Source organism: Corynebacterium sp. MSK006 (assembly GCF_030232385.1).
Lineage (GTDB): Bacteria > Actinomycetota > Actinomycetes > Mycobacteriales > Mycobacteriaceae > Corynebacterium > Corynebacterium frankenforstense_A.
The window spans coordinates 1-230,686 of the sequence record NZ_JASPJZ010000002.1 but is presented as its reverse complement, the minus strand read 5'-3'; the positions used below and the strand labels follow the sequence as shown (position 1 = coordinate 230,686).

General features: G+C 71.0%; 200 protein-coding genes, 3 tRNA genes, 1 other RNA gene and 2 pseudogenes (1 of these 206 cut by a window edge). 124 read left to right on the top strand and 82 right to left on the bottom strand.

The genetic code is table 11. From position 1 onward, the window contains the following. A protein-coding gene (gene folC / locus QQA02_RS02440) for a bifunctional tetrahydrofolate synthase/dihydrofolate synthase (RefSeq protein ID WP_502870963.1) crosses the window boundary here: on the top strand, positions 1-1,006 show its 3' portion. The gene continues 554 nt to the left of window position 1, outside the view; the window shows 1,006 of its 1,560 coding nt (coding positions 555-1,560); its start codon lies off the left edge, out of view; the stop codon is at positions 1,004-1,006. Continuing rightward, complete coding sequence (locus QQA02_RS02435; protein WP_284863191.1) at positions 1,003-1,440, top strand: DUF4233 domain-containing protein; 438 nt, start codon at positions 1,003-1,005, stop codon at positions 1,438-1,440. The genes folC and QQA02_RS02435 overlap by 4 nt, the downstream gene beginning before the upstream one ends. 104 nt (positions 1,441-1,544) lie before the next feature. Here QQA02_RS02435 and QQA02_RS02430 read toward each other — a convergent pair whose 3' ends face one another. Continuing rightward, complete coding sequence (locus QQA02_RS02430; RefSeq protein WP_284863190.1) at positions 1,545-1,907, bottom strand: hypothetical protein; 363 nt, start codon at positions 1,905-1,907, stop codon at positions 1,545-1,547. A 99-nt stretch (positions 1,908-2,006) separates the two neighbouring features. Here QQA02_RS02430 and QQA02_RS02425 point away from each other — a divergent pair, with 99 nt between their 5' ends. After that, the gene (locus tag QQA02_RS02425) at positions 2,007-2,288 is read left to right on the top strand and encodes a hypothetical protein (protein WP_284773527.1); all 282 of its coding nucleotides are present in this window, start codon (positions 2,007-2,009) and stop codon (positions 2,286-2,288) included. Positions 2,289-2,312: 24 nt separating this feature from the next. Here QQA02_RS02425 and QQA02_RS02420 read toward each other — a convergent pair whose 3' ends face one another. Then, positions 2,313-3,932: a purple acid phosphatase family protein gene (locus QQA02_RS02420; RefSeq protein WP_284863189.1), complete on the bottom strand. Its 1,620-nt coding sequence runs from the start codon at positions 3,930-3,932 to the stop codon at positions 2,313-2,315. A gap of 156 nt (positions 3,933-4,088) precedes the next feature. On the opposite strand from QQA02_RS02420, the gene ndk reads away from it, so the two are divergent. Further along, positions 4,089-4,499 (top strand): nucleoside-diphosphate kinase, encoded by a 411-nt coding sequence (gene ndk / locus QQA02_RS02415; RefSeq protein WP_284773523.1) that lies wholly within the window; start codon positions 4,089-4,091, stop codon positions 4,497-4,499. A 165-nt stretch (positions 4,500-4,664) separates the two neighbouring features. Here the strand turns inward: ndk and QQA02_RS02410 are convergent, their stop codons facing one another. After that, positions 4,665-5,366, bottom strand: coding sequence for a thioesterase family protein (locus QQA02_RS02410; protein WP_284863188.1), 702 nt, complete (start codon positions 5,364-5,366; stop codon positions 4,665-4,667). Between the two features lie 82 nt (positions 5,367-5,448). Beyond that, positions 5,449-6,219: a hypothetical protein gene (locus QQA02_RS02405; protein ID WP_284863187.1), complete on the bottom strand. Its 771-nt coding sequence runs from the start codon at positions 6,217-6,219 to the stop codon at positions 5,449-5,451. Positions 6,220-6,523: 304 nt separating this feature from the next. Between QQA02_RS02405 and QQA02_RS02400 the strand changes: the two genes are divergently transcribed. From QQA02_RS02400 to QQA02_RS02315, 18 genes are all read left to right on the top strand, one after another. Next, a complete protein-coding gene (locus QQA02_RS02400; RefSeq protein ID WP_350309448.1) occupies positions 6,524-10,090 on the top strand; it encodes a translation initiation factor IF-2 N-terminal domain-containing protein in 3,567 nt (1,188 codons plus the stop codon). A 217-nt stretch (positions 10,091-10,307) separates the two neighbouring features. Next, on the top strand, positions 10,308-10,613 hold the full coding sequence (rplU, locus tag QQA02_RS02395) for a 50S ribosomal protein L21 (RefSeq protein WP_284773518.1): 306 nt from the start codon (positions 10,308-10,310) through the stop codon (positions 10,611-10,613). A 45-nt stretch (positions 10,614-10,658) separates the two neighbouring features. Further along, positions 10,659-10,958 carry a 50S ribosomal protein L27 gene (rpmA, locus tag QQA02_RS02390; protein WP_075664361.1) on the top strand — a complete coding sequence of 100 codons (300 nt, stop codon included), beginning with the start codon at positions 10,659-10,661 and terminating at the stop codon, positions 10,956-10,958. A gap of 122 nt (positions 10,959-11,080) precedes the next feature. After that, positions 11,081-12,601, top strand: a complete 1,521-nt coding sequence (gene obgE, locus QQA02_RS02385; protein ID WP_284863185.1) for a GTPase ObgE — start codon at positions 11,081-11,083, stop codon at positions 12,599-12,601. Between the two features lie 15 nt (positions 12,602-12,616). Then, positions 12,617-13,741, top strand: a complete 1,125-nt coding sequence (proB, locus tag QQA02_RS02380; RefSeq protein WP_284863184.1) for a glutamate 5-kinase — start codon at positions 12,617-12,619, stop codon at positions 13,739-13,741. Positions 13,742-13,755: 14 nt separating this feature from the next. Further along, positions 13,756-14,679, top strand: coding sequence for a D-isomer specific 2-hydroxyacid dehydrogenase family protein (locus QQA02_RS02375; RefSeq protein WP_284863183.1), 924 nt, complete (start codon positions 13,756-13,758; stop codon positions 14,677-14,679). 5 nt (positions 14,680-14,684) lie between these two features. After that, positions 14,685-15,602 carry a D-isomer specific 2-hydroxyacid dehydrogenase family protein gene (locus tag QQA02_RS02370; RefSeq protein ID WP_284863182.1) on the top strand — a complete coding sequence of 306 codons (918 nt, stop codon included), beginning with the start codon at positions 14,685-14,687 and terminating at the stop codon, positions 15,600-15,602. Positions 15,603-15,638: 36 nt separating this feature from the next. Continuing rightward, entirely contained in the window at positions 15,639-16,940 is a 1,302-nt protein-coding gene (locus QQA02_RS02365) for a glutamate-5-semialdehyde dehydrogenase (protein ID WP_284863181.1), read from the top strand. A 4-nt stretch (positions 16,941-16,944) separates the two neighbouring features. Next, positions 16,945-17,781: an alpha/beta hydrolase family protein gene (locus QQA02_RS02360; RefSeq protein ID WP_284773511.1), complete on the top strand. Its 837-nt coding sequence runs from the start codon at positions 16,945-16,947 to the stop codon at positions 17,779-17,781. Between the two features lie 9 nt (positions 17,782-17,790). Next, positions 17,791-18,447: a nicotinate-nucleotide adenylyltransferase gene (gene nadD / locus QQA02_RS02355; RefSeq protein ID WP_284773509.1), complete on the top strand. Its 657-nt coding sequence runs from the start codon at positions 17,791-17,793 to the stop codon at positions 18,445-18,447. A gap of 52 nt (positions 18,448-18,499) precedes the next feature. Continuing rightward, positions 18,500-18,964, top strand: coding sequence for a ribosome silencing factor (gene rsfS, locus QQA02_RS02350; RefSeq protein ID WP_284773508.1), 465 nt, complete (start codon positions 18,500-18,502; stop codon positions 18,962-18,964). A gap of 13 nt (positions 18,965-18,977) precedes the next feature. Next, positions 18,978-19,694 carry a histidine phosphatase family protein gene (locus QQA02_RS02345; RefSeq protein ID WP_284863178.1) on the top strand — a complete coding sequence of 239 codons (717 nt, stop codon included), beginning with the start codon at positions 18,978-18,980 and terminating at the stop codon, positions 19,692-19,694. Next, a complete protein-coding gene (locus tag QQA02_RS02340) occupies positions 19,691-20,500 on the top strand; it encodes a DegV family protein (RefSeq protein WP_284773506.1) in 810 nt (269 codons plus the stop codon). The genes QQA02_RS02345 and QQA02_RS02340 overlap by 4 nt, the downstream gene beginning before the upstream one ends. 81 nt (positions 20,501-20,581) lie before the next feature. Further along, positions 20,582-21,289 carry a ComEA family DNA-binding protein gene (locus QQA02_RS02335; RefSeq protein WP_284863177.1) on the top strand — a complete coding sequence of 236 codons (708 nt, stop codon included), beginning with the start codon at positions 20,582-20,584 and terminating at the stop codon, positions 21,287-21,289. Further along, positions 21,286-22,680 (top strand): ComEC/Rec2 family competence protein, encoded by a 1,395-nt coding sequence (locus QQA02_RS02330; protein ID WP_284863175.1) that lies wholly within the window; start codon positions 21,286-21,288, stop codon positions 22,678-22,680. Before QQA02_RS02335 ends, QQA02_RS02330 begins: the two co-directional genes overlap by 4 nt. Beyond that, positions 22,659-23,603, top strand: a complete 945-nt coding sequence (gene holA, locus QQA02_RS02325; RefSeq protein WP_284863173.1) for a DNA polymerase III subunit delta — start codon at positions 22,659-22,661, stop codon at positions 23,601-23,603. Before QQA02_RS02330 ends, holA begins: the two co-directional genes overlap by 22 nt. Before the next feature lie 10 nt (positions 23,604-23,613). Beyond that, a complete protein-coding gene (locus tag QQA02_RS02320; protein WP_284863171.1) occupies positions 23,614-24,000 on the top strand; it encodes an ankyrin repeat domain-containing protein in 387 nt (128 codons plus the stop codon). Then, the gene (locus QQA02_RS02315) at positions 23,997-24,641 is read left to right on the top strand and encodes a LysE family translocator (protein ID WP_284863170.1); all 645 of its coding nucleotides are present in this window, start codon (positions 23,997-23,999) and stop codon (positions 24,639-24,641) included. The genes QQA02_RS02320 and QQA02_RS02315 overlap by 4 nt, the downstream gene beginning before the upstream one ends. 90 nt (positions 24,642-24,731) lie before the next feature. On the opposite strand, the gene rpsT is transcribed toward QQA02_RS02315, so the two are convergent. Together rpsT and QQA02_RS02305 are read right to left on the bottom strand one after the other, a co-directional pair. Next, on the bottom strand, positions 24,732-24,995 hold the full coding sequence (gene rpsT / locus QQA02_RS02310) for a 30S ribosomal protein S20 (protein ID WP_075664344.1): 264 nt from the start codon (positions 24,993-24,995) through the stop codon (positions 24,732-24,734). A gap of 194 nt (positions 24,996-25,189) precedes the next feature. Continuing rightward, on the bottom strand, positions 25,190-25,732 hold the full coding sequence (locus QQA02_RS02305) for a hypothetical protein (protein WP_284773499.1): 543 nt from the start codon (positions 25,730-25,732) through the stop codon (positions 25,190-25,192). 148 nt (positions 25,733-25,880) lie between these two features. Here QQA02_RS02305 and lepA point away from each other — a divergent pair, with 148 nt between their 5' ends. Next, positions 25,881-27,731, top strand: a complete 1,851-nt coding sequence (gene lepA / locus QQA02_RS02300) for a translation elongation factor 4 (protein WP_284773498.1) — start codon at positions 25,881-25,883, stop codon at positions 27,729-27,731. Positions 27,732-27,734: 3 nt separating this feature from the next. Here the strand turns inward: lepA and QQA02_RS02295 are convergent, their stop codons facing one another. The 5 genes from QQA02_RS02295 to QQA02_RS02275 form a co-directional block, all read right to left on the bottom strand. Beyond that, on the bottom strand, positions 27,735-28,940 hold the full coding sequence (locus QQA02_RS02295) for a DUF418 domain-containing protein (RefSeq protein WP_284863169.1): 1,206 nt from the start codon (positions 28,938-28,940) through the stop codon (positions 27,735-27,737). Further along, positions 28,937-29,584 carry a DUF1707 SHOCT-like domain-containing protein gene (locus tag QQA02_RS02290; protein WP_284863168.1) on the bottom strand — a complete coding sequence of 216 codons (648 nt, stop codon included), beginning with the start codon at positions 29,582-29,584 and terminating at the stop codon, positions 28,937-28,939. Before QQA02_RS02290 ends, QQA02_RS02295 begins: the two co-directional genes overlap by 4 nt. A gap of 37 nt (positions 29,585-29,621) precedes the next feature. Beyond that, positions 29,622-31,496: a BCCT family transporter gene (locus QQA02_RS02285; RefSeq protein ID WP_284863219.1), complete on the bottom strand. Its 1,875-nt coding sequence runs from the start codon at positions 31,494-31,496 to the stop codon at positions 29,622-29,624. 218 nt (positions 31,497-31,714) lie between these two features. Beyond that, positions 31,715-32,869: a hypothetical protein gene (locus tag QQA02_RS02280; protein ID WP_284863167.1), complete on the bottom strand. Its 1,155-nt coding sequence runs from the start codon at positions 32,867-32,869 to the stop codon at positions 31,715-31,717. 594 nt (positions 32,870-33,463) lie between these two features. Beyond that, positions 33,464-35,062 carry an FUSC family protein gene (locus QQA02_RS02275; RefSeq protein ID WP_350309447.1) on the bottom strand — a complete coding sequence of 533 codons (1,599 nt, stop codon included), beginning with the start codon at positions 35,060-35,062 and terminating at the stop codon, positions 33,464-33,466. 208 nt (positions 35,063-35,270) lie between these two features. Here QQA02_RS02275 and QQA02_RS02270 point away from each other — a divergent pair, with 208 nt between their 5' ends. Both QQA02_RS02270 and QQA02_RS02265 read left to right on the top strand, forming a co-directional pair. Continuing rightward, positions 35,271-36,686, top strand: a complete 1,416-nt coding sequence (locus tag QQA02_RS02270; protein WP_284863166.1) for a YeeE/YedE thiosulfate transporter family protein — start codon at positions 35,271-35,273, stop codon at positions 36,684-36,686. An 82-nt stretch (positions 36,687-36,768) separates the two neighbouring features. Beyond that, positions 36,769-37,980 carry a metallophosphoesterase family protein gene (locus QQA02_RS02265; RefSeq protein WP_284863165.1) on the top strand — a complete coding sequence of 404 codons (1,212 nt, stop codon included), beginning with the start codon at positions 36,769-36,771 and terminating at the stop codon, positions 37,978-37,980. A gap of 24 nt (positions 37,981-38,004) precedes the next feature. On the opposite strand, the gene QQA02_RS02260 is transcribed toward QQA02_RS02265, so the two are convergent. The 3 genes and pseudogenes from QQA02_RS02260 to QQA02_RS02250 all read right to left on the bottom strand — a co-directional run bounded on the left by QQA02_RS02260 (position 38,005) and on the right by QQA02_RS02250 (position 41,190). Further along, positions 38,005-38,775 carry an aldose epimerase family protein gene (locus QQA02_RS02260; protein WP_284863164.1) on the bottom strand — a complete coding sequence of 257 codons (771 nt, stop codon included), beginning with the start codon at positions 38,773-38,775 and terminating at the stop codon, positions 38,005-38,007. A gap of 50 nt (positions 38,776-38,825) precedes the next feature. Further along, positions 38,826-40,407: pseudogene (gene ulaA, locus QQA02_RS02255) on the bottom strand (PTS ascorbate transporter subunit IIC). Between the two features lie 15 nt (positions 40,408-40,422). Next, positions 40,423-41,190 (bottom strand): PTS sugar transporter subunit IIA, encoded by a 768-nt coding sequence (locus tag QQA02_RS02250; RefSeq protein WP_284863162.1) that lies wholly within the window; start codon positions 41,188-41,190, stop codon positions 40,423-40,425. Positions 41,191-41,219: 29 nt separating this feature from the next. On the opposite strand from QQA02_RS02250, the gene QQA02_RS02245 reads away from it, so the two are divergent. The 4 genes from QQA02_RS02245 (at position 41,220) to uriH (ending at position 44,863) form a co-directional block, all read left to right on the top strand. Then, entirely contained in the window at positions 41,220-42,179 is a 960-nt protein-coding gene (locus QQA02_RS02245; RefSeq protein ID WP_284863160.1) for a bile acid:sodium symporter family protein, read from the top strand. Between the two features lie 11 nt (positions 42,180-42,190). Then, positions 42,191-42,343, top strand: a complete 153-nt coding sequence (locus QQA02_RS02240) for a hypothetical protein (protein WP_284773486.1) — start codon at positions 42,191-42,193, stop codon at positions 42,341-42,343. Positions 42,344-42,422: 79 nt separating this feature from the next. Beyond that, the gene (uriT, locus tag QQA02_RS02235) at positions 42,423-43,883 is read left to right on the top strand and encodes a uridine transporter UriT (protein WP_423777743.1); all 1,461 of its coding nucleotides are present in this window, start codon (positions 42,423-42,425) and stop codon (positions 43,881-43,883) included. A gap of 41 nt (positions 43,884-43,924) precedes the next feature. Then, entirely contained in the window at positions 43,925-44,863 is a 939-nt protein-coding gene (uriH, locus tag QQA02_RS02230; RefSeq protein WP_284863158.1) for a uridine-preferring nucleoside hydrolase UriH, read from the top strand. A 4-nt stretch (positions 44,864-44,867) separates the two neighbouring features. On the opposite strand, the gene QQA02_RS02225 is transcribed toward uriH, so the two are convergent. The 6 genes from QQA02_RS02225 to QQA02_RS02200 form a co-directional block, all read right to left on the bottom strand. Further along, positions 44,868-46,106, bottom strand: a complete 1,239-nt coding sequence (locus QQA02_RS02225) for an amino acid permease (RefSeq protein ID WP_284863156.1) — start codon at positions 46,104-46,106, stop codon at positions 44,868-44,870. A gap of 121 nt (positions 46,107-46,227) precedes the next feature. Beyond that, positions 46,228-47,139 carry a ribokinase gene (locus QQA02_RS02220; protein ID WP_284773481.1) on the bottom strand — a complete coding sequence of 304 codons (912 nt, stop codon included), beginning with the start codon at positions 47,137-47,139 and terminating at the stop codon, positions 46,228-46,230. Positions 47,140-47,193: 54 nt separating this feature from the next. Next, the gene (locus QQA02_RS02215; RefSeq protein WP_284773479.1) at positions 47,194-48,144 is read right to left on the bottom strand and encodes a DUF808 domain-containing protein; all 951 of its coding nucleotides are present in this window, start codon (positions 48,142-48,144) and stop codon (positions 47,194-47,196) included. Between the two features lie 112 nt (positions 48,145-48,256). Further along, positions 48,257-49,072 (bottom strand): pantoate--beta-alanine ligase, encoded by an 816-nt coding sequence (gene panC, locus QQA02_RS02210; protein ID WP_284863154.1) that lies wholly within the window; start codon positions 49,070-49,072, stop codon positions 48,257-48,259. After that, on the bottom strand, positions 49,069-49,902 hold the full coding sequence (gene panB / locus QQA02_RS02205) for a 3-methyl-2-oxobutanoate hydroxymethyltransferase (RefSeq protein ID WP_284863152.1): 834 nt from the start codon (positions 49,900-49,902) through the stop codon (positions 49,069-49,071). Before panB ends, panC begins: the two co-directional genes overlap by 4 nt. Before the next feature lie 67 nt (positions 49,903-49,969). Next, positions 49,970-51,877: a solute carrier family 23 protein gene (locus QQA02_RS02200; protein ID WP_284863150.1), complete on the bottom strand. Its 1,908-nt coding sequence runs from the start codon at positions 51,875-51,877 to the stop codon at positions 49,970-49,972. 204 nt (positions 51,878-52,081) lie between these two features. Between QQA02_RS02200 and QQA02_RS02195 the strand changes: the two genes are divergently transcribed. Both QQA02_RS02195 and QQA02_RS02190 read left to right on the top strand, forming a co-directional pair. Further along, complete coding sequence (locus tag QQA02_RS02195; RefSeq protein WP_284863148.1) at positions 52,082-53,431, top strand: TRAP transporter large permease subunit; 1,350 nt, start codon at positions 52,082-52,084, stop codon at positions 53,429-53,431. A gap of 94 nt (positions 53,432-53,525) precedes the next feature. Further along, positions 53,526-53,786 (top strand): hypothetical protein, encoded by a 261-nt coding sequence (locus tag QQA02_RS02190; protein ID WP_284863147.1) that lies wholly within the window; start codon positions 53,526-53,528, stop codon positions 53,784-53,786. 27 nt (positions 53,787-53,813) lie between these two features. On the opposite strand, the gene QQA02_RS02185 is transcribed toward QQA02_RS02190, so the two are convergent. Then, positions 53,814-54,539, bottom strand: coding sequence for a GntR family transcriptional regulator (locus QQA02_RS02185; RefSeq protein ID WP_284863145.1), 726 nt, complete (start codon positions 54,537-54,539; stop codon positions 53,814-53,816). An 88-nt stretch (positions 54,540-54,627) separates the two neighbouring features. Here QQA02_RS02185 and QQA02_RS02180 point away from each other — a divergent pair, with 88 nt between their 5' ends. The 3 genes from QQA02_RS02180 to QQA02_RS02170 all read left to right on the top strand — a co-directional run bounded on the left by QQA02_RS02180 (position 54,628) and on the right by QQA02_RS02170 (position 60,458). Beyond that, positions 54,628-57,555 carry an FAD-binding and (Fe-S)-binding domain-containing protein gene (locus tag QQA02_RS02180; RefSeq protein ID WP_284863143.1) on the top strand — a complete coding sequence of 976 codons (2,928 nt, stop codon included), beginning with the start codon at positions 54,628-54,630 and terminating at the stop codon, positions 57,553-57,555. Next, positions 57,552-58,460 (top strand): AEC family transporter, encoded by a 909-nt coding sequence (locus QQA02_RS02175; protein WP_284863142.1) that lies wholly within the window; start codon positions 57,552-57,554, stop codon positions 58,458-58,460. Before QQA02_RS02180 ends, QQA02_RS02175 begins: the two co-directional genes overlap by 4 nt. Before the next feature lie 138 nt (positions 58,461-58,598). Continuing rightward, a complete protein-coding gene (locus QQA02_RS02170; protein WP_284863140.1) occupies positions 58,599-60,458 on the top strand; it encodes a BCCT family transporter in 1,860 nt (619 codons plus the stop codon). Positions 60,459-60,467: 9 nt separating this feature from the next. Here the strand turns inward: QQA02_RS02170 and QQA02_RS02165 are convergent, their stop codons facing one another. Continuing rightward, positions 60,468-61,460, bottom strand: coding sequence for an LLM class flavin-dependent oxidoreductase (locus tag QQA02_RS02165; RefSeq protein WP_284863138.1), 993 nt, complete (start codon positions 61,458-61,460; stop codon positions 60,468-60,470). 126 nt (positions 61,461-61,586) lie between these two features. Further along, positions 61,587-62,999 (bottom strand): branched-chain amino acid transport system II carrier protein, encoded by a 1,413-nt coding sequence (brnQ, locus tag QQA02_RS02160; RefSeq protein ID WP_284863137.1) that lies wholly within the window; start codon positions 62,997-62,999, stop codon positions 61,587-61,589. A 140-nt stretch (positions 63,000-63,139) separates the two neighbouring features. Here brnQ and QQA02_RS02155 point away from each other — a divergent pair, with 140 nt between their 5' ends. Further along, a complete protein-coding gene (locus QQA02_RS02155) occupies positions 63,140-64,384 on the top strand; it encodes a hypothetical protein (RefSeq protein WP_284773460.1) in 1,245 nt (414 codons plus the stop codon). Between the two features lie 37 nt (positions 64,385-64,421). Here QQA02_RS02155 and QQA02_RS02150 read toward each other — a convergent pair whose 3' ends face one another. Both QQA02_RS02150 and QQA02_RS02145 read right to left on the bottom strand, forming a co-directional pair. Continuing rightward, positions 64,422-65,552 carry a MalY/PatB family protein gene (locus tag QQA02_RS02150; protein ID WP_284773458.1) on the bottom strand — a complete coding sequence of 377 codons (1,131 nt, stop codon included), beginning with the start codon at positions 65,550-65,552 and terminating at the stop codon, positions 64,422-64,424. Positions 65,553-65,613: 61 nt separating this feature from the next. Further along, positions 65,614-67,542, bottom strand: a complete 1,929-nt coding sequence (locus tag QQA02_RS02145; protein ID WP_284863135.1) for an ABC transporter ATP-binding protein — start codon at positions 67,540-67,542, stop codon at positions 65,614-65,616. A 156-nt stretch (positions 67,543-67,698) separates the two neighbouring features. Between QQA02_RS02145 and QQA02_RS02140 the strand changes: the two genes are divergently transcribed. Together QQA02_RS02140 and idi are read left to right on the top strand one after the other, a co-directional pair. Then, positions 67,699-68,229 (top strand): hypothetical protein, encoded by a 531-nt coding sequence (locus QQA02_RS02140; protein ID WP_284773456.1) that lies wholly within the window; start codon positions 67,699-67,701, stop codon positions 68,227-68,229. Next, entirely contained in the window at positions 68,226-68,774 is a 549-nt protein-coding gene (idi, locus tag QQA02_RS02135) for an isopentenyl-diphosphate Delta-isomerase (RefSeq protein ID WP_284863133.1), read from the top strand. The genes QQA02_RS02140 and idi overlap by 4 nt, the downstream gene beginning before the upstream one ends. A 33-nt stretch (positions 68,775-68,807) precedes the next feature. On the opposite strand, the gene QQA02_RS02130 is transcribed toward idi, so the two are convergent. From QQA02_RS02130 to treS, 3 genes are read right to left on the bottom strand one after another with little or no spacing between them, the layout of a single operon-like run. Continuing rightward, complete coding sequence (locus tag QQA02_RS02130; RefSeq protein ID WP_284863131.1) at positions 68,808-70,121, bottom strand: carboxylesterase family protein; 1,314 nt, start codon at positions 70,119-70,121, stop codon at positions 68,808-68,810. A 4-nt stretch (positions 70,122-70,125) separates the two neighbouring features. Further along, positions 70,126-71,322, bottom strand: coding sequence for a phosphotransferase (locus QQA02_RS02125; protein ID WP_284863129.1), 1,197 nt, complete (start codon positions 71,320-71,322; stop codon positions 70,126-70,128). Further along, positions 71,319-73,193, bottom strand: a complete 1,875-nt coding sequence (gene treS, locus QQA02_RS02120) for a maltose alpha-D-glucosyltransferase (protein WP_284773450.1) — start codon at positions 73,191-73,193, stop codon at positions 71,319-71,321. Before treS ends, QQA02_RS02125 begins: the two co-directional genes overlap by 4 nt. Positions 73,194-73,266: 73 nt before the next feature. Here treS and QQA02_RS02115 point away from each other — a divergent pair, with 73 nt between their 5' ends. Further along, entirely contained in the window at positions 73,267-73,479 is a 213-nt protein-coding gene (locus QQA02_RS02115; protein ID WP_284773449.1) for a hypothetical protein, read from the top strand. After that, complete coding sequence (locus QQA02_RS02110; protein ID WP_284773448.1) at positions 73,479-73,625, top strand: hypothetical protein; 147 nt, start codon at positions 73,479-73,481, stop codon at positions 73,623-73,625. Before QQA02_RS02115 ends, QQA02_RS02110 begins: the two co-directional genes overlap by 1 nt. 44 nt (positions 73,626-73,669) lie before the next feature. Here QQA02_RS02110 and malQ read toward each other — a convergent pair whose 3' ends face one another. Beyond that, positions 73,670-75,814, bottom strand: a complete 2,145-nt coding sequence (gene malQ / locus QQA02_RS02105) for a 4-alpha-glucanotransferase (protein WP_502870962.1) — start codon at positions 75,812-75,814, stop codon at positions 73,670-73,672. Positions 75,815-76,189: 375 nt separating this feature from the next. Here malQ and QQA02_RS02100 point away from each other — a divergent pair, with 375 nt between their 5' ends. The 14 genes from QQA02_RS02100 to QQA02_RS02035 all read left to right on the top strand — a co-directional run bounded on the left by QQA02_RS02100 (position 76,190) and on the right by QQA02_RS02035 (position 90,821). Further along, on the top strand, positions 76,190-77,968 hold the full coding sequence (locus QQA02_RS02100; protein ID WP_284773603.1) for an AMP-dependent synthetase/ligase: 1,779 nt from the start codon (positions 76,190-76,192) through the stop codon (positions 77,966-77,968). A gap of 199 nt (positions 77,969-78,167) precedes the next feature. Further along, positions 78,168-78,860, top strand: coding sequence for a hypothetical protein (locus QQA02_RS02095; RefSeq protein WP_284773446.1), 693 nt, complete (start codon positions 78,168-78,170; stop codon positions 78,858-78,860). A gap of 12 nt (positions 78,861-78,872) precedes the next feature. Then, positions 78,873-80,093 carry a radical SAM family heme chaperone HemW gene (gene hemW, locus QQA02_RS02090; RefSeq protein WP_284863126.1) on the top strand — a complete coding sequence of 407 codons (1,221 nt, stop codon included), beginning with the start codon at positions 78,873-78,875 and terminating at the stop codon, positions 80,091-80,093. A gap of 88 nt (positions 80,094-80,181) precedes the next feature. Continuing rightward, entirely contained in the window at positions 80,182-81,210 is a 1,029-nt protein-coding gene (gene hrcA, locus QQA02_RS02085) for a heat-inducible transcriptional repressor HrcA (RefSeq protein WP_284773443.1), read from the top strand. Between the two features lie 93 nt (positions 81,211-81,303). Further along, positions 81,304-82,443 (top strand): molecular chaperone DnaJ, encoded by a 1,140-nt coding sequence (dnaJ, locus tag QQA02_RS02080; RefSeq protein ID WP_284863124.1) that lies wholly within the window; start codon positions 81,304-81,306, stop codon positions 82,441-82,443. A 10-nt stretch (positions 82,444-82,453) separates the two neighbouring features. Next, positions 82,454-83,209: a 16S rRNA (uracil(1498)-N(3))-methyltransferase gene (locus tag QQA02_RS02075; RefSeq protein WP_284773441.1), complete on the top strand. Its 756-nt coding sequence runs from the start codon at positions 82,454-82,456 to the stop codon at positions 83,207-83,209. Positions 83,210-83,220: 11 nt separating this feature from the next. Next, positions 83,221-84,258, top strand: a complete 1,038-nt coding sequence (locus tag QQA02_RS02070) for a PhoH family protein (RefSeq protein WP_284863123.1) — start codon at positions 83,221-83,223, stop codon at positions 84,256-84,258. A 3-nt stretch (positions 84,259-84,261) separates the two neighbouring features. Then, a complete protein-coding gene (gene ybeY, locus QQA02_RS02065) occupies positions 84,262-84,888 on the top strand; it encodes an rRNA maturation RNase YbeY (RefSeq protein WP_284773438.1) in 627 nt (208 codons plus the stop codon). Between the two features lie 3 nt (positions 84,889-84,891). Further along, entirely contained in the window at positions 84,892-86,214 is a 1,323-nt protein-coding gene (locus QQA02_RS02060) for a hemolysin family protein (protein WP_284773436.1), read from the top strand. A 34-nt stretch (positions 86,215-86,248) separates the two neighbouring features. Beyond that, positions 86,249-87,097 (top strand): pyridoxal kinase PdxY, encoded by an 849-nt coding sequence (gene pdxY, locus QQA02_RS02055; protein WP_284863121.1) that lies wholly within the window; start codon positions 86,249-86,251, stop codon positions 87,095-87,097. 31 nt (positions 87,098-87,128) lie between these two features. Next, a complete protein-coding gene (gene era / locus QQA02_RS02050; protein ID WP_284773433.1) occupies positions 87,129-88,046 on the top strand; it encodes a GTPase Era in 918 nt (305 codons plus the stop codon). A 7-nt stretch (positions 88,047-88,053) separates the two neighbouring features. Continuing rightward, positions 88,054-88,803 (top strand): DNA repair protein RecO, encoded by a 750-nt coding sequence (recO, locus tag QQA02_RS02045; RefSeq protein WP_284863120.1) that lies wholly within the window; start codon positions 88,054-88,056, stop codon positions 88,801-88,803. 38 nt (positions 88,804-88,841) lie between these two features. Beyond that, entirely contained in the window at positions 88,842-89,603 is a 762-nt protein-coding gene (locus QQA02_RS02040; protein ID WP_284863119.1) for an isoprenyl transferase, read from the top strand. A gap of 102 nt (positions 89,604-89,705) precedes the next feature. Next, a complete protein-coding gene (locus tag QQA02_RS02035; RefSeq protein ID WP_284863118.1) occupies positions 89,706-90,821 on the top strand; it encodes a VIT1/CCC1 transporter family protein in 1,116 nt (371 codons plus the stop codon). 36 nt (positions 90,822-90,857) lie between these two features. Here the strand turns inward: QQA02_RS02035 and QQA02_RS02030 are convergent, their stop codons facing one another. Continuing rightward, positions 90,858-91,322, bottom strand: a complete 465-nt coding sequence (locus QQA02_RS02030) for a Fur family transcriptional regulator (protein WP_284863116.1) — start codon at positions 91,320-91,322, stop codon at positions 90,858-90,860. A gap of 241 nt (positions 91,323-91,563) precedes the next feature. Next, positions 91,564-91,914: an ArsR/SmtB family transcription factor gene (locus tag QQA02_RS02025; protein WP_284773427.1), complete on the bottom strand. Its 351-nt coding sequence runs from the start codon at positions 91,912-91,914 to the stop codon at positions 91,564-91,566. Between the two features lie 422 nt (positions 91,915-92,336). On the opposite strand from QQA02_RS02025, the gene QQA02_RS02020 reads away from it, so the two are divergent. The 3 genes from QQA02_RS02020 to QQA02_RS02010 are packed head-to-tail and all read left to right on the top strand — an operon-like array spanning position 92,337 to position 94,783. Further along, positions 92,337-93,722 (top strand): glycine--tRNA ligase, encoded by a 1,386-nt coding sequence (locus QQA02_RS02020; protein WP_284773426.1) that lies wholly within the window; start codon positions 92,337-92,339, stop codon positions 93,720-93,722. Between the two features lie 25 nt (positions 93,723-93,747). Further along, on the top strand, positions 93,748-94,299 hold the full coding sequence (locus QQA02_RS02015; protein WP_284773424.1) for a hypothetical protein: 552 nt from the start codon (positions 93,748-93,750) through the stop codon (positions 94,297-94,299). Positions 94,300-94,309: 10 nt separating this feature from the next. Next, positions 94,310-94,783, top strand: coding sequence for a hypothetical protein (locus QQA02_RS02010; RefSeq protein WP_284773422.1), 474 nt, complete (start codon positions 94,310-94,312; stop codon positions 94,781-94,783). A 3-nt stretch (positions 94,784-94,786) separates the two neighbouring features. Here the strand turns inward: QQA02_RS02010 and QQA02_RS02005 are convergent, their stop codons facing one another. Further along, positions 94,787-96,799: a TPM domain-containing protein gene (locus tag QQA02_RS02005; protein WP_284773421.1), complete on the bottom strand. Its 2,013-nt coding sequence runs from the start codon at positions 96,797-96,799 to the stop codon at positions 94,787-94,789. A 77-nt stretch (positions 96,800-96,876) separates the two neighbouring features. On the opposite strand from QQA02_RS02005, the gene QQA02_RS02000 reads away from it, so the two are divergent. Beyond that, positions 96,877-98,154 carry a deoxyguanosinetriphosphate triphosphohydrolase gene (locus tag QQA02_RS02000; RefSeq protein WP_284773419.1) on the top strand — a complete coding sequence of 426 codons (1,278 nt, stop codon included), beginning with the start codon at positions 96,877-96,879 and terminating at the stop codon, positions 98,152-98,154. Here the strand turns inward: QQA02_RS02000 and QQA02_RS01995 are convergent. Continuing rightward, complete coding sequence (locus QQA02_RS01995) at positions 98,151-98,414, bottom strand: hypothetical protein (protein ID WP_284773418.1); 264 nt, start codon at positions 98,412-98,414, stop codon at positions 98,151-98,153. The two genes, QQA02_RS02000 and QQA02_RS01995, sit on opposite strands and share 4 nt — an antisense overlap. Before the next feature lie 7 nt (positions 98,415-98,421). Continuing rightward, positions 98,422-98,958 carry a guanyl-specific ribonuclease gene (locus QQA02_RS01990; protein ID WP_284773417.1) on the bottom strand — a complete coding sequence of 179 codons (537 nt, stop codon included), beginning with the start codon at positions 98,956-98,958 and terminating at the stop codon, positions 98,422-98,424. A gap of 85 nt (positions 98,959-99,043) precedes the next feature. On the opposite strand from QQA02_RS01990, the gene dnaG reads away from it, so the two are divergent. Continuing rightward, entirely contained in the window at positions 99,044-100,960 is a 1,917-nt protein-coding gene (gene dnaG, locus QQA02_RS01985) for a DNA primase (protein WP_284773416.1), read from the top strand. A gap of 29 nt (positions 100,961-100,989) precedes the next feature. Here the strand turns inward: dnaG and QQA02_RS01980 are convergent, their stop codons facing one another. The 6 genes from QQA02_RS01980 to QQA02_RS01955 all read right to left on the bottom strand — a co-directional run bounded on the left by QQA02_RS01980 (position 100,990) and on the right by QQA02_RS01955 (position 103,570). Continuing rightward, positions 100,990-101,232, bottom strand: coding sequence for a hypothetical protein (locus QQA02_RS01980; protein ID WP_284773414.1), 243 nt, complete (start codon positions 101,230-101,232; stop codon positions 100,990-100,992). Further along, on the bottom strand, positions 101,229-101,894 hold the full coding sequence (locus tag QQA02_RS01975) for a hypothetical protein (RefSeq protein ID WP_284773413.1): 666 nt from the start codon (positions 101,892-101,894) through the stop codon (positions 101,229-101,231). Before QQA02_RS01975 ends, QQA02_RS01980 begins: the two co-directional genes overlap by 4 nt. 164 nt (positions 101,895-102,058) lie before the next feature. Further along, entirely contained in the window at positions 102,059-102,571 is a 513-nt protein-coding gene (locus QQA02_RS01970) for a tyrosine-type recombinase/integrase (RefSeq protein WP_284773602.1), read from the bottom strand. Beyond that, positions 102,454-103,176, bottom strand: a complete 723-nt coding sequence (locus QQA02_RS01965; protein WP_284773612.1) for a site-specific integrase — start codon at positions 103,174-103,176, stop codon at positions 102,454-102,456. Before QQA02_RS01965 ends, QQA02_RS01970 begins: the two co-directional genes overlap by 118 nt. Then, on the bottom strand, positions 103,176-103,424 hold the full coding sequence (locus tag QQA02_RS01960) for a helix-turn-helix transcriptional regulator (protein WP_284773412.1): 249 nt from the start codon (positions 103,422-103,424) through the stop codon (positions 103,176-103,178). The genes QQA02_RS01965 and QQA02_RS01960 overlap by 1 nt, the downstream gene beginning before the upstream one ends. Then, positions 103,421-103,570: a hypothetical protein gene (locus QQA02_RS01955; protein WP_284773411.1), complete on the bottom strand. Its 150-nt coding sequence runs from the start codon at positions 103,568-103,570 to the stop codon at positions 103,421-103,423. Before QQA02_RS01955 ends, QQA02_RS01960 begins: the two co-directional genes overlap by 4 nt. A gap of 565 nt (positions 103,571-104,135) precedes the next feature. On the opposite strand from QQA02_RS01955, the gene QQA02_RS01950 reads away from it, so the two are divergent. Beyond that, positions 104,136-104,282, top strand: coding sequence for a hypothetical protein (locus tag QQA02_RS01950; protein ID WP_284773410.1), 147 nt, complete (start codon positions 104,136-104,138; stop codon positions 104,280-104,282). Positions 104,283-104,449: 167 nt separating this feature from the next. Here QQA02_RS01950 and QQA02_RS01945 read toward each other — a convergent pair whose 3' ends face one another. Genes QQA02_RS01945 through QQA02_RS01930 form a run of 4 tightly spaced genes read right to left on the bottom strand, consistent with a single transcriptional unit; the run spans position 104,450 to position 107,489 of the window. Further along, entirely contained in the window at positions 104,450-104,842 is a 393-nt protein-coding gene (locus QQA02_RS01945; RefSeq protein WP_284773408.1) for an ImmA/IrrE family metallo-endopeptidase, read from the bottom strand. After that, positions 104,832-105,830: a RhuM family protein gene (gene rhuM / locus QQA02_RS01940; RefSeq protein ID WP_284773407.1), complete on the bottom strand. Its 999-nt coding sequence runs from the start codon at positions 105,828-105,830 to the stop codon at positions 104,832-104,834. Before rhuM ends, QQA02_RS01945 begins: the two co-directional genes overlap by 11 nt. Positions 105,831-105,881: 51 nt before the next feature. Continuing rightward, positions 105,882-106,907: a helix-turn-helix domain-containing protein gene (locus tag QQA02_RS01935; protein WP_284773406.1), complete on the bottom strand. Its 1,026-nt coding sequence runs from the start codon at positions 106,905-106,907 to the stop codon at positions 105,882-105,884. A gap of 15 nt (positions 106,908-106,922) precedes the next feature. Next, complete coding sequence (locus tag QQA02_RS01930; protein WP_284773403.1) at positions 106,923-107,489, bottom strand: hypothetical protein; 567 nt, start codon at positions 107,487-107,489, stop codon at positions 106,923-106,925. 587 nt (positions 107,490-108,076) lie between these two features. Here QQA02_RS01930 and QQA02_RS01925 point away from each other — a divergent pair. Continuing rightward, a complete protein-coding gene (locus QQA02_RS01925) occupies positions 108,077-108,346 on the top strand; it encodes a hypothetical protein (RefSeq protein WP_284773402.1) in 270 nt (89 codons plus the stop codon). Positions 108,347-108,813: 467 nt separating this feature from the next. Here QQA02_RS01925 and QQA02_RS01920 read toward each other — a convergent pair. From QQA02_RS01920 to QQA02_RS01910, 3 genes are all read right to left on the bottom strand, one after another. Continuing rightward, positions 108,814-108,886: transfer RNA gene (locus QQA02_RS01920), tRNA-Asn, on the bottom strand. A gap of 88 nt (positions 108,887-108,974) precedes the next feature. Beyond that, on the bottom strand, positions 108,975-110,663 hold the full coding sequence (locus QQA02_RS01915) for an alkaline phosphatase D family protein (protein ID WP_284773401.1): 1,689 nt from the start codon (positions 110,661-110,663) through the stop codon (positions 108,975-108,977). Between the two features lie 74 nt (positions 110,664-110,737). Beyond that, the gene (locus QQA02_RS01910) at positions 110,738-112,444 is read right to left on the bottom strand and encodes an alkaline phosphatase D family protein (protein ID WP_284773400.1); all 1,707 of its coding nucleotides are present in this window, start codon (positions 112,442-112,444) and stop codon (positions 110,738-110,740) included. Positions 112,445-112,571: 127 nt separating this feature from the next. Here QQA02_RS01910 and QQA02_RS01905 point away from each other — a divergent pair. Next, positions 112,572-112,648: transfer RNA gene (locus tag QQA02_RS01905), tRNA-Ile, on the top strand. A gap of 171 nt (positions 112,649-112,819) precedes the next feature. Further along, a complete protein-coding gene (locus QQA02_RS01900) occupies positions 112,820-113,710 on the top strand; it encodes an SGNH/GDSL hydrolase family protein (protein WP_284773398.1) in 891 nt (296 codons plus the stop codon). 116 nt (positions 113,711-113,826) lie between these two features. Here the strand turns inward: QQA02_RS01900 and QQA02_RS01895 are convergent, their stop codons facing one another. Then, positions 113,827-114,372, bottom strand: a complete 546-nt coding sequence (locus QQA02_RS01895; RefSeq protein ID WP_284863112.1) for a TetR/AcrR family transcriptional regulator — start codon at positions 114,370-114,372, stop codon at positions 113,827-113,829. Then, the gene (locus QQA02_RS01890; RefSeq protein WP_284773601.1) at positions 114,359-115,864 is read right to left on the bottom strand and encodes an MFS transporter; all 1,506 of its coding nucleotides are present in this window, start codon (positions 115,862-115,864) and stop codon (positions 114,359-114,361) included. The genes QQA02_RS01895 and QQA02_RS01890 overlap by 14 nt, the downstream gene beginning before the upstream one ends. Positions 115,865-116,045: 181 nt before the next feature. Between QQA02_RS01890 and QQA02_RS01885 the strand changes: the two genes are divergently transcribed. Together QQA02_RS01885 and QQA02_RS01880 are read left to right on the top strand one after the other, a co-directional pair. Further along, positions 116,046-116,891 carry a serine hydrolase domain-containing protein gene (locus tag QQA02_RS01885; protein WP_284773396.1) on the top strand — a complete coding sequence of 282 codons (846 nt, stop codon included), beginning with the start codon at positions 116,046-116,048 and terminating at the stop codon, positions 116,889-116,891. Positions 116,892-117,131: 240 nt separating this feature from the next. After that, positions 117,132-117,479 (top strand): hypothetical protein, encoded by a 348-nt coding sequence (locus QQA02_RS01880; protein ID WP_284773395.1) that lies wholly within the window; start codon positions 117,132-117,134, stop codon positions 117,477-117,479. Between the two features lie 30 nt (positions 117,480-117,509). Here QQA02_RS01880 and QQA02_RS01875 read toward each other — a convergent pair whose 3' ends face one another. The 4 genes from QQA02_RS01875 to QQA02_RS01860 form a co-directional block, all read right to left on the bottom strand. Continuing rightward, positions 117,510-118,331: an HAD-IIA family hydrolase gene (locus QQA02_RS01875; protein WP_284773394.1), complete on the bottom strand. Its 822-nt coding sequence runs from the start codon at positions 118,329-118,331 to the stop codon at positions 117,510-117,512. Between the two features lie 91 nt (positions 118,332-118,422). Further along, positions 118,423-119,928, bottom strand: coding sequence for an NAD(P)(+) transhydrogenase (Re/Si-specific) subunit beta (locus QQA02_RS01870; RefSeq protein ID WP_284773392.1), 1,506 nt, complete (start codon positions 119,926-119,928; stop codon positions 118,423-118,425). Between the two features lies 1 nt (position 119,929). Further along, positions 119,930-121,585, bottom strand: coding sequence for a Re/Si-specific NAD(P)(+) transhydrogenase subunit alpha (locus tag QQA02_RS01865; protein ID WP_284773391.1), 1,656 nt, complete (start codon positions 121,583-121,585; stop codon positions 119,930-119,932). A gap of 290 nt (positions 121,586-121,875) precedes the next feature. Next, the gene (locus QQA02_RS01860; protein ID WP_284773390.1) at positions 121,876-122,283 is read right to left on the bottom strand and encodes an acyl carrier protein; all 408 of its coding nucleotides are present in this window, start codon (positions 122,281-122,283) and stop codon (positions 121,876-121,878) included. A gap of 339 nt (positions 122,284-122,622) precedes the next feature. Between QQA02_RS01860 and QQA02_RS01855 the strand changes: the two genes are divergently transcribed. Further along, positions 122,623-123,681 carry an alpha/beta fold hydrolase gene (locus QQA02_RS01855; RefSeq protein ID WP_284773389.1) on the top strand — a complete coding sequence of 353 codons (1,059 nt, stop codon included), beginning with the start codon at positions 122,623-122,625 and terminating at the stop codon, positions 123,679-123,681. A gap of 141 nt (positions 123,682-123,822) precedes the next feature. Here the strand turns inward: QQA02_RS01855 and aceE are convergent, their stop codons facing one another. Beyond that, a complete protein-coding gene (gene aceE / locus QQA02_RS01850) occupies positions 123,823-126,579 on the bottom strand; it encodes a pyruvate dehydrogenase (acetyl-transferring), homodimeric type (RefSeq protein ID WP_284773388.1) in 2,757 nt (918 codons plus the stop codon). 197 nt (positions 126,580-126,776) lie between these two features. On the opposite strand from aceE, the gene QQA02_RS01845 reads away from it, so the two are divergent. Together QQA02_RS01845 and QQA02_RS01840 are read left to right on the top strand one after the other, a co-directional pair. Next, complete coding sequence (locus QQA02_RS01845) at positions 126,777-127,211, top strand: DUF3052 domain-containing protein (RefSeq protein ID WP_423777741.1); 435 nt, start codon at positions 126,777-126,779, stop codon at positions 127,209-127,211. Between the two features lie 40 nt (positions 127,212-127,251). Further along, positions 127,252-127,327, top strand: a tRNA-Val gene (locus QQA02_RS01840). A 9-nt stretch (positions 127,328-127,336) separates the two neighbouring features. On the opposite strand, the gene QQA02_RS01835 is transcribed toward QQA02_RS01840, so the two are convergent. The 3 genes from QQA02_RS01835 to QQA02_RS01825 are packed head-to-tail and all read right to left on the bottom strand — an operon-like array spanning position 127,337 to position 129,567. Further along, positions 127,337-128,395 (bottom strand): SURF1 family cytochrome oxidase biogenesis protein, encoded by a 1,059-nt coding sequence (locus QQA02_RS01835; RefSeq protein ID WP_284773386.1) that lies wholly within the window; start codon positions 128,393-128,395, stop codon positions 127,337-127,339. A 49-nt stretch (positions 128,396-128,444) separates the two neighbouring features. Continuing rightward, entirely contained in the window at positions 128,445-128,936 is a 492-nt protein-coding gene (locus tag QQA02_RS01830; RefSeq protein WP_284773383.1) for a low molecular weight protein-tyrosine-phosphatase, read from the bottom strand. Further along, a complete protein-coding gene (locus QQA02_RS01825) occupies positions 128,920-129,567 on the bottom strand; it encodes an HAD hydrolase-like protein (RefSeq protein ID WP_284773381.1) in 648 nt (215 codons plus the stop codon). The genes QQA02_RS01830 and QQA02_RS01825 overlap by 17 nt, the downstream gene beginning before the upstream one ends. Before the next feature lie 147 nt (positions 129,568-129,714). Between QQA02_RS01825 and QQA02_RS01820 the strand changes: the two genes are divergently transcribed. Genes QQA02_RS01820 through QQA02_RS01810 form a run of 3 tightly spaced genes read left to right on the top strand, consistent with a single transcriptional unit; the run spans position 129,715 to position 132,805 of the window. Beyond that, positions 129,715-130,872 carry a Nif3-like dinuclear metal center hexameric protein gene (locus QQA02_RS01820; RefSeq protein WP_284773379.1) on the top strand — a complete coding sequence of 386 codons (1,158 nt, stop codon included), beginning with the start codon at positions 129,715-129,717 and terminating at the stop codon, positions 130,870-130,872. Between the two features lie 59 nt (positions 130,873-130,931). Next, a complete protein-coding gene (locus QQA02_RS01815; RefSeq protein WP_284773377.1) occupies positions 130,932-131,642 on the top strand; it encodes a zinc ribbon domain-containing protein in 711 nt (236 codons plus the stop codon). Continuing rightward, on the top strand, positions 131,642-132,805 hold the full coding sequence (locus QQA02_RS01810) for a bifunctional RNase H/acid phosphatase (protein ID WP_284773375.1): 1,164 nt from the start codon (positions 131,642-131,644) through the stop codon (positions 132,803-132,805). Before QQA02_RS01815 ends, QQA02_RS01810 begins: the two co-directional genes overlap by 1 nt. Positions 132,806-132,908: 103 nt before the next feature. Here the strand turns inward: QQA02_RS01810 and rnpB are convergent. Continuing rightward, positions 132,909-133,335: RNase P RNA component class A (gene rnpB, locus QQA02_RS01805), an RNA gene on the bottom strand. Between the two features lie 190 nt (positions 133,336-133,525). Here rnpB and QQA02_RS01800 point away from each other — a divergent pair. Both QQA02_RS01800 and QQA02_RS01795 read left to right on the top strand, forming a co-directional pair. Continuing rightward, positions 133,526-136,009 carry an MMPL family transporter gene (locus tag QQA02_RS01800; RefSeq protein ID WP_284863109.1) on the top strand — a complete coding sequence of 828 codons (2,484 nt, stop codon included), beginning with the start codon at positions 133,526-133,528 and terminating at the stop codon, positions 136,007-136,009. Between the two features lie 71 nt (positions 136,010-136,080). Next, on the top strand, positions 136,081-136,674 hold the full coding sequence (locus QQA02_RS01795; RefSeq protein WP_284773372.1) for a TetR/AcrR family transcriptional regulator: 594 nt from the start codon (positions 136,081-136,083) through the stop codon (positions 136,672-136,674). Positions 136,675-136,793: 119 nt separating this feature from the next. Here QQA02_RS01795 and QQA02_RS01790 read toward each other — a convergent pair whose 3' ends face one another. Beyond that, the gene (locus tag QQA02_RS01790; RefSeq protein WP_284775946.1) at positions 136,794-138,146 is read right to left on the bottom strand and encodes a galactokinase; all 1,353 of its coding nucleotides are present in this window, start codon (positions 138,144-138,146) and stop codon (positions 136,794-136,796) included. 128 nt (positions 138,147-138,274) lie between these two features. Here QQA02_RS01790 and QQA02_RS01785 point away from each other — a divergent pair, with 128 nt between their 5' ends. Continuing rightward, positions 138,275-138,469, top strand: a complete 195-nt coding sequence (locus QQA02_RS01785) for a hypothetical protein (protein WP_284775947.1) — start codon at positions 138,275-138,277, stop codon at positions 138,467-138,469. Positions 138,470-138,567: 98 nt separating this feature from the next. Here QQA02_RS01785 and QQA02_RS01780 read toward each other — a convergent pair whose 3' ends face one another. Together QQA02_RS01780 and QQA02_RS01775 are read right to left on the bottom strand one after the other, a co-directional pair. Beyond that, positions 138,568-140,175: a CHAD domain-containing protein gene (locus QQA02_RS01780; RefSeq protein ID WP_284863108.1), complete on the bottom strand. Its 1,608-nt coding sequence runs from the start codon at positions 140,173-140,175 to the stop codon at positions 138,568-138,570. 122 nt (positions 140,176-140,297) lie between these two features. Continuing rightward, positions 140,298-141,557 (bottom strand): DUF2786 domain-containing protein, encoded by a 1,260-nt coding sequence (locus tag QQA02_RS01775; RefSeq protein ID WP_284863107.1) that lies wholly within the window; start codon positions 141,555-141,557, stop codon positions 140,298-140,300. A 171-nt stretch (positions 141,558-141,728) separates the two neighbouring features. On the opposite strand from QQA02_RS01775, the gene QQA02_RS01770 reads away from it, so the two are divergent. The 3 genes from QQA02_RS01770 (at position 141,729) to QQA02_RS01760 (ending at position 146,676) form a co-directional block, all read left to right on the top strand. Continuing rightward, positions 141,729-143,069 carry a glutamine synthetase family protein gene (locus tag QQA02_RS01770; protein ID WP_284863105.1) on the top strand — a complete coding sequence of 447 codons (1,341 nt, stop codon included), beginning with the start codon at positions 141,729-141,731 and terminating at the stop codon, positions 143,067-143,069. Positions 143,070-143,086: 17 nt separating this feature from the next. Continuing rightward, positions 143,087-146,236: a bifunctional [glutamine synthetase] adenylyltransferase/[glutamine synthetase]-adenylyl-L-tyrosine phosphorylase gene (locus QQA02_RS01765; RefSeq protein ID WP_284863104.1), complete on the top strand. Its 3,150-nt coding sequence runs from the start codon at positions 143,087-143,089 to the stop codon at positions 146,234-146,236. A 122-nt stretch (positions 146,237-146,358) separates the two neighbouring features. Further along, positions 146,359-146,676, top strand: coding sequence for a Cgl2226 family protein (locus QQA02_RS01760; protein WP_284863103.1), 318 nt, complete (start codon positions 146,359-146,361; stop codon positions 146,674-146,676). Between the two features lie 139 nt (positions 146,677-146,815). Here the strand turns inward: QQA02_RS01760 and QQA02_RS01755 are convergent, their stop codons facing one another. Beyond that, complete coding sequence (locus QQA02_RS01755) at positions 146,816-148,165, bottom strand: MFS transporter (protein WP_350309446.1); 1,350 nt, start codon at positions 148,163-148,165, stop codon at positions 146,816-146,818. 672 nt (positions 148,166-148,837) lie between these two features. Between QQA02_RS01755 and QQA02_RS01750 the strand changes: the two genes are divergently transcribed. The 12 genes from QQA02_RS01750 to QQA02_RS01695 all read left to right on the top strand — a co-directional run bounded on the left by QQA02_RS01750 (position 148,838) and on the right by QQA02_RS01695 (position 161,326). Next, the gene (locus QQA02_RS01750) at positions 148,838-149,248 is read left to right on the top strand and encodes a hypothetical protein (RefSeq protein WP_284863101.1); all 411 of its coding nucleotides are present in this window, start codon (positions 148,838-148,840) and stop codon (positions 149,246-149,248) included. A gap of 427 nt (positions 149,249-149,675) precedes the next feature. Further along, positions 149,676-150,902, top strand: a complete 1,227-nt coding sequence (locus QQA02_RS01745; RefSeq protein ID WP_284863100.1) for a hypothetical protein — start codon at positions 149,676-149,678, stop codon at positions 150,900-150,902. Positions 150,903-151,146: 244 nt separating this feature from the next. Beyond that, positions 151,147-152,187, top strand: coding sequence for a hypothetical protein (locus QQA02_RS01740; protein WP_284863099.1), 1,041 nt, complete (start codon positions 151,147-151,149; stop codon positions 152,185-152,187). Positions 152,188-152,243: 56 nt separating this feature from the next. Further along, positions 152,244-153,299, top strand: coding sequence for a hypothetical protein (locus QQA02_RS01735; RefSeq protein WP_284863098.1), 1,056 nt, complete (start codon positions 152,244-152,246; stop codon positions 153,297-153,299). 56 nt (positions 153,300-153,355) lie between these two features. Further along, positions 153,356-155,014, top strand: a complete 1,659-nt coding sequence (locus tag QQA02_RS01730; RefSeq protein ID WP_284863097.1) for a serine/threonine-protein kinase — start codon at positions 153,356-153,358, stop codon at positions 155,012-155,014. Beyond that, complete coding sequence (locus tag QQA02_RS01725) at positions 155,008-155,694, top strand: hypothetical protein (protein WP_284863096.1); 687 nt, start codon at positions 155,008-155,010, stop codon at positions 155,692-155,694. The genes QQA02_RS01730 and QQA02_RS01725 overlap by 7 nt, the downstream gene beginning before the upstream one ends. A gap of 57 nt (positions 155,695-155,751) precedes the next feature. Next, a complete protein-coding gene (gene thrC / locus QQA02_RS01720) occupies positions 155,752-157,194 on the top strand; it encodes a threonine synthase (protein WP_284863095.1) in 1,443 nt (480 codons plus the stop codon). A 170-nt stretch (positions 157,195-157,364) separates the two neighbouring features. Then, entirely contained in the window at positions 157,365-157,676 is a 312-nt protein-coding gene (locus QQA02_RS01715) for a hypothetical protein (RefSeq protein WP_284863094.1), read from the top strand. Continuing rightward, positions 157,676-158,416 carry a hypothetical protein gene (locus tag QQA02_RS01710; RefSeq protein ID WP_284863093.1) on the top strand — a complete coding sequence of 247 codons (741 nt, stop codon included), beginning with the start codon at positions 157,676-157,678 and terminating at the stop codon, positions 158,414-158,416. The genes QQA02_RS01715 and QQA02_RS01710 overlap by 1 nt, the downstream gene beginning before the upstream one ends. 6 nt (positions 158,417-158,422) lie before the next feature. Next, positions 158,423-158,971, top strand: a complete 549-nt coding sequence (locus QQA02_RS01705) for an NUDIX hydrolase (protein WP_284775970.1) — start codon at positions 158,423-158,425, stop codon at positions 158,969-158,971. Positions 158,972-159,221: 250 nt separating this feature from the next. Beyond that, positions 159,222-160,763, top strand: a complete 1,542-nt coding sequence (locus QQA02_RS01700; RefSeq protein WP_284863092.1) for a hypothetical protein — start codon at positions 159,222-159,224, stop codon at positions 160,761-160,763. 95 nt (positions 160,764-160,858) lie between these two features. Then, positions 160,859-161,326 carry a hypothetical protein gene (locus QQA02_RS01695; protein WP_284863091.1) on the top strand — a complete coding sequence of 156 codons (468 nt, stop codon included), beginning with the start codon at positions 160,859-160,861 and terminating at the stop codon, positions 161,324-161,326. A gap of 93 nt (positions 161,327-161,419) precedes the next feature. Here QQA02_RS01695 and glnA (QQA02_RS01690) read toward each other — a convergent pair whose 3' ends face one another. Beyond that, on the bottom strand, positions 161,420-162,856 hold the full coding sequence (gene glnA, locus QQA02_RS01690) for a type I glutamate--ammonia ligase (RefSeq protein WP_284775976.1): 1,437 nt from the start codon (positions 162,854-162,856) through the stop codon (positions 161,420-161,422). Positions 162,857-163,063: 207 nt separating this feature from the next. Continuing rightward, positions 163,064-164,221, bottom strand: a complete 1,158-nt coding sequence (locus tag QQA02_RS01685) for an ornithine cyclodeaminase family protein (RefSeq protein ID WP_284863090.1) — start codon at positions 164,219-164,221, stop codon at positions 163,064-163,066. 419 nt (positions 164,222-164,640) lie between these two features. On the opposite strand from QQA02_RS01685, the gene QQA02_RS01680 reads away from it, so the two are divergent. Then, a complete protein-coding gene (locus tag QQA02_RS01680; protein WP_284863089.1) occupies positions 164,641-165,537 on the top strand; it encodes a 2-dehydropantoate 2-reductase in 897 nt (298 codons plus the stop codon). 119 nt (positions 165,538-165,656) lie between these two features. Further along, positions 165,657-166,682 (top strand): GIY-YIG nuclease family protein, encoded by a 1,026-nt coding sequence (locus QQA02_RS01675; protein WP_284863088.1) that lies wholly within the window; start codon positions 165,657-165,659, stop codon positions 166,680-166,682. Positions 166,683-166,704: 22 nt separating this feature from the next. Here the strand turns inward: QQA02_RS01675 and QQA02_RS01670 are convergent. Next, positions 166,705-168,828: pseudogene (locus tag QQA02_RS01670) on the bottom strand (ATP-binding cassette domain-containing protein). A gap of 104 nt (positions 168,829-168,932) precedes the next feature. Next, positions 168,933-170,369, bottom strand: a complete 1,437-nt coding sequence (gene glnA, locus QQA02_RS01665) for a type I glutamate--ammonia ligase (protein ID WP_284863087.1) — start codon at positions 170,367-170,369, stop codon at positions 168,933-168,935. A 200-nt stretch (positions 170,370-170,569) separates the two neighbouring features. On the opposite strand from glnA (QQA02_RS01665), the gene QQA02_RS01660 reads away from it, so the two are divergent. Continuing rightward, on the top strand, positions 170,570-171,043 hold the full coding sequence (locus QQA02_RS01660) for an RDD family protein (RefSeq protein ID WP_284775984.1): 474 nt from the start codon (positions 170,570-170,572) through the stop codon (positions 171,041-171,043). A gap of 118 nt (positions 171,044-171,161) precedes the next feature. Here QQA02_RS01660 and QQA02_RS01655 read toward each other — a convergent pair whose 3' ends face one another. From QQA02_RS01655 to sucB, 7 genes are all read right to left on the bottom strand, one after another. Continuing rightward, positions 171,162-171,950: a DUF4191 domain-containing protein gene (locus tag QQA02_RS01655; RefSeq protein WP_284863086.1), complete on the bottom strand. Its 789-nt coding sequence runs from the start codon at positions 171,948-171,950 to the stop codon at positions 171,162-171,164. Between the two features lie 96 nt (positions 171,951-172,046). Next, entirely contained in the window at positions 172,047-173,129 is a 1,083-nt protein-coding gene (gene lipA / locus QQA02_RS01650) for a lipoyl synthase (RefSeq protein ID WP_284863085.1), read from the bottom strand. A gap of 99 nt (positions 173,130-173,228) precedes the next feature. Beyond that, positions 173,229-174,158, bottom strand: coding sequence for a lipoyl(octanoyl) transferase LipB (lipB, locus tag QQA02_RS01645; protein ID WP_284863083.1), 930 nt, complete (start codon positions 174,156-174,158; stop codon positions 173,229-173,231). Positions 174,159-174,233: 75 nt separating this feature from the next. Beyond that, the gene (gcvH, locus tag QQA02_RS01640) at positions 174,234-174,626 is read right to left on the bottom strand and encodes a glycine cleavage system protein GcvH (RefSeq protein ID WP_284776197.1); all 393 of its coding nucleotides are present in this window, start codon (positions 174,624-174,626) and stop codon (positions 174,234-174,236) included. A gap of 52 nt (positions 174,627-174,678) precedes the next feature. Further along, positions 174,679-175,788: a glycine cleavage system aminomethyltransferase GcvT gene (gcvT, locus tag QQA02_RS01635; protein ID WP_284863082.1), complete on the bottom strand. Its 1,110-nt coding sequence runs from the start codon at positions 175,786-175,788 to the stop codon at positions 174,679-174,681. 82 nt (positions 175,789-175,870) lie between these two features. Continuing rightward, a complete protein-coding gene (gcvP, locus tag QQA02_RS01630) occupies positions 175,871-178,807 on the bottom strand; it encodes an aminomethyl-transferring glycine dehydrogenase (RefSeq protein WP_284863081.1) in 2,937 nt (978 codons plus the stop codon). 363 nt (positions 178,808-179,170) lie between these two features. Then, a complete protein-coding gene (gene sucB / locus QQA02_RS01625) occupies positions 179,171-181,192 on the bottom strand; it encodes a 2-oxoglutarate dehydrogenase, E2 component, dihydrolipoamide succinyltransferase (protein WP_284863080.1) in 2,022 nt (673 codons plus the stop codon). 143 nt (positions 181,193-181,335) lie between these two features. Here sucB and QQA02_RS01620 point away from each other — a divergent pair, with 143 nt between their 5' ends. Further along, positions 181,336-181,734 (top strand): oxidoreductase, encoded by a 399-nt coding sequence (locus QQA02_RS01620; protein WP_284776203.1) that lies wholly within the window; start codon positions 181,336-181,338, stop codon positions 181,732-181,734. A 45-nt stretch (positions 181,735-181,779) separates the two neighbouring features. Here the strand turns inward: QQA02_RS01620 and QQA02_RS01615 are convergent, their stop codons facing one another. Continuing rightward, on the bottom strand, positions 181,780-183,387 hold the full coding sequence (locus QQA02_RS01615; protein ID WP_284776204.1) for a leucyl aminopeptidase: 1,608 nt from the start codon (positions 183,385-183,387) through the stop codon (positions 181,780-181,782). Positions 183,388-183,551: 164 nt separating this feature from the next. Between QQA02_RS01615 and QQA02_RS01610 the strand changes: the two genes are divergently transcribed. Beyond that, positions 183,552-184,667 carry a branched-chain amino acid aminotransferase gene (locus tag QQA02_RS01610; RefSeq protein ID WP_284863079.1) on the top strand — a complete coding sequence of 372 codons (1,116 nt, stop codon included), beginning with the start codon at positions 183,552-183,554 and terminating at the stop codon, positions 184,665-184,667. Positions 184,668-184,757: 90 nt separating this feature from the next. Here QQA02_RS01610 and QQA02_RS01605 read toward each other — a convergent pair whose 3' ends face one another. Continuing rightward, positions 184,758-185,927 carry a nicotinate-nucleotide--dimethylbenzimidazole phosphoribosyltransferase gene (locus QQA02_RS01605; RefSeq protein WP_284863078.1) on the bottom strand — a complete coding sequence of 390 codons (1,170 nt, stop codon included), beginning with the start codon at positions 185,925-185,927 and terminating at the stop codon, positions 184,758-184,760. Positions 185,928-185,936: 9 nt separating this feature from the next. Further along, a complete protein-coding gene (locus tag QQA02_RS01600) occupies positions 185,937-186,653 on the bottom strand; it encodes a DUF3043 domain-containing protein (RefSeq protein WP_284776210.1) in 717 nt (238 codons plus the stop codon). Between the two features lie 208 nt (positions 186,654-186,861). Between QQA02_RS01600 and QQA02_RS01595 the strand changes: the two genes are divergently transcribed. Further along, on the top strand, positions 186,862-187,206 hold the full coding sequence (locus QQA02_RS01595; protein WP_284776211.1) for a HesB/IscA family protein: 345 nt from the start codon (positions 186,862-186,864) through the stop codon (positions 187,204-187,206). A gap of 190 nt (positions 187,207-187,396) precedes the next feature. On the opposite strand, the gene asnB is transcribed toward QQA02_RS01595, so the two are convergent. Beyond that, a complete protein-coding gene (gene asnB, locus QQA02_RS01590; RefSeq protein ID WP_284863077.1) occupies positions 187,397-189,319 on the bottom strand; it encodes an asparagine synthase (glutamine-hydrolyzing) in 1,923 nt (640 codons plus the stop codon). Between the two features lie 422 nt (positions 189,320-189,741). Between asnB and ctaC the strand changes: the two genes are divergently transcribed. The 16 genes from ctaC (at position 189,742) to QQA02_RS01510 (ending at position 206,907) form a co-directional block, all read left to right on the top strand. Continuing rightward, positions 189,742-190,854: an aa3-type cytochrome oxidase subunit II gene (gene ctaC / locus QQA02_RS01585; protein WP_284776285.1), complete on the top strand. Its 1,113-nt coding sequence runs from the start codon at positions 189,742-189,744 to the stop codon at positions 190,852-190,854. Positions 190,855-190,872: 18 nt separating this feature from the next. Next, the gene (gene ctaF / locus QQA02_RS01580; RefSeq protein WP_284776287.1) at positions 190,873-191,304 is read left to right on the top strand and encodes an aa3-type cytochrome oxidase subunit IV; all 432 of its coding nucleotides are present in this window, start codon (positions 190,873-190,875) and stop codon (positions 191,302-191,304) included. A 911-nt stretch (positions 191,305-192,215) separates the two neighbouring features. Then, positions 192,216-192,830 carry an aa3-type cytochrome oxidase subunit III gene (ctaE, locus tag QQA02_RS01575; RefSeq protein WP_284776275.1) on the top strand — a complete coding sequence of 205 codons (615 nt, stop codon included), beginning with the start codon at positions 192,216-192,218 and terminating at the stop codon, positions 192,828-192,830. Positions 192,831-192,917: 87 nt separating this feature from the next. Beyond that, positions 192,918-193,805, top strand: a complete 888-nt coding sequence (gene qcrC, locus QQA02_RS01570) for a cytochrome bc1 complex diheme cytochrome c subunit (RefSeq protein WP_284776277.1) — start codon at positions 192,918-192,920, stop codon at positions 193,803-193,805. Next, a complete protein-coding gene (gene qcrA / locus QQA02_RS01565) occupies positions 193,802-195,019 on the top strand; it encodes a cytochrome bc1 complex Rieske iron-sulfur subunit (protein WP_284776279.1) in 1,218 nt (405 codons plus the stop codon). Before qcrC ends, qcrA begins: the two co-directional genes overlap by 4 nt. Beyond that, positions 195,019-196,650 carry a cytochrome bc1 complex cytochrome b subunit gene (qcrB, locus tag QQA02_RS01560; protein WP_284776281.1) on the top strand — a complete coding sequence of 544 codons (1,632 nt, stop codon included), beginning with the start codon at positions 195,019-195,021 and terminating at the stop codon, positions 196,648-196,650. Before qcrA ends, qcrB begins: the two co-directional genes overlap by 1 nt. Before the next feature lie 547 nt (positions 196,651-197,197). Further along, a complete protein-coding gene (locus QQA02_RS01555) occupies positions 197,198-197,611 on the top strand; it encodes a hypothetical protein (RefSeq protein WP_284773073.1) in 414 nt (137 codons plus the stop codon). Beyond that, complete coding sequence (locus QQA02_RS01550) at positions 197,529-198,944, top strand: HNH endonuclease signature motif containing protein (protein WP_284863075.1); 1,416 nt, start codon at positions 197,529-197,531, stop codon at positions 198,942-198,944. The genes QQA02_RS01555 and QQA02_RS01550 overlap by 83 nt, the downstream gene beginning before the upstream one ends. Before the next feature lie 69 nt (positions 198,945-199,013). Further along, positions 199,014-199,367 (top strand): hypothetical protein, encoded by a 354-nt coding sequence (locus tag QQA02_RS01545; protein ID WP_284863074.1) that lies wholly within the window; start codon positions 199,014-199,016, stop codon positions 199,365-199,367. A 551-nt stretch (positions 199,368-199,918) separates the two neighbouring features. Next, a complete protein-coding gene (locus QQA02_RS01540; protein ID WP_284863072.1) occupies positions 199,919-200,506 on the top strand; it encodes a C40 family peptidase in 588 nt (195 codons plus the stop codon). A 500-nt stretch (positions 200,507-201,006) separates the two neighbouring features. Beyond that, the gene (locus QQA02_RS01535) at positions 201,007-202,011 is read left to right on the top strand and encodes an NlpC/P60 family protein (protein WP_284773078.1); all 1,005 of its coding nucleotides are present in this window, start codon (positions 201,007-201,009) and stop codon (positions 202,009-202,011) included. Positions 202,012-202,044: 33 nt separating this feature from the next. After that, entirely contained in the window at positions 202,045-203,187 is a 1,143-nt protein-coding gene (locus tag QQA02_RS01530; protein ID WP_284773080.1) for a glycosyltransferase family 4 protein, read from the top strand. A gap of 87 nt (positions 203,188-203,274) precedes the next feature. Next, complete coding sequence (locus tag QQA02_RS01525; protein ID WP_284773081.1) at positions 203,275-204,261, top strand: ROK family protein; 987 nt, start codon at positions 203,275-203,277, stop codon at positions 204,259-204,261. 140 nt (positions 204,262-204,401) lie between these two features. Beyond that, positions 204,402-205,253: a lysophospholipid acyltransferase family protein gene (locus QQA02_RS01520; protein ID WP_284773083.1), complete on the top strand. Its 852-nt coding sequence runs from the start codon at positions 204,402-204,404 to the stop codon at positions 205,251-205,253. Between the two features lie 252 nt (positions 205,254-205,505). After that, positions 205,506-206,732 carry an acyltransferase family protein gene (locus tag QQA02_RS01515; protein ID WP_284773084.1) on the top strand — a complete coding sequence of 409 codons (1,227 nt, stop codon included), beginning with the start codon at positions 205,506-205,508 and terminating at the stop codon, positions 206,730-206,732. Then, positions 206,725-206,907, top strand: coding sequence for a hypothetical protein (locus QQA02_RS01510; protein WP_284773085.1), 183 nt, complete (start codon positions 206,725-206,727; stop codon positions 206,905-206,907). The genes QQA02_RS01515 and QQA02_RS01510 overlap by 8 nt, the downstream gene beginning before the upstream one ends. Positions 206,908-206,955: 48 nt before the next feature. On the opposite strand, the gene QQA02_RS01505 is transcribed toward QQA02_RS01510, so the two are convergent. After that, positions 206,956-208,320: a glycosyltransferase 87 family protein gene (locus QQA02_RS01505; protein ID WP_284863069.1), complete on the bottom strand. Its 1,365-nt coding sequence runs from the start codon at positions 208,318-208,320 to the stop codon at positions 206,956-206,958. 206 nt (positions 208,321-208,526) lie between these two features. Here QQA02_RS01505 and QQA02_RS01500 point away from each other — a divergent pair, with 206 nt between their 5' ends. Further along, positions 208,527-209,072 (top strand): polyadenylate-specific 3'-exoribonuclease AS, encoded by a 546-nt coding sequence (locus QQA02_RS01500; protein WP_284773087.1) that lies wholly within the window; start codon positions 208,527-208,529, stop codon positions 209,070-209,072. 43 nt (positions 209,073-209,115) lie between these two features. Further along, complete coding sequence (locus tag QQA02_RS01495) at positions 209,116-210,504, top strand: class II 3-deoxy-7-phosphoheptulonate synthase (protein ID WP_284773088.1); 1,389 nt, start codon at positions 209,116-209,118, stop codon at positions 210,502-210,504. A gap of 195 nt (positions 210,505-210,699) precedes the next feature. On the opposite strand, the gene QQA02_RS01490 is transcribed toward QQA02_RS01495, so the two are convergent. Further along, entirely contained in the window at positions 210,700-213,168 is a 2,469-nt protein-coding gene (locus QQA02_RS01490) for a protein kinase domain-containing protein (protein ID WP_284863068.1), read from the bottom strand. 83 nt (positions 213,169-213,251) lie between these two features. Between QQA02_RS01490 and QQA02_RS01485 the strand changes: the two genes are divergently transcribed. Further along, entirely contained in the window at positions 213,252-213,617 is a 366-nt protein-coding gene (locus QQA02_RS01485) for an Rv2175c family DNA-binding protein (RefSeq protein WP_284863067.1), read from the top strand. An 18-nt stretch (positions 213,618-213,635) separates the two neighbouring features. On the opposite strand, the gene QQA02_RS01480 is transcribed toward QQA02_RS01485, so the two are convergent. The 3 genes from QQA02_RS01480 to QQA02_RS01470 are packed head-to-tail and all read right to left on the bottom strand — an operon-like array spanning position 213,636 to position 217,076. After that, positions 213,636-215,351 carry an alpha-(1->6)-mannopyranosyltransferase A gene (locus QQA02_RS01480; RefSeq protein WP_284863066.1) on the bottom strand — a complete coding sequence of 572 codons (1,716 nt, stop codon included), beginning with the start codon at positions 215,349-215,351 and terminating at the stop codon, positions 213,636-213,638. Then, a complete protein-coding gene (locus tag QQA02_RS01475) occupies positions 215,348-216,436 on the bottom strand; it encodes a polyprenyl synthetase family protein (protein ID WP_284773095.1) in 1,089 nt (362 codons plus the stop codon). Before QQA02_RS01475 ends, QQA02_RS01480 begins: the two co-directional genes overlap by 4 nt. 46 nt (positions 216,437-216,482) lie before the next feature. After that, on the bottom strand, positions 216,483-217,076 hold the full coding sequence (locus QQA02_RS01470) for a GNAT family N-acetyltransferase (protein WP_284863065.1): 594 nt from the start codon (positions 217,074-217,076) through the stop codon (positions 216,483-216,485). A 196-nt stretch (positions 217,077-217,272) separates the two neighbouring features. Here QQA02_RS01470 and QQA02_RS01465 point away from each other — a divergent pair, with 196 nt between their 5' ends. From QQA02_RS01465 to QQA02_RS01415, 11 genes are all read left to right on the top strand, one after another. After that, entirely contained in the window at positions 217,273-217,695 is a 423-nt protein-coding gene (locus QQA02_RS01465; RefSeq protein ID WP_284863064.1) for an SAV_6107 family HEPN domain-containing protein, read from the top strand. A 90-nt stretch (positions 217,696-217,785) separates the two neighbouring features. Further along, a complete protein-coding gene (locus QQA02_RS01460; RefSeq protein ID WP_284863063.1) occupies positions 217,786-218,202 on the top strand; it encodes a DUF3040 domain-containing protein in 417 nt (138 codons plus the stop codon). A gap of 575 nt (positions 218,203-218,777) precedes the next feature. After that, a complete protein-coding gene (gene mraZ, locus QQA02_RS01455) occupies positions 218,778-219,212 on the top strand; it encodes a division/cell wall cluster transcriptional repressor MraZ (protein WP_075664213.1) in 435 nt (144 codons plus the stop codon). A 245-nt stretch (positions 219,213-219,457) separates the two neighbouring features. Continuing rightward, a complete protein-coding gene (rsmH, locus tag QQA02_RS01450) occupies positions 219,458-220,585 on the top strand; it encodes a 16S rRNA (cytosine(1402)-N(4))-methyltransferase RsmH (RefSeq protein ID WP_284863062.1) in 1,128 nt (375 codons plus the stop codon). Next, positions 220,582-221,310 (top strand): cell division protein FtsL, encoded by a 729-nt coding sequence (gene ftsL / locus QQA02_RS01445; RefSeq protein WP_284863061.1) that lies wholly within the window; start codon positions 220,582-220,584, stop codon positions 221,308-221,310. The genes rsmH and ftsL overlap by 4 nt, the downstream gene beginning before the upstream one ends. Before the next feature lie 149 nt (positions 221,311-221,459). Beyond that, positions 221,460-223,457 carry a peptidoglycan D,D-transpeptidase FtsI family protein gene (locus QQA02_RS01440; RefSeq protein WP_284863060.1) on the top strand — a complete coding sequence of 666 codons (1,998 nt, stop codon included), beginning with the start codon at positions 221,460-221,462 and terminating at the stop codon, positions 223,455-223,457. A gap of 122 nt (positions 223,458-223,579) precedes the next feature. Then, positions 223,580-225,106, top strand: coding sequence for a UDP-N-acetylmuramoyl-L-alanyl-D-glutamate--2,6-diaminopimelate ligase (locus tag QQA02_RS01435; RefSeq protein ID WP_284863059.1), 1,527 nt, complete (start codon positions 223,580-223,582; stop codon positions 225,104-225,106). Then, positions 225,103-226,662, top strand: a complete 1,560-nt coding sequence (locus QQA02_RS01430; RefSeq protein WP_284863058.1) for a UDP-N-acetylmuramoyl-tripeptide--D-alanyl-D-alanine ligase — start codon at positions 225,103-225,105, stop codon at positions 226,660-226,662. Before QQA02_RS01435 ends, QQA02_RS01430 begins: the two co-directional genes overlap by 4 nt. A 20-nt stretch (positions 226,663-226,682) precedes the next feature. Continuing rightward, entirely contained in the window at positions 226,683-227,831 is a 1,149-nt protein-coding gene (gene mraY, locus QQA02_RS01425; RefSeq protein ID WP_284863057.1) for a phospho-N-acetylmuramoyl-pentapeptide-transferase, read from the top strand. Next, the gene (murD, locus tag QQA02_RS01420; RefSeq protein WP_284863056.1) at positions 227,832-229,298 is read left to right on the top strand and encodes a UDP-N-acetylmuramoyl-L-alanine--D-glutamate ligase; all 1,467 of its coding nucleotides are present in this window, start codon (positions 227,832-227,834) and stop codon (positions 229,296-229,298) included. It abuts the gene before it with no gap. Further along, on the top strand, positions 229,295-230,686 hold a 1,392-nt coding region (locus tag QQA02_RS01415), incomplete at its 3' end, for an FtsW/RodA/SpoVE family cell cycle protein (protein WP_284863055.1). The genes murD and QQA02_RS01415, both read left to right, overlap by 4 nt.

The following is a 230,686-nucleotide window of genomic DNA, read 5'->3' as shown; positions in this document are numbered from 1 at the left end:
CAAGTTCGAGGTGCTCACCGCCATGGCCTACGCCGCCTTCGCGGACGCGCCGGTGGACGTCGGCGTCGTCGAGGTCGGCATGGGCGGGCGCTGGGACGCCACCAACGTCGTCTCCGCCCAGGTCGCCGTCGTCATGCCCGTCGGCCTGGACCACACCGAGTACCTCGGCGACACCGTCGGCGAGATCGCCGGGGAGAAGGCCGGGATCATCAAGTCCCGCTGGGACACCGACGACCTGCTGACCCCGCCGGACAACATCGCGATCCTCGCCGAGCAGGAGCCCGAGGCGATGGAGGTGCTGCTGCGCCGCACCGTCGAGGTCGACGCCGCCGTGGCCCGCGCGGGCGTCGAGTTCGGCGTGGAGTCCGCCGGCGTGGCCGTCGGCGGGCAGACCCTGACCATCCGGGGCCTGGCCGGCGAGTACACCGACATCTTCCTGCCGCTCTCGGGCGAGCACCAGACCCGCAACGCCGCGGTCGCCCTGGCCGCCGTCGAGGCGTTCTTCGGCGCCGGGGCCGGCCGCCAGCTCGACCAGGACACGGTGCGTCGCGGCTTCGCCCAGGTCACCTCGCCGGGCCGCCTCGAGCGGGTGCGCTCGACGCCGACGACCTTCATCGACGCCGCCCACAACCCGCACGGTGCGCGTGCCCTGGGCGCGGCGCTCGAGCGCGACTTCGACTTCCGTCGCCTCATCGGCGTGGTCGGCATCCTGGCGGACAAGGACGTCCGCGGGATCCTCACCGAGCTCGAGCCGCACCTCAGCGAGATCGTGTGCACGGCCAACACCTCGCCGCGCGCGCTGAACGCCGAGTTGCTGGCGGAGATCGCCCGCGAGATCTTCGGCGAGGAGCGCGTGCACGTCGCCGCCGCCCTTCCCGGGGCGGTAGAGTTGGCCTTCGAACTGGCCGAGGACGCCGACATGCAGTCCGGCTCCGGCGTCATCGTCACCGGCTCGGTGGTCACCGCCGGTGAGGCCCGCACCCTCTTCGGAAAGGAACCCGCGTGAGCGACAGGTCCGCGAACGAGACCGCCGGGGTCGAGTACGGCCCGCTGGGGCCCGGACACGCCCCGGAGAAGGACCCGCTCAAGGGCCTGCGCGGCGTGATGGCCGGCACCCTGGTCATGGAGGCGATCAGCTTCGCGCTGGTGCTCACCGTCATCCTGCGCGTCGACGGGGGCGCCTACTGGACCACCGTCAACTGGGTCTCGGTGACGGTGCTCTCGCTGGCCTTCCTGGTGCTGGCCTTCCTGCAGCGCTACAGCTGGGCGACGACGGCGGTCGTGGTGCTGCAGGTCGTCGCCCTGGCGGGCTTCCTCATCCACCCGTCGATGGGCATCGTCGCGCTGCTGTTCATCGCCGTGTGGGCCTACATCCTCTACCTGCGCTCCAACCTCATCGAGCGCATGCGGCGGGGGCTGTTGACCACCCAGCACATGTAGACGCGGCACCCGCGCCGAGGTCCCGCACGCGGAACCTGTACCCCCGGTCACCACCGGGGGTTATTCTTTTGCCGGGCGACAGTCTCCTCCGTCAGCCGCCCGCATCAGAGACCACGGCGAGAGGACGGCGGGACCATGTCGGCCGAGAACGAATTCCGCGGACCCGACGGCGGGGCCCCGGCCACTGAGGGGCAGCCCGGCGGGCCCGGCGCCGGCGTCATCGCCGTGCTGGCGGTCGGCGTCGTCGCCGTGCTCGCGGTCGGCGTCGTCGCGGTGCTCGCGATCGTCGGGGTCCTCGGCTGGCTCAGCTGGAGCCGCTTCAACGTCGGCGCCCCCGAGACGACGGCGCCCACCAGCTCGCCGCTGATCTGGGTCTCGCCGTCTTCGGCGCTGTCTTCGACGACGTCGACCTCGGCGACGGCGACGTCCTCGCCGGAGCGCACGACCGAGACCACGGCACCGACCACGACGCTCCACGCGCAGGACCTGCCCGAGTACGACGCGGAGCTGCAGTACCTCGACGACAAGTGGGAGCACTACCGGGCGCTGGCGGCCTCCGGGGAGCTGTGGCTCTACGCCCCGACGGGCAGACCGTCGACGAGACCTACAACCGGGCGTTCTACTACCTGCTCACGGACAAACACAGCGCCAGGTACTTCTGGGACATCGAGGGGTCGAGCCTCGAGGAGGTCCGGGAGAAGGTGGGGGAGAAGCGTGAGGAGATCGACGAACTCGAGCAGCGTTTTCTGGCGCGCGAGCCGCTGGACTCCACGGTGCACATCGGCTTCGAGGACGGCACCGAGTTTTACTCCGACGGCACCTACTCCGGCGAGCAGGGCGGGCGCTGACCACCCGCCCGGCCGGAGGGCGCGCTAGACCAGGCCCAGGCGGGCGAGGAACTCGCGGGTGCGCGCGTCGATGTCGGCCAGGTTGCCGGGGTGGCCGAGCACGGCGGCGATCGCGCCGATCAGGCCGAACAGGGTGATCCCGCCGAGCACGCCGGCGGCGATGATGCCGCCCTCGGAGGAGCCCGAGGAACCGGAGGAGCCGTCGGCGCCCGGCTCACCGGGCTTGCCCGGCTTGTCGTCGCCACCCTGGTCGCCCCCGTCGCCCCCGTCGCCGTTGTCGCCGGGCTCACCCGGCTCCTCGGGCTCGTCCGAGTGGTCGAGGGTGAACTCGTCGACGAGCGAGCCGTCCTCGACGTTGCGGGTGGTCACCTTCAGCGTGTCGTCGTCGACCTCGATGTTGGTGTAGTCGGGGGTGTAGTCCTGGTCCCACCAGGCGGTCGACTCGTGCGGCAGGCCCTGCTCGGCGGCCTCCTCGCGGGTGATGCCCTTGTGGCGGTCGGAGCGGGTCGGGCCGGCCAGGTCGTAGAACTTCGAGCCGCTCGAGGAGCTGCCGGTCAGGTAGAGCGTCTGGCCCTCCTCGGGGTGCAGTCTGTCACCGGGGCCGGCGGCCTCCTCCGGGACGACCGGCTCCAGGCCCTCCATCAGGTGGGTGCGGGTGTGGATGTGGTCGTGCCCGCTGAGCACCAGGTCCACCCCGAGCTCGGAGAGCACCGGCGCGTAGGCCTCGCGCTGGGCGGTAACGTCCGAGTCGAAGTAGTGGTAGGCCTGGCTGAACGGCGCGTGGTGGTAGGTCACGATGACCCAGTCCTTGTCGGCGCCGTGCTCGGTGACGGTCTCGCGCAGGTAGTTGACGTTGTTCTGGATCTGCTGGGCGCCCGTCACGTTCGAATCGAGGGCGACGACGAGCGCGTTGTTGTGCTCGAAGTAGTAGTTGCGCGCCGAGCCCGGGGCCCGGTTGGGCATGTTGAACTGCTCGTCGAAGAGCTGCGGGGCGAAGACCTCGTGGTTGCCCATGATCGTCGCGGTCGGCAGGCTGCGCAGCTGCTCGGGGCTGTGGAACTCGTCGTACTCGTCGAAGCTGAACACGTTGACCTGGTCGCCGCCGGAGAGCAGCCAGGAGGCGTCCGGGTGCGCGGAGGTCATCGTGTCCACGGTGGTGCGCCACTGCTCGCCGTCGGCGGCGGCGTCGCCGCTCGCGCCGATCTGCGGGTCGCCGACGTAGAGGAAGTTCCAGGCGCCGTCGAAGGACTCGGTGGTGTACTCGACCGGCGCGCTCCAGCCGGAGGCCTCGCTGCCGACGCGGTAGGTGTAGGAGGTGTCGGGCTTCAGGCCGGTGACGGTGGCCGTGCGCGACTGGCCCACGCGCGAGTTCAGCTTCTGCTCGGCGGGGACCTGCTCGGCGGACTCGAGGTCCTCGCCGGCCGGGGCGATCTGGACGTACTCGGTGCCCGTGGCGGAGCTGCGCCAGGACAGGTTCAGGCTGGTCTCGTCGGGGCCGGGAGTGATCATCAGGTCCGCGGCGCGGTGGGTGATCCCGCCGGCGCGCTCCTGGGCGTCGGCGGGGACGACGGCGAGGCCGAGGGCGAGGGCGAGGGCGGTGACGCCGGCGGTCGCGCGGCGCTTCGGGGAAGAAATGAGAGTCATGTTCAGCAGGAGATCACGCCGGGGTTACCGCAGGGTTAAGCCCCGACGAATTCTTGTGAGGCACCTGTGAGGTTCCCACCAATCCGGGGGACCGCACGGGTCCGGGCGCGCCTCCGGGTGCGGCGGGTCAGGGGGTGCTCCGGTAGGGTGTCGGCCATGACTGAACGCACCCTCATCCTCATCAAGCCCGACGGCGTCCAGCGCGGCCTCGTCGGCGAGATCATCTCCCGTATCGAGGCCAAGGGCCTCAAGCTGGCCGCCCTCGACCTGCGCGTGACCGACCGCGAGACGGCCGAGAAGCACTACGAGGAGCACAAGGACAAGCCGTTCTTCGGCGAGCTGGTCGACTTCATCACCTCCGCGCCGCTGATCGCCGGCGTGGTCGAGGGCGAGCGCGCCATCGAGGCGTGGCGTCAGCTGGCCGGCGGCACCGACCCGGTCTCCAAGGCCGCCCCGGGCACCATCCGCGGCGACTTCGGCCTGTCCGTGGCCGAGAACGTCGTCCACGGCTCGGACTCCCCGGAGTCCGCCGAGCGCGAGATCGGCATCTGGTTCCCGAACCTCTGATCCGCACCTGAACCGCCCCCGCCTGACGCGGGGGCGTTTTTCATGCCCTGCACGCCGTCATGTCTGCTGCGCCGTCACGCCCTGCGCACCGTCACGCCCTGCGCACCGTCAGGCACTGGTTGGCCCGGCCGACCGGGCCGTGGACGTCGTGCAGCACCGAGCTGGTCAGCCCCACCCCGTCTGGGCCCAGGAGACCGTCGTGTCCAGCCCCGTCCACTCCGGGTCCGGGCGGCGGAAGAGGTGCACGGTCAGGTCCACGTTCGGGAAGGCCCACTCGCCGGGCTCACCGCGCGGCGCGACACCGTTGGCCGCGTCGACGCGGGCGATGAACTCGGCGACGTCGTGGCTTTTCTCCCCGGCAACCAGCGTGTTCGGGGAGGTGATCCACGTCGTCGAGGCCCCGGGGCGCGGCGTGGAGACCTGCCGGGAGACGATCTGGGCGATGAACCCGCCCGGCCAGGTCGCCGTCATGTCGCGTTCCTCTCCCACGTGCGGCGGCTCGATCGCCGCCTCCTCGACCCCGGTGCCCGTGCTCGAGTCGAAGGCCGCCAGGTACCAGGCCCGTGCGGTGAGCACCGGCCGGCCCCCGCTGGTCATCGTCGCCTGCACCAGCTCGATGGTGCGCCCGGGGCGGAGAACCTCGACGTCGACCCCGAAGCCGGTGAACGGCAGGCGCCCGAGGATGTCGAAGCTCACCCGCGCGAGCTGGTCCGGCGCGCCGTCGCACCGCGCGTTCTCCATCTCGTGGACGAGCAGCCCGGCCAGCGGGGCGAAGTAGTGGTCCTCGTCGGACCAGGCGCCACCGGCGTGCGCGGTCGGCTCGAAGGTGCGCGCGCCGGTGCGCACGAAGAATGATTCGTCTGCCATGCCCCGAGCCTATGGGGCGCGGACAGGTCCATGTGTGCTTTCGTCCACAATTTCCGACGCCCCGGTGGTCGACGTCGGCGCGTCAGCGCCCCTCGTGCAGCGCGTGCAGCGTGTGCGCGCCGGTGCGCGTCAGCTCGACGAACACCTCGGCGCGCCGGTCGCCGGCGTCGATGTCCGACGTCGCGACGAGCCCCTCGCCGCGCAGCGCCCGCAGGGCGGGGGCCAGCGCCTCCGCGGAGTCCTCCTCGGCGATCCCGAGGGCCCGGCCGAGCAGCCAGGTGCGCACGCGGATGCCGTCGACCGCGCCGAGGCGCACCAGGGTGCCGAGCACGTCGAGGTGCGCCTCGGCCGCGCGCAGGCGGGAGTCGGTGACGTCGGCGATGTCGCCGGCGGCGACGATGGCCTTCAGCCTGCGCCTGCCCGCGCGGCTCTTGCGGCGGTAGCCGGCGCGCAGCGAGAGGGCCGCGGCCGCCCCGGAGGCGACACCCAGTCCGGCGGCGGTCACCCACAGCGGCAGGTCGAGCGCGCCGGCGGGTACCAGCTGGCCGACCGCGGGGCCCAGCAGGGTGACCGCGGCGGGCAGCAGGAACGCCTTGCCGTCGAAGTCGGTGGGCGCGAGCGTCTTGAAGTCGTAGCCCTCGCCGTCGGCGAAGGCCCTCGGCTCGGCCAGGTCGACGGCGATGAGCATCACGGCGAGCACCGCGAAGCCCACCACCGAGGCCCCGAGGTGCATCGCGGCCGTGGACACCCCGGCGCCGACGGCGAAGATCGAGGTCGCCGTCGCCGAGGGGGTGAGCGTCTGCGGCAGTGCCGGGGGAGCGGCGGGGCTGCGGCGGACGGGCTCATTGTTCATCGGGGCCAGGGTAGCGCCGGGGACCGCGGCGCGCGCCGGGCCGCGCCCCGCGGCCAAACGCCGGGGCGTGTGTCAGAATGGTGGGCGAGGCGGGTGCGCCCCGCCGCACGCGGGGCACGGCCCCGCCACACAGACTCATAAACAACCCGCCCACGGTCGGCCCTCCCCTTCAAGAGGAGACGTCCGGGCCGGGGTCCCGCGTCCCGAGCGGCGGCGGCGGTCCAGGTGGACCGTCTGCGCCCGGGGCGGGGCCCCGCGGACCCGCGCGCGCCGAGCGACCGTCAGAGCACAAGGAGACATTCCCGTGGCCAAGAGCCCGAAGAAGAAAACTGAAGAAGCCGTGGACACCGCGGAAAACCAGGCCCCGGAGCAGACCGGGGGGAAGAAGTCGGCCGGCACCCGTCGCCGTGCGACCAAGCGCACCCGCAAGCGCTCCGTGAAGCGCCCCGCCGGCGAGGCCGCCGAGACGACCGCCGCCGAGTCCGCGCCCACCACCGAGGAGGCCGCGGGAACCGCGGAGGCCGAGAAGCCGGCGAAGAAGACCCGACGCAAGGCCACCCGCACGACCACGAAGAAGGCCTCGAAGTCGAAGGCCGGGAAGGACGTCCCGAAGAAGGGCGCGAGGAAGTCGTCGAAGAAGGCCGCCGAGACCGTGTCGGTCCCGGAGGCCAACGCGACGCTGGCCGCGCGCCTGGACCGCTCGCAGCTGGGGGAAAAGACCCGCGTCCACGCCCTGGCCAAGATGATCGGGCTCTCCTCGCGTGAGCTCGTCGCCGCCCTGGCCGAGCTGGGTCTGAAGAAGGTCGCCCAGTCCTCGCTCTTCCGCGAGGAGGCCGACCGCGTCCTCGACGCGGTCGCCGCCGCTGCGCCCGCAGCCGAGGAGTCCGCGAAGGACGAGAAGGCTGAAAAGGCTGAAAAGACCGAGGAGCCCAAGAAGGCCAAGCGGACCCGGAAGACCAAGCGGACCAGGAAGGCCGGCAAGCCTGAGGCCGTCGAGGAGAAGACCGAGGACCAGGCTGCCGACTCCGGGAAGACCGAGGCCGCCGCCGATGCCGCAGACACTTCCGCCGCCTCCGACGCCGAGAGCACCGACGGCCGGGACGACGCCGAGCTGGCGAACATCCGCGTCCAGGTGGAGAACAACGTCGCCAACGAGATCAACCAGATCGAGCGCAAGGTCGACGACGAGCTCAAGGACAAGGCCACCGCCCGCGACGCGGACTCGCCGGTCTTCCTCTCCCCGGGCGAGGAGGCGGACATCTCCGACGACTCGGACAACAACTCCGCCGACAACGACCCCGACTCGGACTCCGAGGACAACACCGAGGACAACGCCGGCCAGGACGACGACGCCCCGCGTTCCCGCCGCTCCTCGCGCCGTCGCCGCGGCCGCCGCGGCACCGGCCGCGGTCGCGGGCGCCGCGCGACGTCGGCAAGCGACGACGGCCACGACGACGCCGTCACGGACGCGGACGCCCACGCCCCGCACGCGGAGAGCGCCGTCGAGCACGCGCTCGACGAGTCCGAGGGCGAGCTGCCCGACGAGCCGGTGGCGCTGAAGGGATCCACCCGGCTGGAGGCGAAGCGCCGCCGCCGCAGCGAGCGCCGCGAGGAGGCCCGCCAGCGCCGCCACGTGCTCACCGAGGAGGAGTTCCTGGCCCGGCGCGAGTCCGTCAAGCGCGAGATGGTCGTGCGCGAGCGCACCCGCAGCGACCACCCGGGCACCGTGGTGCAGGTCGGCGTGCTCGAGGACGAGATGCTCGTCGAGCACTTCGTGACCTCGGAGACGCAGTCGACGATTATCGGCAACCTCTACCTGGGCCGCGTGCAGAACGTGCTGCCGAGCATGGAGGCCGCCTTCATCGACATCGGCCAGGGCCGCAACGGCGTGCTCTACGCCAGCGAGGTCGACTGGCGCTCCGCGGGCCTGGGCGGGCGTTCGCGCCGCATCGAGCAGGCGCTGAAGTCCGGCGACCAGATCGTCGTCCAGGTCACCAAGGACCCGGTCGGCCACAAGGGCGCGCGCCTGACCACCCAGATCTCGCTGGCCGGCCGCTTCCTGGTCTACGTGCCGGGCGGGCGCAGCGCGGGCATCTCCCGCAAGCTGCCCGTGCCGGAGCGCAAGCGCCTCAAGCAGATTCTGCGCCACGTCATGCCCGAGCACGGCGGCGCGATCATCCGCACCGCCGCGGAGAACGTGCCCGAGGAGGCCATCGCCGCTGACGTGCGCCGCCTGCACCGTCAGTGGGAGGACATCCAGGAGGCCGCCAAGCGGGAGAAGAAGTCGAAGGGCTCACGCCCGGTGACCCTCTACGAGGAGCCGGACATGCTGGTCAAGGTGGTCCGCGACCTCTTCAACGAGGACTTCACCCGTCTGATCGTCGACGGCGAGCGCTCCTGGAACACCGTGCAGAACTACGTGCACTCGGTGGCCCCGGACCTCGAGGACCGCCTCGAGCGCTTCGACCGCCGCGAGCACGGCAACCGCGACGCCTTCGAGGTGCACCGCATCGACGAGCAGCTGCAGAAGGCGCTCGGCCGCGTGGTCTTCCTGCCCTCCGGCGGCTCGCTGGTCATCGACCGCACCGAGGCGATGACCGTCATCGACGTCAACACCGGCCGCTTCACCGGCTCCGGCGGCAACCTCGAGGAGACGGTCACCCGCAACAACCTCGAGGCCGCCGAGGAGATCGTCCGCCAGCTGCGCCTGCGCGACATCGGCGGCATGATCGTCGTCGACTTCATCGACATGGTGCTGCCGGAGAACCGCGACCTGGTGCTGCGCCGCCTGACCGAGGCGCTCGGCCGCGACCGCACGCGCCACCAGGTCTCCGAGGTCACCTCGCTGGGCCTGGTCCAGCTGACCCGCAAGCGCCTGGGCACCGGCCTGCTGGAGACCTTCTCCACGCGCTGCGAGTGCTGCGACGGCCGCGGCATCATCCTGCACGAGGACCCGGTCGAGGAGGACGAGAAGGCGCGCCGCCACGAGGAGCGCGACCGTCGCCGCCGCCACGACCGCGACAAGGGCCAGGGCTCCGGCGACTCGCACCGTAAGGACTCCAAGGAGAAGGACTCCAAGGAGATTGACGACGCCGCGCACGAGGGACGACCGTCGCGCCGGCGCCGTGGGCGCGGCGCGGGGCGTGCCTCCGACGAGGAGCTCGAGAAGCTGGCCGCCAGCGTCGTGGCCGGCGGCGACGAGGCCCCCGAGGAGGATTCGCAGGATTCGCACGAGGAGCGCGAGGGCCGCGGTTCGCGGGCCCGTCGCGGCCGGCGCGGCCGCCGTGGGCGCGGTCGGGGCCGGGGCCGCGAGCGTTCCGGCGAGGACCGGAACGAGGAGCGCGGCGACGCGGGCGTCGAGGAGATCACCCGCATCGTCGACCACGCCCTGAGCCAGGCCGACGCCGAGGACCCGGACGAGCCCTCGGGCGCGGACTACGAGTCCGCCCTCGAGGAGTTCGAGAAGTCCCCGCGCCGCAAGCGCCGCACCCGCGGCAACTCGCGTTCGGACCACCGGCCGCGCCGGGAGGACTTCGAGAGGAAGGCCGAGCCGGAGCACCGCGAGCCCGAGCACGACGCCGGGCGCGACTCGGATGCCGACTCCGACGCCGGGGACTCCGCCGCGGAGACCGCGAAGTCCACGGAGACGACGGTCGTCCGCGGGCGTCGTGGCCGCCGCAGTCGCCGGGCCGTGCGCCGCACCACGCGCCGCACCGGGCGCGAGCCGGAGCACAAGACCGAGCCGAAGCGGAAGGCCGAACCGGCCCGCGAGCGCAAGTCCGAACCGGCCCGCGGGGAGGCCCGCCGGGACTCCGGCGCGCAGCGCGGACGGCGCCGCGGGCGCCGGCGCGCGACGCGTCGACGCGGCTAGCCGGGGCGTACCCCGGGCGGAACGTGGTTTGTCTTTTCGCGTGTGCCTGGGGTAGCCTTTGACAGTCGCTGCTCCGGACGGGCTTTTCGGCCCCGCGCGGGTTTTCCGCGCCCTTCGCACGGGAGGGTCCGGCGCACCAGAACACATCATGTACCAGTCAGGCCCGTCGACGGGATCCTGAACCGAGATTCGAGATTTTTAAAGGGGTAGCCCGCCTATGTACGCGATCGTCAAGACCGGCGGCAAGCAGTACAAGGTCGCTGAAGGTGACCTCGTCAAGGTCGAGAAGATCGAGGGTGAGCCGGGCGCGGCCGTGGCTCTCTCCCCGGTTCTGCTCGTCGACGGCGCCGACGTCAAGGCCAAGGCCTCCGAGCTCGAGGGTGTCAGCGTTGACGCCGAGATCGTCGAGCAGACCAAGGGCCCGAAGGTCAAGACCATGAAGTACAAGAACAAGACCGGTTACAAGCGCCGCGTCGGTCACCGTCAGAAGCTGACCGTCCTCAAGATCAACTCCATCAAGTAAGACGCTCAGAGCGCGCAAACTTTCCCGCGAAGGAGGGAATTCCACATGGCACACAAGAAGGGTGCTTCCAGCTCCAGCAACGGCCGTGACTCCAACGCCAAGCGCCTCGGCGTCAAGCGTTTCGGCGGCCAGCTCGTCAACACCGGCGAGATCCTCGTCCGCCAGCGCGGCACCAAGTTCCACCCCGGTGAGAACGTCGGCCGCGGCGGCGACGACACGCTCTTCGCCCTGAAGGCCGGCGAGGTGCGCTTCTCCACCAAGCGCAACCGTCGCGTGGTCAACGTCGACGAGGTGTCCCTCGAGGCCGCCCCGGAGGCCGAGGCCACTGAGGCCGCGACCGCGTAACACCCGGTCCACCTACACCGCAGAGCGCGGGTCCGCCTTCACCGGGCGGGCCCGCGCTCTTCTGTAGGCTCGCGTGCGTCACCTGCAGGCGAGTCGCCCGAGAGAACCAGGAGAGTCCCACCATGGCCCGTTTCGTCGACCGCGTCGTGCTGCACCTGACCGCCGGCGACGGCGGCCACGGGGCGGCGTCGACCCACCGCGAGAAGTTCAAGCCGCTCGGCGGCCCCGACGGCGGCAACGGCGGCCACGGCGGCGACATCCTGCTGGAGGTCTCCGAGCGCGTGCACACGCTGCTCGACTTCCACTTCCGCCCGCACATCAAGGCCGAGCGCGGCGCCAACGGCGCTGGCGACCACCGCAACGGTGCCCGCGGCGAGGACCTCGTCCTCCCGGTGCCGGTGGGCACCGTCGTGACCACCGAGGACGGCGAGCAGCTGGCGGACCTGACCGAGCCGGGCACCCGCTTCATGGCCGCCGAGGGCGGCTACGGCGGCCTGGGCAACGCGGCGCTGGCCTCCGCCAAGCGCAAGGCCCCCGGCTTCGCGCTCAAGGGCGAGCCCGGCGAGCAGCGCGACCTCGTCCTGGAGCTGAAGTCCGTCGCCGACGTCGGCCTGATCGGCTTCCCCTCCTCGGGCAAGTCCTCGCTGATCTCCGTGCTCTCCGCGGCCCGGCCCAAGATCGGCGACTACCCCTTCACCACGCTGCAGCCGAACCTCGGCGTGGTCAACGTCGGCCACGACACCTTCACCGTCGCCGACGTGCCCGGCCTGATCCCGGGTGCGAGCGAGGGCAAGGGCCTCGGCCTGGACTTCCTGCGCCACATCGAGCGCACCGCCGTGCTCGTCCACGTCGTCGACACCGCCACCCTCGAGCCCGGCCGCGACCCGGTCAGCGACATCGAGGCCCTCGAGAACGAGCTGGCCAACTACCACTCGGCGCTGGCCGCCGACTCCGGCCTGGGCGACCTGGCCGACCGCCCGCGCGTGATCGTACTCAACAAGGCCGACGTCCCCGAGGCCGAGGAGCTCGCCGAGTTCGTCCTGCCGGAGCTTCAGGAGCGCTTCGGCTGGCCCGTCTTCATCATCTCGGCCGTGGCGCACCGCGGCCTGGAGCCGCTGAAGTACATGCTGCTGGAAATTGTCGACGCCGCCCGCGCCGAGCGCGCGGCGCGCGAGAGCGCGCGCCCGCACGTGGAGGCGCAGGTGCTGCGCCCGCGCGCCGTCGACAAGAAGGGCCGCGGCGAGTACGAGGTCGTGCCCGACCCGGAGGAGCCGGGTGCCTTCCTCGTGCTCGGCGACCGCCCGGAGCGCTGGATCATGCAGACCGACTTCGAGAACGACGAGGCCGTCGGCTACCTGGCCGACCGTCTGGCGCGCGCCGGCGTGGAGGACGCGCTGCGCGAGGCCGGCGCCGTCGAGGGCGCGACGGTGACCATCGGCGGCATCAGCTTCGACTGGGAGCCGCTGACCGGCGCCGGGGTGGACCCGACGGACTCCGCGCGCGGCACCGACGCCCGCCTGAGCCGCACCACGCGCCGCTCGGCCGCCGAGCGCAAGCGCGCCTCCCAGGCCCGCCGCGGCCTGATCGACGAGTACCAGTACGACGAGAACGAGACCGCCGACCGCGAGCGCTGGCAGGGCTAACTAGCATGTTCACCCATGAGTGAAACGTCGGATGTGCGCGCCCGCATCGCCGCGGCGCGCCACGTGGTGGTCAAGTTCGGCTCCTCCTCGCTCACCGGGCCCGACCACCTGGTCGACACCGCCCGCATCGACCGCTTCGTCGACGCCCTGCACGACCGCATGGCCCGCGGCGGCGACGTCACCGTCGTCTCCTCGGGTGCCGTGGCCGCCGGCATGGGCCCGCTGGGCCTTGACACCCGGCCGGCCGACCTGGCGACCAAGCAGGCCGTCGCCGCCGTCGGCCAGGCCCACCTGGTCAATGCCTGGTCCGCCAGCTTCGCCCGCTACGGTGTGACCGCAGCGCAGGTGCTGCTCACCTCCGGCGACGCGGGGCGGCGCGACCGCGCCCGCAACGCCCAGCGCACGCTGGGCCGGCTGCGCCGGCTCGGCACGGTGCCCGTCATCAATGAAAATGACACGGTGGCCACCAGCGAGTTCCGCTTCGGCGACAACGACCGGCTGGCCGCGATCGTCGCCAATCTCACCAAGGCCGACGCGCTGATCCTGCTCAGCGACGTCGACGGCCTCTACGACCACAACCCCGCCGACCCGGGCGCGCGCTTCGTGCCCGAGGTGCGCACCGGCCACGACCTCAACGGCGTGGTCGCCGGCGCCGGGGGAGCGGTGGGCACCGGCGGAATGGCCTCCAAGGTCTCCGCCGCGCGCCTGGCCACCCGCGGCGGCGTGCCGGTGCTGCTGACCTCGGCGGGAAACATCGCGGACGCCCTGGGCGCCGCGGGCGTGGGCACCGTCTTCCACCCGCGCCCCGAGCGCGCGCTGTCCGCCTGGAAGTTCTGGGCCCTCTACGCGGCCGACGCCGAGGGCACCCTCGTGCTCGATCGCGGCGCCGTCGACGCCGTCACCGCCGGCGGCACCTCGCTCTTGCCGGTGGGCATCACGGCCGCCGAGGGCGAGTTCTCCCGCGGCGACATCGTCGACATCCTCGGCCCCGACGGCCAGGTCGTCGGCCGCGGCGAGGTCAACTACGACGCCCCCGTGCTGCGCGGCATGCTCGGCCTGCACAGCGGCGAGCTGCCGCCCGCCCGCCGCCGGCCCGTCGTGCACGCCGACTACCTGTCCAACTTCGCCTCCCGGCTCTAGTTAGTCTGGGCGGCATGAAGTTCACCATGCTGCCCGCCGTCTGGCCCGAACCCGTCGCCGAACTCGAGGCGGCCGGCCACGAATACGCCCGCGACCTCGACGAGGCCGAGTTCCTCGTCTGGTCCGGCGGCGCAAACGGCTTCCCGCGCCTGCCCGAGTCGGTCGGCTTCGTCCAGTACGTCTTCGCCGGCGTGGAGCACCTCATCGGCGCCGGTGTGATCGACGGCTCGGTGCGCTGGGCCAACGCCGGCGGCGTCTACGCCCGCCCCGTCGCCGAGACCGCCCTGGCGCTGCTGCTCTCCCAGCTGCACCAGCACAAGGCCGCCGCACTCGCGGCCTCCTTCGACGCGCGCTGGGACCTCGACGCCGCCCAGGGCTGGCTCTTCCGCGGGCCCACCGTCGCCCTCGTCGGCGCCGGCGGCATCGCCCGGGCGCTGATGGAGCTACTCGAGCCCTTCGGCTGCCGCATCATCGCCGTCAACAACTCCGGGCGCGAGGTGCCCGGCGCCGACGAGACGCTGGCGGCCGCCGAGGCCTACGCCGACGGGGAGTTCTGGTCGCGCGCCGACGCCGTCGTGCTCTCCGCGCCCCTGACCGGGTCGACCCGCGGCCTCGTCGACGCCGCCGTGCTGCGCTGCATGAAGGACTCCGCGGTGCTGGTCAACGTCGGCCGCGGCCCGCTCGTGGACACCGACGCCCTGGCCGCGGCCCTGCGCGACGGCGAGATCGCCGGCGCCGGCCTCGACGTGACCGACCCGGAGCCGCTGCCGGACGGCCACCCGCTGTGGGCGCTGCCCAACTGCACCATCTCCCCGCACATCGCCGCCACCGACCGGGTGGCGCGCCACCTGATCGGCCCGCAGATCGTGGCCAACGCCGCCGCTTTCGCCGCCGGGGAGACCATGCCCACCGAGGTCGACGTCGAGGCGGGATACTGAGAGCCATGAGATACGTCATGCTGCCCGAGCCCTGGGAGGAGACCGAGGCGGACCTCGCCGCCGCCGGCCACGAGCGCGTCGAGGACCTCGACCAGGCGGACTTCCTGCTCTACACCGGCTACTGGGACGCCTTCCCGGAGCTGCCCGACAACATCAGGTTCGTCCAGACCGCCTTCGCCGGCCTCGACGCGCTGGTGAGAAACGGCCAGCTCGACCCGAAGGTGCGCTGGGCCAACGCGGCCGGCTGGTACGCCGACAGCGTGGCCGAGTCGACCCTCGGCCTGCTCCTCGGCGTGCTGCACGAGCACAAGCTGGCCACCCAGGCCGGCTCCTTCGACGTCGTGCCGCGCATCCAGGCCCGCTCCCGCTTCCTCTTCCACGAGATGACCGTGACCGTGCTCGGCGCCGGCGGCATCGGCGAGCGCCTCATCGAGATGCTCGAGCCGTTCCACACCCACGTCATCGCCGTCAACACCTCCGGGCGCGAGGTCCCCGGCGCCCACGAGACGGTGGCGCTCTCTGAGACCGGCGACGCCGTGTGGGGCCGCACCGACGTGCTGGTCAACCTGCTGCCGCTCACGGACGCCACCCGCGGCGTCGTCGACGCCGACCTGCTGGCCGCCCTCAAGGCCGGCTGCATCGTGGTCAACACCGGCCGCGGCGGCACCGTCGACACCGACGCCCTGGTCGCCGCGCTCGCCTCCGGTCACCTGGGTGGGGCGGGCCTGGACGTCACCGACCCGGAGCCGCTGCCCGAGGACCATCCGCTGTGGGCGATGGACAACGTGCTGATCACCCCGCACACCGCGAACACGCTGCCCAACATGCACCGGGTCACCGGCCCGCGCACCCTGGAGAACATCGCCGCCTTCGAGGCCGGCGAGCGCATGCCCACCGAGGTCGACGTCGCCGCCCAGTACTGAGCCCCGGGCCCGCCGGGCGCACTACACTCGTGGGCCATGACCGCCGACCAGACCCACGACGAGACCCCCGAGCGCCGCCGCGAACGCGAGGAGGTGCTCGCCGCCGCCCGCGCCGCGCGCGCCGTCGCCCCCGCGATCGCCTGGCTGAGCAGCGACGAGAAGAACGCCGCGCTGCACGCCGCCGCCGACGCCCTCGAGGTGCGCACCGACGAGGTCCTCGCCGCCAACGCCGCCGACGTCGAGGCCGGCCGTGCCGCCGGGATGAACGAGTCGCTGATCGACCGCCTCAGCCTCGACGCCGTCCGGGTCTCCGGCATGGCCGTCGGCCTCCGCCAGGTCGCCGCGCTCACCGATCCCGTCGGCGAGGTCCTCGGCGGGCACGTGATGGGCAACGGCATCCGCATGCGCCGCGTGCGCGTGCCCCTCGGCGTGATGGGCATGGTCTACGAGGCCCGCCCCAACGTCACCGTCGACGCCTTCGGGCTCGCCCTCAAGGCCGGCAACGTCGCGCTCCTGCGCGGCTCGCGCTCGGCCCGGCGCTCCAACGAGGCCCTGGTCGCCGTGCTGCGCGACGCCCTCGAGGCCTCCGGCCTGCCCCGCGAGGCCGTCCACCTGCTGCCGTGCGAGTCCCACGGCTCCGTGCGCGACCTGGTCACCGCCCGCGGGCTCGTCGACGTCGTCATCCCGCGCGGCAGCGCGAAGCTCATCGAGACCGTCGTGCTGGGTGCCACGGTGCCCGCCATCGAGACCGGCACCGGCAACTGCCACGTCTACGTCGACGCCTCCGCCGACCTCGAGCAGGCCATCGCCATTGTGCTCAACGGCAAGACGCGCCGGCCGTCGGTGTGCAACGCCACCGAGACCGTCCTGCTCGACTCCTCGCTTGACGACGCCGCGCAGCTCGCCGTGGTGCGCGCCCTCCAGGAGGCGGGGGTCACCGTGCACGGCGACGTCGACCAGCTCGCCGCCTTCGGCGCCCGCGACCTCGTCGCCGCCGACGAGCACGACTGGGGCGAGGAGTACCTGTCGATGGACATCGCCTGCGCCGTCGTCGACGGCGTGGACGGGGCCATCGCGCACATCGCGCGCTGGACCACGGGGCACACCGAGGCCGTCTGCGCCGAGTCGCGCCGGGTCTGCGAGCGCTTCACCGCCGAGGTCGACGCCGCGGCCGTCATGGTCAACGCCTCGACGGCCTTCACCGACGGCGAGCAGTACGACATGGGCGCCGAGATCGGCATCTCCACCCAGAAGCTGCACGCCCGCGGCCCCATGGCCCTGCCGGAGCTGACCAGCACCAAGTGGATCCTCGAGGGGGACGGCCAGACCCGGCCCTGATCTGATGAACCTCGCCGCCACCGCCAGAAGAGCCGCTCTCGCCGCCGCCAGCGCGCTGGTCCTCGCCGGGACCGTCGCTCCCGTGGCCGACGCCGCCGCGCCCACGCCTGCTGCGCCCGCGCCCGAGACCTGCCGCGACGTCGCGGTCGTCGCCGCCCGCGGCACGGACCAGACCGACCCCGACTTCGGCGACGAGGGGGAGACCCTGCGCGGGCTGCTCGACCTCGCCGAAGCCCGCCACCCGGGACTCTCCTCGCGTGCCGAGCTCATTGCGCTCGACCGCGAGGTCTACCCGGCCACCCTGGGCCTGCCACAGCTGGCCGAGGAGGGCGAGCAGCTCAGCCCCGCAGACACGGCACGGCGCGCCCTCGAGGTGATCCCGGAGCTCGGCCAGGTCCACGCCACCGACCCGCGCGCGACGATCGAGGCGCTGCCCGGCCACCTTGAGCGCCGCGAGGCCGAGACCGGCTGCCGGCCCGACTACGTGCTGCTCGGCTACTCGCAGGGCGCGACGGTGCTCACCGGCCTGGAGGCCCGCCTGCACGCGCAGGGCCGGCTGCGCGGGGTGATCTACCTCGGCGACCCGCACGCGCCCCGCGGAGCCCTGCGCGGGCTGCCGGAGCTCATGGGCACCCCGCGCGTGCCCGCCGGCGAGGTCGAGCGCGTGGAGTACTGCCTGCCCAAGGACTTCAGCTGCGACTTCTCCGCGGAGGCCGCCGCGCTCGCCCTGGGCGACGGCGGCGGCCCGCACGACACCTACTTCACCGGCCGCCCGGAGCACGCCCCGCGCGAGGCGGAGGTCGCCGACGCCCTGGCACGCATGGTCGACGGAAACGTATAGTTCCGTTCCATGACTAGCCCGAACGGCGCAGCGCGCCAGCGTGTCGGCATCATGGGCGGCACCTTCGACCCGATCCACCACGGCCACCTCGTCGCCGCCAGCGAGGTCGCCCACCGCTTCGCGCTGGACAAGGTCATCTTCGTGCCCACGGGCAATCCGTGGCAGAAGGCGGACCGTCAGGTCTCCGACGCCGAGGACCGCTACCTGATGACGGTCATCGCCACCGCCTCGAACCCGCGGTTCTCTGTCAGCCGCGTCGACATCGACCGCGGCGGGCCCACCTACACCGTGGACACCCTGACGGACCTGCGCGCTCAGTTCCCGGACGCCGAGCTGTTCTTCATCACCGGCGCGGACGCCATGCGCTCGATCGTCACCTGGCACGACTGGGAGTCCATGCTCGACCTCGCCCACTTCATCGGAGTCACCCGCCCCGGCTACGAGCTCGACGAGGCCGTCGTGCCCGAGGTGCACCGCGAGCACGTCTCCCTGGTCGACGTGCCGGCCCTGGCGATCTCCTCGACCGACTGCCGCGAGCGCGCCGCCGCGGGTGCCCCGGTCTGGTACCTGGTGCCCGACGGGGTGGTGCAGTACATCGCCAAGCGCCGGCTCTATTCGACCGCCGGCGAGGACCGTCTGACCAGCCCGCATTCGCGGCGCCAGTGACGACGTGCAAAGATCGGGGTGAACAACCCTATCCCTAGACAAGAGGAACTGAGTGACTGTCTCCGAGGAATCCCGTCGGCTCGCGTCCGTGGCGGCACTGGCCGCCGACGACAAGCAGGCCGAGAACACCGCCGTCATCGACGTCTCCGACGTCCTGGCCATCAGCGACGCCTTCGTGATCGCCTCCGCCGGCAATGAGCCCCAGGTGCGCGCGATCGTCGAGGCCGTCGAGGACGCGATGTCCGAGGCCGGCGCCGAGCCGCTGCGCCGCGAGGGAAACCGCGAGTACCTCTGGGTCCTCCTCGACTACGGCGGAGTCGTCGTGCACGTCCAGCGCACCGCGGAGCGCGAGTTCTACGGCCTGGACCGCCTCTACCGCGACTGCCCGCTCATCGAGGTCGAGGGCCTCGAGCCGCCCGAGCGCCCCGGCCGCTGGGCCGACGAGGTCGACCCGAAGGACGCCGAGTCCGTCGAGGACCTGCCGCTGGCCGCCGAGGCCCCCGGCGTGGGCTTCTAGCCGGAAGCCTTCCATGGGCAGGCGACTGATCATGGTCCGCCACGGGCAGACCACCTACAATGCGACCCGGCGGATGCAGGGCCATATCGACACCGAGCTCTCCGAGACCGGCCGCGGGCAGGCGCGCCGGGCCGCCGAGCTGCTGCGCGGCGCGGGCATCAGACGGATCCTCTCCTCCGACCTGGAGCGCGCGGCCACCACGGCCGAGGCGATCGGCGAGGCGCTCGGCCTCGAGGTGCGCCGCGACGCCCGCCTGCGCGAGACCCACCTGGGCGAGTGGCAGGGCCGCACCGGCGCCGAGGTCGACGCCGAGCTGCCCGGCGCGCGCGCCCACTGGCGCCACGACGCCTCCTGGGCCCCGCCCGGCGGCGAGTCGCGCCTGGACGTCGCCCGCCGCGCCCGCCCCGTCATCGACGAGGAGATGGCCGCCTGGCCGGAGTGGGAGGATTCCGCGCTGCTCGTCGTCGCGCACGGCGGGGCGATCTCCGCGCTGACCTCGGACCTGCTCGGCTTCGCGGTGGACCAGTACCCGCTGCTCTCGGGCCTGGGCAACGGCTGCTGGGTGCAGCTGACCGCCCGCCCGCGCTACCGCCCGGAGGAACCCGCCGCCGGCGCCGCATTCACCCCGGAGACCGTCGGGGACGCCCAGTGGTACCTCGACGGCTGGAACCTCGGTTCCACCGGCGCGGTCGAGGGCAACGTCGACATGGGGGAGGGGAGCGCCCGGTGAGCGTGCGCATCGTCACCGACTCCTCGGCCGGACTGCCCCCGGGCGTGGCCGAGGAGCTCGGCATCACCGTCATCGACCTGCACGTGATGAGCACCGACGAGGGCGCCTCCACCGCGGGCCTGTCCTCGCTGGAGCTGTGCGCGGCCTACGCCCGCCAGCTCGAGCGCGGCGGCGACGACGGCGTGGTGGCTCTGCACCTGTCCAAGGAGCTCAGCTCCACGTGGTCCTCGGCGGTGGCCGCCGCGGCCATCTTCGACGACGCGGTGCGCGTGGTCGACACCGGCGCGGTCGGCATGGCCGTCGGCGCCGCGGCGATGGCCGCCGCCCGCCTGGCCCAGGACGGCGCGGGCCTCGACGAGTGCTACGCGCTGGCCGTCGACATCCTCGACCGTTCGGCGACGTGGGTCTACCTGCACCGCCTCGACGAGCTGCGCCGTTCGGGCCGCATCTCGACGGCCACGGCGGTGCTCTCCACGGCGCTGGCCAGCAAGCCGATCATGCGCATCGAGGACGGCAAGATCGAGCTGGCAGCCAAGACGCGCACCCAGACCAAGGCCTTCAGCAGGCTCGTCGAGCTCATCCTCGAGGGCGCCGAGGGCGAGCCCGTCTTCGTCGCCATCCAGGAGAACGAGGCCCGCGAGTCCGGCCGTCGCCTCTCCGAGATGCTCGAGGAGGTCCTCCCCGAGGGTTCCACGGTGATGATGGTCGAGCTCAGCGACGTCCTCGCCGTCCACGCCGGCCCCGGCTCGCTGGGCGTCAGCGTCGTCTACTCCAACCACCTGAAGGATCTCGACCTCGGCCTGTGAGCTTGTGGATGGACCCGCACCATCCACAGCCGCGCTCCGCCCGCACGCCGCGGGACCGTCCGGCCGCCTAGCGTCACGGCCATGAAGTCCGTCGCAGACCGCCTCGGCGAGCTGGCCCGGCCCACCGGCGAGGAAGACCTGATGCGCGTCGCCTACCCGGCCCCGCGCCTGCGCGTCACCGCCCGCCAGGGCGCGCTCGTCGCCGCCGTCCTCGCCGTAGCCGTCGTCGTCTGGTTGATCGTCTCCTCCGGCCCCGAGAAAGAGATTTCCGACGCCGCGCCCGCCTCCGGTGTGCCCGTCCCACCCCTCTCCGCCACGGCTGCCCCCGGCGAAGCCGGGAGCAGCGGCGAACTGGTGGTCTCCGTGGTCGGCCACGTCGCGCGCCCGGGTCTCGTCACCCTGCCGCCCGGGGCACGTGCCGCCGACGCGCTCGAGGCCGCCGGCGCGCTCGAGGGCGTGGACCCCGGGGCGGTCAACCTCGCCCAGCGGCTGACCGACGGCGAGCAGCTCGTCGTCCCCGCCCCGGGCGAGCCGGTCCCGGAGCCGGCGCCGGCGCCCGGTCCCTCCGGTGGGTCGGGTGGCGGCTCAGGCGGCGGAGGTGCCGTCTCGCTCAACTCCGCGGACGCCGCCGAGCTGACCACCCTCCAGGGCGTCGGCGAGGTCACCGCCGCCGCCATCGTCGAGCACCGCGAGTCCATCGGCGGGTTCACCTCCATCGACCAGCTCACCGAGGTCCGCGGCATCGGCCCGGCCAAGCTCGAGGCGCTGCGCGACCAGGTCACGCTGTGAGCGAGCTGCGCCTGGCCCCGGCGGCCCTCCTGGCCTGGGCGGTCGCCCTCGCCATCCTCACGGCCACCTGGTGGCCCGCCCTCCTCATCACCGCCCTGGCCGCCGGTGCCGCCTGGTACCTGCGCGCGCCGGGCCAGGCGATACTCGTGGCCGCCGCCGGTGCCGCGCAGACCGTGGTCACCGCCGTGAGCGCCGCGCGCGCCGCGGTGCGCCCGCCCGCCGAGGTCACCGGCACCCTGGCCGCCCCGGCCCGCCAGATTGACGCCGGGCTCTGGCTGCTGCGCATCCGGGTGCCCGACCGCCCCGCCCCGCTACCGGTCTTCTTGCGCGACGAGGAGCTTTCCCACCTGCCCGCCGGCACCCAGGTCACCGCGGACGTGCGCTGGCGGGCCGACGAGTCGCCCGGCCTGGCCGGCTACACCGGCACCGCAGGCTCCCTCGAGACCGGCGAGCCCACCGGCCACGCCGGCTGGGTCGCCGGGGTCCGCGCGGCGCTGCGCGCCGCCTCCGAGGCCCACGTGGGCGAGTCCTCCCGCGGGCTGGTGCCCGGCATGGTCTTAGGCGACACCTCGCTGATGACCCCGGCCGAGGAGCAGGCTTACATCGACACCGGCCTGACCCACCTGACCGCCGTCTCCGGGGCCAACGTCACCGTCGTCACCGCCGCGGCCTTCCTCGTCGTGCGCCTTGTCGGCCTGGGCCCGCGTGTGCAGGTCGGCGCCGCCTTCGCCGCGCTCGTCGTCTTCGTGGCCCTCGTCGGCACCGAACCGTCCGTCCTGCGTGCCGCGGCCACCGGCTCGGTCGGCCTGCTCGCCGTCATCGGCTCCGCGCGCCTGGAGCCCGCCCACGGGCTCTGCCTGGCCGTCCTCGTCCTGCTGCTCGTCGACCCGGGGCTGGCCGCGCAGTGGGGCTTCGCGCTCTCGGTGGCCGCCACCGCCGGCATCGTCGCCGTCTTCCCCGCCCTCTACCGCGCGCTGGCCCGCCCCTGGCTGCCCGACGCCCTGACCCGCGCGGCGTGCGTGGCGCTGGCCGCCGACGTGGTGACCATGCCGCTGATCGCCGGGATGGCCGGGCGCGTCTCGCTGGTCTCCGTGGCCGCCAACGTGCTCGTCGCCCCCGCCGTGGCCCCGGTGACCGTCCTCGGGCTTATCGCCGCCGGGCTCGCCGTCCTGCCCGGCGGCCTCGAGGCCGTCCCGCTTGTCCTGCTCGAGCCGTGCACCTGGTGGATCCACCGCGTCGCCGTGGCGCTGGCCGAGCTGCCCCTGGCCACCGTTGCCGCAGGCCCCCTGTGGGTGGTCGTCTGCTACGGGTGGGTCGTCTTCGTACTCCTGACCCGGCGCCGCGGAGGGGGTGTGGCACGATGGTGGCCATGGACGAGCAGGTGCACCTGATCCTGGGACCGGAGACGTTCCTGGCCGAACGCGCGCGGGAGGCGATCATCGGGCAGATCCGCGGCGGGCGCGAGGGGATCACGGTCACCGACATGCGCGCCGGGGACGTCACCGCCGCCGAGCTGCTCGGGGTGCTCTCCCCGTCGCTCTTCGGTGACGACCGCATCGTGGTCCTCCACGACGCCGACAGGGCCGGCGACGAGGCCGCCGAGCAGATCCTGAAGGCCGCCGTCGACCCCGGCCCCGGCATCTACCTCGTCGTCGAGCACACCGGCAAGGGCCGCACGAAGAAGATGGCCCAGAAGCTCGCCAAGATCGCCCACGTCTGGCCCGCCGACGAGATCAAGCAGCGCGATCTGCACAGCTGGGTTAACCGCGAGTTCCGCGAGCACGGCGCCCAGGTCGCCCCCGACGTCGTGCGCGCCGTCCTCGAGGGTGTGGGCTCCGACCCGCGCGAGCTGGCCATCGCCGTCGAGCAGCTCGTCGAGGACGCCGACGGGCCCGTGACCACCGCCGTGGTGCGCGCCTACTACGCCGGGGTCGCCGAGGTCTCCAACTTCGACATCGCCGACTGGGCCGTCTCCGGCCAGACCTCCCGCGCCGTGGCGGCCGTGCGCCGCGCCCTCCAGCTCGGCGAGAACCCCGTGACCATCGCCTCGGCGCTGAGCAACAAGGTCGGCATGATCGCCCGCCTGTACTCCACGCGGGGCCGGGCCGACGAGACCGCCCTGGCCCGCGAGCTCGGCGCCCACCCCTTCGTGATCAAGAAGACGCTGCCCGTGGCCCGCCGCTGGTCCGGAAAGGCCGTCTCGCGCGCCGTGATCCTCATGGCCGAGCTCGACGCGGAGGTCAAGGGTCAGGGCGGCCAGGCCGAGTACGCCGTGGAGAACGCCGTGCGCCGCGTCGCCCGGCTGGCCGGTTAAAGTGTCTGCCATGACCAACCCCGAGCTCCCCGAAGACGTCCAGGAACTGGCCGGCCGCCTGTTCGACATGGCCCGCGAGGGCGACGAGACGCTCCTGGTTTACGTCGACAAGGGCGTGCCCGTCGACCTGGCCAACCAGGACGGCAACACCTTCCTCATGCTCGCCGCCTACGCGGGCCAGGCCGCACTCGTGCGCGCGCTCGTGGAACGTGGCGCGGACGTCGACAAGCTCAACGACCGCGGCCAGGCGCCGCTGGCCGGCGCCATCTTCAAGAAGGAGGACGACGTCGTCGACGCACTCCTCGACGCCGGTGCGTCGGCCACCGCGGGCACCCCCAGCCCCGTCGACACCGCGCGCATGTTCGGCCGCGAGGACCTCCTGGGCCGACTGAGGTGACCTGGGCCCAGTTCGCCTCGGCGATGCTGCTCAACCTGCTCGGCGTCGCCTCGCCGGGTCCGGACATCCTGCTGACCACGCAGCTGGCCACCCGCTCGCGCGCCCACGCCTACCGCGCCGTCGCCGGCGTGCAGACCGGCGCGCTGATCTGGATCACGGCCACCGTCCTCGGCGCCGCCGCGCTCTTCAGCGCCTACCCGGCCGCCGTCCGCGTCATCGAGCTCGTCGGCGGCGTCTTCCTGGTGCTCATGGGCCGCGGCATGGCCGCCTCCGGGCTGCGCCAGCGCCGCGAGCCGCCGGCGGACGCCGAGGCCGCCGCGGCCGCCCTGGGCACACCCTGGTCCGCCTGGCGCACCGGGCTGGCGACCAACCTGTCGAACCCGAAGATCGTGCTCTTCCTCGCCGCGATCGTCGGCCCGCTGCTGCCGCCGGATCCCTCCCTCGGCGAGGCCGCGCTGCTCGTGCTGGCCCTCTGGCTGCCCTCGATCGCCTACTTCTGGCTGTTGGCCACCGTCGTCTCCACCGAGGCGGTGCGCCGCCGGCTGCTCGGCGCGGGCGCGTGGATCGACATCGGCGCCGGCGTGATCTTCCTGCTCATCGGCGCCGTCCTCGCCTGGCGTGGTGCAGTCGCGCTCTTCTAGCCGCGGGGGAGGGGCCGGGAGCCGACCCGGGTGCAGGCACGAAAAAACCGCCGACGTTACGTCGGCGGTCTCTTGCGGCTCTGGCGAGCGTTAGGCCAGCTTGTTCAGGGCACGGGCCATGTTGGACTTCTTGTTCGCCGCGTTGTTGCGGTGGAAGACGCCCTTGGTCACGGCCTTGTCCAGGGTGCGCGACGCGACGCGCAGCTGGGCCTCGGCGGCGGACTTGTCGCCGGCCTCGACGGCCTCGCGGAACTTGCGGATCTCGGTGCGGGCCGCGGAGCGGACCGCCTTGTTGCGCTGACGACGCTTCTCGTTCGTCAGGACGCGCTTCTTCTGCTGCTTGATGTTCGCCATGGGACTACCTCTTTGACGTCGAAATGGTTCTGGACGCGTTCCGGGAGCGTGTCCGCTCCGGGCACCGGCCGTTCGGGCGAACCCAAGGTCCTGAACGCCTCATCCGGTCGGCGCAACCGCACCCGTGGCGCGGTCAACCTGGGGAATGCTAGCAGCGCGCGGGGCAGATCCCCAAAACGCGGGCCCCTGCCGGCTCAGCTCCAGCCGTAGCGGGAGCGCAGCTTCGCGGCGATGCGGTCGAAGCGCCCGCGCGGCAGGAAGATGCCCTGGCGGCGGATGCCCAGCTCGGAGACCTCGAGGACCCGGTCCAGGCGCACCCAGCAGGAGCGCCCGGAGGGGTCGAAGTCGCCGGTGCCGATGCCCAGCCAGCGGTCGTCCTCGGCGTGCTCGGGGTTCGGGGAGATGAGAAGCCCCAGTACCGTGTTGCGGTTGTGGCCGACGACCAGGATCGCCCGCTCGCGCAGCGGGGCGTCTGCGCCGTCGGAGGGCGCCCAGATGAAGACGACCTCGCCCGGCTCGGCCTGCCCGTCCATGCCGGGCGCGTAGTAGAGGGCCCGGGCCACGGAGTCGGTGGTGTGCACGCGCACGGCCTCCTGCGCGCGGTCGCGGTAGTCCTCGCGGGTGCCGCGTCCCAGGCGGGCGTTGATGCGGGCCAGCCCGGCCTCGATGGGCGGGGCGTCGGGAAGTACGCGGCGCAGCAGCCGCCCGAGGCGGGTGCGGGCTGGTGGTTTGGGCATCGGCGGTTCTTCGCGTGCGTTCCGGGGCTGGTTCTGTCGACGACCTGGGCGTACTCGCCGTCACATCGGTCGACGTCACCGCTTAGCTTATACCCGCATGTTGGGTAGAGTGGGGCAGGTTCAGCGAAGAAAGGTGACCGAAGCGCACATGTCCACGAATTTCGCCGAGGAGACGTTCACGGACCTGTCCCGGATCCGGAACTTCTGCATCATCGCGCACATCGACCACGGCAAGTCGACGCTGGCCGACCGCATCCTTCAGCTGTCCGGCATCGTCGCCGCCCGCGACATGCGCGACCAGTACCTCGACAACATGGACATCGAGCGCGAACGTGGCATCACCATCAAGGCGCAGAACGTGCGCCTGCCATGGGTGCCGCGCAGCGGGCCGGAGAAGAGCGAGCAGATCGTCCTGCAGATGATCGACACCCCCGGCCACGTCGACTTCACCTACGAGGTCTCCCGCGCGCTCGCCGCCTGTGAGGGTGCGATCCTGCTGGTCGACGCCGCGCAGGGCATCGAGGCGCAGACCCTGGCCAACCTCTACATGGCCATGGAGAAGGACCTGGAGATCATCCCGGTCCTCAACAAGATCGACCTGCCCGCCGCCGAGCCGGACAAGTACGCCCTCGAGATCGCCGGCATCATCGGCTGCGAGCCCGAGGACGTGCTGCGCGTCTCCGGCAAGACCGGCGAGGGCGTGGCCGAGCTTCTCGACGCCGTGTGCGAGCACGTCCCCGCGCCGCACACCGACGCGCCCGCTGACGCCCCGGCGCGCGCGATGATCTTCGACTCCGTCTACGACACCTACCGGGGCGTGGTCACCTACGTGCGCATGATCGACGGCACCCTCAAGCCGCGCCAGAAGGCGCGCATGATGGCCACCGGCGCCGACCACGAGCTGCTCGAGATCGGCATCGTCTCGCCGACGCCGAAGGCCTGCAAGGGGCTCGGCCCCGGCGAGGTGGGCTACCTGATCACCGGCGCCAAGGACGTCCGTGAGACCAAGGTCGGCGACACCGTCACCTGGGCCGCCAAGGGCGCCGAGGAGCCGCTGCAGGGCTACCAGGACCCCTCGCCGATGGTCTACTCCGGGCTCTTCCCGATCTCCCAGGAGGACTTCCCGGCCCTGCGTGATGCGCTGGAGAAGCTGCAGCTCAACGACGCCTCGCTCATCTACGAGCCCGAGACCTCCGTGGCGCTGGGCTTCGGCTTCCGCGTCGGCTTCCTCGGCCTGCTGCACATGGAGATCACTCGTGCCCGCCTGGAGCGCGAGTTCGACCTGGACCTGATCTCCACCGCCCCGAGCGTGACCTACCGCGTCGTCGACGAGGCCGGCGCCGAGCACGTCGTGCACAACCCCTCCGACTGGCCCGGCGGCAAGCTGCGCGAGGTCTACGAGCCGATCGTCGACATGACGATCATCGTGCCCAGTGACTTCGTCGGCCCGACCATGGAGCTGTGCCAGTCGCGCCGCGGCGACATGAAGAACATGTCCTACCTGTCCGAGGACCGCGTCGAGCTGCGCTACATCATGCCGCTCGGCGAGATCATCTTCGACTTCTTCGACATGCTCAAGTCCCGTACCCGCGGCTACGCCTCCCTCAACTACGAGGAGGCTGGCGAGCAGGAGGCCGACCTGGTCAAGGTCGACATCCTGCTGCAGGGCGACCCGGTCGACGCGTTCAGCGCGATCGTGCACCGCGACGCCGCCCAGTGGTACGGCAACAAGATGACCAAGAAGCTCAAGGAGCTCATCCCGCGCCAGCAGTTCGAGGTGCCCGTCCAGGCCGCCATCGGCTCGAAGATCATCGCGCGCGAGAACATCCGCGCGGTGCGCAAGGACGTGCTCTCCAAGTGCTACGGCGGCGACATCTCACGTAAGCGCAAGCTGCTCGAGAAGCAGAAGGCCGGCAAGAAGCGCATGAAGGCCATCGGCTCGGTGACCGTGCCGCAGGAGGCCTTCGTCGCCGCGCTGTCCACCGGCGACGAGAAGTAGGGGTCAGCGCGCGTCCGAGATGCGCCTCCCCGGCCGCGCCGGCAGGTCCTCTGCGGCGATCCGGTCGATCGTCCGCCGCATCAGCGCCTCCAGCGGGCCGCGTTCGAAGCGGCGCCGCCACAGCGGGCAGCCCACCACCGCGACCAGCATCGATCCGGCCAGCCACAAGGGGTGACTGTTCTGCGCGGGCACCGCGATCTCGCCGGGGGCCTGCCCGGTCTGCTCGGTGTAGGCCTCCTCGAAGAGCCGCGACTCGTAGGCGCTCCAGTCCTCCCAGTCGTCCAGCCGGGAGACCTCCTCGCGGAACTCGTCGAAGTCCTTGCCGCCGTAGGGGGAGTAAGGCTCGGAGGAGTAGGGGACCGCGTCGGCGACCTCGGGCCGGTCGAAGATCCCGCTCAGTGGGACGGTCGCGGTCACCACGTGAAGCACGTAGACCGTCAGCGCCATCGCACCCACCGCGCGCACCGGGAAGACCGCCTGCCGCGGCGCAGGCGCGTGGCAGACCCACAGGCACAGCCCCGTCAGCGCGGCCGCCACGCCGCACGAGTAGAGCACGTCGAGCACCCCGCCGGAGTGGCCGACCGGGGAGAGGTACGCCTCGACCACGCCCGTGCTCACCCCGAGCTCTCCTGGGCCCACCAGGTGCCGGTGCACCAGCCCGGCCACCCCGAGTGCGGCACCCAGTAGCGCGGTGCCCACCGCCCACTCACGCGCGGCGAAGAACACCCGGTGCAGCAGCATGCCGAAGACCCCGTAGGCCAGCCAGGCCAGCGGCGGGTAGCCACCGGAAAAGCCCGTGACCACGGCCGCCAGCCCGCTGAAGAGCGTCAGCCCCACGAAGGTCAGCGCGAGCGCCCAGGTGCGCCAGCGGGTCAGCGGGCCCAGCAGCACGTAGATCGCGCCCACGGGCACCAGCACGATGAGGATCGTCGTCGGCAAAAAGCCGAGCACCACGCCGGCGGCCATCAGCAGCAGGCCGCGCACCAGCGCCCGGAAGCGGGCCCGGGCGACGGCCGGCCCGCCCTCCGCGTCGGCGCGCGTGTTCATCAGGGACAGCGAGCAGCCGGCCAGCACAGCGAACATCGCCGAGGGGAAGCCGTCGGTGGCCGTCTCGATCCAGCCGCCCTTGGGCCCCAGGTGCGCGACCATCATGCCGAGCACCGCCAGCCCGCGGGCCAGGTCCAGCCCGGTCAAACGGGGTCGGCTCACGGGAGCCCTCCCGCAGGCACGATCTTCACCTCGACCCCGCCCATGAGCGCCAGGCCGGTCACGCGCACCACCGGGGCGTCGTCGGGCAGCTCCCACTGGTGCACCCGCACCCGCCGGTCGGTGGAGACCTCGAAGCCGCCGAGCACGCCCGCGCCGTCGCAGACCACGCGCACGCCCTCGGGCACGAAGACGTCGATGCCGCCGCAGATCGCGATGGCCGTGATCGTGGTCGAGTGGCTCTCCAGGCGCGCGTCGCTCAGGTCGAGCTCGGTGCCGCCCAGGATCGCCAGCGAGAGGTGGGCCTCCCCGCAGGTCCAGCGCTTCATCTCGGTGCCGCCGAGGATACCCAGCGAGAACCCGCTGGCGTTCTGCACCGAGTGCCCGACCTGGTCGCGCGCATGCGCGACGGCGTCGTGCACCCGGTCGGGCTCGTCACGTCGGGCACGCGCCACGGGCGCCTCGGGCGCGATGTCGTCAAGCAGGCCGTCCAGCTCGTCGGCGAAGCGGGCGTTGAAGGCGGCGGCGGAGCGCTCCTCGAACTCCTCGACGGTCAGCTGGCCGCGGCTCATGGCCTCGGCGAGGAGATCGGAGGTGCGCTGTCGTTCGGCGTCGGTCGCGCGGCGCCGCGGGGTCTTCTCGATCATGCCTTTGAGCTTACGGCCTGGGGCGCATGAGTGCCGCTCACTCGCGGCGTTCGTCGCCCTCCGGGTAGGCCGAGGGGTGCTCGGCGTCGGGGGAGCCGTCGCCCCACTCGCCCGAGGTGTAGTCGTAGCCGACGTCGCGGCCCTCCTCGTCGGTGCGGCGGTACCACTGCGTGTAGTCCTCGGAGGTGGAGTCGAAGGCCGCGCCGGCGCCCATGCCCTTCTCGGAGCGGCGCACGGCGAGCTCGAAGTCGTCGCCGTACTCGGCCAGGCCGCGGTAGACCGCGTTCTTGACCGCCGCGGCGCCGTAGCTGCGGCGCAGCGCCGCCGGGTCGGTCGAGAGATCCTTGATGAAGGCGACCACGAGCGCCAGCAGCACCACCGAGAACGGCAGCGCGATGAGGATGGTCAGCGACTGCAGGCCGGACAGGGCGTCCTCGCCGCCGGTGAGCAGCATGACCACGGCGATGCCCATCATCGCCAGGCCCCAGAAGACCACGACCAGCTTCTTCGGGGCCGTGTCGCCCTGCGAGGAGAGCGTGCCCATGACCACCGACGCCGAGTCCGCGGAGGTGATGAAGAAGACCGCGAGGACGAAGATGAGCACGAACGGGGTCAGCTGCGCCAGCGGCAGGGTGTCGAAGAGCGCGAAGAGCACCTGCTCCGGGGTCGCCGAGCCGTCGAAGCCGGCCGCTCCCTCGCGGGAGAGCGTGATCGCTGCGCCGCCGAAGACGGTGAAGGCCAGCGCCAGGATCAGGCTGGGCACCGCGAGGGTGACCACGGCGAACTCGCGCAGCGTGCGCCCGCGGGAGATGCGCGCGATGAACATGCCGACGAACGGCGTCCAGGCGATCCACCAGGCCCAGTAGAAGGAGGTCCAGCCGGACTGGAAGTCGATGGTCTCCTCGCCCCAGGACAGCGACTTGCCCAGCATGGCGGGCAGCTCCTGGAAGTAGGTCAGGATGCCTGAGGGGATGAGGTTGAGCAGGAAGAGCGTCGGGCCCGCGAGGAAGACGAAGGCGACCAGCGCGAGGGTCAGCGTGATGTTCGTGTTGGACAGGTAGCGGATGCCGCGCGAGACGCCCGAGACCGCTGAGAGGATGAACCCGCAGGTCAGCACCGCGATAATCGCGATCAGCGCGTTGTTTCCCAGGGGGCCGGCGCCGGAGACGATCTCGACGCCCTGGCCGATCTGGATCGCGGAGAGCCCCAGCGTGGCGGCCGTGCCGAAGACGGTCGCGAAGATCGCGAGCATGTCGATGCCACGCCCCAGCACCCCGTTGGCGCGCGGGCCCAGCAGCGAGCGGAACGCCGAGGAGAGCAGGGCCGGGCGCCCGCGCCGGTAGGAGGAGTAGGCCAGCGCGCCGCCGACCAGCGCGTAGAGCGCCCAGGCGGCCACGGCCCAGTGGAAGTGCGACTGCGCCATCGCCTGGTGCAGCGCCTCGGGGGTCTCCGGGTCGACGGTGTGCGGCGGCGGGGTCAGGTAGTAGGACAGCGGCTCGGAGGGGCCGAAGAAGAAGATGCCCACGCCGATGCCGGCGCCGAACATCATGGCCACCCAGGAGAAGCGGCTGAACTCGGGTTCCTCGTCATCGGTGCCCAGTCGGATGCGCCCGAAGCGCGAGCAGGCGAGGTAGACCGTCGCGCCGATGCCGACCATCATCACGACGTTGAGCAGCCAGGACGCGTTGACCATCGCCCAGGAGAAGGCGGTGTCGGCCGTGGCGGCCACGCTGTCGGGGCTGATGATGCCCCAGGCGATGAACGCGACGATCAGCGCGGCGGTCACGCTGAAGACGAAGCGGTCCACGCCGAAGCTGTTGCGCTGGTCGTCGACGCTGATGCCGGGCACCAGCCCGGGGTGGATGTCGTGCGGGTAGATGCCGACGGAGGTCGAGCGGGTCTGGGAGAGCAGCCGGTGGACGAGCTTGCGCTCGTGCACCTCGGGCCGGCTCTTGCGGGGTTGTTCGGGCACCGGGGACGGTCCCTTCCTCGCCCCCGGGGCCCCGGCGTCGCCCCCGCTTGACGACACCCGCGCGCCGCGCCGTCGGCGCGTCTGCGTGCGGTCGTGCGGTGCTGCGGGGAAAAGACGCGGTGCGCTGCGCGGGCGGTGGAGTACAGGTACCCGGCTGATTATGCCTGCCCGCGGCGGTGGACCCGAATGTCGCACACATCACGGCCCCCGAACGTGGGGGAGCGACGGCAACGATGACGCCGCCCATCAGAACGGCGGGGGAGCCAGGGGGTCGTAGCCCAGCCCCGCGTTGCGGCGGTGCCGGGCGGCCTCGGCCGCCGCGCGCCGGCGGGTGGCCTTCTCGGCGCGGTACTCGCCGACCGAGCGGGCGAAGCGCGCGCCCTTCGGGCTGAGCGGGCCCTCCGGCACGCTGACCGTCCAGTGTCCCTCGTCGGTCCACCACACGGTGATCCCGGTCGACGGGTCCGCCAGGTAGCGCACGTGTCCCTCGGTCTTGAGATTGTGCCAGCGCTGGGAGAGTCGCGAGAGGTTGTCCAGCGCCGTCGGCCCGCCTGTCTCGTGCGGGACGCGGTGCTCGATCTGGGTGCCCCCGACTTGGCGAGCAGCTCGTGGAACGCGGTCGCCCGCGAGCAGTCGTAATGGAAGGCGTAGGCGTCCACCTTCTTCATCAGCAGCTGGCCCATGTCCTTGGGCAGCGTCAGGTAGAACTCCGTGACCCCGGGCTTGCGGTCGTCGATGCCGAAGGCGCCCGGGGCCACCGGGTTCTCGTCGGCCACGGTGTCGTCGTCGAGGAAGACCTCGGGGTCGAACAGGTTGATCAGCTCGTTGATCTTCTTGGTGATCTGCCTGGTCGTCGGCATCGACTGCCGGGGCGCGGTGGGTGTCAGGAAGTCGGTGATGCCGGCGTCGATCTGCGCGAGCGCCTCGGGGGAGTCGATGATGCTCACGCGCTCGCCGATCTTGCGCAGGCTGACCATCGAGACGTGCGCGAGCATGTCCTGCAGCGCGACGAGCCTCGGCAGCTTCTCCTTGAGGCTGCCCAGGCCGGGGATGTAGGAGTCCTTGATGGTGAAGTGGCTCTCTCCGGTGGCCGCGGACATCCGGGCGGCGTAGTTCTCCAGCTGCTCGTCCGGGCCCGGCAGGTTGTCCATCCACATCCGCCACACGGCACGGTGGGCCTCGCGACCGGCCAGGGTGATCGGGTCGGTGACGTCCGTGTGCGAGTAGAAGAAGGCCGGGTTCGAGCCGTCCGCCGGCGGCACGTGGCCGTCCACGATCAGCTTCGGCGGCGGTGGCGCGGTGGCGTCTCTCACACGTCCCGTGGAACTGGTGTTTGGGTCTTGTGCGGGCTTTTCCTGAGCGTCTCTGCGTCCGGTCATGGTCGTTCTCCACTCCCCGAGAAATGGCGTTGAACTGCGGTGATGCTGGACTTTCCGGTTACGCTGAGCAGTGTATAGGAGGGGCGCGACAGGACGGGTTCACGTGTACGAATAAGGGGTAGGGGAGGGGGAAGTAAACTGCTGCACCGCTGCGTGTGCCAACCGTGGAACCCGTCAACCCTGGGCGCGGTCCCGCGAAACAGCAAAGTACTTCGCCGGGTCAGTCCCCCTCAATTGGCGACGCCCCCGCGCCCCGCCCGGGCTGCGTCCCTCCCCGTCCGTCGGGTCCCCGTCCCGGGGCGGCTGTGCCGCCCCGCTCACGCGCCGGACGCCCCACGTGCCAGACCTCCCACGTATGCGCGCGCCGGCGACCGACGGGGCGTCGTCAATTGAAGGGGGTCAGTCGCCGCTGGCGGGCACGCGGCGGGAGAGCTCGGTGATCTCGTCGAGGGTGAGCTCGCGGGCGTCGTTGCGCGTGCAGTGGTCGAGCAGCGCGTAGCCGGCCTGCTGGATGGCCACGTGGCGCGGCTACTCCTTCTCGGCGGCCTCGGGGGTGTCGTTGACCAGGGTCTGCGCGGCGCGGCGCTCGGAGAGCAGCTCGTACTGCAGGTCGCGGCGCTCGGCCAGCGCCCCGGCAGGCTCGGTGGTCAGCAGCGCGCCGAGCAGCGAGCCCATCGCCTTGTGGCAGCGCGCGACCAGGCGGGCGTGGTGGCGCGGCTCGGCGTCGGGAAGCCAGAACCACAGCATCAGCAGCGCGAAGGTCACCGCGAGGGCGACCTCCGTGGTGCGCGAGACGACCACCGATCCCAGCGCCGCCGTGCCCGCGCCGCCCATGAGCAGCGCCAGCGGGGTGGTGAAGATGACGCAGAAGGCGTAGTTGCGCACCACGAAGATCTCCGCGAAGAACTGACAGACCGCCAGCACCGCCAGCAGCGACCAGCCCGCCACGCCGGTCGCCTGCAGCAGGGCGAAGAAGGCGATGCCCGCCACGGAGCCGACGAGGCGCTGCACGCCGCGGATCGTGCCCGGCACGCGCGAGGGACCCCACTGCAGGGTCAGCAGCACGCTGACCACGGCCCAGTCCGGGCGGTCCAGCTGCAGGGCCAGGCCGATCGCACCGGCCAGCAGCGACGCGAGCGCGACCTTCGTCGCCGTCATCGTCGCGTGCGAGTAGGGGTGGATCGAGCGGTAGATGCGGTAGGCGACCGTCGGGCGCGCGTGCGGGATCGCGGTGCGCTCGAGGTCGACGTAGACCGGGGAGTCCTCCATCTCCTCGGACTGCTCGGTGCCGGCGAAGCGGGAGTCGAGACCCGCCAGGCGGCGGTGCGCGGCGACGGTGCGGCGCGCCAGCTCGGAGCGGGCGGGGCCGATGACGTGGCCGCCGCGGACCACACCGGCGTCGGAGAGGCTGACCCAGGCGGTCTGCAGGGCGGACTCGGCCTGGTGCTTCTTGGCCACCGCCGGGCGCGGGGCCTTCGCGAACTCGGCGACGGTGCGCTCGAGGGTCTCCACGGCCTGGCTCTCCGGGCGGTGGCGGTGGATGAGCGCCGGGGCCATGCCGATGACCATGGCGGAGCAGGCGCCGACCAGGGACCACGCGCCGACCTCGACGGGGTTGAGGCCGAGGCGGGCGACCATCGTCGCGCCGCCGCCGACCATGACGATGAAGAAGGAGCCCGGCGGCGGCAGGCGCAGCGCGTTCTGCAGGAAGGCGCCGATCGTGGCGATCAGCGCGGTGAAGATCGCCGGCAGCACGAGCCACCAGTGCGTCGCACCGGCGGAGAGGTGGCTGAAGGCCACGGAGCCGACGAACGCGCCGGAGACCGAGGCCAGCGCGATCAGCCCGCCGGCGACGGCCATGACGCGCCAGCGCGTGCGGTAGGGGTGGCCCTCGCCGTAGATGACGGTGAAGCCGACGGCGGCGATGAGCAGCATCTCGTTGTCGAAGCCGAGCAGCAACGCCGCCGCGCCCGGCAGGGCGAGGGCGAGGGCGGCGCGCAGCGCGCCGGGCCAGCGCGGGCCCGGGGTGGAGGAGGAGGTCAGCAGCGTCCACGGATCGGGGCGGGCGGGCATCGGCTCCGGGGGTTCGGGCTCGGGCGAGACGGGGTGCGCGGGACCGGCGGCCACGGACGGTCTCCTCCTTCATTCTTCGGTTGTGTTCGAACCGGCAAACCTTATCGTCGCCCGCGGACTTCCGCCCCGGATGTCATGTGGAGCATAGACTGCATTGTCTGGAAGCACTAGACAAAGAAGTCCGCACCGGGCTAGGATCCCGGACGTTCCCTGAACGCGGCCCCGACCCGGGGTCGCGGAGAAGATCCCCAGAGGAGAACCCATGATCGTCACCGGCCTGGCGCTCGGCGCCGTGCTCGGCATCGTCATGCAGCGCGGGCGCTTCTGCGTCACCGGCATGCTGCGTGACCTCTTCCTGCAGCGCTCCTGGCGCACGCTCGTCGCGCTGTTCATCGTCATCGCCGTCCACGCCGTCGGCATCGCCGCGCTGACCAGCGCCGGCGTCATCGCGCCTGAGGCGACCACCTTCAAGCCCGCCGCGGTGATCATCGGCGGCTTCATCTTCGGGATGGCCATCGTGCTCGCCGGCGGCTGCGCCTCGGGCACCTGGTACCGCTCGGGCGAGGGCCTGGTCGGCTCGTGGATCGCGCTGGTCATGTACTGCCTGTCCGCCGCCGCGATGAAGACCGGCGCGCTGAGCGGCCTCAACGAGTTCCTGCGCTCCTGGGACACCGGCTGGACCGACCTGCCGCGCACCTTCGGCGTCTCGCTGTGGTGGTTCGCCGTCCCGTTCGCCCTGTTCACCGGCTGGGCCGCCAACCGCTTCCTGCAGCGGGAGGCCGCCGCGCCGAAGGTCGCCAGCCTCGGCGGGCCGCGCTGGAGGCGTCCGCTGCACGTCTACGCCGCCGCGGTGGCCGTCGGCGTGCTCGGCGTGATCGCCTGGCCGCTCTCCGCGGCCACCGGCCGCAACGACGGCCTCGGCATCACCACCCCGAGCGCCAACCTGGCCAACTGGACGGTCACCGGAAACCCGCAGCGCATGGACTGGGGCGTGATGCTGGTGCTCGGCATCCTCGTCGGCTCCTACCTCGCGGCGCGCGCGACCGGCGAGTTCCGCGTCCGCCTGCCCGACGCCACCCAGGCGGTGCGCTCCGTGGTCGGCGGCGCCGGCATGGGCGTGGGCGCCTCGCTGGCCGGCGGCTGCACCGTGGGCAACGGCATGGTCCAGACCTCCCTGTTCAGCTACCAGGGCTGGGTCGCGCTGCTGTTCATCGCGCTCGGCGTGGGCGTGGCCGCCAAGCTGTGGCTCAAGCCCGCAGCGGCACCCACCTCCGCCGAGGACGAGGTGCTTGACGAAGCCCCGCCGCACGGCGTCGCCGAGTCCCTCACCGTCGGCGCGCCGCGGCGCGTTGCCGGCGCGGGCGACGGCACGGCCGTCGCCGGCAACTTCCAGGTCTCCACCGGGCTGGTCACGGTGGCCGGCAAGAAGAAGGCCAAGGCCCGCGCGATCGGGCGAGGCCGCTACTTTCTCGACCAGATGGGGGCGGTGTGCCCGTTCCCCCTGATCGAGACCAAGGACGCGCTCGACTCGCTGGACGCCGGCGAGGAGCTGGTCATCGACTTCGACTGCACCCAGGGCACGGAGACGATCCCGCGATGGGCCGCCGAGAACGGCCACGAGGTCACCGACTTCCGCGCCAAGGGCGACGCGGGCTGGCAGATCACGATCCGGAAGTAGCGTTCACCCGGGGTTCACGCCACCGCAACGTCGGCTTCCTACAGTGCATGCGCGACGTCGTCAATCACAAGGAGCATGCACCGTGTCCGCACTAAATCGCCGGGGGTTTCTCACCGGCGCCGGGATCCTGGCCGCCGGACTGGGGATGGGCACCGCCCACGCCCAGTCCTCGTCCGGACGGGAGACCGGCTCGTCCGGGTCCTCGGGGACTGAGGGCGCGCCGGTGGCGGCGGACCTGCGCTTCCGCCCGGACGGCAAGTTCCGCGTGGTGCAGTTCAACGACACCCAGGACTCCCACCTGACCGACCGGCGCACCATCGAGTTCATGGGGCTCGTCCTCGACCGCGAGCGGCCCGACTTCGCGCTGATCAACGGCGACGTGATCGCCTCCGGGCCGACCACGGACGAGCAGGTCTACCAGGCGCTCAACAACGTGGTGCGCCCGATGGAGGACCGCTCGGTGCCGTGGGCGATCACCTTCGGCAACCACGACGAGGACCCCAACGAGGAGCCCGGGGTCAACGTGAGCAGGCCGGACATGGTCGAGTTCGTCCGCCGCTACCGGCACAACCTCAACTCGCCGGCCGAGACCGGCGGCTACGGCAACTCGAACGTCCACCTCGTCATCGGTGACTCGGCCGCCGGCGACCCGCGCTTCGCGCTGTGGCTGCTGGACTCGGGCTCCTACCTGCCCGACGAGGTCGCCGGCCAGTCCAAGGAGGACCTGCCGGGCTACGACTACATCCGCCCGCAGCAGATCGAGTGGTACCGCGGGGAGTCGCTGCGTACCGAGCGGGCCTGCGGGCACCGGGTCGACTCGCTGATGTTCTTCCACATCCCGACCTTCGAGCACCGCGACATGTGGTTCGGCGGGCCGGGCAAGGACGGGCTGGTCGCCCACGGGCGGGCCGAGCGCCGCCACGGCATCGAGGGCGTCAAGAAGGAGGACGTCTACCACGGCTCCTTCAACTCCGGCATCTACTCGGCCGTCGTGGAGCGCGGGGACGTGCGCGGCATCTACTGCGGGCACGACCACATCAACTCGTTCCGGGGCAACTTCTTCGGCGTGGAGCTGGGCTACTGCCCGGGCACCGGGTTCGGCACCTACGGGCTGATGGACGGCACCTGGGCGATGCACACCATGCGCGGGGCGCGCGTCTTCGACCTCGACGAGAACGCCGACGGGGTCTACACGGGCACCCGGCTCGTCTTCGCCAAGGACCTCGGCGTCGACATGAACCCGGCCGGCCAGCCCATCGAGGAGCCCGAGGCGTTCCCGGACTACGTGCGCTAGGGCGCGCGGGCCCGGGACCTGCGGCTAGAGCTCCCGGGTCTCCACGCGCATGCCGATGGTCGCCGACTGGCCCGGGGCCAGGGCGAAGCCGCGCAGGCGGGTGCCCAGGCGGGCCGGCTCGACGCAGACGAAGCGGCGCCAGCCGACGGCGTCCAGGTCGCCGGGGGCGTCGGCCTCGCCGGGGTTCCACACCACGGTGTGGTCCGCGCCCTGGTCGAAGACGGCGATCTCGCGGCCGCCCGCCCGGTCGATGATGCGGGTCGGGCCGCCGACGGCGGCGTGCGGCTCGCGGGAGTCGACCAGCGTGCCGTCGAACTCGTAGGTGCGCCCGTCGGCGCGGGCGACCAGGACCTGCGTGACGTCGGAGACCGCGAAGTAGGGGTGCAGCGCCAGCTGGACCGGCTGGGTGGTGATACCGCGGTTGAGCACGTCGAGGCCCACACTCAGCGAGTCGGCGGCGGCGCGCACGGTGAGCACGAGGCGCAGGCCGCGCCAGGTCACCCAGGCGTCGTAGCCGTCCTCGTGCAGCTCGTGGTCCCACTGACGGCGCCGGGCCCAGCCGTGGGCGGGCTCGCGGCCTGCGATCAGGTCGTTGAACCACGGGGCGATGACGGGCACGCCGCCGCGGATCGCGGAGCCGGGGGAGTAGTCGGCGTCGGCGGAGAGGTAGAACAGCTCGCCGGTGGCCGAGTCGGCGGACAGCAGGTGCGCGCCGTGGTCGGTGAAGGTGACGGGGCCGGCGACCTGGGCGTCGGCGGCCCCGGGGATCTCGGGGCGGGGGAAGGGCTGGGTCATGCGACCCAGCCTAACCGGCCCCGCCCAGCCGAACTCACGGCAGCGGCGGGTCAGTCCACCGGCGCCGGGGGCGGGGTGGGCGCGCCGGCCGGCGGCGCGATCTTGCGGTAGTTCGCCGAGGTACCGGCAGCCGCACCGTCGGCGTCGGCGCCCGAGGAGGCCGCGGCGGGGGCCGCCGAGCCCGGCTTCTCGCGCCAGGGCGTCGGGTCCCAGTCGCCCTCTACCAGCTTCTTCTGGCTGAACAGGCCGAGGCCGAAGACGGCCGCGCCGACCAGCACGATGAGCACCAGGCCGGCCACGCCGCCGACGTTGCCGGCGGAGCCGATCAGGATGCCGAACCAGCCGAAGTCGGCGTCGCCGAAGGTGGTGTTCTCGGAGCCGAAGGCGCCGAGCACGCCGAGCAGGAAGGCCGGCAGGAAGGTGATCAGCAAGCCGTTGGCGAAGGCGCCCGCGGCGGCACCGCGGCGCCCGCCGGTGGCGTTGCCGTAGTCGCCGGCCGCGCCGCCGGCCGGTGAAGAAGTGCGGCACGAGGCCGGGCAGGATCAACGCGGCGCCGAAGGCCGGGTTGAGCCACAGGGAGAGCACCGCGAGGCCGACCAGGCCGCCGAGGAAGGAGGAGATGAAGCCGATGAGCACGGCGTTCTGCGCGTAGGGGAAGACGATCGGGGCGTCGAGCGCCGGGATCGCACCGGGCACGACCTTGGCGGCGATGCCCTGGAAGGCGGGCACTAGCTCGCCGAGGATGGTGCGCACGCCGAAGAGGATCACGGCGACGGCCACGCCGAACTGCAGGCCCTCGGTGAAGGACTGCATGATGAAGTTGCCCGGGCCGCTCGCCCCGTCGGGGAAGGCGGCGTAGGCGGCCTCGGTGCCCTGGCGGGCCATGGACAGGAATGCCAGCACGATGTACATCAGCGACATCGACAGGGCGGTGGCGACCATCGAGTCGCGCAGGAAGCGCAGGCCGTCGGGAAGCTCGAGCTCCTCGGTGGAGCGGCTCTCGTGCCTGCCGCGCCCGCCGACGAGCTTGCCCACGGAGCCGGAGAGCAGGTAGCCGGCGGTGCCGAAGTGGCCGATGGCCACCGAGTCGTCGCCGGTGATGCGCCGGGTCCACGGGTGGGCGATGGCGGGCAGCGAGACCATCAGGACGCCCGGCAGCACGGCGCCGAGGGCGATGACCAGCCAGTCGTCGTAGCCGGCGGTGATCAGGATGATCGCGAGCATCGTCGCCATGAACAGCACGTGGTGGCCGGTCAGGAAGACGTAGCTGAGCGGGGTGAAGCGGGCGAGCAGCAGGGAGACGGCGAAGCCGAGGATCATCACCCAGGCGACCTGGGAGCCGTACTGCTGCTGGGCGATGCCGGCGATGGCCTCGTTGGTGGGCACCACGCCCTGGGCGCCGAGCGCGCCCTGGATCATCACGCCGAGCGGCTCGAGGGTGGCGGAGACGAGCGTGGCGCCGGCGCCGATGAGCAGGAAGCCGAGCGTGGCCTTGATGACCCCGCCGATGACCTGGCCGACGGAGCGGCGCATGGCCGCCAGGCCGACGGCGGTGATGATGCCGATGAGGAACGCCGGCACCGAGAGGATCTCGTTGACGAGGAATTGGGGGATGGCGATCAGCCAGTCCATGTGCAGGCTCCTTGCCTAGATGTCGTAGAGCTCGCGCAGCGCGGCGTCGATCTCGGTGGTGGAGGTGAAGTCCTCGATGACGTGGACGGGTATGCCCACGTCGCCGAGGGTGCGGGCGATCTCGCCGGAGGTCAGCACGAGGTCGGCCTCCTTGGCCTTGCCCTTCGCGGAGATGGTGTCGGTGGCCTCGACGGTGATAAAGGGCGCCCAGCCCCAGCGGTCGAGCACGTCCTCGAGGGTGTTCTTCAGGAAGAGCGAGGTACCCAGCCCGTTGCCGCAGACGGTGAGGATCTTGTTGTGGGTGTTGTGCTCCTGTTTGCTTGACGACGCCGCGCCTGCCGCGGCGTCGAGCGCCTCGCGCAGCTCGGCGGGGGTGCGCGCGGCGTCGAGCGCCGCGCGGCGTCGGGAATTGCCCAGCAACTTCGCCAGCTGGGCCATGGCGGTGGTGTGCGCCTTGTCGTCGGTGGCGGCGAGAGTCACGACGAGGCTGACGGGGTCGTTCTTGGCGTGGCCGAACTCGACGGGCTCGGCCAGGCTCAGCCAGGCGATGCCGGTGCGGTGGACGGCCGCGGAGGGGCGGGCGTGGGCGAAGGCGAAGCCGGGGGAGATGACGATGTAGGGGCCGTGTTCCTCGAGGCCGGCGATCATGGCGTCGGTGTAGGCGGGCTCGGCGACGCCGGCGGCGCCGAGGAGGTCCCCGGCCTGGCGCAGGGCGTCGTGCCAGTCCTTCGCGCGGGTGTCGAGGGCTAGTGTGATCCATACAGTGGGAGGCCATTCCCACATCGTGATACGCCGGAAGGAAGGCGAATACCGTGACCCAGACGAACCTGGACACCCGCGCGACCGACAACCGCAGTGCACGAATTGTTGTGACCGGCTTCCCGATTTTCATTCTCCTCGGTACCGCCATCGCCTTCTTCTTCCCCAAGCCCTTCATTCCGCTGACCGACCACATCACCGCGTTCCTGATCGTGATCATGTTCTCGATGGGCCTGACGCTGACGCTGCCCGACTTCAAGGTCGTGGTCACCCGTCCGGCGCCCGTGTTCATCGGCGTGGTCGCCCAGTTCGCGATCATGCCGCTGCTGGCCGTCGGCGTGGCCAAGGTGCTGCGCCTCGACCCGGGCATCGCGGTCGGCCTGCTGATGCTGGGCTCGGTGCCCGGCGGCACCTCCTCGAACGTCATCGCCTACCTGGCGAAGGGCGACGTGGCCGTCTCCGTGGCCATGACCAGTGTCTCCACGCTGGTCTCGCCGGTCATGACCCCGATCCTGATGCTGCTGCTCTCCGGCATCCGCACCGACGTCGACCCGGGCGCGATGGCGCTCAGCCTGGTCGAGACCGTGCTCGCACCCGTCGTCGGCGGCCTGATCGTGCGCGCCGTGGCCAACGACCTGGTCGACCGCATCCTGCCGGTCCTGCCGGTGGTCTCCATCGTCTTCATCGGCGGCGTCGTCTTCGGCACCGTCGGCGCGAACGCGGAGCGGCTGGCCAGCATCGGCGCCGGCGTCTTCGTCGCCGTGCTGCTCCACAACGCGCTGGGCTACCTGCTGGGCTACCTGACCGGCAAGGTCTTCCGCCTGCCGGAGACGGTCAACCGCACCCTGGCCGCCGAGATCGGCACCCAGTCGGCCGGCCTGGCCTCGGGCATGTCCGCCCGGTTCTTCGCGTCCGAGGCCGCGCTGCCCGGCGCGGTCGCGGCGGTGCTGCACAACATCACCGGCGCGATCTACGCGGCGTTCATGCGGCGCCGCCCCCTGCCGGAGGCCTAAGATCCGGAGGCATGGAGCACCACCGGAACCACGGTGCGCACCGGCTCGGAGCTGAGCCGGACTCCGCGCACGACGAGGACCTGGACGCACTCGAGGAGACCTTCGAGGTGCCCGAGGAGCACGTGCTCGACTTCGCCGAGCTGCCCCGCTGGTACGCGGGCTGACCGGCGCCGGCGCGCGGGGCCCTGCCGTCCCGGCCCGGCGCGCGGTGTCCACGGGACGGCCCCGGAGAAGGGATCCCAGATGACCACCCCGGAGATGTCCACCCCGGCGAAGGTGCCGGCAGGCCAGGCCGCCGTGCTGGTGGCGGTGCTGATGACCGCCGTCTTCGCCTTCCAGCTCAACGCCTCCATGCTCTCGCCGGCGCTGGCGACGATGGAGACGGAGCTCAACGCCACCGCCGCCCAGATCGGCCTGACCCAGACCGCGTTCTTCACCGCGGCCGCGCTGTTCTCCCTCTTCCTGCCCCGCTGGGCGGACCTCATCGGCCGGCGCCGCGTGCTGGTCGGGATGATGGCCGTGATGCTGGTCGGCTGCGTGCTCGCCGCGCTCGCCCCGAACGTCACGGTCCTCTTCATCGCCCGCGTCATCCAGGGCGTGGCGGGCCCGACGGTGCCGATGGCGCTGATCATGCTGCGCGTCCAGGTGCCCGAGGAAGGCCAGTACGCCTTGCTGATGGCCATCATCACCTCCGTCAACGGCGGCATCGCCGGCGTCGACGCCCTCGCCGGCGGCTGGTTGGCCTCCCACCTCGGCTTCCGCTCGATCTTCTGGGTGATGGCCGCCTTCGCCGCCGCCGGCGCGATCGCCGTGCGGCTGCGCACCCGCGAGTCCACCGCGATCGAGACCCCGCCGATGGACTGGGCGGGCGTGCTGCCCGCCGTCATCGCGCTGGCCGCCCTGCTGACCGCCTTCAACGAGGCGGGCAAGCTGGCCGCGGCCAACTGGTTCCTCGTCGCGGTGCTCGTCATCGTCGGCGCGGCCGGCGCCGTGGTCTTCTGGAACGTGGAGAAGAAGGTCGCCCACCCGCTGGTGCCCGTGCACTACCTGCGCCAGCGGCGCACCTGGGCGCTCTTGACCACCACGCTGCTGACCATGACCGGTGTCTTCGCCGTGATGAACGGCCTGATCCCGAACCTGGGCCAGGACGCCAACGTCGGCGCCGGCATGGACGCCGACTCCGTGTCCTGGGTGACGCTGACCCCCTACGCGATCGCGGGCCTGGTCTTCGGGCCGGTCGCCGGCGCGCTGGCCGCGAAGTTCGGCTACCGCCTCATCCTCCAGGTCGGCCTGGTCGGCACCGTCGCCGGCCTCTTCCTCGGGGTGTGGGTCGTCGGGGTCACCGCCCCCTGGACGCTGCTGCTGGTCTCCGTGTTCGTCGGCGTGACGTACGCCGGCATCTCCAACATCATGCTCAACGGCCTGGGCATCGTGCTCAGCCCCGCGGACAACCCGGGCTACCTGCCGGGCATGAACGCCGCGGCCTTCAACCTCGGCGCGGGCCTGTCCTTCGCTGTCCTCTTCGCCGTGCTCACGGCGCTCTCGGAGACCGGCGCCGACGGCACCACCGCCGCCACGGCGGCCGGCTACTCCGGCGGCATCCTCACCGGCGCGGTGATCCTGGTCGCCGCGCTGCTGACCTCCTTCCTCATCCCGCGGCCGGAGTCGCTGACCGACAACGCGGCCGCCGCGGAACTCGACTGACCCCCGCCTGAACCGGAACCGAAACAGAAAGGGAAAAGACCATGACCCGCAAGATCATCCTCGACTGCGACCCCGGCCACGACGACGCGGTGGCCATTCTCCTGGCCGCCGGCAACCCGGAGATCGAGCTGCTCGGCGTGACCACCGTCGGCGGCAACCAGACCCTGCAGAAGGTCACCTACAACGCCCGCCAGGTCATGACCGTCGCCGGGATCACCGACGTGCCGCTGCACGCCGGCGCGACCCGCCCCCTCGTCCACGAGGTCGAGGTCGCCGGGGACATCCACGGCGAGACCGGCATGGAGATCCACGGCTTCGAGCTGCCCGAGCCGCAGATCGAGGTCGCCGACGGCCACGCCGTGAACTACATCATCGACACGATCATGTCCGAGGAGCCCGGCACCGTGACCCTGGTGCCCACCGGCCCGCTGACCAACATCGCCCTGGCCGCCCGCCTCGAGCCGCGCATCGTCGAGCGCGTGCGCGAGGTCGTGCTCATGGGCGGCGGCTACCACACCGGAAACTGGTCGGCGACCGCCGAGTTCAACATCAAGGTCGACCCGGAGGCTGCGCACGTGGTCTTCAACGAGCCGTGGCCGGTGGTCATGGTCGGTCTGGACCTGACGCACCAGGCGCTGGCCACGCGCGACGTCGAAAATCGCTTCCGGGAGCTGGGCACCGACGTCGGCGACTTCGTCGTCGGCCTCTTCGGCTTCTTCCGCGAGTCCTACAAGGAGGCGCAGGGCTTCGACGACCCGCCGGTCCACGACCCGTGCACCGTGGCGTACCTGATCGACCCGAGCATCGTCCAGACGCAGAAGATGCCCATCGACGTCGAGCTGCGCGGCGAGCTGACCGTCGGCATGACGGTCGCGGACCTGCGCGCGCCGGCGCCGGCCGACTGCCACACCTCCGCGGCGGTCAAGCTCGACCACGGGCGCTTCTGGGACCTCGTCGTCGACGCGGTCAAGGCGCTCTGAGGATCTAGAACATCGCGTAGATGACCGCGCTGATGGCCACCAGGCCCGCCACCACGACGAAGACGTTGGAGGCGTGCCTGCGGTAGGGCGCCAGCGCGGGCACCTTGCGGATCGCGTACATCGGCATCAGGTAGAGCAGCGCGGCGATGACGGGCCCGGAGAGCGTCTCGATCAGGTCGAGCACGCCCGGGTTGAGCACCGCCGCCAGCCACGTGGTCAGGAAGATGAACGCGTAGACGCCCAGCTGCAGCCCGCGCTCGGGCAGGGGACGATTGACGACGCCGCGCACGATGCTCGCCGCGCCCTCACTTGCGCCGAGCACGTGGCCGAAGTACGAGGAGACGATCGCGGCGATCGCGATGACCGGCGCCAGGTGGGTCAGCACGGGGTTGTCGAAGACGTTGGCCAGGTGCGAGAGCACCGGCAGGTTCGCCTCGCGGGCGTCGGCCAGCCCGTCGGCGCCGAGCGCGAGCGAGCAGGACCACACGAAGAACATCGTGAAGACGGTCAGCAGGGTGGCGGTGACCGCGAGCACGACGCTGGCGCGCCGGGCGGCGTTCCCGCCGTGGGTGCGCTGCATGGCCAGCGAGAACTGCGAGATGGCCGGCGAGTGGTTGAAGGAGAAGACCAGCACCGGGATGACCAGCCAGATCGCGCCGACGGTGGCCCACACCCCGGGCGAGGGCGCGCCGAAGAAGCCCTCGAGGTTCCAGGAGGGCACCAGGTACAGCGAGATCGCGCCGAGCAGGAAGATCAGCGGGTAGACCAGCACCTGGGTCACGGCGAGCATGAGCTTCTGGCCGAAGACCATCACCAGGGTCATCGAGCCGACGAGCAGGCCGGAAAGCAGCACGCGGTTGATCTGCGGACCGCCGAGCTGGTTGACGATCAGGCTGTCGACGGTGTTGGTGATGCTCACCCCGTAGATGAGCACGATCGGGTAGATCGCCGCGAAGTACAGGACGGTGACCACCCAGCCGGCGGTGGTGCCGAAGTAGTCGCTGGCGACGACGGTGATGTCCTCGCCCTTGCGCGGGGAGACGCAGACCATGCGCGCGAGCGCGCGGTGCGAGAAGTAGGTCATCGGCCCGATCAGGAGGGTCGCGATGATCAGCGGCCACACGCCGGACGCGCCGGCGTTGATCGGCAGGAAGAGGATGCCGGCGCCGACGGCGGTGCCGAACAGGGAGATCGCCCAGCTGGCGTCGATCCGCCGGGTGTGGGTGGGGGTGGCAGCGGTCATGGAGGGCCTCGGGACGGGGACAGTGCGTGGGCCGACATCCCAGCCCGGGTGTGTCGACCGTGACAATGCTAGCGAGCGGGTGTCCCGCCCCGATAACCGCGCCGGTCAGGGGTGCGCCGCTCTAGACCTCCGGCAGGGCGTCACCGACGCGCGGGTAGGAGGCCTGCGCGCCGCGCCCGGTGGCGGCGAAGGCACCCACCCGGGCCGCGTAGCGCGCGGCGTCGCGAATCGTGTCGCCGGCCACCAGGCGGGCGACGTAGGCGCCCGCGAAGGCGTCACCGGCGCCGACGGTGTCCACCGCCTCGATCTTCGGGGTGGGGATCGCCGTGGTGCCCTCGGCGTCGGCGACCATCGCGCCGGCCGCACCGAGCGTGAGCACCACGGAGTTGAAGCCCACCTCGAGCAGCGCGGCGGCCAGGTGCTCCGGGTCCTCGGAGTCGATGCCCGCGCCCAGCTGGTCGAGGATGAGGCCGGCCTCGTGCTCGTTGGCCATCAGGGGGTCGGCGGCCAGCAGCGCGCCGCGGTCGACCTCGATGACCGGGGCCAGGTTGACCACCACGCGCACGCCCGCTTCCCGGGCGACGGCGACGGCCGCGGCGAAGCCCTCGGCGGGGATCTCGCCCTGCAGCAGCACGACCTCGGCGCCGGCGATCAGGTCGCGGGCCTTCTCGACCGCGGCGGCGTCGACGGTGCCGTTTGCGCCGGCGACGACGAGGATCGTGTTCTCGCCGGCGGCGTCGACGGTGATGACGGCCAGGCCGGTCGTCTCGTCGGTCTCGGCGACGGCGGCGAGGTCCACCCCGGCGTCGCGCAGCAGCTCGGTGGCCGGGCCGGCGTAGGCGTCGCGGCCGACGGCGCCGACCATCGCGACCTCGGCGCCGAGGCGGGCGGCGGCGACGGCCTGGTTGGCGCCCTTGCCGCCGGCGGTGATCCCGCCGCCGGTGGCCATCAGCGTCTCGCCGGGCTGCGGGTGGCGGGCGACGCGGGTGTTGAGGTCCGCGTTGATCGATCCGACGACGACGATCTTGCTCATGGATGCTCCTTCGTAGGGGTCCGTTGCGAACCAGCCTAGCGCCGGTGCGGGGCCTCAGGCGTGGGCGTGCGCCTCCGCTCCCGGGCTGTGGCCGCGGCCGCGGGCGCGCTGGATTCCCCAGACGATCCCGGCCACCGCCGAGCCGACGATGAAGCCGGCGACGGCGGAGCAGGCGGTGTCGATCAGCCAGCTCAGCGCGCCGATGTCGGTGAGCCCGGCGAGGTGGACGGCCAGCTCGTGCGGGGCGTGCCAGCCGAACTCGGCCACGCCGACGACGAGGATGTGCCCGCCGACCCAGAGCATCGCGAAGGTGCCCACCACGGAGAGCACGGTCATGATCTTCGGCATCGCGTGGACCATGCCGCGGCCGAGAGCGGCGAGCGCGCCGTCGGACTCGCGGTCGAGGTGCGCGCCGACGTCGTCCATCTTGACCAGCAGCGCCACGACGCCGTAGACGCCGCCGGTGACCAGCAGTGCGACGACGATGAGCACGGCCGCGCGCATCCACAGCGGCTCGTCGGCGACCTCGTTGAGGGAGATGACCATGATCTCCGCGGACAGGATCAGGTCGGTGCGGATGGCCGCCTTGACCACGTCGTCCTCGCTGCGGCCGCCCTCGTCGTGGTGGCTGGCCGCGCCGTGGCCCTTGCCCAGCAGGTACTCCCAGATCTTCTCCGCGCCCTCGAAGGCGAGGTAGGTGCCGCCGCACATCAGGATCGGGGTCAGCGCCCAGGGCGCGATCCAGCTGAGCAGGAGGGCGATCGGCAGGATGATGACGATCTTGTTGACCAGGGAGCCCTTGGTGATCCGCCAGATCATCGGCAGCTCGCGCGCCGGCGAGGCGCCCTTGAGGTAGCCCGGGGTCACCGCGGTGTCGTCGACGACGACGGCCGCCGCGCGGGAACTGGTCTTGCCCGCCGCCGCGGCGACGTCGTCGGCCTGGGCCGCGGCGTTGCGCGCGATGACGGAGATGTCGTCGAGGAGGGCTGCGAGTCCGCCGGCCACGGTGCGACCACCTTTCCGTTTCGGGGTCACCCGCGGCGCGCGGGCGATGATTACCCCACCACGATATGGCACGAGCGCGACCGGCGCGCGGTCAGCCGTCCCGGCCGATGACCTACCCGAGGATGCGGTTGTCGATCAGGCGGGTGCCGCCCACGCGGACCGCGCCGAGGGCGAGGGTGCCCTCGGGGTCGGCGGTGAAGGTCGCCGGGTCGACGACCTCGAGGTAGTCCAACTCCACGCCCTCGGCGGCGGCCAGCTCGGCGCGCGCGGTCTCCAGGTCGGTGCCCTCCGCGATCGCCTCGAGGGCGCGCGGCAGGGCCAGCGCCCGGGAGCGGGCCTCAGGGGAGAGGTGCTGGTTGCGGCTGGACTCGGCCAGGCCGTCGGCGGCGCGCACGATCGGCACCGCGCGGACCTCCGGGCCCAGGTTCAGGTCGGCGACCATGCGGCGCACGATCATCAGCTGCTGGGCATCCTTCTGGCCGAAGTAGGCGCGCGTCGGCCGCACCAGGCTGATCAGCTTGGTCACCACGGTGGCCACGCCGTCGAAGTGGCCCGGACGCCAGGCGCCCTCGAGCACCTCGCCCATCCGGCCGGTGCGCACCCACACCTCGGGCACGCCCTGCGGGTACATCGCCTCCGGCTCGGGGGCGAAGATGACGTCGACGCCCTTGTCGGAGAGGAAGGCGGCGTCCTTGTCGACGTCGTGCGGGTAGTTGCGGTAGTCGTCGCAGTCGCCGAGGTCGGTGAACTGCAGCGGGTTGACGAAGATGCTGACGACGACGTGGTCGTTCTCCTCGGCGGCCTTCGCCACGAGCGAGGCGTGGCCCGAGTGCAGGGCACCCATGGTGGGCACCAGGCCCACGGTGCCGTCCAGCTCGGCGAGCGCGGCGTGCAGCTCCTCGGGGGTACGGGTGACAACGGGGCTCACTTGTTCTGCTCCTTGGAATCCTCGAAGCTCTCGGCGGCGGCCGGGAAGGTGCCGGCCTCCACCTCGTCGGCGTAGGTGCGTGCGGCGGCGAGGAGGTCCTCGCCGAGCTGTGCGAAGCGGCGCACGAAGCGCGGGGCGCGCCCGCGCCCCAGGCCGAAGGCGTCGGTCCAGACCAGGATCTGGCCGTCGCAGCCGGCGCCGGCGCCGATGCCGATGGTCGGGATGGCCACCTCGGCGGTCACCCGGGCGGCGAGCTCGGCGGGCACCATCTCCAGCACCACGGCGCACGCACCCGCCTCGGCGACCGCCGCGGCGTCGGCAAGCAGACGCTCGGCGGCGTCGCCGCGCCCCTGCACGACGTGGCCACCGAGGGCGTGCTCGGACTGCGGGGTGTAGCCGATGTGGGCGACGACGGGGATGCCGGCGTCGACGATGCGGCGGATGGTCGGGGCCATCTCGACGCCGCCCTCGATCTTGACGGCGGCGACGCCGGTCTCCTTCATCAGGCGCACCGAGGAGGCGACCGCCTGGGCGTCGGACTCCTCGTAGCTGCCGAAGGGCAGGTCGCAGACGACGAATGCGCGCTTCGCGGCGCCGGCGACGGCGCGCGCCATGGTGATCATCTCCTCGAGCGTGATCCCCAGCGTGGAGTCCTGGCCGAGCACGACGTTGGCCGCCGAGTCCCCGACGAGGAGCAGGTCGATGCCCGCCTCGTCGAAGATGGCGGCCGTCAGGGCGTCATAACTGGTCAGGGCCGTGATCTTGGTGCCCTGGGCCTTGGCCTGGGCGAGATGGCGGGTGCGCACCCGTCGAGCATCAATACCGTGCATGTCACGGAATTATAGGGCGCGGGCCCGCCCGCCGGGCCAGGTAGTACGGGGTTCAGGCGTACGGGGTTCAGTCCAGCTCGGTGAACTTACGGTCCCAGGAGGAGCGCACCGGGTTGGCGTCGGCGAGCAGCATGTCGAAGCGGTCGCCGGCGATCTCGACGATCTGGCTGAGTGCGACGCGGTGCTCCTGCTCGTCGGAGTTGGCCAGGCGGCGCACGCCGTCGCGCACGACGTCGTCGACGCTGTCGGTGGTGTCCAGGAGCGCGACGAAGGGCATGTGGAAGCGCTCGCGGTACTCGGCGGAGATGCGGCGCAGGCGCTCGGCGTCGACGTCGTCGATGTCGCCCAGGGCCAGCGAGCCGCGGTCGCGGGAGATCTGCGCGGCCTCGTCGTCGTCCACGAGCAGCAGCTCGGCCATGTCCGGGTAGTCGTCGATGAGCTCCTCGCGGCGGGCCGGGTCGGCGGAGAGCACGGCGACCTGGACGGCCTCGCGCAGCGTGTCCACGGACTCGAAGGGGCGCGACTCCCAGGTGACCTCGAGCGGCCAGACGCGGTTGTTGAACAGCGGCTTGAAGGCCTCGACGAACTCCTCGCGGCTGAACTCGTTGACCTCCGCGAGCGAGTGGCCGCGGGCGACCTCGCCGCCGGACTGGTTGCCGACGTGGAAGAAGAGCAGGTTGAGCAGGATCGCGGTGATCGCGCCGGTGGACATGCCCGAGGAGAAGAAGGTCTGCGCCCAGGCGGGCAGGACCTCGGCGACGTCCGGGCGGAAGGTGATGAGCATGGCCAGGCCGAGGGCGGTGGTCACGATCACCGAGTTGCGGTTGTCCGACATGTCGGCCTTGCCGATGGTCTGCATGCCGACCCAGGCGACGTTGGCGAAGAGCATCAGCGACGCCGCGCCGAGCACCGGGGCGGGGATCGAGGCGACCACGGCTCCGGCCTTGGGCAGCAGGCCGAGGACGATCATGAAGCCGGCCGCGGCGGCGGCCACCCAGCGCGACTTCACGCCGGTGATGCGTACCAGGCCGACGTTCTGCGCGAAGCAGGTGTACGGGAAGGAGTTGAGCACGCCGCCGAGGGTGGTGGAGATGCCGTCGGCGCGGATGGCGCGGGCGACGTCCTCGCGCCGGGTGCGCCGGCCGACGATCTCGCCGGTGGCGAAGACGTCGCCGGTGGTCTCCACCATGGTGATGATCATGACGATGATCAGGGCCAGGCAGGCCATCAGGTCGAAGCGGGGGACACCGAAGTAGAACGGGGTGGTGATGCCGAAGACGCTCGCGTCGCCGACGGCGTCCAGGTTCGCGTCGCCGAGGATCAGGGCGACGACGGTGCCGGTGACCAGGCCGATGAGGATGGACAGGGTGCCCAGGAAGCCGCGCAGGAAGCGCTGGGCGAGCACGATGATCAGCAGGGTGCCGAAGGCGTAGGCCAGGTCGCGGCCGGCGGGGGTGCCCTCGGCGTAGTTGACGAAGTCGTTGGTCGAGACGGCCAGCAGCGAGGTGCCCATCACCAGCAGCACGGTGCCGGTGACCACGGGCGGGAAGTACTTGAGCAGCCGGGCGAAGACCGGGGTGACCAGGAAGGTGAAGACGCCGGCGACGATGACGGCGCCGTAGATGGTCGGCAGCGCGGCGGTGCCGCCCGCGCCGTCCGTGGCGCCGAGGCCGACCGCGATGATCGGGGCGACGGCCGTGGTGGTCACGCCCTGGACGATGGGCAGGCGCACGCCGACGTGCCTGCCGATGCCCACCGACTGGATGATCGTCGCCAGGCCGCAGGTCAAAAGGTCCGCGTTGATCAGGTGGACGGTGGTGGCCGTGTCCAGCTTCAGCGAGGACGCGATGAGCAGCGGCACGATCACGGCGCCGGCGTAGAAGGCGAGGACGTGCTGCAGGCCCAGGGCCGCGAGCTTGGGCGGGGCGGGCACCCGGTCGACGGGGTGCACTGGGGTGTCGGTCGCGGTGGTCACGGGGGTTTCAGTTCTCCTGGCCTGGGGCGTGGGCGCGGGGCGCTTACGGTTGTCTGGCAGTTACCTGGACATTCTCGCCCCGGCGGTGGGCGGGGGCAAAAACACCGTGACGGGGGTGGTCGTAGGGACGCCGCGTAGTAGATGTAGCACGTAACATGCTAACGTGACCGGCACCACGTTTTCAGACGAACATGAGGAGCAACGATGGGTATCCTCGCCCTTTTGGTCTTCATCGCGGTCACGGTGGTGCTCAATGTCGGCTTCAAACGCGACATCGCCGAGTCACTGCTCGCCGCCCTGTTGGCCATCTCGTTATTCGGCGGCACTGACGCACCCCGCCTGCTGTGGGACAGCGTCGTCGAGGCCGCCCAGTCCGAGGTCACCTTCGCCGGTATGGCCTTCGTCTTCATGGGGATCATCGTCCAGTCCACGGGACTGATCGACCGGCTGATCTCCATCCTCAACTCGATCTTCGGCCGCCTGCGCGGCGGTGCGGCCTACGTCTCGACGCTCGGCTCCGCGATGATCGGCCTGATCGCCGGCAACACCGCGGGCAACGCCGCCACCGTCGGCTCGGTGACCATCCCCTGGATGAAGCAGACCGGCTGGTCCAAGGAGCGCGCGGCCACCCTGCTCGCCGGCAACTCCGGACTGGGGGTGGCGCTGCCGCCGAACTCCACGATGTTCATCATCCTCGCCCTGCCCGCCGCGGCCGGGGCGACCGCCTCGTCGACGTATGTCGCCCTGGCCTGTGCCGGCGGCTGGGCCGTTCTCTACCGCATGCTGCTGGTCTTCGCGTGGACGCGCATGGACAAGGTGCCTGCCACCCCGAAGTCCGACCGCTCCTCCTTCGCCGACGCCATGCGCGCCGGGTGGCGCTCGCCGCTGATCTTCATCGGCATCATCATCCCGGTCGTGCTGACCATCGGCCCGCTGGCCGAGTGGCTCAAGTCCGACGCCCGCATCGGCGGCGACGGCGTGAAGGCCATCTCCATCATCGTGTGGGTGCCGATCCTGATCACCATCATCGCGCTGCTCGAGGGCGCCAACCGCATCCGGCAGAACAACGCCCACTTCCGTGTCCAGCTGCTTCGCGACGCCCCGCAGTTCGCCACCGTGGGTATCTCGCTGTTCTCCGCCCTGGCCGCGGCCAAGGTGATGGAGTCGCTCGACGTGGGCCCGCAGCTCTCCGGCTGGCTGGACTCGCTGGACCTGCCGCGCGCGCTCATGGTCGCCCTGGTCTGCGCCCTGGTCATCGTCGTGGCCACCCCGCTGTCCTCGACGGCGACGGCCGCCGCGATCGGCGCGCCCGCGGTGGCCGCGCTGACCGCCGTCGGCGCCGACCCGACGCTGGCGATCATCGTCGTGCTGCTGTGCACCTCCACCGAGGGCGCCTCTCCGCCCGTCGGCGCGCCGATCTACCTCTCGGCGGCCATCGCGGAGGCGTACCCGACGAAGATGTTCGTCCCGCTCATCGTCTACTTCGTGGTGCCGATGCTCCTGCTGGCCTGGATCGCCGGCATGGGCTGGCTGCCGGTCTACATCCCCGGCTGACCGGGGGCCGCGACGTCCCGGCGCCGCGGCCCCGGGAGACAGAGACAGAAAAAGAAAGAATCAGAGACCAGAGAGAATCTGAGAGGACTGCATCGTGAGCAAGTTGTTTCTCGGTGTGAAGACCCTGTTCTTCTTCTTCCTCGTGGCCTTCCTGCTGCTGGGCGCCGTGATCGTGCTCGGTCAGCTCGTCGGCGTGTTCTTCGGCTCCAGGTCCGTGGTCGTCGGGCTCTCCGAGGGGCTCGGCCCCTGGGCCTTCGCGGCCTCGACCCTGTGCGCGCTGTGCGCCTTCGGCCTGAAGTACCAGCCGGAGCACCGCCGCCTGCGCGGCCCGGGCGACGTCGACCCGGAGGACTAGAACCTCCCGGGGTGGGGTCCCCGGGGATCAGAGGCCCGCGGCGTAGCGCGACCAGATCTCGGTCGCGCGCGTCGTGTCATCGCCCAGTGCCTGGTGGAGCAGGAGTTTGCCGGTGGTGGTCAGGTGCTCGCGCATCGTCGCCCGTGCGGCCTCCGCGTCGCCGCCGCGGATCGCCTCGAGGACGGGGCGGTGCTCGTCGAGGATGTCGGCGAGCGTGCGCGAGGAGCCGGCGGTGCTCGACCCGAGGATGCGGGTGTGGGTGCGCAGCGTCTCCACCAGCGCACCGCCGCGGTGCGAGCCGCCCATGTCCATGATCAGGGCGTGCAGCTTGCGGTCCTCGGTGAAGAACTCGTCCTCGAGTGCGCCGGGGTCCGCTGCGTCGCCGGCCTCGTCCGCCGCCGCGAGCGCGGCCATGCGGGCGACCAGGTCGTCGGCCTCGGCCAGCTGCTCGGGGGTGCGCGAGAGCGCGGCGCGGTAGGCGGCGAACGGCTCGATGCCCAGGCGCAGCCCGAAGATCTCCGCGACGTCCTCGGGGCGGGTCTCCACCACGCGGAAGCCGCGGTTGCGGGTGAACTTCACCAGCCCGGCCTCCGCGAGGCGCAGCAGGGCGTCGCGGACGGGGGAGCGCGACACCCCGAGCTCGGCGGAGAGCTGGTAGACGCTGTACCAGGTGTCCGGGGACATCGACCCGTCGACGATCTTGTCTCGGACGGTGTCCATCACCTGTTCGGTCAGGGTGCTCGGCGTCTGCATGACCCCCATTATGCACGGGGTAAGGGCTGTAGCGTGTAACATGTTGCCGGAACGGAGCATCCGAGGCAGGCGCCAGAGGAAGGGATTCATGCCGCACCAGACCACCCCGAAGACCACGCCCGGAGAAACCCTGCGGTTCCACCGCGTCGACCCCGCCGTCTACGGCGCGGGCCCGCGCACGGGGCTGCGCACCGACATGACCACCCGCGTGGCCTACTCCTCGGACGCCGGGCTCTTCCGCCGCATCCCCGCCGCCGTCGCCGAGCCGCACGGCGTCGAGGACCTGCGCGACGTGCTCGCCGTGGCCCGCGAGCGCGGCTGGTCGGTCACCGGCCGCGGCGGCGGCTCCTCGGTCGCGGCCAACGCGATCGGCGAGGGCGTCGTCGTCGACACCTCGGCCCACTTCAACCGCATCCTCGAGCTCGACGCGGAGGCGCGCACCGCCGTCGTCGAGCCCGGCGTGGTCTGCGACGCCCTGCGGCGTGCCGCCGCGCCCCACGGCCTGACCTACGGGCCGGACCCCTCGACCCACTCGCGCTGCACCATCGGCGGCATGGTGGCCAACAACGCCTGCGGCTCCCACTCGGTGGCCTGGGGCACCGCCGCCGACAACCTCATCTCCCTGGAGCTGATGCTCGCCGACGGCCGCACCGTCACCGTCGGGCCCGAGGGCTGCTCCGACGGGACCATCGACGCCAAGCTGCGCGCCCTCTACGCCGACAACGCCGAGCTGATCGACACCGAGCTGGGCCGCTTCCCGCGCCAGGTCTCGGGCTACGGGCTGCACCACCTCGCCGACAACCCCGCCCGCGCGATCGCCGGCTCCGAGGGCACCCTCGGCGTGATCACGAAGATGAAGGTCCGCCTGGTGCCCGTGCCCAAGGTCCGCGCGCTGGCCGTGCTGGCCTTCGAGACCGTCTACGACGCCGCGGCCGCCGCCCCCGTGCTGCGCCAGCCCGGCGTGGCCACCATCGAGGGCATGGGCGGCGATCTGCTGGCCGCGCTGCGCTCCAAGCAGGGCCAGGCCCACGCGGGCGAGAACCTGCCCGGCGAGCGCAAGGGCCTGGCCGCCGGCGGCTGGCTCTACTGCGAGACCGGCGGTGAGACCGTCGAGGAGGCCGTCGCCGCGGCCGAGAAGGTCGCCGGCAGCGTGGAGACCATCGACCACGTCGTCGTCAGTGACCCGACCGAGATGCGGGGGCTGTGGCGCATCCGCGAGTCCTCGGCCGGCACCGTCACCCGCCTGCCGGACGGCGGCGAGGCCTGGCCCAACTGGGAGGACTCCGCGGTGCCGCCGGAGAACCTCGCCGACTACCTGCGCGGCCTCTACGCCCTGATGGACCGCTACCACCTGCGCGGCATCCCCTTCGGCCACTTCGGCGAGGGCTGCGTGCACGTGCGCATCGGCTTCGACTTCACCACGCCCGCGGGGGTCGCCGCCTTCCGCGACTTCATGCGCGAGGCCGCGCAGCTGGTCTCCTCCTTCGGCGGCTCGCTCTCCGGCGAGCACGGCGACGGCCGTGCGCGCTCCAGCCTGCTGCCCGAGATGTACTCGCGGGAGATGCTCGACCTCTTCGCCGAGTTCAAGGCGATCTTCGACCCCGAGGGCGTGTGCAACCCCGGAGTGCTCGTCGACCCCGACGAGGTCACCGACGGCCTGCGCATGGACCCCGCCCAGCGCAACCTCGACATCACCCCGGTGCACCGCTTCACCTCCGACAAGGGCGACTTCCTCTCCGCGATCAACCGCTGCGTCGGTGTCTCCGCCTGCCGCTCCGAGGACGACGCGATGTGCCCCTCCTTCCAGATCACCGGCGACGAGGTCCACTCCACCCGCGGGCGCGCCCGTCTGCTCGCCGAGATGTACCGCGGCGAGGCCCTGCCCGACGGCGTGCGCTCCAAGGAGGTCGAGGAGGCCCTCGACCTGTGCCTGTCCTGCAAGGCCTGCGCCTCCGAGTGTCCCGTCAACGTCGACATGGCCACCTACAAGGCCGAGTTCCTCCACCACCACTACCGCCACCGCATCCGGCCCATGGCCCACTACCTGATGGGCTGGCTGCCGGTGCTCGGCGCCGTGGCCCACCGCATCCCCCTGGTGCCGCGCGTGGTCGACTGGGCCATGCACGCCCCGGTCGTCTCCAAGCTCATGGCGCGCGCCGGCGGCCTGGACACCACCCGCCCGCTGATCCACTTCGCCCACGAAAACCTGCAACGGTGGCAGCGACGGCGGGCGGACGCGGCGTCGTCAAGCGACGACCGCGAGACGGTGGTGCTGTGGCCGGACTCCTTCAACAACCAGCTGGGCACCGCGCCGGCGCAGGCGGCGGTGCGCGTGCTCGAGGCGCTCGGTTTCGACGTCATCATCCCCGACGGCTTCGTGTGCTGCGGGCTGACCTGGCACTCGACCGGGCAGCTGACCATGGCCAAGAAGGTCCTCGAGCACAGCGCCGAGGTGCTCGAGCCCTACCTGGACCGGGGCTTGACCGTCGTCGGCGTGGAGCCCTCCTGCACGGTCATGCTCGAGCACGAGTCCACGGAACTGTCGGCCTCGCCGCAGATCGCGCGGCTGGCGCGGCAGACCCGATCCTTCGCACAGACCGTCGCCCCGCGCATCCGTGAACTCGTCGCCGACGGCACGCTCGACGTCGACCGGCTGCCGGCCGTGAGCGCCCTCACGCAGGTGCACTGCCACGAGCGCTCCCTGGGCGACCCGCAGGAGGCCGCCGACGTGCTCGCCGCGCTCGGCGTCGAGCAGGAGACGATCTCCACCGGCTGCTGCGGGCTGGCCGGCAACTGGGGCTTCGAGAAGGGCCACGGCGAGCTGTCCATGGCCCTCGGCGAGCGCGAGCTCTTCCCGCGCGTGCGTGAGGCCGCGGCGGCGGACACGACCGTCATCGCCGACGGCTTCTCGTGCCGCACCCAGATCGAGCAGGGCACCGGGGTGCGCGCCCGGCACATCGCCGAGGTGCTCCTCGAGATCCTCGGGCAGGCAGGCCTCGCGGGGGAGCGCGGATGACTTCTGTCCTGACCGGCTTCAGCGTCGTCCTCGTCGTCATGGCGTTGGGCTGGGTGCTCGCGCGCACCGGCACGCTGGGGCCGCAGGGACAGCGGGCGCTGGCGGCCTTCGTCTACGCGATCGCCACCCCGGCGCTGCTCTTCGACAAGCTCATCCACACCGACCCCGCCGAGGTCTTCTCCGCCCACCTGGCCGTCGCCGCGATCTCCGCGCTGGCCGTTGGCACCTGCTTCGGGCTCTTCGCCCGCTGGGTCTTCGGCTTCCGCCGCGACGAGGCCGTCATCGCCGGGCTGGGCTCCTCCTACGCCAACGCCGGCAACCTCGGCGTGCCGCTGGCCGCCTACGTGCTCGGCGACGCCGCGGCGGTGGTGCCCGTGATGCTCTTCCAGATCGCCTTCTACGCCCCGGTGACGCTGACGGCCATCGACCTGATGCACGAGCCGGGCGCGAAGTGGTGGCGCAACGTCGTCGTCGCGTTCAAGAACCCGATGCTGCTCGCCGCGATCGCCGGCATCGTCTTCGCGGCCGGGCGGCTGCCGGTGCCCACCCTGATCGAGGAGCCCGTCGGCATGCTCGCCGGGGCCTCGGTGCCGCTCGCCCTGGTCGTCTTCGGCATGTCGCTCTACGGCCACTGGCCCCGCCCGGGCGCGCCCGTGGTCTGCGCGGCGGTGGCCAAGACCGTCATCCAGCCGGTGGTCGCCGGGCTCATCGGAGCGCTGGTCTTCGACATGACCGGGCCCGCCCTGCAGACCGCTGTGCTGCTGGGCGCGCTGCCGACCGCGCAGAACGTCTACACCTACGCGCTGCGCTTCCGCGTCGGCGAGGACTTCGCGCGCGACACCGGGGTGGTCTCGACCGCGCTGGCCGTGCCCGTGATCATGCTCGCCGGCGTGCTGCTGGCCTGAGGGCGGCGCGCCGAACACGGCGCCCGGGAGCGCGCGGAAACGTGCCGTCGGACCGAAAACTTCCCGCGGCGGCGGCGACCTCTATGCTGGACAAAGTAAATGTGAGCCCGCACGGGCCCGTCGAACGGAAGCTGACACATGCCTCCCACCCCCGAAACTGAACACTCGCGGCAACGAGAGGAGCAGTCGGGGCGCGCCCGTGAACGCGCCGCCGCATCCTCCCGCCCGCTGGCTCGGCTGCAGTCCGACCCGGTCGTCTTCCTCGGCGCCGTCGGATTCGTCGTCGCCTTCGTGGCGGTGACCATCATCGCCGGCGACTCCGCCCGCGACGTCTTCTCCGTGGCCTCCGACTGGCTGCTGGAGAACCTCGGCTGGATGTACATCGGCGGCATCTCCGCCGCGTTCATCTTCCTGGTCTGCATCGCGCTCTCGCGCTACGGGCGCGTCAAGCTCGGCGACGACGAGGACGAGCCCGAGCACAGCTTCCCGGTGTGGTTCTCCATGCTCTTCGCCGCCGGCCTCGGCGCGGTGCTGATGTTCTGGGGTGTGGCCGAGCCGCTCAACCACGCCTACAACGTGCCGATGGCGGACGCCGAGTCGATGAGCGAGGACGCCATCCGCGAGGCGTTCGTGTTCACCTCCTACCACTTCGCCCTGCACATGTGGGTCATCTTCGTGCTGCCGGGCCTGGCGCTGGGCTACTTCATCTACAAGCGCAAGCTGCCCCCGCGCCTGTCCTCGGTGTTCTCCCCGCTGCTGGGCGGCAAGATCTACGGCCTGCCCGGAAAGCTCATCGACGTGCTCGCCATCGTGGGCACCACCTTCGGAATCGCCGTCTCCGTCGGCCTGGGCACCCTGCAGATCAACTCGGGTATGCACCAGCTGTGGGGCGTGCCGGAGATCTCCTGGATGCAGCTGCTCATCGTCGTGACCATCACAGCGATCGGCTGCGTGTCCGTGGCCACCGGCCTGGAGCGCGGCGTCAAGATCCTCAGCAACGTCAACATCGGCGCCGCGATGGCGCTGATGGCCTTCGTGCTGCTGGCCGGGCCGACGCTGACCCTGATCAAGTTCCTCGTCGAGTCCTTCGGCCTGTACATCACCGGGCTTCCGGAGGTCATGTTCTGGACCGACTCCTTCAACGACAACCCCGGCTGGCAGGGCAAGTGGACGGTCTTCTACTGGGCCTGGACGATCTGCTGGTCGCCCTTCGCCGGCATGTTCATCGCCCGCATCTCGCGCGGTCGCACGGTGCGCGAGTACATCTTCGGCGCGCTGGCCGTGCCCTCGCTGTTCTCGGTGATCTGGTTCGGCATCTTCGGCCGCGCCGGCATCGAGCTGGAGAACAGCGACCCGGGCGTGCTCACCCAGCCCGTCGTCGAGGAGGGCAACGTGCCCGCCGCGCTGTTCAACCTGCTCGACGCCTACCCGCTGACCGGTGTGGTCAGCGCGTTCGCCGTGGCGATCATCGCGGTCTTCTTCATCACCTCGATCGACTCGGCGGCGATGGTCAACGACATGATCGCCAGCGGCGCCGAGGACAAGACCCCCACCTGGTACCGGGTGATGTGGGGCGCGCTGATCGGCGCGGTGGCCGCAGCGCTGCTGGTCATCTCCCCGGAGTCCGGCATCGAGGCGCTGCAGGAGGTCGCCATCATCGTGGCCCTGCCGTTCTTCCTGACCAACTTCGTGATGATGTACGCCCTGGTCAAGGGCATGGCCGACGACGCCGCGTCGGTGCGCCGCGTGCGCACCCGCCAGTGGGAGGTCACCGACAGCGCCGAGAAGCTCGAGGAGCACGAGGCGCGCCCGGCACCCGGCTATGACGAGGAGGGCAACGCCCTGGACCGGCCCGTCCTTGAGCGCGACGAGGAGGGCCACTACCTCGTCGACGGCGAGGTCTTCGCGGCCGGGGAGGACGAGGACTTCGAGACGGGCGCGGACTACCGCCTCATCGAGCAGTCCCGCCCGCGCTCGGCCGAGGAGTGGGACGACTAGTCCCCGGGGCTAGAGCTCCCAGGCCCCGGCGAGGATCTCCATGGCCCGGTCGGTCTTCTCGCCGGTGGGCGACTGCAGGGAGATCATCAGCTCGTCGGCCTGCGCGAGCTCGGTGAACTCGCCGAGGTAGCGGCGCACCTCCGCGCCGTCGCCGACGGCGGTGAACTGCAGCATCGAGATGATCTGCTGGCCGGACGGCGAGTTGACCAGAGCATCGAGGTTCTCCTCGCTGATGTGGCGCCCGGCGGGCCCGCGGGTGGCCATGGTGCGCACGCGGGCGCGGGAGACCTGCTCGAAGTCGGCGCGCGCCTCGTCGACGGTGTCGGCGGCGGTGACGTTGACCGCGGCGATGACGTAGGGCTCGGGGTAGCGCTCGGAGGGCTGGTAGTTCTGCCGGTAGTAGCTGGTCGCCTGCGTGAGGTGGCGCGGCGCGAAGTGCGAGGCGAAGGAGTAGGGCAGGCCCATCTTCGCCGCCAGGGTCGCGCCGAACATCGACGAGCCCAGGATGTAGAGCGGCACGTTCGTGCCAGCGCCCGGCATCGCCTGCACGCCCGGGATCAGCGAGTCGCCGGAGAGGTAGGCGGCCAGCTCCGCGACGTCGTCGGGGAAGTGCTCCGCGGCGCGCGGGTCGCGGCGCAGCGCGCGGCCCAGCGTGTTCTGGTCGGTGCCCGGGGCCCGGCCCAGCCCCAGGTCGATGCGGCCGGGGTACATCTCGGCGAGCATGCCGAACTGCTCGGCGACGACGTAGGGGGAGTGGTTGGGCAGCATCACGCCGCCGGCGCCGAGGCGGATCTTCTCCGTCTGCGCGCCGACGTGCGCGATGAGCACCGCGGGCGCCGAGGAGCTGATCGTGCTCATGTTGTGGTGCTCGGCGTACCAGAGGCGCGAGTAGCCCAGCCTCTCGGCCTCCTGGGCCAGCCGCACCGAGCGGGCGATGGACTCGCCGGGGCGCTCGCCGTCGTGGATGGTGCAGAAGTCGATGAGGGACAGCGGGACGTTCATGGGAACCTTTCGCTCACGGGGTACAGGAGTCTCTGGCCCGTGCAACGCGAAAGCGGCCGGGAATAGTCCCGGCCGCCTTTCGATTTCCGACGCCGCGTGCGTGGCGGCGTGGCGCGTCAGCGCGCGTTACTTCGCCGCGACGCCGGCCTCCTCGGCCTGCTCCTCTTCCTCCATGGCCTGGACCAGGGCGGACTTGGGCTGCGGGTGGTCGGTGGTGAAGTCCAGGATCACGCCGACGAGGAAGGCGACGGCCACGGGCAGGACCCAGCCCAGGCTCAGGTCCTGCATCGGGGCCCAGTCGACGACCGGGGAGAACGAGGTGACCCCCAGCTCGATGGCGACGGTGACCGCGGACCAGATCACGGCGACCCACAGGGCCAGGCGGAAGGTCCAGTAGAAGGAGGTCTTCTTTCGCACCAGCGGTTCGATCAGGGTGATCAGGATCAGGGTGATCGCCGGCGGGTAGATGAAGGAGACGACCGGGGCGGCGATGGCCAGCACGGTCTCCAGGCCCATGGTGGCCATGCCGAAGGACATCACGGCGAAGAGGACGGCCCAGACCTTGTAGGTCACGCCCGGCAGCAGCAGGGCGAAGAACTCGCTGGTGGCGGCGATCAGGCCGACGGCGGTGGTCATGCAGGCCAGCAGGACGATCAGGCCGAAGATGATCTGGCCGGCCATGCCCATGGTCAGGTTGGAGGCACCGGCGAGTAGCTCGGCGCCGTCGGCGTACTTCTCGCCGTCCGGGATGATGGTGCCGATGAAGCCCAGGCCCAGGTAGATCAGGGCGAGCAGGACGCCGGCGCCGATGCCGCACCAGATGGTGCCGCGCACGCGGGAGGCACCCTCGGGGATGTCGCTGTAGCGCAGCGCGGAGATGACGACGATGCCGAAGGCCAGGCCGGCGATGGAGTCCATCGTCAGGTAGCCCTGCAGCAGGCCGGCGGCCATCGGGTTCTCGGCGTAGTCCTCGGCGGGCGCGCCCGGGGTGCCGTCGAACTTGGTCACGGCGATGACGATGAGCACGACCAGCAGGATCAGCAGCGCCGGGGTGAGGAACTTGCCCAGCTTGTTGACGATGGAGGTCGGGTTGTAGGCCAGCGCCAGCGCGATGCCGAAGAAGATGAAGTTGAACACGCCCGAGGCCAGCGTCGAGTCCCAGCCGGTCAGCGGCTGGATGGCGGTGGAGAAGCTCACCGCGCCGGTACGGGGCAGCGCGTAGAAGGCGCCGATGGACAGGTAAGCCAGGACCGGGAAGACGAGGCCGAAGATGTAGCCGCCGCGCGAGGCGAGGTCGCGCATGTTCGCGCCCGAGATGGCGATGGCGATGATCGCGAGGACGGGCAGGGCCACGCCGGCGATGAGGAAGCCGATCATGGCGGGTGCGAAGCTCTCGCCGGCCTGGAGGCCGAGCATCGGCGGGAAGATCAGGTTGCCGGCGCCGAAGTACATCGAGAAGAGCATGAACGACGTCGCGATGAACACGCCGAAGGTCATGCCCTTCGCCGTGCCCTTGAGGGCCGGGGCAGTGTTGCTCATGTGCGGTCCCTGTGCTTTCTATGGGGGTTTTCCTGTCGAATAGGGACCTACAATACGACGTGACCCGGGCGACAACATAACTTCGCCCACTGATAATTCCTTTCGCACCCCCGGCGGGGTGGTCCATTACCATCGGGGTCATGGCTGCTGACTCGAAGGGGACCGCTGCGGGCGCCCGCGGCACCCGCCCGACCGTCCATCTGGTTAACTCGCGTGCGGAGCTGCGGGAATTCATCGCGCTGCCCGGCCGCCTGGAGGGCTGGTCCACGTACGACGTTCCCGTGCGCGCCGACGAGATCACCAAGTGGTACCGGGGCCGCTCGGTGCTGCCGGGCGTGCGCCTGTGGCTGGCCCGCGACCGCACCGGCGCCGCCGTCGGGCGCATGGTCACCCACCAGTCGGCGCTGCTCAACGGGCGGCTCTCGCGCGGGCCCGAGGCCCTCGGCGAGCACGTGCGCGCCCAGCTCTTCGGCGCCTTCGTCGCCGCCGACCAGGTGGTGGCCCGCGCCCTGATCCGCCAGGTCACCCGGATGGCCCACGGCGTCGGCGCGACCCACGTCTTTGGGCCGTGCACCCTGCTGCCCAACATGGGCGGCGGCGTGCTGCGCTCCGGCTTCGACCGCCCGGCGTTCCTGACCGGCGCGTGGAACCCGGACTGGCTGCCGCAGGTCCTCGAGGAGGAGGGCTACAACGCCTGGCACGTCACCGACACCTGGCGTATCGACGTCTCGAAGATCCCCGCCGAGCGCGCCGTGCGCCCCACCGAGTCCGACTGGCGCGCCAAGGGCCTGCGCCTTCGCCGGCCCGGCCGCTTCCGCGTGCGCGCCGAGACGCTGGACCTGCTGTGGGTGCTCAACGACTCCTACGGCCACCTGCCGTACTTCACCAAGCTCTCCCGGGAGTACCTCGGCGAGAAGCTGGCGGGTCTCGAGCCGCTGCTCGACCCGAACCTGCTGGTGATGGCCGACGACGCCTTCGACGGGCGCACCGTCAGCTTCAGCCTGGCCATGCCGGACCCCTCGGTGCTGCTGCGCGCCTCCGACGGGCGCATCGACCACCGCTCGACGGCCCGGCTGGTGCGCGCCAAGCTGCGCGGGGAGGCCCGCGACGCGGTGCTCATCGCGCAGGCGACCCACCCGGACGCGCAGCTGGGCGGCGCGCTCAACCTGGTCACCCGGGAGCTCTACGCCTCGCTGCGCGAGGGCGGCTACGACCAGCTGCACATCGGGCGCATCAGCCGCGACAACCCGGGCGCGGCCGCGGTGCTCTCCAAGGCCGGCGGCCACCCGGAGCAGGAGACGGCGTTCTACATCCGGGAGCTGCCCAACGAGCACTGGGACCCGGAGAGCGAGGACGACGAGGACGACGTCCTCGGGTTCTTCTAGGGCCCGGGCCCAGGGGCCCGGGCCGGGCGAGTAGGGCCTAGGAGCAGGCGGCGACGCCGCGGGCGATGCGCTCGACGGCCTCTTCGAGGTTCGCGCGGGACGTCGCGAAGTTCAGCCGCGCGTGGCCCGGCCCGCCGGTGCCGAAGGCGCGGCCGTCGTTGAGCGCGACCTTGCCGTGGCGCACGAGCAGGCCCGCCGGGTCCTGGGAGATCGGGGTGTCGCGGAAGTCCAGCCACATCAGGTAGGTCGCCTGCGGGCGGTGGACCTTCAGCCCCGGCACGGCCTCGGGCAGGGCCTCGACCAGCCAGTCGCGCTGCTCGCGCAGGTGGGCGACCTCCTCGTCGAGGAAGTCGCGCCCGGCGTCGTAACAGGCCTCGGCGGCGAAGATACCCAGGGTGCCCACGCCGTCCTTGGCCACGCCGGTCATGGTGTGCCAGGCGTGCCGGTCGGCCGGGTTGGTCAAGATCATCTGGGCGCACTTCAGGCCCGCGATGTTCCACGCCTTGCTCGTGGCGGTGACGGTCACGCAGACCTTCGCGGCGGTCTCGGACAGTCCGGCGGCGACGACGTGCTCACCGTCGTAGACCAGCGGGGCGTGGATCTCGTCGACGAGCAGGCGGGCGTCGTAGCGGTCGGCCAGGGCGACCAGCTCGGTGAGGAACTCCTCGGAGAGGGTGTAGCCCAGCGGGTTGTTCGGCGCGCAGACCAGCATGGAGCCGGCGCCGTTGCGGAAGGCCTCCTCGACGTCGGCCAGGTCGATGCCGCCGTAGGCGCCGACCTCGACCTTCTCGCGCCCGGCGGTGACCGGGATCTGCAGGAAGGGCGGGTAGGCCGGCACGGGCACCACGACCGCGGAGCCGGGCCGGGTCATGTACTCGACGGCCAGCAGCAGGCCGCGCACCACGTCGGCCACCGGCACCACGTGCCCGGGGTCCGGGCGCCAGCCGAAGCGCCAGTCGTAGAAGTCCGCCAGCGCTTCGCCGAGGCGGTGGTGGGCGGGGGTGTAGCCGAGGGACTCCGCCTCGACGCGTTCGCGGATGACCCGCTTGACCGGCTCGCAGGTGGCGAAGTCGGACTCCGCGATCCACGCCGGCAGCACGTCGTCGGGATACTGGGTCCACTTGCGGGTCTGGCGGGCGCGCAGCTCGCCGATCTCGGGAACATGCATGCCTGGCAGTCTAACCGCGTTCCGGTGACCGGTGTCCGCGGCCCCGGGGAGAGGCGGCGGCCTAGTCGGTCTCCCCGTCGTACTCCGCGGCCTCGCCGGTTTTTCCGGCCTCCCCGGCGTCCTCGTCCTCCTCGTCGTGGCGGCCGGTGCCGATGCCGAACTCGCGCAGGCGGGCGCGGTCGGCGGCGGAGTCGGAGGCGGTCATCGCCAGCAGCTGGGCGTAGATGCCGCCGGAGCGGGCGAGCTCGGCCGGGGAGCCGACCTCGTCGACGCGGCCCTCGTCGAGGGTGACCAGGGTGTCCACCCCGGCGATCGTGGACAGGCGGTGGGCGATGACCAGCGTGGTGCGCTCGTGCATGAGCTCCTCGAGGCCGGCCTGCACGGCGCGCTCGGAGGCGTTGTCCAGCGCGGAGGTCGCCTCGTCGAGGACGAGGACCGGCGCGTCCTTGAGCATCGCGCGGGCGATGGCGATGCGCTGCTTCTGCCCGCCGGAAAGACGCAGGCCGCGCTCGCCGATGACGGTGTCGTAGCCGTCGTCGAAGGCGGTGATGAAGCCGTGGGCGTGCGCGCGCCGGGCCACCGCCTCGATCTCGGCGTCGGAGGCGTCCGGCCGGCCGTAGGCGATGTTCTCCCGGATGGTCCCGGAGAACAGGTTCGGCTCCTGGAAGACCACGCCCACCGAGGCGCGCAGCTCGGCCGCGGAGAGCCCGGAGACGTCGTGGCCGCCGACGGTGACCCGTCCCGAGTCCGCGCGGTAGAGGCCCAGCAGAAGGTTCACGATGGTCGACTTGCCGCCGCCGGAGGCGCCGACCAGGCCGATGCGCTCGCCCGGGGCGGCGCAGAAGGTCACGTCCCGCAGCACGGGGGAGCCCTCCTCGTAGGAGAACCACACGTCCTCGAAGCCGACGGCCGCGCCGTCGGCCGGGGCCGGGGCGGCGGTGGGCGCGACGTCGAGAAGCGGTACCCCGGAGGCGGAGGCCGCCGCGACGAGCTGGCGCTCGGCGGTGGGCTCGACGGGCTCGGACATGACGTTGAAGTAGTCGCGGGAGCCGGCGATGGCGCGCTGGGCGGCGTCGACGATCCAGCTCATCATGAACACCGGCTGCTTGGCCATGTTGACCATCTGCAGCAGCATGACCATGTCGCCCAGCGAGAAGTGCCCGTGCAGGGTGCGCAGGAACAGCGTCAGGTAGATGCCCAGGAAGATCACGTTCATCGCCGCCCCGCGCAGCGAGTCCATGCGGTGCCAGAAGGACGACTGCGTGCGGGTGAGCTTGACGGTGCGGTCGAAGCGCTCGGCGAAGGAGCGCAGCTCGCGGGGCTCGGCGTCGAAGGACTTGGTCACCTTGACCTGGCCGACGACCTCTGCGAAGCGGCCGCCGGCGACGTCGATCTCGTGGTTCTTGTCGGCCTCGATGCGCTGCCAGCGGCGGCTGGTCAGGGCCGTCAGCCACATGTAGACGGGGAACAGCGCGGCGAGCATGAGCGCCAGTGGCCAGTAGTAGACCGCCGAGACGGTCAGCACCGCGGCCACGGTGATCAGGGTGGGGAAGAAGTTGTTGGCGAAGGACTGCAGGAACTGCGTCACCGAGGCGATCGAGCGGTCCAGCCGGGCGATGACGGTGCCGGTGCGCTGGGTGTCGAAGTAGCGCTGCGGCAGGGTCAGCAGCTTGGCGAAGTACCGGGTGGAGAGCACCTGGCGCATGCGGGCGGCCATCACGTCGCCGATGTAGCCGCCGACGTTGGTGGCCAGGGTGCGCGCCAGGTCCACGCCGAAGAGCGCGACGGCCAGCCAGACGATGGTGGTCACGACGGTGCGCGTGACGTCGCCGTCGTCGGAGAGCGCGCCGACGATGGTGTCGGTGGCCTCGCGCAGCAGGAACGGCGAGACCAGCGAGAGCGCGGCGGTGACCACCGAGGTGATGAAGACCCCGAGGTAGAACGGCCACAGCGCGCCGGTGCTGCGGATGATGCGGGTCAGTGCGTGCACGGTTGCTCGGTGCCTTCCTGGAGACGGACGGGTCGGGGGTGAATGCCCACGGATACAGACATACCCAGGGTGCAACGCACCGGCGCGCCGTCCTAATCCCGCGGCCCGCTAGAATCGGCTGAGATCCCGGACACCAGGCAGGAAGGTAACGAGACCGTGGCGAACCAGACGATCGCGGGCACACTGCGCAGGGCGGCGGCAGCCGCGGTGGTGGTGCTCGTCGGCACGGGCCTGGCGGCCTGCGGCGAGGAGGACACCGCGCAGAAGGAGGGCCTGGAGGTCACCACCAGCCAGACCCCGGACTTCGTGCCCGAGGAGGCGGCCCAGAAGCGGGTCGACGCCACCGAGGACAACGTCGAGGACCCCGGCCTGCACCTGCGCTACACGCTGCAGGGCACCGTCTCCGGCCAGGCCGGCGGCTCGATCATCACCGTCGAGGTGGAAAACCTCAACGACGTGCCCGTGCCCCCGGACGCGCTGGCCAAGCCCGCCCTCGAGCTCTCGGACGGCTCCACGGCCGACCTGATGGACGCCGAGGCCGCCGGCGTGGCCGGCCAGGACGGCCTCGACCGCCCGCTGGGCGCCGGGGCGACGACCAACCTGCGCTACCCGTTCAACGTCTCGCCGGGCAGCCTCTCCTCGGCGACGTTCACCCTGGGCAACGTCGTCTTCGAGGGGCAGCTGTGAGCGAGGAGCTCGTCGTCCTCGCCGACGCGGCGGGCAACCCCGCAGGCACGGCGCTGAAGTCCGAGGTGCACACGACCGACACCCCGCTGCACTTCGCGTTCTCCGCCTGGCTGCTCGACCCGGACAGCCGCGTGCTGCTGACCCGGCGCGCGTTGAGCAAGAAGACCTGGCCGGGCGTGTGGACCAACAGCTTCTGCGGCCACCCCGGCCCCGGGGAGGAGACCGCCGACGCGGTGCTGCGCCGCGCATCAGAGGAGCTCGGCCTCTCGCCAGAGCGCCTGGGCGCCCCGCAGCTGGTGCTGCCGGACTTCCGCTACCGCGCCGTCGACTCCTCGGGCCTGGTGGAAAACGAGATCTGCCCGGTCTTCACCCTCACCGTCGACGACGCCGCGGCCCCCGCCCCGCGCCCCGAGGAGGTCGACTCCATGGCGTGGCTTTCCGCCGGCGACGTCGTACGCGCGGCCGAGGCCGCGCCGATGGCCTTCTCCGAGTGGATGGTCGACGAGCTTTCCGACGCCCGCCTGCGCCGCGCCCTGGGTGCGTGACACCCGGCGCCCGGGGGTGGGCGCCTGTGGGACTCAGAGCCAGCGCGGGCGCTGGAAGGCCAGGCGCACCGCGCGCAGCGGGTCGCTGACCTCGGTGCGCCGCCCCGAGTCCCGGTCGATGCGCACCGCTTTGCGCTCGGGGCGCCGCTGGGCCGGCCAGCCCGGCTCGCCGGTGCGCGCAAAGTCGAGCAGAAGGCCCAGCAGGTGATCGCCGTGGGCCTCGGGCCCGCCCTGCGGTCCGGTGCCCGGCCCGAAGATCAGCGGCAGGTCGTCGCAGTGCACCGCCGGCTGCTCCTTCGTGCCCGTCAGCTCCATCACCCAGACGGGGCCTGCGGCGTGCTCGGCGGTCTCAGCGACCCAGCGCCGGATCATCGCGTCGCCGGCCAGCCGGGACAGCGGGCGATCGGGGTCGGTCTCGGCGACGGCGTCGAGGTAGCTGCCCGCCGGGACCTGCAGGCCGAAGAGCGCGTGGGCCACGCGCACCGCGAACCCGCCCAGGCCCGCCCGGTCGATCCGCGCGGTGGTGGACTCGTTGTAGAGCTCGTCGCGGGTGCAGCTGACCAGCACAGGCACCTCCGCCAGCTCGTGGGCGTCGAAGGGGGCGGGGCCCAGTGCGAGGTCATGGAAGTAGCGCGAGCGGAACCGGCGCATGCCGCGGGCCAGCGCGCGCGGGTGCCGCTCGAGGCGCCGGGTGAAGTGGCGCCGGGTCACCGGGGTGCCCTGGATGCGGCGCAGTGTGCCCTTGCGCTTGTCGAAGGGCACCCGCGGGAAGGCCGGGGAGAGCGCCCAGACGCGCTGGAATAGGCCCTGGTAGTGGTCGGTGCGCGTCAGCCACAGGCAGATGCCAGCGCCTGCGGACTGCCCGGCCAGCGTGATGTTGCCCGGGTCGCCGCCGAAGTGCTCGATCTCGCGCGCCAGCCACTTCAGGGCGGTCAGGCAGTCGTCGATGCCGCGGTAGCGGTTCGGCTCGTCGTCGTGGAAGCGCACGAAGCCCTGCGCGTCGAGGCGGTAGTCGACCGAGACCCCGATGATCCCGCGGCGGGCGAGGATGCCCATGTCGAAGTCCTCGTGGGAGCCCTCGTGGTAGGCCCCGCCGTGGATGAAGACGACCACCGGCAGGTCCGAGCCGTAGTGCGCGCTCTCGGGGGCGGCCAGGGTCAGCGCGACGGCCTCGGGACGCGGCCGGCGCGCGTCGACCTCGGCGGGCTGCTCGGGCGCCTTGGGCAGCTCCTCGGCCGGGCCGAAGGGCTCGGGGAAGCGGCAGTAGGGCACCGAGTGGAAGACGCGCGCGCCGTCCTCCAGCGTGCCGGTGTAGCGGGCCCGGGGGCTCTTGATGGTGGTGTCCACGGCGCTATCCGAGGATCCCGGTGACGGCGGCCCGCGGGATGCCGGCCCAGCCGGGCCGGTTGTTGGCCTCGTAAGCGACCTCGTAGAGGGCCTTGTCCAGTACGTAGGCGTCCAGCCAGCCGGCGGGCACCTTTTGCGCGTCGAGCGGGCCGTAGCCTTCGAGGAGTGCCTCGGTGGCCTCGGCGGCCCAGCGGGCCGGGTCGGCGGGGCCGGGCCGGCCCGAGTAGGCGTTGAAGTGCGCGGCGTAGTCGATCGAGCGGATCAGCCCGGCCAGATCGCGCGCCGGGCTGTCCGGCAGGCGGCGCTCGGCCAGCGGGCGGGCCGGCTCGCCCTCGAAGTCGAGCAGCACGTAGCGCTCGCGGGTGAAGAGCACCTGGCCCAGGTGCAGGTCGCCGTGCACGCGCTGGGCGACACCGGTGGTGCCGGAAAGCCGCGAGTAGCGCCGGCGGGCCTCCTCGGCGACCTCGGCGAGTTCGGGGGCCTGGTCGACCAGCGAGTCCAGGCGGGCGTTCAGGCGCCCGGCCAGCTCGTCGCCGTCAAGATCGGTGGTGTCGAAGGCCCCGGCGAGCGCCTCGTGGACCTCGCGGGTGGCCGCGCCCAGCAGCCGGGCGCGCCCGGTGAAGGAGTCTCCCGCGCCGGCGACGTCGACGGCGTCGAGCCAGCCGTCGCGCGAGCCCGCGATGAACTCCTGGACCACGGCCAGCGCGTGGGTCTCGCCGTCGATGACGGCGTCGACCCAGGCGTGCAGGCGCGGCACGGCCGGCACTTCGCCGATGCCGGAGAGCAGCTCGATCTCCGGGTTGAGCCCGGGGGCGAGCTTGCGGAAGAACTTCACCGCCACCTTCGGGCCGGTCTCATCGGAGTAGACCAGCGTCGAGTTGGACTGCTCCTGGCCGAGCGCGCGGCCGTGCAGGCCGGAAAGCACCGAGGCGTCGCCGTGCAACTGGCCCAGCGGCGCGCGGCCGCCCGCCAGGGCGGCGCCCAACGCATCGGCGTGCTCGCCCAGGACGTCGTGGCCCGCGGCGTCGACAAGCATCTGGTAGCGTTCGGTCACCTCACGGTGCCGGGCGACGACCACCGCGGCACGCACGCCGTCGAAGTCGGCGGCGTGCTCGACGCGCGCGGCGTCGACACCCGCGGTCTTGGCGCCGTAGAAGCGCTCGGCGGCCAGCCCCGCGGCCAGCTCGGACTCGAAGCTCATGCGCGCTCCTCGAGCTCGAACCAGAAGAAGCCGTGCGGGGCGAGCGTGACCGTGAACGGGTGGTCGGTGATGCGCGGGAAGTCCGCGCCGCCGGAGAGCTCGCGGGGCACGCGCCCGGCGAACTCGCTCAGGTCCAGCTCGACGGCCTGCGGGACCGCGGAGAGGTTGTTGACGCACAGCAGCGTCTCGTCGTGGTAGCGGCGCACGAAGCTGAGCACGGCCTCGTTGGTGGTCTCCAGGGCTCGGAAGTCGCCGAGGCCGAAGGCCGGGTACTGTTGGCGGATGTGCACGTAGCTGCGCACCCACTGCAGCAGGGAGTTCGACTTCTTCATCTGGTTGTCCACGTTGACCGTGGCGTAACCATACTGGTCGTTCTGGACCACCGGCAGGTAGAGCCGCTCGGGCTCGGCGGTGGAGAAGCCGCCGTTGCGGTCCGAGGACCACTGCATCGGCGTGCGCACGCCGTCGCGGTCGGCCAGCCAGATGTTGTCGCCCATGCCGATCTCATCGCCGTAGTAGAGCACCGGCGAGCCCGGCAGGGAGAGCAGCAGCGCGTGCAGCAGCTCGAGCTGGTTGCGGTCGCCCTCGAGCAGCGGGGCCAGCCGGCGGCGGATACCCACGTTGGACTTCATCCGCGGGTCGCGCGCGTACTCGCCGTACATGTAGGCGCGCTCCTCCTCGGTGACCATCTCGAGGGTCAGCTCGTCGTGGTTGCGCAGGAAGATGCCCCACTGCGCGGAGCTGGGAATCGCCGGGGTCTCGGCGAGGATGTCCTTGATGGGGGCGGCCTTGGCCTGGCGCACGGCCATGAAGATGCGCGGCATGACCGGGAAGTGGAAGGCCATGTGGAACTCGTCGCCCTCCGGGCCGTCGCCGAAGTACTCGACGACGTCCTCGGGCATCTGGTTGGCCTCGGCCAGCAGCACCCGGCCGGGATACTCGGCGTCGACCATGGCGCGCACGCGCTTGAGGAAGGCGTGGGTCTCCGGCAGGTTCTCGCCGTTGGTGCCCTCGCGCTCGAAGAGGTAGGGCACCGCGTCCAGGCGGAAGCCGTCGAGGCCGAGGTCCAGCCAGAAGCGCATGACGTCGAGCATCGCCTCCTGGACCTCGGGGTTGTCGTAGTTGAGGTCCGGCTGGTGGGAGAAGAAGCGGTGCCAGAAGTACTGCCCGCGCACCGGGTCCCAGGTCCAGTTGGACTCCTCGGTGTCGATGAAGATGATGCGCGCGTCCGGGTAGCGCTCCGGGTCGTCGGACCAGACGTAGAAGTCGCCGTAGGGGCCGTCCGGGTTGGCGCGCGACTCCTGGAACCAGGCGTGGGTGTCGCTGGTGTGGTTGACCGCCAGGTCCGTGATCACGCGGATGCCGCGCTGGTGGGCGGCGTCGACGAGCTCGACGAAGTCGTCGACGGTGCCGAACTCGGGCAGGATCTCGCGGTAGTTGCGGATGTCGTAGCCGCCGTCGCGCAGCGGGGAGTCGTAGAAGGGCGGCAGCCAGATGCAGTCCACGCCGAGCCACTTGATGTAGTCCAGCTTGGCGGTCATGCCCTTGAGCGTGCCGGAGCCGGTGCCCTCCGGGTCGTAGAACGCGCGCACGAGCACCTCGTAGAAGACGGCGGTCTTGTACCACTCGGGGTCCTTGCGCTCCCAGGGCGCCTCACCGGGCGCCGGCGCCGGAGTGTCGTAGTCGCGGGACTCGTGCTCGACGAGGTAGCCCTCGTCGTCCACCGGCGGGCGGGCGGCCGACGCGGCGGGGGCGGGGGAGCCCTCGGCGACGGCCCCGGCCACGGTGGTGGCGGGGCGTTCGGCGTCGGGGCCGGGGGTGAATCGGCCGACGTATCCGGGATCGATGTCCTCAGTGGGGCGGTTGCTCATGGGCACCAGGGTAGAAGCACGGCCGGGGTCGTGTCACAGATCCGCGAACCGGGGGCGGCTAGACTGTCGCGGTGTGACCGCCGTGTATGACTGGCTCGCGCAGACCCTGGTCTCCGCGCCCATCGCCGTGCAGCTGTTCGCGCTGCTGGTGGTGGTGCTGCCCGCGTGTGCGGTGGCGGCGATCGTGCTTTTGCGCGCGATCGACGTCGCGGCCGTCGGTTTCCGACGCCGCGGTGGTTCCACGGGGACGGGTGCCCCCGGGCGCGACGAGGAAGGACGTGAGTGATGGTGGACGGCAACCCCGAACAGCTGCGCAAGGAGGACCAGGCGCGGCCGCGCGGTAAGCGCCGCTACCCGCAGTCCCTGGTGACCAAGGCGCTGGTGCTGCTGCTCGTGATCGTCGTCGTGGCCTGGCTGTTCTCCCTCTTCTAAGAGTGCGGCGCGTCAGCGCCGCACCGCGTCAGCGCCGCACCGCGTCAGCTTCGCGCCGCCGCGGCGGCGATGCGGCGGAACATGGGGTTCGCGGGCAGATCCTCGATGAGGACGGGGTCGCCCGCGCCGTCGCACAGCGGCAGGCGCCAGTTGGGGTAGAGGTCGCCGGTGGTGCCCGGCTGGTTCTGGGTGCGCCGGTCGCCCACCATGTCGACGAGCTGGGTGCAGGTCAGCGCCGAGGCAGTGCCCGCGATGAAGCGGGTCAGCGCCTCGATCAGCGCCGCCGCGTCGCCGCGCTCGTCGCGCAGCCGCCCGGCGAACTCGCCGGGGTCGCCCTCGAAGCAGCCGGCCTCGCGCACCGCGTCGAGCACCCGGTTCTGCCAGGCGAGGTCCTCGGCGTGCTCGGCCTCGGCGGGGCGCAGCAGCAGGCCCAGCTCGTCGCGCAGGTCGATGTGCACGCCCTCGAGGTAGGCCGCCGTCGGCGGCAGGTCGTGGGTGCCCACCGAGGCCAGCGCCAGGCGCCGGTAGTGCTCGCGGGCCAGGGGGCCGCCGCCCTCGGGCTCGCCCTCGAACCAGAGCACCGAGGTGCCCAGCACGCCGCGGTAGGCCAGGGCCTCCTGGACCCAGCGCTCGAAGGTGCCCAGGTCCTCGCCGATGACCACGGCGTCGGCGCGCTCGGCCTCGAGTGCGAGAATGCCGAGCATGGCCTCGAAGTCGTAGCGGACGTAGGTGCCGTCGGCCGGGCGCTTGCCGCGCGGGATCCAGAACAGGCGGAACAGGCCGAGCACGTGGTCGACGCGGATGCCGCCAGCGTGGCGCAGCACGGTGCGCAGCATGTCGCGCCAGGGCGCGTAGCCGGCCTCGGCGAGGCGCTCGGGGTGCCACGGCGGCTGGGACCAGTCCTGGCCCTGCTGGTTGTAGCCGTCCGGGGGAGCGCCCACGGAGGCCGCGGGCGCCAGCACGTCGGCGAGCACCGCGGCGTCGGCACCCCCGGGGTGCGTGCCCACGGCGAGGTCGGCGACCACGCCGACGGACATGCCCGCGGCCTTGGCGCGGGCCTGGGCGGCGGCCAGCTGCTCGTCGCAGAGGAACTGCAGCCACATGTGGAAGTCGACGGTGTCGCGGTACTCCTCCTCGCCGGGCTCGTCCATCGCGTGCGCACCGCGCGCGTCGGCCCGCGCGGGATCGAACTCGCGGTCGGCGCACCAGCGGGCGAAGTCGACCAAGCCCTCTCCCTCGCGGGCGACGAAGTCGCGGAAGGCCGCGCCGCGCTCGGCGGTGGGCTCCAGGGCGTGCAGCTCGCGCAAGACGGCGAGCTTGGCCTCGTAGACGGGGTTGCGCTCGAGGATGTCGGCGGTGGTGTCGGCGGCCTGGAACTCCTCGGCGATCTCCTCGACGTCGGCACGCAGCTCGGCGTCGAGCTGCTCGAACTCGGGGACGTCCTCGACGCGTAGGTAGATCGGGTTGACGTAACGGCGGGTGGTCGGCAGGTAGGGTGAGTTCTCGACCGGCGGCACGGGCTCGGCCGCGTGCAGCGGGTTGACCAGCAGGTAGTCGAAGCCCTCGGCGGCGACGGTCTCGGCCAGCGCCCCGAGGTCGGCGAAGTCGCCGATGCCCCAGGACCGCCGCGAGCGCACCGAGTACAGCTGCGCCATCACGCCGGCGCGCGGGTGCTCGACCAGCTCGGTCGCGCCGGTCAGGCGCTCCGGGGTGACCACGAGGGTGGCCTCGGCGGTCAGCTCGCCCTGCCCGCCGGCGGTCAGGTGCAGGCGGTGCCAGCCCTGCGGCAGGTCGGCGGGGACCTCGAAGCTGGCCTCGCCCCAGACGGTGCCGTCGACCTCGCGCGGCGGGGTCCAGTTGTCCCGCTGAGCGGCGGGGCGCCGTGAGCCGTCCTCGAGCTCGACGGTGACCTCGGCCGGCCAGCCGTCGGGCACGTGCACGGGGAAGACGTAGGGGTAGCCCTCGGTGGCCACGACCGTCGGCGGCAACGGGCGGGAGGCCAGCTCGTCGCGGCGGCGCTCCAGGGCGGCAGCCGGGTCCGCCGTGTCCACGCCCATCGCGGCGAGGAGGTCGGTCAGTGTCGCCTCCCCGGCGACGACGTGCTCGCCGCCGCTGCCCTCGTAGGTGGTGGCGATGCCGTAGGAGTCGGCCAGCTCGTGCAAGAGGTCCCGGGAAGTCACGACGCCCATTCTGACATGCAGATGTGTCACCTGTCCCGGCGTGGGGGAGCTGCGGGGGGCGCGAACGGTGTGAACTGATGCACTGAATTGCGCACATGTGTCCCGCGGCTCACGTATGTTCAGGGAACAAGCCGCAGAAAGCGCCTCCCCGCGATGCGGTACATTGTGAGGGAACCTTCATGTTTCCGTCCTGTTTCGCCGTCGCGGGGGTACCCCGTACATGCACCCCAGAGCGATGGAGCGAGGAAAGTGAGCACCACTGTGACCGAGGCCGACCAGCCGACCACCCGGGACGACCACAACCCCGACGCCGCGCCCGCGGCGTCCGCGGGGCGTGAGTTCTCCACCCCGGCCGAATTCGAGGTCGGGCCGAATGAGACCGTCCTGACCGCCTTCATCGACCAGGTGCGCGACCGTCCCTACGGCATCAGCTTCCTGCGGCCGCACAACTACGAGTGGGTCAACGTCACCTCCGAGGAGTTCCTCGAGGAGATCTTCGAGGTGGCCAAGGGGCTCATCGCCAACGGCGTCGAGCCCGGCGACCGCGTGATCCTGCTGGCGGCCACCCGCTACGAGTGGTCGCTCATGGACTTCGCCATCTCGGCCGCCGGCGCGGTGCTCGTGCCGATCTACCCGTCCTCCTCGGCCGCCCAGATCCAGTGGATCGTCGAGGACTCCGGCGCCGTCTTCGCCGTCACCGAGACCGGCGAGCACACCGACATGATGCGCAACCTCGTCCTCGACTCCGAGGGCAACCCGCGCCTGGTCGGCTCGCCGACCCAGCTGCGCCGCATCGTGGAGATCAACTCCTCCGGCGTGGACACCCTCAAGTTCGAGGGCCGCGGCCTCGACGACGCCGTGGTCTGGGAGCGCATCGAGAACACCCGCTCCTCGGACGTGGCCTCGATCGTCTACACCTCCGGCACCACCGGCCGGCCCAAGGGCTGCGTGCAGACCCACTACAACTGGCTGTCCCAGGTCCGCGCGCTGCTGACCAACCCGATCGCCGCCAACGCCGTGGCCCCGGGCAAGTCCGTGCTGACCTACCTGCCGCTGGCCCACGTGCTCGCGCGCGCGGTCTCGCTGGCCTGCGTGGTCGTCGGCTGCCTGCAGTCTCACTGGCCGGACACCCGCACCCTGCAGGTGCAGCTGGCCCGCTTCCGGCCGAACCTGCTGCTCGGCGTGCCGCGCGTCTTCGAGAAGGTGCGCAACGCCGCCGCCTCCCAGGCCGCGGAGAAGGGCCCCGTCGGCCGCGCGATCTTCGCCCGCGCCGAGCAGGCCGCCATCGAGTACTCCAAGGCCATGGACACCCCGGGCGGCCCCAACCGCTACCAGGAGGCCCAGCACCGCCTGTACCACAAGCTCGTCTACAAGAAGATCCACGAGGCCGTCGGCGGCCGCGTGGAGTACTGCATCACCGGCGGCTCGCCGATGGGCAGCGAGCTGCTGCACTTCTACCGCGGCATCGGCCTCGGCGTCTTCGAGGGCTACGGCCTGACCGAGACCTGCGCGGCCGCCTCCGTCGACTTCGAGGACCAGAAGATCGGCTCCGTGGGCCGCCCGCTCGGCGGCGGCTCGGTGAAGATCAACGACATCGGCGAGATCCTCTTCAAGGGCCCCTGGGTCTTCAAGGAGTACTGGAAGAACCCGGAGGCGACCGAGAAGTCCTTCGAGGACGGCTGGTACAACACCGGCGACCTCGGCGAGATCGACGAGGACGGCTACATCTTCATCACCGGCCGCAAGAAGGACCTCATCGTCACCGCCGGGGGCAAGAACGTCTCCCCGGGGCCGCTCGAGGACATGCTGCGCTCCCACCCGCTGATCAGCCAGGCGCTCGTGGTCGGCGACGGCAAGCCCTTCATCGGCGTGCTGCTCACCCTCGACGACGAGGAGCTGGGCCGCTGGAAGATGGACCACAACATCCCCGAGCACCGCTCGGTGCGCGAGGTGGCCACCGACCCGGGCCTGCGCGCGGAGATCCAGGACGCCATCAACCAGGCGAACCTGACCGTCTCCCACGCGGAGGGCATCAAGAAGTTCCACATCCTCGACCGTGACCTGACCGAGGAGCAGAACGAGCTGACCCCGACGCTGAAGGTCAAGCGCAACGTGGTCACCGAGCGCTACGCGGACGCGATCGACAAGATCTACCGCCGCTAACTCTGGGGCGAGGCGTCAGCCTCGCGCCGCGGCGTGAGCCGCGCGGCGCCCGCCGCGCGCCCGGCGCGCCGTCCGGAATTTCCCCGCGGACTGCCATAGAGTCTATGGCTGTCGGCAGAAGTCTCAAGGAGAACTTCAAGGTTAGAGTTCCCACGTGGGGACGGCGGGGATCCCGTCGGAAAGGAGCACCGAGGTAGTCATGCAGCGTTTCGCGGCGGAGCTGCGCCACCGCGAGCTCACCCAGGAGCTCTACGACATCGGTGACGAGGTCGCCTCCTACATCGAGAACCTCGCCGAGGCCGTGGCGGACTTCGACGTGGAGCTCGTCCACGACTGCCTCGCCGAGTTCGACATCATCGCCGGCGAGGGCCGCGCGGACTCCCGCGTCGTCCTCGGCGAACTGGTCGGCCTGCGCCAGGCGCTGACCTCCGGGGTGCGCTCCGGGACCCTGAGCGTCTTCAACCGCCCGGCCGCCGCGCCGGCCGCGGACGGCCCCGGCCAGCTCACCGCCGCCGACCTGCTCGCCGGCCACCCGCTGACCGGCCCCGTGGTCGTCGCCGAGCTGGCCGCCGCCCTGGACGGGCGCACCACCGCGACCACCGACCACCTGGCCGCCCTCGTCGAGCACCTGCTGGAGCGCACTGACACCGTCGCCCGCGACCTCGACTCCTTCAGCTACCCGCACTTTTTGGCCCGCCTGGCCGCCGACGTGCACGCCGCCGTCGAGGGCTGGTGCGCCACCGTCGCCGAGGCCTACCCGGCCTACGCCCGCGCCCGCCGCGGCAGCCACCCGGCGGCCTTCCTGGCCGAGCGCGCCCGCATCGACGCCGTGGTCGCCCGCGTGGCCGCCCGCCGTCGCGCCGCCTCCGGCACCGGGGGAGCGGCCGGATAGACTGGCCGGGCCATGCGCCAGTCACCCGCCGAGACCTTCACCCTGCCCGAGACCGCCACGCCCGAGGCGCGCGCGGAGTTCGCCGCCGTACCCTTCGGCGTCTACGTCCACGTGCCGTTCTGCGCCACGCGCTGCGGCTACTGCGACTTCAACACCTACACCCCCGGTGAACTGGGCACCTCGGCCTCTCCGGGCAGCTACCTCGACGCCCTGGCCGTCGAACTCGAGCGCGCCGCCGAGCTGATGGAGCGCCGCGGTCAGCTGCGCGCCGCCGACACCGTCTTCGTCGGCGGCGGCACCCCCAGCATGCTCGGGGCCGCGGGGCTGACCCGGCTTATCGACGCCGTGCGCGGCTCCTTCGGCCTGGCCTCCGACGCCGAGGTGACCACCGAGTCCAACCCGGAGTCGACCTCCCCGGAGTTCTTCGCCGGGGTGCGTGCAGCAGGCTTCACTCGCGTGTCGCTGGGCATGCAGTCGGCCGCCGGCCACGTCCTTCAGGTCCTGCAGCGCCGCCACACCCCGGGCCGGCCTGTCGCCGCCGCCCGCGAGGCGCGCGCGGCCGGCTTCGAGCACGTCAACCTCGACATGATCTACGGCACGCCCACCGAGACCGACGACGACGTGCGCGCCACCCTCGACGCCGTCCTCGACGCCGGGGTCGACCACGTCTCCGCCTACTCCCTGATCGTCGAGGAGGGCACCGCCATGGCGCGCAAGGTGCGCCGCGGCGAGCTGCCCGCCCCGGACGAGGACGTGCTCGCCGCCCGCTACGAGCTCATCGACGCCCGCCTGCGGGAGGCCGGCCTGCACTGGTACGAGGTGTCCAACTGGGCCCGCCCGGGCGGGGAGTGCCGGCACAACGAGATCTACTGGGTCGACGGCAACTGGTGGGGCGCGGGCCCCGGGGCGCACTCGCACGTGGTGGACACCCGCTTCCACAACGTCAAGCACCCGGCCACCTACGCCCGTGCGGTGGCCGAAGGCGGCCTGCCGCTGGCCGGCGGGGAAATGCTGACCAGGCAAGACCGCCACACCGAGCGCATCATGCTCGGCCTGCGCCTGGCCCGGGGCATCCCGCGCGAGTGGCTCTCGGGGCGCGCCGACGCCGCCGTCGCCGACTTCACCGCCCGCGGGCTCCTCGAGACCGTCGACGGACGCCTGCGCGTCACCGACGCCGGGCGCCTGCTCGCCGACGGCATCGTCACCGACCTGCTCATCGCCGAGGAGGACTGAACCGGGCGGGTAGACTCCGGGGTGCGAAAGGACGGCGCAGGCCGTCAACGAGAGCAAGAGACGTCGAGCGAGAGGAGGCGCGGCAGGGATGGCCCGATCCACCGACGACCGCCGCCGCGAGGTGCTGCGCGCCGTCGTGGCCGACTACATCGCCTCGCAGGAGCCCGTCGGCTCCAAGACGCTGCTGGAACGCCACAAGCTGGACGTCTCCTCGGCCACGATCCGAAACGACATGGCCGTCCTCGAGTCTGAGGGCTACATCCAGCAGCAGCACGCCAGCTCCGGGCGCATCCCCACCGAGAAGGGCTACCGCCAGTTCGTCGACCAGCTGCACAACGTCAAGCCGCTGTCCGGACCCGAGCGCAAGGCCATCTCCTCCTTCCTGGAGCAGGGCGTGGATCTCGAGGACGTGCTGCGCCGCTCGGTGCAGCTGCTCAGCCAGCTGACCCGCCAGGCCGCGATGGTCCAGCTGCCCACCCTGACCGTCTCGCGCGTCAAGCACTGCGAGGTCGTCGCACTCAGCCAGGTGCGCCTGCTGCTCGTGCTCATCACGGACACCGGGCGCGTCGACCAGCGCAACGTCGAGCTCGACGCCCCCGTCGACGACGAGGACGTCGCCAGGCTCCGCGACCTGCTCAACTCCGCCCTCGTCGGCTACACCCTCACCGAGGCCTCCGCGCGGCTCGGCCACCTGGCCGCCGAGGCGCCGGCCGACGTGCGCCAGGCCGTCATCCGCGCCTCCACGGTGCTCATCGAGACCCTCGTCGAGCAGCCCAACGACCGCATCATCCTCGCCGGCACCGCGAACCTCTCGCGCATGGCCGGGGCCGTCTCCAACACGCTGCCCGTGGTCCTCGACGCCCTCGAGGAACAGGTGGTCATCCTGCGGCTGCTGGCCAACGTGCCCGACCTGGGCAACGTCAGCGTGCTCATCGGCGACGAGATCGAGAACGAGGAGCTGCGCGGCGCCTCCGTGGTCACCGCCGGCTACGGCGCGGAGGGCGCGACCCTCGGCGGGCTCGGCGTGGTGGGCCCGACCTACATGGACTACACGGGCACCATCGCCCGGGTGGCCGCGGTCGCGCGCTACGTCTCGCGCGTCCTCACCGGTGAGTGAGCCCGGCTTGCTAGTACACTTGCCAGTCTGATCGACCGGTGCAGTCACACCGGCACGTTTGTACCCGTTTCTCGTAAAGGATCTGTTGCAACTGTGGCCCGCGATTACTACGCCATTCTGGGGGTGGACAAGTCCGCCTCGGACAAAGAGATCAAGAAGGCCTACCGGAGGCTCGCCCGCAAGTACCACCCGGACGTGAACCCCTCCGAGGAGGCCGCGGAGAAGTTCCGCGAGATCTCCGTGGCGCACGAGGTGCTCACGGACCCGGACAAGCGCCGCATCGTCGACATGGGCGGCGACCCCATGGAGCAGGGCCAGGCGGGCGCCGGGGGCGGCTTCGGCGGCTTCGGCGCCGGGGGTGGCCTCGGCGACATCTTCGAGGCCTTCTTCGGCCAGGGCGGCACCCGCGGCCCGCGCTCGCGCGTCCAGCCGGGCAACGACGCCCTGCTGCGCACCGTGATCACCCTCGAGGAGGCCTACTCCGGCCTGCGCAAGGAGGTCACCGTCGACACCGCCGTGCTCTGCAACCGTTGCGAGGGCACCGGCTCGGCCTCCAAGGCCAAGCCCGTCACCTGTGACCAGTGCGGCGGCGCGGGCGAGATCCAGGAGATGCAGCGCTCCTTCCTGGGCAACGTGATGACCTCCCGGCCCTGCCCGAAGTGCTCCGGCTTCGGCGAGGTCATCGAGGACCCCTGCCCGAAGTGCGACGGCGGCGGGCGTGTGCGGGCACGCCGCGACATCACCGTCAACATCCCGGCCGGCATCGCCGACGGCATGCGCATCCGCATGGCCGGCGCCGGCGAGGTCGGCCACGGCGGCGGCCCGGCCGGCGACCTCTACGTCGAGGTCGCCACCAAGCGCCACCCTGTCTTCACCCGCGACGGCGACGACCTGGACTTCACCGTGCGCGTGCCCATGGTCGACGCCGCCCTGGGCTGCTCGGTCACCGTCACCGGCCTGGACGGCGATGACGTCGCCATCGACGTAGCCGCCGGCACCCAGCCCGGCGAGCGCGTGCGCGTCGAGGGCCGCGGCATGCCGCGGCTGCGCAGCGACGGCCACGGCGACATGCTCGCCCACATCGACGTCGTCGTGCCCACCGAGGTCGACGACCAGACCCGCGACCTGCTCGAGCAGGTCCGCGGCCGCCTGCGCGAATCCGCGCGCGTGACCCAGGAGGGCGACGGCGAGGAGTCCTTCTTCGACCGCCTGCGCAGCCGCTTCCGCCGCTAGGAGACCGCCCGTGTCGCTGCCCGTCTTCCTCCTCGACGCCCCGATTCCCGGCGAGCCGCCGCGCACCGTCGAGCTGACCGGCCCCGAGGGCCGCCACGCCGTCACGGTCAAGCGCATCACCCCCGGCGAGCACGTCGAGCTCGTCGACGGCGCGGGGGTCCGGCTGCGCGCGCTCGTCACCGCCGTGCACGGCAAAGACCGGCTGGTCTGCGACGTCGAGGAGGCCGGCGTCGACCCGGTGCCCGCCCCCGAGGTCACGGTGGTACAGGCGATCCCGAAGTCCCCGCACGCCGACCTCGCCGTCGACCTGCTCACCCAGGCCGGCGCCGACCGGATCGTCGCCTGGGAGGCCGACCGCTGCGTGGCGCGCTGGGGAGGCAAGCCAGGCAAGGCCGAGAAGGCCCTGGCCAAGTGGACCGACCGCGCCCGGGAGGCGGGCAAGCAGGCGCGTCGCGCGCGCCTGCCGCACATCACCGGACCGGTGGACACGCACGCACTCGTCGGCAATCTCTCTGAGGTGGGGGAGGGCACCGTCGTGGCCGTGCTGCACGAGTCCGCCACCCGCCCGTTGCGGGATCTTCCGCTTGCGAGCGCGGCGCGCGTGGTGCTGGTGGTGGGCCCCGAGGGCGGCATCGGCGACGACGAGCTGGACAGGCTGCGCCAGGCCGGCGCGCAGCCGGTGCGCCTGGGCCCGGAGGTGGCGCGCGCGTCCTCGGCCGGGGCCCTGGCCCTCGCGGCCGTCGGGGCGCTGACCGGCCGCTGGTAACATCAGCCCGTGTGACAGCACCTGATAACCCGCAGAAACCCAAGCCCGCCCGCACGCCGGTGGTCACCGGCACCGTCCGCCTCGACGAGGCGGTCGCCGCGCAGGTCGTCGGCCCGGGGGACGCGAACCTGCGTGTGCTGGCCAACCTCATCGACTGCGACGTCTTCGCCCGCGGCGGCGAGGTCGCCCTGACCGGCCCCGGCCACGAGGTGCAACGGGCCAAGCGCGCCATCGCGGAGCTGGCCTCGCACGCCGGGCGCGGGCAGGCCGTCACGCCCGACACCGTGCGCCACACCGTCCGCCTGGTCACCGCCGAGTCCCCGGAGTCCGTCGCCGCGATGGTCGGCTCGGACATCGTCTCCCGGCGCGGCAAGACCATCCGGCCCAAGACCATGGGCCAGAAGGACTACGTCGACGCCATCGACGAGAATACGGTGGTCTTCGGCATCGGTCTGGCCGGCACCGGCAAGACCTACCTGGCCATGGCCAAGGCCGTCCAGGCGCTCAAGGCCCGCCAGGTCTCCCGCATCATCCTGACCCGCCCGGCCGTCGAGGCCGGCGAGAAGCTGGGCTTTCTGCCCGGCACCCTCGGCGAGAAGATCGACCCGTACCTGCGCCCGCTGCACGACGCCCTGCGCGACATGGTGGACCCGGAGTCCATCCCCAAGCTCATGGAGTCCGGCGTGGTCGAGGTCGCCCCGCTGGCCTACATGCGCGGGCGCACCCTCAACGACGCCTTCGTCATCCTCGACGAGGCGCAGAACACCACCGCCGAGCAGATGAAGATGTTCCTCACCCGCCTCGGCTTCGGCTCCAAGATGGTGGTCACCGGCGACATCACGCAGGTCGACCTGCCCGGCGGCAAGGCCTCCGGCCTGCGCCAGGTCCGCCGCATCCTGCGCGGGGTGCCGGACATCCACTTCGCGGAGCTGTCCGCCGACGACGTCGTGCGCCACGCCCTTGTCGGGCGCATCGTCGACGCCTACGACCGATTCGACCAGGACCGCCAGGAGCGCCCGGCACGCGGCGCGGGGCGGAAGGAGAACTGACCAATGGCCATCGAGGTCTTCAACGAGTCCGGCTACCCCGGCGTCAACGAGGAGATGCTCATCGACGTGATCTCCTTCGCGCTCGGCGAGCTCGACGTCCACCCGGAGGCCGAGGCGAGCATCTACCTCGTCGACCAGGACACCATCGCGGACCTGCACGTGCGCTGGCTCGACCTGGAGGGGCCCACCGACGTGATGAGCTTCCCCATGGACGGGCCCACCCCGGGTGCCGTCGGCGGGCGGCCGGACGCGGACGCGCCCGGGCCGACCATGCTCGGCGACATCGTGCTGTGCCCCGAGTTCGCCAAGCGCCAGGCCGACGTCGCAGGCCACGGCCTCGACCACGAGCTGGCGCTCTTGACCGTCCACGGCTGCCTGCACCTGCTCGGCTACGACCACGCCACCGCCGACGAGGAGCGCGAGATGTTCGCCCTCCAGAACGAGCTTCTGGCCGACTGGTACGACGACGCCGAGCGCCGCGGGGCGAAGTTCCCGCCCAAGCCGACCGGCGCGGCCGCCTTCCCGAGTGCGGCCGACCGCGAGGAGCTCGACCGCAAGGTCCCCGGCGGCGGCGTGCCGCCGATCGCCGAGCCGCGCCCCTGCGACGACGGGGCGGACGGGGAGGCCTAGCCGGTGAGCCTGCTCATCTCCGCGGCCGTCACCGTCCTGGCGCTGCTGCTCTCCGGCCTGCTGGGCACCACCGAGTCGGCGCTGGAGAGCATCTCGCGCGCCCGCGTCGAGCAGCTCGTCGAGGACGAGCGCCCCGGCGCGTACAAGCTGCTGCGCGTGCTCGACCGCCGCGCCGAGCACATCAACATCCTGGTGCTTCTGGGCACCGTCCTGGACGCCACCGCCGCCGTCTTCGCCGCAGCGCTCGCGCTCGGCGTGATCGACTCGGCCGGCTGGGCGCTGACCACGGCGATCCTCGCGGTCTCGCTGATCAGCTTCGTCGTCGTCGGCGTCTTCTCCCGCACCGTCGGGCGCAAGAACCCCTACTCGGTCTGCCTGCGCACCGCCGTGGTGCTCAGCGCCGTGCACAAGATCCTGGGACCCTTCTCCCGCCTGCTGATCCGCCTGGGCAACCTGCTGGCCCCGGGCCGCGGCTTCCGCGACGGGCCGTACGCCACCGAGGTCGAGCTGCGCGAGATGGTCGACATCGCCCAGGAGCACGGGATCGTCGAGGTCGAGGAACACCGGATGATCCAGAACGTCTTCGACCTGGCCGGCACCATCGCCCGCCAGATCATGGTGCCGCGCCCGGAGATGATCTGGATCGAGGACACGAAGACCGCCGGCCAGGCGACCAGCCTGTGCGTGCGCTCCGGCCACTCGCGCATCCCCGTCATCGGCGAGAGCATCGACGAGATCGTCGGCGTGGTCTACCTCAAGGACCTCGTGGCGCGCACGTACCACATGACCGACGGCGGGCGCTCCGTGCTCGTGCGCGACGTGGTGCGCCCCGCCCAGTTCGTGCCCGACTCCACCCCGCTCGACGCCCTGCTGCACCAGATGCAGCGCGACCAGAACCACCTGGCGATGCTCGTCGACGAGTACGGCGTGATCGCCGGCATGGTCTCCATGGAGGACATCCTCGAGGAGATCGTCGGCGAGATCGCCGACGAGTACGACGCCGCCGACGACGACCCCTTCGAGCGCGTCGACGACCGGACCTTCCGCGTGGTCGCCCACATGTCGCTGGAGGAGCTGGCCTCCGGCCTGCGCGACGCGACCGGCGAGCGCCGCGAGTTCGACGACGAGATCACCGACGAGGTCGACACCGTCGCCGGCGTGATCACCTTTGAGCTCGGGCGCGTGCCCCTGCCCGGCAGCCACGTCACCGTTGACGGGATGAAGCTGACCGCCGAGGGCGGCCACGACCGCCGCGGGCGCGTGCGCGTGCGCCACGTCCTCGTCGAGCTTCCCGACGCCCCGGGGGACGCAACCGACCCCGAGTGACCGGCGCGGAAGGCGGCACGGCACGATATAAGCCATGAACGTGCTCTCCATCCAGTCCGCCGTCGCCTACGGCCACGTGGGCAACTCCGCGGCCGTCTTCCCCCTCCAACGCCTCGGCCACGAGGTCTGGCCCGTCAACACCGTCAACTTCTCCAACCACACCGGCTACGGCGCGTGGCGCGGCCCGGCGCTGCCCGCCGCCGACGTCGCCGCCGTCGTCAAGGGTGTGGCCGAGCGCGGCGAGCTCGCCAACGTCGACGCCGTGCTCTCCGGCTACCAGGGCGGCTCCGACATCGCCGACGTCATCATCGACGCCGCCGCGCAGGTGCGCGCCGCCAACCCCGAGGCGCTCTACGTCTGCGACCCGGTCATGGGCAACGCCAAGTCCGGCTGCCACGTCGACGACGCCATCCCGCCGCTGCTGCGCGACAAGGTCGTGCCGGTGGCCGACGTGATCACCCCCAACCAGTTCGAGTTGGGCTACCTGACCGGCCGCGAGGCCACCGACCTCGAGTCCACCCTGGACGCCGTCGAGGCCGCCCGCGCAATGGGCCCGAAGACCGTGCTGGTCACCTCCGTCGAGCGCCCCGACCGCCCCGAGGGCACCGTCGAGATCCTCGTCGTCGACGACTCCGGGCGCTACCTGGCGCAGACGCCCTACCTGCCGTTCAAGCGCAACGGCTCCGGCGACGTCACCGCCGCGCTGTTCACCGGCCACTACCTGCCCACCCGGGACGCGGCCGGCGCCCTGGCCAAGACCGCCTCGAGCGTCTTCGACCTGCTCAAGCTGACCTTCGAGCGCGACAGCCGCGAGCTCGAGCTGGTCGCCGCGCAGGACTTCTTCGCCAACCCGCGCGGGCAGTTCGAGGTCCGCGAGGTCTAGTGCGGGGGCCGGGGCGGTTAGACTGGCCCGCGTGAGTTTCACCGACACCCCCGAGGGCTTCCGCTCCGGTTTCTTAAGCTTCGTTGGCCGGCCGAACACCGGCAAGTCGACGCTGACCAACGCCCTGGTCGGCGAGAAGATCGCCATCACCGCCGACCAGCCCGAGACGACCCGCCACCCCATCCGCGGGCTCGTCCACCGCCCGGACGCCCAGATCATCCTCGTCGACACCCCGGGCCTGCACCGCCCGCGCACCCTGCTCGGCGAGCGCCTCAACGCGCAGGTCCAGGAGACCTATTCCGACGTCGACGTCATCGCGCTGACGATCCCGGCCGACGAGAAGATCGGTCCCGGCGACCGCTGGATCCTGGACAACGTGCGTGCTGCCGCGCCGCGCACCCCGGTCGTCGGAGTGGTAACCAAGACCGACAAGGTCTCCCGCGACGCCGTCGGAGCCCAGCTGCTCGCCCTGCACGAGCTGCTCGGCGGCGAGAGCGAGGTCGTGCCCGTCTCCGCGAAGGACGGCGTGCAGCTCGACGTGCTGCTCGACGTGATCACCGGCCTGCTGCCGGAGGGCCCGAAGCTCTACCCGGACGACCACGTCACCGACGACGACACCGAGACCCGCATCGCGGAGCTGATCCGCGAGGCCGCCCTGTCCGGCCTGCGCGACGAGCTGCCGCACTCGGTGGCCGTCCAGGTCGACGAGATCCTCCCGAACGAGGAGCGCGAGGGCGTGCTCGACGTGCACGCCGTCATCTTCATCGAGCGCCCCGGCCAGCGCCGCATCATCGAGGGCCAGCAGGGCCGCCGCATGGGCCGGATCATCTCGACCTCCCGGCGCGGCATCATCGACCTGCTCGGCCAGAACGTCTACCTGGACCTGCGCTTCAAGGTGCTGAAGAACTGGCAGTCCGACCCGAAGGCGCTCGGCCGGCTAGGCTTCTAGGAGGGTCGTGCGCAGGGAGAGTTTCCGCGACCGGGCGCTGGTGCTGCGCACCTACGACTTCGCCGAGGCCGACCGCGTCATCGTTCTCTTGACCCGCGGCCACGGCATCGTGCGCTCGGTGGCCAAGGGGGTGCGCCGGGCGAAGTCGCGCTTCGGCTCGCGCCTGCAGCTCTTCGTCGACCTCGACGTCCAGCTCTACCCGGGCCGCAACCTCGCCACGATCACGGGCGCGGACACCGTCGCCTTCTTCGGCTCCGGCATCATCGACGACTACGAGCGCTACGCCGCCGCCTGCGCGGCCCTCGAGTGCGCCGAGCGCCTGGCCGTCGCCGAGGACGGCTCCGACTCGTTTCTTTACGACGCCGCGCTGGTCACCCTGGGGCGCATCCAGCGCGCCGCCCGCCCCGTCCTCGCCCTGGACGCCTTCATCCTGCAGGCGACCGCGCACGCCGGCTGGGCGCTCAGCCTCTTCGACTGCGCGCAGTGCTCGGCGCCGGGCCCGCACCACGCCTTCCACCCGGGCGCCGGGGGAGCGGTGTGCCTGCACTGCCGGCCCAGCGGCTCGGCGGACGTGCCCACCGAGGCGCTGCACCTGATGTGGCTGCTCGCCCACGACCGCGTCGAGCAGGCCGTGGCCGTCGTCGCCGGGGAGGGCGGCGCCGAGCTGGCCGCCGTGGCCCACCGGTTGACCCGCGCCCACCTGCAGTGGCAGGTCGAGGGGCGGGTGGCCGCCCTGGCGGTGCTCGACGAGGGGTGAGCCGCCGCGGCGGCGGGCGCTTTGGCACAATTGGGCCTGTGACTGAGCAGAATTCCGCAGGGGTCGCCGGCACGTTCGCGGCGACGGGTGTCCCGGCCGAGCTGGTCCCGCGACACATCGCACTGGTCATGGACGGCAACGGCCGCTGGGCCCGCCAACGCGGGATGAAGCGCACCGAGGGCCACCGCCGCGGGGAGGCGGTGCTCATGGAGGCCGTCGACGCCTGCCTCGAGATGGGCGTGGACTACCTGTCCGCCTACGCGTTCTCCACGGAGAACTGGCGGCGCAGCCACGAGGAGGTCCGCTTCCTGATGGGCTTCTCCCGCGACGTGCTGCGCCGCGAGCGCGACATCCTCAACGAGAAGAACGTGCGCCTCAAGTGGGCGGGGCGCCGCCCGCGCCTGTGGCGCTCGGTGATCCGCGAGCTCGAGGCCGCCGAGGAGCTGACCCGCGACAACACCGCGATGACGCTGGTGATGTGCGTCAACTACGGCGGGCGCGCCGAGATCGTCGACGCCGCCCGGAAGCTGGTCGCCCGCGCCGCCGCCGGCGAGCTGCGCCCCGGTCAGGTCACCGAGGAGTCCTTCGCCGACTACCTCTACGACCCGGAGATGCCGGACGTGGACCTCTTCCTGCGCCCCTCCGGCGAGCGGCGCACCTCGAACTTCCTGCTGTGGGAGTCGGCCTACGCGGAGATGGTCTACCAGGACAAGCTCTTCCCGGACTACACCAAACAGGACCTCTTCGACGCCGTGCTCGAGTACGCCAAGCGCGACCGCCGGTTCGGCGGGGTGAAGTGACCGGCGGGGCCTGAGCGAACTTTTCCCGGCCGCCGACCTGTCTTCCCTCCGCCCGCCCGTGCGGGTACGCTGCTATGGGTTCCGGCGGAAGGAGGAGACCAGGTGAGCGAGGACAACGGCGCGGACGTGCGGCCCGTCGAGGAGCCGCCGACCGCCCGCCAGATCAAGCGCTGGCGGCGCTACCTGGCCAACGAGCGCGCCGAGGCCGCCGTCTACCGGGAGCTGGCACACCGCAAGGAGGGCGCCGAGCGCGACATCCTGCTGCGCCTGGCCGACTCCGAGTCCCGCCACGAGGAGTACTGGCGCGCCAAGCTCGGCGAGTACGTCGGCATGCCCCAGCAGCCGGGCCTGCACACCCGCTTCATGGGCTTTCTGGCCAAGAACCTCGGCTCCGTCTTCGTGCTCGCCCTGATGCAGTCCGCCGAGGCGCGCACCCCCTACATCGACGACGCGGACGCCCCGGACCAGATCGCCGCCGATGAGCGCGTGCACTCCGAGGTCGTGCGCGGCCTGGCCGAGCAGTCCCGCCAGCGCATCTCCGGCGGCTTCCGCGCGGCCGTCTTCGGCGCCAACGACGGCCTGGTCTCCAACCTCGCCCTGGTGCTCGGCATCCTCGGCTCCGGGGTCAGCCCCACCATCGTGCTGATCACCGGCATCTCGGGGCTTCTGGCCGGCGCGCTGTCGATGGCCGCCGGCGAGTTCATCTCGGTGCGCTCGCAGGCCGAGCTGCTCGAGGCGACCCGCCCCAACGACGAGATCGGCCGGGTCATTCCGGAGCTCGACGTCAACGCCAACGAGCTGGCCCTGGTCTACCGGGCCCGCGGGCTCGAGGAGGACGACGCGCAGGAGCGCGCCCGCGAGGCCCTCGAGCAGTTCCGCCAGGCCGAGCTCAACAGCCAGGTGCCGGCGGGTGCCGCCCCGGCGGCCAAGGAGTCCGGCGTGGACTGCGCCTGGGCGGCGGCGCTGTCGTCGTTCTGCTGCTTCGGCCTCGGCGCGCTGATCCCGGTGCTGCCGTTCATCTTCGGCGCGAGCATCGCCGTCGGCGCGGTCATCGCGATCGTCCTGGTCTCGATGGCGCTGCTGTTCACCGGCGGGGTCACCGGCGTGCTCTCGGGCCGCCCGCCGCTGTGGCGCGCCGTGCGCCAGCTGCTCATCGGCCTGGGCGCGGCAGGGGTGACCTGGGCGCTGGGCTCCATCTTCGGCGTCGTGCTCGGCTGAGCCGGCTGAGAGGTCAGCGCCGGCGGGGGAGGGGCGCTACTTGGCGCCGTCCTTCCCCGCGCCGTCCTTCTCCGCGCGGGCCTTCTTCTCCCGGCACTCGGGGCACAGCCCGTAGACCTCGGCGTCGTGGCCGGTCAGCTCGAAGCCGTGGCTCGAGGCGACCTGGGAGGCCCACTTCTCCACCGGCCCGCCGTCGATCTCCTCGGTGCGCCCGCACTCGGTGCACACCAGGTGGTGGTGGTGCTTCTCGGTCATGCAGTGGCGGTAGAGCGTCTCGCCGCTGGCCATGTGCAGCGCGTCGACCGCGTGGATCTCGGTGAGCGACTGCAGGGTGCGGTAGACCGTGGTCAGGCCGACCTTCTCGCCGCGCTCCTTGAGCTCGGAGTGGATCTTCTTGGCCGAGGCGAAGTTGTCCAGCTCCAGCAGGACGGACACGATCGCCGAGCGCTGGCGGGTGCTGCGCGTGCCCAGCTTCGGTATGGCGGAACTGACCGTGCCCATGGTGCGACACTCCTTCAGGCGGCGGGAAACCAGTTGTTGTTGGAACTCATTGTAGTTGCAGTCGGGCGCACGGGCCGTGCATCGGCGCAGGTGACCCGCGGGTGCGTCGCCGGGTGCGGCGAGGCGCGACCGGGTGAACAGACGCGTCGGCCGGGCCGGTGACTACGTCGCGTGTCGTCACCGGCCCGGCCGGTCGGTTGTGTGAGGAGCGTGATGTGCTTTAGGGAAACAGCGGCCGCGCTCAGGCCTGGTGGCTCATCTGCGGGGCGCTGCCGCGCACGATGGCGGCGAGCCGGGCCGCCTGGTCGATCAGGTCGCCCACCTCCGGGGTGGTCAGGCGGTACATGACCTCGCGGCCGCGACGCTCGGACTCGACGAGTCCGGACATCTTGAGCACCTTCAGATGCTGTGAGCTGAGGGGCTGGGACTTGCCGAGCTCCTTGACCAGCTCGTGGACGAAGTGGTCGTGCTGCTGCAGGAGCTTCACGATCTTCAAACGGAGCACCGAGTCCAGGGTGCTGAGCACCCGGGCGGCGTCAGTGACCTCTTCGGGCCGGTCGTCGCTGTTCCCTATCAAGTTTTTCGTCGTCATGAGAGTCTTACCAATCTTGTTCGGTGCCTCCGGGCCCGCATTCTATCGACGCCGTCTACTCGGTCCAAGAAGTCACCGCAGGCGTGTGGCCAGCGCTTCGCCTGCCGCAACCGCCCGGCAGGCCCGCTACCAGGACCATTAGGTGAAATGCATTCACGGAGCAAGTTCCTTGATGTGAAGAATCATACAACAGACGTGTTATGTCGGTGATTTAGCTTCGTTTGTGAGTTCGTAACGCATACGTCGCCGCGCGCATGGGTCCGCGCAGGCCCGTGCCCGCCGCGACGCGGCCCCGGGGGCGTCGGGGGAGCGGGTCGGGCGGACGGTTAGAATGGAGCGCACGTGTGCCACCGTGCTCCAACTTTTGTACGGTGTGTCCAGACAGTCCCACCCATCAACCACAACGAGGAGCCCTCTCTCCCATGGCGCAGCAATCCGTCATCGACACCGTCGTCAACCTGTGCAAGCGGCGCGGTCTGGTCTACCCGGCCGGCGAGATCTACGGCGGTACGCGCTCCGCCTGGGACTACGGCCCGCTCGGCGTGGAGCTCAAGGAGAACATCAAGCGCCAGTGGTGGCGCCACATGGTCACCTCGCGCGGCGACGTCGTCGGCGTGGACACCTCGATCATCCAGCCGCGCCAGGTGTGGGTCGCCTCCGGCCACGTCGAGGTCTTCACCGACCCGCTGGTCGAGTCGCTGCACACCCACAAGCGCTACCGCGCCGACCACCTCATCGAGGCCTACGAGGAGAAGCACGGGCACGCCCCGGAGAATGGCCTGGCCGACATCAACGACCCGGAGACCGGCCAGCCCGGCAACTGGACCGAGCCGCGCGCCTTCTCCGGCCTGCTCAAGACCTTCCTGGGCCCCGTCGACGACGAGGAGGGCCTGCACTACCTGCGCCCGGAGACCGCCCAGGGCATCTTCATCAACTTCAAGAACGTGATGAACTCGGCGCGCATGAAGCCGCCGTTCGGCATCGCCAACATCGGCAAGTCCTTCCGCAACGAGATCACGCCCGGCAACTTCATCTTCCGCACCCGCGAGTTCGAGCAGATGGAGATGGAGTTCTTCGTCAAGCCCGGCGAGGACGAGCAGTGGCACCAGTACTGGATCGACGACCGCCTGCAGTGGTACATCGACCTGGGCATTGACCCGGAGAACCTGCGCCTCTACGAGCACCCGAAGGAGAAGCTGTCGCACTACTCGAAGCGCACCGTCGACGTCGAGTACGCCTTCGGCTTCACCGGCTCGAAGTGGGGCGAGCTCGAGGGTGTGGCCAACCGCACCGACTACGACCTGCGCGTGCACTCCGAGTCCTCCGGTGAGGACCTCAGCTTCTACGACCAGAACAACGAGGAGCGCTGGATCCCCTACACCATCGAGCCGGCCGCCGGCCTGGGCCGCGCGATGATGGCTTTCCTGGTGGACGCCTACCACGAGGACGAGGCCCCCAACGCCAAGGGCGGCGTGGACAAGCGCGTCGTGCTCAAGCTCGACTACCGCCTCTCGCCGGTCAAGGTCGCCGTGCTGCCGCTGTCCAAGAAGGAGCCGCTGGCCGGCAAGGCCCGCGAGGTCGCCGAGACCCTGCGCAAGCACTGGAACGTCGACTTCGACACCTCCGGCGCGATCGGTCGCCGCTACCGCCGCCAGGACGAGATCGGCACCCCGTTCTGCGTCACCGTCGACTTCGACACGCTTGACGACGCCGCGGTGACCGTTCGCGACCGCGACACCATGGAGCAGGAGCGCGTCGCCCTCGACGAGCTGGAGGGCTACCTGGCCGCCCGCCTCATCGGCTGCTGACACGCGGACTAGGGAGGAGATTTGTGTGACTGACATCCACTACACCTCGTGGGGCCCGCGCCACGCCGGCGAGAACGCCGTGCTGCTGGTGGGCAAGGGCCCGGAGGAGCTGGGCAGCTTCGGCGTGGAGAAGGCCGAGGTCGGCGGCGAGACCTGGCAGCTCAAGGCCGACGGGGCCAAGGGCGTGCTGGTGCGCACCGGCGACGGCCGCGAGTTCCGCGCCGACGGGGCGGCCGGCCCGAAGAAGCAGGTCGCCGTGGACCTGGCTGGCAAGAAGCTCACCCTGGTCAACGAGAACAGCTCCAACTGGGTCGTCCTCGACCCCGACGGCGTGAAGATCGCGCAGTTCTCCGGCACCAACAACGGGGTGCGCCGCAGCATCCTGGAGTTCTCCGCCGACGAGGAGGAGCCGGAGAAGGCCCGCGCCGCCATCGACGCGCTGACCCGCGACGAGGTCGTGGCGCTGAGCTTCTTCACCCGCACGATCCTGGAGGCGAAGCTCTCGCGGACCTCGGGGATGGTCATCGTGACCCTGGTGGCGGCCACCATCCTGGCCGTGCTGACCTTCCTGATCTAGGGTCGACGCCATGACGGACGCGACGGGGCTGTTCGGCGGGGCGGATACGGGCACCTGGGTGTGGCGGGGCAACGAGCTCTTCGACGGCCTCGGCCACCAGGTCGCCTCCGTGCGCTCCGACGTCCTCTTCCACGCCGGGGAGCGCATGCTCCTCGAGTACAGCCCGGGCGGGCGTTTCCGCCTGCGGGCCACCACCGCCGGCGGCGCGGTCTACACCGCCGCCCAGAGGGGGCTGACGGTCCAGCACCTGCACGGCTCGTGCGAGGGGCGCGACTACGAGATGAACCGCACCTCGCTGTGGCGCAAGGAGCGCGTGATCCGGGCCAACTCGGGGCCCGTCGCGCTGGTGCGCCCGCGTATCTCTGGCGCCGTCGAGATCGTCGACGACCCCGAGGAGATGTCGCCCATGCCCGCCGCCGACGCGGTGTTCTTGTCCTGGGCGTGCGTGATGGTCGACTCCCCGGTGCGCAAGACGCGCACCTAGCGGCTAGAACCGCCCGCCGGCGCCGCCGCCGAAACCGCCGCCCCCGCCGCCGAAGCCGCCGCCCCCGAATCCGCCTCCGCCGCCGAAGCCGCCGCCGAACCCGCCGCGGCCGCCGGAGGAGAGGATCCCGTTGACGAGCATGCCGGCCAGGAACGCCCCGCCGTTGCCGCCGGACTGGTTGCGCCGCTGGCGGCGCTGGTAGTCGTCGTAGTCGTTCTTGGCCAGCCGGGCGGCCTGCTGGGCACGCCGGGCGGCCTGCCCGGCCAGGTCCGCGCCCTGGCGCGGGTCGCCGGCGGCCTCGGCGCGCTGCAGCAGCTGGGCGGCCGCGGCCAGCTCGCCGCGGGCCCGGGAGCCCACGATCGGCCCGCGCGAGGCGATCAGGTCGTCGGCCGACTGCACCGCGGCGCGCGCGGCGTCGAGCTGCTGGCGGTAGACGCGCAGCAGCCGCTCTTGCCCGGCGGTGGCCTCGCCGGCCTGCTCCAGGGCGTCGTCGAGGCGCCCGTCGAGCTCGGTCAGGTCGGTGAAGGCGCCCAGGGGATCGGCCGTCCCACGCTCGCGCCCGGCGGCCAGCGCCGAGGTCGCCTCGTCGGCCAGCGCCTCGAGGCCGGCCCAGTCGCCCTGGGCACCACTGGCCCGGCCGCGGGCGGCCAGCTCGCGGGCCTGGGCGATTTCGCCGTCGATCTCGGCGTAGAGGTCCGGCAGCTGGGTGCGCGCGGTGGCCAGGTTGTCCTCGGCGTGTTCGACGGCGTCGAGCATCCGCTCGGCGACCTCCACGGCGTGCTCGGAGTCGCGGATCGCGGCCACCACGCCGCCCTGCTGGCCGGCGGGCCGGTCGGCCAGCTCGCGGGCCTGGTCGAGGCGCTTCTCGGCCTCGTCGACGCCGGCCTCGGCCAGCTCCGGGTTGTCGGCCACCGAGCTGAGCGCCTCCTCGGAGTGGTTCGCGCGCAGCGCCTCGAGGCGGCGGCGGGCCTCCGGGATGCGGGCGCGCACGTCGACGGTGCGCCGCATCAGCTCCGCGATGTGGTTCTCGGCGGTCAGCAGCATCTCGCGGTTGTCCGCGAAGTCCTTGGCCTGCGAATCGAGGGCGGCCTGCGCCTTCGAGCAGTCCGTGATCACCCCGGCCAGCAGCTGGCGGCGCTCGGCGTCCGAGCCCGCGGCCGCGTCCAGGCGGTCCTGGGTGGCGTAGGCGGAGTCCATCGCCCGGCGGGCGTGCGCGGCGGCCTCGGCGAAGGGGCGGGCGCGCTGCTCGCCGAACTCGGCGCGGGCCAGGCGCAGCTCCTCCTCGGCCCGGCGCAGCGACTCGTCGGTGGCCACCACGGCCTCGTGGGCCAGCTGCTCGAGGGTCTCCAGCGGCAGGCGCGCCAGCGAGTCGGTGTCGGTCGGGTCGATGCGCCGCGCGCTCTCGAGCTGCTCGGCCTCGTCGCGGTTGCGCTTGCGCCGCGACCAGGCCCACAGGCCACCGCCCGCACCCGCGGCGGCCACCGCCGCCCCGCCCAGCCAGGCGACGGACTCGCCGGAGATCTGCCCGGAGCTCACGGCGGCGTCGATGAAGGCCTGCGCGGCGCCGTTCCAGTCGCCGTCGGAGAGGTGGGGACGCACGGCCTTGTCCAGGTCGTCGATCTCGGACTGCGACCAGTCCACCCCGCCCTGCACGAAGTACTGGCGCAGCTCCGGGGCGACCACCATGACGGCCAGGTTGTTGCCGCCGTTGGCCTGCACGGTGTCGCGGGCGTACTCCTCGGGGCCCAGGCCGCCGAAGTCCGGCACGAAGACGACCATCAGCGAGCGCTGGTGGTCGACCTGGTACTGGGCGATCTGCTTGTTCAGGTCCGCGACCTGGTCGTCGCTGAGCACCCCGGCCTCGTCGACCACGCTCTGGCTGTAGGACTGCGGCCCCTGGGAGACGGCGACCGACGCATCGGTCGCGGCGAACGCGACGGGGAGCAGCGCGGCGTCGGCAAGCGGGACAATGGCGGCGGCGCCGAGGGCGGCGAGGATCACGCGCGGTTTCGTCATGGGGCCAACAATAGTGGAGGCGGTGAAACCGGCACGTCGCAGCCATTTCCGCACCATCGGCGGTTAGTATCGCCTGCGTGTACACCTACTCGTCCGCCGACACCGAACGTCGCCTGGCCGAGGGGCCGAAGGGCAGCTGGATCGCCGCGACCGAGACCGACCACCGCAGCGCCTTCTCCCGCGACCGCGCGCGCGTGCTGCACTCTGCCGCGCTGCGCCGGCTGGCCGACAAGACCCAGGTCGTCGGCCCCCGCGACGGCGACACGCCGCGCACGCGCCTGACGCACTCGCTGGAGGTCGCCCAGATCGCCCGCGGCATCGGCTCGGGGCTGGGCATGGACCCGGACCTCTCGGAGCTGGCGGGGCTGACCCACGACATCGGGCACCCGCCCTACGGCCACAACGGCGAGCGCGCCCTCGACGAGGTCGCCGCGGAATGCGGCGGCTTCGAGGGCAACGCGCAGACGCTGCGCATCCTCACCCGCCTCGAGCCCAAGGCCGTCGACGGGGAGACCAGCTACGGGCTCAACCTCACCCGCGCCGCCCTCGACGCCGCGTGCAAGTACCCGTACACCCGCACCGCCGCCGACGGCAGCCACCGCCGCAAGTACGGCTGCTACGACGAGGACGCCGCGGTCCTGGCCTGGATCCGCGAGGGCAACCCGGGCACGGACAAGTCGCTCGAGGCGCAGGCGATGGACTGGGCCGACGACATCGCCTACTCCGTCCACGACGTCGAGGACGGCATCGTCTCCGGGCGCATCTCGCTGGCGGTGCTGTGGGACCTCGTCGAGCTCGCCGAGCTCGCGGAGGCCGGTGCGCGCGCCTTCGGCGGCGCCCCCGAGGAGCTCGTCGCCGCCGCCGACCACCTGCGCCAGCTCGACGTGGTCAACGACGCCGCCGAATTCACCGGCAACCTGCGTTCCTTCGCCCGCCTGAAGAAGATGACCAGCGAGCTGGTGGGCCGCTACGTCGGCGCCACGGTGCAGGCCAGCCTCGACGAGGCCGACGCGGAGGCCGGGAAGCTGGGCCGCCACCACGGCCGGCTGGTCGTGCCTGCGCAGGCGCGCGCGGAGGTAACGCTGCTCAAGACCATCGCCGTGCTCTACGTGATGGACCAGCGCTCCCACATCGCCCGTCAGGACCGGCAGCGCGAGCGCATCTTCCGCGTCTTCGACTACCTGAGCGCGGGCGCGCCGGGGGCACTCGACCCGATGTTCGCCGACTGGTGGCGCCAGGCCGACTCGGAGGCCGGCCGTCAGCGCGTGGTCGTCGACCAGATCGCCTCGCTGACAGAGTCGCGCCTGGAGCGCATGGCCCGCGAGTCCGCGGACCTCTCCGTGTTCATGGGCTAGAGCTGCAGCTCGACGCCGAGGTCGGCGAGGACGGCGCGCACGCGGGCGTCGTCGGAGTCGGGCAGCCGCCAGTGGGCGCACAGAACGCGCGAGACGCCGTACTCCTTGATCAGGTCCGCCATGCCGTCGAGGTTGCGCGGCGCGGGCCGCCCGGCGCGGTAAGTGGCACGTGCGAGCGCGTCGTAGAGGTCGCGCGGCTCGCGCACGGGCGTGGTGATGATGATCGGGTTACGCATGAAGCGGGTGTGGGTCTGGGTCATGGCAGGTTCAGGCGTCCGGGATCTCGCAGAAGGATTCGTAGTGGTCGGCGGTGTAGTACCAGGTCTCGGGGTCCTCGGGCGGTTCGCCGCCGGTGACGATCCGGCGCGCGCCCCGGTGGTCGAGCCCCGGCGTGTCCACGGTGTACTCACGGTAGTGGTCGCGGGCCTGATCCGGAAGTCGCCCCTCGTAGTTGCCGAAGCGCGTCCCGTCGTTGTCCGGGTGCTCAAACGGCCCGCCGGCGCGCACGTCCGCGACGGTGTCCGCGGCCTCCTCAGGCAGGGTGTCCAGCGGGCAGGTCTCAATTGCCGACGTCCCGTCGGTCCCCGTCGCACGTTCCGTCGCCGTGGCTGCGCCGCCGCCGTGGCCGGCGGCGGTGGTGGCGGTGCTGCCGACCGCGCTGGTTGCGGTGGAGTCGGCCGCGGTGGCGTCGGCGGGCTGTGCGCCGTCGCCGGAGCCTAAGTCGATGCCGAACCATGCGGCCGCGACGGCGACGGCGAGGCCGGCGGCTCCGGCCAGCCAGCCGGTCGAGGAGCGTCGAGACATGGCGATATCTTTACACACCCGCCCCGCGGTTCCGGCATCCGGCCCGCGCGCCGGGTGGGCGCGCGCCCGGGTATCCTCGGGTGCCATGGGTAAGGGACGGATACCGGAGCGCGACATCCAGGCGATCCGGGAGCGTACCCCCATCGAAGAGATCGTGGGGGAGTACGTGCAGCTCAAGCCGGGGGGCACCGATTCGTTGAAGGGGCTTAGCCCCTTCAAGGACGAGCGCACCCCGTCCTTCCACGTGCGTCCCAACCGCGGCTACTACCACTGCTTCTCCACGGGCAAGGGCGGCGACGTCTTCTCCTTCCTGATGGAGATGGAGCACCTGACCTTCCCCGAGGCGGTCGAGGTGTGCGCGGAGAAGATCGGCTACCAGATCAACTACGAGGGCGGCTCGCCCGGCCGCCGCGAGGAGCCCGGAACCCGCCAGCGCCTCATCGCCGCCAACAAGGCGGCCCACCAGTTCTACCGGGAGCGCCTGGAGACCCCGGAGGCCGCACCGGGCCGGGAGTTCCTGCTGAACCGCGGCTTCTCCCGCGAGCACATCTACGGCTTCGAGTGTGGCTACGCCCCGGGCGGCTGGGACACGCTGACCAAGGAGCTGCTGCGCCGCGGCTTCGACTACAAGACGCTCGAGGTGGCAGGGCTTTCCAAGATGGGCCGGCGCGGGCCGATCGACGCGTTCTCACGCCGGCTGCTGTGGCCGATCAAGAACATGTCCGGCGACGTCATCGGCTTCGGGGCGCGCAAGCTCTTCGACGACGACCGCATGGGCAAGTACATGAACACCCAGAACACGCTGCTCTACGACAAGTCGAAGGTGCTCTTCGGGCTGGACCAGGCCAAGAAGGCCATCGCCGCCGGCCACCAGGCGGTGGTGGTGGAGGGCTACACGGATGTCATGGCCATGCACGCCGCCGGGGTGACCACGGCCGTGGCCGCCTGCGGCACCGCCTTCGGCGAGGAGCACCTGCGCATCCTGCGCCGGCTGATGCTGGACGACAGCTACTTCCGCGGCGAGCTGATCTACACCTTCGACGGCGACGAGGCCGGGCAGAAGGCCGCGATGCGTGCCTTCGCCGGGGACCAGAAGTTCACCGGGCAGTCCTTCGTGGCCGTCGCCCCGGACGGGATGGACCCGTGCGACCTGCGCCTGGTCAAGGGCAACTCGGCGGTGCGCGACCTGATCGCGGACCGGGTGCCCATGTTCGAGTTCGTGGTGCGCTCGCTGCTCTCCCAGTACTCGCTGGACACCGTCGAGGGCCGCCTGCAGGCGCTGCGGCGTACGGTGCCGGTGGTCGCGGGCATCCGCGACCGCGCGCTGCAGACGGAGTACGCCCGGCAGCTGGCCGGCTGGGTCGGCTGGTCCGACACCGACGACGTGCTCGCCCAGGTGCGCGCCGAAGCGCGCCGCCCGAAGCAGCAGGAGCAGCCGCACCGCGCGCGGCGCTTCGAGAACCAGGAGCCACAGGCCGTCCCGCAGGTGCCGGAGGTACCGGCGCCGAACCCGCGGGACCCGGTGCTGTGGCCGGAGCGCGAGTCGCTGAAGCTGGCGCTGCAGTACCCGGAGCTGGCGGGCGCCTACTTCGACGGGCTGGACCCGGAGACCTTCCGCCACCCGGCCTACAAGATGGTGCGCGAGGCCGTGCGCGAGGCCGGCGGCTGCGAGCACGGCGCGGCCGGGGTGGACTGGATCGCGACGGTGGCCGACCGCATGACGGATCTGGGCGGGCGCTCGCTGGTCTCCGAGCTGGCGGTGGAGGACATCCACGTCGACCCGGAGGAGCTGGCCAACTACGCGGACGCGGTGCTCTCGCGCCTTCAGGAGGTGCGCGTGGGCAACGAGATCGCGCAGCTGAAGGGGGAGCTGCAGCGGATGCGGCCCAGCGACGACGAGGTCACCTACAACTCGATGTTCGCGGACCTGGTGGCCCTGGAGCAGGCGCGCCGGGACCTCAACGACCGGGCGTTCCGCACCACCGGGCCGTTCGACCGGTGAGGGGTCGGGGCCGGCCGGCCCGGTAGGGCCTAGTCCTCGTCGGGTTCGAGGACGGTGGAACCGTCGTCGCGGCGGAGGTTCTTGACCTCTCGCATGCGCGGATTCGGGTCGAGCCGGTTCGCGATGGCCTTGCGCGCGGAGTTGACGGCGGAGCGGGTGACCGGGGAGTTGACGGCGATCTGGTAGCCGCGCTTGATCTGGTCGAAACGCTTGCGGCCGGCCTTGGTGCCGAAGACGTATCCCGCGGCGGCGCCGATGACGAACTGGATCATGTGGTGGCGGTTCCTCGCTGATGGTCGACGGTGGGGTGCGACCGCAAGTCTAACGGCTCGGGGCGGGAAGGGCGCGAGCCCCAGTCGAGGTGGGTGGTGGGCTTGCCGCGGGGCCAGCCCGGGGCGAGCTCGATAGGAATGGGATGCGACTTGAATCCTCGCCAACCACCGATGTCTTTCTTCATCCACCGCCGCAGGGCGCGGAACCGGTACGGTCGCCAGATCTCCACCTGACCCTGTGCATGCACCCGGACGGCGCGGTAGTCGATTCCTGGCTGATACTGGCGGGGAACGGTCCAGGAGACGTGGAGGTACACCGTCTCGGCTTCCTCATCAGTAAGCCACACACGCGTGGGTTCCAGTTCTTCGCCGCTTGCCAGGTTCGTCGGGCTCCCGATGGAGGCGTAGGCGCCCTGGGGGCCCACCATTCTGCACTTCAACTGCTGATAGCTCTGGAGTCCACTGTTGCGGACGCTGACGCTGTAGGAGTTGTATGTCGGGCCGTCCCCGATGTTGGCTGTGTTGCCGGTACGCCCGAATTCCAGTTTCAGCTGAGTGGCTCTTTCCCGGCGTAGCTGGTGGTTCAGCTCAAGCCAACCGAGCCATAACGTGATCGGTGCGAAGCTCAACGACAGGGCGGAGATGACGAGGGACCAGTCCATGCGGCTGACACTACTGTTCGGTGCGACGCCCCGGGCTTCGGTTGGTGGATAGACGATAAGGAGGCACCGGCACCGAATTAAATCGGTGCCGGGGCCTTTCTCTGCTTCCCCAACTGGGGTCGAACCAGTCTGATTATGGCTTAATATCGCAGGTCACGACGGTTTCAGGGGTTAATCCCACGACATTTCCACGACATGTGTGCACGCCTCGTTACCCTTGGCGCGACGCGCACGACCTCATCCATGCGCTTGCCGAACGCCTCGAGGTCCTCGGTGAAAAGCTCCGCGTAGGTCGTCAGCGTGATCATCGGGCTGGCGTGCCCGAGCTGCCGGCTGACCGCAAGGACGTTAGCGTGCTCGGAGACCATCAGCCCCGCGGCCACATGACGCAGACCATGCGGGGTCACCCACGGAAACTCCGGATCACGCTCCCGCATACGTGCCAGCGCGCCGTGGTACCAGGACCCGTGCGTCGGCGGCCGCTTCGGCTCCCCGGACCTCGACGGCCAGATCAGCTCGTCAGGGGCGCGCCCGTCCATCACCGGCACCAGCATGTCCATCACCGTGCGCCGCTCGTGGGTCTTCGGCGTGCCGATGACGACCTCACCGCCGACGGTGACCGACGCTCGGTCCACCCGTATCCGGCGGCGCAGCACGTCGACGTCCTGCGGCCGCAGCACAGCCATCTCGCCCCACCGCAGGCCCACGGTGCCCAGTAGCCAGATGATCTCCGGGTGCGCTGCTCCGCCGCGAAATCGGCCAACTGTCCGGCCGTCAGATACACCTTCACCGAGCGCTCCTTTCGGGGCAGGCGCACCCCGCGCGCCGGGTTGAGTTTGAGCGCCCGGTCACCGACAGCGACGTCGAGAATCTGGGCGAGCACGGCGTGCGCCTGCCGAACGTACGACGCCCCCTGTCGCATGGACGCCACCCAGGCCTGCACCTCGGACAGCCGGATCGTGGACACCTGCCGCAGGCCCCACTCCGGCTCGACCGCACGACGCCACTTCGCCATCGCCTCGTGTTTCGTCTTCGGCTTGAGACGCGTCATCGTCGCCTCCCACGCCGGCAGGAGCTCGGAGACGGTGGTCTTCCCCGAGCTCGGGTCCAGCCACTCGCCCGTGCGCACCTCGGTGGCGTTCTTTTCCGCCCACGCCTGCGCGGCGTCCTTCGTGGCGAAGCCCTGCTTGGTGCGACTCCGCCCGTCAGGGGAGCGGTACTGCACCCGCCACAGGAAGCCCCGCGCCCCGCTCTTCGTCTTGTACCGCTTGATCGACGCCATCAGGCGTGCCGGCGCCCGCTCGTCGGCGCGCCGGGGACGGGGGAGCCGGGGCGGTGTGCCTGCCAGTCGCAGACTTCTTCGGCGTCCCAGAGGGGGCTTCGTTTGTCGAGCATGGCCACCGGTTGTGGGGTGCGGCCGTTGGCGTAGTAGTTGGCCCAGGTGCGTGGCGTGATGTTGCAGTGGTCTGCGCATTCGGCGGTGCGCCACAGCTCGTTGCCGGTGTCTTTGTCGATGATGATGGGGGTCATGAGCGGAGCTTCCTGTAGCTGGTGATGATGCGCGCTGTTTGGCGGGCGAGGGGGATGGTCAACAGCGCGGCAAGCGCGCAGATTATCCAGGTAGGAGCTTTGAGGGCTGCGAGGACGAATAGGGCGATGATTCCGATGTCGGTCATGTGTCTCATGAAGGGTCCTTTCCTGCGTTATGCTTAGGGTGTCCCCCGGGGGCCTAGTTGGAGTAGGTCCCCGGGGTCCACTCTTCTTCGGGTGGTGAGTCCAACTCTTTCATCTTGGTCTTGTAGTCCAGGATGATTCGGAGTGTCTCGTTTGCGGCTCTCCATGCTGCGTAGAGTCCGGCTATCCACCAGGAGATGTGTTCCACATCGCCTCCTTTCTCTGTTGAGTTTTCTTGACGTCCCTTGCGGAACTATCCTCGTAGCAACGTAGACGTGCGGTATATGGCAAGTGGGGGAACATGCTAGTTTTGGCGCGATCGCCAGACTCGGATCATGTTCGCCGTGACGCCCAACTCCGCGGCCAGGGTCCCGGCGTATGGCCTAATCGGGGCCTCAGCGGCGGAGGGATGGGAACCGCCGCATAGTGCGGTATTATCAATCGTTGAACTACACGTGTGTAGTTCCCCTCCTGTCGATGCGACTCGGTCTCCATCGTCATGCGAGCGGAGCCCGGAGGCCATCGGCGGCAGGGTCACCGACTCTCGTTAGGAGGGAGGTGAGACGAATGCCTGATACTGAGTACGGCGAACAGCCGGAAAAGAGGAAGGCCTGGGCGACGATTGGTGAGATCGTCGCCCAGGCCCTGGGAGCGTTAGCTGCCAGTGTGCTCGCGGATGCGGTTCGCGAGTTGGCTGTCTGGTTAGCTAACTAGTCTCACGAAGCCCTTCACTTTGCTTAGCGGCGGGTGGAGGGCTTCGCCATTAGCGGTGACATGGGGGTATCATGTCGCTTCTCATGCTACTTCCGCGGGATCGGGAAGTAAACCTGAATCACGCCCCGTCATGGTAGTCACCAGTACGATGCAACTCGTGTAATGATCTAATTCCGGTGCGATCGCCAGGTTTGGATCATGTGCACCGTGACGCCGAACTCCGCGGCTAGGGCCCCGGCGTGCGGCCCGTAAAGGGCCTCGGCGGTCGCGTAGTCCTCCGGCGAGATCAGAAGCTCTGCTGCCCACCGGTCCGCCTGGCGCTCTTGGCGGGCCGACCACCAGCCGGCGACGTCGGCCCGGTGTCCGAGAACGGCGTGGCCGAGTTCGTGTGCGAGCGTGCACACCTGCTTGACGTGGGTCAGGTCGTCTCGGAGCAGGATCAGGTAGTATTCCGGGAACCAGCCGCCCTTGGCGCCTTCGAGCCACCCCATGTCGTCGTAGTCCACGAACGCGTCCTGCTCGGTGGCCATGTCGAGCAGGTCGTAGTAGCTATGCGCCACTGTGTCCTGATTTCAGGGCCTTGACCTCTTCGGCGAGCTCGGCCATGTCCTTCTCATTGACACGGGCATCCTGTGTGGCAAGGTGGGCGTCCCACTCAGCGTGTGCCTTCACCGCGGCTTGCTTCCTCTGCCGCTTGCCAAATCCTGACAGCACGTCGCGGTCGTTGAAGACAAGCCACTTGTCAGCCTTCTGCATCCACTCGTCGAGAAGAATGGTATTGCCCAAGGACGCTTGGTCTTCTGCGTAATCGAGGAACATCGAGGTGAGGCGATTCATGCGCGTGAGCTCATCGCGGTCGAGGTAGTTCTTTGCTACCGCTAGGTCTGAGCGCCGTGGTTGTTCCCCTGACCAGTTTGTCAACCCGGCGTTCGGCTTGGTTCGGTCCGCGCGCTCCCAGATGAGCTCTGCCGCAGTCATGCCGTGGGTGGCGAAGTGAAGCCTGTTCTGGATACTGGCGAAGAAGTTGCGTACCTCCTGGAAGGACTTGCGTTCTTCGTAGTCGGCACTTGTCGCGGCGATGACATCACAGATCTTGCGGAAGAACTGGCGCTCGCTCGCGCGGATGTCCCGGATGCGCTCCAGCAACTCGTCGAAGTGGGTGTCCACGCCGTCGTTCTTGAGGCGTTGGTCGTCCATGGCGAAGCCTTTGACGAGGTACTCGCTGAGTACTTCGGTAGCCCACTTGCGGAACTGCGCGCCGCGTGGCCCACGCACCCGGTAGCCGACGGCAAGAATCATATCGAGGTTGTAGTGGTTGACGGACCGGTCGTGGCCTGGCTGTTGTAAAAGCTTTTTACAGTTGGTCTCGTCCAGCTCTCCGCCACGGAGAATCTCTCTGATGTGATGGTTGACCGCATGTTGTCCGATCGCGAAGAGGTCTCCCATTTGGCGCGTGCTAAGCCATGCGCTTCCTTCTTGGAGCTGAAGGCGAACGTGGGCTTTGCCGTCCTCGGTGGTATAAATCGCGATCTGGTCTGGTGTGGTCATGGGGTCGTCCTCTTGTGGTCCACGCTGTTGGGACATCGTTGGGGCGGTGGGCTATTCATGTCTCGGTGTTGCAAGTGGCGTCACACTGGCGAGTTCGTCGTTGGCAGTGTCGGTGTCCTGGCGGTCAGGGCGCGTCACGGTGACAGGATCGATGTAGCTGTTTTCGAGCAGAACGTCGACTGGTTCGTGGACTCTCCAGCCGCGTCCGGAGATCTGCATGCGTAGGCTGCGGTAGCGCTGGTAGTCGATGAGCTCGAGCTCGTGTGCTCGACGTACGATCGCCTGGATGGAGTAGCCCCACTGTGACTTGAGTGCCGCGTAGTCAGCCAGCGTGCTCTCGGGGGTGATGGCAGGCGTCATGAGGCGGCGGGGCATGAGGAAGCTTGCGGCGAACATGTTCGCTTCGGTTTCCATCGCGGTAAGGTCTGATCGGCTCGTGGAGGCGTGCAGGATGAGGTGGGCGAGTTCGTGGGCGAGGCTGAAACGGTATCGGTCACCGCTGCGCTGCCTATTTAGTGCGATGACGCGCAGGGGTGCTGCGCTTGGGGTGGATACGCCGTCGAAGTTGGTGCCGCTGATGACGCTCTCGGGCAGTTCTGTCACGAGAATGTTGTGGAGGTGGAGGACCGCGGTGATGTTCCCGATTGCCGTATCCGGCTCTAGCTCGAAGTGCTCTCGGGCGCGCGCGGCTGCCGCCTCCAGGACGGGCGCGTCGAGTGGCCCGTCGGGCACGTCAAGGGCAGGCACGTCGCTGACGAGGTCCGGGTAGCGGTGATTCAGGTAGTGCTCGGTGATGGAGAACGCCGTCGCGATCTTCTCGGCGTCGGGCCGACCGAGCCGTGCAGTCCGAAACAGAAGGTCGTTCTGCCCATAGTAGTCGATGTCCTCGTCGAAGAAGTCGCGCGTCATGCCGGTGACGAACTGGGTGGTGGTCAGCAGCTTGTCGGAAAGCGCGCGGTTCTGGCGTTCGACGCCGCTGAGTGTGGACTGGGCGACACCGAGTCGGGCGGCAAACGCTTTTTGTGTGTAGCCGAGCAGGATCCTGACGTGCTTGAGGTTGGTGGCTGTGGTGGACATGTGGCGCCGTGCTTTCTAGCTGCCGAAGTTGAACCCTTCTTGGTCGGCCTCGGTGGGGGAGAACTTCTCTGCGGTGATCTCGTCTGCGTTGGTGCTTAACGGTACCCGCTGCGAGAGTGCCCGGGCGTGTTCGAGGGCGTCTTCGTTGTCGAACATCTGCAGCGACAGGGCACTGAGCGCATCCGCGCCGGGCTGGGGGAATTCCCAGAACAACACGATGCGCGCTTTGGCCTCGATGAGTGGGGCCTGGCCACGGGAGACGGGTTGGCTGGCGCGGAAACCGCTGCTTCGCCTCCACATCAGGACGATGTCGTCGTCTTCGAACCAGAGGCACATCGGAAACGAAGCGCTCGCGGAGAGGTGAAGTCCGCCGAGGCCGGTCTCTGAGAACAGTTCATGGATGGCGACGACCATGGAATCGCGATCCAGGCTCGGGCACTTCTCCAGGTAGTGCTTGTAGGGGAGTTTCTCGCGATAGGTCTGCGCGAGCCCGATTGCTTCGCGCAGCTTGTCGTAGTCCTTCTCGAGGTTGCGCAGAACGCGTCGCATCAGGAGAGCGTTCTCGTCTCGTTTTCTGGCCATCGGGCACCTCTCGAGTGTAACAGTGCGTGTGATATTTTCACACAAATGCGATAATATCACACGCACTGTTACATGGTCGGGCCTGTGAACAGGGCAAACGATTCACGGTCCATCGTGGAAGCCGTCATCACCCGGACCCGGCTCACGCGGCGACAAATCCGCCGCCCGCCCCGGCCTCTCCCGCCCCCGCCACCACTCGACGCAATCCGCGCCATGGAAGCTCGCCTAGGCAAACGGGCCGAGCGCCGCCAGAAGACCTTCGGGCGTTCCTGGTCGCAGGTCGGCCGGCTGGTCCGCGCCGGACAAACCGGCAGAAGGCCGACAGTGTTGACCCCGTCGGCACCCGCTGGGGTGAACCTGCCACCCCGACGGTCGCGGCGACCACCGACGCACTGGTCAAACAAGTCCTGGCAGGCACCGTCCCGGCACACTCCCAGCACATGGTGGCGGGGGATGTGCTGACTGCGTCAGTGGCCGCGACGCAGTGCGCGTCGTGGTCGCAGTCGTTCAAGTCCGCTGCGATGCGCGTTGGCTGAGTCGAGCAGTGATGGAGTGGTCGGAAATTTTCAGGACAAGAGGAGAATGCTATGACATCGGTCTCTGGTGATGTGGTTGACGTGACGGCGTCGCCGTCGTTGGTGGTCTCGGTGTGGGTGCGTGCACGGTCGGCGCGCCCGCATTCTGATGGTCTGGTGACGGTAGAAAACCATACGGTCGCGGTTGATGGAGGTCGAATCGTCTTCGATAGCCTTCCGGGACCTGCCGCGCAGGTGCTGACGTATGGCGGCGCGCCAAGCGAGGTGGTGCCCCTGGTGGTGCCTGAGGGTGGCCTCGGCGACGCTGGCGGCGTGTGTTGAGGCGGCTCAGGCGCGGATGAGACGACGCGGTCAATGATCGAGGTGCTGGCCGGGCGTGCTGCGGATGCACTGGCTGGGGCCGCCCTGTTCATCTACCTCGGAAAGAAGGAGGAGATCGCCGTAGAGCAGACCCAGGCGCTGTTGACGGCGCAGGGAAGCAGGATTTCGACGCTGAAGGTGCGCACAGATTCGCTGGAGGAACGCCTCAACCGGGTCAACAAGGATCTCAGTGAAGAGCGTCGCCGGTCGACGCGTCTGGCTCGTGCCTTGGAGGCCGCGGTGACGATGCTGCGAGCGCTGCGCACATGGATCGAGGCAGGCCATCAGCCATCTGAGCCGACGGTGGATCTGGCCAGCCTTGAGGAGGCGCTTGCAGAGGCGGCACGCCCGCGTCGGCCCCCGGTGATCGCTAACGTAACACCCCCGCCCACCTGCATCAATGCAGGTGGGCGGGGGTGTTATCGAAGCTCCCCCAACTGGGCTCGAACCAGTGACCTTTCGATTAACAGTCGAACGCTCTGCCAGCTGAGCTATAGGGGATCGCGTTGCTCTCGGCAACGGAGAGTCACTATAGACGTTGGCTCGGAAGGCGGGCAAATCGGCAGGCAGAGACCTTATTTGGGGGCCGTCAGGACCAGCCGTGGCCGGGGGTGAAGCGCATGCGCAGCGCCTCGTTGACGGCGGAGTCGGGGGAGTTGAGGTCGGCCACGCGCATCCAGGACATGTCGACGTGGTCCGGGGTGATCTCCGCCAGCGCGTAGCCGTGCGCGTCAAGATCGACGTGCTGGATGTGTGGGTTCTCGTGGCGCAGCACGGACTCGGCCGCCTGCGAGAGAGCGTTGTCCACGGGCAGCTTGAGGATCTCGTCGACGTTGGGCGCCGAGATCGACGAGCAGATCAGCTCCGCGCCGATCTCGTGGCCGTCGTGGCGCACCGAGTGGGCCCACTCGGAGTGGATGTCGCCGGTGACGAAGAGAATGTTGGGGTCGATGCCGTCGAGCACGTCGAGCAGCCGGTCACGCTCGGCGGAGTAGCCGTCCCACTGGTCGCCGTTGAGCGGCAGGCCGTCGCCGGTGCGGCCCGACAGGAAGTCCGCCACCGAGGAGGTGTCCGGGTTCTGGCGCAGTCCCAGCAGCGTCATCGGGCTGAACATGATGGAGTTGCCCAGCACCAGCCAGCGCGCCTTCGAGTTGCGGGCCTGCTCGGCGACCCAGCCGAACTGCTCGGAGCCCATCATCGTCTCGTTGAGGTTGCCGGAGACCCAGTCGCCGAAGCTCTGCTCCTCGTCGCGGTAGGTGCGCAGATCCATCATCGTCAGGTCCACCAGGTCGCCGAAGGCGAGCTTGCGGTAGAGCTTGCCGCCGACCGAGGGGCTCGTCGCGCGGATCGGCAGCCACTCGTAGTAGGCCTGCATCGCCGCCTGCCGGCGCGCGACCCAGCGGCCCTCGGCGCCCTCGGTGTGGTTCTCCGCACCGTCGCGCCAGGCGTTGTTGGCCACCTCGTGGTCGTCCCAGACGACGACCCACGGGCACGCGCCGTGCGCGGCCTGGAGGTGGGCGTCGGTGCGGTACGTGCCGTAGCGGACGCGGTAGTCGGTCAGGTCGAGGATCTCGTGGGCCGGCTCATGGTTGCGCACCGCACCGCGCTTGCCCACGTACTCGCCGCGCCCGTACTCGTAGATGTAGTCGCCCAGGAAGATGACCAGGTCGATCTCGCCGGCGCGCGCACGGGCGGAGATGTCGCGGTAGGCGCTGAAGAAACCGGACTCCCAGTTCGCGCAGGAGGCGACCACGGCGTTGAGATGCTCGGTCTTCGCACCGGCGGCCGGGGCGGTCCAGGTGCGTCCGACGGGGCTGGTCTTGCCGGCGTGCTCGCCGTCGGCGACGCGGAAGCCGTAGAAGTAGACCGTGTTCGGCTCCAGGCCGGTGGCGTCGACGTGGACGGTGTGGTCGATGGCCGCCGAGGTCTCCGCGGTGCCGCTGGCAACGACGTCGGCGAGCGCCTCGTCGCGGGCGACGGTCCACTCGACGGTGACGGGGTCGCCCACGCCGGAGCCGGGCAGGGCCTCCGGGGTCGGGGTGACGCGCGTCCAGAGGATGACGGCGGAGTCGGTCGGGTCGCCGGAGGCGACACCGTGACCGAACGGGATCTCGACGCCGGGGTTGCTCGTGGGCTCGAGCTTCTGGGATGAACCGAAGAACTCGTCGACGGAGCTGCCGGAGCTTTGGGCGTGGGCGGAGGTGGCCTGGCCGACGACGCCGACACCTGCGGCGACGGCGGAGGCGGACAGGAATTTGCGACGGGAATACTGCGACATGGAGCTCATCGTGAGCCCACCGGGTACACCCCTCAACCGGGGCGGAATAGGTGCAGAGAAAATTCACCGGGATTTCACGGCAGTGTCATTCCGGGCAGGAAACCGAGGTCCGGCCGCCACGTCAGCGACATCCCCGGGTTGACCGGTGAGCCCGGGGCCTCCACGTTGTCGACGCGCAGCCAGGTCATCTCCACGGCGGTCGGCGTGATCTCAGCGAGCGCGTAACCGTGGGAGTCGAGGTCGACGTGGCGCACGTCCGGGTTCGCCGCGCGCAGCCGGGCCTCGGCCGCGCGGGAGAACGGCGAGTGCGCCGGCATGCGTAGCTTGTCGTCCACGTTGGGCGCGGAGATCGACGAGCAGACCAGCTCGGCGCCGATCTCACGGCCCTCGCAGGTGATCGAGTTCGCCCACTCGGAGTGGATGTCCCCGGTCAGGAAGAGCACCGGCGTGTGGTCCTCGGCCAGCTCGCGCAGCAGCCGGTCCCGCTCGGCGGCGTAGCCGTCCCACTGGTCCAGGTTCATCGGCACGCCGGCCGCCGAGCGGGCCCCGAGGAACTCGGCGACCACGGCGGTCGCGTCGTCGCGGCGCACCTCGGCCAATTCGAGCGGGGCGATCATCACCGAGTTGCCCATGACGTTCCAGCGGGTGTGCGAGCGCTCCAGCACCCCGCGCACCCAGTCGAACTGCTCGGCGCCGAGCATCGTGGCCTCCTCGCGGGCGGCCGCGAGCCCCCGGTACCCGGGCGCCTGGTCTCGGTAGGTGCGCAGGTCCATCATCGTCAGCTCGACCAGGTCGCCGAAGGTCAGGCTGCGGTAGAGGTGACCCTCCTGCGAGGGGCTGGTCGCCCGGATCGGCAGCCACTCGAAGTACGCCTGCATGGCGGCGTCGCGCCGCTCGGGCCACGGTCCGTGGGCGCCCTCGTGGTGCGCGTCGGCGCCCTCGCGCCAGGCGTCGTTGGCTAGCTCGTGGTCGTCCCAGACCACCACCCACGGGCAGGCCGCGTGCGCGGCGCGCAGGTCCGGGTCCGTGCGGTAGTGACCGTGCCGGATGCGGTAGGCGGTCAGGTTAGTGAGCTCCTCGGCCGGCTCGTGGTGCCGGGTCACGCCCGTCTTGCCCGGGTAGGCGCCGCGGGCGAATTCGTAGATGTAGTCGCCGAGGAAGACCACCACGTCGATCTCGCCCTCACGCGCCCGCTCGGCCATGTCTCGGTAGGCGCTGAAGAAGCCGGACTCCCAGTTCGCGCACGATGCAACGCCCAGCCGCAACGAGTTGAGCGGGGTGCCGGGGGACGGTGCGGTCCACGTACGTCCCGTGGGGCTGACCGCGCCGGCGAACGTGCCGTCGTCAATGACGAAGCGGTAGTAGTACACGCGCGCCGGGGCCAGGCCGCGCGCGTCGACGTGGACGGTGTGGTCGACGGCGGCCGAGGTGTGCGCGGTCCCGGAGGCGACGACGCGGGTGAAGTCCTCGTCCTCGGAGACCTGCCAGCTGACGGCGACCGGGGCACCGACCCCGGAGCCGGGCAGGGCCTCGACGGACGGGGTGACCCTCGTCCAGAGGATGACCGAGTCCGCCAGCGGGTCGCCCGAGGCGACGCCGTGGGCGAAGGGGAGGTCGGCGGGGATGTCGACCTCGAGCGGGCGGGGGCTCGCACCGCCACGTACGGCGTCGGCCTCGACGGCCATCTTCCCGGCGCCCAGCGCACAGGCGACACCGGTGCCCGCGATCGCCGCCGACTGCAGGAAGCGGCGGCGGGGCAGCGGGCGCGGTGCGTGGCTCACGTCTGCACACCGTCGCCCCGGCCTTCAGGGGCCGCAACCGGGGCGGCGGAAGTTGGGCGAGGATTCACCGGAGTTTCAGGTGCCGGTCGTTTTTAAGGCCGTGGGGCGGCGCCGATATACTGCCCGCGGGGCTATAGCTCAGTCGGTCAGAGCATCAGACTCATAATCTGTCGGTCGCGGGTTCGAGCCCCGCTGGCCCCACCAATTGCGCTTCCGCCCATAACGGGGAAATTGTTTTCCTCTGTGATCTTCGCGTGGCGCGTGTTAACGTTGGGATCGTCTCAGCCGAAGTAGAGGCGTGACCCATGTCCGCTCCAGCCGGCGCCCAGGTGGGCGCGGGGGAGCGGTCACCAGCACGAGACGACGAGGTGGCAGATGCGAAAGACCGTTGACCAGAAGAAGCGCCGTGGCGGCATGCGCCGCGTGCTCGCCGCGACCGCGGCGGGCCTGATGGCGGCCGCCGGGGCCCTGGCGGCCGCGCCGACCGCCTCCGCGGCTCCGAGCGGGGTGGGCTACGTCGCCTTCGGCGACTCCTACTCGGCGAACCCGACCGTCGCCGAGCAGCTCGCCGGCTTCACGCAGCCCGACCGCTGCGGCCAGGGTGCGGACGCCTACCCGGTGCGCCTCGGCAAGAAACTCGGCATGAGCTACGCCAACGCGTCCTGCAACGGCGTGACCATCAACGGCATGGCTGGCCCCGGCCTGGGCTTCACCGCCGACCGTGCCGCCGCCCGCGGCCAGCTCGGCGACAACACCCGGCTGGTCACCATCACCGTCGGCGGCGCCGAGGGCTGGAACTTGGCGATGCCCGACCGCCGCGACTTCGGCGTCATCAACGGCGGCGACTTCCTGAACTACCAGGAGTTCGTCAACCGCATGCGCGGGCCGCTGAACACGATCCGCCACCACGCGCCGAACGCGCGCATCCTCTTCGTCGGTTACCCGGCCGTGGGCAACGACCGCGGCGAGGTCTGCCTGATGAACGCGGACGTCCCGCCGGAGCTGGGCACCCCGAACATCGCCGCGCCTGTGCCGACCAACGCCACCGGCTTCGTCAACAAGCTGGACAACATCGCCCGCGACGCCGCCGGCGAGCTGGGCTACGAGTACGTGGAGACCCGTCGCCCCGGCACCGGCACCTGCGAGCCCTCCGGCAACCGCTGGGTGCACGGTCTGATCGACAACCAGATCCACCAGATGATGTTCCACCCCTCCGCCAACGGCAACGAGGCGATCGCTCAGATCACCGCGGACTACGTCCGCTAGTCACCGACCGGGATCGCCGGTTCTCGCCGCCCGCAGGCTCCCCGAGTCTGCGGGCGGTTTTGCATGCGCGAGTTTGTGTGCGGCGGTTCCGCGCGCGGGAGGGGAGGGCCCTCGGGTCAGGAATCCTCCACCGGAATCATCGCGATGATCGCGTCCGTCAGCGACTCCCGCTGCTCCGGGGTGAGGGAGTAGAGGTGCGCGTGGTCGTGCAGCCACAGCCCCTCGGCGGCCAGCAGCACCAGATACGCCGCGTCGACCTCCGGGGAGGAGCCGACCTCCTCGGGCGCCGGCGACCAGCGCCGGTCCACCTCGCGCCAGACGTTCTCGAAGTCGGGGTGGCTCGCTGCGTCGAGCTGCACCAGCAGATCCGCCCGCGTCGCCGAGCCCGACAGGGAGAGCACCAGCGCGCGCAGCCGCGCGGTGGGGGAGAGGTCCGCCGCGGGGGCGCCCGCGGCGTCGACAAGCTCTCTCTCCCACTCGTCGGCGAGGTGGTGGTGCACGCCGAGCATCAGCTCGTGGCGCGACGGGAAGTGGTAGATCAACCCCGACTTGCTCACCCCGGTGGCCTGGGAGAGCGAGTCGTAGGTGACCGCCTCGAGGCCGTCGGCGTCGATCATCTCGACGGCGGTCTCCAGGATCTGCTCGCGCTTACTCGGCCTCACGGGCCTCGACCTCCTTCGGGTTTCCGGCGAAGCACCAGGCCGTCACGGCGGCCGCGACGAGCGCGATCACCGCGGACAGGCTCAGGACGGTCAGGTACGAGGAATCGTAGGCGGCGGTGGCGGCCTCGGCGAAGACGGGGTGGTCCACGCCGTGGTTGACGTCGTGGGCGACCTCGGCCGGCGCGCGCAGCGCGTAGACCGCCGGCATCAGCGAGCCGAGGATCGACACCGACAGCAGGCTGCCGAACTCGTAGGAGACCGCCTCGACCGAGGAGGCCATGCCCGCCCGGGAGAACGGCGCGGAGCCGACGATGGCCGTCGAGGACACGCTCATGACACTGCCGGAACCGAAGCCGGTCATCGCCAGGCAGCAGGCGAAGACCCACAGCGGCGCGTTGCCCATCGAGAGCACGGAGCCGGTGACACCCGCGACCATCAGCAGGAAGCCGCCGGTGATCAGCGTGCGGAAGCCCACGCGGTGCAGCACCGAGCCGCCGATGACGGACGCCGGGATCGCCGCGACCGCGGCGGTGGCCACCAGCAGGCCCGCGTCCAGCGGGGAGAAGTCCGCCGAGATCTGGAAGCGCTGGGTGGTCAGCAGCTCCGCGCCGGAGAGCGCGAACATCGCGCCCACCGCGGCCACCGCGCCGCCGGAGAACATGCGGTTGCGGAAGATCGAGACCTCCAGCAGCGGCTCACGGCCGGCCGCACGCAGCGCACGCTGACGCACGGCGAAGGCGACGCCGCCGACGAGGGCGCAGACCACCGCGGCGGCGATCAGCCAGCCGGAGCGCGCCGGGTTGGCGGACTCCTTGATCGTCATGACCAGGCCGACCATGGCCACCAGGGCGAAGGCCGAGGAGACGGCGTCCCAGCGCTTCTCCGGGCGCGGCATGTTCGGCGGGCCGATGAGCATCGTCGCCACGATGATCACGATCGCCACGGGCACGTTGATCAGGAAGACCGAGCCCCACCAGAACATCTCGAGCAGCAGCCCGCCGAGGACGGGGCCAGCGGCGGCGCCGACGACGGAGACCGCGCCCCAGATGCCGATGGCGGTGTTGCGCTCGCGGGGGTCCGGGAAGGTCACGCGCACCAGCGCCAGGGTGGCCGGCAGCATCGCGGCCGCGCCCAGGCCCAGCACCGCGCGGGCGGCGATGAGGAACCACGCCGAGGGGGAGAACGCCGCGGCCAGCGAGCCGACCGTGAACAGCGAGATGCCGATGAGGAAGATCAGCCGGTGGCCGATCTTGTCGCCCAGCGTGCCGGTGCCGAGCAACAGCCCGGAGAGCACCAGCGGGTAGGCGTTGATGATCCACAGGCCCTGCAGCTCCGTGGTGTGCAGCTCGTCGCGGAGGACGGGCAGGGCGGTGTAGAGGATCGAGTTGTCGGCGCCGACGAGGAAGAGCCCCAGGCTGATCACGGCGAGGAAGCCCCAGCGCTGGGCCGGGGCCGTCGTCTGGGCGGGCGTGGTGCGCTTCGTGGTCGTCATCGGGGCAGTCGCGTTCTTCGCGTCCGGCGCGGTGTTCATGGTCGTCATTTCCTTCTCCTGAGACTTCACCTTCTGAGTCGAGTTGATGTGTTGACGGCGAGTAACTGTAACAAACGTTCGGTACAGTTTCGACGCCGCCGCTCGCCCGTGAGCGGGGACACGCGCCGCTACGATGGTGACCATGAGCCTGCTGCACCCGTTGGAGAACTGGCCCGTGGACAACCTCGCCGCCGCCGTCACCGACGGCGAGACGGTGCTCGCCGAGACGGGCGACACCGACCGCGTCTTCGAGCTGGCCAGCGTGACCAAGCTGCTGTCCGCCTACGGGGTGCTCATGGCCGTCGAGGAGGGCGTCTTTGAGCTTGACACCCCCTGCGGGCCGGAGGGCTCGACCGTGCGCCACCTGCTGGCCCACGCCTCCGGCGTCGGCTTCCGCGACCCCGAGCCCGAGCGGGCGGTGGGGGAGCGGCGCCTCTACTCCTCGGCCGGCTTCGAGATCCTCGCCGACCGCGTCGGCGAGGAGACGGGCATTGACTTCCCCGACTACCTGGCCGAGGGAGTCTTCGAGCCGCTGGGCATGTCCGCCACCGAGCTGCGCGGCTCGGCCGGCCACGGCGCGGTCTCCACCGTCGCCGACCTCGTCGCCTTCGCTGAGGAGCTCGCCCATCCGAGGCTGCTCGCGCCCGAGACCCTCGAGGAGGCGTTCAGTCCCCAGTTCCCCGAACTCAACGGCATGGTGCCCGGCTACGGCTTCCACAAGCCGTGCCTGTGGGGGCTCGGCTTCGAGATTGCCGACCACAAGTCGCCGCACTGGACCGGCCCGGACATGCCCCGCGAGACCGTCGGGCACTTCGGCATGTCCGGCACCTACCTGTGGGCCGTGCCCGCCGTCGGGCGCTTTGCGGACCTGCCTTGCGCCGGCACAGCGATGGTCGCGCTGACCGACCGCCGCTTCCAGGACTGGGTCAAACCACTGTGGGAGCGCACCAACGAATTTATCTGGCAGGAGCTGCAGCGCCGGCGTTGAGCCACCGGGGCCCCGCGTGTGAGTCGCGCACCGGAGCCCACAGGAGTACACCAGCGTTCATGCGAGTCTCAAGGTGCACTTGAGTAAACGGGGGATCAAGTGCCACTTGACTGTTGCCGCACCACGGGGACGCCCCGGACAATCGGGGCACACAACCGGTACACGAGATCGTTGGGGAAGACGAACCTCGTCTTGCGCCGCACACGCGGCGTTCCACCGGACATGTGAGGGGACATCCCCGTGACAATGATGATGACCGCACCGTCGACGTGCCGGCACCGCCCGGCCGACGCCCCGGTGTCGCTCGTCCACGCCGTGCTACACATCGCGGGCATGCCCGTACGCCTGCGCCGCGACGTCGAGGCGCTCATGGTCAAGCACCTGCCCACCGAAGGATCGTGGGTGGCACCCGGCACCGACCCGCTCGAGGCCGACTGGTGCACCGACTGGCGCCGCGAGGGCGCCGGGTGCACCGGCTGCCGTCAGGTGCTCACCGCGCCCGCCGCTGAGCTGCGCGCCTTCGGCCGCGCCCTGCGCGAGCTGGCCGAGACCGCGTCCTTCGATGCGACGCTGACCCGCGCCCGCTGACGGGCCGCCGTGGCCGGCGGCCAGCTGAATTTAATCGTCCGTCGGGAACGGCTCGTGGAAGGAGCCGTCGCCGAACGGGTCGTCCCAGCGCTCGGCGAGCTCGGCGATCGAGTCGATCATGGCGGTCGGCCGGTAGGGGTAGCGGCCGACCTCGGCGTCGTCGGAGATGCCCGAGCGCACCAGGATCGTGCGCATGCCGGCCTCCAGGCCGGACTTGACGTCGGTGTCCATGCGGTCGCCGATCATCACCGTGCGCTCCGAGTGCGCGCCGATGGTGTTGAGCGCCGAGCGCATCATGATCGGGTTGGGCTTGCCGATGTAGTACGGCTCGCGGCCCGTCGCCGCGGTGATCAGCGCGGCCACGGCGCCGGTGGCCGGCAGCACGCCCTGCGGGGCCGGGCCGGTGACGTCCGGGTTGGTGCAGATGAAGCGCGCGCCGGCACGGATCAGGTTGATCGCGGTGGTGATCGCCTCGAAGGAGTAGGTGCGCGTCTCGCCGAGCACCACGAACTCGGGGTTTACATCGGTGAGGATCCAGCCGGCCTCGTGCACGCCGGTGGTCAGGCCCGCCTCGCCGACGACGTAGGCGGTGCCGCGCTCGGCCTGGCGGCGCAGGAAGTCGGAGGTCGCCGTCGCCGAGGTCCAGATGCGCTCCGGGGGCACGTCCAGGCCCTGGGCCAGCAGGCGCGCGGAGAGGTCGCGCGGGGTCTGGATGGAGTTGTTCGTCAGCACCATGAAGTTGACGTCGTTGTCCACCAGCGCCTTGAGGAACCGGTCGGCGCCGGGGATCATCTCCCCCTCCTTGATCAGCACGCCGTCCATGTCGCTCAGATACGAGATGTGAGATGTCATGTGACCATTGTGCCCCGAACGCCGACGCCGCGCGCACCCGTGGGGCACGCGCGGCGTCGGAAATCACGGACCGGACCCGGCCCGGTCTGCGTTACTTGGCGGGGGCGAGCTTGGCCAGCTCGGAGTTGATCGCGTCGACGGAGGCCTTCGCGTCGCCGAGCAGCATGTCCGTGTTCTCGTGGAAGAACAGCGGGTTCTGCACGCCGGCGTAGCCGGAGCCCATCGAGCGCTTGAACACGATGACCTTCTCCGCGTCCCAGACCTTGAGCACCGGCATGCCCTCGATGGGGGAGCCGGGCTCGTAGGCGACCGGGTTGACCGTGTCGTTGGCGCCGATGACCAGCACCACGTCGACCTCGCCGAAGTCGTCGTTGACCTCGTCCATCTCGTGGACGATCGGGTAGGGCACCTTGGCCTCGGCCAGCAGCACGTTCATGTGGCCCGGCAGGCGGCCGGCGACCGGGTGGATCGCGAAGGTGACGTCCACGCCGGCCTTGCGCAGCGTGTCGGTCAGCTGGGCGACCGGGTACTGCGCCTGGGCGACGGCCATGCCGTAACCCGGGGTGATGACGACCTTCTTGGCCGCCAGCAGCGCCTGCGCGGTCTCGGCCACGGTGGTCTCCGTGTGCGTGCCGTAGTCGTGCTCGGCGGCCGTGGCCGAGCCGGTGCCGAAGCCGCCCAGGATCACGGCGGCGAAGGAGCGGTTCATCGCCTGGCACATGATGTAGGACAGGTAGGCGCCCGAGGAACCCACCAGCGCGCCGGTGATGATCAGCAGCGGGTTGGCCAGCATGAAGCCGGCGGCCGCGGCGGCCCAGCCCGAGTAGGAGTTGAGCATCGAGACCACCACGGGCATGTCGCCGCCGCCGATGGCTGCGACCAGGTGCAGGCCCAGCAGCAGGGCCAGTACGGTCATCACCGCGAGGCTGGCCACCGCGAGCGTCGACTCGCCCTTACCGGCGATGAACAGGCCCATGCCGACGAGGCTGAACACGATGACGGTCAGGTTGAGCAGGTTGCGCCCGGGCAGGGTCAGCGGGGCGCCCTTGATCTTCCCGGAGAGCTTCAGGTAGGCGATGATCGAGCCGGTGAAGGTCACCGCACCGATGAAGATACCCAGGTAGACCTCGCCGAGGTGGAAGGACTCCATCTCCTCGGAGACGTCCTGCGGGTGCAGCCAGGAGTTGAAGCCGATGAGCACGGCGGCCAGGCCCACGAAGGAGTGCAGCAGCGCGATCAGCTGCGGCATGCCGGTCATCTCGACCTTCTTGGCCATCGGCACGCCGATCAGCGCGCCGACGAGCATGGCCACCGCGATGAGCAGCAGCGTGGTCATCGCCGAGCGGTACTCGCCCGGGTTCTCGTGCGACTGCACCAGGGCCTTGGCCACGGTGGCCACCAGCGCGACGGTCATGCCGGTCGCGCCGAGGGTGTTGCCGCGCTGGGCGGTCTCGTTCTTGGACAGGCCCGCCAGCGCCAGGATGAACAGCACGGCGGCGACCAGGTAGGCCAGGGTGGTGATCCGCCCCGTCCAGTCGGACAGCGCGGTGGTGGTCTCGGACGACGTGGCGCCGAGTGCGTAGAGGACGTGGGTCATCTCAGGCCTCCTGCCGGAACATGGCGAGCATGCGGTGGGTCACCGTGAAGCCGCCGAAGATGTTGATGCTGGCGATCACGATCGCGATGAACGCGAGGACCGAGACCGCGAGATTGGCCGAGCCGACCTGGAGCACCGCGCCGACGAGGATGATGCCGGAGACGGCGTTCGTCTCGCTCATCAGCGGGGTGTGCAGGGAGTGGGTCACGGCGGTGATCACGTAGAAGCCGACGACGACGGCCAGCATGAGCACCAGGTAGTCCGCGGAGACCTCCGCCGGGCTGGCCAGGATGAGTGCCACGCCCAGCAGGCCGCCGAGCCAGGCCCACCAGCGGTGCGGCTTGCTTCCCGACGCTTCGTCGGCCGCACCGTCGCCGGCACCTGCGGCGTCGGCGGCCGGGGCGGGCTTCGGGGCGGCGGAGACCTTCACCGGGGGCGCGGGGAAGAGCGTGGTGGCCACCGGGGCGCCGGCGCCGGAGGCGCCGTCGCCGTCGGCCGCGGCGTACGCTGCGACGGCGCCCTGCGCGGCGTCGTCAATCTCTTCCTTGCTCGAGGTCACCTCGGGGCCGCGGGAGGAGGCGGTCAGGGTGATCTGGCGGACGATCTCGTCGCCGAGGTCCAGGGTGGCCTTTCCGTCCTTGTGCGGGGTGATCAGCTTGAACAGGTTGACCACGTTCTGGCCGTAGAGCTGCGAGGCCTGGCCCGGCAGCCGGCCGGCCAGATCCGTGTAGCCGATGACGGTCACGCCACCGTCGGTGACGGTCACCTCGCCGGGCACGGTCAGCTCGCAGTTGCCGCCGTTGGCGGCGGCCATGTCCACGATCACGGAGCCGGGCTTCATCGCCGCGACGTCCGCGGCCGTGAGCAGCACCGGGGACTTGCGGCCCGGGATGTTCGCGGTGGTGATCACGATGTCGGCGGCGGCCGACTGCTCCGCGTAGAGCTTCGCCGCGGCGGCCGCCTGGTCGGCGGTCATCTCCTTGGCGTAGCCGTCCTCGGACTTCTCGGCAGCCGCGGGGATGGCGACGAACTCGGCGCCCATCGACTCGACCTGCTCGGCGACCTCGGGGCGCAGGTCGGTGGCTTTGACCACTGCGCCCATCGAGTTCGCCGTGCCGATGGCGGCCAGGCCCGCGACCCCGGCGCCGATGACGTAGACGGTGGCCGGGTCGACCTTGCCGGCGGCGGTGACCTGGCCGGTGAACAGGCGGCCGAAGTTCGCGGCGGCCTCGATCACGGCGCGGTAGCCCGCGATGTTCGCCATGGAGGAGAGCACGTCCATCGACTGCGCGCGCGAGATGCGCGGCACGGCGTCCATGGCCAGGGCGGTCAGGTCCTCCGCGGCCAGCTGGTCGATGAGCTCGGCGTTGCGGCGCGGGGCCATCCGGGCGATGAGCGTGGCGCCCGGACGCATCCGGGAGCGGTACTCGGCCGGCGGGGTGTCCAGGCACGTGACGATGTCGGCGGACCAGACGTCCTCGCCGGTAAGTCGGGCGCCCGCCGCCTCATAGGCGGCGTCGGTGTAGGCGGCCCGGGAGCCGGCGCCGCGTTCGACGTCGACCTCGAATCCGAGCTTCACCAGCTTTCGCACGGTGTCCGGGGTGGCGGACACCAGCGGCTGATCGGGATCGGGCTCCCGCGGGATTCCGATGCGCATGCGTTCTCCTTGCGTTCGCGTCTTGTCGCTCCGACGCGGCGCTCGATGTCAGACAACCGCGTCTTACCAGGGAGTATATGCCGGTGTCGTGAACGAAAATCGTAGGGGGACGAGGAAGTGAGCGCGCTCACGCAGGCTCGGGGGCCGCTCGCGCGCCACGTGCCCGGTTCGGGGGGGCGGGCAGGGCGCGCGGCAGGGGTGCGTGGCGTACCGCGGGGTGTGGCCGGTGGGTAGTACCACGGGGGTCGGGTTTCGGGGCGGTTCGCGCGGGTGCGGCGGGCGCGGGCGGGCTACTCGGCGGGGGAGCGGTGCTCGGCCAGGTAGTCCAGGCCCTCGCCGACGTTGCCGAAGGCCGCGACCGTCGTGTCCTCCAGGCGCACCCCGAAGGTCTCCTCGGCACGCACGGTAAGCTCGATCAGGCTCAGCGAGTCCACGCCCAGGTCCTCGCGCAGGCGGGACTGTCGGGTGACCTCGCCGGCCTCGACGCCGGCGACGTCCTCGACCAGCGCGGCGAACTCGGCCAGCAGGGGATCCGCGCCCGCGCGCGGGTCGGCCTTGGCCTGCGCCTTCGTCGACTTCTCCGTGCCGCCGGTCGAGGTGGCCGCCGCGCCCTCGGCCTCGGCCGCCGCGTGCTCGTCGGCGTCGAGGGGCACCTCCGTGTTGAACTTCGCGGCCAGCTGCGCCGCCAGATCTCCCATCGCGGTGCGTCCTCCTCGGTCTGTGTCGGGTTGTCCCGGTAGTTCCCGGTAGGTCCCGGGATGTTCCGGGCGGGATCCGCCCGGGCGCGGGGTCTCCCGCGCGTCGCATCCCACTGTACGGGGCGCGGGCGGGTGGGAGGCGCGGGGCGCGGGCGGGTCCGGTCGGGTTGGGGCCGGGTCCGGTCGGGTTGGGGCGGGTTCGGTCAGCTGCGCCGACAAAATGTGGACCAAGTTCGCCGCGCCTCCGCGTTTCCCCAGGGCAGATCCGGCCGGGCGGAAACCTGGTCCACATTTTGCCGGCTGCGGGCCACGGCGGCTGCGCAGGTAGGATCTCCGGTGATGCAACTGCTAGACAAGACGATCGCGCTGACCCGCTCCTGGGCGCTGCGCCTGACCCCCGGCGGGCGGCGCCGCATCGCCCTCGAACAGGGCGCGCTGCACTCCAAAGACCGCCGCCCGGGCCTCACCGAAGTCACCGACTCCGGCTTCGCCGCCTCCTCCGACGGGATCATGGTGCGCTGGGAGACCACCGGGCCCGCCGCCGACGAGCCGGCGCGCGCCACCGTGCTCTTCCTGCACGGCTTCACCCTGGCCGGCGACTCCTTCTACCTGCAGGCCGAGCACCTGCGCGACAGCCACCCGGACGTGCGCTGCGTGTGCCCGGACATGCGCGGTCACGGCCGCACCGGCCCCACCGACCCCGACCTGTGCACCGTCGACGGGCTCGCCGAGGATGCCCTGGCGGCGCTCACCGACGCCGACCACACCGACGCCCCGCTGATCCTGGTCGGCCACTCGCTCGGCGGGCTGGCCGTGTTCAACTTCCTGCGCCGCGCGCCCGAGGAGATCCGCCGCCGCGTCGCCGGCGTGGTGGTCGTGGCCACCTCCATCGAGGCGCTCTCGGACCAGGGCGTGCCGCAGCTCCTGGCCTCGCCGGCCGCCGACGCGGTCTACGAGGCCGTCGAGGCCAGCCCGAAGGAGGCCGAGTGGCTGCGCGAGGAGGTCACCAAGATGATCGCCCCGGGCCTGGCCGTGGGCGTCTTCCGCCGGCCGACGAACTACGAGCTCATCGAGTTCCACGCCGCGATGATCCACGAGACCCCGCTGGAGACCTTCGTCGGCTTCTTCGACTCCCTGCAGAGCCACGACGAGCTCGAGGCCGGCCCGGCGCTGGCCGGCGTTCCCGGATTCGTGATCACCGGCACCGGCGACGTGGTCACCCCGGGCGAGCAGGCCGACCGCATCCAGGAGGTCTGGCCCGAAGCCAAGCGCATCGACGCCTTCGGCTCCGGGCACATGATCATCCTCGAGGCGCCGGCCGTGGTGAACAAGGCGCTCGACGTGCTCATCGACGCCCTGCCGGAGGAGCAGGCGCAGCCGGAGAAACAGGGGGAGTAGCCCGGGCCGTCGGCTAGCGCCCGTCCGGCGCCGCGCCTGCACCGACCCCACGCAGCAGAAAGCCCCGCCGGGAACCGGCGGGGCTTACCTTTCCGGGCCCGGGACCTGGGACCTGGGGCCCAGGACCAAGGTCACTGGAACCTAGGCCTGGGTCGGATCGTCCAGGTGGAACTTCTCGGCGGCGTCGGCGGCCACGTGCACGTCGATCTCGCCCGCACGGGCCAGGCCGGCGAGCACGGCGACGACCACGCTGGGCGCGTCGGTGTTGAAGAAGCGGCGCGCGGCCGGGCGGGTGTCGGAGAATCCGAAGCCGTCGGTGCCCAGCACCGTGTAGTCGCCGGGCACGAAGGCGCGGATCTGCTCCTGCAGGTCTGTGGCGAAGTCGGAGACCGCCACGTAGGGGCCGGCGGCCTTCTTCAGCTGGCTGGTGGCGAAGGGCTCCGGGGCCTTCTCCGCCGGGTGCTGCAGGGCGTGCTTGTTGATGCGCGCGCCCTCGCGGGCCAGCTCGACCCAGGAGGTCACCGAGAAGATGTTGGCGCGCACCGAGTACTCGGCGGCCAGGATCCTCTGCGCCTCCAGGGCGGCCTGCATGCCGATGCCGGAGGCCAGGATGGAGGCCTCGTGCTCGGCGCCGTCCGCGCCCTCGATCTCGGAGCCGTCCGAGTAGCGGTAGATGCCGCGGTGCAGGCCCTCGACGTCGAGGTCCTCCGGCTCGGCCGGCTGGTGGGTCGGCTCGTTGTAGATCGTCAGGTAGTAGATGACGCTCTCGCCGCCGTCCGGGCCGTACATGCGGTCGATGCCGCGGTGGACCAGGTGGGCGATCTCGAAGGCGAAGGCCGGGTCGTAGGAGACCACGGCCGGGTTGGTCGAGGCCAGGATCTGCGAGTGGCCGTCCATGTGCTGCAGGCCCTCGCCGGTCAGCGTGGTGCGCCCGGCGGTCGCGCCCAGCAGGAAGCCGCGGGCCATCTGGTCGCCGGCCGCCCAGATCGAGTCACCGGTGCGCTGGAACCCGAACATCGAGTAGAAGACGTAGATCGGGATCATCGCCAGCCCCTCGGTGGCGTAGCTGGTGCCCGCGGCGATGAAGCTGGCCACGGAGCCAGCCTCGCTGATGCCCTCGTGCAGGATCTGGCCGTCGGTGGCCTCGCGGTAGGACAGCATCAGGTCGTGGTCGACCGGCACGTAGTTCTGGCCGTGCGGGTTGTAGATCTTCAGCGTCGGGAACCAGGAGTCCATGCCGAAGGTGCGCGCCTCGTCCGGGATGATCGGCACCAGGCGCTCCTTGAGCTTCTTGTCGCGCATCAGGTCCTTGAAGGTGCGCACGGTGGCCATGGTGGTGGCCACCTCCTGCTTGCCGGAGCCCTTGCGCGCGCTCTTGAGCTTGTCCAGCGGCGGGACCTCGAGCGGCTCGTAGTCGGTGCGGCGCTCGGGCAGGTAGCCGCCGAGCTCCTTGCGGCGCTCCTTCATGTAGCGGATGACCTCGTCGTCCTCGCCGGGGTGGAAGTACGGCGGCAGGGTCGGGTCCTTCTCCAGGTCCGCGTCGGAGATCGGGATGTCCTGCTTGTCGCGGAAGAGCTTGAGGTCGTCGAGGGTCAGCTTCTTCATCTGGTGGGTCGCGTTGCGGCCCTCGAAGTTGTGGCCCAGGCCGTAGCCCTTGATGGTGTGGGCGAGGATGACCGTCGGGCGGTCCTTGGTCTCCATGGCGCGCTTGTAGGCGGCGTAGATCTTGCGGTAGTCGTGGCCGCCGCGGCGCAGCGCCCAGATCTCCTCGTCGGTCATGTCCTCGACCAGCTTGAGGGTGCGCGGGTCGCGGCCGAAGAAGTGCTCGCGCACGTAGGCGCCATCGTTGGCCTTGAAGGTCTGGTAGTCGCCGTCCGGGGTGGAGTTCATGATCTCCACCAGGGCGCCGTCCTTGTCCTTGTCCAGCAGCTCGTCCCACTCCCGGCCCCAGATCACCTTGATCACGGACCAGCCGGCGCCGCGGAAGAAGCTCTCCAGCTCCTGGATGATCTGGGTGTTGCCGCGCACCGGGCCGTCGAGGCGCTGCAGGTTGCAGTTGACCACGAAGGTCAGGTTGTCCAGGTTGTTCAGGGCGGCCTGGTGGATCGCGCCGCGCGACTCGGGCTCGTCCATCTCGCCGTCGCCGAGGAAGGCCCACACGTGCTGCTGCGAGGTGTCCTTCAGGCCGCGGTTGTGCAGGTAGCGGTTGAAGCGCGCCTGGTAGATGGCGTCCAGCGGGCCCAGGCCCATGGACACGGTGGGGAACTCCCAGAAGCCCGGCATGCCGTGTGGGTGCGGGTAGCTGGGCAGCCCGCCCTGGGGTCGGGAGACCTCCTGGCGGAAGCCGTCGAGGTCGTCCTCGGTCAGGCGGCCCTCGAGGAAGGCGCGGGCGTACATGCCCGGCGAGGCGTGGCCCTGGAAGAAGATCTGGTCGCCGCCGCCCGGGTGGTCCTTGCCGCGGAAGAAGTGGTTGAAGCCGACCTCGTAGAGCGGCGCGGCGCCGGCGTAGGTGGAGATGTGGCCGCCGACCCCGATCTCGGGGCGCTGGGCGCGGTGCACCATGATCGCGGCGTTCCAGCGGATCCAGCGGCGGTAGCGCTTCTCCACCTCCTCGTCGCCGGGGAACTCGGGCTCGGAGGAGGTGGGGATGGTGTTGACGAAGTCGGTCGACAGCATCGGCGGCAGCGGCACGCGCTTGGCCGAGGCCCGCTCGAGCAGGCGCAGCATCAGGAAGCGCGCGCGTTCGGGGGTGGCGTGCTCGAGCAGGCCGTCGAGCGAGTCCATCCACTCGCGGGTCTCCTCCGGGTCGGAGTCGCTGAGGTAGGAGGCGACGCCGTCGCGGATGATGGCGAAGTTCGTGTCGTCGGCGCGGGAGCCGCCGAGGGGGCTGTCGGCCATGGGTTTTCCTCTTTCGGGTTGGTACAACCTATTCGCCCCGAGCCTAGCGATTCCTCGTGCGCGGGCGCGGGCGCGAGCTCCGGGGGTGGCGCGGGTGGGGCGCACCGGGCGTGTGGTGTTGCGGACTCTGCCGAGCCGGGGTTCAGCCTGTATCCTGCGAGAAAAGACATTCCGCCCGCGCCCGGCACGTCCGCGGTGTGGGCTCAACCACAAAGGAAGGATCTTCAACGGTGGCCGACGAGTACGCCCGCCAGCTCGACATCACCCGCGGGCAGGTCGTGCAGGAGGTGGGCTGGGACGAGGACTGCGACAGCTCCATCTCAGAGTCGATCGAGCACGTGCTGGGGGAGAACCTGCTCGAGGACGACACCGACGAGATCTGCGACGTGGTCCTGATGTGGTTCCGCGACGAGGACGGCGACCTGGTCGACGGCCTGGTCGACGCCGTGCGGCCCCTCGACGAGTCCGGCCGTGTCTGGCTGATGACCCCGGCCACCGGGCGCCCCGGCGCGATCGAGACCGGCGTGATCGCCGAGTCCGCGCAGCTGGCTGGCCTGGTCCAGACCGCCTCGGAGCGCCTCGGCGACTGGCAGGGCTCCTGCCTCGTCCAGCGCGGCTCGACCCGCAAGTAGAGCGGGAAAGGCCCGTGTTAATCTCGACGGGTCCTTTCAGGCGCCCCTAGCTCAGTTGGGAGAGCACTCGGTTTACACCCGAGCGGTCGGCGGTTCGAGTCCGTCGGGGCGCACCATGTGAACGCCTAGAACCGTTCCTCGTCGCGGCGGGCGAACTTCGCGTAGTCGTCGTGGCGCGCCCCGCCGTAGCGGTCCGCCACGCTGCGCGAGTGCTCGTGCGTCTTCGCGTCGGCCGGCGGCTCCGAGAGATCGTCGTCGTCCCAGAGCATGTCGTTGAACCGCGCGCGTGCCCCGCGCCGCGTCCGCTTGCCGACGTCGCGCCCCTCGTCGTCGCCGCTCCCCGCACCGTCGGCGTCGGGGCCTGCGCCTGCGGCGCCGGCCATTTCGGACTCCTCGTCGTCGACGCGGCGGCGCTCCTTGAGCTCGGCCCAGATGAAGTAGCCGAGGCCGGCCGGGGCCATGATGCCGAAGGCGATCCACTGCAGGCCGTAGGACAGGTGCGAGCCGCGGTCCAGCTTCGGGATCGGCATCGGGTTGAGCACGCCGGGCTGGTCCTCGTCGGAGAGCTGCACGAAGTCTTGCCCCAGCTCCACGCCGGTGGCCTGCGAGATCTGGCCGGTGTCGATGCCGTAGACCTGCAGGTGGCCCTCCCCCTCCATCGGCTCGCGGTCCGGGGTGGACTCGTTGCGCCGGGCCACCGCGGTGACGGTCACCTCGCCGTCGGGGGCCGCGTCGAAGTCGGGGACCTCCGCGCCGCGGGCCTGCTGCCAGCCGCGGTTGACCAGCACGAGGCGGCCGTCGTCCATCTTCAACGGGGTGAGCACCTGCACGGAGGGGGTGCCCTCGACCGGGCGCATGCGCAGCACGGTCTCGGCCTCAGGCACGTAGTGCCCGGTCACCGTCACACGGCGCCATTCGTCGTCTTCGGCGACGGCGCCGCGGGCGTCGAAAATCTCGTCGTAGGACACCGGGTCGGTGTGGAAGGCGGTCTCGATGCGCTCGTTGCGCTCACCGATCGCCTCGTTCTTGCCCAGCTGCCAGGGCGCCAGGAAGGTGAAGGCGAAGTAGGAGAAGGCGATGATGAGCACGACGGCCAGGAACCACCCGGGCTTGAGGAAGGCCGAGAGGGCGGAGCCGCGGCGGCGTCCCCGCGGCGTCGTTCGGTCACTCGTCGTGCTGCTCACGGTCCCCGAGCCTACCCGGGGCGGGCGCGCGCTCCGACTCCGAGGCTGCTCAGTTGCCGAGGCGGGCGCGGGCCCAGTCGAGGATGCCGGGCACGGCCGCGGTGATCTCCTCGTAGGTGACGGAAAAGCCCTCGGGCCCGCCGTAGTAGGGGTCGTCGACGGACGCGTTCTCCTCGGCGGCGGGGTCGAAGGAGCGCAGCAGGCGGATCTTGTCGGGCTCCGCGCCGCGGGCCTTGAGCTCGGCGCGGTGGTTGGCGGCCAGGGCGACGATGAGGTCGGCCTCGGCGTCCGCGGGGCCGAACTGGTGGGCGCGGAAGTCCCCGGAGTCGTGGCCGTGGGCGGCAAGCTCGGCGCGGGCGCGGTCGTCTGCGTGCTGGCCGACGTGCCAGCCGCCGATGCCGCAGGAGTCGACGCGCACCTGGTCGGCCAGCCCGGCCTCGGCGAGCGCGTCGCGGGTGATGATCTCCGCCATGGGGGAGCGGCAGATGTTGCCGGTGCACACGAAGGAGATGTGCAGGGGCTTGTCAGCGGGTGCGGTCATGGACGATCCTCTCCAGTTCAGCGGGGTCGGCGGCGACGGCGATCGCGTGGGCGCGCTCGGCGTCGGTGCCGTAGCCCCAGGCCACGGCCACCGAGTCGATGCCGAAGGCCCGCGCGCCGTCGAAGTCGTGGATGCGGTCGCCGATCATCAGCGCCGGCGGTTTCGGGCCCTTCAGCCCCAGGTTGGTGAGCGTGTGCTCGAGCACCGCGGTCTTGGTGCGCCGCGGGCCGTCCTCCTGGGCGGCGCCGAGGAAGTCGATGTAGTCGAGCAGACCGAAGTGCTCGAGGGTGATGCGGGCGAAGTGTTCGCCCTTGGAGGTCGCGGTGGCCAGCACCAGGCCCTCGTCGTGCCAGCCGGCCAGCAGCTCCGCCACCCCGGGGAAGGGGCTGGCCTGAAGCCACCCGCCGCCGGCGGCGTAGTCGAGGTAGGCCTTCAGCCCCGCGGGCACCTGCTCGGCGGGCACCCCGGCGGCGGTGAGTGTCTCCTCCATCGGGGGACCGGCGATGCCGGCGAGGAAGGCCTCGTCCGGGTGCGGGTGGCCCAGGGTGTCCAGGGCGTGCAGCAGACCGGCGCGCACCCCGGGGAAGGTGTCGACCAGGGTGCCGTCGAGGTCCAGCAGCAGATGGCTCACGCGTCTCACGGGAGTCCAGCATGGCAGAAACCCCGCGGCGGCGTCGTGCGGGGCGGTCGCGGGGCACCGCTAGACTGGCCACGGAATCCGGAGGGCCGCCCCGTGAGACCGGGGCGGCCGAGGACACAGACAGGGAGGACGCAGACCATGGCGACCACGGCAACCGTCGAGACGATCCGCTCGGTCCTCGACACGGCCTACCCGCCCCGGCTCGCCGAGAGCTGGGACCGGGTCGGCCTGATCTGCGGCGACCCCGAGGCGAAGGTGGACAAGGTCGCCTTCGCCCTCGAGTGCACCCAGCAGGTCGCCGAGCGCGCGGTGGAAATCGGCGCGGACATGCTGGTGGTCCACCACCCGCTGCTGCTGCGCGGGACGAGCACCGTCGCAGCCGACACCCCGAAGGGCAAGGTGCTGCACACCCTGATCCGCGGCGGGGTCGCGCTGTTTGCGGCCCACACCAACGCCGACGCCGCCCGCCCCGGCGTCAACGACCGCCTCGCCGAGCTGCTCGGGGTCCACCCGGGCGCGCCGATCGTCGCGGCCGAGGACGCCGGCGGCGCCGCGCTGCTGGACCACTGGGGCGTGCACGTGCCGCCGGCCGACCTGAAGAAGGTCACCGACGCGCTCTTCGCCGCCGGCGCCGGCGAGATCGGAGACTACTCCCACTGCGCCTTCGCTTACGAGGGCACCGGACAGTTCCGCCCGGACGAGGGCGCCGACCCCACCGAGGGCGAAGTCGGCGAGCTCTACTCCGCCACCGAGACCCGCGTGGTCTTCACCGCCCCGCGGGCGCGCCGGCGCCAGCTGATCACCGCGCTGCGCGCCGCGCACCCCTACGAGGAGCCGGCCTTCGACATCGTGGAGATGGCCCCCACCGGCGACCCGGAGACCCTGCCCGGCCTGGGGCGCGTCGGCGAGCTCGACCGGCCGATGCCGCTGAAGGAGTTCGTCCAGCGCGTGGCCGACCGCCTGCCCGAGACCGTCGGGGGCGTGCGCGCCGCCGGCGACCCCGAGCGGATCGTGCGCCGGGTGGCCGTCTCTTCCGGCGCCGGCGACAGCTTCCTCGACGCCGTGCGCGGGCTCGACGTGGACGTCTACGTCACCTCCGACCTGCGCCACCACCCCGTCGACGAGTACCTGCGCGCCGCGGGACCGGCCGTGGTGGACACCGCCCACTGGGCCAGCGAGTTCCCCTGGACGGGCCAGGCCGCGGAGCTGATCGCCGGGCGCACCGGGGTGGACACCGAGATCATCGGTCTGCGCACCGACCCCTGGACCCTGTCGGCGCACCCGGCCGGCAAGTGACCGGAGTAATCCCGAGTAACCGAGAAACCCACAACCCGCAGAAAAGGACCACACTGACCGTGAAACTCGACCCCGCCGCCCAGCAGCGTCTGCTCCAGCTGGCCGATCTCGAGCGCCGCATCGCCGCCGGCGGCGACGCCCCGCAGCAGACCGAGGAGGACAAGGAGCTGGCCAAGCTCACCGAGCGCCGCAAGCGCGCCCAGCGCTCCGTCGCCTCGGCCAAGCTGGCCGTCACCGACATGGAGGCGGAGATCCTGCGCATCCAGGAGGACGAGCGTCGCCTGCGCGCCCGGGAGCGTGACGACAAGCGTCAGCTGACCGCCGAGACCGACAAGGAGAAGCGCCGCGACCTCGAGCACGACCGGTACGCGGCCAAGTCGCGCATCGCGGACCTGATGAGCGAGCTCATGGAGTGCCACAACGAGGTCCACGCCCTGCGCGGCAACTACGACCGCCAGGTCCAGGACCTCGAAGAACTGGACAAGAAGGTCGCCGAGGCCGAGGTCGCCGCCGGTGCGGCGCCTGTCCCGGAGGACCCCGCGGCCCGCGTCGACGAGCTGCGCGCGGACCTCGACGCCGAGGTGCTGGCCGCCTACGACTCGCGGCGCGCCGAGAACAACGTCGGGGTGGCCCGCTTCAACGGCCGCTCCTGCTCCGGCTGCTACATGGTGCTGCCGGCCGCCGACCGCTCGCGCATCGCCGCGGCCCCGGCCGATGAGCTTCCCGAGTGCCCCAACTGCGGCACCTACCTCGTGCGGGGCGTCGCCTGATGGCGGCGGACCTGCTGCGGGTCCAGGCCGACGGCGGCTCCCGGGGCAACCCCGGGGTGGCCGGCTGCGGCTCGATCGTCTCCGACCCCGCCACCGGCGAGGTGCTGCGCCGCATCGCCTGGGTGGTGGGCACGAAGGCCAGCAACAACGTCGCCGAGTACCAGGGCCTGATCAACGGGCTGACCGCCGCCGCCGAGCTGGGCGCGCGTGCCGTCGAAGTGCGCATGGACTCCAAGCTCGTCGTCGAGCAGATGTCCGGGCGCTGGAAGATCAAGCACCCCGGCATGAAGAAGCTGGCCATGGAGGCGAATCGCATCGCCGCCGGCTTCGACTCGGTCAGCTACACCTGGGTGCCGCGCAAGGAGAACGCCGAGGCCGACGAGCTGGCCAACAAGGCCATGGACGCCGCCAAGGCCGGCCACCCCGTCGGCGAGATCGCCGCCGAGTCCACCGGTGCCGGCTCCACGGGCACCGAGTCCGAGGCGGGGGAGAAGCCCGCCAAGTCCGCGCCCGCCGCGAGCGGGCCCGAGCGGTGGCGCGCGCCGGGCGGGACGACCACCCGGCTGATCCTGCTGCGCCACGGCCAGACCGCCTACTCGGCGGCCGGCTACTACTCCGGGCACGCCAACCCGGCCCTGACCGAGACCGGCCGTGACCAGGCCGCCGCGGCCGCCGCGCTCATCCGCGCCCGCGGCGGCATCGACGCCATCGTCTGCTCGCCGCTGAAGCGGGCACGGGAGACCGCGCAGTTCTGCGCCGACGCCCTCTCGCTCGCGGTGGACGTCGACGAGGGCCTCATCGAGGTCGACTTCGGCGACTTCGAGGGGCTCACCTACACCCAGGCCCACGAGCGCGCGGGCGAGGCCCACACCGACTGGCTGGCCGACCCCACGATCGCCCCGCCCAACGGCGAGTCGCTCGCCGACCTGCACAAGCGCGTCTCGCGCTGGCTCGACGGCGTGCTCGAGAAGTACGCCGGCAAGACCGTGCTCGCGGTCTCGCACGTCAACCCGATCAAGTCCGTGCTGGCCAACGCGCTCGGCGGCGACGCGCACACCTTCGGCAACGTCTTCCTGGACCTCGCAGGCGTCTCCGTGGTCGAGTTCACCGACGGCGCCGGGACGGTGCGCGCCGTCAACGTCACCGGCGGCCTGCCGCGCTGAGTGGCGCGCGGCGTCGGCAATTGACGACGCCGCGCGGCAGCGACGTCCCGCGCACCCGCCCCCCGGGTGCGGCGCGACGTCGGAAATTGAGAAAGAAGTGGGGCGAATGAGCCGGCCGGTAAGCCGGATTCTGTCGTCCCCCACCTTTCGGCGGGGGCCGCGGGAACCATCCATCTGGGTCGACCGTCGCCGGCCGCCTCAAGCAGCTACCTGCGGACTCGGGCGAGCAGCCCTCGAACGTCCGCTCCCGGCCCGCCCGGAGGTGGGACCTCGGTGCCTTGCTCCCGGTGGGGTTTACCTGGCCGGGCCAGTCACCTGACCCGCCGGTGCGCTCTTACCGCACCCTTTCACCCTTACCGCGCCGGCGAACCGGCGCGGCGGTCTGCTCTCTGTTGCACTGTGCCCTCGGGTCGCCCCGGGTTGCCGTTAGCAACCACCGTGCTCTGCGGAGTCCGGACTTTCCTCGACGTGTGCGCCTGACCGGTTGAACCGGCCGGTTCGCTGCGCCGCGGCTCCCGTGGGCCGACTCATTCGCGGTGAACCAGAGTACCCCCGCACCCGGCCGCGGACAGCATCCGGGGTTTCGGGGCGGGGCGGCACAGGTGAGGCGGCCCTTCCCGCGAAGGGTTTGCGCTCATTGTGCAAACCCTCCCATCGGCTGCACGGGGCAGTCGCGCGGGAGGGGGAACCGGGTAACCGACTTTCCCGAGAAGGACACATATGTCGAAATTCCTCTACAAGGTGGGCCGCACGGCCTACCGGATGAAATGGCCGTTTCTGGCCGTGTGGCTGATACTCCTGGTCGCCGTCGGCGGCCTGGCCGGAGCATTCGCCAAGGCACCGTCGACGAACTTCAACATCCCGGGGCTCGAGGCCGTCGAGACCCAGGAGAAGATGCAGGAGTACTTCCCCGAGGCCGGCGACGCGATCGGCGAGCCCAGCGGCTCGGTCGTGGTCAAGGCCGAGGACGGCACGCTCGCCGACCCCGGGAACGCCCAAGCCGTCGACGCGCTGATCGAGGACCTGCGCGGGACCGGTGCGCTCGAGGAGACCGGGGAGCAGCCTCTGGTCAGCCCGGTCATGGCCGCCGCCGGCATGCGCCAGCAGATGACGCAGCAGCTGGCCGCCCAGGGCGTGCCGGAGGACAAGATCGAGAAGGACATCGCAGCGGTCAGCCCGCTGAGCGGGGACAAGACCACCGGCACAATCCAGGTCACCTTCGACGCCGAGACCGCGATGGACATTCCCGAGGGTGACCTCGACGCCGTGACCGGGGTGCTCGATGAGCATGACGGGCAGGACGGCCTCGAGGTCTCCTACAACGGCAACGCCTTCAACGGCGCCGACGAGATCGGCATGACCTCCGAGCTGATCGGCCTGGCCGTCGCCGCCGTGGTCCTCCTGGTCACCTTCGGCTCCATGGTCGCCGCCGGTATGCCGCTGATCACCGCCGTGGTCGGCGTGGCCCTCGGCGTGCTGGGCGTGCGCCTGTGCACCGTCTTCTCCGACGACATCAACCAGATGACTCCGGTGCTGGCCTCCATGATCGGCCTGGCCGTCGGCATCGACTACGCGCTGTTCATCACCTCGCGCTTCCGCAACGAGCTCATCGCGGCGGCCGGCGCCTACGACACCGACCCCAAGGGCGTGGCCGAGCTGCTGCGCGGGCTCAGCCGTGAGCAGCGCGCGCACACGATGGGCGTGGCCACGGGCACCGCCGGCACCTCCGTGGTCTTCGCCGGCACCACCGTGCTCATCGCCCTGGGGGCGCTGTCCATCATCAACATCCCGTTCCTGACGTGGATGGCCCTGTCCGCCGCGGTGACGGTGGCCATCGCCGTGCTCGTCGCCGTGACCTTCCTGCCCGCCCTGCTGGGGCTGCTGGGCACCCGCGCCTTCGCCGGCCGCGTGCCCGGGCCCAAGGTCCCGGACCCCGAGGACGAGAAGCCGACCATGGGCCTGCTGTGGGTGCGCAAGGTCCGCGCCCACCCGTGGCTGGTCCTCGGTGCGGGCGTGATCGTGCTCGGCCTGCTGGCCATCCCGGCGGCCAACATGCGCCTGGCGATGCCCACCGACGGCTCGGCGACGCTGGGCTCGCCGCAGCGCACCGCCTACGAGACGACCGCCGAGGCCTTCGGCGACGGGCGCAACGCCCCGATGATCGCGCTGATCGAGGCTCCCGAGGACGCCGACGCTGCGGAGGCCGCCGCGGGCGCCGACCCGCAGCAGGCCGCGCAGATGGCCGCCCAGAAGAACATGGCCGTCTACGGCCAGGCCGTCGAGGACTTCTCCGCCATCGACGGCGTGGAGAACGCCCAGATCGTCGGCGTCTCCGAGGCCGGCGACGCCGCCCAGGTGCTGATCACCCCGACCGGCGGGGCCACCGACGCGGTGACCTCGCAGACGCTGGTGGACCTGCGCGCCCACGAAACGGACTTCCACGAGGAGACCGGCGCCAGCTACGGCGTCACCGGCGCCACCCCGATCTTCGACGACATGTCCGAGCGTCTGGCCGACGTGCTCCTGCCGTACATCGCCATCGTGCTGGTGCTCGCCTTCCTGGTGCTCATGCTCGTCTTCCGCTCGATCTGGGTGCCGCTGATCGCCGCGCTCGGCTTCGGGCTGTCGGTGGCCGCGACCTTCGGCGTGACCGTGGCCCTCTTCCAGGAGGGCTGGGGCGGCATCGTCGAGGACCCGCAGCCGCTGCTGAGCTTCCTGCCGATCATGCTCATCGGACTGGTCTTCGGCCTGGCCATGGACTACGAGGTCTTCCTGGTCACCCGCATGCGCGAGGGCTACCACCACGGCAAGACCGCCGGTAACGCCACCGCCAACGGATTCAAGCACGGCGCCCGCGTGGTCACGGCGGCCGCGCTGATCATGACCAGCGTCTTCGCGGCCTTCGCCCTGCAGGACATGCCCTTCATCAAGACCATGGGCTTCGCCCTGGCGGCGGCCATCGTCTTCGACGCCTTCGTGGTGCGCATGATGATCATCCCGGCCACGATGTTCCTGCTCGGCGACCAGGCCTGGTGGCTGCCGAAGTGGATCGACCGCATCCTGCCCAACGTCGACATCGAGGGCGAGGGACTCAAGGACCTCGAGGCCCCGGCCGCGGCGTCCGAGGGCGCCGAGGAGTCCGGCGGGGCCGGCGGGGTCGGCGGCGGCAGCACCGCGGTCTCCGCGGGTGCCGGGTCGCACTGATGTAGTTCCGGGCAGCGTAGAATCGAGGGCCACGAAAAGGCCCGGTGGCGGACCGGAGGAGGAGAACCGGCATGGCCGGACTGTGGGACACCAAGAAGGCCGCGACGCGCGCCGCGATCATCGACTCGGCCGCGCGCATCCTGTTCGAGCGCGGCACCGAGGCACTGACCGTCGCGGCGATCGCTGAGGAAGCGGGCGTCTCACCGCGCACCTTCCACAACTACTTCTCCTCCCGGGAGGACGCGCTGCTCGAGTACGTCGTCGGCCAGGTCACCCTGCTCATCGACGAGCTGCGCGCCGCGCCCAAGGACCAGCCGCTGCTGGCGGCCCTGGAGGAAGCGACCGTGTGCGGCCTGACCGCCCGCGAGGGCGCGCCCGGGCCGCTGTCCGTGATCGTGCGCGTCAGCGACGTGCTCAACTTCGCCCTGCCGGCGGACGCGCGCGTGCGCGTGCGCGAGGAGTTCGAGCAGCCGCTGCTGGCACTCGTCGCCGAGCGCGACCCGGACCTGCCGGAGCTCGAGGCCCGCGTGTTCATCGGGGCCGCCGGTGCCGCCGCCGGCGCGGCCGCCCACACCTACACCGAGCTGGTCGACGCCGGAAAGCCCGCGGACCCGGAGGTGCTGGTGCGCCGCGCCTTCGCCGCGCTGGGCTCGGTCTCGGTGTAGGAGGGCCCGGTCCGGAAACGTCGGCGCCCGGTGCTGCTCCACGTGGAGCAGCACCGGGCGCTTTCGTCTGTGTGGGGGCGGCTGGGCCTGTGGGCGGGCCGGTCGGCTGGTGCGGCTGCCTACTTTCCGGCGGCCTGCTCTCCGGCGGCCTCGCCCTCGAGCGCGGCCGGCGAGCCCGAGCCCAGCTCGACGACGAGCGGGGAGCCCGCGGCGGCCTCAGTCAGCTTCGCAGTGAAGTCCTTGACGCTCAGCGCCGCGTCGCCCTCGGCGGGCAGCACCGCCAGGGCGGCCTCGTCCGTGGCCAGGCAGCAGGCGCGCGCCACCCGTGCCCCGGCCGAGCGGGCGGCCGCCGAGACCTTCCCCGGATCCGGGGCGGCCGAGTAGCGCGAGGCCTGGTCCAGGTCGGACTCGGCGAGCAGCTCCAGGGCGTCGTCGACGTGGCGGGAGCGCAGCGCCGCGCCCAGGCGCAGCGCGCGGGCGGTCTCGCGCTCCCAGAAGCCCAGCCACTCGCGGACCTCGTCGGTCTCCGGCGTGCCCTCGGCGCCGTGCACCTCGTGGACGGCGTCGAGCCAGTCGGCGGTGCGCGCGTTCGCGTCCGGCAGCCTGCGCAGCGAGTCGGTGCCGAAGGCGTGCGTGGCGTGGTCGAGGAAGCGGCGACGTGCGCGCACCACGGGCACGCCCTTGTCGCGGCGGACGGGCGCGCCGGCGTGGTCGGCGACGACGACCGCGGTCAGCCCGCGGCCGAAGGGGGAGACCACCGGAGCGGCCGAGCCGTCCGAGTAGTCGATGACCGTCAGCGAGTCGGCGCGCCCGCGCAGCGCGACGGTGTGCCGGGCCCGCATGGCCGGCACCTCGGAGAACATCGCCACCCCCTGGGTGCAGGCCTCGGCCAGTTTCGCGCGGCCGGGCACGTCGTCGACGGCCTGCGCGTCGAGCGAGTGCAGCGCCAGGGCGAGCGCGACGTCGGCCGCCGAGAGCGCGCCGAGCCCGGCGTCGGCCGGGATGTCGGTGCAGACGGTGACGTCCAGCCCGGAGGTCTCGCGGGGGATCTGCTGGCGGTGCAGCAGGGTCCAGGCCACCCCGCCGAAGCGCACCGCGAGCCCGCCTGAGGGTGCCGGCGGCTCGATCTCGCGGCCCTCCTCGTCGATCTCCGGCTCCTGCTCGGCGGCGAGCTTCTCCAGGGTCTCGAAGTCGGTGGCGTCGGTGAACGTGCCCTCCGGGCCGGTGTACTCCACTGTGACCGTGCCGTCGCCGCGCGGGCTGACGGCCAGACCGGCGCGCAGGGCGGCGGTGGCGACGACGACCGCGCCGCCGTAGTAGTCGGCCGCCTCGCCGAGCACCGGGAAAGTGCCCGGCGCCGAGGCGGTCGCCCGCGGGGCGGCGCCGGTGCGCGCGGCGTGACGGCGGGCGGCCTCGGCGGCGAGCTCGGCGCCGCGCGGGTCGGTGCTGGTGAAGTCAGGTTCGTGGGACATCTACGGGGGAAGCCTCCGGGAACGGCGGTGGGGCTCGGGCCGCACATGAGGCGGCGCCGAACCGGGACGGGTCCACTCTAACCGCGGGTAGGCTGGCGGCGGATCAACCCCGACGGAAAGGATCAGCCATGGCCGCCCAGGACGACAAGTTCTACTTCGACCCCTCGACCGGCGAGGTCACCCAGGGCAAGACCGGTTCCTGGGAGAACCGGATGGGCCCCTACGACACCGAGGCCGAGGCCCGCGAGGCCCTCAAGACCGCCGCCGAGCGCAACGAGGAGTTCGACGAGCAGGACAAGGCCTGGGAGGGCGAGGAGAACTGACGTAAGAAACGCCGGCGCACACCACGGGGAAAGTGGGCGCGCCGGCGTGGGGGACAGCCGGCTGAGCGTCAGCCGGCTGCGCGCCGCTTGACCGAACGTCAGCCGGCGATCGACTTCTTGAAGCGGCGGTAGGCCTTGCGGGTCTTGTCGCGGCGGGCGTCGGCCTGCTCAGCGACCTCGCCGAATCGCTGCATCTCCGCCTGGTAGAGCACCCCGTAGCCGAAGGTGTCCACGCCCCGGCGGGCCGCCTGGCGGGCGCGGCGGTGGATGACCGCGGCGGTGTCGTCGGCGACGGCCGCCTGGCCGAGCACGGCGACCAGCTTGCCCGCCTGCTCCTCGAGCCGGCTGCCGCGGTAGGGGGTCAGGCGGCGGGCCAGCGTGGCCGCGGTCTGCAGCGTCTGGGTGGCCACGAGCATCTCGCCGAAGAGCTGCGCGAGCTCACGGTGGGTGCCCGCCGGGTCATCGATGGTGTCCAGGGCGTCCCGGCGCAGGTTGCGGAACTCGATGTAGGCGCGCTTGATCTCGCGCACGATGATCGCCGTGGCCTTGATCCGCTCGGCACGCTCGGGGGCCGGCGGGGCGGCGAGCACCTCGTCCAGGTCGTCGAGCACGGCCAGGTAATCCTCCGACTCCAGGGCCGCGACGACGCGACCGCGCGAGCGGGTCAGCCGCGAGCGCGTCGCCTGGGTCAGCCGGCCCGGGGCGTCGTCGCCGACCAGCCCGGTCTGGTCCTCGTCGAGGAGTAGGCGCATGCGCTTGTCCACCTCGTGGGCGCGGTCGGCGTCCTCGAGCACCCGGGCCAGCGCGGCCAGGCGCGCGGCGTCGTGCAGCAGGTGGTCCAGGCGCTCGTCGCCGGCCTCGGAGTTGACGAAGAGATCGGCGAACAGGCTGATCAGGCTGCGGATCTCGCGGGTGGCGGTGAGCATGTCCCGCATCGCCGAGGCCCGGCCGGTGCGCGCGCCGGGGTCTGCGGCCAGCAGGCGGCCGCGCGCCTCGACCAGCGCGGTGAGGATGCCGGCGAAGGGGTCGTCGTCGGCGTTCGGGCTCTCGAACTCGGTCGGCCGCGGCGGAACCGGCGCGGTCTGCATGGTCGAGCCGAGGGCGCGCACCAGCTTCGACGGGGAGTCGGAGATCCGCGCGCCCACGCTGGCGAAGACCTCGGTGCCGGACTCGAGCACGCCGCGGCCCACGGCGGTGCCCGCCGTCTCCGGGGTCAGCTCGAGCTCCCACTCGCGCCAGGAGGTCGTCTCCCCGCCCTCGAGGAGCGCCTCGGCGTCGACGCGGTCGTCGCAGAAGTGGGCGACCGGGTGTCCGTCGGGGCCGAGCAGCACGGACTCGCGGCGGTGGTTGTCCACCTCGGCGACCGGCACCAGCGGCTGGGTGCGCACGATCGCGCGCACCCGCTGGACCAGCGACTCCGGCACGGTCTCGCCGTCGGGCGACTCGTCGAGCGCCGCACCGATCTCCATGCGGCCCTCGCGGCCGGGCAGCTTGAGGTGCCAGCCGTCGTCGTGGCCGCCGGTGCGCCGGCGCAGGGTGATCTTCTCACGGGCCAGGCGCAGGTCCGGGGTGTCGAAGTAGAGCGCCTTGAGGAAGTGCTCGTCGGTGCTGCCGACCAGGTCGATCTCCGCGATGCGGGTCAGGTCCGGCACCTCGGTCGTGGCCGGGGCCGCATAGGTCTGTTCGATCTCCAGGAAGGTGCTCACCTCAGCACCCACCGCCTTTCCCGTCTCATGCGTGCGTCTGAATCTGACTTCTCCGCCTCTGATGTTAGCGGCCCCGCGACCCCTCGGCCCCGCCGCCGGGGAGGCGCCCGCCCCGTCCGTGCTCAGGCCGCCCGCGGCGAACCGGACGAGCCGTCGGAGACACCGCCCGGCAGAGCGTGCGGCCCGTGCACCCCGGCGGAGTCGCCGCCGAGCCGGCTGCGCTCGGCGGCCCGCCACCCGTCGAGGTAGCCGGCTGAGTCGCGCGCGGACAGCGACATCGTCGAGGTCTGCGGGAAGGCCTCGGAGCAGGCCTCCTCGGCGCGCCGGGCCCGGTCGGCGAGCACCGGCAGCGCCGCGGCGGTGTCGCGCCTGTCGACGGTGGCCTCCACGGTCACCTGTTCCTCTGCCTCTGCCAGAAGCTCGCCGATGTGGCGGGCGTACGAGACCTGGAAGGAACGCCGGTAGGCGGAGGTGGCCTTCCGGGCCGCGGCCGCCCGCGCGCCCGGGCCGGTGGTCATGAAGTGGGCGCGCTGCCGGTTGAGGCTGGCGAAGAGGTCGACGACGTGGTCGAGGTCGTCCGGGGCGCCGAAGACGGCGACGATGCCGCAGCGGTGCACCAGCACGCACCGGCAGGAGCCGGCGGCGGCGACGTTGACCAGCAGCAGGAACTGGTGGCGCACCCAGGGCGAGTCCAGGTAGACCCGCGCCTCGGCGACCTCGGCGACCTCGGCGCCGGCCCGACCCGAGCCGGAACCTCCGGCCCCGCCGACGCCGGCCGCGTCGATCGAGTCGATCAGATGGCGCCGGCGCAGCCGGTGGGCCGCCGCCGTCAGCGACTCGGCCTCGGCCGGGTAGTTCGTCGAGGTCGCCTTGTCCAGCAGGGCGCGCACCCGCCGGGCGATCTTCTCGGCCGCCGGGGAGAGCCGCCCGCCCGAGGGCGCGGTCGGGGTCGCGCCCAGGTGGACCTGGGTGCGCGTGAGCGCCAGGCGCAGGTCCTCGAGCACGGGCACGCTCAGCCGCGACTCGATGGGCGGCTCGACCTCGCGCAGCCACAGCTCGCGCATCGGCCAGGGCACCTCGACGCCGAGGTCGCCCGCGGCGACGAAGCAGAAGTACTCGACCTGCGGCCCGCACAGGTGGCGCAGGTCGCCGGGGCGCCAGCCGCGCGACGCCGCGTCGCGCACCGCGTCCAGACAGTCCTCCCACAGCCGCCGGCGGTAGCGGTCCGCCTCGTCAAAGAGCCCGGAACCGTCCAGGGGCTCGAAGGGGTCGAAGGGGGAGGACCCGAAAGAGTCAGAGAAAGAGTCGGAGAAGGAGTCGAAGAAACCGGTGGGGTCGAAGTCGTCGGTGTGAGCGGTGTGGTCCGTGTTGTCCGTGTGCATTTCTGCCTCGCTTAGGTGTTCGGTGGAATGTGCGAACAATCCACAGTGAACTGCACGGGCGTGACAAGCCACCCCCATGTGTTCGAACGGCGACTGGAACGCATCGTGCACGCAGGCGCGACGTCGTCAAGCGGCCACCCCCGCCCACCAGGGGCCAGTAGGGTGGGGGACATGGACAGCCAACAGGAATTCGTGCTGCGCAAGGTCGAGGAACGCGACGTCCGGTTCATCCGGTTGTGGTTCACCGACATCCAGGGCTACCTGAAGTCGGTGATGATGTCGCCGTCCGAGCTCGAGGGCGCCTTCGAGGAGGGCGTGGGCTTCGACGGCTCCTCGGTCGAGGGCTTCGCGCGCCTCTCCGAGGCCGACACGATCCTGCGCCCCGACCCCTCGACCTTCCAGCTGATGCCGTTCGACCGGGACCAGCCGGAGATCCGGGCGGCGCGGATGTTCTGCGACATCTCCATGCCGGACGGCCAGCCCTCGCTCTCCGACCCGCGCCAGGTGCTGCGCCGTCAGGTGCAGTCCGCCGCGGCCGACGGCTTCGACTGCATGATCTCCCCGGAGATCGAGTTCTTCCTGCTCAAGCTGCCTGAGGGGCGGATCGACCAGGCGCTGCCCACCGACAACGGCGGCTACTTCGACCAGGCCAGCCAGAACGAGGTGCCCAAGTTCCGCCGCGAGGCGATGGTCGCGCTCGAGTCGATGGGCATCGCCACCGAGTTCTCCCACCACGAGACCGCGCCCGGCCAGCAGGAGATCGACCTGCGGCACGCGGACGCGCTGACCATGGCGGACAACATCATGACCTTCCGCTACGTGGTCAAGCAGGTCGCCACCGCCAACGGCGTGCGCGCCAGCTTCATGCCCAAGCCCTTCAAGGAGTTCGCGGGCTCGGCGATGCACTCGCACATGTCGCTCTTCGAGGGCGAGACCAACGCCTTCCACGACCCGGACGACCACTTCTCCCTGTCCGTGACGGCCAAGCAGTTCATCGCCGGCATCCTGCGCCACACCCCGGAGATCTCCGCGGTGACCAACCAGTGGGTCAACTCCTACAAACGCATCATGTTCGGCAACGAGGCGCCCACGGCCGCGACCTGGGGTGTCTCCAACCGCTCCGCGCTGGTGCGCGTGCCCACCTACCGGCTGACCAAGGAGGAGTCGCGCCGGGTCGAGGTGCGCAGCATCGACGCCGGCTGCAACCCCTACCTGACCTACGCGGTGCTGCTCGGCGCCGGCCTGAAGGGCATCCGCGAGGAGTACGAGCTCGAGGACCCGGCCGAGGACAACATCTCGCTGCTCTCCCGCCGCGAGCGCCGCGCGATGGGCTACGTCGACCTGCCGCGCTCCCTGGATCACGCGCTGAAGAAGTTCGAGTCCAGCGAGCTGATGGCAGAGATCCTCGGCGAGCACGTCTACGAGTACTTCCTGCGCGCTAAGTGGGACGAGTGGCACCGCTACCAGGAGCAGATCACCTCCTGGGAGCTGGCCCGCCTGCTGGACTACTGAGGGAGGCACGCGAGCAGATGGCGACCGAACGCGCCCGCACCCCGCGCGCCGCCGTGCTCGGGCTGACCGGCCCGCACGCGGCCGAGGACCTCGTCGACCTCGGCTGGGACGACGGCGCCCACAACGACCTGCTCTGGGCGATGGCCGGCTGCGGCGACCCCGACCTCGCGCTCAACACCACCGTGCGCCTCGTCGCCGCGATTGCCGACGCCGCGGGTGACGCCGATGCGGCCCCGCCCGCGGGCGTGGACAAGGCTGGCGCCGCCGGCGCCGGCGCCGGCGCCGGCGAGCTGACGGCGGAGCTCACCGCTGACGAGGCCCTGCGCGTGCGCTACTTCGCGCTGGTCGGAGGCTCGGCGGCCCTCGGCGACCACCTCGTGGCCCACGCCGCGCGTTGGCGCGAGCTGCTCGGCGAGCTGCCCGACCGCGCCGAGATGCTGCGCTCCGTGCTCACCGCCGTCGAGGCGCGCCCGGCCGAGTTCGCCGAGCCGGCCGCCGACGGCCGTGAGGACCCGGCCGCGGAGAACCTGGAGACCGCCGGCACCTACCGCGCCGGGCTGACCGGCCCGGAGGCCGGCCGCGCGCTCAAGGTCGCCTACCGCGACCTGCTCACCCGGGTGGCCGCCCACGACCTGGCCGGCACCTACCCGACCACCAAGCGCCACCCCGGCGGGCCCACCCTGCCCTTCGCTACCGTGACCGGCCTGCTCAGCGACCTCGCCGACGCTGCGCTGACAGCGGCGCTGGCCGTGGCGGTGGCCAGCGTCTACAAGGACGCCCCGCTCGACGGGCGCCTGGCGGTGATCGCCATGGGCAAGTGCGGCGCGCGCGAGCTGAACTACATCTCCGACGTCGACGTCGTCTTCGTCGTCGACGAGGTCTCCCCGAAGCTGACCCGCCTGGCCGGCGAGTTCGCCCGCATCGGCTCGAAGTGCTTCTTCGACGTCGACGCCAACCTGCGTCCCGAGGGCCGCTCCGGCGCGCTCGTGCGCACGCTCGACTCGCACGTGACCTACTACAAGCGCTGGGCGGAGACCTGGGAGTTCCAGGCGCTGCTGAAGAACCGCCCGCAGACCGGCTACCTGCCGCTCGGCGAGGACTACCACGAGCAGCTCGCCCCGATGATCTGGGCGGCCAGCCGGCGCGACGACTTCGTCGACGACGTCCAGGCCATGCGCTCCCGGGTGCTCGAGTCCGTGCCCGCGGACCTGAAGGACCGCGAGCTCAAGCTCGGCCGCGGGGGCCTGCGCGACGTCGAGTTCGCCATCCAGCTGCTGCAGATGGTCCACGGCCGCTCCGACGAGTCGCTGCGCACCACCGCCACCGTCGCCGCGCTCGGCGAGCTGGTCCGCGGCGGCTACGTCGGCCGCGAGGACGGCCACGACCTGCGCGACGCCTACGTCTTCATCCGCACCCTCGAGCACCGCCTGCAGCTGCACCGCCTGCGGCGCACCCACACCCTGCCGGAGCCCGGCGACCAGGACGCCTGGATCTGGCTGGCGCGCACCGCCGGCTTCGCCCCGGACGCCGACGGCGACTCCGCCGACCACCTCTCCCACGAGCTGCGCCGCGTGCGCCGGCTAGTCTCCGAGCTGCACTCGCGCCTGTTCTACCGCCCGCTGCTCAAGAGCGTGGTCACGCTGACCGTCGACGCGCTCAAGCTCTCCCCGGACGCGGCGAAGCTGCAGCTGGGCGCGCTGGGCTACAAGTTCCCGGGGCGTGCCTTCGAGCACCTGCAGGCCCTGGCGGCCGGCTCCACGCGCAAGGCGAAGATCCAGGCGCTGCTGCTGCCGACCCTGATGGACTGGCTGGGTGACACGGCCGACCCGGACTCCGGCCTGCTCAACTACCGCAAGCTCTCCGAGGCCGCCTACACCCGCCGCTGGTTTTTGCGCCTGCTGCGCGACGAGGGCGTGGTCGGCCAGCGCCTCATGCACATCCTGGGCACCTCCCAGTTCACCGCGGACCTGATCGTCGCCAACCCGGACATCGTGCGCATGCTCGGCGACGGCGCCTCCGGCCCGAAGCTGACCGACACCTCGAGCGAGACCGTCGCCCGCTCCCTGGTGGCCGCCTCCAAGCGGCACGCCGACCCGGACCGGGCCATCGGGGTGGCCCGCTCGCTGCGGCGCACCGAACTGGCCCGCATCGCCGCGGCCGACCTGCTCGGCTTCCTCGACGTGCCCGAGGTCTGCCGGGCGCTCTCCGCGATCTGGGAGGCGGTGCTCGACGCCGCCATCCGCGCCGAGGTGCGCGCCCGCCTGGCCGCCGACGGCGCCGAGGAGCCGCCGGCGCGCATCGCCGTGATCAGCATGGGCCGCCTCGGCGGCGCGGAGCTGGGCTACGGCTCCGACGCCGACGTCCTCTTCGTCGCCGAGCCCGCCGAAGGCGTCGACGACGCCGAGGCGGTCAAGTGGGCCGTGGAGGTCTGCGACTCGATGCGCGCCCGGCTGGCCAAGCCTTCCCAGGACCCGCCGCTGGACGTCGACCTGGGCCTGCGCCCGGAGGGCCGCAGCGGCCCCACGGTGCGCACGGTGGAGAGCTACCGGCGCTACTACACGCAGTGGGGCGAGGTCTGGGAGACCGTCGCGCTCCTGCGCGCGGCCCCGGTGGCCGGCGACCCCGAGGCCGCCCGCGCCTTCCTCGAGGTCATCGATCCGGTGCGCTACCCCGAGGGTGGGGCCTCGCAGGCCACGCTGCGCGAGGTGCGCCGGATGAAGGCGCGCATCGACGACGAGCGCCTGCCCCGCGGCGCGGACCGCAGCACCCACACCAAGCTGGGCCGCGGCGGGCTGACCGACGTGGAGTGGACCGTCCAGCTGCTCATCCTCGAGCACGCCCACGAGTGCCCGCGGCTGCACAACACCTCCACCCTCGAGTGCCTCGAGGTGCTCAAGGAGGAGGACATCCTCGACGCCGCCGACGCCGACTGCCTGCGCGACGCCTGGATCGCGGCGACGCACGCCCGCAACGCCCTGGTGCTCGCCCGCGGCAAGCGCATCGACCAACTGCCCCAGCCGGGCCCGCAGCTGGTGGCCGTCGCCGCGGCCGCCGGCTGGGCGCCCAACGAGTACCAGCAGTTCCTCGAAAACTACCTGCGGCGCACCCGCCGGGCGCGCAAGGTGGTCGACCGCGTCTTCTGGGGTGAGGACACCCTGGAGCCGTAGCTCGGGCGTGCCGGGCCCGCGGCGGTCAGCCTCCGGGGCGGGATGGGGGAGGACCCTGATCTTTCCCCGGTCGCCCGCTCTCCGGCTGCCGGGGAGCCCCGCGCACGGATACGCTCGGGGCCATGAGCCTCTCCTTGACCGTGGACCTGAACACCGCGACCCTCGCCGACCTCGAGGCGCTTGTCGCCGCCGCCCGCACCGCCGGGGTCTCCGCCGGCGCCTCGGTGACCCTCGACGGTGACTGCCAGACGCTGACCGTCGTCGCCGACAACCCCGCCTCCGACACCGACCCCGCGCGCCACGCGCAGCGCCCGGGCGACGGGGAGCACGCCCGCGAGTTCCCGACGCTGACCGCCGACAACATCGGCGGCGTCGGCGAGGCCGCCGTGCGCAGCGTCATCGACATCCTCACCGGCCGCCAGGAGCCCCCGCGCCGCTGAATCACAGCAGCGCCGGGCAGCTGGACCGCAGGCCGCCCGCGCCGTGGCCGCACAGAAAAACCGGGCCGGCTGAGAAAGCCGGCCCGGTGCACCCCGCCGGGGCGGCGGGGCGAGGAAACCCGTTGAAGTAATTTACCGCCTAGTCGTCGGACTGCTCGATGAAGCGGACCTCGCGGCCGGTGCCGCCGGCCGGGGCCGCCGTGGTGCGCCGGGAGACGGCGAAGCGTGCGCCGAGCATGCCGATCACGCCGATGACCATGATGACCAGGAGCGCGATCCAACCGACCTGGAAGTCGGCCCAGGCGTAGTTCTGGTGGCCGGCCGCGGAGTGGTCGAGCAGGAAGCCCATCGCCTCGGCGGCGACCATCGTGGCGACGAAGCCGCCCATGTTGCCCAGGCCGGTGCCGGTGGCGACGGCCTCACGCGGCATGCGCTCGCGGACGTAGTCGAAGCCGAAGTTGGACACCGGGGTCGTCGCGCCGAGCATGACGTTCATCAGGATCGCCGCGGTGAACCCGCGCGGGGCGTCCGAGGAGAACAGGTAGATCCAGAAGGCGAAGCTGACCGCCACCGCGATGAACACGGCGCTGTCGCGGCGCGCGCCCAGGCGGGCGGAGACCATGCCGTGGAACGGGCCGGCCAGGATGATCACGACGGTGTTGACGGTCAGGGCGGTGCCGGCCTGGGCGCCGGAGAGTCCCATGCCCAGGGTCATCAGCGGCACGCCCCACAGCAGGGTGAAGGTGGCCTGCGGGACCATCGAGGTGAAGTGGATGAAGAAGGCCTGCCAACACACCGAGCTGGTGATCACGGCCTTGATCCGGGTCCGCAGCGAGGGGCCGTGGGCCTTGGCCCCGTGGGCGTCCTTCGGCCCGTGGGCGTCCTCGACCGGATCGGGGCTGTCCGAGACGGCGACGGCGGCGGCCAGGCCGACCAGGACGGTGACCGAGCCCAGGGAGACGAAGGAGACGACCCAGCCGTCGCCGACCAGCAGCGCGAGGAAGGGCACGGCGGAGACGAACTGGCCCAGCTGGCCGAGGCCGGCGGACAGCTGCGCGAAGACCGGCGCGTGGCGCATGGGGAACCAGTAGGGCAGCAGGCGCATGACCGAGAGGAACGCCGTGGCGTCGCCGCCGCCGATGAGCACGCGGGCGATGATGGCCACCCAGTAGTTGGCCGTCACACCCAGCAGGACCTGGCCCAGGCCCATGATCAGCGCGCCGGCGATGAGCAGGCGGCGCGGCCCGAACCGGTCGATCAACAGTCCGGTCGGGATCTGTGCGGCCGCGTAGACGCCGACCTGCACGGCGGTGAACACGGCGATGCGCGAGGCGTCGACCTCGAAGCGGTCGATGGCCTCCACGCCGGCCACCCCGAAGGAGGTGCGGCTGGCGATGGCGGCGATGTAGACCGAGACCGCCGCACCCCAGACGATGAGGGCGCGGGCGGTGATCTTCTCTCTGGGGTGTGGACGGGTCCGGTTTTTCACGGTGGTTTGTTGATCGGTCACGGTTCAATCACACTAGACCTTGACATCAGACGACAGACGCTTGGGGTGGCGGAAACACCAATTACCGTGCTCGGTGGGTATAGGTGTACTGAATATATCCCGCAGGTCATGAGTTCGCCGGGGATGGCCTGACTCAAATGCGGCACCGGCGGAGGTTGCGCCCGGAAGTCTCGTGGACGGATGAAAGGTCTGGCAGTTTGTGACGCACATAACTGCAAGGAATCTAATGTGTGGTTGCTGAGCGATGGTGCCGTCACGTCTGCGCCGGCTTTCCAGAGCGGTGGGTCAACATCCACGGCGGCCGTGGGTTCGTCCCCGTGGACGGGGATGAATTCGCTCGACCCTGTCGAAAGGAAGGCCGGAGATGGCCCAGTACAACCTCTACGAGTCGATCGGGCTGGACCGTAGGTGGCTCTCGGCGTCTTCGCCGAGCCCTCGCGGCGCGCTAGCTACGACGCGATTCTCGACGACCCCTCTCATCCGGATCTGGGCATCACCGGCCTGCGGAGACTCGCTTCCGGGGACACGGTCGGCCAGTTCGGTCCCGGGGGTGGTGATATCCCGCAGGGGCAGTCGCAGCAGGCCCGGCAGCCCGGGCACCCGCGGTAGCCGCAGTACGTGGGGCGCCCGGATGGCCGGCAGTCCCGGGCCGTGGGGCTGGACTCCGGTGCGAAGGCCGACAGATCCCGGGGCGGACGCAAAGGCTCCTGGCGCACCAAGCTCATGATCGCCGCCGTGGTCATCGTGCTGGTGTGTCTGCTTGTCCTGGGCCTGGTCCTGTGGATCGCGCGAGGCGGCGGGTCAGGCGGCGGCAAGTTGGTGAAGCTGGCGGAGGAGCTGATCGCCCAGGAGACGGGCCAGGACCGTGTCGACTGGTTCAGGGAGCACTACGACGAAGAACTGGCGCGCGACGTCCACGGAGGAACTGCGATCGTCCCGGACGCCGATGCGGTCAACGGTCAGTATGCCGACCTGGCTGGTTCCGGTTCCGTCGACATCCTCGGCAGCGAGGATTACGGTCCGTTCCTCGATGTGTCCCTGAACGTCGGGGGCGGGGGATGAAGGGATTCGAATCAGAGTACGGGGTCACCGCCTACGACGTGGGGCGCTTCCATCGGTGAGCTCGACGTCGTGCTCGCCTTCGTCGAGCGGGACGGGGAATGGCGGATGTTCTTCGCGAATGCACCCGGGGAATTTTCGGGTTTCGGTGACGAATCCTCGGGTCTGCTCTTCTGACGGCTTCATGTCTCGGGGATGTCCCCGAGGTCGGGGGTACTGCCCGCATAAACACTCATGGGGGTGGGCGCCTCCCGGGCCCGTCGGTGTGCATCGATTGTGACACCGATGACTGTTAACCTGTGGCCCAATTCAAATTGCGCTGAAAATCTCCGGCGTCGCCACTGTGGGGAGGATTCCGCACGCGGCAGGACGTCACACCGGTACGCCCTTAGTGTCCGTAGATGTCAGCTCAGATGAACTCTGCACCGCCTTGAAGGGAGAGCCAGGGATGGCCCACTACAACCTCTATGAATCGATCGGCCTGGATCGCGCGCGGCCCAGCGAGGAGCTCGCGGAGGAGATCCAGCGTCGCCTGAGCGCCGGAGACGCCGGCAACCCGGGCGGTGCAGACGAGCTGCAGGTGGCGCTCGACATCTTCTCCGAGCCGTCCCGCCGTTCCCGTTACGACGCGATTCTCGACGACCCGGACCAGCCCGAGCTGCGCATCAGCGGCCTGCGCAAGATCGCCGCCGAGGGCGGCTCGGGCGACAACGGCGCCGGCGCGGCCGCGAACCCGCAGGGCGCGCAGCAGGCCGGGCCGCAGATGGGGCAGCAGGGCCAGGCGGGCCAGTACCAGCAGTATGGCCAACCCCAGCCCGGCCAGTACCAGCAGTACGGCCAGCCGCAGCCTGGCCAGTACCAGCAGTTCGCCCAGTACGGCCAGCCGCAGCAGGGGCAGTACCAGTACCAGCAGTACGGCCAGCCGCAGCCTGGCCAGCCGGGCCAGTACCAGCAGTACGGCCAGTACGGCGAGCCGCAGCAGGGGCAGTACCAGTACCAGCAGTACGGCCAGCCGGGGCAGCAGCCCCAGCAGTCCACGTTCGCGGGTGCGAAGAACGCGTTCTCCGGCGTCGGCCAGAAGCTGTCCGGCGCGCCCGGCACGCTCAAGGGGGAGTACGCGCGCTCCTCGAACCAGGTGATCGCGGTGACCGCCGCGGCCACCGCGCTGGTCTGTCTGCTCATCTTCGGCCTGGTGTGGTGGGTCGCCGGCGGCAGCGGGTCCAACGGGGGTGCGGCTGTGAAGGCGGCCGAGCAGTTCATCTCCAAGGACACCGACCGGGACCGGGTCGACTGGATCAACGACCACTACGACAAAAAGCTGGCGGAGGGCTGGCACGGAAGCAAGAAGTCGGCGCCGGACGCCGAGGATCTCAATGATTTCTACACCGACTACGTGGGTGTCGGCTCCGTCGATGTGATCGGAGACGCGGATTTTGGCGCTTTCATGAGCATCATCGGCAGCGCCGACGGGGAGACGATGTTGGACGCGATCGAATCTGAAACCGGCATCACCGCTATGTACGCCGTTGGCGTGGGCGACCGTGATACCGGTGTGTCCAAGGCCGTTCTCTACTTCGCCGAAGCTGACGGCGACTGGTATCTGCTCGACATCGACGAGTCGGAAGAGGTCGAGGACGCCGACGAGCTCATCTCCTGATTTTCCCTGGCTCCCGGCGGAGTGCGGGCAAAAGCCGATCCGCCGCGTGAGCCGAATTTTTGTGCTGTGGGCGATGTGACCGACTGCTATTCTGTGCCGCGGGTTAAATCTGTCTGGCAGTCTCCGGGGGCTTAGCTGTGGGGAGGGTTCCCCACAACGCTGCGGTCGCCGCCCGCGGGGGCCTTAGGCTCCTTCTTCGTAAGATCAAACAACGTGCTTGACCCCCTGGAAAGGAGGGCCAGCGATGGCCCACTACAACCTCTACGAATCGATCGGTCTGGACCGCGGGCGGTCCAGTGAGGAACTCGCCGCGGAGGTCACCCGCCGACTGAACGAGGGGGAGACCGGCAACCCTGGCGGTGCGGACGAGCTGCAGGTCGCGCTCGACATCTTCTCCGAGCCGTCCCGCCGTTCCCGCTACGACGCGATTCTCGACGACCCGAGCCAGCCCGAGCTGCGTGTCGGCGGCCTCCGGCGCATCGCCGCCGAGGACGCCGGCTCCGCCGGTGAGGCGTCGGCCGACACCGGGCACGCGTCGCAGGACCAGCAGCCGGAGGCTCCGCAGGCCGGCCAGCAGTTCGGCCAGTACCAGCGGCAGCCCGAGCAGGGCCAGCAGCCCCAGCAGTCCGCCTTCTCGGCCCAGGCCGCCACCGCGGCCGCCGGCGCGAAGAAGGCCTTCGCCGGTGCAGGGGAGAAGCTCTCCGGCGCCTCCGAGAACCTCAAGGGCGAGTACGACGTCCTCAAGGGCGAGTACGCGAAGTCCTCGCGCAAGGCGATCATCGTCACCGCCATCGTCACCGCGGTGGCCTGCCTGCTCCTCTTCGGCATCTTCAACCTCGTCACCGGCGGCAGCGGCTCCGAGGGCGGCAAGTCCGTCAAGATGGCCAAGGAACTGGTCAAGAAGGACACCGACCGCGACCGCGTCGACTGGATCAGCGAGCACTCCGACAAGAAGCTCACCGAGAAGTTCACCGACGTCGACTACGACGCCGAGGCCCTCAACGACCGCTTCACCGACTTCGTCGGCGTCGGCTCCGCGGACGTCCTCGACGACGTGGACTACGGCACGTACCGCAACATCACCATGACCGTGGACGACGAGCCCTTCTTCAAGGCCGCGGAGTCCGACGCCGGCGTCACGGCGGTCCCCCGGGTCTCCGTGGGCGACAAGGACGCCGGTGTGCCGAAGGCCCACCTGACGTTCGCCAAGATGGACGGCGACTGGTACCTGGTCGCCGTAAACAAGGTCTTCGACGCCGACGAGATCTCGGGCTCGACCGAGTAGGGTCTTGCCCAGTACCGGCGTCTGAGAACCCGCGATCCAGAAAGCGACGGTCAAGGATGAGCACGCACGACTACTACCGCAGCCTCGGGCTTGATCCGACGGCCGACTCGACGAGCCTGGTCCGGGAGATCGGCCGGCTCGAGTGGGGCGCCGACGCCCGTCGCCCCGAGCGTGCCGACGAGCTGCGGCAGGCCCGCCACATCCTCGGCGACCCCGACCGGCGCGCACGCTACGACGCGCTCCTGGCCGAGGAGCACCGCCGCGCGGCCGCATCCCGGCCCGCTGCCACCGCGGCGGGTGCGACGGGCGCGACCGCCGCGTGGGGGCCTGCGGGCCAGACCGCCGCGCCGGACACATTCTCCGCTGCCACCCCGCACTCCGCGTCCGGCCCGAACGCCGCCCCCGCCCCGGGGCACCCGGAGCCGGAGCAGGACGCCAGGAACGACAAGAAGAAGGAACCCAAGCGCCGCGGTCTGCTGCCCGTCATCGCCGGCACCGCGCTGGCCACCGCCGCCGTGTGCGCCCTGATCGGCGCCGGCGCCTGGTGGGCGACCGGCAGCGAGGGCGACGGCGAGGCCGAGTCGGCCGCGCCGGCGACGGTCACGGAGACGGTGACCACCACGGCGTCGCCAAGCGAGGCACCGGAGGACGCGCGCCTGGGTGAGGTGCGCGCACTGGCCGAGGAGTTCGTCGGCCTGCGCGAGCGCGAGCAGATCGAGGGCTTCATCCGCGCCCACGGCGTGCCCAACCAGCTGGACAAGCAGGTCGACCACCACCTCGGCGAGAGCAAGGACTTCTCGCCGGAGGCCGTCTTCGGCACGCCCGAGCCGAAGGTGCTCGACGTCGTCGACGGCACGCCCAACTTCGCCACCCGCTACGCCGTCGAGGGCGTGCCGACCACGCAGTCGCTCGCCGACCACGGCGTAACCGCGCTGTACCTGGTCACCGTCGGCAACGCCGGCAACGACCAGGAGACCGCCTCGCTGGCCTTCGTGGAGCGCGACGGCGGCCTGCAGTACATCCGGGTCAGCAGGCCCGCCCAGACGTTCACCCCCGAGCAGATGGACCACGTGTTCAGCCAGGACGGCGACCTGGGCGCCGTGGAGTTCTAGGCACACGTGACAAGGCGGGCGGTGATCACCGCCCGCGGAAGGACAGTTGGAGAAGCATGAGTCAGCAGGGATGGGGCCGCGCCCCGCAGGCCGAGGATGGCGGACGCGACGAGTGGCACAACACCACGCCGGCCCAGGACGCCCCGCCGACGGTGCAGGGCCCCGTCACCCCGCCCGAGGACCAGTTCGCCCGCGACCTGCGCGAGCGCGGCACCGTCATCCTGGAGAAGATCGGCGAGGGCGGCATGGGCCGCATCTACCTCGGCCGTGACGAGAACCTCGACCGCAAGGTAGCCGTCAAGCGGCTGATCGAGGAGGTCGGCGCCGACGACGAGAACCGGCGCCGCTTCCAGCAGGAGATGCGCACGCTGGCCAAGATCAACCACTCCGCGGTGGTCGACATCTACGACGGTGGCGTGACCCCGCACGGTGAGGCGTACTTCACCATGGAGTATATCCCGGGCACCAACCTCAACGACCAGATCCGCAGCCGCAGGGAGTGGGACTCGCCGTTCACCGTCGCCGAGACCGTCCGGCTGCTGCGGCCCATCGCCGGCGCCCTGGACCACATCCACACCCGGATCAGCCCGCCGGTGATCCACCGCGACGTCAAGCCCGGCAACATCCTCATCCCCGGCGGCCGCGGGCGCGACGTGGCCAGCATGCTCACCGACTTCGGCATCAGCCTGACCCCGGAGTCGACCCGGGTGACCCAGCTCTCCGCCATCATCGGCACCGACGGCTACCTGGCGCCCGAGCTCTACCCGGGCAAGGAGGCCGGCCGCCAGGGGGTGATCCACCCGCAGCCCTCGGCGAACACGGACAACTACGCGCTGGCGCTCATCGCCTTCGAGATGCTCACCCTGGTGCAGCTCAAGGACACCATGACCCAGTCGCAGTGGCTCTACGACCGCACCTTCCCGGACATCTCCGAGCTGCGCTTCGCCGAGAAGGAGGAGCCGCACCGCGAGGCCATCCGCAGCGTCCTCGAGCGCGCGCTTTCCCAGGTCCCGGCCCGGCGCTACAGCAGTGCCGTCGAGTTCATCGACGCGCTGGCCCGCGCCGGCGCCCAGGGCGGCGACGCCGCCGGCCAGCGCCGCTCGCGCAGCCCGCGCGACTACCCGCCCCAGCACGACGTGCCCACCCGCATCGAGCCCGTCGTCGCCCCGGGCGCGCGCCCCGTGCAGATGCAGACCGCGCCCACGGCCTTCACCGGCACCGCCCAGGCCGTCGGCCAGCCGCGGCGCAAGCGTGGCGTAGGGATCATCGCCGGCGTCGCCGCAGTGGCGGTCCTGGCCGCCGGCGGCGTGGGCGCCTGGTGGTTCCTCGCGCACCCGAAGTGGTCCGGGCAGGACCGCTCCGTGGCCGCCGCCTTCGACAGCATCACCGGCGACCGCGAGGGCCGCGGCGGCTGGTCCGAGGTCAGCTGCCACTCCGCCGCCCCGGACGAGGGGCAGGCCGCCAAGATCGTCTGCACCGGCGACGGGCTGGGCATCACCCTGGCCGACTACGGCGACCAGGACACCCGCGACCGCTACGTCGAGGGCGAGGCCATTCAGCTGGGCAACGACCAGTGCACCGTCGACGTGGTCGACGTCGACACCACCGACGGCAGCGCGTATGTGATGCTGCCGGGTGCGGAGCGTTCCCGCTTCCTCGCTATGGTGTGGGGTGACCGGGCCGACTCGATGAAGAACAGGATCCCCATATGCTGAGCAGCCAGCCCGCCGGCACGGAGAGCGCCGGCTCCCCGCTGCTGAGACTCGACGACCTGATCGGCCAGTCCACCGTCGTCGAGGCGTCCGAGGAGCTCATCGTCGGGCGCGCCGGCAACTTCGTCGTCGGCGAGGACGACCAGTTCCTGCACCGCCGCCTGCTGCACTTCTGGTGCAGCGCGAACCAGTGGATGGTCAAGAACGTCGGCAGCCGCGTGCCCGTGGACATCGAGCCGCGCAGCCGCGGCAGCTTCGCGCGCACCGACCTGGGCCCGGGCGCGCAGACCCCGCTGGCCCCCGGCGCCTCCGCCATCGTCTTCTCCACCTCGGAGCGCACCTACGAGCTGCACGTGGACGTCTACGCCCTCGGTGTGCACGGCCCCCGGGCGACGTACACGCCGGACGCGGCGACCGCGACCGTCGGCAAGCACGTGCCCAACCAGGAGCAGCTCGAACTGATGCAGGCGCTGGCCGCGCCCCTGGCGCGCCAGCCCGGCACGGACGACTCGGCGATCCCGGACGTGGCCACCGTCGCCCGGCAGCTCGGCTGGACGGAGAAGAAGGTCAACTCCAAGATCGACTACCTGTGCCGCAGCATCGAGAAGTCCGGCCCGCCGATGCCCAAGCCCTACCGCGTCTCCCTGGCGCGCTACGCCTACGAGATGGGCTACCTCAACTAACCCCGTCCCGGTGACCGGCCTGGGCGCCGTCGCGGTGACCCACTAGACTCGGGCGGCGTGAAATACATCTCCACGCGCGACGCCTCCCGCACCCCCGCGACCTTCACCGACATCCTGCTCGGCGGCCTGGCCCCGGACGGCGGCCTCTACCTGCCGGCCGAGTACCCGCAGGTCGACGCGGAGATGCTGGAGAAGTGGCGCGCCCTGCTCGCCGAGGAGGGCTACGCGGCGCTGGCCGCCGAGATCCTCAAGCTCTTCGTCGACGACATCCCGGCCGCCGACATCGAGGCCATCACCGCGCGCGCCTACCGCACCCCCGTCTTCGACGACGAGGAGATCGTGCCGGTCACCCCGCTCGACGACGGCCTGCACCTCGGCCACCTCTCCCAGGGCCCGACCGCGGCCTTCAAGGACATGGCCATGCAGCTGCTCGGCGAGCTCTTCGAGTACGAGCTGGCCCGCCGGGACACGACGCTGAACATCCTGGGCGCGACCTCGGGCGACACCGGCTCCTCCGCCGAGTACGCCATGCGCGGGCGCACCGGCATCCGCGTGTTCATGCTGACCCCCGCCGGGCGCATGACGCCGTTCCAGCAGGCGCAGATGTTCGGCCTGGACGACCCGAACATCTTCAACATCGCCCTCGACGGCGTCTTCGACGACTGCCAGGACGTGGTCAAGGCCGTCTCCGCGGACGCCGACTTCAAGGCCCGCCACCACATCGGCGCGGTCAACTCCATCAACTGGGCGCGCCTGATGGCCCAGGTGGTCTACTACTTCTCCTGCTGGCTCAAGCTGACCGACGGCCCCGGCCAGAAGGTCTCCTTCTGCGTGCCCACCGGCAACTTCGGTGACATCTGCGCCGGCCACATCGCCCGCCAGATGGGCTTGCCGATCGACCGCCTGATCGTGGCGACCAACGAGAACGACGTCCTCGACGAGTTCTTCCGCACCGGCCGCTACCGCCCGCGCTCCTCGGCGGAGACGCAGGCGACCTCGAGCCCGTCGATGGACATCTCGCGCGCGTCCAACTTCGAGCGCTTCATCTTCGACCTCAACGGCCGCGACGCCGGGCTCACCGCCGAGCTGTTCGGGCACCGGGTGCGCGAGGGCGGCTTCGAGCTTGATGACGTCGCGGTGTGCCGCGCGGCGGACGAGTACGGGTTTGCGTCGGGTTCCTCCACGCACGCCGACCGCCTGGCGACCATCCGCGAGACCCACGAGAGGCTCGGCGTGATGCTGGACCCGCACACCGCCGACGGCGTGCACGTCGCCCGCGGGCTGCGCGGTCAGATCGACTCGCCGATCGTGTGCCTGGAGACGGCGCTGCCGGTGAAGTTCTCCGAGACGATCCGCGAGGCCACCGGGCTCGAGCCCGAGGTGCCCGAGCGCTTCGCCGGGATCATGGACGCCGGCCGCCACGTCACCGACATGTCCAACGACGCCGAGGCCGTCAAGAAGTTCATCGAGGAATCGATCGCCGCCCACGACGCGCGGTAGTGCTGTTTTCGGGCCGCGTGCGGCGGGCCCGTGGCGCCCGGCGGGCGGGCGCACCGCCGCTGCCTGCGGGGTCCGTAAAGCCCGCGTGGGCGGGCGCGCCGCCCGGTAGGGTGGGCGCCCTGAGGCCGCCGCGGGGCGGTCGACGTACAGCGAAGACGAGAGGCGGAACCATGGCGCAGGAACGATTCGCAGGCCCGGAGTACTTCACCGAGTTCGACCCGGAGCGCTTCGCCGCGCAGCTGACCGGTGGGCTGCTCGGCCAGGACGAGCCCGAGACGCAGAATCCGGAGACCGCCGAGGGCGCGGAGAACTCGGGGTCCGCTGAGGTCGCCGAGGCTGAGCCCGCTGAGGCTGAGGCCGCGGAGCCGGCGGCGAGCGCGGACGGCGAGGTCCGCGTCGGCGCCGACGGTGAGGCTCGTGTCGGCGGCGAGGGCCGCGACGACTCCGGCGAGGCCGAGGTCGAGGGCGGGGAGCACGCCTGATGGCCCGGCACAAGGACACCGGGGCACTGGCCGACCTGCTCGGCGGGCTGGCCGCCGACGTCGACGGGCTGATCGGCGCCGTGGTGGTCGAGCTGTCCGGCTCCACCCGCCTGGCCGGCGGGGGAGAGGCCGAGCCCGCAGCTGACGCCGTGGCCGCCCTGGCCCGGGCGACGACCTCGGTGGCGCTGAGCGCCGGTGCCAGCGAGCGCGCCGGGACCGAGCCGGGCGTCGCGGAGGTCCCGGAGCAGGCCGTCGACGCGCTGGTGCGCGCCGGCGACCGCCTCGTGCTCGTCGTGCCCGCCGGCCGCGAGGTCGCCCTCGGCGTGGTGGTCGAGGCGGCGGCCGTGGACCCGGCGGTGCTGCGTTGGGTGGTCACCCGCCACCTCGAGCAGACGCCGCTGGCCGAGGCCGCGGCCGCCGAGCTCGCCGCCGCGCCCGAGCCGAAGGCCGTGGAGCCGGCTCCGGCTGAGCCTGCGGCGCCTGAGACGGCGGAGCCCGCACCCGTCGCGCCCACGTACGCCGCATCCGCCCACGCCGGCTGGGGCCCGCAGCACGCGGCACCGCAGCCTACGGTGGAGGCGAATGCGACGTCGCACGACGCGACGTCGTCAAGCACGCCCGCTGCAGACGGTGACGGCGCACGGCTCGTCGAGCCGGAGCCGCTGCCCGGCCGCGGCGGGGGATTCGACTTCGAGAGCTGGCTGGCCGACTACCGCGCCGGCGGCGAGAAAGAGGACTGAGCACGTATGGGAACCCCCGACTTCGTCGTGGAGCTGCGCAAGAAGATCGGGCACGACCACCTGTGGATGCCCGGCGTGACCGCGATCGTGGTGCGTGACGTGCAGGCGGACGCGCCGGTGTGGGCGACGCCGAAGATCCTGCTGGTCAAGCGCTCCGACAACGGCGAGTGGACCCCGGTGACCGGCATCGTGGACCCGGGCGAGGACCCGGATGTGGCCGCGATCCGCGAGGTCAAGGAGGAGACAGGCCTGGACGCGAAGGTCGAGGCGCTGCTCGGCGTCGGTGCCGTCGGGCCCACCGAGTACCCCAACGGCGACCGTGCCAGTTACATGGACACCTGCCTGCGGCTCTCGGTGCCCGAGGACGCGGAGCCGGTGGTCGGTGACGAGGAGTCGACCGAGGTCGGCTGGTTCGAGGCGATGCACCTGCCGGTGACCAACCCGCGCCTGCGGATGGCGTGCGGCGACGCCGTGGCCCAGCTGCGCCACCCCGAGGGATTCGAGACCCGGATCGGCTGGCGCAAGCGCAGTCAGCCGGGCCGCACCGCGTACTGATTCGAGGTGATGTCGACCCGTCGCTGTGACGGGTGGGGCCAGTGTGACGCAATGGCTCCAATGGGGTCGGCGGGGAGGAATAGATCCCCAGCTGGCCGAGCCTTTTGAAGGTAGACCATCTATGATTAAGAACCGAGACTGTCTTCCACCGTCCCCGAGACTCGGGGGAACCTGTCCGGTGAACCACCGCATGCGCAACGAAAGGTACGAAAACATGGCGCGTAAGCACCTGTCCCGCAAATTGGCCGGCATGATCGCTGCGAGTGCGATCATCGCCGCCCCGACGGGCATCGGTGCGACCGCCGTGGTGTCGGCCGAGACCACCGATCAAGGCGGCGCTCCCGCGCCGAGCGGAGTTGTGCCGACGGACGCTCCAGGCGTTGACAATTCGGCGAATTCCGTGGTCCCGTTCGCTGCTCCCGGCGCTGAGGAGCAGGTGGACCCAGACAAGCCCACGGACGATCCCCATTCGGTCAAGCACGGCGAGCTCATCAACGAGCTGAACCACAAGCTGAAGGTGGAGGAGCTTGAGAAAGGCGACGAGGAGATCGTCGTCGAGGTTACCGGTGCCACGGAGGGTGACTGGGTCGCCTTCAGCTACTTCCGGGACAAGGAAAAGCGCGCGGCCAAGGACGGCAACCCGAAGCAGCACTTCCTTAAGGAAAAGGATGATGCGGGGAAGGACATCCCGAACGGCAAGGTCGAGTGGTATCAGATCGACGCCGAGGGAAATGTCCACCTCCCGAAGGAAGCTTTGCCGACTGACGAGGGGATCACACTCGTTGCCCAGGGTAAGGACAGCACCGACGAAGACAAGAAGGTAGTCGGCTGGGCCGAGATGACGATCGAGGAGCCGAAGGAAACCACCGCCTCGTCCACCTCGACCACCACCACCGAGTCGGACGGCTCGGTGCCGGACGGCACCATCGAGGGCACCGGCAAAGCCCTGATGAAGATGTTCGGCGCCATCGCGACCTTCGGCCAGGACACCAACTCGACCGGTTCGACGAATACCACCGGGAACTCCACCAAGAGCTCCAAGTCGACCTCGACGAAGTCATCGACCTCCAAGAAGAGCTCGAACTCGACCTCGAACAACTCCAACTCCAAGGAGCCGCAGACCAGCCGCTCGCGCACGACCTCCTACGGTTCGACCTCCGGCGGCTCGGGCTCGAAGTCGACCAGCTCCGGTTCCAAGTCCTCCGGTTCCGGCTCGAAGTCCTCCAAATCGAGCAAGTCCTCCGGTAAGTCCCGAAAGTCCACCAAGTCGACGAAGGCGAAGTCCACCAAGTCGAACAAGGCCAAGAAGTCCGGCTCCAAGCCGGAGAAGGCCGCGAAGAACCCGGTCAAGACCACTGACGAGCTCAAGAGCGCGAACGCCCACGGCGTCAAGGGCGCCCTCGAGGACGACCGCCTGCTGCTGACCGTCCCGGAGGCCAAGGCCGGCGACTGGCTCTACGTCTACGTCTTCAGCGACGACAAGGCCCCGAAGGGCCTCGGCTGGATGAAGGTCGACAAGAACAAGCAGATCAGCATCGACACCTCCGACCTGGGCCCGGGCGTCCACAAGTTCGCCCTGGTCAACGAGGACGACAAGCTCGTCGGCTGGAACGGCGTGCAGTTCCCGGACGAGCCCGGGAACGGCGCCTCCGAGGAGAACGTCGCCCCGCAGGCCCAGTCCGAGGTCATGATGGCCGCCTCCGACTGGTCCCTGATCGCGGGCTCCCTGGGCATCGTCGCCCTCTCCGCGCTGGGCGCCTTCGTCTGGTGGCGCACCCGCAACCTGGGCTAGTCTTTAGCCCCGCCCGGGTCGGCCTAGCCGACCCGGGCATCATTTTTCCCCGTCCCACGCACGATCAAGGCAACGAAAAGGTTCTGCACTCCAGGATGACTTCGCACCTCCGCCCCTCTGTCGCCCTCGGCGCCGGCACGGCGTCGCTGACCGCCGCCCTCGCCGGCCCCGCCACCGCCGTGGCCGCGGCGGCCGAAGTAGAGACGTCGCCGGTGCAGCTGATGGCCGCGGACGGCTCCGGGCACTTCCCGGTGCTGGGGCTGACCATCGGCGCCTGCATCCTCGTCGTAGGCCTGGCCTGCGTGGCCGCGTTCGTCTACATCAAGCACCGCGAGCTCAAGGCCGCCGAGAAGGCCGCCGCAGAGGGCCGGTACGCGGGTTACCAGGACAGCTACCAGCCCGGCTACGAGGGAGGCAACCGCGCCGAGGGCGCGGACTACTGGAACGAGACTGACGACGCCGCGGGCTACACCCCGGGTGCCGAGGGCACCGAGGGCGGGTCGAGCCGCGTGCTGCCGCGCGACCCGGAGACCACCCAGTTCAAGGGCTACACCGAGGAGTAACCCGCCCGGCGGCGTTCCCACGCCGACGGAACGCGGACGCGCAACGGTCCCGCGGTGCAGTGCACCGCGGGACCGTCGTCAATTGAAGGGGCTCTAGCAGTCGTAGTAGAGCTCGTACTCCAGCGTCGTCGGCCGCTGGCGGGCCGGCTGGATCTCCGTGTCGTACTTCTCCTGGATGTAGGTGTCGATGAGGTCCTCGGTGAAGACATCGCCGTCGGTGAGGAACTCGTGGTCCTCGGCCAGGGCGTCGAGCGCCTGGGAGAGCGAGGCCGGCACCGTCGGGATGCCCGCGGCCTCCTCCGGCTCCAGCTCGTAGAGGTCCTTGTCCACCGGCTCGCCCGGGTCGATGCGGTTCTTGATGCCGTCCAGGCCCGCCATCATCATCGCCGTCAGGCCCAGGTAGGGGTTGCCCGAGGGATCCGGGGCGCGGAACTCGATGCGCTTGGCTTTAGGCGCGGAACCGGCCGCCGGGATGCGGATGGCCGCCGAGCGGTTGCGCTGCGAGTAGGCCAGGTTGATCGGGGCCTCCGAACCCGGCACCAGGCGGTGGTAGGAGTTCAGCGTCGGGTTGGTGAAGGCCAGCACCGCGCTGCCGTGGGCCAGCAGGCCGCCGATGTAGTGGCGGGCGGTCTCGGAGAGCCCGCCGTAGCCGTTCTCGTCGTAGAACAGCGGTTCGCCGTTCTTGTAGAGCGCCTGGTGGGCGTGCATTCCCGAGCCGCCGTCGCCGTCGAGCGGCTTGGGCATGAAGGTGGCCGAACGCCCGTTGCGCTTGGCGGTGTTCTTGACCACGTACTTGAACTTCTGCAGGTCGTCGGCCGCGTGCAGCAGGGTGTTGAAGCGGTAGTTGATCTCCTGCTGGCCGCCCGAGCCGACCTCGTGGTGGGCGCGCTCGACGTCGAATCCGATCAGCTCGAGGGTCTCCGAGATCTCGTCGCGCAGGTCCTGCAGGTGGTCGTAGGGGGCGACCGGGAAGTAGCCGCCGTTGGTGCGCACCTTGTGGCCCAGGTTGCGCGAGCCGTCCGGGTTGAACTCCGCGCCGGTGTTCCACCAGCCCTCCTCGGACTCGACCTGGTGGAAGGAGGCGTTGGTCTGGGTGTCGTAGCGCACCGAGTCGAAGATGTAGAACTCCGCCTCGAGGCCGAAGGTGCAGGTGTCCGCGATCCCGGAGGCGGAGAGGTGCTCCTCGGCCTTGCGCGCGATGTTGCGCGGGTCGCGGGAGAACGGCTCACGGGTGAACGGGTCGTGGACGAAGAACTGCATGTTCAGCGTCTTGGACCTGCGGAACGGGTCGATGACCGCGGTCGACAGGTCCGGCAGCAGCATCATGTCGGACGCCTCGATCGAGGTGTAGCCGGCGATCGAGGAACCGTCGAAGGCCACGCCGTTGTGGAGCGACTCCTCCGAGATCTGGTCGGCGGGCACCGACAGGTGCTGCTCGATGCCGGGCACGTCGGTGAAGCGGACGTCGACCCAGTTGACGTCGTTGTCACGGATGTAGGCGATGAGTTCTTCCGGTGTGGAGAAGTTCACGGTGATCAATGCCCCGGGGCGGGGCTGCGTTCCTTTCGGGAAGCGTCGGGTGCAGATGTACTTATATCCACAGACTAATGATGTGCGCCGGGCAAGGCCCCGGTCGGGTGTGGCAGGGGCCGGGTGGTGGCGTTGTGCGCCGGCGGTGCGCGCGGGGCGGGCCGTGGCGCCCGCCGCGGTGGGGGAGAGGTCTCTTAGAGAGGTCTCTTAGGAGAGGACCGGGTTCTCCCAGAGATTGAGCTTGGTGCCGATGCCCTTCTCGAGCGCGTGCTCGTAGAGGTCGTGGGCCCACGCGACGTCCTCGACGGGCATGCCGCCGATGGAGTAGCAGAAGATCTGCTCGTCGTTGACGCGGCCCGGGGCGTCGCCCTGGGCGATGTCGCCCATGTTGACCAGCTTCTCGGCCGGCAGCGTGCCCTCCTCGTACATGTCCCACCAGCGGTTGCCGGGGATGCCCAGCAGCTGCTCGTAGGTGACGTCCGGCCCGTTCTCGTGGAACCACTCGCGGTAGAGGCCGTCGAAGTCGAGCACCAGGTTGGCCTCGTCGGAGGTGATGAAGTCGTCGTCCAGGCGGGCGGCGGCCGGCATGAGCAGCAGCGCGCCCTGCTTGATCCACTCGCGCTTGAAGTAGGGGAAGCCCGACGGGCCCTCGTCCGAGGTCGAGGTGCCGGCGATGACGATGTCTGAGCCCTCGATGGCGGCCTGCCCGCTGTCGACGATCTCGACGGCGACGTCCGGGAAGTTCTCCCGGAACCAGTCCGCCGCGCGCTGGGTCGAGCCCTCGCTGCGGCCCTTGATCTTGACCTTGTTGATCGAGGGGCGCTGGGAGACGGCCGCGGCGAAGATCGTGCGGCTCATGACGCCGGGCCCGATCACACCGACAGTCTCGGCGTTCTTGACCGCCAGGTGCTTCACACCGACGCCCGGCACGGCGCCGGTGCGGTAGGCGGAGAGCAGGTTGGCGGACATGACGGCCTTCGGGGCGCCGGTGACGGCGTCGTTGAGCACGAAGACGTGGATGGAGCGCGGCAGGCCGTGCTCGCGGTTCTCCACGTTGGAACCGTACCACTTCACGCCGGCGCTGCGGAAGCGCCCGCCCAGGTAGGCCGGCATCGCCATGAAGCGGCGGTCCGGGCCGTCGGCCGGCATGCCCTCGTGTTCGGGGTTCGCGGGGAAGTTGATCTGGGCGCCGTGCGAGTTCGCGGAGGCGCCGGCCATCCGGTAGTCGCCGTTGGCCAGGAGGATCAGGACCTCCTCCATCGCCGACACGCACGCTGCGGAGTCGGCCACGCCGGCCTCGATCATGTCGGGCTCGGAGAGGTAGAGGAAGTCGATGCGGGGAGTTTCGGGGAATCCAGAGGTCACGCGATAGCTTTCCTTGGGTGCGGCGGGGACGCGCAGTGCCTCGGCCGGGGGTGTTTTCCGGCTCGGCGGGGTCTCCGGTTTCCGGGGCCGCGCCTGCTCGGGCTGTGCACCCGGGGCGCGCCCCCATGGCCGTTCGGCGCGTGGCGTCCCTGCCTGATGGCTAGTTCGTCCGCCGGACGATCTCTCAACCGCCGTCATTCACGTTAACGCATAAATGCAGTTCACAGTTTCGAAAACTGGCCGATCACGCGCTAACCCCCTGTTGAGGCATGTAATATCTGCACTATGAACGTACACCCTTAAACGGGGGTGATTTGCCGTATCGGACGCCCGCGCGCGGGTTCAACCCCCGGGGGCGGATCGGGGGGGGGGCTGCCGAATCCGCCCCCGCGCCCCCTCCGGGCGTTAGGCTGTTGGCCATGCGTATCGGAATTATTGGCGCCGGCGCCGTCGGCGGCCTGTTCGCGGCCCGGCTGGTGGAATCGGGCGCGGACGTCGCCGTCGTCGCCCGGGGCGAGACGCTCAAGCGGATCAACGGAGAGGGTCTCACCCTCATCCACCGCGGCGAGGAGCGGACGGTCCAGGTGCCGGCCGCCGAGAGCTTCGACGAGCTCGGCGGTGTGGACGTCGCCGTGCTCGCCACGAAGGTGCTGCCCGGCCAGGAGAAGTTCCCCGACGTGACCGAGGGGGCGCCCGTGGTGCTGACCCAGAACTCCGTCGAGGTCCCGCACCTGGCCGCCGACGCCTTCGGCGCCGGGCGGGTGTGGCCGGGCGTGGTGCGTGGCTTCATGATCCACCGCGGCCCCGGCGTGGTCGAGCTTGCCGACGGCCCGTTGAACTACCACGTGGGTACCTTCGACGGGGCGCCCGACGAGCGCGTCGACGAGCTCGCGCGCCTGCTCACCGCGGCCGGCGTGCCCACGGAGGTCTACCGCGACATCTGGGTCGACGTGTGGACCAAGGCCATGTTCGTCACGCCCTTTGGCGCGCTGGGCGCGGCGGCCGGGCGCCCGCTGGGCTACGTGCGCACCGAGCTGCGCGACCAGTACACCGCGCTGCTCGAGGAGGCCGCGCGCGTGGCGTGGGCCAGCGGGGTGGACCTGCCCGACGACACGGTGGCCCGGCAACTGGAGTTCGCCGACTCGCTCGACGCGGAGGCGACGACCTCAATGCAGCGCGACTATCTCGCCGGCCGGGTCAACGAGCTGGACTCGCAGGCCGGTGCGGTGCGTCGCCTCGGCGAGCGCTACAAGGAGCCCACGCCGCTCTTCGACCAGTTGCAGGGCATCCTCGAGGCGCGCTTCGGGCGCGACTGATCCCCGGCAGCGGGCCCACAGCGGAGATCCTGCGCCGGGGCATGAGCTTCGGCGGTTAAGGCCGGAATAGAATTTCCTGTGTTGATAGATTCGCAGGATCTGCTAGACAGGAAAACTCAATGGCAACCGAGAAGGTGAAGGCCGGTTCCGGGGCACACGCGCTGCACGGCCGGCGATGGGACATCCGGGAGCTCGACTCCGTGGCCTTCCTCCTGACCGGGGAGAAGACGCTGCGCGGCCTCTACCGCCTCGACTTCGCCGACGGCGAGCGCTACGCGGGCCAGTCCGTCAACGTGGCCACCCGGTTCGCCAATCACCGGCGCCGGTGGAACGACATCGTCGCCTTCGAGTTCTTCCCGATCCCCGAGGGGGACCTGGATGCCCCCGAGAAGATGCTCATCCACACCACCGAGGCCGAGGCCGGTGTCCGCAACATCCGCGACGCCGACCACCCCGGCGGTGAGCGCGAGATGGAGGTCAGTGTCGACGAGCAGGTCAGCGTCATCCTGCCCTGGGAACGCGACCGCCGGGTGCGTCCCGGCGAGAGTGTCGTGGGCAAGGACGCGGAGCGGTTCGTGGAGCTGATGTCTCTCGAGGGCTATGCGTACGTGCATGACATCGTCGGCTGGTACCTCTACGAGACCTGCCCGGACCCGGTGAACACGGTGCGCCACCTGTGGACGGTCTCATGCATGCCCTCAACCGCCAAGTCGCCGCTCAGTCGGCGGGCGCTGGCCGTGAACATGGGGAATCTCGAGGTCCTGGTGGTCTACCAGATCATGGATGAAGAGGCTGGCGAGGCAGGGTTCTACTACCTGATCCAGATCAATACCGCGCTCTTTTCGATCCCGGACAACTCGACGCTGGCCGAGGAATGCGTAGTCGACAACTTTCCGGGCCCGTATAACGAGGCCCAGGTGCGGTGCTGGGACTTTGATATCGAGGGGCTTGAGAAGCTTTACGAAGCAGATCCCGAGGAGCCGTTCCGTAAGGCATTCCTCGACGCGGCCTACGAGCTCAACGTGCGCCTCATGCGCCGGGGCGGCACCATGTTCCGCCGCTTCCACAGCGATCTTCTCGCCGCGGACCTGATCGCGGGGGGGGCATTGCAGTGGCGCAGCGAGGATCCCTCGGTTCAGCCCTGACGGTCTCCGGAACCCCGCCCCCTCACATGAACCGCGCGAGGTAGCGTCCCATCGCCGAGTCCTTGTTCGTGGCGACCTGCCGCGGCGTGCCCTCGGCGACCACGCGCCCGCCGTCGGAACCCGCGCCCGGGCCCAGGTCGATGACGTGGTCCGCGCGCGTGATCACCGCCGGGTTGTGCTCGACGACGATCACGGTCGCCCCGGCGTCGACCAGCCGGTCGAAGAGACCGACCAGCACGCCCGCGTCGGCGACGTGCAGGCCCGTCGTCGGCTCGTCGAGCACGAAGAGCGTGGCCTTCTCGTTGAGGTGCGAGGCCAGCTTGAGGCGCTGGCGCTCGCCGCCCGAGAGCGTCGTCAGCGGCTGGCCCAGCCGCACGTAGCCTAAGCCCACGTCCACCAGGTAGCCCGCGATCCGCGCGGCCGCGGGCACCCGGTGCTCGGCGTCGGCGAAGAACTCCGCGGCCTCGGCGGCCGGTAGGTCGAGCACCTCGGCGATGTCCAGCCCGCCGAAGCGGTGCTCGAGCACCGCCGCGTCGAAGCGCCGACCCTCGCAGACCTCGCAGTGCACGTCGACGCCCTGCACGAAGCCCAGGTCCACGTAGACCACCCCGGCGCCGTTGCAGTTCTGGCACGCGCCCTCGGAGTCGGGGGCGAAGAGCGCGGGCTTGACCCGTTCTCCTTGGCGAAGGCCTTGCGGATCGGGTCCAGCGCCCCGGTGTAGGTCGCCGGGTTCGAGCGCCGCGAGCCGGAGATGGGCGACTGGTCGACCCACACGGTCTTCTCGTCCGGCTCGATGGCGCCCAACAGCGAGGACTTGCCCGAGCCGGCCACGCCCGTGATCGCCGTCAGCGTCCCGCGTGGGACGTCCACGTCGAGGTCGTGCAGGTTGTTCGCCGCCGCCCCGCGGATCTCCAGCACCCCGTCGCCGGTGCGGCACTCCGCATCCGCCTTGAGCTCGTAGCCGACGTCCATGTGCCGGCCGGTGACTGTGTCGGTGCGGCGCAGCTCCTCGACGCTGCCCTCGAAGACGATCGCGCCGCCGGCAGTGCCAGCGCCCGGGCCGAGCTCCACGACCCGGTCCGCGATCTCGATGGTCTGCGGGCGGTGCTCGACCACCAGCACCGTGTTGCCCTTGTCGCGCAGCCGGAGCAGCAGCGTGTCCAGGCGCTCCACGTCCGCCGGGTGCAGGCCCGCGGTCGGCTCGTCGAAGACGTAGGTGACGTCGTTGAGCGAGGAGCCGACGTGCCGGATCATCTTGATGCGCTGCGCCTCGCCGCCCGAGAGCGTCGAGGCCGGCCGGTCGAGCGTGAGGTAGCCCAGCCCGACGGTGACGAAGTTGTCCAGCGTCTCGCGGATCGCGCGCACCAGCGGCGCCGAGGACGGGGAGTCCAGCTCTGCCAGCCACCCGGCGAGCTCGCGGACCTCCATCGCGCACAGCTCGGCGATGTTCCTGCCCGCGATGCGCGACTCGAGCGCGTGCGGCGCCAGGCGCGTGCCGCCGCAGTCCGGGCAGGGCCCCATGGTCACCGCGCGGTCGACGAACTCGCGCATCGCCTTCTGCAGCCCCGAGCGCTCCTTGGAGAGCACCGACTTGGTCAGCTTCGGGATCAGCCCCTCGTAGGTCGAGTTGTGGCCCAGGTAGTTCATCCGCTGCGGCTCGGCCCACAGCAGCAGGTCGCGCTGCTCGGCGGTGAACTCACCGACCGGCACGTCGGTGGGGTAGAGGCCGGAGTCGGCGTACTGGCGCAGGCTCCAGGAGCCGGGCTTGTAGCCGGGCACCTTGACCGCGCCCTCGTCGAGGGAGAGCGCCGCGTCAACCACTTCCGCGACGTCGAACGCCCCCGCCCAGCTGCTCCTGACTGACGACGATCGCGGTGGTCGGCCCCTCGAGCGCGTCGACGTCCGGGCGCGCGAGCGTGGGCATGAAGCCCTGCACGAAGCTCGAGTAGGTGTCGTTGATCAGCCGCCGCGACTCGGCGGCGACGGTGTCGAAGACCAGGGAGGACTTCCCCGAGCCGGACACCCCGGCGAAGACGGTCAGGCGCCGCTTCGGGATGTCCAGGCTGACGTGGCGCAGGTTGTTCTCGTTGGCGCCACGCACACAAATGAGGTCGTGGGCGTCTGCAGGCTTCGCGGGCTCATTCACTCGCGCGAGCCTACCGCCGCGCCACGACCTCCGCGCGCGGAATCGCGGGTCCGCGCAGCCCGGCAGCCGGTGCTCCGGTCGGGGCCGGAGCCGGCAGCCTCCGACTAGCAGTCGAAGTACATCTCGAACTCCTGCGGGGTCGGCCGCAGGCGCACCGGGGTGATCTCGTTGTCGTACTTGTAGCGGATGTAGGTGTCCACCAGGTCGTCGGTGAAGACGTCGCCTTCGGTGAGGAACTCGTTGTCCTCCTCGAGGGCCTTCAGCGAGGCCTCCAGCGAGGTCGGCGCCTGCGGGATGGACTTGGCCTCCTCGGGCGGCAGCTCGTAGAGGTCCTTGTCCACCGGGGCGTGCGGCTCGATGCGGTTCTTGATGCCGTCGAGGCCGGCGAGCATCATCGCGGCCAGGCCCAGGTACGGGTTGCCCGAGGGGTCCGGGGCGCGGAACTCGATGCGCTTGGCCTTCGGGTTGGAGCCGGTGATCGGGATACGCACGGCCGCCGAGCGGTTGCGCTGCGAGTAGACCAGGTTGATCGGGGCCTCGAAGCCGGGCACCAGGCGGTGGTAGGAGTTCAGCGTCGGGTTGGTGAACGCCAGCACGGCCGGGGCGTGGGAGAGGATGCCGCCGATGTAGTAGCGGGCGGTGTCCGAGAGGCCGGCGTAACCGGACTCGTCGTGGAACAGCGGCTTGCCGTCCTTCCACAGCGACTGGTGGGCGTGCATGCCGGAGCCGTTGTCACCGGCGAGCGGCTTGGGCATGAAGGTCGCGGCCTGGCCCATGCGGTGCGCGGTGTTCTTGACGATGTACTTGAAGGTCTGCAGGTCATCCGCCGCGTGCAGCAGGGTGTTGAAGCGGTAGTTGATCTCCTGCTGGCCGCCGGTGCCCACCTCGTGGTGGAAGCGCTCGATCTCGAAGCCGGAGTCCTTGAGCACACGCACCATGGCGTCGCGGGCCTCGGCGGTGCGGTCGTACGGCGGCACCGGGAAGTAGCCGCCCTTGACACGGGTCTGCTGGCCCAGGTTCGGGGTGCCGTCCGGGTTGGTCTCCTCGCCGCGGTTCCACCAGCCCTCCTCCGAGTCGACCTCGAAGAAGGCCTTGTTGATCTCGGTGGAGTAGCGCACCTTGTCGAAGAGGTAGAACTCGGCCTCGAGTCCGAAGCTGCAGGTGTCGGCGATGCCGGTGGCGGCCAGGTACTCCTCGGCCTTGCGGGCGACGTTGCGCGGGTCGCGCGAGAACGGCTCGCGGGTGAACGGGTCGTGGACGAAGAACTGGATGTTCAGCGTCTTCGACGTGCGGAACGGGTCGATCTGGGCCGTGGCCAGGTCCGGCAGGAGGTTCATGTCGGACTCGTCGATGGTGGTGAACCCGCGGATCGAGGAGCCGTCGAAGGCGAGGCCCTCCTCGATCGCGTCCTCGTCGAAGAGGTCTGCGGGGATGGTGAAGTGCTGTTCGACACCGGGGACGTCGGTGAAGCGGACGTCGACGAACTCGACCTCCTCGTCTTTGATGAACTTCAGGACGTCTTCGGTCGAATTGAAGGCCACGGTCTCTCCTTGCCAGGGATGTTCTGCGCTCTGCCGCGCAGGGCGGACGGTTCGTGGGCCCGAGTATAGGGGGTTAACTGTCGCGCGACTAATAAATCTTCCGCCGGGCGACGGGCTCACCCGTCCAGGGTATCGCGCGCGGGTGCGCGACGGGGCACCGGCCACCCCCACGGATTCGGGTGTGCATTAGCCTTGTGTGCATGACTCAACCGCGCCGCAGCTGGCTCGACGGGCCGGCGATCCCCTCCGAGTACGAGAGCGAGTCCCGCGTCTCCGCCTATCCCGGCGAGCTGCTGGGACTGCCGGAGCACGGCCCGGGCGCGCTGGCCAGTGTCACCCGCCGCGCCGGCGGCGTGCTCATCGACTGGATCATCTGCTGGATCCTCGGCGGGTTCACCCACATGTTCTCCGAGTGGCTGGGCACGGCGACCTACACCTACCTGTACTTCCTGCTGCTCGGCTTCGCCTCGTGCCTCTTCTTCGCCCGCACGCCCGGCCAGGCGGTGCTCGGCATGGGGGTGGCCCGCGTCGACGAGCCCGGCCGGCGCGTCGACCTGTGGCGCTCGGCGGTGCGCGTGCTGATGACCGGCACGATCTTTTTGGCCGCCATGGTCGACTCCGACGGCCGCGGCGTCCACGACCGCGTGACCGGCACCGCGGTGATCCGCGGCTAGGCGTTTTTCAAAGAGATTGACGACGTCGCGCAGCGCGACGTGGCGGAGACCCCGCCGGGAGAGTGCTTCTCCCGGCGGGGTCTCCGCCTGTCTGGGGCCGCGTGGGCGGCGGACGCGCTTACTTGTTCTTGTTGCGCTCCTGGGCGCGGCGGGCGCGGCGGTTCATTCCCGAGATCTTCGCGCCCTTGGGCAGCGGGCCCTTGGGCAGCCCCGCCATCGGGTTGGCGCCGGCGCCGTGGTTGTCCATCGCCTCGATGCGGGCGTTGATGGGGTAGACGTCGTCCTTCTTGTAGTTGCGCGGCAGCTTGATCATCTCGCGCTGCAGGCGCTTGAGCGGCACCTGGTCCTCGCCGTCGCCGACGAAGATCTCGTAGACCGGCACGCCGCCGACCAGGCGGTTGAGCCGGCGCTTCTGCTGGGCCATCAGTGGCTTGAGGCGGTGCGGCTCGCCCTCACCGACGAGCACGATGCCCGGCACGCCGACGACGCGGTGCACGGCGTCGAGGTGGGTGGTCATGGCCACCGAGGTCTTGGTGAACCAGACGACGCCGACGGTGTTGCGCATGTTCTCCAGCGCCCAGCCGGCCGCGCCCGGGGAGTCCTGCGCCTTGTCGTAGACGGAGCTCTCGATGCGGCGGGTCATCACCCACAGTGCGGCGAGGACGCCGAGCATCAGGCCGATGACGAGCAGGAACCACTTGCCACCGGTGAACATGCCGATGACGAAGAGCAGCACCGCCGGCACGACGACGGCCAGGAGCATCAGCGGGATCAGCCACTTGTCCTGCTTGCGCTGGATGTTGAAGGCCTGCCACAGCTGGGTGAAGTTCTGCTTGCGCTTGGCGCGATTGGCCTTCGACTCTTCCTTCTTCGCCGCCTTGTCCGCGGCCTTCTTCGCGTCTGCCATGCCCTCAACAATAGGGGATGGGCCCCGGCGGAAGGCCGGGGCCCATGGTCCGCGGGTTAACCGCGGGTGTGGTTCACCTGAATCGGGCGGGCGGGATCAGGCGCGCGCGTGCGCGTGGCGGCGCGACTCGGCGGAGACGACCGCGGAGTCGGCGTCGTCGGAGGGGCCGTACTTGTCCAGCAGGGTGCTCGCCTCCTGGGCGGTGGAGCCCTGCGAGGTCTCCTTGAGGTGGCTCAGGTTCTCCGGCAGCTCCAGGCCGCGGGCCTCCATCGCCTGGGCGTAGAGACGCCCGGCGCGGTAGGAGGAGCGCACCAGGGGCCCGGACATGACCGCGCCGAAGCCCATCTCGTAGGCGGCGTCGGAGTAGGCGAGGAACTCCTCGGGCTTCACCCACCGGTCGATCGGGTGGTACAGCGGGCCCGGCCGCAGGTACTGGGTGATGGTGATGATGTCGCAGCCGGCCGAGTGCAGGTCGCGCAGGGCCTCCATGACCTCGTCGTAGGTCTCGCCCATGCCCAGGATCAGGTTCGACTTGGTGATCAGGCCGAAGTCGCGGGCGGCGCGGATGACCTCCAGCGAGCGCTCGTAGCGGAACGCCGGGCGGATGCGCTTGAAGATGCGCGGCACGGTCTCGACGTTGTGCGCGAAGACCTCGGGGCGGGCCTCGAAGACCTCGGCGAGCAGGTCCGGCTTGCCGGAGAAGTCCGGGGTGAGGTTCTCCACGCCGGTGTGCGGGTTGAGCTCGTGGATCTGGCGGACGACCTCGGCGTAGAGCCAGGCGCCCTCGTCGGGCAGGTCGTCGCGGGTGACACCCGTGATCGTCGAGTAGTTCAGCTTCATGTCGCGCACGGACTCGGCCACGCGGCGCGGCTCGTCGCGGTCCAGCGGCTCCGGCTTGGCGGAGTTGATCATGCAGAAGTCGCAGCGCCGCGAGCAGTTGGCGCCGCCGATCAGGAACGTCGCCTCGCGCGACTCCCAACACTCGTGAATGTTGGGGCAACCGGCCTCCTGGCAGACGGTGTGCAGCTCGGCGCCCTGGACACGGTTCTTCATGTCCTGGTACTGCGGCCCGTTCTTGACCTGGTTGCGGATCCAGCGGGGCTTGTGCTCGATCGGGGTCTTCGAGTTGCGCGCCTCGATGCGCAGCAACCTGCGTCCTTCCGGTGCTGAAGTAGTCACGGACTCAACCTTACATATTTGTGGTCATGGTCAACATCACCCCCGCGAGGGGGCGGGCTACGGCCGCGCCGGCGCCCTCGGCCCGCCGCGACCCGCCGGTCACTGGTGTGCGCGGTGGACGTGGTTGCGGTGCGGCAGGCCCTTGGTGGGGTCGGGTGCCGATCCGAAGGAGTGGTCGGCCACGCGCAGCCGACCCTCGAGCGCGTCGACGAGGTCGCCGAGCAGCGGCTCGGTCATCTCATCGACGCTGACGTGGCGGCCCAGCTCGTGGGAAAGCGTGGTCACCCCGGCGTCCCGGATGCCGCACGGGACGATGTGGTGGTAGTACTCCAGGGTGTTCGAGCAGTTCAGGGCCAGCCCGTGCATGGTCACCCCGTGGGTGACGCGGATGCCGAGCGCGGCGACCTTCCGGTCCGGCCGGTGCAGCGAGGTGCCCGCCCCGCCGCCCGCCGCGGCCTCGTCCTTCTCCGGCGCGGCCCCATTCTCTGGTGCGGACGCGCCGGCGTCCGCACCCGTGGTGAGGATCGTGCCGGGCAGCGCGCCGGGCTCGGTGGAGACGTGCCCGCCCGCGTCGTCGGGGTCGGCGGGCACCCACACCCCGGAGCGGCCGTCGATGCGGCCGGCGTCCGGCACGCCCACGCGCCGCACCGTCTGGATGAGCGCCTCCTCGAGGCGGCGCACGTAGTCGACCACGTCGACGGGGTCGGCCAGTTCGATGACCGGGTAGACCACCAGCTGTCCCTCTCCGTGCCAGGTGATGCGCCCGCCGCGGTCGACGTCGATGACCGGCAGGCCGTTGTCGGGCAGGTCCTCCGGCTGCGTGCGCTTGCCGGCGGTGTAGGTGCTCGGGTGCTCGAGCACGAGGATCACGTCGCCGATCTCCCCGCGGTGGCGGGCGGCGGCGAGGTCGGCCTGCAGGTGCCAGGCCTCGAGGTAGTCCACCGTGCCGAGCCGGCGGATCTCCGGCGGCTCTGAGGCGGAACGGATGGAGCGGTCGGAGGGGAAGAACGGGTCACGTGGCGCGGTCATGATGTGTCTCAGGTTACGCGCAGGGCCCGACGCCGACGGCGCCGGGCCCTGCGGGGGAGGGGGTCGGGGAACCGCTTACTCGACGCCGTTGTCGGCGGCGTAGGTCGCGGCGTCGACGAGCTCGCCGACCTCGTCGACCTCGACCTCGTAGAGCCAGCCCTCGCCGAACGGGTCGTCGTTGATGACCTCGTAGTTGTCGTGCACGTCGTCGTTGACGGCGGTGACGGTGCCGGTCACCGGCGAGTAGAGGTCGGAGACCGACTTGGTGGACTCGATCTCGCCGCAGGGCTCGCCGGCGGTGACGGTGTCGCCGACCTCGGGCAGCTCGGCGAAGACGACCTCGCCGAGACGCTCGGTGGCCACGGAGGTCACGCCGACCTTGACGGTCTTGCCCACCGCCTCGTCGGCGGCGGCGTCGATCCACTCGTGCTCGGCGGAGTAGGAGAAGTTCTCGGGCAGGGAGCTCATGGGAAAACCTTTCTGGTGGTGCCTGGAGGCAAGCTTATCGGTGCGTAGGCGCTCAGTTGCGCTTGCGGGAGTAGAAGGGGGTCTCGGCGACGGTGAAGGGGTACTCGCGGCCGCGGATGACCATGGTGACCTCGGTGCCGGGCTCTGCGAGTCCACGGTCGATGTAGCCCAGCGCGATGGGGTGGCCCAGGGTCGGGGAGGGCTGGCCCGAGGTCACGGTGCCCACCTCCTCGCCGTCGGAGTTGACCACGCTCGCGCCCTCGCGCGCGGCGCGGCGCTGCTCGGAGGTGAAACCGACGAGCACACGGGCGGGCGGCGCGGCGTCGACAAGCACGCGCCCGAAGAAGTCGCCCTCCTTCTTCTTGCTCACCAGCACGCCCAGTCCGGCGGCCAGAGGGGTCACCTCGCGGGTCAGCTCGTGGCCGTAGAGCGGCATGGCTGCCTCGAGGCGCAGCGAGTCGCGCGCGGCCAGGCCGCAGGGGGTCAGCCCCTCGCCTCCGGCGGCGACCGCGGCGTCCCAGACCGTCTCGGCGTGCTCGGCGGGGAAGATCAGCTCGAAGCCGTCCTCGCCGGTGTAGCCGGTGCGCGCGACCAGGACGTCCGCCACGCCGGCCACGGTCAGCGGCACCCCGGCGTAGTATCCCAGCTCGGCGACGGCGGCGTGGTCGGACTCGGCCACGAGCTCGCGCACGATGCCCTCGGAGTCCGGGCCCTGCACGGCCACCAGGGCGGTCGCCTTGGTCTGGTCGTCGATCGACACCTCGAAGCCCTCGGCGCGCTCGGCGAAGGCGGCCGCCACGTGCGGGGTGTTCGCGGCGTTCGGCACGACGAGGAACTCCTCCTCGCCGAGGCGGTAGGTGATCAGGTCGTCGATCACGCCGCCCTCGGCGTCGACGACCATGGAGTACTTCGCCTTGCCGACCTTCATCGCCGAGAGCTTCGAGATCAGCGCGTAGTCGAGGAACTCGGCGGCCTGGGCGCCGCGCACGCGCAGCTCACCCATGTGGGACAGGTCGAAGATGCCGGCGGCCCCGCGCACGGCGCGGTGCTCGTCGAGCTCGTTGCCGTACTTCAGCGGCATCTGCCAGCCGCCGAAGTCGGTGAAGGTGGCGCCCAGCTGCTCGTGCCGGGAGGCCAGTGGACTGTGCTTGGACTCGGTCATTGCTCTCCTCGTGGTGGTTTTAGGTGTCTCGCGGGCGCCCCGGGCGCGGACCCGGGGCGTGTGCGTCAGGCCTCGGTGCGCGTCAGACCTCGGCGGACTCAGAGTCGTCGCCGGAGATGTCGAAGGCCTCCGGCGGCGGACAGGAGCAGACGAGATGGCGGTCGCCGTAGGCCTCGTCGATGCGGCGCACCGGCGGGAAGTACTTGTCGCGGTACAGCGAGTCGACCGGCCAGGCCGCCTGGCGGCGGGTGAACGGGTGCGGCCACTCGTCGGCGCCCACGGCCGCGGCGGTGAACGGCGCCTGGGCCAGCACCGACTCCTCGTGGGAGACCTCGCCGTCGATGATCTCCTGGATCTCGGCGCGGATGGAGCGCATCGCGGTGATGAAGCGGTCCAGCTCGCCGAGGTCCTCCGACTCGGTCGGCTCGACCATCAGCGTGCCGGCGACCGGGAAGGCCAGCGTCGGGGCGTGGAAGCCGTAGTCGACCAGGCGCTTGCACACGTCGGCGGCGGTGACCCCGGAGGCGTCGGTCAGCTCGCGCAGGTCCAGGATGCACTCGTGGGCGACCAGCCCGGACGGCCCGGTGTAGAGCACCGGGAAGGACTCGTGGAGCTGTTCGGCGACGTAGTTGGCCGCCAGGATCGCGTGCGCGGAGTTGCGCCGCAGGCCCTGGGTTCCGCTCATGGCAAGGTAGGCCCAGCTGATCGGCAGCACGCCGGCGGAGCCGAAGAGGGTGCCCACCATCGGCACGCCCTCGTCGACGGCGGCCGGGCCCACCCCGGCGGTCGTCGGGTCGGTCGGCAGGAAGTCGACCAGGTGCTCGGCCACGCCGATGGGGCCGACACCCGGGCCACCGCCGCCGTGCGGGATGGCGAAGGTCTTGTGCAGGTTCAGGTGGCTGACGTCGCCGCCGAAGCGGCCCGGGCGCGCGATGCCGGACAGGGCGTTCATGTTCGCGCCGTCGATGTAGACCTGCCCGCCCACGCCGTGGACCAGGTCGCAGACGTGGGTGACGTTCTCCTCGAAGACGCCGTGCGTGGACGGGTAGGTGATCATGATCGCCGCGACGTGCTCGCCGTGCTTGTCCAGCTTGGCCTTGAGGTCCTCGACGTCGATCGAGCCGTCCTCGGCGCTGTCGACCACGACGACCTTCAGGTGCGCCAGCGCCGCCGAGGCCGCGTTGGTGCCGTGCGCGGAGGAGGGCACCAGGCAGATGTCGCGCTCGTGGTCGCCGCGCGAGACGTGGTAGCGGCGGATGGCCAGTAGCCCCGCCAGCTCACCCATGGAGCCGGAGTTGGGCTGCAGCGAGACCGCCGCGTAGCCGGTGATGTCCACCAGCCAACCGGTCAGCTCGTAGATGAGCGCCTTCCAGCCGGGGGTGAAGCGCGCCGGGGTGTAGGGGTGCACGTCCGCGAAGCCCGGCCAGGAGATCGCCTCCATGCCGGCGGCCGGGTTGAGCTTCATGGTGCACGAGCCCAGCGGGATCATCGTGCGGTCGAGTGCGAGGTCCTTGTCGGAGAGCCGGCGCAGGTAGCGCATCATCTGCGTCTCCGAGTGGACGGAGTGGAAGATCGGGTGCTCCAGCGTCGGCGTGGTGCGCCGCAGCGTCTCCGGGATGCTTGCCGACGTCCCGTCCGACCCCTCGGCGGTTCCGTCGCCCGTGGTGCCGTCCCCGGCGCCGTTCTCTTCCCCGGCTGCGCCGCGCAGCGGCGCAGCGAACGCATCGGCGAGCACCGCGACGTCGGCAATTGTGGCGGACTCGCCGAAGGAGACCGCCACGGCGTCCTCGTCGAGCGGGCGCACCAGGTAGCCGGCCTCGGCCAGGGCGTCGGTGATCGCGCGGGCGCGGCCGGGCACCTCGACGGTGACGGTGTCGAAGAAGTCCGCGTGGCGCACGGTGGCGTTTTCGGCGGCCTCGATCGCGGCGGCGAAGGTGACCGCGCGGGCGTGGACGTCCTCGGCGATGGCCTTGAGCCCCTCGGCGCCGTGGTAGACGGCGTACATCGAGGCGGTCACGGCCAGCAGCGCCTGGGCGGTGCAGATGTTGCTGGTGGCACGCTCGCGGCGGATGTGCTGCTCGCGGGTCTGCAGCGCCAGGCGGTAGGCGGGCATGCCGGCGACGTCTTTGGACACGCCGACCAGGCGGCCGGGCATCTTGCGCTTGAGCTTGTCGGCCACCGACATGAAGCCGGCGTGCGGTCCGCCGTAGAAGAGCGGCACGCCGAAGCGCTGGGAGGAGCCGACGGCGATGTCGGCGCCGAGGGTGCCCGGCGACTCGGTCAGCTGCAGGGCCAGCAGGTCGCAGGCCAGGGTGACCAGGCCGCCGCGGCCGTGCATCTCCTCGATCGCGCCGCGCGGGTCGACCAGGTCGCCCTCGGTGCCCGGGTAGGCGATCACCGAGCCGGCCCAGCCCTCGCCGACCAGCGGGGCCGTCGCGTCGCCGACCTCGACCTCCAGGGCCAGGGCGCGGGCACGCTCGGCGGCCACGGCGAGCACCTGCGGGTGCAGGCGGGAGTCGAGCAGCACGCGGGTGCCCTTGCGCTGGGCGCGCGCCATCAGGCCGACGGCCTCGGCGACGGCGGTGGCCTCGTCGAGCAGCGAGGCGTTGGCCACCGGCAGGCCGGTCAGCTCGGCGACCAACGTCTGGAAGTTGAGCAGGGCCTCGAGGCGGCCCTGGGAGATCTCCGGCTGGTAGGGCGTGTAGGCGGTGTACCAGCCCGGGTCCTCGAGCACCCCGCGGCGGATCACCGGCGGGGTGACCGTGTCGGAGAATCCCTGGCCGTAGAAGGCGCGAAGGACGGTGTTGGCCTCGGCGTAGCCGCGCAGCTTGGCCTGGGCGTCCGCCTCGGAGAGCGGCTCGCCGATCTCCGGGACCGTGTCGGAGTTGTCGCGGCCGACGGCCGCGGGCAGGGCCGCACTGATCAGCGCCTCCAGGTCCGGTTGGCCCACCGCGGCCAGCATCGCCGCGGTCTCCTTCTGGTCGGGGCCGATATGGCGGGAGGTGTAGGCGCTTGTCATGGCGGTCTTCGGACTCCTTCGCGACGTGCGGTGACGCGCGCCGGGCGGACCTGACGGGCGGACCTGACGGCCAGCGGGGCGCGGCGTCGTATGGACTGGCATGAATTCTACCGCCGTGGAGTGTCACCGGGAGCACGTTTCAGTCACGGGTGTGGGCGTGGTCCCGTCGCCGGGGGCCGGGTTTACGGGCGTGCGCTGGGGCGCAGACGCGGAAACACTCGACGGGCGACGCAGGGCGGGGCGGGTGCAGACGCGGAGACGCCCGCCGGGTGACGCGCCCCTCCGAGGTGGGGCGGTCACCCGACGGGCGTCGGGTGCCTCACGCAGGGGCGCCGGTGGGCGCCGCCCGCGCGGTGCGGCGGATCAGAGGTCGAGGTCGCCCTCGAAGTCCGCGGTCTCCAGGCGGTCCTTGACCGTGGTCATGAACCGGCCGGCGTCCGCGCCGTCGACCAGCTGGTGGTCGTAGGTCAGCGGCAGGTAGGCGACCTGGCGGATCGCGATGGAGTCCAGGCCGTCGTCGGAGACGACCACCGGGCGCTTGGAGATCACGCCGGTGCCCATGATGCCCGCCTGCGGCGGCACCAGGATCGGGGTGTCGGTCAGGGCACCCTCCGAGCCGATGTTGGTGATGGTGAAGGTGCCGCCGGACAGGTCGTCCGGGCGCAGCTTGCGGTTGCGCGCGCGCTCGGCGATGTCGACGATGGCCTTCGCCAGCTCCGGCAGGCTCAGCTTGTCCGCGTCGTGGATGACCGGGGAGAGCAGGCCCTGCTCGGTGTCCACGGCGATGGAGAGGTTCACGCCGTCGTGGTAGGTGATCTCCTTGGTCTCCGCGTTGTAGGACGCGTTGACGTTCGGGTGGGCCACCAGGGCCTCGACGACGGCCTTGGCGAAGAACGGCAGGTAGGTCAGGTTGACGCCGTACTTCTCCTGGAAGGTCGGCTTGCTGGCCTTGCGCAGCGCGGCCACGTCGGTCATGTCGACCTCGTGGACCTGGGTGAGCTGGGCGGTCAGCTGCAGGGCCTCCACGGTGCGGGCCGCGGTGACCTGGCGGATGCGGTTGGCCTTCTGGGTGGTGCCGCGCAGTTTGGCCTTCTCCGGGTCGACGGACTTGGTCGAGGCGGCCGAGCCCTTCTTCTCGGGCTTGTCCTCGCCGGCGTCCTTACCGCCCTCGGCGGCGGCCAGCACGTCCTGCTTGCGGATGCGGCCGCCGATGCCGGTGCCCTCGACCGTGTTCAGGTCGACGCCGTGCTTCTCGGCCAGCTTGCGCACCAGCGGGGTGACGTAGGGGACCTTGCCGGAGGTGGCGGACTTCTTCTCGCCCTTGTCCTCCTTGTCCTCCTTGGCCTCGGCCTTCTCCTGCTTCGGCTCGTCCTTCTCCTCGGGCCCCTCGGACTTGTCGTCGTCCTTGTCGGAGTCGTCGGAGGCCGGGGCGGTGTCCGCGTCACCGACGCGCGCGATCACGTCGCCGACGTCGACGGTGTCGTCCTCCTCGGCGAGGATCTCGAGCAGGGTGCCGGAGGCCGGGGAGGGGACCTCGGTGTCGACCTTGTCGGTGGAGACCTCGAGCAGCGGCTCGTCCTCCTCGACGGTGTCGCCGACGTTCTTGAGCCACTGGGTGATGGTGCCCTCGGTGACGGACTCGCCGAGCTCGGGCATGGCGATGTCGGTGGCGTCGCCGGAGCCGGAGGACTTCTTCGGCTCCTCCTTCTTCTCCTCCTTGGGCTCGTCCTTCTCCTCGGGCTCCTCGGACTTGTCGTCGTCCTTGTCGGAGTCGTCGGAGGCCGGGGCGGCGTCGGCGTCACCGACACGGGCGATCACGTCGCCGACGTCGACGGTGTCGTCCTCCTCGGCGAGGATCTCGAGCAGGGTGCCGGAGGCCGGGGAGGGGACCTCGGTGTCGACCTTGTCGGTGGAGACCTCGAGCAGCGGCTCGTCCTCCTCGACGGTGTCGCCGACGTTCTTGAGCCACTGGGTGATGGTGCCCTCGGTGACGGACTCGCCCAGCTCGGGCATGGCGATGTCGGTGGCGTCGCCGGAGCCGGAGGACTTCTTCGGGGCCGGCTTCTCGTCGGCGTCGTCCTTGTCCCCGGACTTCTCCTCCTTCTCCTCGGCCTCGCCGGAGTCGTCGGAACCGGCGAGCTCCTCGCCCTCCTCGCCGATGACGGCGATGACGTTGCCGACTTCGACGGTGTCGTCCTCGTCGGCCTTGATCTCGAGCAGGACACCCGCGGCGGGCGACGGGATCTCGGTGTCGACCTTGTCGGTGGAGACCTCGAGAAGCGGCTCATCCTCGGCGACCGTGTCGCCGACGTTCTTCAGCCATTGGGTGATGGTGCCTTCGGTGACGGATTCGCCCAGTTCGGGCATCTCTACGGAGAACGCCATGTTCTGTCAGACTCCTCGGAAAGTCGTGTGGTTCATGCTGTGACTAATACCCTTTACCGTACCCGGTCACCCATAGGGGTGTTGTGTGACGGCCCCACCTGGCTGCGGTGGGAGGTAGGCGCAGTCGCCTACAATCGTAGGTCGTGTTCAACTTCTTCGGCCGCTCGCGCCGCTCAAGCAGCCTGCGCCCGCCCCGCGCCCCGGGCGACACGATCCGGAAGGCCGACGCCGACCGCCTCGTGGCCTGGTGCCGGGGCCGCGGGCCGGTCGAGGCGTTCGTCGAGCCGGAGACGATGCTCAACGAGATGTCGGTCGTCCTGGTCGCCCCCGACGGCGAGTTCACCCGCCGGCCCATCGGCGGGCCGAAGGGCATCGACGCCGTCTCCAAGCTGCTCGGCGTGCCCGTCTACGACGTCGAGGAGACGGGCTACCCGCAGCGCATGCGCGAGCGCATCGAGCGCGACCGCATCCTGCGCAAGCGGGCCGAACAGCGCGAACGCCGCGCCCGGTTCGAGCGCGGCGAGGACCCGGGGGCTCCCTGAGCCGGCCCGGTCGTGAGGGGCCGGGCCCAGGGAACCTGAGGCCGTCTAACGCGCGGCGAGCTCCTCGGCCAGCGCGATGAAGGTACGTACCGGGGTGCCGGTGGCCCGCTTCGGGGTGTAGCCGCGGGCCGCGCCGGTGTTGTAGGAGGGGCCGGCGACGTCCACGTGCGCCCACTCGAGGCCCTCGGGGACGAACTGCGAGAGGTACATCGCGGCGTAGAGCATGCCGCCGTCGCGCGAGTTGGGGGAGTTGCGGATGTCCGCCACCGGCGAGACGACCGTCTCCTCGTGTTCCTCGAGCAGCGGCATCGCCCAGGCGTTCTCGCCGATCTCGCGGCCGAGGGCGGCGACGCGGTCGCGCAGCTCCTCGGTGCCCATCACGCCGGCGGTGCGGTTGCCCAGCGCGACGATCTGTGCGCCGGTCAGCGTGGAGGTCTCCACCAGGTAGTCCGGCTCGCCCTCGGCGGCGCGGGTGATGGCGTCGGCGAGCACCACGCGCCCCTCGGCGTCGGTGTTGATGATCTCGGAGGTGATCCCGCCGTAGTGGGTGATCACGTCGCCCGGGCGCGTCGCCGAGCCGGACGGCATGTTCTCCGCCAGTGCGACGGTCGCGGTGACCTCGACGTCGAGGTTGAGCCGGGCGGCGGCGAAGACGGCGGCGGCCGCGGCGGCCGAGCCGCCCATGTCGGAGATCATGTCCTCCATGGTCTTGGCGGGCTTGAGCGAGATGCCGCCGGTGTCGAAGGTGATGCCCTTGCCCACCAGCGCCAGCTTCGGGGTGGACTTCTTCTTTTTCTTCGGCTTCCAGCGCAGCTCGACCACGCGCGGCTCGCGCGCCGAGCCCTGCCCGACGGCCAGCACGCCGCCGAAGCCCTGCTTGCGCAGCGCCTTGGCGTCGAGCACGTCGGCCTTGACGCCGTACTCCTCGGCGGTGGCGGCCAGGATGTCGGCGTAGACGGCGGGGTAGAGGTGGTTGGCCGGGGTGTTGACCAGGTCGCGGACGAGGTTGGTCGACTCTGCGGTGACCTGGCCGGCGACGAACTCCTTCTTCGCGCCCTTCCAGTCGGCCACGAAGGTGACCCCCGGGGCCTTCGCGCCGGCGGCCTTGAAGCCGGTGTAGCGGTAGGAGCCGAGCAGCCAGCCCTCGACGGCGGCGCGCAGCCCGAAATCGCCGAGCGTGGTGGCCACCGCGGAGAACTCCGGCTCGACGGCCGTCAGCGTGCGGGCGACGGTGCCGGTGGCGCGGCGCAGCACCTCGTCGTCGAGTTCGTCGGCCGACCCCAAGCCCACCGCGATGACGGTGGCGGGCAGCGCGGCGTCGTGGCCGGCCTCGCCCTCGGTCGGGGCGGCGATGCGCGTGACCTCACCGGCCGCACCGGTCGCGCCGACGGCCTCGATGCGGGCCAGCAGCGCCTCGAGCGTCTCGGAGCCGAGGAACTCCGGGGCGGGCAGCTCGACGGTCCCGCCGGCCGCGGTGACCGGGGCCTTCCCGGCCTCCTCCCGGTCGCCGTCGGAGTCGACCTCGGCCTCGGCTGGGGCCTCGCCGCCGGCGCGGAAGAGCGGCAGCACCAGCGCCTCGGCCTTCTTCGGTACCTTCTTGCCCTGGCGCGGCGCGGCGACGGCGCCGGTTACGGGGAGAGCGGAATCGGACACGGGTGACCTCCATTGATTGTCGACGTCTCGTGGGTCACCCCAGCCTATCCGGCGTGGCGTGGGCGCGTTTCCGGCGTCCCTGTTGTTCCACTTGATGGGACGGGGCACCCCCTTTTGTCCCACCGCTGGTGAGCGCGACGAAAGCAGGGGAGTACGGTGACCGTATGGCACTCGAATTCAGCATCCACCGCACCGAAAACCCCACCCCTGACGCCCAGCGCGAGAAGATCCTCGAGGATCCCGCCTTCGGTCAGGTCTTCACCGACCACATGGTCCACATCCAGTGGACCGAGGACAAGGGTTGGCACAACGCGGAGGTCGTCCCCTTCGCCAACTTCTCCATCTCCCCGGCCGCCAACGTTCTGCACTACGGCCAGGCCATCTTCGAGGGACTGAAGGCCTACCGCCTGCCCGACGGCTCCATCGCCACCTTCCGCCCCGAGCAGAACGCGCGCCGCATGCAGAACTCCGCGCGCCGCCTGAACATGCCGGGCCTGCCGGAGGAGGACTTCCTGGAGGCCGTCCGCCTGCTCGTCGACGTCGACCGCGACTGGGTCCCCGCCGCCGGCGGCGAGGCCTCCCTGTACCTGCGCCCGGTCATGTTCGCCACCGAGCCGACCCTGGGCGTCCACGCCTCGAAGAGCTACTCGATGTACTTCATCGCCTCGCCCTCGGGCGCCTACTTCAGCGGCGGGGTCAAGCCCGTCAGCGTCTGGATCTGCGAGGACTACGTCCGCGCCGCCCCGGGCGGCACCGGCGCCGCCAAGTGCGCCGGCAACTACGCGGCCAGCCTGCTGGCCCAGACGCAGGCCGCCGAGAAGGGCTGCGACCAGGTCGTCTGGCTGGACGCCATCGAGCGCAAGTACATCGAGGAGATGGGCGGCATGAACCTCATGTTCGTCTACGGCACCGAGGCCGAGGGCAACGTCCGCGTGGTCACCCCGGCGCTGTCCGGCTCCCTGCTGCCGGGCGTCACCCGCGCCTCGCTGCTGCAGGTCGCCGAGGACCTCGGCTACGAGACCTCCGAGGAGCGCATCACCGTCGACCAGTGGCGCCGGGACGTCGCCGACGGCAAGATGACCGAGGCCCTGGCCTGCGGCACCGCCGCCGTCCTGACCCCGGTCGGCCGTGTGCTTTCCAAGGAGGGCGAGTTCGACGTCAACGACAACCAGGCCGGCGAGGTCACGATGAAGCTGCGCGAGGCCCTGACCTCCATCCAGCACGGCGAGGCCGAGGACACCCACGGCTGGAGCTACGAGCTGGTCGCGGCCGACAAGTAGTCCGCACGCAGATCAGGCCGAGAGTAAAGGCCCCGGGTCACTGACCCGGGGCCTTTCCCCTGCGAGATTCCGGTGCACTCTGGCGCCGGCCTACGGCCCAGGCGGGTCCGGCCCGCCCGGCTCGCCGGACTCCTCCGGTTCCCCGGGGCCCTCGGGCTCGGGCAGCTCGCAGCCCGAGGCGATGCGCGCGGCCGCACGGGCCACGGGCAGCGTCTGCAGGGCCGCGGTGCCCAGCCCGAGCGGGGCGTTCATGGCGAAGAGCGCCTGCAGGCCGAGGCGACGCAGTGCGAGCAGGTGCGCCGGGGCCGGGGTGAGCCGCCCGGCCAAGAGCCACTCGCGGGCACCGGGGGCCAGCGCGTCGGCGCACACGGCCGCCACGGCCGAGGCCGTCGTGTCCAGGATGACCGGGGTGCGCCGCACCGCGGCCTGCGCGATGAAGCCCGCGGCGGCCACCAGGTCGCAGCCGCCGGCGATGCGCAGCACGTCGCCGACGGAGTCGGCCACCTCGCGCGCCCGGAACATCGCGTCGCGCAGCACGGTGACGTTGCGCGACCAGCGCCGGTCGTCGGTGCCGGTGGTGCCGAAGCCGAAGATGGTGACCGGCTCGGTGCGCGTGATCGTGCCCAGCACGGCGAGCGCGGCGGTCTCCGCTCCCACGCCCAGCACCGCCGTCGAGAGCACGCCGCAGCCCCGGTCGACGGCCTCGTCGGCCAGGTCGCGGCCCAGCTCGAGGGCCGCGGCGTACTCCTCGGCGGTCATCGCGTCCTCGACGTCGATGAACCCGCAGCCGTTGCGCACGCGCTCACCGGCGTCCACGCCGTCGACGGTGCCGCGCAACGCGACGTCGACGAGCCGCACGCGGCAGCCGGCGGCCTCGGCGAAGACGGTCGTCGGCGAGGCACCCGCGGCCAGCGTCTCGGCCAGGCGGCGGGTGGCGTCGGCGCGGTGCCAGGCGCGGAAGCGGTCGGCCACGCCGTGCTCGGCGGCGAAGACCACCAGCTCGGCCTCGCCGATCTCACCGGGCGGGACCTGCCCGGAGCAGGCGGCGAAGAAGGCGGCGACGTCGGCCAGCCGGCCGAGCTCCTCCACGGTCACCGGGGAGGCCGGCGAGGCGGCGTTGCGCAGCAGCCGGCGCATCCGCCGGTAGGCGGCGGTGTCGGGCGCGGCCACCTCGCCGAAGGTCACCGGGCCTGCGGCGGGGGAGGCGGAAGGGACCTGCCCGGTGGAACCTGCGGGGGCGTCGGAAATCGGGTCAGCCACGGCCGGCTCCTAGACGTCCGCGCCGAGCTCCACGCGCGGGCGCGGGGTGCGCCAGCGCCGCGGCTGCGTGGCCCGGGAGTAGGCGTACATGCCAAGCCCGAAGCCGGTCGCCGAGGTGCCGGGGAAGCGGTCGCGCACCGCGGCGTTGGCGCGGCGGCCCAGCCAGACACCCTCGATGAAGAAGATGACGATCAGCGCCATGGCGAACAGCGACGCCGCCGCCGCGATCTTCGGCGCGGCGTTGGAGATCAGCATGAACACCAGAAGGATCAGGGCCGCGGGCATGACGTAGTTGTTGGCGAAGCGCCGCGCGTCGACCCAGTCGCGCACGAAGCGGCGCTCCTCGCCGCGATCGCGCTCGAGCAGGTAGCGCTCGTCGCCGGCGTCCATGCGCGCCTGCGCCTCGCGCTGGCGGGAGCGGTTGGCCTCGCGCTCCTTGCGCTTGTGCTTCTTCCACTCCTCCTTGGTCATGGACTCCTTGAGCTTCTTGCGCTCGGCGCGGGCCTGCGCCGGGGTCGTCGGCGCCATGGACTCGCCGCGGATCACGCCGCGGGCGAGCTCCTGGTCGCGACGCTTCGGGGTCGCGTGCCCCTTCTTCGGGGTGTAGCCGGGGTCGCGCTCGGCCTTCTCGGCCTGGGCCGCGGCCTCGTCGGCGGCGTCGGCCTCGTGGCCCGCCTCGGCGGCCGTCGCGCCGGTCTCGTCGTTCTTCTGCCAGGGGAATTTCACGCCCACCAGGTTACAAGCCGCGCACCGCGAAGTGGCTGCGGGGCCGGGACGGTGTTTTCTCCGGGTGGAGACGGGTATGGTTTAGCGCAGTGGGGCCGCCGCCCGGCCCGGCACCCGGACCAGCGCCCGGGGCTCGCCGGAGTGGGAGCAGACGCCGGGCAGGAACGGCCCCGAAGTGAACGTCTTCCAGTTTTTCCAGGAGCTTGCCATGACTGCACCGTCCACCGAGACCGGCGTGACCCTGACCGACGCCGCCGCCGCGAAGGCGAAGGCCCTGCTCGAGCAGGAGGGCCGCGACGACCTCTCCCTGCGCATCGCCGTCCAGCCCGGCGGCTGCGCCGGCCTGCGCTACCAGCTCTACTTCGACGACCGCACCCTCGACGGCGACAAGGTCGACGTCTTCGGCGGCGTGAACCTCGTCGTCGACCGCATGTCCGTGCCCTACCTGGCCGGCGCGACCATCGACTTCGCCGACACCATCGAGCAGCAGGGCTTCACCATCGACAACCCGAACGCGGGCGGTTCCTGCGCCTGCGGCGACTCCTTCCACTGACATTCAGGTGCGCGGCGTCGTCAATTGACGACGCCGCGCACCGACGCCGGGCGGAACTGTTCGGCGTGGGTGGCTGCGCGCGCCGCGCGGGAAAAACCCGGCGTCCCCTTGCGGGGCGCCGGGTTTTCGTTGTGGCCTGCTCCGGGCCCGGCCCGGGCCCGGGTGAGGCCCGGCCCGGGGGAGCGGGCGCTTAGATGTCGACCGGGTAGTCCGGGGTGTCGATCTGCGGGTGGATGCGGTCCTCGACGAAGATGCCGTGCCAGATCATGAAGGCCAGCACCGTCCAGATGCGCCGCGAGTGGTCGGACACACCGTCGCGGTGCTCCTTGAGCATCTCGAGGACGGCCTTCTTGTCGAAGATGTCCCCGGTCTGCGAGGTGTTGATCTGGTCCTGGGCCCAGCCGTAGAGCTCGTCTCCGGCCAGCCAGTGGCGCATCGGCACCGGGAAGCCCAGCTTGCGGCGGTGCAGCACGTGGGCCGGCACGATCTGCTCGAGGGCCTTGCGCAGCGCGTACTTGGTCGTGCCGTGGGAGACCTTCAGCTCGTAGGGCAGTGACTCGGCGACCCGGAAGACCTCCTTGTCCAGGAACGGCACGCGCAGCTCCAGGGAGTTGGCCATGTTGATCTTGTCGGCCTTGACCAGGATGTCGCCGCGCATCCAGGTGAACAGGTCCAGGTGCTGCATGCGCGCGACCGGGTCCATGTCCTGCGACTGCGCGTAGATCGGGCGCGTGACCTCGCGGTGGTCCCACTCGCGCTTCGCCCACGGGATCACGCGCTGCACCTGCTCGAAGTTGAAGGAGCGCGCGTTGCCGTAGTAGCGGTCCTCCATCGGCATGGTGCCGCGCTCGAGCAGGGACTTGCCCTTCATGCCCTCGGGCAGCACGGTCGAGAGCTTGCGCAGCCCCTTGAGCAGTGGAGAGGGCATCTTCTCGAAGGGCTTGAGCGAGAGCGGCTCCTTGTAGATGGTGTAGCCGCCGAAGAGCTCGTCGGCGCCCTCGCCGGAGAGCACGACCTTGACGTGCTTGCGGGCCTCGGCGGCGACGAAGTAGAGCGGCACCAGGGACGGGTCGGCGACCGGGTCGTCGAGGTACCACATGATCTTCGGCACGGCGTCCGCGTACTCCTCAGGGGAGACGATCTTGACGTGGTGCTCGACGCCGATGGCCTCGGCCGACTCGGCGGCGACGTCGACCTCGGAGTACCCCTCGCGCTCGAAGCCGGTGGTGAAGGTCAGCAGGTCCGGGTTGTGGCGCTTGGCCAGCGCGGCGATCGCGGTGGAGTCGATGCCGCCGGAGAGGAAGGAGCCGACGGTGACGTCCGCGCGCATGTGCTTGGCCACGGAGTCCTCGAGGACCTTCGCGATGCGGTCGAAGACCTGCTGCTCGCTGTCGTGGGCGACCGGGGTGGTCTTGAACTGCGGGCGGAAGTAGCGGCGCTGGACCAGCACGCCGCCCGGGGTCAGCGTGGCGGTGCAGCCGGACTCGAGGCGGCGGATGCCGGTGTGCAGGCTCTCCGGTTCCGGGACGTACTGCAGGTCGACGTAGTGCTCGACGGCGCGGCGGTCGATGCTGAGGTCGGTGCCCATGTCCTCGGCGAGGGCGAGCAGGCACTTCTTCTCGGAGGCGAAGGCCGTGCCGGCGGGCGTGGTGGCGAAGAACAGCGGCTTGATGCCGAACTGGTCGCGGGCGAGGAACATCGTGCGCTTGCGGGAGTCCCACACCGCGAAGGCGAACATGCCGCGCAGGTGCTCGACGACGTCCTCACCCCACAGGTGGTAGCCGGCGACGATCGTCTCGGAGTCACCGGTGGTGTGCAGGGGCAGGCCGGCGGCGGCCAGCTCCTCGCGCAGCTCGATGTAGTTGTAGATCTCGCCGTTGAAGGTGAGCGTGTAGCGCTGCGGGTCGTCCTCGGGGCCCCACACCAGCGGCTGGTGGGAGTGCTCGAGGTCGATGATGGACAGCCGGTTGAACCCGAAGACGACGTCCTTGTCGTTCCAGGTGTCCGTGCCGTCGGGCCCGCGGTGGCGCATGCACGGCAGCGCCTCCCGGACGGCGTCGACATGGGTCGCCGCCGACCCGTCGGAGGTCAGGAGGCCGAGCAGACCGCACATAGGGCAATGGTTCCTTCCTGAGGGGACAGGTTCTTTCCGTCCGATGATGGCACGAGCGCGCGACGCGGGCCTAAAGGCGCGCCCGCCGGGCCCCCACGGTGAGGCCGACGGCTCTGTTCCGGCGCGCGCCGCGGGCGGTCCCGGACGACCCGGGACAGGGGTGCTGAAACTTTGAGGTGGCCCCGGTACACCCGAAAGGTTCCCCACACGGGTGCAAACTTCCGATTGATCTATATCTACGCCCCCAGATGTGCGCGCGCGGCGTTAAGCCTGGTACCTGTGCAATCGTCTCACCTGTGCAAACACCGGGATTCTCACGGTCGGGTATCACCGTGGTTTCAGCTTGGGCATCGACTATCCTCCTGATTAGGAACGTTGAGATGTGTCCTCTACAGCTGCGTAGAAAAGAAAGGCAGACACACGTGGAACAGCGAAACAGGCGGGGTCTCGGCCGGAAGGCCGCGGTCGGCGCGCTGATCGGCGCCGCCGGCATGACTCTCGCGGGCTGTGACGTCCAGCCCCCGGAGCCGGTCTCGAACCTCCTGCACATGGGGTGGCCGGAAGGCATCACCCCGGAGGCTCACGAGATGTACAACTTCTGGATCTGGGTCTGGGTCGCGGCCTGGACCATCGGCATCATCATGTGGGGCATCTTCCTCTGGGGGATCTTCCGCTGGGGTGCCAAGCGCGCCGAGAAGAACGGCAAGGGTGAGTTCCCGAAGCAGCTCCAGTACAACATCCCGCTGGAGCTCGTGCTGACGGCCGTGCCGATCGTCATCGTCATGGCCCTGTTCTTCTTCACCGTGCAGACCCAGCAGAAGGTCGTCGCGATGGACAAGGACCCGAAGGTCGCCGTCGACGTCACCGGCTTCCAGTGGAACTGGAAGTTCGGCTACGCGGAGGTCGCCGCGGACCTCTCGCCGACCGGCCAGGACTGGGATGGCACCGACGAGGAGCGTCAGCAGCAGGCCGAGGACAGCAAGTACGACCGCGACGAGAACGGCGAGGTCAGCACCGAGCACGGTGACAACCCGATCCACGGCCGCTCGAAGAAGGACCTGTCCTACCTCGACTACGACACCGTCGAGACCCTCGGCACCACCGAGGAGGTCCCGGTGCTGGTCCTCCCGACCAACACCCCGATCGAGTTCCGACTCGCCTCCGGCGACGTCTCCCACTCGTTCTGGATCCCGGAGTTCCTCTTCAAGCGCGACGTCTACGCGCACCCGGACGCGAACCAGCAGCAGCGTGCCTTCCAGATCGAGGGCATCGAGAAGGAGGGCGCCTTTGTCGGCCGTTGCGCCGAGATGTGCGGCACCTACCACGCCATGATGAACTTCGAGCTGCGCGCGGTCTCCCCGGAGGACTTCACCGAGTACATGAAGTTCCGCACCGAGAACCCCGAGGCCCCGAACTCCGAGGCCCTCAAGCACATCGGTCAGGAGCCGTACGCCACCTCGACGCACCCGTTCAACTCGGACCGCACCGGCACCCGCACCGGTGACAACGCCGTCGACCACAACCAGAACGCGTAAGGGGCGAGGAGAAGAGCAATGAAGGCTTCAGCAAAGATCATGTACGGGCTGTCGGCGTTCCTGCTGCTGATGCTCGTGATCTACATCTTCGCGACCATGTACGTGCAGGACGACGGCTACGTCCGCGGCCTCGAGTGGGCCGGCGTGGTCGCCCTGACCCTCTCCTTCTGCCTGACCACCATGCTCGGCGTCTACCTCCACTTCACGGAGCGGCACGCCGACGTCCTCCCCGAGGACTGGGAAGAGGCCGAGATGGAGGACGGCGCCGGTGTGCTGGGCTTCTTCAGCCCCAGCTCGATCTGGCCGCTGGCCATGACCGGCGCGATCCTCGTGCTGGGTCTCGGCATCATCTACATGCACTACTGGATGATCGCCCTCGGCGCGGTGCTGCTGATCTACACCGGCGCCATGATGAACCTCCAGTACGGCGTGCCGAAGGAGAAGCACTAAGGCCTGACGGCCACGCAGCTGTCGGCCCGGCACCCGTGGCCGGGCCACAAGGACCGGGCCCCGGTCTCCGTGACACACGGAGACCGGGGCCCGGTTCTTTGTGTTTGCCGACGCCCCGTCGGCCTCCGTCGCCGGTACCGTACCGTTGTGTGGTTGGCCGACGCGGCATGCGCCATGCCGGGGCCGGCCACGAGGCCGTAAAGGCTCGGGCATTGTCGGCACAGGGAAGCGGTGCCGGGGCGCGGCGCAGGGGAGTGGCGCAGCACGTGCCGTGCCCGGCGCAACGCCCGGAAGGGACGCGCCGGCGGTGATGGGAGCGCGGCGTCGGTAATCGGGGGAGCGGGCGGCGAGGGGGAAGATGTGCGCCCGGGGTGCTGCGCGCGCGGCGTCGGCAATCGAAGCGGTGGGGGAAGACAGAGGGCTGATCTCACGCCCACACGTGCATCCGCGGTGGTGGATCCGGGGACGGCGGGGCTCCTCGCGAAAGAGAGACGGCCCGGTCAGGGGTCGAAAAGGGGCTCGGGCGGAAAGGTTGAGACACGGGGTTGGGCACGTGCTCGTCTGAAAGAATGATAAGCGGGGGTTAGCCGAAAGTAGGAGAACGGCGAACCAGTTCCCGAAAAAACTATGAGGTATGTCACCCCGTAAACGCTTGCAATTCGGTGGGAAACCTGGCGCCCGAAAAGTCCGAAATGGTTTCAGGGGAAGAATCTCTCGGTGAGGTCCGGATTGTTTGTTCATGACCAGCGTCGATGAGTGGTCGGACGCGAGGGCGAAGAAGTTCCCGTGAGTTCCGACGAAATTTCTGCGGGCGCACATCGCCTCTCAACCTGAATAGGCCCTGTGACAGAGGTTCGGGGAGCGGGGGATACGACGTGACTGCCCCTTGGATTCCAGCCATACTTGAGGGCGTGACGAGCGCAATTTCTAACCCAGGTGCGACGGAACGCGAGCGCGTGCCGGCGCTGAATCGACCGAACATGGTCAGTGTCGGCACCATCGTGTTCCTTTCGCAGGAACTGATGTTCTTTGCCGGACTGTTCGCGATGTACTTCACCGCGCGTGCCAACGGCCAATCGGGTGACTGGGAGCAGCAGACCAGCCATCTGACCGTGTGGTACGCGGCGATCATCACGATCATCCTGGTCTCCTCCTCGGTGACCTCGCAGTTCGGCGTCTTCGCCGCGGAAAGGGGTGACGTTTACGGACTGCGGCGCTGGTACACCGTGACGATCCTCCTCGGCGTGATCTTCCTCTGCATGCAGGGCTACGAGTACGCCGAGCTGATCATGGAGGGCGTGACGATCCCGAGCAGCGTGTTCGCCTCGGTCTTCTTCATCACGACCGGCTTCCACGCCGCCCACGTGCTGGCCGGCGTCGTCGCCTTCGTGGTCGTGCTGCTGCGCGTCGCGAAGTCGAAGTTCACGCCGGCGCAGGCGACCGCCGCCATGGTGGTCTCCTACTACTGGCACTTCGTCGACGTCATCTGGATCGGCCTGTTCATCATCGTCTACCTGATCCAGTAGACGGGGCCGCCCCCGGGCGCAGTCACTGCGGCGCCCGCGGCCCCCGCCGAAATCAGCGACCAAAACTCTGAAAGCTAAAGGGAAACGATGGATACCACTCCCAAGAACCCCGCGCGGGCCGCGGAAGCGCCCGCGCCGGCGAAGAAGACGCGCTCGCGTCGTCGCGCGCGGCGGGCCGTCGGCGGTGCCCTCGCGCTCACCATCGGCCTGACCGGCGCCGGCGTCCTCGCCAGCGCCCTTACTCCGGACGCACAGCAGGCCACCGCCCAGCAGGATGATCAGGCGATCATCCAGGAGGGCAAGGACATCTACGACGTCGCGTGCATCACCTGCCACGGCGCTAACCTTCAGGGTGTGCCGGACCGCGGCCCGTCCCTCATCGGCGTCGGCGCCGGTGCGACCTACTTCCAGGTCCACTCCGGCCGCATGCCGATGATGTCGAACGACGCCCAGGCCGAGCGCAAGACCCCGCGCTACACCGAGGACCAGGCCCTGGCCATGGCCGCCTACGTCGCGGCCAACGGCGGCGGCCCCGAGCTCGTCTACAACGAGGACGGCTCGATCGCCATGGAGGAGCTCCGCGGCGCGAACTACGACGGGCAGATCCAGCCCGAGGACGTGGCCCGCGGCTCCGAGCTCTTCCGCCTGAACTGCGCCTCCTGCCACAACTTCACCGGCCGTGGCGGCGCGCTCTCCTCCGGTAAGTACGCCCCCGAGCTCGACCCGGCCAACGAGCAGGAGATCTACCAGGCCATGCTGACCGGCCCGCAGAACATGCCGAAGTTCTCGGACCGCCAGCTGTCCGCCGACGAGAAGAAGGACATTATCGCCTTCATTAAGTCGGCCAAGGAGACCCCGAACCCGGGCGGCTGGTCGCTGGGCGGCCTCGGCCCGGTCTCTGAGGGCTTCTTCATGTGGTTCGTGGGCCTGATGGTCCTCATCTCCGCTGCTATCTGGATTGGAACGCGCTCATGAGCGACAAGAACAACACCTACACGGAGCGCGAACTCGGGGCGATGAGCAACGACGAGCTCGCCCGGCTGGGCACCGAGCTCGACGACGTGACCGTCGCCTACCGCAAGGAGCGCTTCCCGGTCGCCAACGACCCCGCCGAGAAGCGGGCCGCGACCCTGCTGAACGTCTGGCTGACGATAGCCATCGTCTCCGGCCTGGCCTTCCTGGCCGTCTACCTCTTCTGGCCCTGGCACTACAAGGGCCACGGCGACGAGGGCCTGTGGATGTACACCTTCTACACGCCGCTGCTCGGCCTGACCGCCGGTCTGTGCATCGTGTCGCTGGGCATCTACCTGGTCCAGTTCCAGAAGAAGTTCATCCCCGAGGAGATCTCGGTGCAGCGCCGTCACGACGGCCCCTCCGACGAGGTGGACCGCCGCACGATCACCGCGCTGCTGAACGACTCCTGGCAGACCTCCACCCTGGGCCGCCGCAAGGCGATGCAGGGCCTGCTCGGCGTCGGCGCCGTGGCAGCCGGCCTGGTGATCATCGCCCCGCTGGGCGGCATGATCAAGAACCCGTGGAAGCGCCGCGAGATGGACTACCACGGCGACGGGACGCTGTGGACCTCCGGCTGGACGCTGCACGAGAAGGGCGTCAAGCTATACCTCGGCCGCGACACGGGCGCGGCCGCCGAGGAGCACACCTCGGACACCGGCACGCACATGACCACCCAGGGCATCTCCCGTCTGGTCCGCGTCCGCCCCGAGGACCTCGCCGCCGGCGGCATGGAGACCGTCTTCCCCCTCGCGGAGGAGGACGTCAACGACGGTGACAAGTACGACAAGCAGCGCGACGTCTACGAGCACCACATGCACTCGATCCACGGCCCGCGCAACGCGGTTATGCTGATCCGCCTGCGTTCCCAGGACGCCGCCCGGGTCATCGAGCGCGAGGGTCAGGAAGACTTCCACTACGGCGACTACTACGCCTACTCGAAGATCTGCACCCACATCGGCTGCCCGACCTCGCTGTACGAGGCGCAGACCAACCGCATTCTCTGCCCGTGCCACCAGTCGCAGTTCGACGCGCTGCACTACGGCAAGCCGGTCTTCGGTCCGGCCGCCCGTGCGCTGCCGCAGCTGCCGATCACCGTGGACGAGGAAGGCTACCTCGTCGCGGAAGACAACTTCGCCGAACCTGTCGGCCCGGCCTTCTGGGAGCGTGAGTCCTAATGAGCAACAAGCTCGCCGAAATCGGCAACAACATCGACTCGCGGTACACAGCCGCGGCCGGCATGCGCCGGCAGATCAACAAGGTCTTCCCGACGCACTGGTCCTTCCTGCTCGGTGAGATCGCCCTCTACAGCTTCATCGTCCTGCTGCTGACGGGTGTCTACCTGACGCTCTTCTTCGACCCGTCGATCACCAAGGTGATCTACGACGGCGCGTACCTGCCGCTCAACGGCGTCGAGATGTCGCGCGCCTACGAGACCGCCCTGAACATCTCCTTCGAGGTGCGCGGTGGCCTCTTCATCCGGCAGATGCACCACTGGGCGGCCCTGCTGTTCATGTTCTCGATGGTCGCGCACATGCTGCGCATCTTCTTCACCGGTGCGTTCCGCCGCCCGCGTGAGGCCAACTGGATCATCGGCTGCACCCTGCTGATCCTCGGCATGGCCGAGGGATTCATGGGCTACTCCCTGCCGGACGACCTGCTCTCCGGCGTCGGCCTGCGCATCATGTCCGCCATCGTCGTCGGCCTGCCGATCATCGGCACCTGGCTGCACTGGCTGATCTTCGGCGGGGACTTCCCCTCCGAGCTGATGCTGGACCGCTTCTACATCGCCCACGTCCTGCTGATCCCGGCCATCTTGCTCGGCCTCATCGCCGCGCACCTGGCCCTGGTCTGGTACCAGAAGCACACCCAGTTCCCGGGCGCCGGCCGCACCGAGAACAACGTCGTCGGCATCCGCATCATGCCGGTCTTCGCCGTCAAGTCCGTCGGCTTCGGCCTGCTGACCTTGGGCGCCCTGGCCCTGATGGCCGGCCTGACGACCATCAACGCGATCTGGAACCTGGGGCCCTACAACCCCTCGCAGGTCTCCGCCGGTTCGCAGCCTGACATCTACATGCTGTGGACGGACGGCGCAGCCCGTGTCATGCCGGCCTGGGAGCTCTACCTCTTCGGCTACACCATCCCCGGCGTGTTCTGGGTGGCGCTGCTCGCCGGCGCCATGGTCGTCCTGCTGATCGCCTACCCGTTCATCGAGAAGAAGACCACGGGCGACGACGCGCACCACAACCTGCTGCAGCGTCCGCGTGACGTCCCGGTCCGCTCGGGTCTGGGCGCCATGGCCCTGACCTTCTTCATCCTCCTGACTCTCTCGGGCGGCAACGACCTGATCGCGTTCCACTTCCAGATCTCGCTGAACGCGATGACCTGGTTCGGCCGCATCGGGCTGCTGGTCCTGCCCCCGATCGCCTACTTCGTCACCTACCGGATCTGCATCGGCCTGCAGCGCTCCGACCGCGAGGTCCTGGAGCACGGCATCGAGACCGGCACGATCCTGCAGATGCCGAACGGTGCGTTCATCGAGGTCCACCAGCCGCTGGGCCCCGTCGACGAGAACGGGCACCCGGTCCCGCTGCCGTACGCCGGCGCCAAGGTGCCGAAGCAGCTCAACCGCCTCGGCTTCGCCGACAGCGAGACGAGCGGCATCTTCTCCGCGGACCCGGAGGACATCCAGCGCCGCAAGCGCGAGATCCGCAAGGAGAACGAGCGCGAGGAGCACAATATGCTCGAGCGCCTCAATGAGGCCAACCGTGAGGCCGACCGGTCCCGCGGAGAGGACGTCGACCACTAAGCGTCGAGCGCCCGTCACCGACCCCGTCACCCGCCTTCCCGGCGGGGGACGGGGTTTTCTCGTGTGTGGGGGAGGGGGCGCGGAACGGGTCGTCGATCCTGACGGGGGCGGGGGCCTCGTGTGTGGGGGAGGGTGGGGCGCCGATGCTGGCACATCCGGCGCATCCGGCGGGCAGGCGGGCTGTCCGCGCTTGGGTGGGGGTGGGGTTTGGTTTGGGTCGGAGGACGGCTGATTGCCGAGGGGGCGGAGGATGGGCTCGGGATGGGGACTAGCGGCGGGGGGAGTGAGCTCTATTCTCGTGGGCCACGGGGCGGGGGATCTGCATGTGGGTCGATCCGCGTCGGGTATCGGCGGCGATGTCTATCCGCGGATGGGGTACGTAGGGCTGTTTTAGCCGCGTATGCGCTGGTAAAAGTCGATCAATCGAAAACCCTTGCGATCGAACGCATGTGCCTGGAAGTTGGTGGGCAGACAACGACAGTTCGGGGGGAATTCAATCGGTCGCGACGCGGCCGCCCCGGTATCGAGGCCCCGGGAGGTGACCCCGATGACCGTGACCGCTTCGACCCTCGCCGGTGCCGCCCGTGCTGGGCCGGCGACTCCGCGTGTCCGTCGGGCCGCCTCTCTTGTGCAGACGATCTCGGGCGCCTACGGGGAGCTCGCGGACCTGATCGGCCCGTCGGTGGAGGCCCGGGAGTTCACCGCGATGCTGCCCTCTCTGATCGACCTGGAGAAGACGCAGGGGTCCAAGACCGCTGTGGACGACGCCGTGGCCCATCTCGCCGGCCTGCATCACGCGGGCAACCTGACGGGGACGCGCCGCGTGGACCTCTTCCCCGCGGAGATCTTCGACCTGACCCGTCGTGAGGCCCGCGCGCGTGGACGGGGCGGAGAACATCTACGGCCCGGCCCGTCCGGCGGGCCCCGCTCCGGCGCAGGAGACGGATGGTCTGGATGTTGATGGCCCGGATGTGGGCGATCCCTCCTCGGAGCCGGAGTCGGATGGTTCGGGGTCGGGCGAGGATTCTGGTCCGGGCCAACAGCCGGGATCCGCCGATGCGGCTGGGGCCGGTCGTGGTGCCGATGACGACGCCGTCCCTGGTGGGGTCGGCAGGGACGCGGAGGACGCCTCCGAGCGTGCCCGCAGAGAACGCGAGGAACGCGAGAGCGTCGAGCGGGAACGAGAAGAAGCGGAGCGGGCTGAGCGCGCACGCAAAGAGAAGGAAGAGGCTGAGCGGAAGAAGGCTGAGTGCCGGGCCGCGGAGGAGCGCCGGCGCAAGGCTGAGGCCGACCGTCGGGAGGCCAACCGTCGGGCCCGTGAGAAGAAGCTCGCGGCTGAGGAACTGCGCATCATCAACAACGAGCTGCGCAGTCTCAAGGACGGCGCCAGCGTCGGTGCGGAGGAGCTGCGTCGCCTCGCTGTGGAGGAGGCCGACAAGCGCGGACCGGAGGATCTGCGCGACTGGCTGCGCGCCCGCGTAGCAGAGGCTAACGGCGCCTTCCGCGACCCGCTGACCGCCTACATGGACCGTTGGCCCTGGATGTCGGAGCCTTACGCGGACGGCGGCGCCTGGATCAAGGGCTACATCCCGCCGGCCACCGTGGCCGTACTCAAGCACCTCTTCATCAAGGTGAAGCCGGGCTTCGACCGACCGGGCGAGGGCGATGACACCGTGGACCTCTCCGGGCTGTCTATTCCGGGCCTGTCCGGCGTAGTCGCTACGCACGGTCCCGGCTGTGGCGAGCGGGGCGTGCCGGACCGGCGCACCCCGGGCCAGCGCAGGGCGGACCTGTTCCTGCACATGGCCACCGCCTACGCGTCGGGCCAGACCTGCAACACCGGGTGCGCGAGCATCGTCGCGTCGCTTGTCGCGGAAGATCTCACGAACATCGACATGGCCGCCGGCACGGCGATGATGGATCCGGAGGCCGCCGGCCGACTCTGGGGGAGGACCTTCCCGACGAACACTGGGGTGCAGGTCAGCCTCTTTGACTTGATTGTGCTCAAAGCCGGGGCGCACGACTTCGTGGTCCTGCACGGAACCGACGGCAACCCGCTGATCGCGGGTAGAGCACGAAGACCGGCGAGCTTCGTCCAAAAAGTCGCGGTATTCGCCAGAGACCAGGTCTGTTCCTATCCGGGGTGTACCGCGTCAGCCGACGAGTCCGAACTCCATCACCTGGTCGCGTGGTTGAACGGTGGGCGCACCGACATCGAGAACCTGACGTTCCGATGTAAGGACCACCACGGAGACAACAACGACAAGCGGGACAGGTATGCCTCGCGCGGCTGAGCCGAGCGGGATCCGGAGACCGGGCGAGTGGGGCACACCCCACCGGCGGCGTCCTCGGACACGACCAACGTGATCGTCAACGAGACCGAGATGGCGTCGACGTCCGCGGGCGAGCGGATCAGGAGGAGGTACCAGAAGAAGTCTGTCTCCGATGAGGAGGAGACGTGGATGGCCGACTACGAGGACTGTCACGCCGAGGAAGCGGGAGAGGGAGCGGCCGGGAGCTATGGCGGAGACGCATCCGGGTGGTCCGGTGGTGCCGTCAGGGACCTCTACGGGGAAAATGACACCTTCGACGACACCGATCCCGACGACGGTGAGCTCGGCGGGGGAGCGCCTGGAAGCGGAGCGCCGGGAGGTCGAGCGCCGGGAGGCGGCGGCCCGGAAACGGCCGGCGGCCGGCCGACCTTTTTCAGTGCCTGAGATTCAGCGCCTGAGGCGGGATCGCGTCGGGGAGGAGCCGCAATGAGCCAGGATCCAATGTGACAGGATCGGACGGCATCGTTACGTAACCGGATCGGGGGCTGCAACCGTCGTGGGGAGTGCTCCCCGAGACGGCCGAAAAGGTCCATTTTGAAGCTCCGCGGGGCATGTGTGACGAAGCGCACAATATTCGTTCGGATGCATGCCCGCACATTTTCGGCGACGCGCATGCATGCGCGGCGTGGTCAATTTTCTGCGTCGTTTATGCAGTACACGGGCCTGTTTCGCTGATGTGTCAGCGGAAGTGAGGGTCGGTGGTCGAGGTTGGTGTAGGAAGTGTCGCGATTTGATAACGGACCGATAACGGCTTCGTGTTTGCCTGTCGGTTGGACACGACTTGTTGCCGTTTCGTAACCTGATCGAGACCTTGCCGCCGGGGGAACGCCCCGGATGCATGAAACGAACGAAGAAGCCAAGCCGCGCTCCGCGAAGAACCAACAACCTTCGGGACCGGTACGCGAGAGCAAGACTTGAGATTGGGAGAATCATTCGTGGCTAAGCACCGTCGGCAGACCAAGACCACCCGCCGTATCGCCATTGCCTCCACCGCCGTCGCGATGGGCGCCACCGCCATCAGCCCCGCCGTCGCGGGCGCCGCCGAGGTCCAGATCCCGAACGCCGGCTACACCGTCGACGTTCCGGGCCTCGAGAACGTTCCGGGCATCCAGGATGTCCCGGGCTACAGCGACTACGTCGTCCAGAACAACACCGCCGCCGGCTCGGCCGCCCCGGCTTCCCAGAGCCAGCGCATCGTCGAGATCGCGCAGTCCAAGATCGGCTCGCCGTACGTCTACGGCGCCGCCGGCCCGAACGCCTTCGACTGCTCCGGGTTCACCTCCTGGGTCTACGCCCAGGTCGGCAAGCAGATCCCGCGCACCTCGCAGGCCCAGGCCTCCGCGGGCACCCCGGTCGCCTACAACGACCTGCAGCCGGGTGACATCGTCTCCTTCTACGGCGGTGCCTCCCACGTGGGCATCTACATCGGTGACGGCAAGATCATCGACGCCCTGAACTCCGGCACCCCGGTCGGCGTCCGCACGCTCGACTACATGCCGTTCAACAACGCGGTCCGCTTCTAAGAGTCAGGACCCCGCGTCACTGACGCCACCGGCCGAGGCAAGCGGTCGGTGAGCGTGTCGCAGGCCCCCGCATCCCGGGTACGTCCCGGGGCGGGGGTTTCGTGCTGTCCGGGGTCGGCGTCAGTTTCAGAGGGTCGCCTCGGCGTCGGCGTCGCCGTCAGTGTCCGCCTCGGCATCGGCGTCGGCGCCGCGGTCGGGCTTTGTGCCGGCGTTGCGGCCGAGCTGTCGCTGTCGCGGCCGCCCGCCGACGCACCCCTCTGACCTCAATTTTCACACCGGTCACGACGTCCCGGTTCCCGTTAACATTCCGTGACCTTGCAGGCTATAGTCTCTCTTTGTCCACGCACAGCGTCCCCGTTCCGAACCGACCGGAATCCGACCGGGCCGACCGGCCCACCGGACCCCGCCCGGAACCCCGACCGAAGCCGCAGGCACCTCGGCCGACCACGGCGGACCCGCGTGCCCTAAGTTTTCGTCCCGCCTTCCCGGAGGTAGCCCCCGTGCGCTCTCACTTCATTCGACGCGGCCTGTCCGTCGTCGGCGTCCTCGCCGTCCTCGGCGGCTCTGCCCACGTCGCCCAGGCCGACGAGGTCGACGACCTCCTCTCCGAGATGGACGAGCTCTCCCAGGAGGCCTCCGCGAAGAACGAGGAGGTCAAGGACCTCGAGGACCAGGTCGAGGAGTCCCGCCGCAGCGTCGACGAGCTCGACGGCAAGGTCGCCGCGACCCGCGAGGCCGCCGACCGCGCCCTGGCCGAGGAGCGCGCAGCCCGCGAGGGCGTCGACCTTGTCGCCGGCTCCCGCTACCGCGGCAGCTCCACCGGCGACGCGGTGAGCGTGCTCGGCGCCGACAACCCGCAGATGGCCCTCGACCGCTCCGCCTACCTGTCGACCCTGGGCCGCCAGGCCGAGAAGTCGGTCAAGGCCCTCGAGGACGCCACCGCCACCGCCGACCGGGAGCGCGACCGCGCCGCCCGCGCCCGCGCGGAGGCCGAGTACCGCAGCAACCGCCTGGCCATCCAGCTCGAGGACCTCAACGAGGAGAAGGAGGAGCTCGAGGCGCGCACCGCCGAGCTCAGCGAGCGCATCGACGGCCTCGACGAGGAGGCCCGCGCCCGCTGGGAGAGCAAGTACGGCCCGCTCGCCCCGACCCTCGACCCGGCCGCCGCCGAGGGCGTGGTCGGCGCCGCGCTGAGTAAGCTGGGCTCGCCCTACAGCTGGGGTGCCGCCGGCCCCGACGCCTTCGACTGCTCCGGCCTGATGTTCTGGGCCTACCAGCAGCAGGGCAAGTCGATCCCGCGCACCTCGCAGGCCCAGATCGCCGGCGGCACGCCCGTCTCGCGCGCGGACCTGCAGCCCGGCGACATCGTCGGCTACTACCCGGGCGTCACCCACGTCGCCATGTACATCGGCAACGGCCAGGTCGTCCACGCCTCGGACTACGGCATCCCGGTCCAGGTCGTCTCCGTCGACTCGATGCCCTTCGCCGGCGCGTCCCGCTACTGACCCGTACCCCCTCCGGAGGCTCGCACAGACTGCATGTCCAAGGTCCTGCTGGTCACCAACGACTTCCCGCCGACCGTCGGCGGCATCCAGTCCTACCTGCGTGACTTCGTCGAGCACCTCGGCGCCGACGAGATCGCCGTCTTCGCCTCCACCCAGGACGCCGAGGCCGCCCGCGCCCACGACGCCGCCGTCGGCTACCGCGTGCACCGCTGGCCGCGCCGCGTCATGCTGCCCACCCCGGCCACAGCGCGCGAAATGGCCCGCGTGATCGTCGAGGAGGGCGCCGAGACCGTCTGGTTCGGTGCCGCCGCGCCCCTGGGTCTGCTCGCCGACGCCGCCCGTCGCGCCGGCGCGCGGCGCATCGTCGCCACCACCCACGGCCACGAGGTCGGCTGGTCCATGCTGCCGGGCGCGCGCCGGCTGCTGCGCCGCATCTTCCGCCGCGCCGACGTCGTCACCTACATCTCCGACTACACCCTCCGTCGCCTCGCGCGCCTGCTGAGCGGAACCGAACTCGTCCACCTGCCCTCCGGCGTGGACACTGACCTCTTCCGCCCGATTGACGACGCCGCGCGGGCCGACGTGCGCGCCTCCTTCGGCGTCGGCGCGGACGCGCCGTTGGTGGTGGTCATCTCCCGCCTGGTGCCGCGCAAGGGCCAGGACCAGCTGATCCGCGCCTGGCCGGCCGTGCGCGGCAAGGTGCCCGGCGCCCGCCTGCTGGTCGTCGGCCGCGGCCGCTACGAGTCCACCCTACGCATCCTCGCCCGCCGTGCCGGGGAAGGCGTGGAGTTGACCGGCCCGCTCGACTTCGACCGCATGCGCGCCCTGCTCGCCGCCGCGGACGTGGCCGCCATGCCCGCGCGCACCCGCTTCGGCGGCCTCGACGTCGAGGGGCTCGGCATCGTCTACCTCGAGGCGCAGTCCAGCGGCGTGCCCGTGCTCGCCGGGCGCTCGGGCGGCGCGCCAGAGACCGTCACCCCGGAGACCGGCGTCGTCGTCGACGGCTGCGACCTGCCGGCCATCGAGGAGGCGCTCGTCGGGCTGCTCTCGGACCCGGAGCGCCGCGCGCGGATGGGCCGGGCCGGCCGCGCCCACGCAGAGGGCGCCTGGAGCCGCGGTGAGATGGACCTCCGTCTGCGTCGCGCGTTGGGGCTGGGGGAGGGCCCTGGCCTATAATTTCCACTTTGACCGAACGCGACCCCGCAGCTGCGGGGTCCTGAGGCGAACCGAAACCCTGACCCGACCGGAAAGGTCCAGCCGCACATGATCGCGAGCCCGCGCACCGACGCCCAGGCCCTTTCGGGCCTCACCGTCGGCTTCGACATCGGGGGCACCAACCTGCGTGCCGCCGTCGTCGACGCCGAGGGCCACATCGTCGACTCCGCGGCCATGGCCTCCTCGGGTACCGCCACGGGCCTCGAGGACGGTATCGTCCGGCTCGTCGGCGAGCTCTCCGCGCGCAACCGCATCGAGGCCGTCGGCGTGGCCGTCGCCGGCTTCCTCGACGCCGAGTGCGAGACCGTCCGCTTCGCCCCGCACCTGCCGTGGCGCGACGCGCCGGTGCGCCGCACCTTGGCCGACCGCCTGGGGCTGCCGGTGCGGCTCGAGCACGACGCGAACTCCGCGGCCTGGGGCGAGTACCGCTTCGGCGCCGCGACGGGCGTGCGCGACTGGGTGCTCTTCGCTGTGGGCACCGGCATCGGCACCGCCCAGATGCACGACGGCGAGATCTTCCGCGGCGCCTACGGCACCGCCCCGGAGCTCGGCCACCTGACCGTGGTGCCGGGCGGGCGGCGCTGCCCCTGCGGCAAGCTCGGCTGCCTGGAGCGCTACTGCTCGGGCACCGCGCTCGTCGTCAGTGCCGTCGAGATCGTCCACTCGCACCGCTTCCACGGCTCCAAGCTGGCCGAGCACGTCCGCCGCGACCCCTCGGCCGTGACCGGCGAGCAGGTCATGGCCGCCGCCCGTGCCGGGGACCCGGCCGGCAAGGCCGTCGTCGACGACTTCTCCGACTGGTTCGGCCAGGGCCTCTCCGTGATCGGCGACCTCTTCGACCCGGAGCTGATCCTGCTCGGCGGCGGGGTCTCCCGCGACGCCGACCTCTACCTGCCCGAGGCGATCGAGACCTTCGAGTCCGGGGTGGTGGGCACCGGCTACCGGCCCACCGCGCGCGTGGCAGTCGCGGAGCTGGGCGCCGACGCGGGTATGATCGGTGTGTCCGATCTGGCGCGTCGCGCCGCGCGAGCGTGACCTGGTTCGTGCGACCATGTGGCCAACGTGGCCGTGTCGCAGAAGCACGGGGCAGCGCGGGCACGTGACCTCAAGGAGCGCAACGCGTGCACTCCGACCGCCGAAACCCCCGCGCCGGCGCGGGGCAACGAGGGAGAGCTATGCATAACAAGTGGTACTGGACGTTCAAGCACATCCTGATGGGGCCGTTCCTGCGGGTGTGGAACCGTCCGGTCCTGGAAAACGGGCAGAACATCCCGGAGGAGGGCTCCGCGATTCTGGCCTCCTCGCACCAGGCGGTCATGGACTCCTTCTACTTCCCGCTGCTGTGCGACCGCCAGCTGACCCACCCGGCCAAGAAGGAGTACTTCACCGGCAAGGGGATCAAGGGCGCGATCAAGCGCTGGTTCTTCACCACCGTCGGCCAGGTCCCCGTCGACCGCCAGGCCAAGGGCGCCGGCGAGACTATGGCCGCGGCGGCCCAGAAGGTCTTCGACCGCGGCGACTTGTTCTGTATCTACCCGGAGGGCACCCGCTCGCCCGACGGCCGCATCTACAAGGGCCACACCGGCATGGCGCGCATCGCCCTGTCCACCGGCGAGACCATCATCCCGGTCGGCATGGTCGACACCCGCAAGGCCAACCCGATCGGCACCACCTTCCCGCGGCCGCACAAGGTCCGCGCGATCGTCGGCGCCGGCATCGACCCGCTGGCCTGGGCGCGCAACCGCCGCATGGACCCGGCCGACCACGAGACCGCCCGCGCGCTGACCGACTACGTCATGCACACGCTCTCCAAGATCACCGGCTACGAGTACGTCGACGCCTACGCCTCCGAGGTGCGCGCCTCGCTCGAGGCCGGCAAGGGCTACCCGGCCAGCACCGAGCCGAAGGGCGACCCGGCCGCCCGCCGCCCCGGCCACTACCCGAAGAACGGCGAACACGCCGTCAAGGACGCAGAGAAAGCCGCCGAGAAGGCCGCGGAGAAGTCCTCCGAGAAGGGCGCCGACTAGGGCACAGGTGGCCCGCGCCGCCAAGCGGTGGGCAGCACTCCGCACTCCACCGCGGGGGCGGCCCCCGCCGGGCCCCGCACGCGCCCCGGCACCCCGTCAACCAGGGCGTTCGCGGAGCCGGATAAACCGGCCCGCATGCCCCGGGGCCGCCGAGCCATTTTCCCTGCAAGGGTTCCTGCGGCTATCCTGTGCCCCACGCGCGGCACCGAATCCGCCGCGACAGGTCCAGCACAGCCACCTCGAGGGAGCCCCATGATCCACGCGTCCCGGCCCGCCACCGGGCTCTCCGCCGTGGCTCCCGAGCGTAAGAAAGTGCGCCTGGCCTGGCCGGACGTGGCTAAGGGCCTGTCGATCATCGGCGTGGTCGTCCTGCACGTCTGCCTCGAGGTCCCCAACGGCATGGAGACCGCGATCGCGGGCGTCAACCACGTCCTCGACCCGCTGCGGATGTGCCTGTTCTTCCTCGTCAGCGGCCTGTTCTCCGCGAAGGTCATGCAGATGACCTTCAGCGAGCTCTTCTGCCGCCGCCTCTGGTTCTTCATCGTGCCCTACGTGCTGTGGACGCCGGTGGAGATGTCGCTCAAGCGCCACCAGTGGGAGCTCCTCTTCGACCAGGAGATGCCCGGGCCCGGCACCTATATCGCGGCGGTCGTCTCCAGCGAGAACATGTACTGGTTCCTCTGGGCCCTGATCGCCTTCAACGTCTTCCTGTGGGCCACCCGCCGTCTGCCGCGGTGGGCCGCGCTCGCCCTGACGCTGACCCCGCTGCTGATCCTGCCGCTCAACCAGGAGTTCACGGCGGTGGCCCAGGCGATCATGTTCCTGCCAGTGTTCATGGTCGGCGTCCACTTCAGCCTGGCCATCCGCCAGTTCGCCACCGAGCCGGTCGCCCCGGTCAAGGTCGTCGCCTCGGTCGCGCTCTACATCGCCGGCTTCGCCGTCTACGCGCTGTGGCGCCTGGTCGCCGACTTCGGCCTCGACCCGGTGGCCTGGCCGCTGTGGCCGGGCGCGGTCATCCGCCCCGACGAGATGTGGATCGTCGTGCGCGCCGTCGGCCAGATGCTCATGCTCCCGGCCGCCGTCCTCGGCGCGCTCGCACTGTCGAAGGTCCCGTTCGTCTCGGGCTTCCTGCAGTTCGTCGGCCGCCACACCCTGCCGATCTACCTGGGCCACCCGATCGCGCTGACGCTGATCTTCACCCCGATGTTCCTGGCCACCGACGGCATGGAGATCGGCACCGGCAGCGGCGGGTTCGCCACCCGTACCGGCGTGTGGTTGGTCATCGGCATGCTGGCTGCCGCGCTCGGCTCCTTCGTCCTCTGGGCGCTGGCCCGGGTGCCGGTGATCGGCTGGTCGCTCAAGCCGCCGCCCATCGAGCCGCTGCGGCAGCGTATCCTCGCCCGGGTGCACCACAGCGCCCCGCGAGCCGAGGGCGCACAGCGAATCGGACAGCCCACCGGGAGGCGACACCATGACTGACAAGGCCAAGAAGATCGTCATCGTCAGGCTGGCCCTCGTCGTCGCCTTCACGCTGGCCTACGTCATCCTCGCCGCCCTCGAGTTCCACAAGGAGCTCGTCGGCTCGGTCGCGGTGGTCCTCATCATCGCCGCGATGTTCGTCCCCGTCCCCGGCGAGCGCGCCCGCAGGCACTGAACCCCCCCCAACTGACGACGCCCGCGGCACCCACCGCGGGCGTTTCCCTCACTCCTGGCGCGTGGCGGGCGCCGGGGCGCCCGCGGCCTGCGGCCACAGCAGCACGCGCGGGCTGAGAAGTGCGAGCACGATCAGGGCGACGGCCAGCAGCAGGTAGCTGGAGCCGGCCAGGTGCTGCCAGGCGGACCAGGCCAGCTCGACGTCGCTGCCGCGCGGCAGCCAGGTGTGCGGCTGCACGGCCATCGCGACAACGGCCAGCCCGGCCCAGATCCGTCCGGTAAGGGTGCCGGAGAGCGCGGTGACCAGCGCGGCGGGGATCAGCCACACCCAGTGGTGCGACCAGGAGACCGGCGAGCAGACCAGCGCGATCAGCGAGACAAGCACGAGCGTGCCGGCGGCCGCCCCGCGCGGCCGCGCGCGCTTCGCGGCCTCGGCGGCACCGGCCTCAGGGACCCCGGCACCGGCCCCGGTCGTGGCCGCCGCGCCGAGCGCCGCCGCGCCCCGGGCCCGGCGGGCGAGCAGGATACCGGCGACGGTGACCGCGGCGATGGTGGTCGCCACGGCCACCAGCCACACCCCGGTCTGCCGGTCGCCGGTCAGGCGCACGATCATGCCGGTGGCCGACTGGTTGGTCGAGTACGCCAGTCCGCCGATGCGCTCCGGGGAGCCGAGCGCGGAGAACCAGTACTCCTTCCACACCGCGACGTCCGGCAGGGCCGAGAGGAGGGTGAGCGCCACGGCGGTGGCCACCATGCGCGCCGCGCCGGCCCAGTCGCGGCGCAGCAGGAAGTACAGGCCGAAGACGGCCGGGGTCAGCTTCACCGCGGCGGCCAGGCCGGCGAGCATCCCGCGCGGCACGCGCCCGCGGCCCAGGGCGTCGTAGGCGACGAGCCCCATGAGCAGGATGTTGACCTGGCCGAAGTCGAAGGTCTGCGAGGCGGGCTCCAGGAACGCGCAGACGGGCGCGGCAACCAGCGCCCAGCGGCGCGACGCGACGTCGTCAAGCGGGGTGGCGGAACGCAGGAACAGCGCGATGACCACCCACAGCACCACGGCGCTCGCGAGGTTGAGCAACGCGCCGCCGAGGCCGAGCGGCAGCAGCCGCAGCGGGGCGAAGAGCGCGGCCGCCAGCGGGGGATAGGTGAAGGGCAGCTCGATGCCCTGGGTCTCGAAGCCCATCGAGTAGATCGGCAGGCCCTCCGCGTAGGCGTCGCCGCCGCCGCGGTAGACGCCGAAGTCCACGAGCCTGCGCCACATCAGTCCCTCGCCGCCGCGCAGCGCGCGCATGTCGATCATCCAGTAGACCGCGACGACCACGGCGGCGACCGCGCCGAAGGTCAGCAGGCCGCGCGGCGGCCCGGAGATCGGGCGGTCGCGGCGTGCGGTGGGCTCGGGGACGGGAACGGTGCTCACCCGGGTGAGTATAGGGTGCCCGGCCACGTCTGACGACGCCCCGGCCCGCCCCAGGTGTGACCGGCGCGCGCCTGGTCGTCCACGCGGTGGGACGTGGCCGCTAGACTGTGAGCACGGCCACCGTCTCCGGCCCCGCAGCGAGGTGGGCGGGCGGCCGAACCGCCGAGACGAGACACGGACGACGAGTAAAGGAAGCGGGCAGGCCGTTGCGGTACTTCTACGACACCGAGTTCCTGGAGGACGGTCGGGTCATCGAGCTGGTCTCCATCGGTGTGGTCGCCGAGGACGGCCGCGAGTTCTACGCCGTCTCCACCGAGTTCGACCCGTCCCGGGCCAACCCGTGGGTGCGCGAGCACGTGCTGCCGCAGCTGCCCCCGCCCGAGGACCGCGCCTGGCGCCCGCGCGCCCGCATCCGCAGCGACCTGACGGAGTTCCTCACCGGCGGGGAGGGCGTGCCGCGCCGCGAGCGGCTGCACCCCGAGCTGTGGGCCTGGGTCGGCGCCTACGACCACGTCGTGCTCGCCCAGCTGTGGGGCGACATGTCCGGGCTGCCGCGCTCGATGCCGCGCTACACCCGCGAGCTCAAGCAGCTCTGGGAGATGGCCGGCCGGCCCGGCCTGCCCGATCCGCCGCGCGGCACCCACGACGCCCTGGTCGACGCCCGGTTCAACCTGGTGAAGTTCCGCCGCTGCGTGGCCGCGCTGCCCCTCGGCGAGGACAACCGCGTGCTGCGCGGAGGCGGCGCCGGGTGACGCGGTTGATTCCTTTCGGGGCCAACATGCTTTAATGAATCGCGTGAGCTGGACTGTAGACATCCCCAAAGAAGCCCTGCCGGATCTGCCGCCGTTGCCGGACGGCATCAGGGAGGCGTGGGAGGACGTCATCTCCCGTGAGGCCCACCAGCAGCCGAACTGGGACCGGCGCGACGCCGACCAGGTGCGCAAGATCCTCGAGTCGGTGCCGCCCGTGGTGGTCGCCCCCGAGGTCTACGGCCTGAAGAAGCAGCTGGCCGACGTCGCCAACGGCAAGGCCTTCCTGCTGCAGGGCGGTGACTGCGCCGAGACCTTCGAGTCGAATACCGAGCCGCACATCCGCGCCAACATCAAGACGCTGCTGCAGATGGCCGTCGTGCTGACCTACGGCGCCTCGACCCCGGTCATCAAGGTCGCCCGCATCGCCGGCCAGTACGCCAAGCCGCGCTCCTCGGACCACGACGCCAACGGGCTGCTCAACTACCGCGGCGACATCGTCAACGGCGTGGCCCCCACCGAGGAGGCCCGCCGCCACGACCCGGCCCGCATGGTGCGCGCCTACGCCAACGCCGGTGCGGCGATGAACCTCGTGCGCGCCCTGACCGCCTCGGGCACCGCGGACCTCTACCGGGTCACCGAGTGGAACCGCCAGTTCGTCGCAAAGTCCTCGGCCGGCGCGCGCTACGAGGCGCTGGCCAAGGAGATCGAGCGCGGCCTGCGCTTCATGCAGGCCTGCCAGGTCGACGACTCCTCGCTGCGCACCGCGGAGGTCTTCTGCTCGCACGAGGCGCTGCTGGCCGACTACGAGCGCGCCATGCTGCGCCTGCACGAGGACGAGGACGGCCGCCTGCGCCTGTGGGACCTCTCCGCCCACCAGCTGTGGATCGGCGAGCGCACCCGCGGCCTCGACGACTTCCACATCAACTTCGCCGCCCTGATCGCCAACCCGGTCGGCCTGAAGATCGGCCCGACGATCACCCCGGAGGAGGCCGTCGCCTACGCCGACCGCATCGACCCGAACTACGAGCCCGGTCGCCTGACCTTCGTCTCGCGCATGGGCTACGACAAGGTCCGCGAGGTCCTGCCGGGCATCGTCAAGGCCGTCGAGGAGTCCGGGCACAAGGTCGTCTGGCAGTGCGACCCGATGCACGGCAACACCTTCACCGCCTCCAACGGCTACAAGACCCGCCACTTCGACAAGATCCTCGACGAGGCGCAGGGCTTCTTCGAGGTGCACCGCAGCCTGGGCACCCACCCGGGCGGCCTGCACATCGAGCTGACCGGCGAGGACGTCACCGAGTGCCTCGGCGGCGCCGAGGACATCACCGACGTCGACCTGCCGGGCCGCTACGAGTCCGCCGTCGACCCGCGCCTGAACACCCAGCAGTCCCTCGAGCTGGCCTTCCTGGTCGCCGAGATGCTGCGCCGCTAGGTGCGCCCGGCCCCGCGCGGTGCGTGGGGCCGTGATTGACGACGCCGGCGGTGCGCGCGTGTGCGTGCACCGCCGGCGTAGTCGTGTCCGGGGTGCCTGGGGCACCCCGGGCGCCTGCATCGCCGGCGCCGGGGCCGGCGGAGGAGCTGGGGCGTGCCGGGCGTGCGGCCTGTGGCGGGACCGGCCCGGCGGCGGCTAATCGCCCGTGGTGGAGAGCTTGACCGTGTCGTCGGGGGAGGCCGTGCCGCCCGCGCGCGGCGACTGGCGGTAGACGCGCCCGTCGCCGGTGGCCGGCGAGGGCTTCAGCCCGGCCTCCTCGATGGTCTCGCGGGCGTCGGCGGCCTTCTTGCCCACCACGCGCGGCACCTTCACCTTGCCCGGCAGTGTGACGGTGACCCGCGGGTCGGCGGGGTCGACGAGCTCGCCGGCCGCGGGAGAGACCGCCAGCACCTCGTCGGCGCTGTCCGCGGTGCGCGAGTCGTCGCGCTTGACCTCGACGGTCAGGCCTGCGTCGGCTAGCTTCGTGCGCGCCGCGTCGATCTTCTCGCCGACGACGTCCGGAACCTCCACGGCGTTGGAGACCGTCAGCTGCACCGAGGACCCGCGCGTGGTGGCGGTGCCCGTCGGCGGGTCGGTGGTGATCACGTGGCCGGCCGGGGTCTCGGCGTCGAACTTCTCCACCGTGCCGGAGACCTTCAGGCCCGCGCCCTCGAGCACCTCGGTGGCCTGCTGCGTGGACATGCCCGCCACGTGCGGGACCTCCACCGGGGCGGGCCCCTTGCTCAGGTGAAGCGTGACCATCGAGCCGACCGGCACGGCGTTGCCGGCGGCCGGCTCGGTTTTGGCCAGGTCGCCCTCGGCGACGTCGTCGGAGTGGACCTCCTCGCCGTACTCCCAGTTCAGCGTGCGCTCGGAGAGCAGCTGTTGGTAGCGCGCCGGGTTCGCGCCCTCCTGGATCTCGGGCACGGTGGGTCGGCCCTGGGAGACGAGCACGGTGACCTCCCGGCCGCGGACCTGGCGGTCGGGGAAGTCCGGCTCGGTGCCCGTGGAAAAATCGACCGGGATGTCGTCGTCGTAGACCTCGCGGGTGACCGCGGAGAAGCCGGCCTCCTCCACCTGGGCGACCGCGCTCGAGCGGTCCAGCCCGATGACCTGCGGGATCTCCCCGTAGCGGCCCGAGCCCAGCCACCAGCCGCCCACGGCGACGGCCGCGAGGATCACCGCGACCACGGTCAGCCAGGCCGCCAGTCGCCACGGCGAGCGGTTCGACAGCGGCTTCTCCGCGCGCGTCGCCCGGCCCTCCTCGTCCGGCGGCGCGCCGTCGTAGTCGTCGTAGTCGGCGGGGCGGTCGTCGTAGCGGTCCGGGGAGCGGTCGTCGTAGGTGCCGTCGTAGCCGTCCGGGCCGGCCGCGGGGTAGCCTGCGGTGCCGTAGCCGGCGTCACCGAAGAGCCCGTCGCCGTCGGCCGCCGGCAGCAGCGCGGTGCCGTACCCGCCCGGCCCGGGGCCCACCGGACCGTCGGGCGCGCCGGGGCCGCCCCACCGCGTCTCGCGCGGGTCCCGCCACTCCCCGGGGTGGTCGTCGGCCCCGTAGCCGTCGGCGTAGTCATCGGTCCCGTAGCCGTCGGGCCCGTCGCCGCCTTCGTCGCCCTCGCCCTCGCCCTCGGCGGGCAGCAGCGTCGTGTCGTCGGCGTCCGGGTCCCGACGGTCCGGGCCGCGGAAGCTGAGCACACCGGTCGGCGCCAGCACCCCGGCCAGCCCGGTGGTGTCCGTGGGCACCGCCGCCGCGCGGTGCGCGGCGGCGTCGTGCGGCACGGGCACGCGGAAGGTCGGCAGCAACAGCTCCCGCGCGACGTCGTCAAGCGCGTCCAGGAACTCGGAGGCGTCCCGGAATCGCTGCTCGGGATCGCGCACGGTGGCCCCGGCGACGAGCTCGTCGAAGAGCCCCGGCACGCCGCTGATGCGGCTCGACGGGGCGGGCACGTCGTCGTCGAGGCGCGCGTAGGCGTGCTCGAGGGCCGTCTCCCCGTTGAACGGGGTGGTGCCCGTGAGCAGCTCGAAGAGCATCACGCCGGCGGAGTAGACGTCGCTGGCCGGCGTCAGCTCGTCGCCGCGCACCTGCTCGGGCGAGAGGTAAGCGGCCGTGCCGACGATCTTGTCGGTGCGCCCGGTGGCCACGCTCGCGGCGCGCACCAGGCCGAAGTCGGCGAGCTTGACCGAGTGGTCCGCGCCGATGAGCACGTTGTCCGGCTTGAGGTCGCGGTGGATCATGTCCGCCGCGTGCGCGGCCGCGAGCCCCGTGAGCACCGCGCGCATCACCGCGGCGGCCGCGTGCGGCGGCATCGGCCCGCGCTCGGCGAGCAGCTCGCGCAGAGTGCCTCCCGTGATCAGCTCCATGACCAGGAAGATCACGTCGCCGTCAGAGCCGAAGTCGTAGACGCCGACGAGGTTGGGGTGCGTCAGCTGCGCCATCGCGCGGGCCTCGCGGCGGAAGCGGTGGCGGAAGACGGGGTCGTCGACGTAGCGGTCGTCCATCACCTTCACGGCGACCGCGCGCGCGAGACGCATGTCCACGCAGCGGTAGACGGTGGACATGCCGCCGCGCGCGATGGGGTGGTCGATGCGGTACCGCCCCTCGAGCATGTCGCCGATCTCGAGATGACTCATGGCTACCAGTATGGGGGACGGCGGCGCCGCGGCAAACACCGGAGGCGGGCCGCGCGGCGGGCGCACAGCTTAGAATCGGTGCCGTGAGTATCCAGACAACCTCCCGTGACGCCCTGCCCGCCGACGAGCCGCTGCTCCTCCTCGAGGAGGCCGCCGAGCGCCTCGACGTGCCGGTCACCAGGGTCATCGACCTGCTCAAGGAGCACAAGATCATCGCCGTGCGCGCCGACGGCGCGACCGCCGTGCCCGAGGCCTTCTTCGACGCCAGGCGCGTCAACAAGTTCGTGCCCGGCGTCATTGCGCTGCTCTCCGACGGCGGCTACGACGACGAGGCCATCCTGCGTCACCTCTTCACCGGGGACGACACCCTGCCCGGGCGCCCCGTCGACGCCCTGCACGGGCACAAGGCCCGCGAGGTCATGCGCCGCGCCCAGGCGATGGCGTTCTAGTCCCGGCCCAGTCCCGGCTTAGCGTGCGCCGGCGTCGGTTCTCCCGGCGCCGGCTTTTTCGGCCCCGGGCCGGGCGGGGCTTCGCTTTCCGACGCCGCGCGTCGGCGCGGCGTTGACGGGGGAGCGGTCCGGCACCGCGAGTGCGCCCACGGCCACCCAGGCGCACAGCGCGGCGATCGCCATGAACGCCACGTTGTAGAGCTGGTGGTTGCCCGAGCCGGTGAAGGCGACGGCGAGGACCACCGAGGCCCCGGCCGTCCACTGCACCAGGGCGCGCGGCACCGGGGTGACCGCGACGAGGGTGAGCAGGCTGGCGTAGTACCAGGGCAGCGAGACCGCGTTGAAGACGAAGGCCACCGCGTAGGCCACGGCGATGCCGCGCACGGCCTGCCGGTCGTTCTCGCGGAAGAGCCACCAGACCACGACCAGGCCGAGCAGCATGAGCACGCTGCCGATCGTGCGGAAGACGCCGAGCGGCTCGTTGAAGGTGAACGAGTCGTCGAGCACGCGCACGCTGTCGGTGACCAGGCCCGCCAGAAGCGACGGCAGGCTCAGCGGGTTGATCACCTTCGAGTTGCCGGAGATCTCGGCGAGCCAACCCCAGGACGCGCCCGAGGCCCAGGTCACCAGCGAGATCACCGCGACGGTGCCGGCGGTGCAGGCCGCGCCGGCGCCGAGGAAGGCGGCGAAGACGCGGCCGCGCGGGATCGCCGAGAGCGGCAGGTCGGCGGCGTCGGTGCTGGCAGCGCCGTCAGCGCGCCGGGTCAGCCGCGTGCCCAGGTGCCGGGTGGCCAACCAGACGACGAAGGGCAGCGCGATCGCCGCGGTCGCCTTCAGTGAGACGGCCACGGCGATGATCGCCACGCCGGCCACGAACCGCCGGTCGAGCGCCGCGACGAGGCCCAGGCTGACCAGCCCGACCATCAGCGACTCGTTGTGCATGCCGCCGACCATGTGCAGCACCAGCACCGGGTTGGCCACGCCCAGCCAGGTCGCCAGCGCGGGGTCGGCGCCCAGCCGGGCGGCGATGCGCGGCACGGCCCACAGGATCGCGGCTATGCCGGCCACCGACACCAGCTTGTAGAGCACCACACCGGCGGTAACGTGGTCGCCGACCAGGCGCGTGATGCCCTCGCCGAGCCACAGGTGCAGCGGCCCGTAGGGGGTGGTGGTGTTGCGCCAGTCGTGCGAGACCTCGAGCAGCATCGGGCCGGGGTTGGCGGCCGCGCCCTGCGTGTAGGGGTCGAAGCCGTCGCGCAGCATCGCGCCCTGCATCAGGTACGAGTAGACGTCGCGCGAGAGGATCGGCGCGGCCAGCAGCAGCGGCAGGGTCCACGCGGTGGTGCCGCGCACCACCGCACCCAGGCGGCGGTCGTCGGCGAGCGGTCCCAGGAACGTGCGGGTGAGATTGCCGACGTCCCGTGCGTCACCGCCGGCCACGTCCGTGGCGGCGCCTGCGGCGAAGACGGTGCGCCGCCCCGCGAGGATCCAGGCGGCGACGAGCAGGAAGATGCCCAGCCACAGGATCGAGCCGCACACCCCGGCTGCGTGGCCGTAGGCGAGCACGTTGAGGCCTAGGGCGTCGAGCACCCCGCCGCGGTTGCGGATGGCGCCGGCCCCGAACGAGGACGTGGCGATCAGCACGGTGGCCACCGTGCCGAGGACCAGCGGCGAGGGCAGGCGGTCCAGGAGGGCTCCGAAGCGCGCCGGGACGCCCACCGGCGAGGCGCTCACCGGTGGCGGGCGGTGGCGCGCACCGCCAGGTCGGAGAGCACGTCGCGGGTCTCGTCGGGGAGGCCCTCGAGGTGGGCGAGGCCAGACTCGAGCAGCGCGCTGATGCGCTCCTCGACCTGCTCGCGCGCGCCCGTCGCGGCGATCGCGTCGGTGACCCGGGCGATGACCTCGGGGTCGGCCGAGCCGACGCCGGCGCGCAGCCGGGCGGCGGCCTCGGGGTCGGAGGCGTCGGCGCTGGCCAGCGCCAGGGCCAGCAGCACGGTGCGCTTGCCCTCGCGGATGTCGTCGCCGGCGGGCTTGCCGGTGACCTCCGGGTCGCCGAAGACGCCGAGCAGGTCGTCGCGCAGCTGGAAGGCCACCCCGACGTCGCGGCCGTAGCCGCGCAGCTTGCCGACGGTCCCTTCGTTCGCCCCGGCGAGCGCGGCACCCAGGTGCAGGGGGCGCTCGATGGTGTAGGCGGCCGTCTTGAAGCGGTTGACGGCGTCGGCGTCGGCGGGGTCCTCGCTGCCCAGCGCCTCGAGGGCGATGTCGAGCAGCTGGCCGCCGATGACCTCGGTGCGCATGGCGCGCCAGGGCTCGCGCACGCGACGCAGCGCGGCGTCGGAAAGCCCGGAGTCCTGCAGCATGTCCTCGGCCCACACCAGGGCGAGGTCGCCGGTCAGGATCGCGGCGGATTCACCGAAGTGGCCGGCGTCGCCGAGCCAGTCGCCGTCGTGGTGGCGGCGCTCGACGGCGCGATGCACGGTGGGCGCGCCGCGGCGGGTGTCCGAGGCGTCGATGATGTCGTCGTGGATGAGCGCGCAGGCCTGGATGAACTCCAGCGAGCTCACGGCGCGGAGCACGGCCTGCGGGTCCTCGTCGCCGGCGAGGCCGTCGGCGGCGGTGAAGCCGACCCAGCCGTAGAGGGGGCGCACGCGCTTGCCGCCGTCGAGGACGAAGCGGCTCAGGTGCCCGACGGCGCGGGCGACCGGCTCGCCGACCTTCGCGGCGTCGGGGGTGCGGGCGGAGATGTACCCGCGCAGGACCTCCGTGACCGCGGCGGGTACCTCGGCGGGCCGGAGAGTGCGGGCGTCCGGTGTCGTCATGGCTGTCAGCTGCCGTCCTTTCCCGGGGGAGCTGCCACGCGGGGCGTCAGTGGCGGGTGTGGTCCGCCCCCAAACTTACCGGGTGACCCGGCAGGGGCAGCGGAGCCCCCAGCACGGCGAAGCGGCGCGAGTCGCCGTCGAAGCGGAAGTCGCGCAGTACGTCGCTGAAACCGGCCGAGCGATAGAGGTGGAAGGCGGCGTTGGTCTCGTTCTCGACCTCCGGGGTGGACAGCAGCACGTGCGGGTGCGGCTGGTTCCACACCAGCTCGCGCAGCAGCCCGCGGCCGGTGCCGCGGGACTGGCGGCGCGGGTCGACGTGGATCTCCGCGAGCTCGAAGTAGTCGCGGCCCAGGTCCTCCAGGCCGCGGGGCTTCAGGCCCCGCATCACCTGGTGGTGCCACCACACCTGCGGGGTGCCGGAGAAGCCGTAGGCCAGGCCGGTGATGAACTCGCCGCGGTCGGTGCGCTCGGTGGCGATGACGCTGGTGAAGCCCGCCAGGCGGCACTCCTGGCGCCACACGGCGATGCGGCCGGAGCGGATGGCGGGGTCGTAGCCCATCGCGTCGATGTAGATGTCCACGAGTTCGGGGGTGAGCAGATGGAACTCGGGAGCCGTCAGGCGGCGCAGGGATACGGTCATGGGCCCATGCAACCACCGTCGGCCACCCCGCGGCACGTGAGGGGGTGGGGTGTGTGGGGAAGAGGGCCGTTTATTCGAACGGATTCGAACAGGTGTGTGAATTATCGGAGGGCTGTGTCGCGGTGGGGGAATACCGTCTACGACATAAGGAAAACCGCAGAAGAGAACACGAAAGAAAGCGACGAGGTGACCCACGATGCCGCAGCTGATCTCCGCCACCGCCTACCGTTCGAACCGTCCGTCGCGCTCGGCGCTGTTTCTCGCGAAGGCCTCCCGCCTGATGGCCCAGGCGGCCCGCGAGCGCGCCGCCGGGCGCCTGCGCGAGGCCCTCGAGTACGCCTACCAGGCCGGCCTGCGCGCGGCCGGGGCCCGCGTGGCCGACTCCCCGGTCGCCGGGCGGCGCCGCCTGCCCACCGGGGCCTGGGACCGGCTGAGTCTGGTCGGGCCGGGGGAGAAGGAGTGGGCCAAACGTCTCTCGCGGTATTCAATATTGCGGTCCCGCGTGCTCTCGGGGCTAGAATCGGGGGTGGACAAGGTCGTGGTCGACGAGCTGATCGCCGCGGTCGCTGACTTCATCGCCGAGATCGAGTACGGCGAGGGGGATCTCGCCGCCGCCTGAGGCTCATCGGGCGCGGCGGGAACTTTCCACCTCGGTCGGGAGTTGTGTCCAGTGACCGACGTCCCGGCCAAGAACTCACGTGGAGGAATTGTGGCGCTTTCTGAGCAGGAACAGCAGACGCTGCGCGAGATCGAGGAGTCACTGCTCGCCGACGACCCCAAGTTCGGGTCGTCGGTCGGTGACGACTCCGGCTTCACCGGGGGTGCCCCGGGTGGGTCGATCACGCTGCGCGGCGTGGCTCTCGGCGTGCTCGGCCTCCTGATGCTGCTCGGCGGCGCGATGCTCGCCCAGCAGTCCCTGTGGTTCATCGCGCTGAGCGTCACCGGCTTCCTCGTGATGCTCGGCGCCGGCATCTGGATGCTGCGCGGCGGCGGCTCGGCCGGCGGCTCGCGGACCTCCGCGCGCTCCGGCTCGCGCCCGCGCGCGGCCACGGGCGGGGGCCGGCAGGGCTCCGGCTTCAGCCGGCGCATGGAGGACGACTTCCGCCGCCGCTTCGAGGGGCACTGACCTCCGTAGACCTTCCCGCCCGTTCCCGGGGGCGGCTTTCCTGACCGGTCGATGACGCTGCGTCATCGACCGGTTTTTCGTGTGTTCGGTGGGTCCCCGGCGCCGGTCACCGCCCCGCCCCACTTCGCCCCACCCGGATCCCCCACTTTGCCCCACCTTCCGCCCCTCGCCGGCGCGCGTGACGTCTCCCGCGCGCCGTTTTCTGGCCCACGGCGCGCCGATCGACGCCTTTCCTGGGCTTTTAGGCTCCGCAACCTGTTGCGAGAGCCGACTCATGGGGATTTTTGACGGCAGTGGGGGAGCTGTTGCGAGACCAGCCGCAACGTGTTGATGTTAAAGATGGGGCTAATGTGACTGAAGTGATTTAAGGTGACGCGCCCGTCCCACTTCGATTTACCCACATCTACCTGCGGCTACGTTAAATGACGTCGCTGTGGTTCGCGCTCCCTCTCGTTCTGGTGGGGGGAAGTGGGTTAAAGTGGGGCTCAGCGGTTGGTGGTGGTCGAGATGACGTCACCTCCGTGGAAGGACAACCGGATCCTCTTTATCAGCGAGCGAAGGCAGGTGGTGCCGGGATGTTCCTCGGTACCTACACGCCCAAACTCGACGACAAAGGGCGGCTGACCCTGCCGGCGAAGTTCCGTGACGAGCTCGCCGGTGGGCTGATGATCACCAAGGGGCAGGACCACAGTCTCGCGGTCTACCCCCGGGAGGAGTTCGCGGCCCGCGCCCGTAAGGCCGCCGCGGTCTCCCGTACGAGCCCCCAGGCCCGTGCGTTCATCAGGAACCTGGCTGCCAGCGCCGACGAGCAGCGCCCGGACGGGCACGGGCGGATCACGCTCTCGGCGGCGCACCGCGAGTACGCGGGCCTGACGAAGGACTGCGTGGTCATCGGTTCGGTCGACTTCCTCGAGATCTGGGACTCCGAGTCCTGGGCCGCCTACCAGCGGGAGACGGAGGACGCCTTCTCGGCCGCGGACGCCGACGACGTCCTCGGCGGCCTGCTGTAGACAACTGCACACCGACCCGCGGAGCGCGTGCACGGGCTCCGTCCGGGGTCGACCGGCTCTGGTGTACTTCCCCGACATCAGAACGGTCCCCCGGGCGGGGCCCTGGACGCACCCCGCGAGCCCCGCGCCCCAGGCGACCACACCGCCGGAAGCCACCCACCACGACAACTTCAGCCGACCAGCACGGACAGCAACCGACCCCACGGATCCCCGTGGGCCGGACCCGGGAGAGGGGGAGAACGACCATGACGAAGCACCACGCCGCCGGCACCGACACGGCCGGGGCGCACGAGACCGACGCGGAGGACTACGCCGCCGCGCTGACCGCCAACCGTGGCCACGTCCCCGTGATGATCGACCGGATCACCGACCTGCTGCGCCCCGCCGTCGAGGCGGCGGGCCCGGACGCCGTCCTCGTTGACGCCACCCTCGGCGCCGGCGGGCACACGCTGCGCCTTCTCGAGGAGTTCCCGCAGCTCAACGTCATCGGCCTCGACCGCGACACCCAGGCGCTCGGCGAGGCGTGCGAGCGCCTCGCCCGCTTCGGCGCGCGCTTCGAGGCGTACCACACCCGCTTCGACGGTCTCGGCGAGGTCGCCGACGGACTGCGCAGCCCGTGGTCCCCGGGGGAGATTGACGACGCCGCGCCCGACGACGTCGCCGGTCCCGGCACCGTGGCGCGCATCGCCGCCGAACACGGCCTGGCCGGTGTGCTCTTCGACCTGGGCGTGTCCTCCATGCAGCTGGACCGCCCCGAGCGCGGCTTCGCCTACCGGGTCGACGCCCCGCTGGACATGCGCATGGACCAGAGCGGCGGGATGACCGCCGCCGACGTGCTCAACACCTACGACCACGGCCGGCTGGCCCACGTGCTCAAGACCTACGGTGACGAGCGCTTCGCCGGCAAGATCGCCTCGGCGGTCCTGCGCGAGCGCGAGCGCGAGCCGTTCACCACCTCCGGCCGCCTGGTCGAGCTCCTCTACGAGACGATCCCGGCGCCGGCCCGGCGCACCGGCGGCCACCCCGCCAAGCGCACCTTCCAGGCCCTGCGCGTCGAGGTCAACGGCGAGCTCGACGCCCTCGAGGCGGCCATCCCCGCGGCGACCGACCGGCTGCGCGCCGGCGGTCGTGCGGTGTTCATGAGCTACCAGTCCCTGGAGGACCGCATTGTCAAGCACGCGGTGCGCGAGCTGACCACGTCCACGACCCCGCCCGGCCTGCCCGTCGACCTGCCCGGCACCGCCCCGGCCTTCCGCGCCGTCACCCACGGCGCCGAGAAGGCCGACGAGGCGGAGACCGCCGCCAACCCGCGTGCCGCCTCGGTACGTGTCCGTGCCCTGGAACGCCTCAACCCCGAGGGAGAGACCCGATGAGCCCGACTTCCGTCACGTCGCGTCCCCGGACCGCCGCCGGCACGACGTACGCGCCCCCGCGGCCCCGTCACGACGAGCGCCCGCGCCGCACCGTCCCGGCGCCGAAGCCCGCCCCCGGGCGCCGCGAGCGCCTCGACCGGCACGGCTCCGCCCGCCGGCAGTCCGGTCGCCTCGGCTCCCGCCAGGTCGTCTCCGTGCGCGGGCGGCGCGTGGCCACGCAGCGCGCCGACCCGCGCTGGTGGCGCATGGTCACCCTCGCGTTCTGCATGCTCATCGCCGGTGTCGGCGTGTCCATGTGGCTGTCGGGGCTGAGCACCCAGCAGACCTTCGAGATCCAGCAGCTGACCGCCCAGGAGGCGGAGTTGGACAACCGCATCGAGACCCTGGACCGCGACCTCGAGGACGCCCGCTCCACCGCGGGCCTGGCCGAGCGCGCCTCCGCCGAGAAGCTCGGCGTGCCGCTGCAGGCCGGGGTCCTCGCCGTCGACGAGAACGGAGAGGTCTCCGAGCGTCGCCCGGCGGAACAGGAGACGCGGCCTATCATTGACGTCAACGGGGACAGCCCCCGCGGTACGGTCGCTTCCAGCAACCCGGACAAGACGCAGGGGCTCTCCGAGAACCTCGCGCCGGTCCCGCAGGGGCAGACCCCCGGGCAGGCCGAGGCCGGCGACAACCCCGCCGCCCGGTCCAACCCGGTGCCGTACCAGGCGGGCATCGCCCGCTGAGGGCGGGTAGCGCCCGTTTCCGACAGAGGACCATCGAGAAGGAACCCGAGTGAGGTGACCAAGGGGCTGTGACGTCCTGGGACACGCGGGGAGGCCGCCGCCGACCAGGCCGGCCCCGCACACACAAGGAGGCGCTGGACAGGCGCCTGATGTGGGCGACCGTCGTCGTCGTCATCGCGGTCGCCGCGCTGATCGGCAGGCTCGGCTGGGTGCAGGTCGTCTGGGGCCCGGCCCTGGCCGAGCAGGCCCACGAGCAGCGCGCCCGCGTCTACGTCGAGCCCGCCCGCCGCGGCGAGATCACCGACCGCTCCGGCACCCCGATGGCCTACACCATGCAGGCCCGTTCGCTGACCGTCTCGCCGGACCTGCTGCGCAAGGAACTGCGTGAGCAGGACTTCAACGAGATGCGCGCCGAGGGCGCCACCGAGGGCCTCAGCGAGGAGGAGGTCGCCCGCCGTCTCGACGACTCCGTCGAGAAGACGCTGCAGGAGATGGCGGACCAGATCCCCGAGATGATCGCCGCGAGCTCCTCCGACGACGCCGAGACCCCCGGCGCCGCTGACTCGGACAAGGACTCCGACAAGGACGACAAGGACAAGGACTCCGAAAAGGACTCCGACAAGAAGGACTCCGAGAAGGACGACAAGTCCGACAAGGACAAGGACGGCCGGAAGGACGCCGGCGAGGTCGACTCCGACGAGATCCTCGACAAGCTGCACGCCGACACCCACTACGAGGTGCTCGTGCGCAACGTCGACCCGGACGTCGCCACCGAGATCGCCGCGCGCTTCCACGGCGTGGCCGCCGACCACCAGGACGTGCGCCAGTACCCGAACGGCGCGGTGGGCGACAACGTCGTCGGCCGCGTCTCCATGGACGGCCAGGGCCAGTTCGGCCTCGAGGCCTCCGCGGACGCCACGCTGACCGGCATCAACGGTCGCACCACCGAGGACGTCTCCACCGACGGCCAGGTCATCCCGGGCACGCTGCGCGACGCGGTGCCCGCCCAGGACGGCGAGAGCGTCTCGCTGACCCTGGACCTCGAGCTGCAGACCTACGTCCAGCAGCTCCTCGAGCAGGCCAAGGCCAACTCCGGGGCGAAGTCCGCCGAGGCCGTCGTCCTCGACGCGCACACCGCCGAGGTCCTCGCCATGGTCAACACCGGCACCATCGACCCGAACGGCGACGTCGAGAAGCAGGTCGAGCAGGGCAAGGACTTCGAGAACCCGACGATCTCCGCGCCCTACGAGCCCGGCTCCGTGGCCAAGATCATGACGGCCTCGGCCGCCATCGAGGAGGGCAAGACCACCCCGGACGAGGTCCACCAGGTCCCCGGATCCATCGACATGGCCGGCGTCACGGTCCGCGACGCCTGGGACCACGGCACCGTGCCGTACACGACCACGGGCATCTTCGGTAAGTCCTCCAACGTGGGCACGCTGATGCTGGCCCAGCGCGTCGGCGAGGACAAGTTCGCCGACTACCTCAACCGCTTCGGCATCGGCCAGCCCACCGGCGTCGAGCTCCCCAACGAGTCCGCCGGCCTCCTGCCGACCCGCGAGCAGTGGTCCGGCGGCACCTTCGCCAACCTGCCCATCGGCCAGGGCATGTCCGTGACGGCCCTGCAGATGGCAGGCATCTTCCAGGCGCTGGCCAACGGCGGCGAACGCGTCGAGCCGCGCATCATCCGCGAGGTCACCGGCCCCGACGGCCAGGTCCGCGAGCAGGAGGCCCCGGCCACCACCCGCGTGGTCAGCCCCGAGACCGCCCGCACCGTCATCGACATGTTCCGCGCGGTCACCCAGGAGGACCCGTCCGGCGCCCAGCAGGGCACCGGCGCCAACGGCGCGATCGAGGGCTACCAGACCTCAGGCAAGACCGGCACCGCCCAGAAGGTCGACCCGAACACGGGCGCGTACTCGATGTCGGACTCCTGGATCACCTTCGGTGGCGTCGTCCCGGCCGACAACCCCCGCTACGTCATCGCGGTCATGGTCGATGACCCGGACCGTGGTGTCGAGCCCGGCGGCTCGGGCGGCCAGTCGGCCGCGCCGATCTACCGGGACATCGGATCCTGGCTGCTCAACCGCGACAACGTCCCGCTGTCCAAACCGATGGAGGGCAAGCTGATACTGCAGGCCGGCTGAGCGGGCTACAATTTCCGCGCCCGAGCCGGCGCCCGAGCCCCGGACAACAGAGACCCCGAGAACCCCGCCCCAAACCAATTCGTCCCGTCAGATACTCACCCGTTTCGTCTGGAGGAAAGACCGTGGCAGAAACCCTCACCCGCATAGCCGAGACCGCCGGAGCCGTCATCCACGCCCCCGGCGGCGCCGCGGCCTGCGGCGACGTCGAGGTCTCCGGGGTGGACCTGGTCTCGGACCGCCTCAACGAGGGCGACCTCTTCGCCGCCCTGCCCGGCACCCACACCCACGGCGCCGTCTTCGCCGCGAAGACCCCGGCCGCCGCGGTCCTCACCGACGCCGCCGGCGCCGAGATCCTGTGCGAGGCCAGCGAGACCCGCCCGGTCCTGGAGGTCGAGGACGTCCGCGCGGTCCTCGGCGACGTCGCCGCCGAGCTCTACGGCCACCCCTCGCGCGAGTTCACCGTCATCGGGGTCACGGGCACCTCCGGCAAGACCACCGTCAGCTACCTCGTCGAGGCCGGCCTCATGGCCGCAGGCGCGAAGGTCGGCCTGATCGGCACCACCGGCACCCGCATCGACGGCCGCAAGATCCCCACCTCGCTGACCACCCCGGAGGCGCCGACCCTGCAGGCGCTCTTCCGCCGCATGGCCGACGAGGGTGTGACCCACCTGGTCATGGAGGTCTCCAGCCACGCGCTGGCCCTGCGCCGCGTGCTCGGCGTGGACTTCGACGTCGCCGGCTTCACCAACCTCTCCCAGGACCACCTCGACTTCCACCCGACGATGGAGGACTACTTCCAGGCCAAGGCCCTCCTCTTCGCCCCGGCCTCGCCGATGTCCGCCCGCCGCGCCGTCGTCTGCGTCGACGACGACTGGGGCGCGCGCATGGCCGGCCTCTGCCCGGACACCCTCACCGTGGCCACCCACGGCGAGCCCGGCGACGTCACCGTCGGCGAGGTCACCGCCGCCGCCGACGGCTCCCAGGACTTTCAGCTTTCAATTTCCGACGCCGCGCCCCGCGGCGTCCACCTGCCCCTTCCGGGTGCGTTCAACGTGGCCAATGCGTCGCTGGCCGTCGCGCTCGCCGAGCGCTGCGGCGTCGACCTGGACCGCTTCGTCGCCGGGCTGGGCGGCGTCTCGGTGCCGGGGCGCATGCAGCGCGTGGACCGCGGCCAGGACTTCATCGCCGTCGTCGACTACGCCCACAAGCCGGGCGCGCTGACCGAGGTGCTCGACACCCTGGACCACCAGGTCGACGGCCGGGTGGCCGTCGTCCTCGGCGCCGGCGGCGAGCGCGACCACTCCAAGCGCCCCCTGATGGGCGCGGAGGCGGCCAAGGGCGCCGACCTCGTCGTGGTCACCGACGACAACCCCCGCGACGAGGACCCCGCGCCCATCCGCGCGGCGATCGTCGAGGGCGCCCGCGGCGTCACCGATGGCCGGGCGACGGAGATCCGCGAGATCGGCTCGCGCCGCGAGGCCATCCGCGCCGCGGTGGCCTGGGCGCGCCCCGGCGACGCCGTGATCGTCGCCGGCAAGGGCCACGAGACCGGACAGCTGGTCCGCGGGGTGACCCACCCCTTCGACGACCGTGAGGAACTCGCCGCCGCCCTCGAGGCGCGGGCAGACAACAAGGAGAACGACCGATGATCGAGCTGACACTCGCCGAGGTCGCCGACGCCGTCGGCGGCACCCTCCACGACGGGGCGGACCCCGAGGCTCGGGTGACCGGGCCGGTGGAGTTCGACTCCCGCAAGATCGCCCCAGGCGGGCTCTTCCTGGCCCTGCCGGGCGCCCGCGTCGACGGCCACGACTTCGCCGCGCAGGCCGTCAACGAGGGCGGAGCCGTCGCCGCGCTGACGGCCCGCCCCGTCGGCGTGCCCGCGATCGTCGTCGAGCCGAAGGGCCCGGGCGACGCCACGGCCGAGGCCTACGCCAACGACGCCGACGGCTCGGCCACCGCGGTCATCGACGCCCTCGGCGCCCTGGCCCGCCGCGTCGTCGACACGCTCGCGAGCGCCGACCGCCCCGAGGCCGAGCGCCTGACCGTCGTGGGCGTGACCGGCTCGGCCGGCAAGACCTCCACCAAGGACCTCATCGCCTCGGTGCTGCGCCGCTCCGGCTCCACCGTGGCGCCCCCGGGCAGCTTCAACAACGAGATCGGCCACCCCTACACCGCGCTGCGCTGCACGGAGGAGACCCGCTACCTGGTCGCCGAGATGTCCGCGCGCAACATCGGCCACATCGCCCACCTGGCGCGCATCGCCCCACCGGCCGTGGGCGTCGAGCTCAACGTCGGCACCGCGCACCTCGGCGAGTTCGGCTCGCGCGAAAACATCGCCCGCGCCAAGGGCGAGCTCGTCGAGGCGCTGCCCGCGGCCGAGGACGGGGGAGTGGCCGTGCTCAACGGCGACGACCCCTTCGTCGCCGCGATGGCCCCGCGCACCAGGGCCCGCGTGGTGACCTTCTCGGCCGCCGAGCCGCCCGCCCCGGGCGCGGTCTACACCGCCTCCGACATCACGCTCGACGACGTCGCGCGCGCCTCCTTCACCTTCGGGGTGCGCGCCGCCGACGGCACCGTGGAGACCCACCCGGTGCGCCTGCGCGTCTTCGGCGCCCACCAGGTCTCCAACGCCCTGGCGGCCGCCGCGGTCGGCGTCGAGTCCGGCATCGCCCCGGCCGAGGTGGCCGCCGCCCTCAGCGAGCACGTCACCGCCAGCGCCAACCGCATGGACGTCCACACCCGCGCCGACGGCGTCACCCTCATCAACGACGCCTACAACGCCAACCCCGACTCGATGCGCGCCGGCATCGCGGCCCTGGCCTACACCGCGGCGGCCCGCCCGGAGGCCAAGAGCTGGGCCGTGCTCGGCGAGATGGCCGAGCTCGGCGGCGACGCCCTGACCGAGCACGCCCGCATCGGCGACGAGCTCAAGCGCTACCGCGTCGACCACCTCGTCGCCGTCGGCCACTCCGAACCGGTCGCCGAGCTCGCGCGCGCCGCCCAGGCGCGCGGGGTCACCACCCAACGGGTGGGAGACGCGGAGGCGGCCGCCGCGGTCGTCGGCAAGCAACTGCGCCGAGGCGACGTCGTGCTCGTCAAGGCGTCGAACTCGCAGGGCCTGTGGCGCGTGGCCGCGGCCTTGCAGGGACCGCCGGAAGCGCCCGGCGGCGGCGCTGCTAAGACTATTGACGGCAAGAACTAGCTAGACGAGAAGGTTTACCCGTGACCCAGATCATCATTGCGGCGACGATCAGCTTCCTCGTCTCGATATTCATTACCCCGGTGCTGATCCGCTACTTCAGCTCCGAGGGCCTCGGCCAGGAGATCCGCGAGGAGGGCCCCGCCTCCCACCTGCGCAAGCGCGGCACGCCGACGATGGGCGGCATCGCCGTGCTGCTCGGCATCGTCTGCGGCTACTTCGCCACGGCGATCTACGGGCTGGCCACCGGGCGCGACGCCGTCACGGCCAGCGGCCTGCTCGTGCTCGGGCTGACGCTGGCGCTGGGCCTGGTCGGCTTCCTCGACGACTTCATCAAGCTTTTCCGGCACCGCAACCTGGGCCTGAACAAGACCGCCAAGCTGTCCTCGCAGATCGCCATCGGCGTCATCTTCGCGATCCTGATCCTGCTCTTCCCCGACGACCAGGGCATCACCCCGGCCAGCACCAACCTGTCCTTCATCCGCGACATCACGACCGCGGACATCGCCTTCGGCGGCGGGATCGGCCTGGTCGTCTTCGCCATCTTCATCCTGCTGCTCACCGCGGCCTGGTCGAACGCCGTCAACCTCACCGACGGCCTCGACGGCCTGGCCGCGGGGGCCACCAGCCTGGTGATGGGCGCCTACACGATCCTGACGTTCTGGCAGTACCGCAACTCCTGCGGCGAGACCGTCGTGCCCGGCTGCTACGTCGTGCGCGACCCGCTGGACCTGTCGGTGCTCGCCGCCGCCGGCCTCGGCGCCTGCATGGGCTTTTTGTGGTGGAACGCCGCGCCGGCCAAGATCTTCATGGGCGACACCGGCTCCCTGGCCCTCGGCGGCCTGGTCGCGGGCCTGTCGGTCGCCTCGCGCACCGAGCTGCTCATGGTCGTCATCGGCGCCCTGTTCGTCATGGAGGTCACCTCCGTGGTCATCCAGGTCGCCGTGTTCAAGACCACCGGCCGCCGCTTCTTCCGCATGGCGCCGTTCCACCACCACTTCGAGAACGGGGGCTGGGCCGAGACGACCGTGACGATCCGCTTCTGGCTGATCGCCGCGATGGCCGTCGGCCTCGGCATGTCGATCTTCTACGGCGAGTGGCTCAACGCCGCCGGCGAGGGCGGCCTGATCGACGCCCTGGCCGTCGCCACGCCCACCTGGGGAGTGATCTAGATGCTGCCCGGCCACGTGCTCGTCGCCGGCGCCGGGGTCTCCGGGGCCGGCGCCGCCCGTCTGCTCTCCGGCATCGGCGTGACGGTCACCGTCGCCGACGACGACGCCTCGGCCCGGGAGCGGTTGCTGGCCTCGATTGACGACGTCGCGTCCCAGCCCGGGCGCGCACAGGTGCGCGCCTGCGGGTTGGACGAGGCGCGCTCGCGCTTCGCCGACGTCGACCTCGTGGTCACCTCGCCGGGCTGGCGGCCCGACTCTGGGCTGCTGGTGGCGGCCGCCGAGGCCGGGCTCGACGTCATCGGCGACGTCGAGATGGCCTGGCGCCTCGACCGCGCCGGGCACTTCGGTGCCCCGCGGCGCTGGCTGGCCGTGACGGGCACGAACGGCAAGACCACGACGACGGGCATGCTCGCCGCCTGCATGCAGGCCGCCGGCGAGCGCGCCGTGGCCGTGGGCAACATCGGCGTCGCCGTGGCCGACGCGCTGGACGGGGCGGAGCGCGTCGACGTGCTCGTCGCCGAACTGTCCAGCTTCCAGCTGCACTGGGCGCCGACGCTCACCCCGGACGCCGGGGTGCTGCTCAACCTCGCCGACGACCACCTCGACTGGCACGGCAGCTTCGCCGCCTACGCCGCGTCCAAGGCGCGCGTGCTGCGCGGGCCGGTCGCCGTGGCAGGCGTCGACGACGCCCACGTGCGCGAGCTCCTCGCGGGAGACGCCGGCGCGTCTCCCGCCGCCGCCGGGGAGACCGTGCACGCCGCGCCCGCCGACGGTCACCGCTTCATCGGCTTCACGCTGGGCGAGCCCGCCCCGGGCCAGGTCGGCGTGGTCGACGGCCGCATCGTCGACCACACCGGCGCCGGCCCCGTCGATGTCGCGCCCGCCGAGGGCATCGACCCGCCCGGCCCCGCCGGGGTGCTCGACGCGCTGGCCGCCACCGCCATGGCCTGCAGCCAGGGCGTGGCCCCGGCCGCGATCGCAGAGGCGCTCGCCGGCTTCCACGTCGCCCGCCACCGCGGCCAGACCGTGCTCGTCGCCGATGACGTGCGCTGGGTCGACAACTCCAAGGCCACCAACCCGCACGCCGCGGTCGCCGCGCTCAAGGGCGTCGACCGCGTCGTCTGGATCGCCGGCGGCCAGCTCAAGGGCGCCCACGTCGACGACATGGTCGACGCCCTGGCCCCGCACCTCGACGCCGCGGTCCTCCTCGGCGTCGACCGGGCCATCCTGGCCGAGGCACTCCACCGCCTCGCCCCGCAGGTGCCCGTCGAGACCGTCGAGACCACCGATCCCGAGGCCGCCATGACCGAGGTCTGTCAGGCCGCCGCCCGCCACGCCCGGCGTGGCGGAACCGTCGCGCTCGCGCCCGCCGCGGCATCCTTGGACATGTACACGGGCATGAGCCAGCGCGGGGACCTCTTCGCGGCGGCCGCCCGCGAGGTCACCGGGAAGGACGGGCCCAGATGAGTCTGACGAAGAAGGTCTCCGACGGCCTCTCCGCGCTGGACAGCCGGCCGGGTCTCGATTACCTGATGATCCGCCTGACGGTGCTGCTGCTCACGGGCATCGGCGTCGTGATGGTCATGTCCAGCTCGATGACCTGGTCGGTCATCGAGGGCTCGTCGGTCTGGGGCGGCGCGGCCCGCCAGACCGCGATGGTCTTCGCCGGCCTCGTCGCCTTCTGGGCGATGCTCAAGATCCCCCCGCGGCGCCTGCGCGCGGCCGCCTGGTGGCTGCTCGGCATCGCCGTGGCGCTGCTGATCGCCGTGCTCATCCCGGGCCTCGGCACGGGCCGCGAGGAGGTCGGCTCCCAGTCCTGGCTGGTCCTCGGGCCGTTGCGCCTGCAGCCCTCCGAGGCCGCGAAGATCGCCGTGGCCATCTTCGGCGCCCACCTGCTGGCCGACCGCCGCTCCCGCGGTCTCGGCCTGCGCAGCCCCTTCACCATCTTCATTGCCATCGGCGTCGCCATGACGCTGCTGATCATGGCCGAGGGCGACCTCGGCATGGCCGTCGCCTTCGCGCTGGTCGTCGGCTTCGTGCTCATCTTCGCCGGCGTGGACAAGCGCTGGCTGATCGGCCTGATCAGCGCCGGCGCGATCACGATGGTCGCCGTCTTCGCCGGCGGCGGCTTCCGCTCGCACCGCTTCCACGTCTACTTCGACGCGCTGTTCGGCCGCTTCACCGACACCCGCGGCACGGCGTTCCAGTCCTACCAGGGCTTCCTCTCGCTGGCCGACGGCTCCCTCGGCGGCGTCGGCCTGGGCCAGTCGCGCGCGAAGTGGTTCTACCTGCCCGAGGCCCGCAACGACTTCATCTTCGCCATCATCGGCGAGGAGCTCGGCCTGTGGGGCGGCGCGCTGGTGATCATCCTCTTCGGCACGCTCGGCTTCTTCGGCCTGCGCACCGCTCTGCGCGCCGCGGACCACTACCAGGCGCTGGTCGCCGGCACACTGACTGCCACCGTCGTCAGCCAGGCCTTCATCAACATCGGCTACGTCGTCGGCGTCCTGCCGGTCACGGGCATCCAGCTGCCGCTGATCTCCGCGGGCGGCACCTCGGCGATCATCACCCTGGCGGCGATGGGCATCCTCGCCAACATCGCCCGTCACGAGCCGGCGGCCGTCTCCGCGATGCAGTCCTACGGCCGCCCCGTCTTCGACCGCCTGCTGTTCATCGGCGAGCCCGACACCCCCGCCGTCCGCCGCGACGGTTCCCGACGCCCGCGCCGCACCCGCGGCGAGGCACTGACCTCCGGCCGGCGCAGCCGGATTGACGACGCCCCGGTGCGCGCCGGCGCGCGCACGGGCTCCCGCTCCGGCGGGGGCGAGACCCGCGCCGCGGGCGAAGCCCGCGTC

Bases quoted from the DNA above. Each gene is read 5' to 3' on its own strand.
- uriT (WP_423777743.1), top strand. From the start codon at position 42,423: ATGACCACCCCGGAGATGTCCACCCCGGCGAAGGTGCCGGCAGGCCAG.
- QQA02_RS01730 (WP_284863097.1), top strand. From the start codon at position 153,356: ATGAGTCAGCAGGGATGGGGCCGCGCCCCGCAGGCCGAGGATGGCGGA.
- QQA02_RS02150 (WP_284773458.1), bottom strand. From the start codon at position 65,552: ATGCATGTTCCCGAGATCGGCGAGCTGCGCGCCCGCCAGACCCGCAAG.
- QQA02_RS01885 (WP_284773396.1), top strand. From the start codon at position 116,046: ATGAGCCTGCTGCACCCGTTGGAGAACTGGCCCGTGGACAACCTCGCC.
- qcrC (WP_284776277.1), top strand. From the start codon at position 192,918: ATGGATACCACTCCCAAGAACCCCGCGCGGGCCGCGGAAGCGCCCGCG.
- QQA02_RS01775 (WP_284863107.1), bottom strand. From the start codon at position 141,557: ATGCACACGGACAACACGGACCACACCGCTCACACCGACGACTTCGAC.
- holA (WP_284863173.1), top strand. From the start codon at position 22,659: ATGGACGAGCAGGTGCACCTGATCCTGGGACCGGAGACGTTCCTGGCC.
- QQA02_RS01440 (WP_284863060.1), top strand. From the start codon at position 221,460: ATGTGGGCGACCGTCGTCGTCGTCATCGCGGTCGCCGCGCTGATCGGC.
- QQA02_RS02170 (WP_284863140.1), top strand. From the start codon at position 58,599: ATGCCTCCCACCCCCGAAACTGAACACTCGCGGCAACGAGAGGAGCAG.
- QQA02_RS02405 (WP_284863187.1), bottom strand. From the start codon at position 6,219: ATGAACAATGAGCCCGTCCGCCGCAGCCCCGCCGCTCCCCCGGCACTG.
- QQA02_RS02250 (WP_284863162.1), bottom strand. From the start codon at position 41,190: ATGTGGGAATGGCCTCCCACTGTATGGATCACACTAGCCCTCGACACC.
- gcvP (WP_284863081.1), bottom strand. From the start codon at position 178,807: ATGACAAGCGCCTACACCTCCCGCCATATCGGCCCCGACCAGAAGGAG.
- QQA02_RS01470 (WP_284863065.1), bottom strand. From the start codon at position 217,076: ATGACCGTATCCCTGCGCCGCCTGACGGCTCCCGAGTTCCATCTGCTC.
- QQA02_RS01760 (WP_284863103.1), top strand. From the start codon at position 146,359: ATGAGCCTCTCCTTGACCGTGGACCTGAACACCGCGACCCTCGCCGAC.
- dnaG (WP_284773416.1), top strand. From the start codon at position 99,044: ATGGGTAAGGGACGGATACCGGAGCGCGACATCCAGGCGATCCGGGAG.
- QQA02_RS01980 (WP_284773414.1), bottom strand. From the start codon at position 101,232: ATGATCCAGTTCGTCATCGGCGCCGCCGCGGGATACGTCTTCGGCACC.
- QQA02_RS02155 (WP_284773460.1), top strand. From the start codon at position 63,140: ATGGCTGCTGACTCGAAGGGGACCGCTGCGGGCGCCCGCGGCACCCGC.
- QQA02_RS01820 (WP_284773379.1), top strand. From the start codon at position 129,715: ATGGCGACCACGGCAACCGTCGAGACGATCCGCTCGGTCCTCGACACG.
- QQA02_RS01900 (WP_284773398.1), top strand. From the start codon at position 112,820: ATGCGAAAGACCGTTGACCAGAAGAAGCGCCGTGGCGGCATGCGCCGC.
- aceE (WP_284773388.1), bottom strand. From the start codon at position 126,579: ATGGCCGACAGCCCCCTCGGCGGCTCCCGCGCCGACGACACGAACTTC.
- QQA02_RS02320 (WP_284863171.1), top strand. From the start codon at position 23,614: ATGACCAACCCCGAGCTCCCCGAAGACGTCCAGGAACTGGCCGGCCGC.
- QQA02_RS02165 (WP_284863138.1), bottom strand. From the start codon at position 61,460: ATGAACGTCCCGCTGTCCCTCATCGACTTCTGCACCATCCACGACGGC.
- QQA02_RS02410 (WP_284863188.1), bottom strand. From the start codon at position 5,366: ATGGCAGACGAATCATTCTTCGTGCGCACCGGCGCGCGCACCTTCGAG.
- QQA02_RS01520 (WP_284773083.1), top strand. From the start codon at position 204,402: ATGCATAACAAGTGGTACTGGACGTTCAAGCACATCCTGATGGGGCCG.
- QQA02_RS01990 (WP_284773417.1), bottom strand. From the start codon at position 98,958: ATGTCTCGACGCTCCTCGACCGGCTGGCTGGCCGGAGCCGCCGGCCTC.
- asnB (WP_284863077.1), bottom strand. From the start codon at position 189,319: ATGTGCGGTCTGCTCGGCCTCCTGACCTCCGACGGGTCGGCGGCGACC.
- QQA02_RS02290 (WP_284863168.1), bottom strand. From the start codon at position 29,584: ATGATCGAGAAGACCCCGCGGCGCCGCGCGACCGACGCCGAACGACAG.
- QQA02_RS01710 (WP_284863093.1), top strand. From the start codon at position 157,676: ATGGCCCGGCACAAGGACACCGGGGCACTGGCCGACCTGCTCGGCGGG.
- QQA02_RS01655 (WP_284863086.1), bottom strand. From the start codon at position 171,950: ATGGCAGACGCGAAGAAGGCCGCGGACAAGGCGGCGAAGAAGGAAGAG.
- uriH (WP_284863158.1), top strand. From the start codon at position 43,925: ATGACCCGCAAGATCATCCTCGACTGCGACCCCGGCCACGACGACGCG.
- QQA02_RS02125 (WP_284863129.1), bottom strand. From the start codon at position 71,322: ATGAGCTTCGAGTCCGAGCTGGCCGCGGGGCTGGCCGCCGAGCGCTTC.
- QQA02_RS02305 (WP_284773499.1), bottom strand. From the start codon at position 25,732: ATGCCCAAACCACCAGCCCGCACCCGCCTCGGGCGGCTGCTGCGCCGC.
- QQA02_RS01995 (WP_284773418.1), bottom strand. From the start codon at position 98,414: ATGACCCAGACCCACACCCGCTTCATGCGTAACCCGATCATCATCACC.
- QQA02_RS01830 (WP_284773383.1), bottom strand. From the start codon at position 128,936: ATGACCGCACCCGCTGACAAGCCCCTGCACATCTCCTTCGTGTGCACC.
- ybeY (WP_284773438.1), top strand. From the start codon at position 84,262: ATGGCCATCGAGGTCTTCAACGAGTCCGGCTACCCCGGCGTCAACGAG.
- QQA02_RS01785 (WP_284775947.1), top strand. From the start codon at position 138,275: ATGGCCGCCCAGGACGACAAGTTCTACTTCGACCCCTCGACCGGCGAG.
- QQA02_RS01950 (WP_284773410.1), top strand. From the start codon at position 104,136: ATGCCTGATACTGAGTACGGCGAACAGCCGGAAAAGAGGAAGGCCTGG.
- lepA (WP_284773498.1), top strand. From the start codon at position 25,881: ATGTCCACGAATTTCGCCGAGGAGACGTTCACGGACCTGTCCCGGATC.
- QQA02_RS01530 (WP_284773080.1), top strand. From the start codon at position 202,045: ATGTCCAAGGTCCTGCTGGTCACCAACGACTTCCCGCCGACCGTCGGC.
- QQA02_RS02095 (WP_284773446.1), top strand. From the start codon at position 78,168: ATGCAGCGTTTCGCGGCGGAGCTGCGCCACCGCGAGCTCACCCAGGAG.
- QQA02_RS01430 (WP_284863058.1), top strand. From the start codon at position 225,103: ATGATCGAGCTGACACTCGCCGAGGTCGCCGACGCCGTCGGCGGCACC.
- QQA02_RS02175 (WP_284863142.1), top strand. From the start codon at position 57,552: ATGACTTCTGTCCTGACCGGCTTCAGCGTCGTCCTCGTCGTCATGGCG.
- rpsT (WP_075664344.1), bottom strand. From the start codon at position 24,995: ATGGCGAACATCAAGCAGCAGAAGAAGCGCGTCCTGACGAACGAGAAG.
- QQA02_RS01675 (WP_284863088.1), top strand. From the start codon at position 165,657: ATGGCAACCGAGAAGGTGAAGGCCGGTTCCGGGGCACACGCGCTGCAC.
- QQA02_RS01875 (WP_284773394.1), bottom strand. From the start codon at position 118,331: ATGACATCTCACATCTCGTATCTGAGCGACATGGACGGCGTGCTGATC.
- rhuM (WP_284773407.1), bottom strand. From the start codon at position 105,830: ATGACCACACCAGACCAGATCGCGATTTATACCACCGAGGACGGCAAA.
- QQA02_RS01965 (WP_284773612.1), bottom strand. From the start codon at position 103,176: ATGGCGTCGATCAAGCGGTACAAGACGAAGAGCGGGGCGCGGGGCTTC.
- QQA02_RS01465 (WP_284863064.1), top strand. From the start codon at position 217,273: ATGCCGCAGCTGATCTCCGCCACCGCCTACCGTTCGAACCGTCCGTCG.
- obgE (WP_284863185.1), top strand. From the start codon at position 11,081: ATGGCCCGTTTCGTCGACCGCGTCGTGCTGCACCTGACCGCCGGCGAC.
- QQA02_RS01770 (WP_284863105.1), top strand. From the start codon at position 141,729: ATGGACAGCCAACAGGAATTCGTGCTGCGCAAGGTCGAGGAACGCGAC.
- QQA02_RS02005 (WP_284773421.1), bottom strand. From the start codon at position 96,799: ATGACGAAACCGCGCGTGATCCTCGCCGCCCTCGGCGCCGCCGCCATT.
- QQA02_RS01960 (WP_284773412.1), bottom strand. From the start codon at position 103,424: ATGACCCCCATCATCATCGACAAAGACACCGGCAACGAGCTGTGGCGC.
- QQA02_RS01855 (WP_284773389.1), top strand. From the start codon at position 122,623: ATGCAACTGCTAGACAAGACGATCGCGCTGACCCGCTCCTGGGCGCTG.
- QQA02_RS02240 (WP_284773486.1), top strand. From the start codon at position 42,191: ATGGAGCACCACCGGAACCACGGTGCGCACCGGCTCGGAGCTGAGCCG.
- QQA02_RS01765 (WP_284863104.1), top strand. From the start codon at position 143,087: ATGGCGACCGAACGCGCCCGCACCCCGCGCGCCGCCGTGCTCGGGCTG.
- QQA02_RS01790 (WP_284775946.1), bottom strand. From the start codon at position 138,146: ATGTCCCACGAACCTGACTTCACCAGCACCGACCCGCGCGGCGCCGAG.
- QQA02_RS01870 (WP_284773392.1), bottom strand. From the start codon at position 119,928: ATGACCCACGTCCTCTACGCACTCGGCGCCACGTCGTCCGAGACCACC.
- qcrB (WP_284776281.1), top strand. From the start codon at position 195,019: ATGAGCAACAAGCTCGCCGAAATCGGCAACAACATCGACTCGCGGTAC.
- QQA02_RS01660 (WP_284775984.1), top strand. From the start codon at position 170,570: ATGACTCAACCGCGCCGCAGCTGGCTCGACGGGCCGGCGATCCCCTCC.
- QQA02_RS02365 (WP_284863181.1), top strand. From the start codon at position 15,639: ATGACCGCCGACCAGACCCACGACGAGACCCCCGAGCGCCGCCGCGAA.
- QQA02_RS02220 (WP_284773481.1), bottom strand. From the start codon at position 47,139: ATGAGCAAGATCGTCGTCGTCGGATCGATCAACGCGGACCTCAACACC.
- ftsL (WP_284863061.1), top strand. From the start codon at position 220,582: ATGAGCCCGACTTCCGTCACGTCGCGTCCCCGGACCGCCGCCGGCACG.
- QQA02_RS01595 (WP_284776211.1), top strand. From the start codon at position 186,862: ATGACTGCACCGTCCACCGAGACCGGCGTGACCCTGACCGACGCCGCC.
- QQA02_RS02345 (WP_284863178.1), top strand. From the start codon at position 18,978: ATGGGCAGGCGACTGATCATGGTCCGCCACGGGCAGACCACCTACAAT.
- QQA02_RS01890 (WP_284773601.1), bottom strand. From the start codon at position 115,864: ATGACGACCACGAAGCGCACCACGCCCGCCCAGACGACGGCCCCGGCC.
- QQA02_RS02110 (WP_284773448.1), top strand. From the start codon at position 73,479: ATGGTGGACGGCAACCCCGAACAGCTGCGCAAGGAGGACCAGGCGCGG.
- QQA02_RS02375 (WP_284863183.1), top strand. From the start codon at position 13,756: ATGAAGTTCACCATGCTGCCCGCCGTCTGGCCCGAACCCGTCGCCGAA.
- rplU (WP_284773518.1), top strand. From the start codon at position 10,308: ATGTACGCGATCGTCAAGACCGGCGGCAAGCAGTACAAGGTCGCTGAA.
- QQA02_RS02010 (WP_284773422.1), top strand. From the start codon at position 94,310: ATGACGGACGCGACGGGGCTGTTCGGCGGGGCGGATACGGGCACCTGG.
- QQA02_RS01935 (WP_284773406.1), bottom strand. From the start codon at position 106,907: ATGTCCACCACAGCCACCAACCTCAAGCACGTCAGGATCCTGCTCGGC.
- proB (WP_284863184.1), top strand. From the start codon at position 12,617: ATGAGTGAAACGTCGGATGTGCGCGCCCGCATCGCCGCGGCGCGCCAC.
- QQA02_RS01740 (WP_284863099.1), top strand. From the start codon at position 151,147: ATGGCCCACTACAACCTCTACGAATCGATCGGTCTGGACCGCGGGCGG.
- QQA02_RS02225 (WP_284863156.1), bottom strand. From the start codon at position 46,106: ATGACCGCTGCCACCCCCACCCACACCCGGCGGATCGACGCCAGCTGG.
- ctaF (WP_284776287.1), top strand. From the start codon at position 190,873: ATGAAGGCTTCAGCAAAGATCATGTACGGGCTGTCGGCGTTCCTGCTG.
- QQA02_RS01810 (WP_284773375.1), top strand. From the start codon at position 131,642: ATGGCGGCGGACCTGCTGCGGGTCCAGGCCGACGGCGGCTCCCGGGGC.
- pdxY (WP_284863121.1), top strand. From the start codon at position 86,249: ATGAACGTGCTCTCCATCCAGTCCGCCGTCGCCTACGGCCACGTGGGC.
- mraZ (WP_075664213.1), top strand. From the start codon at position 218,778: ATGTTCCTCGGTACCTACACGCCCAAACTCGACGACAAAGGGCGGCTG.
- QQA02_RS01610 (WP_284863079.1), top strand. From the start codon at position 183,552: ATGGCACTCGAATTCAGCATCCACCGCACCGAAAACCCCACCCCTGAC.
- QQA02_RS02030 (WP_284863116.1), bottom strand. From the start codon at position 91,322: ATGGGCACGGTCAGTTCCGCCATACCGAAGCTGGGCACGCGCAGCACC.
- qcrA (WP_284776279.1), top strand. From the start codon at position 193,802: ATGAGCGACAAGAACAACACCTACACGGAGCGCGAACTCGGGGCGATG.
- QQA02_RS02195 (WP_284863148.1), top strand. From the start codon at position 52,082: ATGGGTATCCTCGCCCTTTTGGTCTTCATCGCGGTCACGGTGGTGCTC.
- QQA02_RS01700 (WP_284863092.1), top strand. From the start codon at position 159,222: ATGATCGCTGCGAGTGCGATCATCGCCGCCCCGACGGGCATCGGTGCG.
- treS (WP_284773450.1), bottom strand. From the start codon at position 73,193: ATGAGCAACCGCCCCACTGAGGACATCGATCCCGGATACGTCGGCCGA.
- QQA02_RS01705 (WP_284775970.1), top strand. From the start codon at position 158,423: ATGGGAACCCCCGACTTCGTCGTGGAGCTGCGCAAGAAGATCGGGCAC.
- malQ (WP_502870962.1), bottom strand. From the start codon at position 75,814: ATGGGCGTCGTGACTTCCCGGGACCTCTTGCACGAGCTGGCCGACTCC.
- QQA02_RS01795 (WP_284773372.1), top strand. From the start codon at position 136,081: ATGGCCGGACTGTGGGACACCAAGAAGGCCGCGACGCGCGCCGCGATC.
- ndk (WP_284773523.1), top strand. From the start codon at position 4,089: ATGACTGAACGCACCCTCATCCTCATCAAGCCCGACGGCGTCCAGCGC.
- QQA02_RS01695 (WP_284863091.1), top strand. From the start codon at position 160,859: ATGACTTCGCACCTCCGCCCCTCTGTCGCCCTCGGCGCCGGCACGGCG.
- rsmH (WP_284863062.1), top strand. From the start codon at position 219,458: ATGACGAAGCACCACGCCGCCGGCACCGACACGGCCGGGGCGCACGAG.
- sucB (WP_284863080.1), bottom strand. From the start codon at position 181,192: ATGGCGTTCTCCGTAGAGATGCCCGAACTGGGCGAATCCGTCACCGAA.
- QQA02_RS01715 (WP_284863094.1), top strand. From the start codon at position 157,365: ATGGCGCAGGAACGATTCGCAGGCCCGGAGTACTTCACCGAGTTCGAC.
- brnQ (WP_284863137.1), bottom strand. From the start codon at position 62,999: ATGAGCAACACTGCCCCGGCCCTCAAGGGCACGGCGAAGGGCATGACC.
- QQA02_RS02335 (WP_284863177.1), top strand. From the start codon at position 20,582: ATGAAGTCCGTCGCAGACCGCCTCGGCGAGCTGGCCCGGCCCACCGGC.
- QQA02_RS01735 (WP_284863098.1), top strand. From the start codon at position 152,244: ATGAGCACGCACGACTACTACCGCAGCCTCGGGCTTGATCCGACGGCC.
- QQA02_RS01925 (WP_284773402.1), top strand. From the start codon at position 108,077: ATGACATCGGTCTCTGGTGATGTGGTTGACGTGACGGCGTCGCCGTCG.
- QQA02_RS02185 (WP_284863145.1), bottom strand. From the start codon at position 54,539: ATGCAGACGCCGAGCACCCTGACCGAACAGGTGATGGACACCGTCCGA.
- QQA02_RS01865 (WP_284773391.1), bottom strand. From the start codon at position 121,585: ATGCGCATCGGAATCCCGCGGGAGCCCGATCCCGATCAGCCGCTGGTG.
- nadD (WP_284773509.1), top strand. From the start codon at position 17,791: ATGACTAGCCCGAACGGCGCAGCGCGCCAGCGTGTCGGCATCATGGGC.
- QQA02_RS01975 (WP_284773413.1), bottom strand. From the start codon at position 101,894: ATGGACTGGTCCCTCGTCATCTCCGCCCTGTCGTTGAGCTTCGCACCG.
- QQA02_RS01930 (WP_284773403.1), bottom strand. From the start codon at position 107,489: ATGGCCAGAAAACGAGACGAGAACGCTCTCCTGATGCGACGCGTTCTG.
- QQA02_RS01915 (WP_284773401.1), bottom strand. From the start codon at position 110,663: ATGTCGCAGTATTCCCGTCGCAAATTCCTGTCCGCCTCCGCCGTCGCC.
- QQA02_RS02025 (WP_284773427.1), bottom strand. From the start codon at position 91,914: ATGACGACGAAAAACTTGATAGGGAACAGCGACGACCGGCCCGAAGAG.
- QQA02_RS01800 (WP_284863109.1), top strand. From the start codon at position 133,526: ATGTCGAAATTCCTCTACAAGGTGGGCCGCACGGCCTACCGGATGAAA.
- QQA02_RS02420 (WP_284863189.1), bottom strand. From the start codon at position 3,932: ATGACTCTCATTTCTTCCCCGAAGCGCCGCGCGACCGCCGGCGTCACC.
- QQA02_RS01860 (WP_284773390.1), bottom strand. From the start codon at position 122,283: ATGGGAGATCTGGCGGCGCAGCTGGCCGCGAAGTTCAACACGGAGGTG.
- QQA02_RS02270 (WP_284863166.1), top strand. From the start codon at position 35,271: ATGATCGTCACCGGCCTGGCGCTCGGCGCCGTGCTCGGCATCGTCATG.
- panB (WP_284863152.1), bottom strand. From the start codon at position 49,902: ATGCACGGTATTGATGCTCGACGGGTGCGCACCCGCCATCTCGCCCAG.
- QQA02_RS01475 (WP_284773095.1), bottom strand. From the start codon at position 216,436: ATGACGACACCGGACGCCCGCACTCTCCGGCCCGCCGAGGTACCCGCC.
- gcvH (WP_284776197.1), bottom strand. From the start codon at position 174,626: ATGAGCTCCCTGCCCGAGAACTTCTCCTACTCCGCCGAGCACGAGTGG.
- QQA02_RS02180 (WP_284863143.1), top strand. From the start codon at position 54,628: ATGCCGCACCAGACCACCCCGAAGACCACGCCCGGAGAAACCCTGCGG.
- hemW (WP_284863126.1), top strand. From the start codon at position 78,873: ATGCGCCAGTCACCCGCCGAGACCTTCACCCTGCCCGAGACCGCCACG.
- QQA02_RS01955 (WP_284773411.1), bottom strand. From the start codon at position 103,570: ATGACCGACATCGGAATCATCGCCCTATTCGTCCTCGCAGCCCTCAAA.
- QQA02_RS01490 (WP_284863068.1), bottom strand. From the start codon at position 213,168: ATGAGTCATCTCGAGATCGGCGACATGCTCGAGGGGCGGTACCGCATC.
- QQA02_RS01680 (WP_284863089.1), top strand. From the start codon at position 164,641: ATGCGTATCGGAATTATTGGCGCCGGCGCCGTCGGCGGCCTGTTCGCG.
- QQA02_RS01525 (WP_284773081.1), top strand. From the start codon at position 203,275: ATGATCGCGAGCCCGCGCACCGACGCCCAGGCCCTTTCGGGCCTCACC.
- QQA02_RS02020 (WP_284773426.1), top strand. From the start codon at position 92,337: ATGGCGCAGCAATCCGTCATCGACACCGTCGTCAACCTGTGCAAGCGG.
- hrcA (WP_284773443.1), top strand. From the start codon at position 80,182: ATGGCCCGATCCACCGACGACCGCCGCCGCGAGGTGCTGCGCGCCGTC.
- QQA02_RS01510 (WP_284773085.1), top strand. From the start codon at position 206,725: ATGACTGACAAGGCCAAGAAGATCGTCATCGTCAGGCTGGCCCTCGTC.
- gcvT (WP_284863082.1), bottom strand. From the start codon at position 175,788: ATGACCGAGTCCAAGCACAGTCCACTGGCCTCCCGGCACGAGCAGCTG.
- QQA02_RS02370 (WP_284863182.1), top strand. From the start codon at position 14,685: ATGAGATACGTCATGCTGCCCGAGCCCTGGGAGGAGACCGAGGCGGAC.
- QQA02_RS02260 (WP_284863164.1), bottom strand. From the start codon at position 38,775: ATGACCCAGCCCTTCCCCCGCCCCGAGATCCCCGGGGCCGCCGACGCC.
- murD (WP_284863056.1), top strand. From the start codon at position 227,832: ATGCTGCCCGGCCACGTGCTCGTCGCCGGCGCCGGGGTCTCCGGGGCC.
- rpmA (WP_075664361.1), top strand. From the start codon at position 10,659: ATGGCACACAAGAAGGGTGCTTCCAGCTCCAGCAACGGCCGTGACTCC.
- QQA02_RS01515 (WP_284773084.1), top strand. From the start codon at position 205,506: ATGATCCACGCGTCCCGGCCCGCCACCGGGCTCTCCGCCGTGGCTCCC.
- QQA02_RS01555 (WP_284773073.1), top strand. From the start codon at position 197,198: ATGACCGTGACCGCTTCGACCCTCGCCGGTGCCGCCCGTGCTGGGCCG.
- QQA02_RS02360 (WP_284773511.1), top strand. From the start codon at position 16,945: ATGAACCTCGCCGCCACCGCCAGAAGAGCCGCTCTCGCCGCCGCCAGC.
- lipB (WP_284863083.1), bottom strand. From the start codon at position 174,158: ATGACCGCGCCACGTGACCCGTTCTTCCCCTCCGACCGCTCCATCCGT.
- QQA02_RS01725 (WP_284863096.1), top strand. From the start codon at position 155,008: ATGCTGAGCAGCCAGCCCGCCGGCACGGAGAGCGCCGGCTCCCCGCTG.